Below are 228974 nucleotides of genomic sequence, written 5' to 3' on the forward strand. Positions count from 1 at the left end.
GAGCAGGCCCTGGGGGAGGAGGCCGGCAATCCGACGCGCGACTTCCTCGACGTCTTCCATCACCGTCTTCAACGGCTGATGCTGCCGATCTGGCGCAAGTATCGTTACTGCGCAAGTTTTCAGAGCGGAGCTAGAGACCCGTTTTCCGAGCAGTTGTTTGCGCTGATCGGCCTGGGCGGCGAAGACATTCGCAAGGCCAGTCAATTGAACTGGAAGCGTCTGCTGCCGTATCTGGGGCTGCTGAGTCTTCGTGCTCATTCGGCAGCTCTGATCGAGGCCGTGCTGCGTTATTACTTCAAGCACGCCGAATTGAACCTTGAGCAGTGCATCGAGCGGCGTGTGGACGTCCTTGGCGAACAGCGCAATCGCCTCGGGAGTGCCAATAGCCTGCTGAGCCAAGACCTGGTGTTGGGTGAACAGGTGCGCGACCGCAGCGGCAAGTTCCGGATCCATATCAGCGAACTGGACTGGCAGCGTTTTCACGAATTCCTGCCCATCGGCATCGGTTACCAGCCGTTGTGCTCGCTGGTGCGTTTCACCCTGCGTGATCCCCTCGAATATGACATTCGCCTGGTCCTGCGCCGGCAGGACATTCGTGAGCTGTGCATTGGAGAACAGAACATCTGCCGCCTGGGATGGACCAGTTGGTTGGGGCACGAGCGCGCCGATGGCGTGGTGACCCTCGGCAGCAAAATTCATTAGGAATGAATGACATGATCAACGTAGACCTTCAGCAACTGATTCAGGCGTTGGACGCCGAAACCAGAAGTGATCTGGAGCGCTCGGCCGAGCGATGCGTCGCCCGTGGCGCAGACAAAGTCCTGGTGGAAGACTTGATGCTGGGCTTGCTGGAGCGTCCGCAGGGGCTGCTAGCGCGAGCATTGCAGGATGCCCAGGTAAGCGCAGATGAACTGAGCGCTGCGCTGCAACCACGGATGGAACACAGTGCTTCGCGCAATCCGGTATTCGCCCCAGAGCTGGTGCAATGGTTGCAGGATGCACTGCTGGTGGCCAATCTCGAGCTGGGCTGCAGCCAGGTCGGACAAGCCGCGTTGATCCTGGCGTTGCTGCGCAACCCTCTTCGCTATGCGGGGAGTGCTTACCAGGCGCTGCTCACCCGACTGAGTGCCGATCGGTTGAGAGATTTCGCCTTGTCGCAACAGACTCAATCGGTCGTCGATCACTCCGCCAAGCCGGGTGATTCCCTACTCGCGCGCTTTACCCATGACCTGACCCGGCAGGCTCGTGAGGGTCAACTCGACCCGGTGCTTTGTCGCGGCGGTGAAATCAGGCAGATGATCGATATTCTCGTCCGTCGCCGCAAAAACAATCCAATTGTGGTCGGTGAAGCTGGGGTGGGCAAGACCGCCATCGTCGAGGGACTGGCGTTGCGCATCGCCGCTGGAGAAGTACCTTCAGCGCTCGAAGGCGTCGAGCTGCTTTCACTGGATATGGGGCTCCTGCAGGCCGGCGCCAGCATAAAAGGTGAATTCGAACGTCGTCTCAAAGGGGTGATCGACGAGGTCAAGGCTTCGCCAAAATCCATCATCCTGTTCATTGATGAGGCTCACACCTTGATTGGCGCGGGTGGCAACACCGGGGGCGCCGATGCGGCCAACCTGCTCAAGCCGGCATTGGCCCGGGGCGAGCTGCGTACTATCGCGGCCACCACCTGGGCCGAATACAAAAAATATTTTGAAAAGGACCCGGCCCTGGCCCGTCGCTTCCAACCGGTGCAATTGCACGAACCGACCGTCAGTGAGGCAGTGACCATCCTGCGTGGCCTGGCGCGGGTCTACGAGAACAGTCACGGCATTTACCTGCGTGATGATGCGGTGGTCGCGGCGGCGCAATTGTCGGCCCGATACCTGACTGGTCGTCAGTTGCCAGACAAGGCTGTGGATGTGCTGGACACTGCCTGCGCCCGCGTGCGCATCAGCCTGGCCGCTGCGCCGCAAAGCCTGGAGCGATTGCGCGGCGAGTGGGCCGAAGGCGAGCGCCAGCGCCAAGCGTTGCGCCGTGATGCGCAGGCCGGCCTTTCGATTGATCTTCAGGCACTGGAAGCGCTGGAGGTACGTCTGGAGGCCATCGAAGACGAGCGCCGAACGCTGGAAATCCAATGGACTGAGCAACGCATTCTTGCGGAACGCCTGCTGTCGCTTCGTCAGCAATTGGCCAAGGCACGGGAAGCCTCGGTGGATCACCCCCTCAGCGTCGAAGCCCTGGAAGCGGCGCTGCATGAAACATACGGCACGTTGGTGGCTGCGCAAGTCCATGAACGCCTGGTTAGCTTCGAAGTTTGCCCGCGACTGGTAGCCGAGGTCATCAGTGCTTGGACCGGTGTGCCGCTGGCACAACTGGCGCGAGAGCACAATTTGAAAGTCGCCAGTTTCGCAACGGAACTGCGTGCTCGTATTCGTGGTCAGGAGCCGGCTGTGCGGGCGCTTGATCGTGCGATGCGTGCTGCCGCTGCGGGCCTGAGCAAACCCGACGCCCCGGTGGGGGTATTCCTGTTGGTGGGACCCAGTGGCGTCGGCAAGACTGAAACGGCGCATGGCCTGGCCGACCTGCTCTATGGCGGTGATCGCTTTATCACCACGCTCAACATGGCCGAATTCCAGGAAAAGCATACGGTTTCCCGGCTGATTGGCGCGCCGCCGGGCTACGTCGGTTTTGGCGAAGGCGGCATGCTCACCGAAGCCGTGCGGCAAAAGCCCTATTCAGTGGTGTTGCTCGATGAGGTCGAAAAAGCCGACCCGGATGTGTTGAATCTTTTCTACCAGATCTTCGACAAGGGCTTGGCCAACGACGGAGAAGGGCGGGAAATTGATTTTCGCAACACGCTGATCCTGATGACGTCGAACTTGGGCAGCGAACGCATCAACGAGCTGTGCGAAAACGGCGCAAAACCAAGTGCCGAATGCCTTGAAGAATCCATTCGCCCAATACTCAGTCAACATTTCAAGCCCGCGCTGTTGGCGCGCATGTGTGTGGTTCCGTACTACCCGGTCAGCGGGCCGGTGTTACGTGAACTGGTGGAAGTCAAACTCGACCGTTTGGGCGAGCGGCTGCACCGTCGTCAATTGGGTTTCAGTTATTGCGGGCACCTTGTGAATCACCTGGTTGAGCGCTGCAGTCGTAATGATCGTGGCGCACGACTGATTGACCAATTGCTTGACCTGCACCTGATGCCGCTGATTGTCGACCGGTTGCTCGCCGCCATGGCCGGTGGTGAACGGCTACGGCACGTACACGCCGTGCTCAACGGCGATGCCTGCGTCGCGTGTGAGTTCTCCTGAGGTGGTCGCCATGTTCAAGAAACTTTCGCAACCGTTGGACTATGCCGAAGCGCTTCTGGCGCAGTTTTCCGATCTTTCGCGCTTGGCGGACGGTGCTGAGCTGGTGGGGAAGTTCATCCAGGGCGTAGCGCGGCTCAGTGGCTGTGAACTCGTGCAGTTGTACCTGCTCGATGTCACTCGCACCCGCCTGGAAATGAATACCGAGAGCCTGGATGGCCAGTTGCAATTTCGTGACCCGCAAAACCTGCCTTCCGACTACCACGCTGAGCAATTGTTGCAGTTTTCCCTGTGCCAGAACCGTGTGGTGTGCCTCGATGCGTTAAGCGACAGCGTGCACGAAACCGGTTTCCTGCCGCCGCGGGCCACACCCTGGCAGTCGCTGCTTTGCGTTCCCCTGGGCAATCCGCAGGATGGGGTCGGAGGCTTGTTGCTATGCGCCAGCAATCAGCACCTCGACCTGCAAGGGATCGCTGAGTCCCTGAGACATCTTGGAACCTTCGCGCTTGGCCAGATGCATCTGTTACAGCGCCTGCGCGGTCCTGTCGACGAGTCGGTACGTGATACCACAAGCCTGCCGAGTGCCATCAGTTACGGCCTGATTGGTAAGAGCATGGCCATGCGCAAGACCTGCTCATTGCTCAGTAAAGTACTGAACAGCCCCTACACCGTCCTGCTGCGGGGTGAAACCGGTACCGGCAAGGAGGTGGTGGCCCGGGTCCTCCACGATTACGGCCCGCGTCGATCCAGGGCATTTATCGTGCAGAACTGTGCAGCGGTCCCCGAGAACTTGCTGGAGAGTGAGCTTTTCGGCTATCGCAAGGGGGCGTTCACCGGTGCCGACCGGGACCGAGCCGGGCTGTTCGATGCGGCCAACGGCGGCACGCTGCTGCTCGATGAAATCGGCGATATGCCGTTATCCCTGCAGGCCAAGTTGTTGCGAGTGTTGCAGGAAGGCGAAATCCGGCCGTTGGGGTCCAACGTCACTCACCATGTCGACGTGCGCATCATTGCCGCCACCCACCGCGACCTGAAGCAACTGATGGAGGAAGGCAAGTTCCGCGAAGACCTGTATTACCGTCTTGCGCAGTTTCCAATTCCGCTACCGGCGTTGCGCCAGCGCGACGGCGACATCATTGAGCTGGCGCGGCATTTTGCCGACAAGGCTTGCACACTCCTGCAGCGTGATCCGGTGCGCTGGTCAGACGCTGCGCTCGATCACCTGGCCGCCTACGACTTCCCAGGAAACGTCCGTGAACTCAAGAGCATCGTAGAAAGGGCCGTGCTCTTGTGCGAGGGCGGCGAACTGTTTGTCGAGCATTTTGCGCTACACATCCAGACCCCAGCCGAACGGGGCCGCGTGAGCCTACGTGAAAGGATGGAGCAGATCGAACGTGGCCTGCTGATCGATGGCCTGCGTGAGAGTTCAGGCAACAAGGCACGTGCCGCCCGTGAACTTGGCTTGCCGCTACGCACGCTGATCTATCGCCTTACGCGGCTGAACGTTCAGCGTAGTGATTTCAATGATTGATCCTTGCCTTGTTCGTAGCCATTCCAGCCCGGTCCTTTCATTTCTGGAGAAATTTGGATGCCTGTTTTCCCCTGGCGAGCCGTCCTGCTGACGCTCTTCGTGTCATTTGTCCTCGGCGGTTGTAGTGGCAACTACAAATTCAACGACAGTGATTATCGCCCCCTGGGTGATCCACAGGCGGTCAATCGCGGTAAGTGATCCAAGGAGCCTTAAATAGATGGATCTTGTTTTCGAAATGCTGAACGCCAACCAGTTCGTCCCTGTACGGCTGTTTCACAAGACCTTCGGACCGGCCGGCGGAGTGATCGGTCGGGGCGAGGGTTGCCATTGGATGATCCCTGACCGCGACCGCCTGCTGTCCAAGTGTCACGCGCAGGTCAGCTTCCGTGAGGGTGCGTTTTTCCTGACCGATACCAGTGGCAACGGTACGACCCACCGCGAAAGCGGCGTACGCCTGCCCAAGGGCGAACCGGTACGGATACAGGACGGAGACGCCTACATCATGGGCGAATTCGAGGTCCTGGCGCGGCTGGTGGTCGGGCCGTCGAACAGCGTTGCCGAAGCCGGTTGCTCAACGCCGGTCGACAGTCTCATTCCGGACGATGCCTTTCTGGAACTCGACCCGCTGAAAACACTGGACCAACAGGAGCGGGTCCTGCTGGACATCGATGAGTTGATCAATCCCACTGCCGTACCACCAGACGCCCTTGGGCGCCCAGATTATGCACGTATCGACACGGAAAGCCTGCTGGTGCCGGAGTTGGTCGAAGAGCTCGTTGAATCAAGGCCTGCGCCCATCCCGCCCGCCAACGCTGTCGATCACCCGCGCGAAGATTTTTGGGAGCGCTTCGCTATTGCCCTGGGCGTGGATCACGACAGCCTTGATAGGGAGGCCCGCGAAACCCTGGCGATCAACGCCGCGCTGCTGCTCAAGCAGAGCATCCATGGTTTGCAGCAGAGCTTGCGCACTCGCTCGGAGTTGAAAGGCGAACTGTGCCTGGCCCAGACCTATGAAGAACAGGTTCGTCTGATTGCCAGCCTGCAAATCGATCACCACGGATGACGTCCATGTCGCACTGCACGATGCACTTGTTCAAGACTTTGACGGCGCTGGCCGTGACCCTGCTGCTGGGGGGGTGCACCACGTTGTCGCCCTTTTCGACGATGACCAAGCTCAACCTCACCCTGACGACCAGTGATCAGCTCAACCCCGACCTCAATGGGCGGCCATCGCCAGTGGTGGTGCGGTTGTTCGAACTCAGGCATCCGGTGGCCTTTGAAAACTCGGATTTCTTCAGCCTCTATGAGCGCGGGAGGGAAACATTGGCCCCCGACCTGATTTCCAGCGAAGAGCTGGAATTGCGCCCAGGTGAAACCGTCGAGCTCAGGCTCGGTATCACTGGGGATGGCCGTTACGTCGGCATACTCGCGGCGTACCGAGACCTGTCACACGCCCGCTGGCGCTACACACTGCCAGTGGCTGCGACGCAGTTGACCGAAGCGAACCTGACTCTCGACCAGGATGGGATCGCCAACATGCTTGAAAGACAGGCCAAGGTAGATGACCGATGAATCACGATAAAGTCATCTGGCAAGAAGGCATGTTGTTGCGTCCACAACATCTGCAACACAACGATCGTTATTTCGATCACCAGTTGAAGGTTCGTACCCGGTTGCTGGCCAGTTACGCCTGGGGATTCCTGGCGCTGGAAATCGACCTGCAATTTCTCAACATGGGCCAACTGGTGGTCAGCCAGGCCAGTGGGGTCCTGCCGGACGGCAGTCTGTTCGAGCTCGGTGGCAACACCGAGCCGTTGGTCCTGGAGGTACCGTCCAATACCAGCAATGCACCGATCTACCTCGCGCTGCCATTGGTGACCGGCAATCACATCGAGTCCCGTCGTCCGGAGCAATCTGACGTGCTGGCGCGCTACACCATCTATGACGCGCAGGTGACCGACTCCAATGCCGGCGATTCCGGCGGGAGCCAGATCAGTTGTGGCCGGCCAAACCTGCGCCTGCTGTTGGGCGAGCAACAGAGCGACCATGCGTTTGTGAAGCTCAAGCTCTGTGAGGTGCTCGATACCACGGCCGATGGGGTGATCAGGCTCGACCCGGACTTTGTGCCGACCTTCATCCAGGCTCGTTCATCCCATTATTTGTTGTCGTGTCTCAAGGAGATCATCGGCATGCTTGCCCATCGGGGTGACAGCCTTGCCGAGCGGATCCGTTTCAATGGCAAGGCCGGTGGTGCGCAAGTCGGCGATTTCATGATGCTGCAGCTTATCAACCGTAGCGAACTGTTGCTGCGTCATTATCTGGACCTGGAGCAAGTACATCCCGAAACGCTATACCGAATGCTACTGGCCCTGTTGGGTGAACTGGCGACGTTCTCCAGTGACAGCAAGCGCCCACCACGCACCAACCGCTACCAGCATAGCGACCAGGGCGCATGTTTTCGCAGCCTGATGCAAGCGATCCGCCAGGTGCTATCGATGGTGCTCGAGCAGCACGCTATCGAACTGCAATTGCAGCCGCGCCAATATGGAATCACCGTCTCGCCGATGCAGGACCTCACCCTGCTGGATACGGCTTCATTCGTACTGGCGGCTAGCGCCAACTGTGACAGCGAAGAGTTGCGCCATCGACTGCCGTCGAACCTCAAGGTTGGCTCGGTGGAGCGCATCCGCCAGTTGGTCAACCTGCATCTGCCCGGTATCAAGATCAGGCCTCTGCCTGTGGCTCCGCGGCAGATCGCATTCCATGCCAACAAAACCTATTTCATCCTGGAGCCCAGCTCCGAAGACCTGGCGCAACTTAAGCGCTCGGCAGGTTTCGCGTTCCATGTGTGCGGTGATTTCGCCGAGCTTGAACTGAATTTTTGGGCCATCAGGAATTGAACGAAATGGATAAGGAAAATCCCCAGGACGAAACAACCGTCCTGCTCGACCACCATGGACAACGTCCTGCTTCCGGCCCCTTGACCAACGCTGCTGCGCCGCCGCGTTTCGAACAGTTACAAGAGCGAATGATCTACGCCGCGCACCTGCCGCGGTCCCAGGCCTTCAATGTCAGCCTCAATCCGCTGGTCGCGGCGGCTTCCGGATTGTTGTCGCAAATGGTGCAACTCAAGCACGGCCGCGAACGCGAGGATCTGCAAGCTCTTAAAGGGGAATTGAGGCGAGGCCTGGAGCAGTTCGAAGCCTGTGCCTTGCAGGACGGCGTTGAAAACAGTCAGTTGATCGCAGCACGGTACGTGCTCTGCTCAGCGATCGACGAGGCGATCGTCACCACGCCGTGGGGCCGTGGAGGTGGTTGGTCACAGATAAGCCTGCTCAGCACTTTCCACAACGAAACCTTCGGCGGCGAGAAGGTTTTTCAATTGCTTGAGCGCTTGTCGAAAAACCCCATCAAGCACCTGTCGATGCTCGAGTTGTTGTATCTGTGCCTGTCCCTGGGCTTCGAGGGCAAGTATCGGGTGCAGACCCGTGGGACGCTCGAACTCGAAAGTCGGCGCGATGCTCTGTATCGGCTGATCTGCCAGGCACGCGGCGATATCCCTCGTGAACTGTCGCCTCGCTGGGAAGGCTACGATGGCGCGCGACGCAACCCGGTGCGCATTGTCCCGGCCTGGACGGTGGCGGTTTTTACGCTGGTCTGCCTGGGGGTGATGTACTCGAGTTTCGCCTGGGTATTGGGCGAGCAACGCCGAAGCGTACTGCAACCTTATCAACTGTCAGAGTCGGTCGCCGCTCAGCCGCTGCCGTAAACAGGGACGTGTCATGAAATTGCTTTTCAGGAAAGCCGGTGCCTGGGGGCGCCAGACGTGGATTTGGACGCTGCTGGCGGTGCTTTGTATCGCGTTGCTGGTGTGGTTCGCCGGGCCACTCCTGGCCGTCAATGACTACAAGTTCTGGGCAAGCCCGACGGCGCGGTTGCTGACTGTCAGCGTGCTTCTGCTGGGCTGGGGCCTGGCCATGGTTTTCGTCAGTGGGCGCGGCGGTTCAAGCACGAATCTCCAGCAAAACGCCCCCGAGCAGGCTCGTGCCCTGCATCTGGCCAGGATTGAGGATGAGCAGCGCGAAGTGCGCTCGCGCTTCAAGCAGGCATTATCCACGCTAAGGTCATCGAGCCTTTATCCCGGCCGCAGCGAACGCTGGCGCAACGATCTGCCGTGGTATCTGATGATCGGCCCGCCTGCCAGCGGAAAGACCCGTCTGCTGGACCGCTCGGGCCTGGAGTTTCCCCTCAACAAGCTTGAGCGCAAGCCAATCGGCGACACATCGGGGACCCGTTATTGCGATTGGTATTTTGCCGAGCACGCCGTGTTGGTCGACACTGCCGGGCGCTACCTGACCCAAACGGATAGTGATGTCGACAGCAGCGTCTGGGCCGTATTGCTCGAACTGCTGCGCAAGCGTCGCCGCAGTCGTCCGTTGAACGGTGTACTGGTGACGGTACCGACCGAGGTCCTGTTGCTCGGCAGCGAGGACGAAGTGACTACGCTGGCCCGCCAGATTCGTGGCCGCCTGCAGGAACTGCAACAGCGACTGCACGTCGATGTCCCGGTTTATCTGGTCCTGAGCAAAGCGGACAACGTGCCCGGTTTCAACGAGTTCTTTGACTCACTGACTCGCGAGGAAAACGACCAGGTATTGGGTGCAAGTTTCAGTCGGGACCAGCGTGGCTGTGATGTGGCCGTGTTACGTGCCGAGTTCGAGGCGCTGCTGCATCGCCTCAACAGCCAGGTGATCATGCGCATGCATCAGGAGCGCGACCCGCTGCGCCGTAGCTGCATGCTTGATTTTCCTCACCAACTTGGACAACTCGGCACCAGCCTGTGTCTGCTGGTTGAGCAAGCGTTTACCGGCAGCGTCGGTACGTTGCGGGGTTTCTATCTGACTAGCGCATCGTCATCGGGTCGAACCAATACCGCACCTGGTGGGCGCTCACGGTTCATTAAGCATTTGATCAGTCGGGTGATTTTTCCGGAAGCCGATCTGACCGACCTCGTTCAGCGCGAGCGCCGTCGTCTCCATTGGGGGCAGCGAGTTATGTATTTCGGGGCGCTGACGGTCATTGGCCTGTGTGGGCTGTTGTGGGCGCACGGTTTTTCGGCCAACCACGAGCGACTGGACAGTCTGCGTACGCTGACGCAACGCTGGGACCAGCAGCAATCGGTCCAGGCGAATGCTGATGACTGGACCTCGATGCTCGAATCACTGGATATCCGTTTCGAGGCCACCCAGGTTTTCCCACCCTACAGGGCGGTGCCGTTGCATGAACGTGTCGGCCTATACCAGGGCGAGGCGAGCAACCCTGCGGTGACTAACGCCTATGAGCGTGATTTACAGGGGCGACTGTTGCCGAAGGTTGCGCAGAGGCTGGAAGCGCATGTTCGTAACAACTGGAATGACCGTGAGCAACTGCTCAACAGCCTGCGCGCGTACTTGATGCTGGGCCTGCAAGAGCGTCGCGATGTTGCCTGGCTCAAGGACTGGCTGGCCAACGATGGGTCGCTTCGTTACCCCGGCAACACGGCGCTACAGGAGGGCCTGAATGCCCACCTCGAGCGCCTGTTGGAGCTGCCTTTTATCCATGCTCTCAACGAACCGCTGGTGGCCCAGGCCCGGGAAGCCTTGCGCCGTGAGTCCCTGGCAACCGTCGTGTACAGAATGCTGCACGAACAGGCCAGCCATCTGCCGCAATATCGACTCAGCCAACACCTGGGCTCGCAAGGTGCGTTGTTGGTCGGCACGGACCGTGTGATTCCCGGTTTCTATACCCGTCAGGGTTACGAACGCTACTTTTCGGTTCAAGGCGCGGCCTTGGTCACCGAATTACTGCGGGACAATTGGGTCCTGGGTGAAGGCGAGGGCCTCAGCCGCATGGACATGCGTCGCCTGATGGTCGAACTCGAACAGCTGTATTTTCGTGATTATGCCGACCACTGGAGCGAAGCGGTCGGCCAGGTCGCTCTGCAAACCATCAGTAATGCAGGTGAGGGCGCCGAGCAACTTGCGGGGCTGACCTCGGCTCACTCGCCGATTCTGCGGATGCTGGTGCAAGTGCGCGACCACACTCGAATCCAGGCTGTTGCCGAGCAAATCGACGACCTGACGCGAGCGGCAGGGAATGCTGGACATGCCGTTACAAAACTCTCCGCCGTGGCTGGGAAAGCCTCTGCATCCTTGGCCGAAAACCTGCCGGACACCGCGCAAAAATCCTTGCGACGACGTTTCGAACCGCTGCATCGCCTGCTGGACCCGGACAATGGTCCGACGGCTGATCTGGTCCAGGCCTTGCGGGCCGTTGATGAGGTGCAATTGCAACTGGCGAACCTGGCTCGCGCCAGTGCCCCGGAACAAGCGGCGTTCGAGCTGGCCAGGCACCGCATGGGCGGCCAGCGCGATGCGCTGAGTCACCTGCGCGGTGCGTCTGCCCGCCTGCCGCGGCCGCTCAGTGCTTGGTTCAACGTGATGGCTGAGGACAGCTGGCGCTTGGTACTCAATGATTCTTATCGTTACCTGAACCAACGTTATCAGAGCGAGCTGTACAGCTTTTACGGCAAGGCGATCAACAAGCGATACCCGTTCAGTGCCCACAGTGCCAGCGACGTCGCGCTCAATGACTTCCGTGAGTTTTTCAAGGACCAGGGCATAGTCGATCGATTCTTCGACAATTACCTGCAACCCTTCATCAGCGGCTCCGCGGGACACTACCGTCTGCGTAGCATCGAAGGTCAGAGCTTGCCGATGTCCCGGGTCTATCTCGATCAAATGGCAACAGCGCACACCATTCGCCGGAGCTTTTTCGCCGAAAACCCGACCGAGCCGCAAGTACAGTTCAAGCTTGAGCCGTACACTCTGGACCCGGCGGTAAGCCGTGCTGAATTCCGTTTCGGTGACCAGATGCTTGAATACCGCCACGGTCCGATCCTGCCGGTAGCTTTTACCTGGCCAAGCGACGCGCAGAATGGTCGAACCGCCCTAGTGCTGGACAAAATGGTTGGGCGAGGCGTGGGCATCGAGAAAAATACCGGGCCGTGGTCGTTGTTTCGGTTGTTCGACTTGATGCAGAGCGAATACCTTACCGGGCGCGATGTCCGGGTATTGAAGGCGGACCTGGGTGGCCTGCGCGCCAACTATTTGCTGACGAGCCAACGTACGCCGAACCCTTTCGACATGAGCGTGCTGCGCACATTTCGCCTGCCGGTGCAGCTTTGATGGAGGCCGGTCCCTGGTACAGCGCCGCGGGCACGGACCCTGGCAAGACCCGACCACGTAATGAGGATGCTTTTCTCGACTGCCCACAACAGGGGGTGTGGGCAGTGGCCGACGGCATGGGCGGCCACTCGGGGGGTGACATTGCCAGCCAACTGATCGTTGCCAACCTGACGGAGCTGCCGCTTTACCGGGACTTGGCTGAACGTTCGAAAGCGGTGCGCCAATGCCTGCGCTGGACCAACCGACGACTGAGCCAGGAGCTGACCGTCACCGAAGATCATCCCGGCATTATCGGCAGCACTGTGGTGGCGCTGTTGTTGGAAGGAAATCGCGGGGTCTGCATCTGGGCGGGCGACAGCCGTTGTTATCTGTGGCGCGGTCGACGACTGTACCAACTGACCAAGGACCACTCACTGCAACAGCAACTGATCGACACGCAACACATCAGCCGCGATGAGGCCTGTGCCCATCCTGCGGCCAAGGCACTGACACGCGCGGTCGGTGCCGCCCCAGAGTTGACCCTGGAGGTGTTGGAGCTGGATGTTCACCCAGGCGATACGTTTTTGCTGTGCAGTGACGGCTTGTACCAAGGCCTTGGCGCGCAAGCCCTTGGCAGTGCCTTGGACCTGGCTTCGCCACGTGTGGTGTTGGAGCATCTTTTCGACGACGTTCTGCGTGGCCCGGCACGGGATAACCTGACGGCCGTGGTGGTCCGCCCGTGAATGAAGAGGGTAACCAACCGACGTATTCCACCTTCGCCAACGCTGTGCCGACTGTGACATCCAGCCAGCTTTGCGTCAGCGAAACACCGGGCATACTCGCAGGACGCTATCGCCTTGAACGCTTGCTTGGGGCGGGCGGCATGGCGGTTGTTTACCGCGCGCGGGATCTGCTGCACGAACAATTCGCTGATCCCGATCCGTACCTTGCCGTGAAGATGCTCAGCGAGGCATTCGACGTGGCACCCGATGCGAGTGCGCTGCTTTACAGCGAGTTCGCCCTGACGCGGCGATTGCACCACCCGAATATCTTGCGCCCCTACACCTTCGAAGTGGATACAGCCCAACGACGGGCCTTTATCACCATGGAGCTGATGCGTGGCCTGACCTTGGACAAATTGCTTTGCGAACGGCCCCTCGGGCTGCCTTGGCCCGAACTCAAGGCTATCGCCGTGCCGCTGCTGGATGCCCTGGCGTACGCCCACGGCCGTGGCGTACTGCATGGCGACGTGAAGCCAAGCAACATCATGTTGAGCGAAGAAGGCCTGCGCCTGTTCGATTTCGGTTTGGGCCTGGCTGAAGAAGGGCCTTCTCAGCACCTGCCAAACCTGAACCGTGAACGCCTTAACGCCTGGACCCCTGGTTACGCGGCGCCTGAACTGCTTGAAGGTGAGCCCCTTTCAGCGGGTGCCGATGTCTACGCTGTGGCTTGCGTGTTGTATGAGCTGGCAAGCGGCAAACACCCATTCCAGCGGTTACCTTCCACCCAGGCTCGCGATGCCCGGTTGGAGCGCGCGCTCAAGGCGCCGCACAACCTGCCCCGGCGTTGCTGGCCGGCGCTACGAATGGCGCTGGCGTTTGATCCGGGGCAGCGGCGTATGGAGGCGGCTCGATTGCGTGACGCGTTGGGTGGCGTGTGGTCTTGGTGGTGACGTTCTTGAATGGTGAAATGAGCCATGATCAACCTTTATTTTGAACACTGCGGCTGCTGTTGTGGCGAGGGAGCTTGCTCCCGCTCGGCGGCGCAGCCGTCGTAAATCGGCTGATGCGGTTTTTCTGTAGGAATGCGCAGGCCTGTTTGGGGGCGGCTTCGCCACCCAGCGGGAGCAAGCTCCCTCGCCACGGGTTGGAGGTGTAGCGGCTAGCGTGGATCGACGTTATCCAGCACTCGGTTTGCCAGCAATGAACTCAGTTCGATCAGTTGCTGGATGCCAAGGGCGATGTGGCGGCGGGGGCCTTCGAGGTCGAAGGCCAGGTTGCTGATCATCGCGTCGGCTGACGCGAGGTTTTCGCTGAGGTTGGCGAGCAGGCATTCGTTGTCGGCGTTTTTTGCCACGGTGAAGAGCTGGCCCGGTTGGGATGCATCTTCGGACTTTTCCGGTTTCGGTAGCAGGTAGTAATCCAGGGCGCGCTTTTCTGCTTCGTTTTGTTTCTTCGTTTTGGATTGAGTGGACGCAGAGGTGCGATCTGTTTCGGGGGGATTTGGTGTAATTTTGAACATTGTGGAGCTCCTTTCGTAAGAGGAACCATCACCGTCTGCCGCCAAGCAGATGGGGTGACGGATTACACAAGGTTGGCGGACCGGAACGAAAGGAACCCGGCATCCCCGAGGGGATCCTTGCGCAACCCGCCATAACATAGGAGTGCCAATGCCAGAGGCATCGCAGTCATATTGAGGGGCTGTTGCGCCTTTCGTGTACCGGGCCGCCAAGCCCGACCACTGATGGGCAGTGGCAGGGAAACGATAGAACCCATGAGCAAGGCGCACAAGCGGGCGGATTCTGGCGTAGTTGTAGGCAATGGCGCAAGGATTCGTAGCTTGGTGGAGGCGTTGCGGAAGGAGAATAAACAAGCCTTCGTAATGCTCAGGATTCGGGGCAAAGGAGCTTGTTCTCGCTCGGTGGCACCGCGGTTTTTCTGTAGGAGTGCGCCGGCCTTTTTGGGCGGCTTCGCCGCCCAGCGGGAGCAATCTCTGGCCACGGGATCTGCGTTTCGGATCAGGCCCTGTGGTGTTGGCTCGATCGGTATTTCGCCCTTTGAAGAGCTGTCAAAGTTTGTCCAGGCTAGAAACCGTGGAGGTGTAGAAGGCCACGCCCGACTTGTCGATGACTTTTATTCTGCCGCCTTCTTCCTTGAGGTCTTTGAGGTACGGACCGAACGCTATTTCGTCGGGCGCGGTTCGCAGAATCTCTTTGTCGAGTACCGGTGTGTCTTTCCTCAAGACCTTAAGGTTCATGAGGAAGCAGTCGAGGGTTAACTGGCATTCCAGGGCGCAGACATAGTCCGACCCTTTTATTTTTTTCTGCTTGAAGGTCCACTCGTTTTTATAGTGGTTCCCGCGGAACTCATCCATCGCGTTTTTCAGCAGATCGTCGGGCAAGGTGATGTGCGGGCGGCATTTCTCCAGGCCTTCCAGCAACAGTTTCATAAAGAATTCATTGAGCTCGTTTACCGATGTGCATTTTTTATAATGCTCGGTATCCAAGCTGACGTTGACGATGAGCGCGCCGCTGGAGTTTACATAGGGCTCATTGACGGCTTGGCGTGTTCCGACAAAGCAGATTTTCTTGAAGTTCGGCGTTTCGAATTTTTCTGCACTCAGCCGGCGCTCAAGGAAATTGCAAATCGATCGGCTTTGGTCGCGAAACGGATGAATGATTTCGTCGCTGAATTCGCCCAGGTCGGGATAAAGGTAAATTTCTTTTAAGATCATGGTCTTGAATGCCTCGCTGGGTCTAGTTCCTGCCTGCGTCGATTCGCGTTTCTTCGCTCAAAATCTCGACGTTCCAACGAGCAACTGGGCCGGCCGGCTCCTTTTTGATGACTCTGGATTCGTAACGTCCTCTTGAAATCCAATACTCATACGTAGACCTGAGCGAGCCTCGTGAGGCAATCGCTTCACAGGCTCGTGGGTAAGTTATTTAAGCCTTTCCAGTGCGGGGGGCGGCCGTCGGGGGGCTATTCAGAGCCCTTGAGATGGGAAATAAAAAGCGATGAAAACTCCAAGCCTTCATAGCTTTCCAGATTTTTGATATTGAAGAGGGCCCCTCGTTGTGTTGTGAGCTTTTGCAAGCGTCGCTTCAGTAGCTTATTGATCGGGCTGTCTGGTTGAGACGATAGGTGATCGAGCGCCTTTTTCGCACGTGCTGACACGTCCTTGAAGAAAATGTGTTGGGCATCAGTAGGTGGGACGATGCTCTCAAGGTCGCAGTTTTGAAAGGTGACGTAATCCAGTTTGCAAAGCTCAAAATCGACAAGCAGTGGGGTGTTCGGCTGGTCGGATATGAAGCTCACTTCTTGGAGCTTTCCAGCGAACTTAACATGGGTCATTTTTTTTGCGTTGAGCGAGTTGTCAATGATTTTGCATTGGCTGAATGTGCAGTTGCTGAAGTGGCAATCGACCAGTGCGGTTTGTCGAAAATCGCACTTCAGGAAGGTGCAGTTTTCAAATCTGCTGTCACTTAGACCTGTTGCCCGAAAGTCGACATTGCTGAATGTGCATTGGACTACGGTTGTTGTGTTGAAAAATCTTGAGTTGGAGAAGTCGGTTTTCTCGAATTCGCAATTTTCCAATAGACAGTTGTCAAAAATCGGGTAGGAAAGTGTTGAGTTCTTTAATTTGGTGGCACCAATGAACTCATTTTTGAAAAGCGTTTTTTCAGGTAGGACGAGGCCGTCCTGCTCAATGCCAGATAATGTTTTTGATGGGATTCTGTCACTCACCACAACACTCCTTCATAACCATTGCCCCAATCGCCATAACGCCGTTGATGGGTGCCTTTTTTCCAATCAGCCTTCGTCGTCAAGTCCCACCAGGACTTGCTTTTCGGATCATACACATCGGGCAGGCGTTGTCCTGATTTAGCGACATTCAGATGTGCAAGCGACGGATCTGCCAGCACCCTACGTTTGAATTCGGCATCGATCCTTTGACCTACATAGCGCCGGTAGCGAGAGCGTGCCTGTCCGAAGTCGCCTCTGTCATAGGCGCGTTTGACCGCCGCTCGTTGTTTTAAAGTCAATGAGCGTTGAGGGTTACGGTACACGGCTTTTTTCGCTGCGTTGGCGTGAGCCTGTAACTTTTTAGTCGTTGAGCCGCATGGTGCCCATCCCCATGGATCGATCCATCCCAATGGGTTAGGGGCATATTGATAGAGATTCGCTCCCCCTGCCAACCCAATCGGATCCGGCGTCGTAAACCGCCCCACATCCGGATCATAAAACCTGAACGTATTGAAATGCAGCCCGGTTTCCCGATCCAGGTACTGCCCTTGGAACCGCAAATTCTGCTCTTCGATGTAATACGGTTCACGCACTTCTTCCAGCGTGTTGCCCCACACCCGATACGTGGCCTGCCACACGTTGTGGCCGTCGGCTTCGGTGAGTTGTTCCGGCAGGCCGTTGAGGTCGTTGTGGTAGTAGCGGATCTTTTGCAGCGGGCCGCTTCCATCGACGCGGGCCAGGGGTTCGTAGCCGTCGTCTTCGTAGAGGTAGAGGCTGGTTTGCTGGTGGCGGTGTTCCTGCAACAGGCGCAGGCCGTCCCAGGTGAAACGGGTTTCGCCCAGCGGGTAGCCGTGGTTGTCGTGCTCGGTTTTTGCGATGCGCCGGCCCAGCGGGTCGTAGGCCATGTTGACCACGCTGCCGTCGTCGTTGCGCACCTCGATCAAGCGGCTTTCGGCGTCATAGGCGAAGTGTTGCACGCCGCGTTTGGCGCTGCGTTTTTCGATCATCCGGCCGAAGGCGTCGTAGCGGTAGCGCTTGTCCTGGTAGGTCAGCAGTTTGTTGTGCACCACCAGCCCGGCGCCGGGGGCCGGGCCGTCCAGCAGGTTGGCGGCGGCGTCGTAGGTGAAGGTCTCGCGTTGGCCGTGCAGGCTGTCCTGGCTGGCGATGATGCGGCCGGTGGCGTCGTAGTGCAGTAGCTGGCGCTGTTGTGCGGCGGGTTGCTGGTCGAGTTTGCCGATGAGATTGTCGGCGGGGTCGTACTCGAAGTGTTTCTGCACCGCCGCCGGCAGCAGCGAGGGTTGACCGCTGTGGCGGCGTTGTCGCGTGCGCAGGCGGCCGCTGCGGTCGTATTCGCTGCGGGTGCTGATCTGCCCTTGGGTGCGCAGCACTTCGCGGTGCAGGCGGTCGCGTTCGAAGTCGCTGATGACCTTGCCGTCGAGGTTGATCTGGTGCAGGTGGCCGCTGCCGTAGTACAGGCGGTTGACCCAGCGGCCATCGGGCAGTTGGCTCTGGATCAGGTTGCCGAGTTCGTCGTAGTGGTGCTGCAGGCTGCCGGCGGTGCTGTTTTCGGCGAGCAATTGACCGAGGGCGTCGTAGGCGAAGCTCAGGGTCTGGGCGTTGCCCTGCAGGTCGGTGAAAGTGACGGCGGTGAGTTGGTCCAGCGGGTCGTAACTGTATTCGGTGCGGCCATCGTCGGTGACCTTGGCGATCAGCCGGCCGACGGCGTCGCGTTCCAGGCGATGGACGATGGGCGCCGGCGGTGTTTCGGGAATGAGCGCCAGGCCTGTGCCGTAGGGCGCGGGCATCGCCGTCACTGCCGCGACGTTGTCGAGGCGGTCGTAGTCGTAGCGCTTGGCGCTGCCGTCCAGGTCCTGTTGTTCGGTCAACCGATCCCCTGCATCCCAGGCAAACCGGTAGCTTTCACCATTCTCGTTGGTCAGCGCTTGCAGCCGGCCGAAGCTGTCGTAGGTGAACTGCACTTGCCGGCCCTGGGCGTCGGTGCGTTGGCGGACCTGGCCGCGGCGGTTGTGTTGGTAGAGCGTGGTGTGCCCGGCCGGGTCGGTGTAGCCGATGAGTAAGCCTGCGGTGTCGCGCTGGTAGTGTTCGGTGCGGCCGTCCGGTAATTGGTTGCCGAGCAGGCGCCCTTGGGCGTCGTAGCTGAATTGGGTGCGCTCGCCGAGGGCATCGGTGATGGTGTGCAGGTAACCGCGCGCGTCGTAGCTGAAGCGCGTCGGGTAACCCGAGCAATCGACGTGTTCCACCAATTGGCCGAACGGGTTCCAGCGCAGCTTTTTGTTTTTGCCGGTGGCGTCGATGATCTCCACGACCTGGCCGTGGGCGTCGTAGCGGTAGCGGGTGACGTGGCCCAGCGGGTCGATTTCCGTCGTGCAGTTGCCGCGTTGATCGTAACGGTACTTCCAGCTGTGGCCGGCGGCGTTGGTGTCCACCAGCGGCAGGGCCCAGTGTTCGAGCCAGAGGGTGGATTCGCTGCGGCCCAATGGGTCGGTTTCGCCGATCAGGTTACCCGCGTCGTCGTAGTTGAATTGGTACTGGCCGCCCTGTGGATCGGTGGCGCTGAGCATCTGGCGCTCATCGTTCCACTCGAACAGCCAGGTCTGGCCGAGGTTGTCGGTGTATTGGGTGATCTGGTGCTGGCTGTTCCAGTGCCGGGTGCTGACGCGTTGCAGGCTGTCGCTGATGCGGGTGATGCCGGCCTTGAGGTCATAGTCGAACTGGTAGGCGTCGCCTTCGTCGGTCCAGTGCCGGACCACGCGCCATTCCTGATCGTCTATCAGGGCCCATTCGTAGAAGCAATGCAGGCCGCTGGGCAACTGGTGCTCGACCATCCGTTGCTCGGCGTCGTAGCGGAAGCGCCGTTGCACCTGGCCGGTGGCGTCGCGCACTTCGGCGAGGGTGTTGGCCGCGTCGTAGGCGTAGCTGACCAGCACTTCCCGCGATTGGTCGGGGTAGAGGCGCTCGATGTGGGTGACGCGTTCGCCTGCGCGGATCAGCTCGACGTGCACCAAGTCGAAGGTGTCGCGCAGCCGTACCAGGCGTCCGGCGTCGTCGTAGTCGAGGTGGATGCGGTTGTCGTTGCGGTCGCCCAGTTGGCTCAGGCGCAAGTGTGATGGGTTGGCTGGCGAAGGTTCGAACAAGCGGTACAGGCCGTCTTCGCTTTCGATCAGCAATTGCCCGTTCACATGGCGGCGCACGGCCAGGCCTTCGCCAGCGCTGAACACCGCGCCGCCCAAGGGGATCGAACCCATGTCGATGGGCCGGCCCTGTTCGTCGGTGTAGATCAGGGTTTCGCCGCCCTCGGGGTGGGGCTGGATTTGCACCTGCACTTCGTAGGCGACGCTCCACCCGGCACCGAACAAACTGTCGCGACGTTCGTCATGGCTGTTGTAGACGCGCTGCCAGTCAATCGGCAGGATGCCGGGCAAGACGAAATCCAGGTCCTCGTCAGCGCCCAGCACCTTGGCCCCGGTGGCGGCATGCACCGGGTTCGACGAACCCATGGCGGCGTTGGCGGCCGCGTTCGCCGCGCTGCTGGCGGCCATGGACACCGCGCCGCCCACCAGCATGCACGGCAGTTTGCTGAAGAACTTGCCCTTGCCACCCTTGAGCATCAGCAGTGCGGTGACCGCCAAGCCCACGCCCGGGGTCTTGCCGCTGCGGATCTCGCGCACCACCACCGAATCGCCGCCAATGGTCACGTTGGACGAGATCAATCCAGCCGACACCACCGTCGCATCGCAGGTGCTGCGGTCGCCACTGCGCACGGCGGGCTGGCCGTTGATGGTGACCTTGTCCGAACCTTCGGCCATGAACTGCGGTGGCATGGGTGGGTGCTTGGTGCAGATCACCAGGTCTTCCGGGCGGGTCTCCGTACCGGGGGCGGGCGAGGCGACAGTGGGGCGCCACATCTGCGAGAAGAAATTCCCGGCCATGTCCAGGTAACTGGGTTCTTCTTCCGGCTCGGGCATTTCCAGTTCGGTGCCGGCTGGTGCGACATGGGAAACCACAGCGCCGGCGGCGCGGGCCGAGGGGATGTTGTTGGTGAAGGTGTCCTTGGAGCCGGTGAGGATGTTGGCCTGCACCGTGGGCGGAAAGAGGGCGTTGCCGATGCCCTCGCATAAATTGCTCAGGCCTTTGTCGGCCCCGGTCTTGCTCATGGCCAGGCCGACGACGGTGCCCACCACCAGGCCCAGGACGAAGCAGCCCAGGCCGCCGGTGGCGACGGTGATGCCCGTGGCCGCGACCACTGCGGCGGTCGCCAGGGCGGTGATCGCGATGTTGGCCGCCACCTCCAATACACCGCCGAGGATGTCGGCCATCATTGAGGTGTGATCGAGTGCATCACCCAGGCGGGCGGCCCAGAGCGCGTCAGACATGCACGTTGCTCAGGCGGGTAGGGTGGCGGATGATCGTGGGTTCAAGCAATTTGGTGCCTTCCATTGCGCCGGTGTCCTTGTGGGTTACGGCATGCTCATTAATGCCATTTTCAGGCGCTTGATCAGCTTTGGTTTCTTGAGACAATCGGTGGGGCGTAGATCACCTAGCGCGGGCACTTTTTGCTCCATCCACCACAACCCTTCTTCGAGCCCTCTTTTACCATAAAGCACGACGGCCAAATCAAGGTGCTCATCCATGGCCTTGGCCAACGTACGCGCGTTGTCATCGAGATAATCCTCTTCATACAAGCGTACAAAACTTCGCCAACCGTCATCGCCCACGTATTCGTCTTCCAGTCCCATGTTGAAACCTGCCAAAGGAATCAGTGTGTTGCCGGTAGGGTTGTACGTCGACAGCTGCCGGGGCTGCATCACCGTTATCCGGCATCCATGCAAGCTGACCCACCGCTATCGCGAGCAAGCTCGCTCCCACAAGGGTCAGGGTTGGGTGTCGAACACCAGCGACCCCTTGATCGTCGCCCAATGCGCCGTCTCGGCATCACCCAGCTTCTCGGCTTTCACGTAGCTCAAGGCAAGCATCTTGCGAGTGCCGGGCAGTACCAGTGCGAGCTGATATTGGAAGACCTTTTCGTTGCCCTTGTTGAACTGGCTGCGCAATTCAATGGCTTCGACTTCCTGGTGGGCGCCCACGCGCACGGTGGCGCCCGGTTGGCAGCGCAGTTGCTGGACCTGTTTTTCCAGGCGCTTGAGCTGGTCGTCGAGGTTGCTTTGCAGGGTCTCGCCGTCGGCCAGCAGGCTGCGACTGACGATCAAGGAGGTGCCCAGCTCGGGGAACTTGAGGATGTTGATCGTCGCGTCCAGCAACTCGCTGGGCGGCAGCTGGAGCTGGAATTCATTGAGGCGGTAAGTCATGGCGCATAAATCTCGAAGTTAGCCCTTGGGGAACGCGGCGCTGATGTTGGCGTCGATGCTGCCCTTGACGCCCTGGCCGTCCGGCGTGGCACCGGGGCCGCCGCCGTTGTTCAGGTGCAGCACGCCGCCAGTGTTGAACTCGGCATCGCCGCTGGCGTAGAAGCTGATCTGCACGCCGCTCAGGTTGATCTGGCCGCTGGCGTTGAGCTCCAGGATGCTTTCACCGCACACCAGGCGCAGGTTCTCGCCCACTTCGATGACGTAGCTCTGGCTGATGCTGTCGGTCTTGCGCTGGCCAACGGAGAGGATGTCCTCCTGCTTGACGATGCGCAGGCGGTTGTTGCCGATGGTCACTGTTTCGTTGTGGCCGATGCTCTTGTTGCGGTCATGGCCCACCGAGTGGCTTTCGTCCACCTCGACCACGATGTCCTGGTTGCGCTCGGCATGGATGTACAGCTGCTCGGCGCCTTTCTTGTCTTCCATGCGGATTTCGTTGAAATTCGCTGGCGTGCCACCCTTGCTCGAACGGCTTTTCATGCCGCTCTGGGTCGCGTTTTCAGGCAGGTCGTAGGGCACGGTCTGTTCGGCGTTGTAAACGCGACCGGTGATGATCGGCCGGTCCGGGTCGCCCTCGAGAAAGCTCACGATCACTTCCTGGCCGATGCGCGGGATCTGCATCGAGCCCCAGTTTTTCCCGGCCCAGGATTGCGACACCCGAATCCAGCACGAGCTGTTTTCGTTGGATTGGTCGTGTCGGTCCCAGTAGAAATGCACCTTCACCCGGCCAAACTGATCGGTCCAGATTTCCTCGCCCTTGGGGCCCACGACCAACGCGGTTTGCGGGCCCTTGACGATGGGGCGGTGGGTAGTCGCCAGTGGGCGATAACTCTGCTGGGCGTCGATGCAGGTCAAGCTGCTTTCGAACTGCGCGGTCGGCGCGCCGCCACCGGTCTCACCGCTCTCCTGGGAAATGTAATAGCGGGCACCGACGATCAGGTATTCGCGGTTCTGGTCCTGGCGGCTGAAGCCGGTGAGGCTGAACAGATGCCCCGAGCCCAGGCCCCGGGCGTTGCCGGCCAGTTCCACCTGTTCGTGCAGGCTCTGCAAGGCTTCGATGCGGGTGCGGGCGTAGTGTTCGCCGTCGGTGCTTTGCACGTAAGTGCCGGGGTAGTCGTACAGCGGATAGTCGCCAGCCGTGTGTGGGCGTGGCATGGCCGAGCGCACGTCGATGCGTGCGCTGGGACGCTGGAAATCGTAGTCGTTGAGCTCAAGCGAACCGGGCTGGACTTCCTGGGCCAGGTGCCAGTCGTGGATGTGGTCGCGCTCGCGCTGCTGCTCGTTCTTCGGGTAGTACGGCACCGAACCGTAGCCGGGGGCCGTGGTGTGGGCGCCATAGGCGTCAGCCAGCACCAGCACATGGCGGCCCTGTTCATGGCGGAAGAAGTAGTAGATGCCTTCCTGTTCCATCAAGCGGCTGACAAAGTCGAAACTGGTCTCGCGATACTGCACGCAGTATTCCCACTCGCGATAAGGTCGGCTCAGGGCGTCTTCGAAATCGGAAAAGCCCAGGTCGCGGAACACCTGCTTGATGATCTGCGGGATGGTGAGGTTCTGGAAAATCCGGCAATCGGAAGTGCGGGTCAGCAGCCACAGCCACGGCCGAAGCGTGGCTTGGTAGCTGGCGAACTGGCCCTGGTCGACGTTCTGGCTGCAACGGGCGACGATGCCATGGAAGTAGCGCTCGCCACCGCCATCGAGCTGCAGGCTCACGCACATGGGCTTGCCGAGCAGCTGGTTGAGGTCGATGGCATTGTCCAGCGAATGCAGCTGCAACTCGTAGTTGAACAGCCGCCCCAGCTCTTCGCCACCGCCCATGTCTTTGAGCAACAGCACCTCAGGTCCGAGGGGGCTGGTGACCTTGGCAAGGCGTGAGGCTTGGTTGAATAGCATCGGTTGTCCTTATCGCTGTCGCAGTCCATTTGACGCTGCGCAAGATTGCCGGCTTTTGACGTTGAAGATCAAGCGATCGCGTCCTTTGACAGCTCGTGCACGGGCATGAAATCGCCAGAGTAGTGACGCTGATCGCATAATGTAGTTCGTTGCTTGGGGTAGAGGAACCCGGTTCTTGATTGTTACCAGGCATTACTTGAATATCTGCTCCTTCGCGCGTCACCTCACGTCCATGGAAAGCGATTACTGTGACCTCTTACCGCATTCAAGAAGCCGATCTCGAAATCCCCGATACCTGGCAGGACCAGAGCATCAATATTTTCAAGCTGCCGGCAGTCGGTCCTGCTAAAGAAGCCAGTTTCGTCATCAGCCGCGATACCACTCAGGGCGACGCTCCTTTTGCCGAGTACGTGGACCGCCAACTCAAAAGCGCGGAGCAGCAACTGCCGGGCTTCAAGCTGGTTCAGCGCTGGGACACCGTGCTGCATGGGCACACCGCTACATTGCTGGACTACACCTGGCAACGCGAGGGGCGCGACCTGATGCTGCGCCAGGTGTTCATCGAGCGTAAGCCATCCGTGGTGATCACCACGTTGACCACCACACCGAACGATTTCGCCTATCACGAGCCGGCCTGGAAGGTGGCGATGCATTCGTTCAAGCCACAGCCTCCGATCATCTGAGCATCGATACGTCCCACTGAGTACTCATACACATCATGGATGCGCAGGCTGCAGCACGTCTGGGTGACGAAATAGCCCACGGGTTCGGGTTGGCCGCGATGGTCGCCGGAGCCGTGGCCGGTGCCTTGATCGGCGCTGCGGTCGTTGCCGCGACGGTTGCCACGGGCGGCGTGGCCCTGGCGATCATGGCCGGCTCGATCGCGGCTGGCGGCTTGTCGATGTTCCAGATCGTCAAAGGCCTGTCCACCATCTTCAACCTGCCCGAGCCCACCACGGGGGCGTTGATAATGGGCAGCTTCAACGTCTACATCAACAGCCGCAATGCCATGCGGGCGGGTGAAGACACTTCATCTTCCTGCACCGGGCTGCCGATGAACCATCCGATCTGGCCCTTCCCGGTGCTGATCGCCGAAGGCAGCGCCACGGTTTTCATCAACGGCAAACCGGCGGCGCGCTTGCACAGCAAAATGGTCTGCGGAGCCCACATCAAGAGCGGCAGCCCGAATACGTTCATCGGTGGGCCGACGGTGTCGGTGGCGTTTGTCCTGGATCTTGAAGGGTGGATGCACACTGGGCTGGAAGTGTTGGGGTTGTTGGCGGCAGGTGCTGCGCTGGTCATGGCCGCCATGGCGGGTATCGCCGTGCTCGTCGAGTTCGTGGTGGTGGGCGGGCTGATCGTAGGGGGTATGGAGCTTCTCGGTGATTTAGGTGACCGCCTGGGGCCTGGCTATCGGGACCTGCTGCAAGGGGTCGCCGGCATGGCCATGCTGGGGCTGAGTCCGAAGATGGCGAAGGCGGCCAAGCCTGCCGAACTGCCGCCGCCCAAGTACAAGCCTGGCGTGACCGAGGCCGATATCCTGGCCATGCCGAAGGGGTCGCGACCTGACGCCGACACGTACCTGTCACCGCAGTATGTGAAAGAACACTTGGCCCAGTTCGAGAACGGTGCCTCGCGCTTCACCACCAAGGCCAACCTGGACAAGTACGGCATCGCCCAGCGCGACGGCACGACGTTCCTGATGCCCAAGGCTGAAGCCGATCAATTGATTGCCAATGCCAAGGGCGACAAGCGCGCATTGGAGAAGGCGCTAGGGCTGCCAGAAAATACCCTGGAAAGTAGTACCCTGGTGCGGGTCGATATCCCCGCGCCTAAAGACATGAACCTGCGGATTCCTTCAGGTAACGAGGCCGGCGCCAACGAATTCTGGATCCCTGGCGGCAAGCTGCCGACCGGTGCCAGCGAGGCGGTCATCGATGCCGGGGGCATTTTGCCCAAAGACTTCAGTTGGACGCCATTATGACGGTAGAGGTAGGCAAGTCATGAAATTTCAAGATGTTCTGGTCAGTCGCGAACACATGTTCTCCGTAGGTATCGAACAGGATTCGGGTCGATTCTATGTCTCCATACCGGTGAGCAACGGCATGGCCGACTACGAGGAATATTATGAAATCAATCAGGCGACCTTCGAGCTGTTCAAGCGTGACCCGGATGCGGCGCTGCCTTTTGTGGCGCGTTGCAGGAAGCGTGAGCTGGACGCGCTATTGATTGTCCAACCGGGAACGAACCGCGGCACCGCCATCTGATCGTCGAAGGGCAGGGGGAACGGTGGGAATTGAATTGAGTGCCTTCGCCAGTCGGGATGTGTTCCTGGACTACGACTACGAAGCGGTCACCTTCCGTTGGGACCCTCGCACCGGGACCGTATTCAGGAAGTTTTACGGTGCTGCCGAAAGCGAACAATCGGTTCCCGCGGACAATAGGCTGTACAACGACGCCGTCTTGTATGGTCGCGAGATTTCCAAAGAACAATACGCGAAGGGCTTTGATCGCCAATGAGCATTCTGGACGCTGCAATCGCCCTGGCTTCAAGGGGCCACGCGGGCCAGGTGGATAAGGCCGGCAAGCCCTATATCCTCCACCCGTTGCGCCTGATGATGAAGTTCGACGGGCTTGAAGAGCAACTGGTCAGCCTGTTGCATGATGTGGTCGAAGACGGCGATGTCACGCTGGATGAGCTGCGCGGGCTTGGCATTCCCGAGGTTGTGGTGACGGCTATCGACTGCTTGACCAAGCGCAAGGGCGAGTCCTATGAACAATTCATCGCCCGGATTCGTCCCAATCCACTGGCGACCAAAGTGAAAATAGCGGACATCCACGACAATCTTGACCTCACTCGGCTGCCCGTCGTGCGAGACAAGGACCTGGAACGCGCCGCGAAATATCATCGGGCATTGCGTTACCTGCAAGAGCAATGAATCATGTCGCCGCCGTCTGCTCGTTGAAGGACAACGCGGCAAGACCGGCGCTGCGTTCGCTCTGACCGTGCCCAGCGATCTCTGGTCATCGATAACTCTCCTGTGCAGTCATACAACCAGTAAGTTGGATTTTCGCAATGGATGCACAGGCTGCAGCACGTCTGGGTGATGAAATAGCCCATGGCTTCGGGTTGGCTGCGATGGTCGCCGGTGCCGTGGCCGGTGCCTTGATCGGCGCCGCGGTCGTAGCCGCGACGGTTGCCACGGGCGGCGTGGCGCTGGCGATCATGGCCGGCTCGATTGCGGCCGGCGGCTTGTCGATGTTCCAGATCGTCAAAGGCCTGTCGACCATCTTCAACCTGCCCGAGCCCACCACGGGGGCGTTGATAATGGGCAGCTTCAACGTCTACATCAACAGCCGCAATGCCATGCGGGCGGGCGAAGACACTTCATCTTCCTGCACCGGGCTGCCGATGAACCATCCGATCTGGCCCTTCCCGGTGCTGATCGCCGAAGGCAGCGCCACGGTGTTCATCAACGGCAAGCCGGCGGCGCGCTTGCACAGCAAAATGGTCTGCGGTGCCCACATCAAGAGCGGCAGCCCGAATACGTTCATCGGTGGGCCGACGGTGTCGGTGGCGTTTGTCCTGGATCTTGAAGGCTGGATGCATACCGGGCTGGAAGCGTTGGGAATGTTGGCCATGGGGGGCGCAGCGATTCTCGCGGCCATGGCTGGCGTGGCCGCTCTGGTCGGTTTTGTGGTGATCGGCGGCACGATGATGGCTGGCATGGCGTTGCTGGGGGATCTGGGGGATCGCTTGGGGCCGGGTTACCGGGATCTGCTGCAGGGCGTCGCGGGAATGGCGCTTCTGGGCCTGGGCCCGAAAATGGCGAAAATCGGTACGGCGCCCAAGCCGCGCTCGGTGAGCTTCAAACCGGGCTACACGTCAGAGGATATCGCTGCGATACCCAAGTTAAGCCGGCCCAATCCTGCCGATTACCTTGAGGCCTCCTATATCGACAAGCACCTCAAAGTCTTTCAGGATGAAGGCGGTGCGTTTCTGTTTACCCCCGATGACATTGCCAACCCCATGTATGGAACCTTTAGCGACACTAAGTACGTCATGGCCAAGTCAGACCTGCACGGTGTGGTCGCCGAGTTTAAGAAAACCGGCGATCTTTCCATTCTGGAGACCGCTTTGGGTTATGAACCGGGCAGCTTCACCGGCAAGGAGATTTACATGATGAACCTGGACAATCCCAAGGTTGTCATGCCCTCCGGTAACGAGCGCGGAGCGAACCCGTTATGGCGCCCTGGCGGCCTGACCCATCCCGGCGGTATGCGTGAAGCGGTATTGGATAAGGTGGCCATCCCACACAATAACGACATCAATTTCCTGCTCGCGAACCCGGATGTAGTGAGAATTCAATGAGTGCCAACCTAGATAATGTATTGCTGCTGGCCCTGGCCAATGACGAGCTGGATAAATTCCTCGTAGGCGAGCCGTTCTACTTTCAAGAAGCCAAGAATGATTATGAGGAACCGCAGAACATCGTTGCGGCTTTCGATTTGCTGGTGCTGCGTTATTGGCAACAGACTCGCGATCCCCAGTTCCCTGTGCGCTGGGTGACGGCTTTGCTCAAGATTCTCGCGACCTACCCTGATCGTAATCGGGCAATTTATGTTGCGGCGTCGTGGGTCTGGTACTACCGGTTTTGCCTGAGCAAAAAACAGGCACAACCCGAGGGGCTTTATGCCGACTTGTTCGAGGTTGATATGGGCGCCGTGGCGCTGGCCCTCCAGCGGCAGCTTGAGCTCAACAAGGCTGAGCTTGTCCAGGACACGCGGTGGGCGGGTGGCAGCTGGAACAGCCAGAACGGTCTGTGGGGGCCGTTGATGCGGACCGCCCTTGTCGTTCGGGATAAGCTGGGCGGCCCTGACTTCGTACCGGCTAATCTCTGAGTGGTTAATGATGTGCTGAGGGCCTATGTGGCAACAGCGGACGGTGATTTGATCCATGTTCGAATCATCGATAAAGCGCTGGACTCACCCCTGCGCGTTATCGGGTTTTCGAATGCGGCAGAGAAAGATATCTACGTTTTGCAGGTCGCGGACAACACGCAGAAGGCAAAGGTATTCGATGCACTCCGTTCATTGGGCGTGGCCTTTTCGGCGGGCAAGGAATGGTGCCCCTCCGAAGTTTTTGAATATCTTCGTGACGAGCAATTGCTGAGCGGCAAGTACTTGCGCGTCGCGTGGACGCAGCCCGGTCAATACCGGCTTACGAACGAGTGAAACTTCAAGATGCCTGGGTCCACCGGGCACACAGGTTCTGCGTGGGTGGTAACGATGAACCCGTGGCGAGGGAGCTTGCTCCCGCTTGAGTGCGAAGCGCTCACAAAAAGGGGCGGCTACGCAGCCCAGCGGGAGCAAGCTCCCTCGCCACGGTTATTCCGGCCATGAACCTCAGTGCTTGGCCTTTGCCGGGAAAAAAGCTTTCACCGCCGCGTCGATCACACCCTTGATGCCCTTGCCCTTGGCATCCACTTCGCTTGCGCCACCGGAGTTGAGGTCCAAGCGGCCGCCGGTGTCGATGTTGCCGTTGCCACTGGCGTAGATATTGAACGCGGTGCCCGAGATATTAATCTCGCCACTGGCATTGAACTCCAGCACGCTTTTGCCGCACACCAGTCGAATCTGCGAACCCGCCTCCACGAGGTACTGGGTACTGATGCTGTCGCTCTTGGCTCCCCCGACAAGCAATGCGTCGTTGCGCTGCACGGCCCGCAGTCGGTCTTGGCCAATCCGTACGGTTTCGTTGTGGCCGATGCTTTTGTTGCGGTCATGGCCCACCGAATGGCTTTCATCCACCTCGACCACGATGTCCTGGTTGCGCTCGGCATGGATGTACAGCTGCTCGGCGCCTTTCTTGTCTTCCATGCGGATTTCGTTGAAATTCGCTGGCGTGCCACCCTTGCTCGAACGGCTTTTGGTGCCGCTCTGAGTGGCGTTGGCGGGCAACGCATAGGGCACGGTCTGTTCGGCGTTATACACGCGACCCGTGACGATGGGCCGGTCCGGGTCGCCTTCCAGGAAGCTGACGATCACTTCCTGGCCGATGCGCGGGATCTGCACCGAGCCCCAATTCTTGCCGGCCCAGGCCTGCGACACACGAATCCAGCATGAGCTGTTTTCGTTGGACTGGTCGTGCCGGTCCCAGTAGAAATGCACCTTCACCCGGCCGAACTGATCGGTCCAGATTTCCTCGCCCTTGGGACCCACGACCAACGCGGTTTGCGGGCCCTTGACGATGGGGCGGTGGGTGATCGGTAGCGGACGGTAACTTTGCTGGGCGTCGATGCAGGTCAGGCTGCTTTCGAACTGGGCCGACGGCGCGCCGCCGCCGGTCTCGCCGCTTTCCTGGGAAATGTAATAGCGGGCGCCGACGATCAGGTATTCGCGGTTCTGGTCCTGGCGGCTGAAGCCGGTGAGGCTGAACAGATGCCCCGAGCCCAGGCCACGAGCGTTACCCGATAACTCGACCTGTTCGTGCTGAGTCTGCAAGGCTTCGATGCGGGTGCGAGCGTAGTGCTCGCCGTCCTGGCTCTGCACATAGGTGCCGGGGTAGTCGTAGAGCGGATAGTCGCCGGCCGCGTGGGGGCGAGGCATGGCCGCACGCACGTCGATGCGCGCACTCGGGCGCTGGAAATCGTAGTCGTTGAGTTCCAGCGAGCCCGGCTGGACTTCCTGGGCCAGGTGCCAGTCGTGAATATGATCCCGCTCGCGCTGCTGCTCGTTCTTTGGGTAGTAGGGCACCGAGCCGTAGCCGGGCGCCTTGGTGTGGGCGCCGTAGGCGTCGGCCAGCACCAGCACATGCCGGCCCTGTTCATGGCGGAAGAAGTAGTAGATGCCTTCCTGCTCCATCAAGCGGCTGACAAAGTCGAAACTGGTCTCGCGATACTGCACGCAGTATTCCCACTCGCGATACGTCTGGCTCAAGGCGTCTTCGAAATCGGAAAAGCCCAGGTCGCGGAACACCTGCTTGATGATCTGCGGGATGGTCAGGTTCTGGAAAATCCGGCAATCGGAAGTGCGGGTCAGCAGCCACAACCACGGCCGCAACGTCGCCTGGTAACTGGCGAACTGGCCCTGGTCGACGTTCTGGCTGCAACGGGCGACGATGCCATGGAAGTAGCGCTCGCCACCGCCATCGAGCTGCAGGCTCACGCACATGGGCTTGCCGAGCAGTTGGTTGAGGTCGATGGCATTGTCCAGCGAGTGCAACTGCAACTCGTAGTTGAACAGCCGCCCCAATTCTTCACCGCCGCCCATGTCCTTGAGCAACAGCACCTCGGGTCCCAGGGGGCTGGTGATCTTGGCCAGGCGTGAGGCTTGGTTGAATAACATCGGTTATCTCATTGTGATAATGGCTGCGCTGCTGATTGGAACAACTGTGGGAGCGAGCTTGCTCGCGATGGCGGTATGTCAGTCAACATGGATGTTGAATGTGACTGCGCTATCGCGAGCAAGCTCGCTCCCACAGGGTTTTGCAGTGTTCCTTACCGTCAGGCCGCGTCGCTGAAATCGTATTGCAGTTCGTTGTCCACCGCGTTGATCCGCACCCCGGCCAAGGCCTTGCCTTCGAGCATGCGGGTCAGGAACTCGCGGCTCATGTCCGGCAGCAGGCTGTTGGTCAGGATGGTGTCGATCATGCGCCCGCCGCTTTCGGTCTCGGTGCAACGCGAGACGATCAGGTCGATCACCGCGTCGTCGTAGTCGAAGGCGACTTTGTGGGTGCTCTCCACGCGCTTCTTGATGCGGTTGAGTTGCAGGCGGGTGATGGCCTTGAGCATCTCGTCGCTGAGCGGATAGTACGGGATCGTCACCAGGCGACCGAGCAGGGCCGGCGGGAAAATCTCCAGCAGCGGTTGGCGCAGGGCCTTGGCGATTTCTTCCGGCTCGGGCACGTTCTGCGGGTCTTTGCAGACGTCGGCAATCAACTCGGTACCGGCGTTGGTGGTCAGCAGGATCAAGGTGTTCTTGAAGTCGATCACCCGGCCTTCGCCGTCCTCCATCACGCCTTTGTCGAACACCTGGAAGAAGATTTCATGCACGTCCGGGTGAGCTTTTTCCACCTCGTCCAGCAGCACCACGCTGTACGGTTTGCGCCGCACGGCTTCGGTCAACACGCCGCCTTCGCCGTAGCCGATGTAACCCGGTGGCGCCCCCTTGAGGGTGGACACGGTGTGGGCTTCCTGGAACTCGCTCATGTTGATGGTGATGACGTTCTGTTCGCCGCCGTACATGGCTTCGGCCAGGGCCAGGGCGGTTTCGGTCTTGCCCACGCCGGAGGTGCCGGCGAGCATGAACACGCCAATCGGCTTGCTCGGGTTGTCGAGGCCGGCGCGGGAGGTCTGGATGCGCTTGGCGATCATCTGCAAGGCATGGTCCTGGCCGATGATGCGTTTTTTCAGGTGCTGGTCGAGGTTGAGCACGGTTTCCAGTTCGTTGCGGGCCATGCGGCCCACCGGGATACCGGTCCAGTCGGCGACCACCGAGGCCACGGCCTGGTAATCCACGGTGGGCAGGATCAGCGGGGTTTCGCCTTGCAGGGCGGTCAGGCGCTGTTGCAGGTCCACCAGTTTCTCGCGCAGGGCGTGGCTTTCGTTGTCGGCAGCTTCGCTGGCGTCTTCGCTGTCCACCACGCCGACGCGTTCGCGCAAGGTGGCGCGGGTGGCGAGCAGCTCGTCCACCAGGGTTTTCTCTTCGGCCCAGCGGCTTTCCAGCTCGGCCAGGCGTTCGCGCTCGGCGCTCAGCAGGCTTTCGGTCTGGGTCTGGCGGCTGCCGATAACCACGCCAATCGCGTGCTCACGGGCGATGATTTGCAGCTCGGTTTCCAGCGCTTCGATGCGCCGACGGCTGTCGTCCACTTCGGCCGGCACGGCGTGCAGGCTGATGGCGACGCGGGCACACGCGGTGTCCAGCAGGCTCACGGATTTGTCCGGCAGCTGGCGCGCGGGAATGTAGCGGTGGGACAGCTTGACCGAGGCTTCCAGGGCTTCGTCGAGGATCTGCACCTGGTGGTGTTTTTCCATGGTCGAGGCCACGCCGCGCATCATCAGCAGGGCCTTGTCTTCCGACGGCTCGGCCACTTGCACCACTTGGAAACGCCGGGTCAGGGCCGGGTCTTTCTCGATGTGCTTCTTGTACTCGGCCCAGGTCGTGGCCGCCACGGTACGCAAGGTGCCACGGGCCAACGCCGGCTTGAGCAGGTTGGCCGCGTCGCCCGTGCCGGCGGCGCCACCGGCACCCACCAGGGTGTGGGCTTCGTCGATGAACAGGATGATCGGCTTGGGCGAGGCCTGGACGTCTTCGATGACCTGGCGCAGGCGCTGTTCGAACTCGCCTTTCATGCTCGCGCCGGCCTGCAACAGGCCCACGTCGAGGCTGCGCAGTTCCACGTCCTTGAGGGCCGGCGGTACGTCGCCGGCGACGATGCGCAGGGCGAAGCCTTCGACCACGGCGGTCTTGCCCACGCCGGCTTCACCGGTAAGGATCGGGTTGTTCTGCCGGCGGCGCATGAGGATGTCCACCAGTTGGCGGATCTCTTCGTCACGGCCGACGATCGGGTCGAGCTTGCCGCTGCGGGCCTGCTCGGTGAGGTCGACGGTGAAGCGCTTGAGGGCTTCCTGTTTGCCCATGGCGCTGGGGGCCATGGCGCCGCTGGCTTCGCCCGGTACGGCACCGGCATTGAAACCGTCGCTGGCGGTCAGGGCGTTTTCCGGCGAGTCGCCGACGTATTCATCAAAGCGTTCGCTCAGGGCCTCGACCTTGACCTTGTCGAACTCCGACGACAAACCTAGCAGCGCGTGGCGCAGGCTCGGCGTCTTGAGGATGCCCAGCACCAGGTAACCGGTGCGCACCTGGCTTTCGCCGAACATCAGGCTGCCGTAGACCCAGCCGCGTTCCACGGCTTCTTCGACGTGGGACGACAGGTCGGTGATGGACGTCGACCCCCGTGGCAGACGGTCGAGGGCTTCGGTGAGGTCACGGGCCAGGCGCGCCGGCTCGATGTTGAACTGGCGGATGATGCGGTGCAGGTCCGAGTCCTGCAGTTGCAACAACTGGTGAAACCAGTGGGCCAATTCCACATAAGGGTTACCGCGCAACTTGCAGAACACGGTGGCGGCTTCGATGGCTTTGTAGGCCACGCTGTTGAGTTTGCCGAACAACGCGGCGCGACTGATTTCACCCATGCTCATGGCTCCTTGAGGTCTGTGAGGTGTTGGCCTGTTCGGCGTAATGCCGGGCCAGTATTAGATCGTTGGCATCGGTTTCGGGGCGGCCCAGCCAGGTGTTGAAACCCAGGCGGAAACGCCCATTGAGTTGCAATGCCGGGACTTCGGGCTGTGCCAGGACCAGGTTCAGGTCCCAGTCCAATTCATGCCCCAGGTATTCGGCGACCCAGGCCACCAGCTCGTTGAACGGTTGGCTGCCAGGCAGCATGCCCATGTAGTCGACGAGCTTGAGTGGCCCCAGGCGAATGCGGAATTTGTGTTGGCGATCCCACACGAAGCGGCCCAGGCAGAAGTCCACGCCCAATTGATGAGCGCTGACCCCGACGCGGCTGCGTTCGGGCAATTCCAGCCATTGGCCGACGTATTCTTCGATCTCCACCGGCAGGCCGAAGTACTCGCTGAGAATCGCCTTCAAACCGTCCGGGTAACGGGTTTGCGCCGACAGGTGGCCGCTGTAGTGCAGCTTCGCCGTGTCGGGGATCAGCCCTTGTTTGAGCAGGCTCGGCATGCCCCGACCGCTGAGTGCGGCCAGGCGCGCCGACCAATAGTCATCGTCCGGGCGATCGTGGCTGACGGTCGGCCGCGCTTCGGCCCAGGCCCGATAAAACAGGCTGAGCAGGCGATGGTGGAACACGTCGAGAAAGCGCTTGCTGGTGCTGTCGGCGTTGTTGCGCTGGCGTTCGCGCACGTACTCGGTGATGTGCAGCGGCATCGGGCCGTTGGGCCCGCCGAGGCCGAAGAAGAACTGCTCCAGGCGCGCCGGCGTACCGTCGCCGCCCGGTTGTACCGAGGCGAGGGTGGCCGGGGCGAAGGTGCAGTCGGCCTGCTGGCCGAGGCGCAACGGGTCATCGGCCAGGCGCAGGGAATGGCCCAGGCGCGGCAGCTCGGGGGATTCGCACTCGATGCGCCGTAACGCCTGGAAGAAGTCGTATTCCCAGGGTTCCTGGTGCATCGCGTCCAGGGTACTCACAGGGTCGGACGACGTCCGGGCTTGGCTTTCCATCGCATGATCTCGCCGCGTTCGGTGGTACGGATCACCGTCTCGGTAAAACTGTTGATCGACACGTAGCGTGCCAGGAAGCGCTCGAACACGGCGCCGAGCAGGAACACCCCGGTGCCGCGAAACGCGTTTTCATCGAATTCCAGGGTGATCTCCAGGCCCCGACCAAACACGATCGGGCCGGGCATCGGCAAGCGCCGGGTGCAGGCTTTGCTGCTGACTTCGCGCAGGCCTTCGATCTGCAATTGCAGCGCCGCGTCGTTGCTGTCGCCATACAGGCGCAGCAGTTCGCGCAGGGCGGCGGCGCCTTGGCCTTGTTCGCTGAGGGACAGGTAATTCAGCGAGAGCTGGCTGATCAGGCGCCAGGCCTTGGCATCGTGGGCATGGCTGGCCCGTGGGCGACTGGGACCTGCCACGCAACGCACGGCGCCAACCGGTGCACTGTCGGCCAGGGTGAAATCGGTCTTGCCGTTGCCCACGCTCATGAACAGTGGCAGGTCGCGGTTGGTGCACAGCGCGGTCACGCCCAACTGGCGCAGGTCGTGGCGATAAGGCGCCTGCTGGCTGTCCACCAGGCTGACGAAGGTTTCGCTGCCGATGTAGGTCGAGCGCGGGCCGTTGCGCCGCTGGTCGCTGGACAGCACACGCGGTTCGCGGCGCACCGTGTAATAGGCCTGGTCGCGGCCATAACGGGACGGATCGCGTACGGCGTAGAACGGCAGGAACGGTTGCTCTGGCCCGGTGCCGTGGCCGGTGAGGCCGCTGAGCGAATGCACTTCGAAATCCATCGGCCGGGTACGGTCGGCGATCACGTGGTGTTCGTTGACCCGATCCGACAAGTGAATGCGATCCAGGCGCTTGGGGAACAGGTTGATGGCCGGGGTGCAGAACGGCAGGAACTGCGAAGCGCCGACGCTGCCTTCCAGGCTCGGATCGTGCCGGTCGAACAGCACGATCAGCTCCAGTTCCTGGCCGTCGCAACGCTTGACTGCGCGGCTCAACTGGGTGAAGTCGACAAACAGGAAGCGGTGGGGCAGGGCGAAGTATTCCTGCAACAGGCGATAGCCCTGGAAGGCTCGCGGCACCACCGGCAGCGCGGCGTCGGCATCGTCGAAGCCGCGCGAGCGCAACGCATCCTGTGGCAGCCGCTCCACCCAGTCGCCGCCAGGCTTGCGGGCGAACACCGCGCAGGCATTGCCCAGCAGTTGTTCGTAGAGGCGGAAAGGCTGTTCGTCGGCACCGCTCAAGTACAGCGGCAGGTTGTCCAGGGCCAGGCTGTTGAACGGCAGTTCGGCGCCGGTGCGCAGGGTCAGGCGCAGGCCGGCCTTGGCTTTCGGCTCGCTGGCGGCCAGGCGTCCGAGCACGGCGGAGGGGTTGCCGAAGTACTCGGCCTGGCTGACCTGCAACGGCCACAACGTCACCGCGTGGGCGGTGCGGTACTCGCAGCAGGTCTGGGTTTCACGCCCCAGGGCGGCACGCAGGACCGTATCGCGCGGCAGCGGGAAGCCACTGCTCAGCGAGCCTTCGTCCGGGTCGGCCTGCAATTGCACCACGGTCATCGACGGTGTCGGCGCCAGGTAATGCGGGTAGGCGATTTCCAGCAGGTTGTGGGTGAAGGTCGGGTACTCGGCGTCGAGCTTGAGCTGCACCCGCGCCGTCAGGTAGGCGAAGCCTTCCAGCAGGCGCTCGACATAGGGGTCGGCGCAGTCCATGCCGGACAAGGTCAGCCGACTGGCGATCTTCGGGTATTCCTTGGCGAACTCCGCCGCGCTCTCGCGCACGTGGTGCAGTTCCTGGTTGTACAGCTCCAGCAGGCGCGGGTTCATGAGCGTCTCCGCTGGTCGGCGTTGACCACGCGCACATGGCCGGTTTCCAGGTCCAGGTCGGTTTGCAGCATCAGGCGCAGCGGCACCGGCTGGGCCCAGAGATCGCCTTCGATCTCGAAACTCAAGGCGTTGTGGTTCATCTCGGCCGTCGCCCGGGCGCGCACGCGCAGGGTGTGGCGCAGGATTCGCGGCTCGAACGTGGCGATGGCCTGGTGGATCAGCGTTTCCAGGGCCGAGACATCGACGTTCGACGCGCTGTTGCCGGCCAGTGCCGGCAGGCCGAAATTCACCACCGAGGTGCCCGCCGGGGTGTGCAGCGTGGCATCGGCGTCGAGCAATGAGGTGGTGTTGAGCAGCCACGCCAGGTCACGCAGCACCGACGCTTTCAATTGGGTCAGGGACAGCACGCGTTTGTCGGCGCTTTCCTTGGGGTTGGTCGGATCGTCGTCGGTCAACCGGTCCAATAGGGAGGGTTGGAGGCGATCGCGGGTGGCGATTTCGGTTACCAAGTGAAAAGGCCCGTGTAATTCTTCTGGTCACCTGTGCCACCCATGCAGCTGGCGTGGCGAGCGATTATCGAGGGTTCGAGTTGGCCATTGATCAGGCGTATGGCGCGGTACTCGGAGTGACATTGCGGACTGTTCTGAGCCGCGGTCGAGAAATGAAGAACAATGACAATAGGCACCTTGCCAAAGGTCTCGACATGCGACTTGCCTTGTCTGTCTACCGTGAACTGGCAGGGCCATGGCAGGTCGAGTGGCATTAGCGTCTGGTCTGGTTTGCGTAGCGCGCAGCGTTGTTGGTCATCGACCAGCGTCAACTGTTGCCCGCCCATCACGACGACTTGATTCACCGCTGCGGTTGAAGTCGCCGATGACGCTTGCTGCCCGGCACAGGCTGTCAGGCTCGAAAACAGGCAGCCAATCAATACAGCGCAACGAGCCTTGTTCATAAAAGCTCCCAGAACCAGATCGCCCTGGATCGATAGGCCGGATCGTCATACCCGAGGGTCAGGCCACGGTTCCAGAGGTCGATATGGTCGCCGGTGCGACCGTCCGAAGACTCTCCCAATTGCTGGAAGCAATCCTTGAAGAAAATCAGGCCGGTCTTGTCTTGCAGCTTGCGTCGGTCCGCAGCAGTTCCGCCGAGGATCAACGGGCGGCCCAGGTGATGTTTCCACAACCAGTTCGCCAGCGATTCGGCCCCCCTGGCGTGCTCATGTGCACACTTGGGTTCGGTGTAGGTGGACTTGTTGACCTTGATGGTCAGCTCTGTATTGAGCGTGATGCTCATGCGGATAGCGCACTGGTTTGCCCACGGACCATCACAGGGTTTCGCGTCGGGGTAGGTCACCAGCAGATCGGAATACGCTTTCCACAAATTGATAAACGAAGGCTTGGCCATGACTCAGATACCACGTGGGAAAGGATTGGATTCGAGCAAGCACCAAACACCCCCGGCGCGTGGCACCGGGGGCGTGTTCGATTACACCTTGACGTTCTGACGGATGTTCCAGCCGAATTTGACCGGACCGCCTTCCTTGGTGCCGTCGGCTTTCTGTGGCTGGTAATCCACCAGCACCTTGGCGAAGTTCAGGGTGACGTTTTCGGTCAGGCGATCATCGCCGCCCGAGCCGCCGGTGCTCAGGGACGTAACCAGCACTTCTTCCAGGTTGATGATCATGTACTCGACCTGGCTTTCACCGCCGGCCTTGCGCACGGTCAGCTTGACCTTGTCGATGTGCTTGCCGCTGGCGCAATGCATCATCAGGTTCGGCGACGCCTTGTCGACGTACTTGGTCAGGGACAGGTCCTGGACGTTGACCTTGCCCGCACCACCGCCGCTGCCCACGTGCATGTTGCCGGACTGGGACATGCCCCAGCTCCAGTTCAGGACATCGATCTCGTCCTTGTGGGCCTTGTCCATGGACTCGCCCTTGATGTCGCCGATCTTGATGAAAATATCAACAGCCATGTTTTCTCCCTGTGTGGTTTCTAACCACATTGTTTGGTTGACGCTGACCTTGCGAAATCTGTGAACTCAATGAAGATCTCTTGTGGACCACTCTGTGGCGAGGGAGCTTGCTCCCGCTTGGGTGCGCAGCGCCCACAAGAAGGGGCCGCTACGCGACCCAGCGGGAGCAAGCTCCCTCGCCACAAAGGGCCTCCACAGGAAAGCCCATTTCAACGGTTGTTTATGCGCCCTTGGCCGACGGCAGTTTCGATACCAGGCGCAGCGACACGGTCAGCCCTTCGAGCTGGTAGTGCGGACGCAGGTAGAACTTGGAGTTGTAGTACCCCGGGTTGCCTTCGACTTCTTCGACGATCACTTCGGCGGCAGCCAGCGGGTGCTGGGCCTTGGTGGTCTCGGTGGAGTGCGCCGGGTCACCGTCGACGTAGTTGAGGATCCAGTCCTGCAACCAGCGCTGCATCTCGTCCTTCTCTTTGAAGGAACCGATCTTGTCGCGCACGATGCACTTGAGGTAATGGGCGAAACGGCAAGTGGCGAACAGGTACGGCAGGCGCGCCGCCAGGTTGGCGTTGGCGGTGGCGTCCGGGTCGTCGTATTCGGCCGGTTTCTGCAACGACTGGGCGCCGATGAACGCGGCGAAGTCGGTGTTTTTCTTGTGCAGCAGCGGCATGAAACCGTTCTTCGCCAGCTCCGCTTCACGGCGGTCCGAGATGGCGATTTCGGTCGGGCACTTCATGTCCACGCCACCGTCGTCGGTCGGGAACGTGTGGGCTGGCAGGTTTTCCACTTCACCGCCGGACTCCACGCCACGGATGCGCGAGCACCAGCCGAAGTGTTTGAACGAACGGTTGATGTTCACCGCCATCGCGTAAGCGGCGTTGGCCCAGGTGTACTTGGAGCTGTCGGCACCGTCGGTGTTTTCTTCGAAGGCGAAGGCTTCCACCGGGTCGGTCTTGGCGCCGTACGGCAGGCGCGCCAGGAAGCGTGGCATGGTCAGGCCGATGTAGCGCGAGTCTTCCGATTCACGCAGCGAGCGCCAGCCGGCGTATTCCGGGGTGGTGAAGATCTTGGTCAGGTCGCGTGGGTTCGACAGTTCCTGCCACGAGCCCATGCCCATCACGGTCGGCGATGCCGCAGCGATGAACGGGGAGTGCATGGCCGCGCAGACTTTCGACAGTTCGCCCAGCAGCTCGACATCCGGTGGCGACTGGTCGAAGTAGTAGTCGCCTACCAGGCAGCCGTAAGGCTCGCCGCCGAACTGGCCGTATTCTTCTTCGTACATCTTCTTGAAGATCGGGCTCTGGTCCCACGCGGTGCCCTTGAATTTCTTCAGGGTCTTGTGCAGGTCGGTCTTGGAGATGTTGAGCACGCGGATCTTGAGCTGCTCATCGGTCTCGGTGTTGTTGACCAGGTAGTGCAGGCCACGCCAGGCGCTTTCCAGTTGCTGGAAGTCGGGATGGTGGATGACCTGGTTGACCTGGGCGGTGAGCTTGGCGTCGATGGCGGCGATGATCGATTCGATCGACTTGATGGCGTCGTTGGACACCAGGTCGGTCTGCGCCAGGGCCTGTTCGGCCAGGGTACGCACGGCGGTCTCGACGGCTTCGCGGGCGCGCTCGGTCTTGGGTTTGAATTCTTGCAGCAGCAGGGACGCGAACTCGCTGGTTTCTTCGGTTGCGCCCAGGTTTTGCACGCCTTCGCGGGCTGTATTGTCAGTCATGATCATTGGTCCTGTGCTGGCTTCGGCGCGCTCGCCAGGGCCTGCAACAGCGCTGGGTCCTTGATCGCCTTCATGATGATTTCTTCGGCGCCGGTCTTGCCGTCCATGTAGGTCAGCAGGTTGGCCAACTGGGTACGCGCTTCGAGCAGCTTGTTCAGCGAATCGACCTTGCGGGCCACGGCCGCCGGGCTGAAGTCGTCCATGCTTTCGAACGTCAGGTCCAGGCTCAGGTTGCCTTCGCCGGTCAGTTCGTTGGGCACATGAAACGCCACGCGCGGTTGCATGGCCTTGAGGCGCGAGTCGAAATTGTCGACGTCGATCTCGAGGAACTTGCGATCGGCCACTGGGGCCAGAGGTTCGGCGGGCTTGCCGGCGAGGTCGGCCATTACCCCCATGACGAAGGGCAACTGGACCTTTTTCTCGGCGCCGTAGAGCTCGACGTCGTACTCGATCTGCACTCGAGGCGCGCGGTTGCGCGCGATGAATTTCTGAGAACTTTGCTTCGCCACGTTGCTGCTCCTGGTCGCTTGAGCGACGGTGTTGGCGTCATCGGGGGTGCCGGTGACGTGACTGCGTGATCCGCTCGCTTTTTATTCGCTGTCTGGGCCGCGCAGGTTTTCAAATTGACTCATGCCGTCGGGAATCAAGTTGCGCACGATGGCCGCGAAGTCGGCGTGCACCAGATTCTTGGCCCGGTTCAACAGCACCGGCAGCGGGCTGGAGGGCTCATGACGGGTGTAGTAAGCGAGAATCCGGTCCAGGCTGCGCAGCACGTCGTCGCGGTTGTTGATGTCGCCGCTGACGGTGCTGGTGCTGTTATTGGTGTTGCGCGGTGAGCTTGTGCCATTTGCATGCTCACTGGGCGCTGCGCTGTTGTCGCTGACGGAATCGGCCTGGGCGCTGTCGCCACTCTGCGGGGCGAACTGGCCGAGAATCTGCAGGGCCATCTTCAACGGTTGCTTCAACGGGCCGAGGTCCACGCCTTGGGCGGAACCGACCTGGTCGCTGACCTGCTGTTCGATGGTTTCGGCGGCGCTGCGGGCTTCCTGCAGGGCGGCACGGATGATTTCCAACTGTTCGGGGTCGCTGTCGAGCAAGGCCCCGGCGAGCTGTTCGGCACCGAGGTTCTCATCCGAGAAACTTTGCAGGCCGCTGGCGTTGGCGGCGGCGCGCAGGCTGACGGCGCCGAAGGTCCGCGAGCGGACCAGGATGCTTTCGCGCAGCAAGCGAATGGTGACGTCGGACGTCAGGCCGGCGAGGGCATTGATGCGCACAGTGGGGTCGTTGTCGTCATCGGCGTCCAGGCGCGGATGCAACTCGGCCCAGTATTGCTTGAGCAGTTCGCTGATCAGCGTCAGCACACGGGCCATGCCCGGCAGGCCTTCGAGGGCCAGGGAGCTTTGCAACAGGAAATGGGTGATGCGCAGGTCTTTGCTGCGTTGCAGCAAGTCCAGGCTCTGCTGCTGGATGCTGCGCCACTCAGGAGGCTCGGCAGGCAAGATCGAATCGCCCATGCTGCGCTCGGGCTGGCCCCGGGAGTCGCGTTCCAGGCGCAAGAAATCCGCGTCATATTCCAGATCTTCACCGCACGGCGAAGTCGCGGAAACGGCGGCGAGCAACAAAGGCACATCCACTTGGATCGATCTCCCTATCACCCGCTGAAGAAGTCGGGCAGTTCACACGCAACTTTCGGATGAAACTCGCATGTTCCTTGACGGTAATGGCCTTTTAAATCCTAAGTGATTTTAAAGTGCCATCATCTATATTCAAGAAGTTGTGCATTTTTGGTGTAGTACTTATCGCTTGTCAAGGTAAGCTATTTCACCAGTGTAGCCCCTCTGTAACAGTTGTGATGCGCTTAACAGCCTGCTCGACCCATCGGTCGAAGCGGCAACTGACGTGGGGTTTTTGTCATGCAAGCCGGTTATGATCAGCAATCATGCTGGCAAAAAGCCGTTTCGCGGTGGTTGGCAAGGTTGTTGGTGGGTAGTCAGGGCCTCAATCCTCACTTCACCCGCCCGCGCGCGAAGTATTCAGCAAGGAGGCAAGATGCCGCTGTGTTTGACTATCACTAGTTATCACAAGATTACCCCGGGCCAGTGTTCTGAAAAGTCCATGGATCAGGGGGTGATGGCAATTGGCCGTAATTCCGATAATGACTGGGTATTGCCGGACCCTGAGCGTCTGGTTTCCGGCAAACATTGCGTTATCCAATACAAAGATGGGCGTTATTACTTAACCGATAACAGCACTAATGGTGTGGAATTGGTCAAGGCCGGTGTTCGCCTGCGCAAGGGCAACAGCGAACCCCTGCAAGACGGCGAAGTGATCCGCATCGGTGATTATGAAATCCAGGCGCGCGTCGATTTCAGCCTGCCAGTCACCGACAGCAACCCGTTCGCCGAATCGCCCAGCACTTTCGAGGCCTTGATGGGGCGCCAGGGCGCCGCGGTGCATGCGCCATCGCCGCTTCATACGCCATCGCCGATTCCAGTGGCTGCGCCTGCGCATTTCCAGGGCGGGTCGGCCATGGACACCCTGCCGGACCTGTTCGATTTCTTGAGCCCGAGCAGTGTCCCGCCGGCCACCCAGCCTGACCATGTGCCGGCCGAGCAGCACAACTTCCGCCCGCCGACGCCAATTCCCCGGCCGAGCCCGCCGCCCGTGGTGGCGCCGGTGATACCGCCGTCTGCCTCAATGATTCCGGACGACTGGGACCCCTTTAGCGACAAGCCGGTGGCGGTGGCCCCGCAGCCCGTGACCCCGCCGCCTGTGCCGCTACCGCCAGTGGTTGAGCCGGTCGCGACGCCTGCCCCGCAGGCTCCGCTCGCCGACATCTTTGCTGAAATCAGCGCACCGCCGCCGGCCCCCGTGCCTGAAGCGTCGGTCACCCGCGTCGAGCCCCCGGTCGCACCTCCGGTTGCTCCGGTTGCTCCGGTTGCTCCGGCCGAGGCCGCCCAACCCGACTTGCTGCAAGCCTTCCTGCGCGGTGCCGGGCTGGACCAGTTGCGCCTGGACAAGGCCAACGCCGAAGCACAGATGGAAAGCATCGGGCGCAGTTACCGGTTGATGGTCGAAGGCCTGATCGATGTCTTGCGCGCCCGCAGCAGCCTCAAGGGTGAGTTCCGCATCCAGCAGACGATGATCCAGCCGGTGGAAAACAACCCGCTGAAATTCGCCCCCAACGTCGATGAGGCCCTGTTGTTGCTGTTGCGCCACGGCAATCAGGCGTTCATGGCCCCGGACGCGGCGGTGCGTGACAGTTTCGATGATTTGCGGGCCCACCAACTGGCGGTGATGGCCGGTGTGGAAGCGGCCATCAAGCATTTGCTGGGGCGCTTCGAGCCGGCGCAACTGGAAGAACGCATGGCCAAGCCCGGTGGGCTCTCGGGTATTTTCAGTGGCTCGCGACAGGCCCAGTACTGGCAGCAATTTACCGAGCTCTACAGCAACATTTCCCGGGAAGCCCAGGAAGATTTCCAGGACCTGTTCGGTCGCGAGTTCAGCCGCGCCTACGAAGAACACAGTACGCGACAGCGACGCCGCTAAGCGGCGCCGTCCCATAACAAGATTGATCGGCACACAACGGATAGCTCAAACGTCATTGAGGACGCAGGATGATTCCCAGGTTTTTACTCGCAGTCGCCACCGTGCTTCTGCTGACGGCGTGCGCCAAGGATGCGGCCAACCCCCAGCCCGAAGAAGCTGAGGCCGACACCGCCGCCATCGAGTTGCACTTTCACGCCATTGCCGGCCTCAACCCCGGCGCCACCGGCCAGCCGGCCCCGGTCCGGGTGCGCATTTTCGAACTGAAAAATGCCGCGACCTTCGGTCGTGCCGATTATTTCGCCTTGGCCGAACGGGCCCAGGCAACGCTGGGCGCCGACCTGATCGACCAGGACGAGGTGCTGATCCAGCCCGGCCAGCAACTGAGCCTGCAACGCGACCTCGACCCAGCCACGCGGCATATCGGAATACTGGTGGGCTATCGCGAACTGGACCAGTCGCTGTGGCGCACGGTGATGAATGTCCCGGCGCGCGAATACACCGAATACCAGATCAGCCTCGATGTGCGCGCCGTGCGCAGCGCCGTCGTCGTCCCCCCATCCAGCCCTGCCCAATAAGCAATCGGAGCCCCCATGTCCTGGAACAATCGCGTGGTCTGGTCGGAAGGCATGTTCATTGGAACGCAGCACTTCCAACAGCATGACCGTTACCTGGAAAACCTCATCGACGCACGCAGCCGCCCGTTGTCGGCCGGCGCCTGGGGTTTTTCCGAATTGCTGATCGACCAGGGCCTGCTGGCCCAGGGCAAGCTGGCGATCATCTCGGCGCGCGGTCTGTTGCCGGACGGTACGCCCTTCAACATCCCCCAGGATGACCTGGCGCCAACCCCGCTGAACGTCGATGACAACCTGCGCGATGGCCTGGTGTACCTGGCCCTGCCGCTCAAGCGCGCCGGCGCCCGGGACACCGTGGACGAAGGCGAAGACCTCGGCGCTGCGCGTTATGTGAGCCAGGTGTGCGAAGTGCGCGACGACAACGCACCGTTCGAAAACCGCGCACCGGTGGCCCTTGGCTCGCGGGCGCTGCGGCTGCTGACCGAACAGGATGGCATCGGCGACTACGCCGCCATCGGCGTGGTGCGCATCAAGGAAAAACGCGCCGACCGTGCCCTGGTGCTCGACGACACCTACATCCCGCCACTGCTGGATGTCATCGCCTCCAAACCGCTGGCGGCGTTTCGCAGTGAACTGCTGGGCCTGCTGCATCAACGCGGCGAAGCCTTGGCCGGGCGGGTGGTGGCGTCCGGCGCCGGTGGCGCCTCGGAAATTGCCGATTTCATGCTGTTGCAACTGGTCAACCGCGCCCAACCGCTGATCCAGCACCTGAGCCAGTTGAGCCCACTGCATCCCGAGCGTTTCTACAGCGAGCTGGTAAGCCTGGCCGGGGAGTTCTCCACGTTCACCGCGTCCGGGCGACGACCGCAGCCATACCCGCCATACCAGCACGACGACCTGGCGCTCAGCTACGCGCCGGTGATGCAGGCCCTGCGCGAAGCCCTGTCGATGCTGATCGACAGCAAGGCGACGCCGATTCCGATTGTCGAGAAAGCCTACGGCATCCACGTGGCGATGCTGGCCGACAAGACCCTGCTCGACAGTGCCAGCTTCATCCTGGTGGTGCGCGCCGACGTGCCGGCCGAGACCCTGCGCGGCCGCTTCGGTCAGCAGAGCAAGGTCGGTTCGGTGGAGCACATCCGCGATCTGGTCAACCTGCAACTGCCGGGCATCGGCCTGCTGCCGTTGCCGGTGGCGCCACGGCAGTTGCCGTACCACGCCGGCTCCACTTACTACGAGCTCGACCGCGGCAGCGATCACTGGCAGCAGTTGAGCAACTCTGGCGGCTTCGCATTCCACATCGCCGGCCAGTTCCCAGGGCTGAACCTGGCCTTCTGGGCGATTCGAGGATAAATCGCGATGAGTAACGACGATCGTACCCAGTTCATGCCGACGCCCGGTGGCCGTGGTGGAGATCCCTTCCGCCCGGACGCTGGCCGGCCACAGCCGACGCCTGCGCCTGCACCGCTGTCGATGCCAGCCGCGCCGGTCCTGACCGGCAAGGCCGAGGGCCTCAACCCGCTGGAAAGCGCCGCCGGCCCGCTGTTGGCGCTGCTGACGCGCCTGCGCAACACCATTGCTCACCCGGCGCCGGCCAGTTTGCGCGCACAACTGCTGGCTTACCTGCGCCAGTTCGAAGAGCGCGCCGAGGCCGCCGGTGTGGTGCGCAACGATGTGTTGCTGGCCCGCTACGCCTTGTGCACCGCGCTGGACGAAGCGGTGTTGAGCACGCCGTGGGGCGGCACCAGCGATTGGGGCAAGCAAAGCCTGTTGATCACCGTGCACAACGAAGCCTGGGGCGGCGAGAAGGTGTTCCAGTTGCTGGAGCATTGCCTGCAAAGCCCGCGCGAGCGCCTGTATCTGCTGGAGCTTTTGTACCTGTGCATGTGCCTGGGTTTCGAAGGGCGCTACCGGGTGATGAACGACGGTCGCAGTCAACTGGAAGCGTTGCGTGAGCGCACCGCCGCCGTCATCCGCAGTGCCCGTGGCGATTACGAGCGCGAGCTGTCGCCGCACTGGCGCGGTGTCACCGTGGCCCGTGATCGACTGGCGCAATTCATGCCGCCATGGATCGCCGTGGCCATCGGCGCGGCCTTGCTGCTGGCGCTGCTGTTCGGCCTGCGCATGAAACTGGCCTCCGATGCCGAGCCGGTGTTCAAGAACATTCACTTCCTCGGTGAAATCCCGGTACAGACCATCGACCGCCCCGTGGTGCAGCCGAAAGTGGTCGAGCGCCCACGCCTGGCAGGCTTTTTGGCCGATGAAATCCGCGCCAATCGAATTGCCGTGGAAGACGCCGTCGACCGCTCGGTGGTGACTATCCGCGGCGACGAGCTGTTCGCCTCGGGCAGCGCCAGCATCAAGGACGATTTCCAGCCGCTGATGCTGCGCATCGCCGATGCGGTGCGCAAGGTCAAGGGCCAGGTCCTGGTCACCGGGCACAGCGATAATCGCCCGATTGCCACCCTCCGGTTCCCGTCCAACTGGGCGTTGTCCGAAGCGCGGGCCCAATCGGTGCTGCAAATTCTTTCGGCCAAGACCGGCCAGCCCGAGCGCTTCAGCGCCGAAGGCCGCAGCGACACCGAGCCGTTGGCATCCAACGCCACCCCAGAGGGGCGTGCGCGCAACCGTCGGGTTGAAATCACAGTATTGGCGGAGGGGGTCGAGTGAAGGCGTTTTTCAGTTTTATGACCCGCTGGGTCATCCCATTGCTGGGGCTGATCGCCCTGAGCCTGATCATCTGGTTCGTTGGCCCGCTGCTCGATTGGCTGGTGCCCGAAGGCCGCCGCTGGGCCTTGATCATCCTAGTGTTCGCGGTGTGGATCGCCTACCGGGTTTTCCGCATCATCCAGGCGCGCCGTCAGGCCGCCGAAGTGATGCGCAGCCTGGCCGCACAAACCCCACCGGACCCGACCAGCATCGCCACTGCCGAAGAGCTCGAAACCCTGCGCCAGCGCATGGACGAAGCCTTGGCCCTGCTCAAGAAAGCCAAGCTGGGCGGTGACGAACGGCGCAACCTCTATGAACTGCCGTGGTACGTGATCATCGGCCCGCCGGGTTCGGGCAAGACCACCGCGCTGGTCAACTCCGGGCTGCATTTCCCACTGGCTGCGCAACTGGGCGCCGGTGCGGTGCGCGGTGTCGGCGGTACGCGCAATTGCGATTGGTGGTTCACCGACCAGGCGGTCCTGCTCGACACCGCCGGGCGCTACACTACCCAGGACAGCGACGCGACCATCGACAAGGCCGCCTGGTTGGGCTTCCTGGGCCTGTTGAAAAAACAACGGGCCCGGCGCCCGATTGACGGCGCGTTCATCGCCATCAGCCTGTCCGACCTGCTGTTGGGCAGCGACGCCGAGCGCGCCGCCCATGCCGCCGCAATCCGGTTGCGGATCCAGGAGCTCTACACCCAACTGGGCGTGCGCTTCCCGATCTACCTGATGCTGACCAAGCTCGACCTCGTGCCCGGGTTCATGGAGTATTTCGACACCCTGAGCAAGGAAGAACGCGCCCAGGTCTGGGGCATGACCTTCGCACTGGACGATGGCAAGAGCAGCGACAGCCCGCTGGCGCACCTGCAAAGCGAATTCACCGGCCTTGAGCAGCGCCTCAACGACCGCTTGGTGGAGCGGCTGCAACAAGAGCGCGACCCGGCGCGGCGCGATCTGATCTACGGCTTCCCGCAGCAGTTCGGCGCCTTGAAAGATTGCCTGCAGAGCTTCCTCGAAGGCGTGTTCAAACCCAACGCCTTCGAAGAGCGCGTGTTGCTGCGCGGTGTGTATTTCACCAGCGGCACCCAGGAAGGCAGCCCGATCGATCGCCTGATCGGCTCCATGGCCCAGAGCATGAACCTGGACCGTCAGCACCTGGCGCGCCAGACCGGCACCGGGCGCAGCTACTTCATCGAAAAGCTCTTCACCGCCGTGGCCTTCGCCGAGCGCGGGCTGGTGGGCGTCGATCCGAAAGTCGAGCGGCGGCGCAAGTGGATCGCCCGCGGCGTCCTGGCCTCCACCGTGGTGTTGGTGCTGGTGGTCAGCACGTTGTGGTGGGTCAGCTACCGCGCCAACCAGGCCTACATTGCCCAGGTCGATCAGAAGGTCGCGCCGTTGGGACAAACCGTGCAGAACCTCAGCCCGGCGCAACGGGATGTGCTCGCCGTGTTGCCATTGCTCAACGCCGTGAAGCATCTGGCCGACGACGCCCCGAGCTGGGCCGAAGGCCTGGGCCTGTACCAGGGCGACATGCTCGAAGCCGAGTCCGGCAGCGTCTACCGCAAGCTGCTGATCGCGGTGTTCGCGCCACGCTTGCTGACGCGCATCGAAGAGCAGCTGCACAGCGGCGGCAATTCGGATTTCCTCTACGAAGGCTTGAAGGCCTACCTGATGCTCGCCGACACCGAGCATTACGATGCCGACTTCATCAAGGCCTGGATCGCCCTGGATTGGGACCGCAGCCTGCCGCGCGATTTGCCGGCCGAGCAGCGCCAGGCCCTGACCGCGCATTTGCAGGCACTGTTCGAACGGCGTCCGCCCCTCGCGCGCCTGGACCAGCGTCTGGTCGAAGACCTGCGTCGCCAGTTGCAGCAATTGCCGGTGGCCCAGCGGGTCTATGACCGGATCAAGCGCCAGAAACTGCCCGACGGCATCCCGGACTTCCGCATCAACGAAGCCGCCGGCCGTGACGCGGCGCTGGTGTTCAGCCGCAAGAGCGGCAAGCCGTTGGGCGAGCCGCTGAGCGGGTTTTTCACCGTCAAGGGCTACCGCCAGGGCTTCTTGCTCACCAGCCTGAGCCAGACCGGCACCCTGGCCGAAGAGCAGTGGGTGCTGGGCTTTGAGCAGGCCGATCAGCAGAACGTCGCCAGCCTGGCCGCCGATGTACGTCGCCTGTACTTCCAGGATTACCTGCGCCAATGGGACGCCTTGCTGGCCGACATCGACTTTGTGCCGATCACCAGCGTGGCCCAGGCCGCCGATGTGCTGCGGGTGATTTCCGGTCCGACCTCGCCGCTGAAAAAACTGCTGGTGGCGGTGGCGAAGGAAACCGACCTGCAACAGGATGAACGCCTGCTGGCCGCCCAAGGTGCGCCGGTAGAAGGCGGCGTGGACAAACTCAAGGAGCGCCTGGGCAGCTTGCTCGGCCAGGAGCAGTCGACGCAAAACGCACCGGCGCAAAGCGATGACCCGATCACCGCGCACTTCGCCGAGCTCAACAGCATCGTCAGCAAAAGCGAAGGCGAGCCGGCGGCCATCGATGGCTTGCTGGCCGACATGAACGCTTTGTACGTGCAGGTCAGCGCCATGGTCGGTGCCAGCGGTGACGCCTTGCTCGGCGAAGCCAAGAACCAGGCCACGGCCGCCGCTACGCGCGTCAGCCTCAACGCCGAACGCCAGCCGCCGCTGGTGCAGGGGTTGGTCAAGTCGGTGGTCAACTCCACCACCAACAGCATGATGGGCGGGGTGCGCAACCAACTGAACGCCGCCTGGACCAGCGAAGTGGTGAACATCTATCGCCAGTCCCTGGCCGGGCGCTATCCGATGTCGCCGGGCAGTGCGCGAGACGCGACCCTGGACGATTTCGGCCAGTTCTTCGGCGTCGGCGGGGTGATGGACAACTACTTCCGCAAGTACCTGCAACCCTACGTCGACACATCGACGCCGACCTGGCGCTGGCAGCCGGGCGCGGCGCAGAAGCTCGGCATCGCCCCCGGCGTGCTGCAGACCTTCCAGCGCGCGGCGACCATCCGCGATGCGTTCTTCCGTTCCGGCGGCACCCAGCCGATGGTGCGTTTCGAGCTCAAACCGGTGGCGATGGACTCGACCATCACCCAGTTCCTGCTCGACCTCGACGGCCAACAGTTGAGCTACGACCACGGCCCAAGCCGCCCGACCGCCATGCAGTGGCCGAACCCGGGCAGCATTGGCGTGGTGCGGATTTCCATCATGCCGCCGTCGTCCAGCGGTCGCTCCGGCATCACCCTGGACGGGCCGTGGGCCTGGTTCCGACTGCTGGAACAATCGGACCTGACCGCCGGCAACTCGCCGGATCGCTTCAACCTGCGGTTGCGGGTCGATGGCGCCAGCGCCTCTTATGAGCTGCGGGCCAACAGCGCCTTCAACCCATTCAAGAGCCGGGTGCTCAGCGGCTTCAGCCTGCCGGAGCGGCTATGAGTACACCGGGCTTCTATGGAAAGTTGGCCAGCCGCGGGGATTTCGTCAGCCGTGGCTTGCCCCAGAGTTTTATCGGCCCGTGGGATTCGTGGTTGGCGGCGGGTTTGCTCGCCAGCCAGACCAGCCTCGGCGAGCGCTGGCTGGATGCTTATCTGGTCAGCCCGCTGTGGCGCTTCATGGTCGCGCCGGGTGTGTGTGGCCCGGACGCCGCCGTCGGGGTGGTGATGCCGAGTATTGACCGGGTCGGCCGTTATTTCCCGCTGACCGTCGCGGTGCTGCTGGAGCCCGACGCAGACCCGGCGTCCGTGGTGGGCGGTGCGGACGAGTGGTTCGAGCGGGTCGAGAACCTGTTGCTGAGCACGTTGAGCGTGGAGGCCAGTTTCGAGGCGTTCAACGAACAGCTGGAAACCCTCGGTAGCCCGATGCACCTGCCGCGCACGCCGAGCAGCCGTTTCGCCAGCCTGCATCGCTTCGACGCCACCGACCCGCAGCGGCGCATGAGCGCCCTGGCCGAGGCGGCCTGCGAAGGCGCGAGCCTGTGGTGGGGCCAGGGATCGGAACGCATTGCCCCGGGTTTGATGCGCTGCCAGGGATTGCCGGCGGCGGCTGATTTTGCGCAATTTTTGCTCGGCCAAGAAGGTGTTGTGTAGATGCGTCCAAGTGCCGGAAAAGCAATCAAGTCTGCAAGCAAGAGCCATGTCGGGATGGTCCGCCAGGTCAACGAAGACGCCTGCCTGGACCTGCCGGAAAACGGCCTATGGGTGGTGGCCGACGGCATGGGCGGGCACGCGGCGGGCGACTACGTCAGCAGCCTGATCGTCGACAGCCTGCGCGGCATTGCCGTCGGGCGTTCGCTGGACGAATACGTCGCGGCGCTGCAAAGCGACCTGCTGCGGGTCAACGCCGCCGTGCGTGAAGAAACCGCCAACCGTGGCGTGACGATGATGGGCAGCACCGTGGTGGTGTTGGTCGCCCGCGACCTGCGCGGCATGTGCCTGTGGGCCGGTGACAGCCGTTTGTACCGCTTGCGCGACGGCGTGCTCGAAGGCATCTCCCGGGACCACAGCTACGTCCAGGATCTGCAGGACAGCGGCCTGCTCAGCGAAGCCGAGGCGCGGGTGCATCCACGGGCCAACATTGTCACCCGGGCCATTGGTGTCGAGGCGCAACTGAACCTGGCGCTGACCGAGCTGCTGCTGGTGCCCGGCGACAGTTACCTGTTGTGCAGCGACGGGCTGACTAAGACCGTCGAGGACGAGGAAATCCGCGAAGTCTTGAGCCACGACGAGCCCGGCGAAATCGCCAGCAGCCTGGTGTCCCTGGGCCTGATGCGCGGCGCGCCGGACAACATCACCGTGGTGGTCGTGAAGGTGCCGTCATGAGCTTGACCCTGAACATTGTCATCCCCGGCTACGACATCGAAGGGCCGATCGGTGAAGGCGCGATGGCCAGCGTGTACCTGGCGACCCAGCGTTCGCTGGAACGCAAGGTGGCGTTGAAAGTGATGGCCGCCGCGCTGGCCGCCGACCCGACCTTCTGCGAGCGTTTCCTGCGCGAAGGCAAGACCCTGGCGCGCCTGTCGCACCCGCACACCGTCACCATCCATGACATCGGTAACGTCGGTGAGCTGTATTACATGGCGATGGAGTACCTGCCCAACGGCACGCTCAAGGAACGCATCGCCGCGGGCCTGACGCCGGAGCAGGGCCTGACCTACATCCGCCAGATCGCCTCGGCCCTGGGCTATGCCCACGGCTTGGGCCTGGTGCACCGTGACGTCAAGCCGGCCAACATCCTGTTCCGCGCCGATGGCACGGCGGTGCTCTCGGACTTCGGTATCGCCAAGTCCCTGGACGACCGCACCCAATTTACCCAGGCCGGTTTTGCGGTCGGCACGCCCAGCTACATGAGCCCGGAACAGGCCCGTGGGCAGGATATCGATGGCCGCGCCGACCTGTACGCCCTGGGCGTGGTGCTCTACGAAATCCTTGTCGGCAAACTGCCGTATACCGGCAACGATGCACTGTCCACGGCCCTGGCGCACCTGACCGAACCGCTGCCGGAACTGCCGGTGCACCACGGCCGTTACCAGGACGTGCTGCGCAAGCTGCTGGCGAAGGATCCGGCGGAGCGTTTCCCGGATGCGGCGGCGTTGCTGCGGGCGCTGGATAACCTGCCAGACGAGTCGGCGGAAGCGACGTTGATTCGGCCGTTGTCGTTGCAACTGCCGGAGACGCCGAAACCGGTGGGCGACTTGGCGGGTTTGACGCCCATGTCCATCGACATTCCCAGCGGCCCGGCTTATTCACCACCGCCGCCACAATCGCAGCCCAAGCCCGTTGCGCCGCCGATAAAACCGACGGTTCAATCCTCGGTGTCGGAGCAACGCAAGGGCCCGGTGTTCGCCCTGGCCGCCGTTGCGGTCGCCGTGGCGCTGGCGTTGGGTGGCGCGGGTTATTGGTGGTTGTCCGGTGATGACGGCAAAGCAGTGAAGACGCCAGTGGCCACCACCACCTCGGTCAAGCCACCGGAAGTGAAGCCGCCGCAGGCCCCGGAAGTACCAGCGGTCAAACCACCTGTTGTCCCTGCGGCTCAGCCACCCGTGGCGACCGAGGCTGATGGCGGCCAGCGTCCGCTGTTGATGGCGGGCAAGAAAACCCTGTTCCAGCGCGTGCTCAGCAAACCGGGGGCGAAGCTCGCCGACGCGCCGGGCGCGGCACCGGGCAAGGCACTGCCGGCGTTTTCCGTGCTGTACGTGTATCAGCGCAAGGACGTCGACGGCGGTTCGTGGGTACGGGTCGGTGCGGCCACTGACGGGCGCAGCGACGGCTGGTTGCCCGCCGCCCAGGTCAGCGACTGGAAGCAAAGCCTGGTGCTCAAGTTCACCGAACGTTCTGGCCGTGCGCCCGTGATGTTCCTGCGTCAGCCAGGCGACGTGGAAAAGCTCCTGGCTAACCCATCGGCGTCCAAGAACGTGTTGCTCAAGGCCCAGCAGAGCCCGCAGGAGGACCAGCAAGTACTGGCCCTGGAGCCGGCCGCCAGTGCCGTGCCGCAAAGCCAGTTCTACCTGTTGCCGATCTTCGATTCCCGCGAGAGCCTCGATGAGAACGGCCAGCCGGTGCAGTTGCTGAATGTGGCGTCGATCGATCCGGGCAACACCCCCAAGGCGTCGAGCAACACGCCGATCACCACCGCCAACGCCGACGCGTTCCGCACCGCCGTGGTGCTGGTAGTGGACACTACGGTGTCGATGCAGCCTTACATCGACCAGGTGCGCGACGTGGTCCACGAGCTGCAAACCCGCATTGCCGAGCGCGGCGAGTTGGACAGCGTCAGCTTCGGCATGGTGGGGTTCCGCAGCAGCATCAAGAAAACCCCGGGCCTGGAATACGTCGCCAAGACCTTGATCACCCTGGAGCAGGGCCGCGACCCGCAACGCTTCATGGAACTGGCGCGTCAGGTCAAGGCATCGACGGTGTCGAGCCATTCGTTCAACGAAGATGCGTTTGCCGGGGTCATGGAAGCCGTCGAAGGCATGGACTGGTCCGGGTACGGCGGGCGTTTGATCCTGTTGGTCACCGACGCCGGGGCCCTGCGCAAGAACGACCCGTTTGCCGCCACGCAAATGAACGAGGCCGAAGTGCGCCAGGCCGCACTGGGCAAGCAGATCAAGATCTACGCCTTGCACCTGCTCAGCGACGCCGGCAAGAAAACCCATGCCGGCGCCCAGAGCCAATACCGCACCCTGACCGCCGACGCCAACCCGCAGATCGGCGATCTGTACATTCCGGTGCCGGGCGCCGATGTGCGCAAGTTCGGCGAGCGCGTCGACGAGATCGGTTCGGTGTTTGCCGACCTGGTGCATCAGGTGCGCAGCAACAAGGCGCAAAGCGTGCCGCTGTTGAGCGCAGCGCCGAGTCTGGCGGATAAATCGGCGGCGGTCGGCTATGCGATGCACATGGACTTTTTGGGGCGCAAATCCGCCAGCCAGGCGCCGCAACTGGTCAGCGCCTGGACCGCCGACCGCGACCTGACCAACCCGGCGCTGCCGGCGTTCCAGGTGTGCGTGATGCTGACCAAGCTGCAACTCAACGACCTGCAGCAATCGCTGAAGCTGATCGTCGACGCGGCCCGCAAGACCCAGAGTTCGCCCAAGGACTTCTTCCAGGAAATCGCCAGCGCCAGCGCCTACATGAGCCGCGACCCGTCGGCCCTGCGCAAGGGCGGCAACCTGGCCGACGGCGGGATTCTGGGCGAGTACCTGGAAGGGCTGCCGTACCGCAGCAAGTCGCTGAACATGACCCAGGATCTGTGGCTGTCGTTGAGCGTGGCCGAGCAGGAAGACTTCATCGACGAGCTGGATTCGAAAATCCGCCTCTACGAAACCTTCCACAACGACCTGGCGAACTGGGTGCGTTTCGGCGATGCCGAGCCGGGTGATGCCTTGTACCGTGTTCCGTTGTCGACGCTGCCGTGATGCTGAACATGAGCGCGGTGCACAAAAGCCGGGGCGCTGGTAGTCAGCGCTACAGCCTGGTGATTCCACGGCTGCACTTGCGCGGCGGTGAACAACTGGCGGTGGTCGGTCCCAGCGGTTGCGGCAAGAGTACGTTGCTGGACCTGCTGGCGCTGGTTTTGGCACCGGATCAGGCCGGGCGCTTCGACTTCACGCCCGCCAACACACCGCTGGACATCGCCAAATTGTGGCGTGGGTCGCAACAAGGCACCTTGGCCGAGCTGCGCAGTCGTCACCTGGGTTATGTTCTGCAAACCGGCGGCCTGTTGGGCTTCCTGGACGTGCGCGGCAACATTGAGTTGTCGCGAAAACTGTTGGGTTTGAAGGATGACGGCAGCGTGACGCGCCTGGCTGGGCAGTTGGATATTGCCGATCAACTGGACAAAAAACTGGCGGACTTGTCCGTCGGCCAGCGCCAGCGAGTCAGTTGCGCCCGCGCTCTGGCCCATGGCCCGCGCCTGCTGCTGGCCGATGAACCGACCGCCGCCCTCGACCCGCTGAACGCCGAGCGCGTCATGCAGTTGCTGGTGGCCCAGGCCCGTGAACACGGTGTGTGCTGTGTCGTCGCCACCCACGACGAAACGCTGGCCCGCGCCAGCGGTTTGCAGGTGCGGCGCATCAGTTGCCGGCGCGACGACGACGGCGGTGTCACCGCCACCCTTGGGGAGGCTTGCTGATGCGTGGCGCGCTGGTGGCTTCCCTGGCCTGGCAGGATTACCGCAACGATGCCTGGCTGTCGGCCTGCTCGGTGCTCGCGCTGGTGGCCGTGGTGGCGCCGCTGCTGGTGTTGTTCGGCCTGAAGTTCGGCCTGGTCAGCAGCCTGACCGAGCGCTTGCAGAACGACCCGGCCACCCGCGAAATCATCCCCTTGGGCGGCGGTCGCTTCAGTGCCGAATTCATCGAGCAGTTGAGCCAGCGCGGCGACGTGGCCTTTGCCTTGCCGCGCACCCGGCAAATCGCCGCCACGGCGGATTTGAGCAGCGATGCTTCGGTTGTCACGGTCGAGATGATTCCCACCGCGGCCAACGATCCCTTGTTCGAGCATTTGCCGGTGCCGCAAGGCCTGGATCAAGTGGTGCTCAGCCAGACCGCCGCTGAAAAGCTCGGCGCCAAGGCCGGCGATTGGGTGCAGGCCAGTTTCGGTCGGCAGGTGGCCGGTCGCAGCGAGGCGCAGCGCACTCGCGTGCAGGTATTGCATGTGCTGCCCCTGGAAGCCTTCGCCCGCGACGGTCTGTTTGCACCCCTGGCCTTGCTGGAGGCCGCCGAGGATTACCGCGATGGCCGTGCCGTGCCTGCGTTCGGCTGGCCGGGCGATGCGGTGAGTGTGGCCGGGCAACGGGTCTACCCGGCGTTTCGTTTGTATGCCCGCAGCCTCGGCGACGTCGAGCCGCTGCGGCGGTATTTTGCTGGGCAGAACCTGCTGGTCTCGACCCAGGCCCAGACCATCGCACAAGTGCAATCGCTGAGCCGCAATCTGTCGATCGTGTTCTGGATCATCGCCGGGTTGGCCTTGGCCGGTGCGTTCGCGGCGATCTTTGCCGGCGCCCTGGCGGCGGTCGAGCGTAAGCGCCGGGAGTTGTCGGTGTTGCGCCTGCTGGGGGTTTCCACCGCGGCGCTGTTGCTGTTCGTGGTGTTGCAGGCCCTCTACAGCGCCACGTTCGCGGCCCTGCTGAGTGCCGGCCTGTATGGCCTGGCGCAGTCGGGCCTGAATTATTTATTTGCACAGATGCCCGGCGAATACGCCAGCCATCTGTTGGTGCGTCACTACACTTTGGCCCTGGTGGCCGTGCTCGGCGTCAGCGCCGTCGCGGCGGCTTGTGGTGGCTGGCGGGTGGCGCGCATCCAGGCGTGTGAAGGAATTCGCGATGTATAAGTTATTGGGCGCCGCCGTGGCGCTGAGCCTGGCCGGTTTGGTCTGGGCTGATGAAAGCACGGACAAACTGGACAACCCCAAGCCGTTGCCCGACGACGTCAGCCTGCCGCTGCCGTGCGAAGGCCAGATGGTGTTCCGCTACGTCTACATCCTCGCCCAGGGCACCCTGGACGACCGTGAGATCAGCCTCGGTTATCCGTTCAGCGAAGGCGAGGCGGGTTACCAGCAGTCGTTCATTTCCGGCTACCGGCGCGACTTCATCAACGGCCAGTTCACCCTCAAGGACTTGCCCAAGGACTGGAACACCACCATCACGCCGTTGATGCCCAAGACCGACGCCAAGACGCCGCTCAAGCCGATGCTGTACTTCATCGGCAAGTACGAGGTCACGGCCCGGCAGTACGCCCAAGTCATGGCCCAGGCGCAATCGCTGGCCAGCGGCGAACCGGCCCCGGCCTGCGAAACCTTGCAAGCCGATTTGCCCCAAGGCGTGGCCGGGCGTTTGCCCAAGGTGAAACTGTCGAAATTCGAGGCCGAGCGTTTCTCGGCGGTGTACAGCGCCTGGCTGATGAAGTACCACAAGGACCTGCTGCCGGTGAGCGGTCGCGGCACCTCCGCCGAAGACGGCGGGCTGGGTTTCGTGCGCTTGCCGACGGAAGTCGAATGGGAATTCGCCGCCCGCGGCGGCCAGGCCGTGAGCCGTCAGGACTTGGAAGGGCGCCTGTTTCCGCGGCGCCTGGAAGGCAGTGAAAGCGACGGGCCGCTGGCCGATTGGGCGGTGTTCAACCAGGTCGCCGGCGGCACTGGCCAGGCAGCGCGGCTGATGCCCATCGGCACCAAGTTGCCGAACCCTATCGGTTTGTTTGACGTGGTGGGCAACGCCGCCGAGATGGTCCAGGAATCCTTCCAGTTGGTGCACGCCGGTCGCCGCCAGGGCGCCTATGGCGGCTTCGTGGTCAAGGGCGGCAACTACCTGGAAGGCGAGGGCACGCTGTTCACCGGCATGCGCCGCGAGTACCCGTTGTTCGCCGCCGACGGCACTGAGCAAAGCAACGAAACCACCGGTTTTCGCGTGGCCGTCGGCGCCTTGTCGGCGCCACGTTCGCGCTACAAGGAATTGTTTGCCCAGTGGCAAAAAGAAGGCCGGCTCGCGTCGCTGACCGATGCCATCGACGACGCCGACGACCCGACCAAGCGCCTGGACAGCATCATCGCCGCCAGCGTCGATCCGCGCCTGCAAGCCGAACTGGGCCTGGTCAACGAAGAACTCAAGCGCAACGTCTCGCTCATCGCCCAGCAGCGCGAGGAAGCGGCAGGCAACCTGATCCAGTCGTCAGCCTTGGTGGCCGAGACCGTCAACAACTACAACATCCGCCTGACCAATCTGCAGAACAGCCGGCAAGCCGCGTTGGACGCCAAGGACGAGGCCAGCGCCCAGCTGTTTGCCACAGCCATCGACAATGGTCGCAGCGCCTTGGACGGCGCGGTGGCGATTTACATCGACAACCTGGCCACCGGCACGCGTTACACCGATGCGGTGATCCAGGCGCAGTTCCAGCGCATCAAGGAAGAATTGGAGCGCAAGCCGGTCCTAGGCAAGAGCCTGGTGGCGCGTGCAACGTTATTCGTTCGTCATGTCGGGGATTATCGTCAGCAAAAACGAGCCGACCCGGCGGCGATATTGAAGGAATTGCTCGCATCGAACGCTCAGCGGTCTTGAGTGTTCGTTGTCAGCGAGCTTGGAAGGGACTCAGGCGGCGATAGCGCCGCGCTGAGCAGGTCAACACTTAAACGAGAACACCACTATGCTTTTCTCCCGTAAACCATTTGCTTCGGTTTCCAAGCGTCACTTGCTGATGGTCGCTGTCGGCTTCAGCACCGTACTGACCGGCTGCGCCACGTCGCCGACTTCCAAAGTCGCCTCGAGCACCAAGGTCGAGTACTACCCGAACTGCTACGAGCCGGTGCAGCACTTGCGCTCTACCGAAGGCAACATGACCAAGTCCGTGGTTACCGGTGCGGCTGTTGGCGCGGTCGGCGGTGCACTGCTGGGCGTTTTGACCGCCGATAAGGAAGACCGTGGCCGCAACGCCGCCATCGGTGCCGCGGGCGGCGCCCTGGCCGGTGGTGCTGCCGGTTACTACACCGAGCGCCAGAAGCAGATCGCCGATGACAACCAGCGCATCGCCTCCTACGCCGCCGACGTCAACAAAAGCGTCTCCGACATCGACCGCAGCACCGCTTACGCCAAGACGTCGCAGCAGTGCTACCAGAACGCGTTCAGCAAACTGGTTGCCGACCGCAAGGCCAAGACCGTCAACGACACCGAAGGCCGCAAGCGCCTGGCGGAAATCGTCGCTGGCCTGAAAGAGTCGAACGACCTGATTGTCGCGGTCAACGGCAAGGCCTCGGAAGATCTGAACAACTACACCCAGGCCTATGAAAAAGACCTGCAGCAGGTGGGTGTGCAGCGTACTGACGTGGTGACTGTGGCCACTGCTGATACCACGCCGGTCGTGGCCCAGACCACCAACAAGAAAAAGAACAAGATCGTGCAGCCGGCCAAGAAGAAAGACTTGCCAGTCGTGCCGAAAGAAGCGGTGACCACCGAGAAAACCCTGCAGACCGCCAAGGCCAAGCAGGATGAGAGCAAGCAGGTTGCCAGCGCGGGTACCACTCAGGTCAATAGCATGTGCAAGAACCCGGACCTGGGTGACTGGGCACCGGTTCCTTGCCCGAATGTTTGATTGAGTGAGGGCTGCTGATCATTGGTCAGCAGCCAAAACTTGTGGGAGCGAGCTTGCTCGCGATAGCGTCCGTTCAGTTGGCATCCATGTTGACTGACCCGTCGCTATCGCGAGCAAGCTCGCTCCCACAGTTGTTTTGTACTGGCTGAAATATCTGCAACACCCCGGGGCGGGCCTGCTCGCGATGGCGCCAGCCCAGACAACCCATAACCCGTGGCGAGGGAGCTTGCTCCCGCTCGGCTGCGCAGCAGTCGCAACACCGGCTCATGCGGTCCGGCTGACAAAAAGCAGGGGCCTGCTTCGCAGGCCAGCGGGAGCAAGCTCCCTCGCCACGTTGGGTTTGTGTGGAGTCGAAATTAGCGCTCGACCAAAGTCCCTGTGGGAGCGAGCCCGCTCGCGATGGCGTCGGCTCAGCTTGCATCAATGCCAGCGCTACCCCTTGGCGTCAGGCGCCGCCATCCCCTTGTTTTCCAGATCATCCAACGCCCGCTCGACCAACAACTGCACCCCATCGGCCATGCGACTGATCGCTAGGGCCACGCAACGGCGTGAGTCGTCGACGTCGTCAGCCAGGTCAGCGGCGATGGTGCTGATGGACAGCAGGTCTTCGGAGGCGTTGGCCAGCAGGGTTTCGGTGTCGATGTGGGGGAGACGATGAAGAGCTGGTTTTTGTCGGGTTCGGGCGGGGAGGGTTGGGGGTTGAGGTAGTAGTCGAGGGCGCGGGTGGCGGCGTCTTCGAGCTTTTTTTCTTCCTGCGCTTGGACGCGGGATTTGTGGCCGTTTTGTGGCGGATTAGGAGTGACCTTGAACATAGATGTATCCCGATATGTATTTGAAGAAAACAGCCACCGTTCGTTGCACCGAATTAAGGTGGCAGCCGTGCGTAGGTGTGCAAGACCGGGCATATCGGACCCCGGCAGACTCGAAAGTCTCCCACGCACAGCCGCCATAGCAGTTGCGCGCCGATATGTACCGGACTTGCACGTCCGTGTCACCGTTTTTTGCGATGACGAACAAAGGTTAGCGGCGCACCAGAGCCCTGCCTAGTTCACGAACAGCCCGGCGTTTTGAAGGAAATCTCTGAGGACCCTGAAGGACAATGAAAGCCGCAATCATCCGCCGCTAAAACGTGACTTGGCAGTCATCATGCAAGAAAACTAATCCATCTTCCGCTAAAGCGATCCGATGATGGCGTTCCGTCGAGGAATCGCTAAACTGCCAGCCATTCATCTTTCTTCACGAGGCGGTGCCCATGAAATTTCGTTTTCTGCTGTGGATGCTGGGGTTGTTGATGGGCAAGGCCAGCCGGACCAATCCGGCGTTCCAACAGCAGTTGGGCGATAAGGAATTGGTGTTCCAATTGCAAACCCTGGACGGCAAAGTCGCCCGGCATTTCACGGTGAAAAACCAGCGCATCACCAGCCAGTCCGGCACCTACCCGGAGCCTGCCTTCGCCATCGCCTTCAAGGACGCCGCCTATGGCTTCGCCACGATGCAGGCCAAGAACAAGCAACTGGCATTCATGACGGGGATTCAGGACAAGTCGATCCAGATCAAGGGCAACCCGGCGCTGGTGATCTGGTTCCAGGGGTTGACCAAGTACTTGAAGCCGAAGAAGGCCAAGGCCAAGGCGAAAGTGTGAGTGTCGGTTTGGTGTAAAGCATAAGCGCCTTATTCCGCAAAGTTCTTTACAACTGTCATTGCTGACAGGTGTAAAGCTGCCTGTACAGGCGCTCCATAAAGGTACCTATCTAAAACTGGATTGCGTGCATCCTTGATGGAGCAATAACCATGGTTCAGTCAGCAAGAGCCGTAGAGACAGGCACACTCGACCCAACCTTCGCCGATGGCGGTGTACTGAGGTTTCCGATACCCGAGATTTCCGGATTCAACACTGAGGCGGTTTTGCCATTGCCCGGGAATAAGCTACTCGTAGCCATCCTCTTATTGGGAGTTGATGCGCCTGTCGCGCTCGCCAGGTTGAACGAGGATGGCTCGCTGGACCTGGGGTTTGGCGGGAATGGATCGGGTTTGGTTGAGATTTCCCTGGACGACCACTATTTCGACAGCGTTAAAGAGCTGCGCGGTTTAAGCGATGGTGGATGGCTGGTGTTTGGGCAGTACCGTAAGGGTTCCTGGGGTGGCAAATATGTCGTGCGACATAATCGGGACGGGCAGCCGGATATGTCGTTTGGTGAAAAAGGGGTGCTTTTGATCCGCGATGGCCGTCCCAGGGACGCTGGAATACGGACGCAAGCGTTTGATCGCGATAGCGAGATATCTTCAACCGGGGCGCCGAGGGTTACGGGTAGCGAGAGCGCTTGTGCGGTTCAGCAGGATGGAAAGATCCTCTTGGTCAGCTATGTGAGGGGGGCCGGCTACTCAAAACAGGCTGTACTTCGCCTTAACCCGGACGGTACGACGGACCATACGTTCAACGGAACTGGTTTTGCACCTATTGAGCTCGGTGGTATCCCACACGAATGGAATGTTGTCGAGGCTATCGCTGTTCAGGCGGATGGCAAGGTGCTGGTGAGTGGTGAGTTCGGTCAGGAAAACCCGGACGCCAGAGTTGCGTACGTCCTGCGTCTTGATGCCTCGGGGCAGCTTGACACCAGTTTCAATGGAGGGATGGTGACTGTCCGTAGCACGGCGGCTCTTTCTGTGAAGGGTATCTCGATAAGAGAGGCTGATGGCACGATCGTCGTAGTGGGCAAAGCGTCAGTCAATTCTGTCCCCCATGGGCTGATGTTCGTTCTAACTTCCGGGGGATTTTTCGACTTCAATTTCAATCGTGGGCAGCCCCTGTTCTCGCTACTGGTGCCTCAAGGCTTAATGTGGAGCCGTAGTTCATTGCGTGCAGATGGTTCGATCCTCGTCGCTGGTTCAACCGGCCCGGGTTATGTGGAAGAAAGGCTTACGGCATTGACAGCCCTCTTTCGTCCAGACGGTTCTCTGGATCCGTCATTCAACGGCAGCGGCTTCACTGTTTTCGACGAGGAAGGGAGGTATGAGTCTGTTACGGATATGAAGGTAATGGCCGATGACCGGATCGTTGTGTGCGGGTTCGCGTGGGTAGACGGTGACCCTTGGGCTTATATCGGTGGTGGTTGGGTGATTCGTTATCTGGCTTAAGCCGCAAGGAACACGTAGACAAGCCTGCGTGGCAAGGGAGCTTGCTCCCGCTGGGCCGCGAAGCGGCCCCAAATGGGCTGACGCAATCCTCCAGGCGAGCCGCGCTGATCGTTCCTACGCTCCGCGTGGGAATGCATCCCGTGACGCTCTGCGTCACCCTCCAGAAGCGGAACGCAGAGCGTCCCTGGCGGCATTCCCAGGGGCGTGGGAACGATCATGCTCCAAGCGGATTTTTACGACTGCTGCGCAGTCGAGCGGGAGCAAGCTCCCTCGCCACAGGGACTCATCCGGCTGACGCGAAGTCGGATTCAGCCGTGGCTGAACTGCGAAGCCAGTTCCCGCAGCAGCACTTCGGCTTCAAGCACTTTGCTGACCACGTCATTGACCTTGTCCCGAGACAGTCCTACACGCTCCAGCAGAGCATCGGGAATTTCCTCGTCCGGGCCGGAGCCGATCCCTCGCGAGCGCAGCAGGCGTACGGCCAGGCACACCAGGTTCGGGTAGGCGGCGTATTCGCCGTCGTAGTGCGGGTCGTGCTGGAAGCGCAGGGCGGTGGCCAGTTCGTCGGGCATGTCCCAGTAGCGCATCAGCCAGGCGCCGATCTGCTCGCGACTGATGCCCAGCAGGTGCTGTTCCACGTAGCTGTGGCACAGGTGCGGGTTGACCTCCAGGTGCCGGCAGATCAGCGAGAAGTGCGGCGGGAACACGTGGGCCAGCAACAGGTAGCCGAAGTTATGCAGCAGGCCCGACAGGTAGGTCAGGCCGCCTTCGGGTCGCTGGGCCCGGGGCATGGCGCGGGTCAGGCCTTCGATGACAGCGGCGGTGTAGATCGACTGGTGCCAGTAGGGTGTGGTGTGTTGCGGGTGGTCCTTGGGCAGGCTCAGGGTCTTGCCCAGGGCCAGGCCCAGTGCCAGGTTGATCACCAGGTCGAAGCCCAGTACCCGGACGATGGCGTCTTCCACTGAACGAATCTTGCCCGGCGACGCGTAGTAGGGCGAGGCGGCCCAGCTCACCACTTGCGCGGCCAGGGCCGGGTCGGTTTCGACGACGCCGGTGATGTCATCGATGGTCGCGTCCGGGTCGACCCGCAGCTTGATGATTTTCTGAGCGGTTTCGGCCAGCGGAGGGATCTCGATGGTTTCTTCCAGCCGTTGCTGGATACGCCGGGCGGTGAACGCCTGTACGGCTTGGGTGATTTCCGCGCGGTCGTCGTGCGGGCGGTCCAGGTTGGGGGTGATGTTGCTCACGGCTTCGCCGAACGTCGCGGCGCTGGCCTTGGTGAGCATGGTCTTGAACGCTTCGCTGGTGACTTCCAGCAGCAGTCCCGGCTCGCCCGAGTTGATCAGCAGTTTTGGCTCGCGCAGCAGGCTTTCTTCGTACAGGCAGGGTGAACTGGTCAGCGCCGGCAGGCCGGGCAGCAGGCTCAGGCTGTGTTTACCGAGCATGCGCTCCAGGCGGTCGGTAGGCACTGCCGTGAGTTTGCGGCCGGTGAGTTCGGCCAGGCGGTTGAGGTCCAGCAGTTGGCTTTGCGGAAACAGCACCATCAGCGCGCCAACGGCATCGTGCAGCAACACTGCCTGTACTTTGCGGGCTGGGTTCAGGCCGGGGCGTTCGAGCACTTCGTCAAAGCCGATGCCCAATTTCTCGAGCAACAGCCGAATAACAGACGGAGCGTGCGGGGATTCGGGAACGAGGGCAGCTTCTGTCATGGTCTGTATCCGTTTTCCTACAAGTTGGTCAGTATAACCAGCTTGTCCGGTACGCGCGTCCGGAAAACTGAGCGCGTGCTCACACTTGGCCGTATTGCTGCCCGTGACGCAGCCAGCGATCCAGCAGCGGGCTGACGTGGTCGGGCCAGCGTTCCAGCAGCGCCTGGGCGGCATCGCGTACGGCGGGGAGCAGGTCGGCGTCGCGCATCAGGTCGGCTACCTTGAATTGAAGCAGACCGGTCTGGCGCGTGCCGAGCATTTCACCGGGGCCGCGCAATTCGAGGTCTTTTTCGGCGATGACGAAACCGTCGTTGGTTTCGCGCATGATGCCCAACCGCTGGCGACCGATCTGCGACAGCGGCGGGTGATACAGCAGGACGCAATGACTGGCGGCGCTGCCTCGACCCACGCGTCCGCGCAACTGGTGCAACTGTGCCAGGCCCAGGCGCTCGGGGTTTTCGATGATCATCAAGCTGGCGTTGGGCACGTCGACGCCCACCTCGATCACCGTGGTGGCAACCAAAAGTTGCAGGGCGCCGGCCTTGAACTCAGCCATGACGGCGGCTTTCTCGGCGGGCTTCATGCGTCCGTGGATCAGCCCGACCTTCAACTCGCCGAGGGCGGCGGTGAGGTCCTCAAAGGTGGTCTCGGCCGCCTGGCAGGTCAGTTCTTCCGACTCTTCGATCAGCGTGCACACCCAATAAGCCTGCCGCCCTTCGGCGCAGGCGCTGCGCACGCGCTCGATCACCTCCACTCGTCGGGTATCGGTCACCAGCACGGTGTTGACCGGCGTACGGCCGGGCGGCAGTTCGTCGAGGATCGAGGTGTCGAGGTCGGCGTAGGCGCTCATCGCCAGGGTTCGCGGGATCGGCGTCGCGGTCATGATCAGTTGATGAGGGCACATCCGCCCGCCCACGCCTTTCTGCCGCAGGGCCAGGCGCTGCTGCACGCCGAAGCGGTGCTGTTCATCGATGATCACCAGGGCCAGGTTCTTGAACTGCACTTCGTCCTGGAACAGCGCATGGGTGCCGACCACCATCGGTGCGCCTTCGGCGATCTGCGCCAGGGCGGCGGCGCGGTTCTTGCCCTTGAGCTTGCCGGCCAGCCAGGCGACTTCGATGCCCAGCGGTTCGAGCCAGCGCTGGAAGGTGATGAAATGTTGTTCGGCGAGGATCTCGGTGGGCGCCATCAGCGCCACTTGATACCCCGCTTCCAGGGCCTGGAGCGCGGCGAGGGCGGCGACCACGGTCTTGCCGGCGCCGACATCGCCCTGGATCAACCGCAGCATCGGCTCGGGCTGGCTCAGGTCGTAGGCGATTTCGTTGCCGACCCGTTGCTGGGCGCCTGTGGGGGTGAACCCGAGGTTGGCCAGGTAGCGGGCCGGCAGATCCCTGGCCTTGGGCATGGCTGGGGCGCGCAGGGAACGCAGGCTTTCGCGCAGGCGTTGTTGGGACAGTTGATGAGTCAGCAGCTCTTCGAACGCCAGGCGATGCTGGGCCCAGTGATGGCCGACGGCGAGTTCGTCCACGTCGGCATCGGCGGGCGGATGGTGCAAGTAGCGGATCGCATCGGCCAGGGGGGCCAAGTGGTAATCCCGGGCCAGTTCCGTGGGCAGCCAGTCGGGCAGGCTGCTGGGGCCGAGCAGGGTTAGGGTTTGCTGGCAGAGCTGGCGCAGGCGTTGTTGGGTCAGGCCTTCGGTGAGGGGGTAGACCGGGGTCAGGGTTTCGTCCACCGGCGGCGGTTCGTCACCGGTGATGGCGCGGTATTCCGGGTGATAGATCTCCAGCCCCGAAGCCCCGGGCCGCGCCTCGCCGTAGCAGCGCACACGGGTGCCGCGCTTGAGGCCCTCCTTTTGCGCATTGCTGAAATGATAGAAGCGCAGGCTGAGCCCGCCGGTGCCATCCTGCAAGCGCACCACCAGGCTGCGACGGCGGCCCATGACCACGTCGGCGCCGCTGACGGTGCCTTCGATCACCGCATCCTGTCCCGGGCGTAGATGGCCGATGGGCACCACGCGGGTGCGGTCCTGGTAACGCAGCGGCAGGTGGAACAGCAGGTCCTGGAGGGTTTCCAGGCCGACCTTGGCCAGTTTTTCGGCCATGGCTTCACCGACACCCTTGAGTGTGGTGACCGGCACTTTCGACAGCTCAGTCATGAGAGCGGCTTACTTGCCAGCGGGCGGCTTGGCCACGGAGCACAGGCGGATCGAGTCGGCGAGGATTTCGATGGCCTTGGGCCGCGGGAAACTGGCGCGCCAGGCGATGGCCACGGTGCGGAACGGCACGGGCGGCGTCAGCGGGCGGACTTCGATCACGCCCGGGGAGTAATGATGGCTGTCCACCGCCGACAGCGGCAGGATCGAAATACCCAGGCCCGACGCGACCATGTGGCGGATGGTTTCCAGGGAGCTGGACTCCACCGTGGTGTGCTTGGCGCCTTCGTTGCCCTTGGTCAGGGTCGGGCAGGCTTCGAGCACCTGGTCGCGGAAGCAGTGGCCTTCGCCAAGCAACAGCAGGCTCTTGTCGTTGAGCTGGGCGGCGTCGATGGTCTTTTTCTGGGTCCAGGGGTGCTGGGCCGGCATCAGGACGTAGAACGGTTCGTCGTAGAGCGGCAGGGTCAGGACGTCGGCTTCGTTGAATGGCAGGGCGATGATGATCGCGTCCAGCTCGCCGTTGCGCAGCTTGTCGCGCAGCACATGGGTGAAGTTTTCTTCGATGTACAACGGCATCTGCGGGGCGACCCGGTGCAGTTGCGGAATCAGGTGCGGGAACAGGTACGGGCCGACGGTGTAGATCGCGCCGACTTTCAGCGGGGCGGTCAGTTGGTTCTTGCCGGCCTGGGCCAGTTCGCGAATACCCTGGGCCTGCTCCAGGACCTTTTGCGCCTGGGCCACGATGCCTTCGCCCACTGGAGTCAGGCGCACGGCGCTTTTGCTGCGCTCGAAAATCAGCACACCGAGTTCGTCTTCAAGCTTTTTCACGCCCACCGACAGCGTCGGCTGGCTGACGTGGCAACGCTCGGCCGCATGGCCGAAATGCTGCTCTTGGGCGAGGGTCACGATGTAGCGTAATTCTGTGAGGGTCATGGCGAGCGTCCGTGAAGTTGCGAGCCAAGCATACCGGCTGCAATCGATAGACGCACGTTATCAGACTGGGGGGGCGGTGTGACACTGTCCAATGTCTGCTGGGGCGTTGCCGAATATGAAAAAGGCATCTTTCGATGCCTTTCTGTCGGTTGTACTTATTGTGGCGAGGGAGCTTGCTCCCGCTGGGCCGCGAAGCGGCCCCAAAACCAGTGAATGCGCTGTATCAGGCAGATCGTGTTGATCGGGCCACGGCCTGCTGCGCAGTCCAGCGGGAGCAAGCTCCCTCGCCACGGGATTCACCTGCTACCGGGTTGCCAGGTTCAGTCAGCGCCGGCGCTTGTCGATGGAGTACACAAACGGTGCCGTCAGTTCGATGGTGCCGTTGGTCAGCAGCTCCGCCGGCGGCTTGGGCAGCGGTTGGGCGCGGCGGATCATTTCCAGGGTGGCCCGGTCCAGGGAGTCCGTGCCGGAGCTGCCCACCAGTTCGAATGACAACACGTTACCTTCGGCATCCACCACGAAGCGCAGGCGGTTCATGCCTTCCTTGTTCATCTGCTGGGCCCTGGGCGGGTACTTCTTGTACTTGCCCAGGTGCGCCAGCAGCGTGCCCTGCCAGTTGGCCTTGGCAGCCGATTGTGCAGGTGACGGGCCAGGAGCCGGTTGCGCGGACTTCTCGGCCACCGACTGGGTTGGCGGGGTGTCGCTGGGCTTCTGCTCCGACGGCTGTTCCTTCGGCGGCTCGGGCTTTTTCTCCACCGGTTTGGGTTTGGGCGGTTGCGGCTTTGGCTTGGGCTTGACCGGCTTGGGCACGGAAATCTCCGGCTTCGGCGCTTCGGCAAGCTTGGGCAGAGGCAATTCTTCGACCGGCTCGGGAGGTTGCGGCGGTGTGACGACTTTTGGCGGTGCCGGCGGCGGCGGGGCTGGTACCGGCGCCAGCTCGACCATCATCGCCTGGGGAGGCAATTCGATGGGCGGGCGCGATGTCCAGTTCAACGCCAGGGCGATGGCGAGCGCATGCACGCCCAGCACCACTGCCAGGCTACCGCTGTAACGCGTCAGCTTTTGGCGCGTCGTGATCATTTCTGCCGCGCCGTCTCGAGTCCGACTAGGCCGACCTTCAGGTAGCCAGCGCCCCGCAGCGCGTCCATCACGCTCATCAGGTCGCCGTAGTCCACGCCTTTGTCGGCCTGGAAGAAGATCGTCGTGTCTTTCTTGCCTTGGGTCTTGGCGTCGAGGGTTGCGCCGAGGGTTTCGGCCTTGACCTCTTCTTCGCCCAGGAACAGGCGCTGGTCGGCCTTGACGCTGAGGAACACCGGTTTCTCCGGCCGTGGCGAAGGCTTGGCCGTCGACGCCGGCAGGTCAACCTTGATGTCCACGGTGGCAAGCGGGGCGGCCACCATGAAGATGATCAACAGCACCAGCATCACGTCGATGAACGGCGTGACGTTGATTTCGTGGTTCTCGGCCAGATCGTCGTCTGCGCCTTCTTTCAAATGCAGGCCCATGGCCGATTACCCCACTTTCACCATGTGCGGTTGCGAGCCACGCTCGGGCGGCAGGTGGTCGAGGTCACGGCTGACCAGCAGCAGGACTTCGGCCGAAGCATCGGAGACCTGGGCCTTGTAGCCGGCAATGGAGCGGGCGAAGACGTTGTAGATCACGACGGCCGGGATCGCTGCGACCAGGCCCAAGGCCGTTGCCAGCAAGGCTTCGGCGATGCCGGGTGCGACGACGGCGAGGTTGGTGGTCTGGGTCTTGGCGATGCCGATGAAGCTGTTCATGATGCCCCACACGGTGCCGAACAGACCGACGAATGGCGCGGTAGAGCCGATGGTGGCAAGCACGCCGGTGCCGCTGCTCATGTTGCGACCGCAGGCGGCGACCAGGCGTTCGAGGCGGAAGCTCACGCGTTCCTTGATGCCTTCTTTCTCGCGGCTGTTGGCCGACAGGCGCATCTCTTCGAGTGCGTCATGCACGAGCAGGTTGGCAAGAGTGCCTGCCTTCGCGGCGGTGGCGCTGGCTTCCTTGAGGGTGGTGGCTTTTTTCAGGGCGGCGATTTCACCACGCAAGCGACGCTTGGCACCCAGCAGCTCGAAGCCTTTGGCAATCCAGATAGTCCAGGTGATGATCGAGGCGATGGCCAGGCCGATCATCACGATTTTCACGATAATGTCGGCGTTCTTGTACATGCCCCATGGCGACAGGTCGTGGGCCATGCCCAGGGAGTTGTCGGCTTCGAGCACTTGAGGTGCGTCGGCTTCGACGGCCTGGGCCGGGTCGGTGGCGACCGGCGTTGCAACGGGAGCGGCCGGGTCGGCCGGTGCCTGGGCAGCAGCCGGTGCGGTGGCCGGGGTCGTGGCGGGCGCCTGTGCATCGGCGAACGCGGCGGCAGGTGCCAGCAGCAGGCTGAATAGCAGGGCGGCTACCGTGCCCCAGGCACGAGGTCGATTGGTTGGCGAAGCGGGGGATAGAGAGCGTTTCATGCTGGCCGGACCTGAGAGAAAAAAGAAGGTTGATGTTCTTCCAGGCCTCGGGGGCCGAGAACAAAACTGGCGGGCATTATTGCAAGTAATTCTTGTTAACAAAAGTAATACAGTTACTTTTTTTGTGCCATGGCTAGCCGTCCGTCCTCCTCGGAGGCTAGTCTGCGGCTTTGCCAGAGGAATTTTTGATGTCCGCGCCTTCTGTTTTAATCGCCGGCTGCGGTGATATTGGCGGCCGCCTGGCCAGCCAGTTAGTGGCCGAACAGTGGCAGGTGTATGGCTTGCGGCGCACGGTTTCGAACCTGCCGGCGGGCGTCATCGGGGTGGCGGGGGATTTGTTCAGCGAGCAATGTCCCGCCGACTGGCCCGCTGGGACACTGGATTACCTGGTGTACAGCGCCGCGGCCACCGACCATGACGAAGCGGGCTATCGCTCGGCTTATGTCGAAGGGTTGCAGCATGTGTTGGGCTGGTTGAAGCAGCATGGGCAGCAGCCCAAGCGTCTGCTGTTTGTGTCCAGCAGCAGTGTTTATGGGCAACAGCTGGGCGAATGGGTGGATGAAACCTCGCCAACCGTGGCCAGCGGCTATTCCGGTCGCCTGATGCTCGAAGCCGAGCAAGTGGCCTTGGACAGTGGCATCCCGGCCAGCCGCGTGCGCCTGACCGGCATCTATGGGCCGGGTCGGGAATGGTTGCTGAGCCAGGTGCGCCAAGGGTATCGCGTCGTGATCGACCCGCCGCTGTACGCCAATCGCATCCACGCCGACGATGCGGCCGGCTTGCTGGCGTTCCTGCTGGAGGCCGATCGCCAGGGCCAGATGCTGGACGATTGCTACATCGGCGTCGACGACGCCCCTGCGCCGCTGGCCGAGGTGGTGGGCTGGTTGCGTGAATACATGGGCGTCACCCAGTGGGCCGAAGACGCCAGCGTGCGTCGTGCCGGCAGCAAGCGCTGCAGCAATGCCCGGGCGAAGGCCTTGGGCTGGACGCCGCGGTATCCGAGTTTTCGCCAGGGGTATGCGGCGATTCTGGAAGGGCGCAGCTGACACGGGCTTGCTCGGCGTGTGCTCGATGATAGTGTTCGGAGCCAAGGGCTAGATCTCTATGGGCTCTTACCGTCCTGAGTACCTTCCACGTCTTGACTTGGCTCATCGAGCTCGCCGAGCATTATCCGTTGCTTGCCGAAACCAGGAGTGATCCGAAGGCCACTCGCAACCGTTTCAATCATCTTTTGCGTCGTCGATGTGGGCCAACATCCGATCGAACGACCTAACCGCGACAAGGACCGTCATCAATGCAAGCCAGTTTCAGCAAAGGCGTTATCTTTGCACTCTCCGCCGCCGCACTTAACGCCACGATAGGCGTGCTCAGCAAAGTGCTCATGAGCAATGGCTTCACCGCCAGCAGTGTCGCCGTCATAAAGACCGTCCTGGGTTGTCTACTGCTCTCGGCCTTGCTGCTGTTTATCAAGCGTCCGGCGACGACGGCCAAATGGACCCAGGCGGCGATCTGCGCGTTTCTCGGTATCTTTGTGCTGTTCCACTTCGAAACGGCTGCCTATCGGCATTACGCTGCGGCGGGTGTAGTCGTGATGCTGATGGCCAGTGCTTCCATTTCCTCGATTGTGCTCGGACGCATAATCCTCAAGGATGCGATCACCGCGAACGCCACTGTGGGGGCCGCCTTGGCGATCGCCGGAATCGCGGTGATCTTTGGCGCCGATCTGCGGCAGGGCTTCACGCTCCAAGGCGTTGCGCTCGCGTCCATGGCGGGCTGCGGCTATGGGGCGTTTTCGGTAGCCATGAAACGGATGGGCGTGTCCGGTGGGCTGCACTTCACTCGTCAGTTGCTGTTCTTCGGCAGCCTGTACTTGCTGATGCCGGCTTCGGCCGACGGCTTCGTGATCGGTGAGCTGTCGCCCTGGGCGATTGCCGCACTGCTGGCGCTGGCCGCGCTGCCGACCATCCTCGGCTTTTTTTGCACCACCAAGGCAATCGAGTACCTCAAGCCATCCCAGGTGCAAGCCTTGGAGCTGACCGAGCCGCTGTTCGCCGCACTGCTGGCATTTGTTGTGCTCAATGAGGTGCCACGCGAAAGCCTGTACCCGGGCGCACTGCTGATCATCATTGGGTTGTGTTTCTCCAATGAGCTGATCCGCCTGGGCAGAAGAAAGCCTGTCCCCTCTCGCGTGTGAACCTTTACCGGCGTGGGGCGCCCGTACATTTATTTCGAGGCGCCCTATCCCTTACTGCTTTTCCAGCACCCATTGCCGAGTCCCCGGCGTGAACGACGGCATTTCATCGGCCAGCGCGGCGTTGACGGTCTGGAAAATCTCCAGCCGCTTGCCGTCGCGGGCAAAGATCCAGGTGTTGCCCTGGCCGTTCTGCTGCAACCAGATGTTGTCGTTGCCACCGCTCATGGAGGCGCAATCGCCGGCCAGGCACAAGGCGTAACGATCGGCGCCCGGCAGCCCGCTGACCTGGCCGTCGGGCTGGAATTGCACGCTGGCGCCCTGGCCGGGGCCGTTGACGATGCTCCAGGTGCCACCCAGGTAGGCGGCATACAGCGCTCGCTCGAAACTGGCGCCGATCGGCGCACCTGCGGGTACCTGGACTGACGCCCGGTCGAACACCTGCTGCGGTTCGTTCTCGGTGGCGGCCTGGCTTAACTGGTCGCCATCGCGCTTGAGTTCGCTGGCGGAGCTGCCGTAGAAATCGACTTTCCAGGCGCCGTCTTCTTCGCCCAGCAACTTGCCTTCGACGTTTTCAAAGCCGTTGGTGTAGCGCGCCTGACCGGCCCGGGTGTTGACGTCCCATTCCAGGTTCGGGCCGTAGCCCTGCAGCGCTTCGCGAAGCGGGCCGCCCTTGGCGGCAGCGTCGATGGCTGCCTGGTTGATCCAGGTGCCGCTGATGTCACGGTCGGCAGGGTCGCTGGCGCAACCGCCCAGAAGCAGGGCAGCCAGCGAGAGAGCAAGCGCTTTGCGCATGGTGGAATCCTTTCAGAACGAAAACGGCGCAGCAGGGGAGGCTGCGCCGGCCTTATTACTCGATGACCAGGATGGCATCCATCTCAACCTGAGCGCCCTTGGGTAGGGCGGCCACGCCGATGGCGGCGCGGGCAGGGTAAGGCTGGTCGAAGTACTTGCCCATCACCTCGTTGACCTTGGCGAAGTGGCTCAGGTCGGTGAGGAAGATGTTCAGCTTGACGATGTCCTTGAACGAACCACCGGCGGCCTCGGCCACGGCCTTGAGGTTTTCGAACACCTGCACGGTCTGGGCTTCGAAGCCTTCCACCAGCTCCATGGTCTTGGGGTCCAGTGGAATCTGGCCCGACATGTACACGGTGTTACCGGCCTTGATCGCCTGGGAATAAGTACCGATGGCGGCCGGGGCCTTGTCGCTGGTGATAACAGTCTTGGTCATGAATGACTCCTGATAACGAATGGGCTACGCGCGCATCCGGGTGATGCGGATAACGCCGGTCAGGGCGCGCAGTTTCTTGATCACGCGGGCCAGGTGCACGCGGTCGTGCACGCTGACCACCAGTTGGACGACGCTGATGCGGCCATCGCGTTCGTCCATGCTGATTTTTTCGATATTGCCGTCGGCGGCATTGACGCTGCTGGCCAGCAGCGCGATCAGGCCACGCTGGTGTTCCAGCTCGACCCGCAGCTCGACGTTGAATTCGCCGGTGACATCCTTGGCCCAGGAGAGCTGGATGCATTTTTCCGGGTTATGACGGATTTCGCTGATGTTGCGGCAGTTGTCCAGGTGCACCACCATCCCTTTGCCGGCGGACAAATGGCCGACAATCGGGTCGCCCGGGATCGGCGTACAGCACTTGGCATAACTGAGCACCAGGCCCTCGGTGCCGCGAATCGCCAGCGGACCTTCGGGGCTTGGCAACTGTTCGCCTTCACCGAGCAGCCGACGGGCAACGACGTAGGCCATGCGATTGCCCAGGCCGATGTCTTCGAGCAGGTCTTCGATCAGTTCGAGGCGGTATTCATTGAGCATCAGTTGCACACGCTCGGCCGGGATCTTGTCCAGGGAGCTGTCGAAACCGTTCAATACCTTGTTCAGCAGGCGTTCACCGAGGCTGATGGATTCGGAGCGGCGTTGCAGTTTCAGGGCATGACGGATATGGGTGCGGGCCTTGCCGGTGACCACGAAATTGAGCCATGCCGGGTTGGGTCGTGCGCCCGGGGCGCTGACGATTTCCACCGTGGAACCGCTTTGCAGCGGTTCGGACAGCGGTGCCAGGCGGCGGTTGATCCGGCACGCGATGCAACTGTTGCCGACGTCGGTGTGTACCGCATAGGCAAAGTCCACGGCCGTGGAGCCTTTGGGCAGCTCCATGATCCGGCCCTTGGGCGTAAAGACGTAGACCTCGTCCGGGAACAGGTCGATCTTCACGCTCTCGATGAACTCCAGGGAGTTGCCGGCACGCTGCTGCATTTCCAGCACACCCTTGACCCACTGCCGGGCGCGGGCATGGGTGCTCTTGGGTTGTTCGTCGCCGCTGGATTTGTACAGCCAATGGGCGGCGATGCCGTTGTTGGCCATCTCTTCCATTTCGCGGGTGCGGATCTGGATTTCGATGGGTACGCCGTGCATGCCGAACAGCGTGGTGTGCAGCGACTGATAGCCGTTGGCCTTGGGAATCGCGATGTAATCCTTGAAGCGCCCCGGCAACGGTTTGTACAAATTATGTACAGCTCCCAGCACGCGATAGCAGGTGTCGACCTTGTCGACGATGATCCGGAACGCGTAGACGTCCATGATCTCGTTGAAGGCCCGACGCTTGCCGCGCATTTTCTTGTAGATGCCGTAGAGGTGTTTCTGCCGCCCGCTGACTTCGCCTTCGATGCCGTCGATGGCCAGGCAGTGGCTCAGGGATTCTTCGATCTTGTTGACGATTTCCTTGCGGTTGCCCCGGGCGCGCTTGACGGCCTGGTTGATCCGCGCCGAACGCATCGGGTGCATGGCCTTGAAGCCGAGGTCTTCGAACTCGATGCGGATCGCGTGCATGCCCAGGCGATTGGCGATGGGTGCGTAGATTTCCAGGGTTTCCTTGGCGATGCGCCGGCGTTTTTCGCCGGACAGCACTTCCAGGGTGCGCATGTTGTGCAGGCGGTCGGCGAGCTTGACCAGGATCACGCGAATGTCGCGTGCCATGGCCATGGCCATTTTCTGGAAGTTCTCGGCCTGGGCCTCGGCCTTGGTCTCGAAGTTCATCTGGGTCAGCTTGCTGACCCCGTCGACCAGTTCGGCCACGGTTTCGCCGAACTGCGCTTGCAGCGCTTCCTTGGCAATGCCGGTGTCTTCGATCACGTCATGCAGCATCGCCGCCATCAGGCTCTGATGGTCCATGTGCATGTCGGCTAGAATATTCGCCACCGCAAGGGGATGCGTGACGTACGCCTCACCGCTGCGGCGGCGCTGGCCGTCGTGGGCTTGTTCAGCGTAGAAATAGGCTCGGCGGACCAGATTGACCTGGTCCGTGCCGAGGTAGGCCGATAAGCGATCGGCGAGGGCGTCTATGCTCGGCATGATGATGACTCCTGCCGTCTGCTGTGACCCCGCGCCGTGCTACGTCGACCAGGCATAGGCTTAGACCGCCTCGTTGGACTCGTCCTCGAACGCTGCGAACAGCGGTTCGTCTTCGACGATTTCAGCGTTGGCGATGAACTCGTAGCTCATCAGGCCCTCGGCGATTTCACGCAGCGCTACTACTGTAGGCTTGTCGTTTTCCCACTGGACCAATGGCTCTTTGCCGCCGGTGGCCAGTTGACGGGCACGCTTGGTAGAGAGCATGACCAGCTCAAAGCGGTTTTCCACGTGTTCTAGGCAGTCTTCAACGGTTACGCGGGCCATGGTATTCCTCGGAGCGAATGCAATATGCGCGCTGCCCGGTTGGGCGAGCGGACTCGACAGTTTAAAAAAACACCAGCGTTTAGGGAAGCGCTGATTTTTTAACCAAACCCCTCGGCGCGCTGCGACTACCAATGTAAAGCCGTCGCAGCGGTTTTGGGAAGGGCTGTTCAGCCCAACAATTCGGCCAATAATTTGCCGAAACGTTGCTGCTGGCGTTTCTGCTGCAGCTGGCTGGCACGGAAAATCGCCTTCAGGTCGTCCAGCGCGTGGGCAAAATCGTCGTTGATGATCAGGTAATCATAGTCGACGTAGTGACTCATCTCGCTGACCGCTTCGCGCATCCGGCCCTCGATGATGTCGTCGCTGTCCTGGCCACGGTTGGTCAGGCGCTGGCGCAAGGCTTGCTGGCTTGGCGGCAGGATAAAGATCGAACGAGCCTGGGGCATCAGCTTGCGCACCTGCTCGGCGCCTTGCCAGTCGATTTCCAGGATCAGGTCATGGCCTTCGTCCAGGGTCTGCTGCAGATAGCTTTGCGAGGTGCCATAAAGGTTGCCGAAGACCTCGGCGCGCTCCAGGAAGTCGCCATGTTCGGCCATCTTCACGAACTCTTCGCGGTCGACGAAGTGATAGTTCACACCATTCACTTCGCCCGGACGCATGGCGCGGGTAGTGTGCGAGACCGAGACGCGGATCTGCGGTTCGGCATCGATCAGTGCCTTGACCAGGCTGGTCTTGCCGGCGCCCGAGGGCGCGGAAATGATGTAGAGGGTGCCGGTGCTGTGGGTCATGTCGTTAGCCTTACTCAATGTTCTGCACTTGTTCGCGCATTTGTTCGATCAACACCTTGAGGTTGACCGCCGCCTGGGTGCTGCGCGGGTCGAAGGCTTTGGAGCCCAGTGTATTGGCTTCGCGGTTGAGCTCCTGCATCAGGAAGTCGAGGCGGCGACCGGCCGCACCGCCGGACTTGAGCACCCGGCGAACTTCGATGATGTGGGTGCTCAGGCGATCCAGTTCTTCGGCCACGTCGCTCTTTTGCGCGAGCATGACCATTTCCTGTTCCAGGCGTTGCGGGTCCAGTTCGGCCTTCATGTCGGTGAAGCGGTCGAGGACTTTCTGGCGCTGAGTGGCGAGCATCTGCGGGACCAGTTCGCGCAGGGTGCTGACGTCTTCTTCGATGGAGGTCAGACGCTCGTTGATCAGTCGGGCCAGCTCCGCGCCTTCGCGCTCGCGGCCGGCCTTGAGCTCCTTGAGGCCTTCATTGAACAGCGTCATCGCCTCGGCGTTCAGCGCTTGGGGGTCGCTCGCATCGCCCACCAGCACGCCGGGCCAGGCCAGGACTTCCAGTGGGTTCAAGGCGGCAGGATGCTTGATCAGGCTGGCGACGGTTTCGGCCGCGGCGACCAGTTGCGCGGCGCGCTCACGGTCCACCTGCAAGGCTTTGCCAGTGCTTTCTTCGGTGAAGCGCAGGGTGCATTCCAGCTTGCCCCGGGACAGGCCCTGGCGCAGCGCCTCGCGCACGCCGCCTTCGAGGTCGCGGAAAGACTCGGGCAGGCGCAAGTGCGGCTCCAGGTAGCGGCTGTTGACCGAACGCAGTTCCCAGCTCAGCGTGCCTTGGGCCCCGGCTTTTTCGACGCGGGCGAAAGCGGTCATGCTGTGCACCATGGAGGGTCCTCGCAATGCAGGCGGCCACAACGGGTGGTGGGGCCTGGAATCTGTGAATAAAAGCCGAAGGGCAGCAAAGGCGCAGGATTGTAGCGCAGTGAAGCGCATGCCCCAAACGCGCATGTGACAAAGCGCTGCAACCCGTCGGGCAGGCCTTTGCGCGGCTTCGCTCGCGCCGGCTTTTTGGAGCCGAGTGACGTTTGACTGCCCTATGACGATTCACGGCTCTATAATGCTCGGCAGTTTTCCGTCCTCCGTACAGGTATTCCCTATGAAACGTCCAAGTGGTCGCGCTGCCGATCAGCTTCGCTCGATCCGCATTACCCGCAACTACACCAAACACGCCGAGGGATCTGTACTGGTCGAATTCGGTGATACCAAAGTCATCTGCACTGTCAGTGTCGAAAACGGCGTGCCACGCTTTCTCAAGGGGCAGGGCCAGGGCTGGCTGACGGCCGAATACGGCATGCTGCCGCGCGCCACTGGTGAGCGGAACCAGCGTGAGGCCAGCCGTGGCAAGCAGGGCGGTCGTACCCTGGAAATCCAACGCTTGATCGGCCGTTCGCTGCGTGCCGCTCTGGACATGTCCAAGTTGGGCGACGTGACGCTGTATGTCGATTGCGACGTGATCCAGGCCGATGGCGGTACCCGTACTGCCTCCATCACCGGGGCCATGGTCGCCCTGGTCGATGCCTTGAAAGTGATCAAGAAGCGCGGCGGCCTCAAGGGCGGCGACCCGCTCAAGCAAATGATCGCCGCTGTGTCCGTGGGCATGTACCAGGGCGAGCCGGTGCTGGACCTGGATTACTTGGAAGACTCCGCTGCCGAGACTGACCTGAACGTAGTCATGACCAGTGCCGGCGGTTTCATCGAAGTCCAGGGCACTGCCGAGGGCGCGCCGTTCCAGCCAGAAGAATTGAACGCTATGCTGGAATTGGCGAAGAAAGGCATGAACGAGATCTTCGAACTGCAAAAGGCCGCCTTGGCTGACTGATCGATTCCCGCTTCAAGACAAGGAGAGTGTCATGAGTGATGAGCAAATCCTGCTGCCTCAGCCGAGCAAAGAGGCGCGTCAATGGGCAATGTTTTGTCACCTGTCCGCCTTGTTGGGGATCTGGATTCCGTTCGGCACGCTGATCGGGCCGCTGGTGCTCTGGCAGCTCAAGCGTGAGTCCGACCCGTTCATCGATGCCCAGGGCAAGGAAGCGCTGAACTTCCAGATCACCGTGGCGATTGCCTCGGCGATCAGCCTGCTGCTGATGGTCGTGGTGATCGGCTTCTTCCTGTTCGGCCTGGTGGCCATCGGCGCGCTTGTGCTGACGATCATTGGTGGCGTGAAGGCCAATGAAGGGCAGCCGTATCGGTATCCGTTTACCTGGCGCCTGGTCAAATAACGATCAGCCCTGCGATCCAAGGACAATGCCCCGGCCTATCGGGGCATTGTCTTTTTTGAAGTCATAAATGTTTCTTTTTATGTGCAGTTTCCCACTGCGTAGCGAGTTATTGTGCGCATATTCCGCTCTTACACTTCTAGTCACAACTGCACGGTTTTAGTGCGGTCTCTATGCTTGGCAATAAGACGCTTCGATTGATAGAGTTGCGCCAAGTTATATTCCTTCAGAAATATTTCGATATATTCAGGCCATTGAAGGTCCTTGAATTCAAAGCCAATCAGTGTTGAGGCAATCAACCTGTTCAAGAGGCGTGTCCAGGTAAAAAGTTCGCCCCTGAATATATGTTCAAAGAATAAACACTCATGTTTCAGCTCGATTTCTATGGAACACTTGTCGCCGCCTCTCTGGTGCTTTTGCTGGGGCGCGGACTTGTTACGCGTGTTGGTTTCCTTCGCGCCTACAATATCCCTGAGCCTGTAGCGGGCGGGCTGGTAGTTGCCCTGGTGCTCCTGGCTTTGCGGGGGCTTGAAGTTGAAGTTCGATTTGATACTTCATTGCAGACACCGTTGATGCTGGCATTTTTTGCCACGATTGGCCTGAGCGCGGACTTCGCGAGCCTGAAGAAAGGCGGGCGCGTGGTTGGGATTTTCCTGCTGGCGGTCGTCGGCCTGTTGGTGGTCCAGAACGCCATGGGCGTCGGGCTCGCAACAGTGCTGGGGCTCGATCCGTTGATGGGGTTGCTGACTGGCTCGATCACCTTGGCGGGCGGTCACGGTACTGGCGCGGCGTGGGGGACGGTGTTCAGCGAGAAGTTCGGCCTGGCTTCTGCCTCCGAACTTGCGATGGCTTCTGCGACGTTTGGCTTGGTGTTAGGTGGCTTGATCGGTGGGCCGGTTGCGCGCCTGCTCATCAAGCGTGTTCAGTCACCCGGCGGTCTTGAATCAGAAAAGCCCCGGATACCCAAGGGTTTCGAACAGCCGAACAAAGAGCGCTCGATTACGCCGTTTTCGTTTATTGAGACGCTCGCCCTGATTGCAGTCAGCCTGCTGGCCGGTACGCTCTTGAATGGGCAGCTCCACGACACCGCATTCGAGTTGCCGACGTTCGTTTGTGTCTTGTTCGTGGGGGTGGTCTTGCGCAATGGACTTTCGGCACTTGGCTTGTATCAGGTCTTTGAGCGAGAAGTATCCGTACTTGGCAATGTCAGCCTGTCACTGTTTCTGGCTATCGCCTTGATGTCACTCAAGTTGTGGGACCTGGCGTCACTGGCATTGCCGATATTCATTATCCTGGCGGCCCAGACATTGGTCATGGCGCTGTTTGCGATTTTCGTGACGTTCAGAATCATGGGCAGTCATTACGATGCAGCCGTCTTGGCGGCAGGGCATTGCGGTTTTGGGTTGGGCGCCACGCCGACGGCCATCGCCAACATGCAGGCAGTGACTCAGCGCTATGGGCCTTCACAGATAGCGTTTCTGGTGGTACCGATGGTGGGAGCGTTCTTCATCGATATCATTAACGTCATCGTCATCAAGTTGTACCTTGCCCTGCCGTTGTTTGCCGTGGCTTGAGGTTCTGCGCGGTAACGTTCGCCATAAAAAATGCCCGTATCTTGCGATACGGGCATTTTCTTTTTCGGTCGACCTGGGAATGTCGCCGGTACGCTAGATGGTCAGCGTCCAGTCGTAATCCACGATCAGCGGCGCATGCTGCGAGAACCGTGGCTGGCGCGGCAGGCGGGCGCTGCGTACGAAGCGGCGCAGGCCAGGCGTCAGCAACTGGTAGTCGAAGCGCCAGCCAAGGTTGAGCATCTCGGCCTGTTCGTTGTCCGGCCACCAGCTGTACTGGTCGCCTTCACGGCTGACTTCGCGCAGGGCGTCGACATAACCCATGTTGCCAATGATCTCGTCCATCCAGGCCCGTTCCGGCGCCAGGAAACCAGGAGATTGCTGGCTGTCGCGCCAGTTCTTGATATCCAGCTTCTGTTGCGCCACGTACAGCGAGCCACAATAGATGTACTCGCGACGTTTGCGCCGCTGTTTATCCAGATAACGGGCGAAGTCGTCCATCAACTTGAATTTCTGATTCAAATCTTCATCGCCGTTCTGCCCCGAAGGGAGCAGTAAGGTCGCGATGCTGACCTTGTCGAAATCGGCTTGCAGGTAGCGCCCGTAGCGGTCCGCCGTCTCGAAACCGAGACCGTTGATGACAGCCTTCGGTTGCAGCCGCGAGTACAAAGCCACGCCACCCTGGGCGGGGACTTCGGCATCGCAGGCATAAAGGAAGTAACCATCCAGTTGGAAGGCTGCATCGTCCAGTTCAAAGGCGGAGGCGCGGGTGTCCTGCAGGCAGATGACGTCGGCATTCTGTGCTTGCAGCCAACTGAGCAAACCACGCTCGACTGCAGCCTGAATACCATTGACGTTCACACTGATGATCCGCATAAATGGCCCCAAAAATCACGTGCGTGTATGATACACGCCGTGTACCTATTTAGCTAAATCCGCGGTATTTGAGGCTTTTTTTCATGCAGGCGTATCAGCGCGATTTCATTCGCTTTGCCATCGATCGCGGCGTTTTGCGCTTCGGTGAGTTCACCCTCAAGTCCGGGCGCACCAGCCCGTACTTCTTCAATGCCGGCCTGTTCAACACCGGTTCTGCCCTGGCGCAACTGGGTCGTTTCTATGCGGCGGCGATCGTCGAGAGCGGCATCCCGTTCGACGTGCTGTTCGGCCCAGCCTACAAAGGCATCCCGCTGGCCGCCACCACCGCCGTCGCCCTGGCTGAACATCACGACCGCGACTTGCCTTGGTGCTTCAACCGCAAGGAAGCCAAGGCCCATGGCGAAGGCGGCAGCCTGGTGGGTGCCCCGCTGAGCGGCGACGTGTTGATCATCGACGACGTCATCACCGCCGGCACTGCCATTCGCGAAGTGATGCAGATCATCGCTGCCCAGGAAGGCGCCAAGGCCGCTGGCGTGCTGATCGCCCTGAACCGCCAGGAGCGCGGCAACGGTGAGCTGTCGGCGATCCAGGAAGTGGAGCGTGACTTCGGCATTCCGGTGATCAGCATTGTGTCGCTGAACCAGGTGCTGGAGTTTTTGGCCGACGATCCGCAGCTCAAGCAGCATTTGCCGGCGGTTGAGGCTTATCGGGCGCAGTTTGGTGTCTGAAAAACCAAAGGCCCTGTGAGACAGGGCCTTTTATTCAGTGGCGCTCACTTGCGAAGGCAAAGGGCGCGCAGTAAAGCATCCACTTGTCCAAACGCGTCCTGTTGCCACTGGTCCGGGGTCCGATCCTCAAGGATTTGGCTGTCTTCGACGAAACGCCTTACAGAGGTCGGGCCATAGCCGTCGGCTACATCAAATTTTTGGCAGATGTGCAGGAAGCCTTGTTCGCCACTTCCGGTTTCAATGACGGGGCGGCATTCTTCAGCGAGTGCCGCTATGCCACCTGGATAATTACGGACGCAATAGTAGATGTCGTAGGCGTCTTTTTGCTTATGTCGCCCATTAAGGGCATAGCCCTTCATCGCGAGCAGTGCCGGGATAGAGCAAACGGCAACCTCGACGCGATTTTTGCCGCCAGTTGGCATGGGGCCTTCAATCGCGACCATCTGATAGAACCGCATTGCCAAATCGGCGCCATCGGCACGTTGAACCGCAAAGTCACTCAGGATAGGCGGTTTATTCTGGATGATCTCTGCATCGCGAGGCATCAAGAAATCCACGATCACATCTATCGGGGCGCCCCCATCGTTCACGGGAACCTGGCGAACGAGCTGGAAGCGTCGTAGCTCTCCTCTTTGCTCATACCCATTGCCCATCAGGGCCTCGACCAGTGTTGCGTACTCGCCATCGCCAAGTGCTTCTGCATCTAGGCTCAAGTCGACGTCGAGCGTACCCACATGCGGCATGTCATTATGGGCAAGGAGCAGCCATGGCACCGCTCCTCCGATCACTGCGAACTTGCCTTTGAAACTTCCCAGAATCTGGCCCATTTCGACGAGCACGGCCTTCACTGCGGCCGTAGTCCTATCCTCATAATCCGAGGCAGATTGAGGCTCTTGCGGCACTAACGGGGCCATGTCAATTTTTCCTGGCGTAAATACTCAGCAGCTTCTTTTGCGCGTTCTCCGGCCACCGTCAAATCCAGATAGGTCTGAACCGGGCTGGTGCACAGCACGCCGGGTGCTGCTTCGACGGTGTCCAGTAAAAGTCCTTCGTCCCTGGGAACGGTGATCACCACATTTTCGCCCTTGGCCGCAGGGACAAGCTGTAGAGCTTCGATCAGTTTATCCAACCCTTCACTGTCGGCATAAAAGTAATGCGTGCCCACACGGGCATAGGGCGCGAGCCATTGCGCGGCGGAAAACGAGGAGAAAAGCGTGCGCCCGCAGCTCTGTTCGCCAATAACGCTCCGCGCTGCATTTTCCAGGGCGCTGCCATGTAAGGTGGTATAGAACTTTTTACGCTCCCCCGATGGAGGTTCGTAGGCCTCGACCCATGCATCCAGCAGGGCCTGAGGATCGCATAGGAATAATCCATTGCTTGTTACCTGCCCCCATTCCCGATCAAGCAGGGCGGTACGCACATTGCTGACTTGACCCAAGCTTGCGCTGGCCACTTCGGAGAGCTCAATTACCCGCCATGCATGGGCCGGTTCGCGCAGCATTGCACGAAGGATCTGTGCTGACTTCGGCTTGAAGAGTGACTTCAGCTCTCTATGTTCTGCTGGCGGCTTATCCGCAACTTGACGGTCGATGAATACGCCATCGAATGAAATCCAGGCATTACCCTCAAGGTCCAAGTAGCCGACACCTTTTTCCCGACATGCCTGCCTGGCAGCTGGCGAGAGATAGGGGGCGATTACGATAGCGGTGACGTCAATGTCCCACGCAGTTATGTAGTCACGAAGCTGAAGGATGGCTGCGTTTACAAATCTGGGCTGCCCACTGGCTTTAACCTCGCAGACCAGAGAGCGAGATTTACCCGATGTGGCTATTTCAACGATGAAATCGGGGGCCCAGTATTTTGTCTGCGGCGCGGCTTCCAGGCTTTTTATTTCGATGATTGGCACTTTGCGCAGGAGATCGCACAACGCCTCTTTTGAGCTTTTTTCGAAATCTTTCATTGATGGAGCCCTTTTCAACGAATGTTGAAAATAGGTCAACTGGTGAAATTCTTCCAGTATTTTCAATAAATATGGCAGTTTCAGCGTTTGTTGAAATGCGCGTATTTGATGAAACTCCAGCTTCCCTCGACATTCTCGAGCGCAAAAAAAATCGCGAGCCTCGCCAGCCCTAACGGATTTTCGCAAACTCGAAAATCCAATTGGAGCTGTAAAGGTCGCGATCTGTTGCGTTTCCGGTATTAAGGCCGCTTGCGATTGCTGATCAACGTACCCACACCCGTATCGGTGAAGATCTCCAGCAGAATCGCATTCGGTACCCGGCCGTCGATGATCAGCGAGCTGCCGACGCCGCCCTGTACCGCTTCCAGCGCGCAGCGAATCTTCGGCAGCATGCCGCCGTAGATGGTGCCGTCGGCGATCAGGTCATCGACCTGCTGGGTCGACAGCCCGGTCAGGACTTTGCCGGTCTTGTCCATCAGGCCGGCAATGTTGGTCAGCAGCATCAGCTTTTCAGCTTTCAGTGCCTCGGCCACCTTGCCCGCCACCAGGTCGGCGTTGATGTTGTACGACTCGCCGTTGGCGCCCACGCCGATGGGCGCGATCACCGGGATGAAGTCGCCCTTGACCAGCAGGTTCAGCAGATCGGTGTTGATACCGACCACTTCGCCCACATGACCAATGTCGATGATTTCCGGCTGGGTCATCTCGGGTGTCTGGCGGGTCACGGTGAGTTTCTTCGCCCGGATCAGCTCGGCGTCCTTGCCTGTCAGGCCGATGGCGCTGCCGCCATGACGGTTGATCAGGTTGACGATGTCCTTGTTGACCTGACCGCCCAGGACCATTTCCACCACATCCATGGTCTGCGCGTCGGTCACGCGCATGCCGTCGATGAAGTGGCTTTCGATCGACAGGCGCTTGAGCAGGTCGCCGATTTGCGGGCCGCCGCCGTGGACCACCACCGGGTTGATGCCCACGGCCTTCATCAGCACGATGTCGCGGGCGAAGCCGGTCTTGAGCTCCTCGCTTTCCATCGCGTTGCCGCCGTATTTGATCACCAGGGTCTTGCCGACGTAGCGTCGGATATAAGGCAACGCTTCGGACAGGACCTTGGCGGTGTTGGCGGCGGCTTCGCGTTCGAGGGTCATTCAGGGCTCCGGTAGTGCTTCAAAAAATCAAAACGGTAGTTGGAGATCAGGTGCAACACGTTTGAGTTGGGTGTGGAACACATCCTTGATGCGCTGCAGTTCGGCCTCGTTGTCGGCCTCGAAACGCAGTACCAGCACCGGTGTGGTGTTGGATGCGCGAACCAGGCCCCAGCCGTGGGGATAGTCGACCCGCACACCATCGATGGTGGTCAGTTCGGCGCCTTCGCCCCATTGAGCGTCGTGCAGTGCATCAATGATGCTGAATTTGCTCTCTTCGGTCACATGGATATTGATTTCTGGCGTAGAAATATCGTTCGGGAAGGTTGCGAACAGCTCTTCGGCCGTGGATTTTTCCTTGCTGAGGATTTCCAGCAGGCGCGCGGCGCTGTAGATGCCGTCGTCAAAACCGAACCAGCGCTCCTTGAAGAAGATGTGGCCGCTCATTTCGCCGGCCAACAGGGCGCCGCTTTGTTTCATTTTCTTCTTGATCAACGAATGACCGGTCTTCCACATCAATGGACGACCGCCATATTCCTTGATCAGCGGCACCAGGCGACGGGTGCATTTAACGTCAAAGATGATTTCGGCGTTCGGATTGCGCGCTACCACGTCCTTGGCAAACAGCATCAGCAGGCGGTCGGGGAACACCACGCTGCCGGTATTGGTCACCACGCCCACGCGGTCGCCGTCGCCGTCGAAGGCCAGGCCCAGGTCGGCGTTGGTTTCCTTGACCTTGGCGATCAGGTCTTCAAGGTTTTCCAGCTTGCCCGGATCCGGGTGGTGGTTAGGGAAGTTGCCATCCACGTCGCAGAACAGCGGGATGACTTCGCAGTTCAGGGCTTCGATCAGTTGCGGGGCGATCACGCCAGCCGCGCCGTTGCCGCAGTCGACCACCACTTTCAGGCGACGAGCGAGTTTCACGTCCTTGACGATTTCGTCGTTGTAGCGTTCGAGGATATCGACTTTGGTGATGCTGCCCTGGCCGCTGCTCAGGTCGTTGGTCTTGAGGCGGGTGTGCAGGGCCTGGATCTGCTCGTTGGCAAGGGTGTCGCCAGCGATGACGATCTTGAAGCCGTTGTAGTTCGATGGGTTGTGGCTGCCGGTGAGCATCACCCCGGACTTGCCGGCCAACACGTTGGCGGCGTAATACAGCGCCGGGGTCGGCACCAGGCCCACGTCGCTGACGTGGCAGCCACTGTCGGCGACGCCTTTTATCAGTTGTTCGACCAGCTCAGGCCCCGACAAGCGGCCATCACGGCCGACGCACACGTTCGGTTCGCCCTGGGCCAGGCTCTGGGAGCCAATGGCCCGGCCGATCCAGTAGGCGGTTTCGGCGGTGAGGGTTTCCGGTACCACGCCACGGATGTCGTAGGCGCGGAAGATGCTGTCAGGGAAGATCGGGGCGATTGCGGCTGGGGTGTTCATGGGCGGGGCGCTCTATCAGGAAAGTGACTGGACAGGCCGACGGGTCGCGTCGGCAGGCTCAAGCTGAAGGGTATGACGGCGTTTTTGACAGAGAGTTCGTGGTGGGAAAATGCCATGAGACAGCGTTACCCCGGCCTCGCTCGCCTAATACGTTGATTCCGGATGGGAAACCTAGCAGAAAGCCATTGCGCATTTTTTGTCCTGAAACACAAGCTTCACAAACGGGCCGGGCAGGACGCCCGGCTTGAAAACACCGGTCAATGGCTGCCGGAATGCCCAAAACCACCCGCGCCACGCTGGCTTTCGTCGAACTCTTCGACCAGTTCGAAGTGGGCCTGGACCACCGGCACCAGCACCAGCTGCGCGATGCGTTCGCCCACGGCAATGTTGAAGGCTGTTTGGCCGCGGTTCCAGCACGACACCATCAGTTCGCCTTGATAGTCGGAGTCGATCAGGCCCACCAGGTTGCCCAGCACGATGCCGTGCTTATGGCCCAGGCCCGAGCGCGGCAGGATCAGCGCGGCCAGGCCGGGATCCCCGATGTACACCGACAGGCCGGTAGGAATCAGCAGGGTCTGGCCCGGCTCCAGGATCGTGTCCTGCTTGAGCATCGCCCGCAGGTCGAGGCCGGCGGAGCCCGGTGTGGCGTATTGCGGCAGCGGGAATTCGTTGCCGATGCGTGGGTCGAGGATCTTGGCTTGTAGGGCGTGCATGACATTAAACCTGGTTCAGACGTTCGGCGATAAAAGTGATCAGCTGGCGGGCAATCTTGCTCTTGCTGGTCTGGGCGAAAAGTGTGGCGTGCAACTGGCGGTCGATCACGCTGCAGGCGTTTTCTTCGCTGTTGAAGCCGATGCTCGGGTTGGCCACGTCGTTGGCGACGATCAAGTCGAGGTTCTTGTCCTTGAGCTTGCGTGCGGCGTAATCGAGCAGGTGTTCGGTCTCGGCGGCAAAGCCGACACTGAACGGGCGGTCGGGGCGGGTGGCGATGCTGGCCAGGATGTCCGGGTTGCGCACCATTTGCAGGAGCAGGCCGTCGCCGCTTGTAGGGTCTTTCTTCAATTTTTGCGGGGCGACGACTTCGGGGCGGTAGTCCGCCACCGCCGCCGAGGCGATGAACAGGTCGCAGGGGATGGCTGCTTCGCAGGCTGCGAGCATGTCCCGGGCGCTGACCACATCGATGCGCGTGACCCGGTCCGGAGTCGGCAGGTGCACGGGGCCGGTGATCAGTGTTACCCGGGCGCCGGCTTCTACCGCGGCTTCGGCCAGGGCGAAGCCCATTTTCCCGGAGCTGTGGTTGGTGATGTAGCGCACCGGGTCGATGTTTTCCTGGGTCGGTCCGGCGGTGATCAGCACGTGCTTGCCGGTCAGGGCCTGGCGCTGGAAGCAGTCGGCGGCGCACTGGGCCAGGTCGGTGGCTTCAAGCATGCGGCCCATGCCGACATCGCCACAGGCCTGGCTGCCGGAGGCGGGGCCGAAGACTTTCAGGGCGCGGCTTTCGAGCAATTGCAGGTTGGCCTGGGTGGCCGGGTCGCGCCACATGGCCTGGTTCATGGCCGGCGCCACGGCGACCACCGCGTCGGTGGCGAGCACCAGGGTGGTCAGCAGGTCGTCGGCGATGCCTTGGGCCAAACGGGCGATCAGGTCGGCCGTGGCCGGGGCGATCAGCACCAGGTCGGCCCACTTGGCCAGTTCGATGTGACCCATGGCGGCTTCGGCCGCCGGGTCGAGCAAATCCAGGTGGACCGGGTGCCCGGATAGGGCTTGCATGGTCAGCGGGGTAATGAACTCGCTGCCACCGCGGGTCATGACGACCCGTACTTCCGCGCCCTGGTCGATAAGCCTGCGAACCAGCTCGGCGCTCTTGTAGGCGGCAATGCCGCCGCCGACGCCCAGAACGATGCGTTTCCGATACAGCCGCTGCATAGGCCTGCCTTTCGATTTCAGTGGTCAGTGCAAGACGAACCCCTTGGCAGCAGCTGCCAGGGTGCAAATCGCCTGCAAAAAAGATGGGCTACGATATCACAGCGACCGCTATGGAACAGCGGCGCCCACAATCAGGGAGATGCCATGAGTATTCGCGATTGGCCCGCGGCCGAGCGGCCACGGGAGCGGTTATTGGCGCTAGGGGCGGGGAGTCTATCGGACGCCGAGCTGCTGGCGATTTTTTTGCGCACCGGCGTGTCGGGCAAAAGCGCGGTGGATCTGGCGCGACAACTATTGATTCAATTTGGCAGCCTGCGCGCGCTGCTTGAAGCCGATCAGATCACATTCAGTAATCATATGGGGCTCGGGCCGGCGAAGTTCGCCCAGCTGCAAGCGGCTCAGGAAATGAGTCGTCGGCATTTGGCTGAACGGGCACGGGAAAAGACCCCGCTGGAAAGCCCGTTCGCGGTGCGTGAGTACCTGAAATCGATGCTGCGTCACGAACCCCACGAGGTGTTCGGTTGCCTGTTTCTCAATGCCAAGCACCAGGTGCTGACCTTCGAGGCGCTGTTCCGCGGCTCTATCGACAGCGCCAGTGTCCATCCCCGGCAGGTCGTCAAGCGCGCCCTGGCCCACAACGCCGCCGCGTTGATCCTGTGCCACAACCACCCCTCCGGCAACACCGAGCCCAGCCAGGCCGACCGGGTGCTCACTGAACGGCTTCAGGAGGCGTTGGAGCTGATCGATGTGCGGGTGCTCGACCATGTCATCGTTGGCGATGGGGAGCCGTTATCCATGGCGGAGCGTGGGTGGATGTGAGGCAGCGGCAAGCTGTCAGCTTCAAGCCGCAAGTTCAGAGCCGGGTGTGATCTGCTCTTGAGCTTGCAGCTTGCAGCTTACGGCTTGAGCCTGACCTTCGAGTAATCCTGCCGCCCAAACGGGCTGACCGAGTAACCCTGCACATCCTTGCGGGTCAGGGCGAACGCGGTCGGGTGCGCCAGGGGCAGCCACAGGGCCTGTTGCTGGATCTGGGCCTGGGCCTGCTCGTAGAGCTTGGCCCGCACGCCTTGTTCGCCGGTGGTCTTGCCGGCGCTGATCAGTTTGTCCAGGTCGGGATTGCAGTAGCGGGCGAAGTTGGTGCCGGACTTGACCGCCGCGCAGGAAAACTGTGGCGTGAGGAAGTTGTCCGGGTCGCCGTTGTCGCCGGCCCAACCCATGAACAGCAAATCATGTTCGCCGGCCTTGGCGCGACGGATCAGTTCGCCCCATTCGATCACCCGGATCTCGGCCTGGATGCCGATCTGCGCCAGGTCGGATTGCAGCAGTTGTGCGCCGACGCTGGGGTTGGGGTTCAGCAGGCTGCCGGAAGGGCGGGTCCAGATGGTGGTCTGGAAGCCTTCCTTCAAGCCGGCCTTGGCCAACAGGTCGCGGGCCTTGGCCAGATCATGGGTGTAGCCGGGCAGGCTTTTGGCGTAGCTCCAGGTGTTGGGCGGGTAGGGGCCATTGGCGGCTTCGGCGGTGCCTTCGAAGACGGTCTTCAGGTAGCTGGCCTTGTCGAAGGCCAGGTTGATGGCTTGGCGCACCTCAGGCTTGTCCAGCGGCGGATGCTGGCTGTTGATGGCCACGAATGCGGTCATGAAGGCGTCGGTCTGCTCGACCTTCAGCGTAGGTTCTTGCTTGGCGGCTTGTACGTCCAGCGGCTTGGGCGACAGGGCGATCTGGCATTCGTTGCGACGCAGTTTCTGCAGGCGCACATTGGCATCCGGCGTGATGGCGAAGACCAGCGGGTCCACTTGAGGCTTGCCGCCGAAATAGGCGTCGTTGGCCTTGTAGCGAATCGAGGCGTCCTTCTGGAACCGGCTGAAAATGAACGGGCCGGTGCCGATCGGCAGGCTGTTGAGCTTTTCCGGCGTACCGGCCTTCATCAACTGATCGGCGTATTCGGCCGAGTAAATGGAGGCAAAACCCATGCTCAACGTCGCCAGGAAGGTCGAGTCGGCGTGATCGAGGGTGAAGCGCACGGTCAACGGGTCCAGCGCATCGACTTTCTTGATCAGCGCCGGCAGTTGCATGGACTGGGCGTGGGGGAAACCGCTTTGCGCCACCTTGTGCCAGGGGTTCGCCGGATCGAGCATGCGCTCGAAGCTGAACTTCACGTCCTCGGCGGTCAGGTCGCGGCGCGGCGTGAAGTAGTCGGTGTGGTGGAACTTGACCTGTGGCCGCAGCTTGAACACGTAGGTCAGGCCATCGGTGGAGACTTCCCAGCGCTCGGCCAGGCTGGGGACCACTTTGCCGCCGGCGGTATCGAAGTCCACCAGGCGGTTCATCAGCACGTCGGCGGAGGCGTTGGTGGTCGTCAGGGAGTTGTACTGGACGACATCGAACCCTTCCGGGCTGGCTTCGGTGCAGACGCTCAGGGCGGCGGCCAAGGCCTGTGGGGTGATCAGCAGAGGGGCGAGCAACAATGGTAGGGCAGCGAGGCGCATGGTCGGTTTCCTGTGCAAGTCGAAGGCCCATCTGCGAGTGCAGTCTGGAAAAGGCCTACCCTAGTGGGCTCGCCGCTAAATGACTATCCCCTTTTTGCATTTTCCGGCACTCTGCGCCGACACGTGGATGGACTAAAAATCGCCACAGATGAAAAAAACCTGCATGCAGCGACGAGTGGTAAGGTGCTGTGCCAGCCTCTGCCCCCGCCGCCCGGGGCGGTTGGTCGATGATTCGCCATGAAGACAAATCACATCGGCTGTTGTTGCGCTGTGGTCTTTCTGGTATAAAGCAGCGCTCTTTTCTAGGGGCCCGGTTCCTTCACTGTAGGTGTAGCCGGTAAGACCCTTAAAGAAACGCGGCGCCTGGCGCCAAATGACTGAGAGATTAAGCGGCCAACCCATGCCGGGTTGGGCATGTGGTTTTAGAGGGCTGAGGCATGTCGAGAGTCTGTCAAGTTACCGGTAAGGGTCCGGTGACTGGGAATAACATTTCCCACGCAAACAACAAAACCCGTCGTCGTTTCCTGCCGAACCTGCAGCATCACCGCTTCTGGGTTGAAGAAGAGAAACGTTTTGTGCGTCTGCGCGTATCTGCCAAGGGCATGCGTATCATCGACAAGCGTGGCATCAGTGTCGTGCTGGCCGAACTTCGTCGCGATGGCAAGGTTTAAGGGAGCTAATCATGCGTGAATTGATTCGTTTGATCTCGAGCGCCGGTACTGGTCACTTCTACACTACCGACAAGAACAAGCGTACTACTCCGGACAAAATCGAGATCAAGAAATATGATCCGGTTGTTCGCAAGCACGTGATCTACAAGGAAGGCAAAATCAAGTAATTGATTTTTCCCTTCTTACGAAAAAGGCCCGTATCGCGAGATACGGGCCTTTTTTGTTGCGCTTGGATTGTGTGGTCAGCGACGAGGGGGTCAGCCGCAGTTGATGCTGACAATGATCCTGTCGGCGTCGGTGTGCAGGTTGATCCGTCGCGGACGCAGGTCCCAGCTCGAAGGATATTTCGGGCCTGTGGCGCGGACGGGGGCTCCATTGGCCAAGGCGCGAACCTCTTCAAGCAATTGAGGGGTGCATTTTTGGCCGATGGTGTATTGGGCGATGGCGAGATCGCATTGATCGGGTACGACGGGCATATTGCCTCCTTGCAATAGTGATAGGGTCAGGGCGCTCACCTGTCGGTTGGCCGCACGTCCTGTGCGTGCCGTTGCGACGATAAAATACGTGATGCCCGTGAGCAGTCTTATCTGCTGCGCTGGTCTTTACCAGCGATAGAGTGTCAGCTTCTTTTTCGGCGAGGCTCAAGCCTTCTGCTCGAACACCACGTAAATCTTGCGGCACGGCTCCAGCACTTCCCAAGTGCCCTGGAAACCCGCTGGGATCACAAAGCGGTCGCCGGCCCGCAGGGTCTTGGCATTGCCATCGTCGTCCCGCAGCACGGAAACACCCTGGACGATCTCGCAATACTCATGCTCGGTGTAATTGACCGTCCACTGACCGACGGCGCCTTCCCATACGCCCGCGTTCATTTGCCCGCAGGGGCTGCTGTAATGGTTGAACACGGTTTGCTCGGGGTCGCCCTTGAACACCTTGGCCGGGTCCGGGCGATAACGTTCGGCGGTGGTATTGGCCTGGCTGAAATCGACGATGTCCTGAATGCTCATGCGGGTGATCCCCAGTGATCGCTTGGAAGGCTTCGAGTCTATGTTTATTAAAACGAACATCGCAAGGTCGTTTGCCCGCGTTGTGTCAAATATATTGAAACATGACCAGCCGCTGGTTTAGGGTGGCGGGTGCCCTATGCCGAAAACGGCGCCGAAACCAGGCTGGTTGGGCAGAATACTTTTGAGCGCTGCGCACCGCGCGGCGTTCGTACTCAATAAGAGGAGGACACACGCATGACCACCCTGACTCGTGCCGACTGGGAACAACGCGCCCGCGACCTGAAGATTGAGGGCCGCGCCTTCATCAACGGCGAGTACACTGATGCGGTGTCCGGCGAAACCTTCGATTGCCTCAGCCCGGTCGATGGCCGCCTGCTGGGCAAGATCGCCAGCTGTGACGTCGCCGACGCCCAGCGTGCAGTCGAAAACGCCCGCGCCACATTCAGTTCCGGCGTCTGGTCGCGCCTGGCACCCAGCAAGCGCAAAGCCACCATGATTCGTTTTGCCGGCCTGCTCAAGCAGCATGCCGAAGAACTGGCCCTGCTCGAAACCCTGGACATGGGCAAGCCGATCAGTGATTCCCTGAACATCGACGTTCCCGGCGCGGCGCAAGCCTTGAGCTGGAGCGGTGAAGCCATCGACAAGCTCTACGACGAAGTGGCGGCTACGCCGCACGATCAGTTGGGCCTGGTAACCCGTGAGCCGGTGGGTGTCGTGGGCGCTATCGTGCCCTGGAACTTCCCGTTGATGATGGCCTGCTGGAAGCTCGGCCCGGCGCTGTCCACCGGTAACTCGGTGGTGCTCAAACCGTCGGAAAAATCCCCGCTGACCGCTCTCCGCATCGCCGCACTGGCGATCGAGGCCGGCATTCCGAAAGGCGTGCTGAACGTGCTGCCAGGCTATGGCCACACCGTCGGCAAGGCCCTGGCCCTGCATATGGACGTCGATACGCTGGTGTTCACCGGCTCTACCAAGATCGCCAAGCAACTGATGATCTACTCCGGCGAATCCAACATGAAACGTATCTGGCTGGAAGCCGGCGGCAAGAGCCCGAACATCGTGTTCGCCGATGCCCCGGACCTGCAAGCCGCCGCCGAATCCGCCGCCAGCGCCATCGCCTTCAACCAGGGCGAAGTTTGCACTGCCGGCTCGCGGCTGTTGGTGGAGCGTTCCATCAAGGACACGTTCCTGCCACTGGTGATCGAAGCCCTCAAGGGCTGGAAGCCTGGTAACCCTCTGGACCCGGCCACCAATGTCGGCGCCCTGGTCGATACCCAGCAGATGAACACCGTGCTGTCCTACATCGAGGCCGGTCACAGCGACGGCGCCAAACTGGTGGCCGGCGGCAAACGCATCCTTGAGGAAACGGGCGGTACGTACGTCGAGCCGACGATTTTCGACGGTGTGAGCAACGCGATGAAAATCGCCCAGGAAGAGATTTTCGGCCCGGTGTTGTCGGTCATTGCCTTCGACACCGCCGAGCAGGCCATCGAGATCGCCAACGACACGCCGTACGGCCTCGCCGCGGCGGTATGGACCAAGGATATCTCCAAGGCCCACCTGACCGCCAAGGCCCTGCGTGCCGGCAGCGTCTGGGTCAACCAGTATGACGGCGGCGACATGACCGCGCCGTTCGGTGGTTTCAAGCAATCGGGTAATGGTCGCGACAAGTCGCTGCATGCGTTCGACAAGTACACCGAGCTGAAGTCGACCTGGATCAAACTCTGATCCCTTTTGTGGGAGCGGAAGATTTGCGGTAGACACACATCCCCTGTGGGAGCGCGCTTGCTCGCGATCGCGGTATGACAGTCGACGACTTTGTTGAATGTCGCGCCGCTATGGCGAGCAAGCTCGCTCCCACAATGTTTTGGGTGGCGCTTGGGATTGATAACTGTCCACAGGAGCGTGGAAATGCGTTGGGCGACCTATTTCGCCGTGTTGGCGTCTGTCCTGAGTGTCGGCCTGGCCTTGGGTGTGAGCATGCCGCTGGTGTCGCTGCGCCTGGAGGGCTGGGGTTATGGCTCGTTTGCCATTGGCGTGATGGCCGCCATGCCGGCCGTGGGGGTGTTGCTCGGGGCCAAGGTGTCCAGCCGGCTGGCGGCGCGGTTTGGCACGGCAGCGTTGATGCGTCTGTGCCTATGGGGCGGCGCGGTGTCCATCGGGTTGCTGGCGTTGCTGCCCAGCTATCCGGTCTGGCTGCTGCTGCGCCTGTTGATTGGCGTGGTCCTGACCTTGGTGTTCATTCTGGGTGAGAGTTGGATCAACCAACTGGTCATTGAGAAATGGCGTGGGCGACTGGTGGCGCTGTACGGCAGCAGCTACGCCTTGAGCCAGTTGTCCGGCCCGCTGCTGCTGGGCGCGCTGGGGACCGCTCATGACTACGGGTTCTGGGTGGGTGTCGGTTTGCTGCTGGTCGCACCCTTACTGTTGCTGGGCCGTAGCGGTGCGCCGAGCAGCGAGGCTGGCAGCGTTACGTTTGGCGACTTGTGGACGTTTTGCCGGGGCTTGCCGGCGATTGCCTGGGCGGTCTCGTTGTTCGCCGCGTTCGAGGCCATGATCCTCACGTTGCTGCCGGTCTATTGCCTGCGCCAGGGCTTCACCGCCGACGTAGCGCTGGCGATGGTCAGCACCGTGGTGGTCGGTGATGCCCTGTTGCAGTTGCCCATTGGTGCCCTGGCCGATCGCGTGTCTCGTCGGGCGCTGTTGACGGGCTGTGCAGTGGTGCTGACGTTATCGAGCCTGGCGGTTCCGCTGTTGATCGATACCCTGTTGATCTGGCCGCTGTGGGTACTGTTCGGCGCCAGTGCCGGCGGTTTGTTCACGTTGTCGCTGATCCTGATCGGCGAGCGTTACCGTGACGATGCGCTGGTGCGGGCCAACGCTCACATCGCGCAGCTGTGGGGCCTTGGTTGCCTGATCGGGCCGCTGGTGGCGGGGGCGGGCAGTCAGTGGATCAGCGGGCATGCGCTGCCTTTGTTCATGGCCGCAGGGGCGTTTGGCCTGGTGATCCTGCTGTTGCGCCAGGGGGCATTCGGGGCGACACAGGCGGCCTGAGCACACCAAACCCCTGTGGTGAGGGAGCTTGCTCCCGCTCGGTTGCGCAGCAACCGCAAAAGCCGGGACTGCTTCGCAGTCCAGCGGGAGCAAGCTCCCTCGCCACAACAGCGGGGTGCCCCTACAGCATCCGCTCCAACCCGATCGTCGTGCTGAACCAGGCATTGAATCGGCGCCACCAACTGCCCGGTTCGCGGTTCAGGTCGTGCGTCTGGCCATTGTCTTCGGTGGTCCAGACGAGCGTTCCATCCTCCAGCCTGGCCTGATAGCTCAGGGCTGGCGCCATGCCCTGCAAGGCCAGTTCGCGCACTTGGCTGGCGAGTTCAGGGCTGTCCACCAGCACGCCGACTTCGGTGTTCCACAGCACCGAGCGCGGATCGAAATTGAACGAGCCGATGAACGATTTCTGCTGGTCGAAGATGATCGCCTTGCTGTGCAGGCTGGAGTCCGATTGGCCGTAGGACTTGCTGTAGAACAGGTGCGGGCTGCTGCCGGTGTCGCCCGGTTGTCGTCGCAGTTCGAACAGGCGCACGCCATGTTGCAACAGGGCCTTGCGGTACGGTGCATAGCCGCCGTGCACGGCGGGCACGTCGGTGGCTTCCAGGGAGTTGGTCAGCAGGCTCACCGACACGCCGGCATCGGCGCGACTGGTCAGATACACCAAGCCTGGCTGGCCGGGGACGAAGTAGGCGGAAATCATGATCAGTTCTTTGCTGACACCCGTCAGCTCGGGGGCCAGTTGGGTGGTCAACAACAGTTGAGGGTCCGGTTCGTCCTTGGCCAGCACTTTGCTGGGCGCGTCCCACAGTGCCTGGTTCCAGGCCCAGATCAGTTGATCGCGCCAAGTGTCCAGGCGTGGTTGGGTTTTGTAGGCGGTCAGCTGCTGGTAGAGCGCGTGGTTTTCCTTGTGGGTCTGCTCCAGGGACTCTTGCAGGCGCAGGCGGTTGTTGGCCAGGTCCTTGGGCGTGGGGCGATGGGACAGGAACTGTTCGATGGGTTTGCTCAGGGCGCTGTTCCAGTACTGGTCGAAGCTGTGGCCCAATTGTTCGGCCACCGGACCGACACTGAGCAGGTCGATGTCGGTGAAGTTCAGGTTGGGTTCGGCGTCGAAGTACTCATCGCCCAGGTTGCGACCGCCGACGATGGCCATGCTGTTGTCCGCCAGCCACAGCTTGTTGTGCATCCGGCGGTGTTGCAACGACAGGTTGAACAGGCGCCCAAGGCTGCGAGTCACGCCGGTAGCGCGTCCCAGGTGCAGCGGATTGAACAGGCGGATCTGGATTTGCGGATGAGCGGCGAGGGTGGCGATGATCTGATCCTGGCCATCGCTGGTGGTGTCGTCCAGCAATATCCGTACGCGCACGCCCCGGTCGGCGGCCTTGAGCAATTCATCCACCAGCATCCGCGTGCTGATGCCGTCATGGACGATGTAGTACTGCAAATCCAGGCTGCCTTGGGCGTGGCGAATCAACTCGGCCCGGGCGATGAACGCGTCGGTGCTGTCCGACAGCAGCCGAAAGCCCGAGCGTCCTTCATGGGCGGCAGCCTGGGCCTGGACCGAGCGGCCGAACGAAGATTCGGCGGCCGGTAAGGCCTGGGAGGGCTCGCGAGTGACATCAAGACTGGCGCAGCCGCTCAGCAGTGAGGCGACTAACAGCAGCGCAGGCAGGATCGGTCTGGATCTCACGTAGGATCGTTCCGCTTGTTCACGTTGATCGGCTGTTGGGTGCTGCTTCCCTGGGTAAAGTTCAGACGACGTCGCGCTGGGTTTCGTTCAACAACGCGATAGCGGCGGTTCCGACCTTGCGTACGGCCTCTTCGATCTGGGCCGTTGGTTTGGCAGCGTAGTTCATCCGCAGGCAGTTGCGGTACTTGCCCGATGCCGAAAAGATGCTGCCGACAGCGACCTGCACGCCTTGGTCGAGCAGGACCCGATTGAGCTTCAGCGTGTCGAAGCCTTCCGGCAATTCGACCCACAGCATGAAGCTGCCCCGCGGGCGACTGGCCCGGGTGCCCGGTGGGAAATAGCGGCTGACCCAATCGATCATCACGTCGCGATTGCGCTGGTATTGCGTACGCATCCGGCGTAAATGGGGTTCGAAATGCCCTCCCTTGAGAAATTCGGCAATGGCGATCTGCGGTTGTGGCGCGGTGGAGCCGGTGCTGATGTATTTCATGTGCAGCGCCCGCTCCAGATACCGGCCCGGCGCGACCCAGCCAATGCGCAGTCCTGGCGCCAGGGTCTTGGAAAAAGAACTGCAGAGCAGGACGCGGCCGTCTTCATCGAAGGACTTGATGGTGCGCGGGCGAGGGTAGGTGTAGGCCAGCTCGCCATACACATCATCTTCGATGATCGCCACGTCGAAGCGCTGTGCCAGGGTCAGCAGCGCGCGTTTATTAGCGTCGGGCATGATGTAGCCCAGCGGGTTATTGCAGCTGGGAGTCAACTGTATGGCCTTGATCGGCCATTGCTCCAGCGCCAGTTCCAGGGCATCGAGGCTGATGCCGGTGAGCGGGTCGGTGGGGATTTCCAAAGCCTTCATGCCCAGGCCCTTGAGGGTTTGCATGGCCCCGTGAAAGCTGGGTGAATCCACTGCGACGATATCGCCTTGTTCGCAGGTGGCGCGGATGCTGACCGACAGGGCCTCATGACAGCCAGTGGTGACGATCAAGTCGTTGGGCCCCAGCTGGCAGCCGGAGTCCAGCGACAGCCGGGCGATCTGTTCACGTAGCGCGAGGTTGCCGTAGATGTTGTCGTAATACAGGCCGGGCATGTCTTGTCGGCGGCTGATCTGCGCCAGGCTGCGCAGCAGCGGTTTCATGGTCGGCGAATGGATATCCGGCATGCCGCGTCCCAGTTGCACCACGTCCGGGCGCGGTACGGCGCGGATCAGTTCCAGCACCTGGTCCCACTGGGAAATATCCACTGGGCGCTGGGCCGGACGGCCTACCACCGGCAGGTCCGGCAGTTCGCGGCCCACGGGTACGAAATAGCCGGACTTGGGCCTCGGCATCGCCAGCCCGCTGTCTTCCAGCACGCGATAGGCCTGCTGCACCGTACTCAAGCTGACCCCATGTTCCGTGCTCAATGCCCGCACTGATGGCAGCCGGTCGCCGGGGCGGTAGAAGCCCTGTTCGATGCGGGTACCGAGCAATTCGGCGAGGTTCACGTAGAGGGTCATGGTGCGCTCCCGATGAGATGAGGCAACTGCAACCAATACAGTTGGGGTGGAAAATGGCAATTCAGTGCCGCTAATGCCGAATCTGTATGCTTATAAAAGAAACTGGTTGAATCTGTATCGCTTCAAGCCGTCCGCGCATCATGAAACCTCTGGCTACCCAAGTAAACAGGAGCGATCAAAATGAACGGCTTGAGCGATGTGCGGCTGACGTTACACAGTCAGGAACTGGCGGCAGGGCGGAAGAAAGGGCTGCGCAGCGCGACATTGCGCAATGCGCCGTCCGGCCTGAACCGCTGGGCCCTGTTCTGGCATCGTCTGCATACACGCAAGGCCTTGTTGGAACTTACACCCGAACAGTTGCGTGACATCGGGCTGAGTCGGGAGCAGGCACGGGAGGAGGGGCTCAAACCGTTCTGGCGGCTTTGAAGCAATAGGAACCCGGTGGCGAGGGAGCTTGCTCCCGCTCGGTTGCGCAGCAACCGCAAAAAGAAGGTCTGCTACGCAGCCCAGCGGGAGCAAGCTCCCTCGCCACCGGATCCAGGACTAAACCAACTCTTTCAACCGATGCCACAACATCCCCAGCGCCAACAGCGGTGAGCGCAAATGCTTGCCTCCCGGGAAGGTCATGTGCGGGACCTGGGCGAACAGATCGAAACCGCTGCTGTGCTGCCCGCTGATGGCTTCGGCCAATAGTTTGCCGGCCAGGTGCGTGGCATTCACCCCATGGCCGGAATAGGCCTGGGCGTAATACACATTGGGTTGGTCCTTGAGCCGACCGATCTGTGGCAAACGGTTGGCGCCGATACCAATCATCCCGCCCCATTGATAATCGATTTTCACATCCGCCAATTGCGGGAACACCTTGAGCATCTTCGGACGCATGTAGGCGCCAATATCCTGCGGGTCGCGACCGGAATAGTGACAGGCCCCGCCGAACAGCAAGCGTCGATCCGCCGAAAGCCGGTAGTAGTCCAGGGCCACGCGTTGATCGCAGACCGCCATGTTCTGTGGCAACAACGCCTGCGCCTGGGCCTGGCTCAAGGGTTCGGTGGCGATGATGTAGCTGCCAGCGGGCAGCACTTTGCCGCCCAGTTGCGGATTGAGTCCATTGAGGTAAGCGTTGCAGCCCAGCACCAGCGTCTTGGCGCGGACCGAGCCCTGTTGGGTGTGCACCTTCACTTCAGGACCGTAGTCGATCCGTGTGACCGCCGATTGCTCGAACAGCCGGACCCCCAGCTGTTGCGCGGCGGCGGCTTCGCCCAGGGCCAGGTTCAGTGGATGCAGATGCCCCGAGCCCATGTCGATCAACCCACCGACGTAGCGATCCGAACCCACGACGCTGTGCATTTCGTTGGCTTGCAGCAGTCGGGTCGGATGGCGATAACCCAGGCTGCGCAGTTCTTCGGCGTCTTCGGCGAAGCCCTCCAGGTCGCTGGGCTTGTTGGCGAGGTCGCAGTAACCCCAGGTGAGGTCGCACGGGATCTGGAAACGCTCGACGCGCTGTCGGACGATTTCCACGGCCTCAAGGCCCATGAGCTTCATCTGGCGCACGCCGTCGGCGCCGATGATCGGCGCAAACTGATCGAGGCCATGGCCGACGCCACGAATCAATTGGCCGCCGTTGCGCCCGCTGGCGCCCCAGCCGATCCGGTGCGCTTCCAGCAGCACCACGCTCATGCCGCGCTCCGCCAGTTCGATGGCCGTGTTCAACCCGGAGAACCCGCCGCCGACCACGCAGACATCCGCCAGCAGTTCACCCTGCAGCAGCGGATGGTCCGGTTGCGGCAGGCTGCTGGCGGCGTAATAAGAGGCGGCGTGCGCGTGGCTCGGGACAGGTTGCTGAACACGGGCGTTCATGTGCGTAATCCTGATTTTTGTGTTTGAGAAATTTTACGGAGCATAAGCTGGCGATTCCTTACTGGGCAACACCGGTCGGCTGGCGCTGTCTGGTGCGCGGCTTTTAAGGCAGAATCCTGGACCGTCTCCTTCGGTAACCGCCTCGATGAGCTGCAACAGTCAAAAAATCCGCACGCTACGCCAGCAGATTCCCTCGTTCGAGTGCGTACCGGGCTGCCATGACTGCTGTGGTCCGGTGACCACCTCGCCCGAGGAAATGGCCCGCTTGCCCCGCAAGACTCGGGCCGAACAGGACGCGGCCATGGACGCACTCGACTGCGTGCACTTGGGGCCTGACGGTTGCACCGTCTACGACGAGCGCCCGCTGATCTGCCGGCTGTTCGGCACCACGGCGACCTTGCCGTGTCCCAATGGACGGCGGCCGGTGGAACTGATTCATCCGCGGGTCGAGAAGCAGATTCATGAATACATGGCTGCTAATCGGCAGGTTCTAGTCTAGTGAGATCGTTCCCATGTTTCGCGTGGGAATGCTGCCCGCTCGCGAAAGCGGTCCGGAGCCAGGCTCAATCCGGAATCGGCAGGTTCAAGCTCTCCTTCACCTCTTCCATCACGATGTAGCTCTTGGATTCACGCACATGGGGCAGCTTGAGCAGGATGTCCCCCAGCAGCTTGCGGTACGAAGCCATCTCGGAAATCCGTGCTTTCACCAGATAGTCGAAATCCCCTGACACCAAGTGACATTCCAACACGTGAGGCAGTTTCAGCACGGCGCGTCGGAACTCTTCGAACGTGTCGCCGGATTTGTAGTCGAGGCTGATCTCGACAAACACCAGCAGGCTACCCTTCAAGTGCTGCGGATTGAGCCGGGCGTTATAGCCCATGATGATGCCCTCGCGCTCCAGGCGCCGTACCCGCTCGGTGCAGGGCGTGGTGGAGAGGCCGACCTTTTCCCCCAGCTCGGTGAAGGAGATGCGCCCGTCCGCCTGGAGTATGCGCAGGATATTGCGGTCGATCTTGTCCAGCTCACGTTTGGTCTGGGTGTTGGTACGCACAGGTGATGCGCCTCCGTGAAAAGGGTTTTTGCCGAGAATTCTCGCCAAATATAGGCGTTTATATAGTGAAAAGCACTGGCTGATCTTTTTTACACTGCGACCATCAAAGCTATGTACAACAAACGTCAGCGGTTATCCGCGATGAGGGCATCAACATGCGCGTTCTGGTCTTGGGTAGCGGCGTCATCGGTACCGTCAGTGCTTATTATCTGGCCCGTGCCGGGTTTGAAGTGGTGGTGGTCGACCGTCAGCCGGCGCCTGCCATGGAAACCAGTTTCGCCAACGCCGGCCAGGTGTCGCCGGGTTATGCCTCGCCGTGGGCCGCACCGGGCGTGCCGCTCAAGGCCATCAAGTGGCTGCTGCAGCGCCACGCGCCGCTGGCGATCAAGGCCACTGCCGATATTGACCAATACCTGTGGATGGCACAGATGCTGCGCAACTGCACCGCCAGCCGCTATGCGATCAACAAGGAGCGCATGGTGCGCCTGTCCGAGTACAGCCGTGACTGCCTCGACGAGCTGCGCGCCGAAACCGGCATTGCCTACGAGGGCCGTAGCCTGGGGACCACCCAGCTGTTCCGCACCCAGGCCCAGCTCGATGGCGCGGCAAAAGACATCGCCGTGCTGAAAGAGTCGGGTGTGCCGTTCGAAGTACTCGACCGCGCGGGCATTGCCCGGGTTGAACCGGCCCTGGCGAATGTCACCGACATTCTGGCCGGCGCCCTGCGCTTGCCCAACGACCAGACCGGCGACTGCCAGATGTTTACCACGCGCTTGGCGGAAATGGCCGAGAAGCTCGGAGTGCAATTCCGCTTCGGCCAGGATATCCAGCGCCTGGACTTCGCCGGTGACCGCATCAACGGTGTCTGGATCGACGGCAAGCTGGAAACCGCCGACCGCTACGTCCTTGCCCTGGGCAGCTACTCGCCGCAACTGCTCAAGCCTCTCGGGATCCGTGCACCGGTGTATCCGCTCAAGGGCTACTCCCTGACCGTGCCGATCACCAACCCGGCGATGGCGCCGACTTCGACCATTCTCGACGAAACCTATAAGGTCGCGATCACCCGCTTCGACAACCGTATTCGGGTGGGCGGCATGGCGGAAATCGCCGGTTTTGACCTGTCTCTCAACCCACGTCGGCGCGAAACCCTGGAGATGATCGTCAACGACCTTTATCCTCAGGGCGGCAATCTGGCCGAGGCGAGTTTCTGGACCGGCTTGCGCCCGACCACCCCGGATGGCACGCCCATCGTTGGTGCTACGCCCTTCAAGAATCTGTTCCTGAACACCGGCCATGGCACCCTTGGATGGACCATGGCCTGTGGTTCCGGTCGCCTGTTGGCCGACCTGATGGCGAAGAAAAAGCCGCAGATCAGCGCCGAAGGCCTCGATATTTCCCGTTATGGCAGCAAACACCAGGAGTCTGCAGAACATGTCAATCCAGCGCCAGCTCACCAATGACCGCATGAGCCAGGTTGTCGTGCACAACGGCACCGTTTACCTGGCCGGACAGGTCGGCGACGACATGAACGCCGGTATTGAACAGCAGACCCGCGAAAGCCTGGCCAATATCGAGCGCTTGCTGGACCTGGCCGGAACCGACAAGAATCGTTTGCTATCGGTGACGATCTACTTGAAGGACATCGAGGCTCACTTCGAAGGCATGAACGCGGTCTGGGACAAATGGTTGCCCAAGGGCGTCGCCCCGGCCCGCGCCACGGTGGAAGCCAAGCTGTGCGAACCGGAGATCCTGGTGGAGCTGTCCGTCGTGGCCGCGTTGCCTTAAATACCGGCCCAAACGATCCCTCTCCCGGTGCTGTTGGTGGTTCATGCTGTCAGCCAGCACCGGTTTTTTATTCATGACCGCCTAGAAGCCTGCCGCCATGCGTCCTGCCCGTGCCCTGATCGATCTCCAAGCCCTGCGTCACAATTACCAATTGGCCCGCGAAGTCACGGGGGCCAAGGCCCTTGCGGTGATCAAGGCCGACGCCTACGGGCACGGCGCGGTGCGTTGCGCCGAGGCGCTGCAGGACACGGCAGACGGGTTTGCCGTGGCCTGCATCGAAGAAGCCCTGGAGCTGCGGGCCGGTGGGATCCGCGGACCGATCCTGCTGCTGGAGGGTTTTTTCGAGGCCAGTGAGCTGTCGTTGATCGTCGAGCACGATTTCTGGTGCGTGGTGCATTCGTTGTGGCAGCTCGAAGCGATTGAAAAAGCCGCGCTGAGCCAGCCGATCACGGTCTGGCTCAAGCTCGATTCCGGTATGCACCGGGTCGGCCTGCATCCGGCGGATTACCAAGCGGCCTACCGTCGCCTGCTCGCCAGCGGCAAGGTGGCGAAGATCGTGTTGATGAGTCACTTCGCCCGTGCCGATGAACTGCACGATCCCAGCAGCACCGAGCAACTGGCGATATTCGACAAAGCCCGCCAGGGCCTGGTGGCGCAGATCAGCCTGCGCAACTCACCGGCCGTGCTGGGCTGGCCGCAGGTACCCAGCGACTGGGTGCGCCCGGGCATCATGCTCTACGGGGCCACGCCCTTCGACGAGCCCAACGCCGTCGCCTCGCGCCTGCAACCGGTGATGACGCTGGAGTCGAAGATCATCTGCGTGCGCGAATTGCCCGCTGGCGAACCGGTGGGCTACGGTGCTCGTTTTGTGACCACGCAACCGACCCGGGTCGGGGTGGTCGCCATGGGCTATGCCGACGGCTACCCGCGCCAGGCGCCGAACGGTACGCCGGTGCTGGTGGATGGGCAGCGCAGCCAACTGGTCGGGCGGGTGTCGATGGACATGCTGTGTGTCGACTTGACCGATGTCCCCCAGGCCGGGCTCGGCTCGACCGTGGAGTTGTGGGGCAAGAACATCCTTGCCAGCGACGTTGCCAAGGCCGCCGACACCATCCCCTATCAGATTTTCTGCAACCTGCGGCGGGTGCCACGGCTCTATTCCGGGCATTGACGTACGGCGTCGGCTACCGAAAGTCGCTTCACCGCACAGGATTCGGGTCCAAGTGTTGTAAATACTGAACGCTGTCGCCATGATAACGCTCACTTTCCTCACAACCTGATTCCCTGGAGGCTCCAGCATTGGACGTCGGTGAACGACTGCAATCCATTCGTAAACTCAAAGGCCTTTCCCAGCGTGAGCTCGCCAAGCGTGCGGGCGTCACCAACAGCACTATTTCAATGATCGAGAAGAACAGCGTCAGCCCCTCGATCAGCTCGCTGCGTAAGGTCCTTGGCGGGATTCCCATGTCCATGGTCGAGTTTTTCTCCGAAGAAATCCTTCAGGAGAAACCGACTCAGATCGTTTATAAAGCCAACGAACTGATCGACATCTCCGACGGCGCCGTGACCATGAAGCTGGTGGGCAGGGCACACCCGAGCCGGGCGATCGCCTTCCTCAACGAAATCTATCCGCCTGGCGCCGATACCGGTGAAGAGATGCTCACCCATGAGGGCGAGGAGACCGGGATCCTGGTAGAGGGGCGGCTGGAACTGGTGGTCGGTGTCGAAACCTTCGTGCTCGAAGCAGGCGACAGCTACTATTTCGAAAGCACCAAGCCCCACCGTTTCCGTAATCCGTTCGATGTGCCGGCGCGACTTATCAGCGCAGCCACACCGGCGAATTTCTAGGAAAAGAGGCGTCAGGCCAGCATGGCAAAGGTGCCCGAGGACCCAGCCGTCTCACAAACAAGACCCTTGCGACTTTGGGGTTGTTTCAGTGTGACGGCCTTACCGCTATACTTGCGCCCGCCTGCAAACCGTGGCCGCAGGCGTGACTAGCCACCATTGAGGGTGTACGCGTGAACCTAATTATGAAAATGCTGGCTGCACCAGCAACCGTATTGGCCCTATGGGCAGTCAGTGCCCAAGCGGCGACCACCGACGAAATCGCCAAGCGCCTCGAACCGGTTGGCCAGGTCTGCGTCCAGGGGAAAGAATGCAAAGGCATGGAAGTTGCCACTGCCGCTGGCGGCGCGGGTGGTGCCAAGAAGCCGGCTGACGTGATTGCAAAGCATTGCAACGCTTGCCACGGCACAGGCCTGCTGGGCGCGCCGAAAATCGGTGACAAGGCGGCCTGGAAAGAGCGCGCCGATCACCAGGGCGGCCTCGACGGCATCCTGGCCAAGGCCATTACCGGCGTCAATGCCATGCCGCCTAAGGGCACCTGCGCCGATTGCTCGGATGACGACCTCAAGGGCGCCATCAAAGAGATGTCCGGCCTGTAATACGCCGATATCTTGCGCAAAAAAGCCGCTTACGAGCGGCTTTTTTGTGCCCCGGGGTTTTCCAGGGCTGTTCATCGCAACCAAGACCCGGCAAGCTCGGTCCAACCCACATTCATGGAGTGTCCAGGAGGGTCCGATGGTGCAGTTGTGTTCAATCGAGCAGGCGGTGGATGACGTGCTCGAGCGCCTGCCCGCGCATATTCATCTCGGCATGCCCCTGGGGCTAGGCAAACCCAACCTGTTCGCCAACGCGCTGTACCGGCGCATTGCACAACTGCCCGAGCGGCAGTTGACCATCTATACGGCCCTGAGCCTGGGCCGACCGAAATTGGGCGATGGTCTGCAGAAGCGCTTCCTCGAGCCCTTTGTCGAACGGGTCTTCGGCGACTATCCCGAACTGGATTACCTGGCCGACCTGCATCAGGACAGCCTGCCACCCAACATACGAGTCGAGCAGTTCTTCATGCAGCCCGGCAGCTTGCTGCACAGCGCCTCGGCCCAGCAGAGCTACGTCAGCAGCAACTACAGCCATGCCGCCCGGGACATCAACGCCGCCGGCTTGAACCTGGTGGCGCAACTGGTGGCGAGCGATCCTGAGCATCCGGATCGCCTGAGCCTGAGCTGCAACCCGGACATCACCCTCGACCTGCTGCCGATGATCGCCAAGCGGCGGGCGGCCGGGGAGACCATCCTCCTGGTCGGCCAGGTGCACAACGATTTGCCCTACATGCCGGGCGACGCGGAAGTCGGCATCGACGCTTTCGACCTGTTGATCGACGAGAAGGACAGCCACACCTTGTTTTCCACGCCGAACATGCCGGTGGGCTTCCAGGACCATCTGATCGGCCTGCACGCCAGTACCCTGGTGCGCGACGGCGGGACGCTGCAGATCGGCATCGGCGCCATGGGCGATGCATTGACCGCAGCGTTGCTGGCGCGTCAGGCCGATAACGCCGGCTACCAGGCCTTGCTGGCCGATCTGAACCTCAGCCAGTGGGCACAATTGATCGAGCGCGAAGGCGGGGTCGAGCCGTTTGCCAAAGGGCTTTATGGCTGCAGTGAAATGTTCGTCAACGGTTTGCTGGTGCTGGCGGAGGCCGGAATCGTCCGGCGCAAGGTCTATCCCGATGTTCCGACCCAGGAACGGGCCAACGCCGGCACCCTCGATGAGGCGGCGCAACCTGACGGCATTTGCATACACGGCGGATTTTTCCTCGGGCCGCGCAGTTTTTATGAGCGCCTGCGCGAGTTGCCGCAAAGCCGTCTTCTCGAATTCAACATGACACGCATCAGTTACATCAACGAGCTGTACGGCCAGGAACAGCTCAAGCGCCTGCAGCGCCTCGACGCCCGCTTCATCAATACGGTCTTCATCATGACCCTGATGGGTGCCGGGGTGGCCGATCAGCTGGAGGACGGGCGGGTGCTCAGCGGCGTGGGCGGGCAGTACAACTTCGTTGCCCAGGGCCATGCGCTGGAGGGTGGGCGTTCGATCCTGCTGCTGCGCAGTTGGCGTGAGGCCGGGGGCGAGATCAGCTCGAATATCGTCTGGGACTACGGACATTGCACGATTCCCCGGCACTTGCGCGACATCGTGGTGACCGAATACGGCATCGCCGACCTGCGCGGCAAGACCGATGCGGCGGTGATCGAGGCGCTGCTGAACATCAGCGACTCACGCTTCCAGCCGGGGCTGATCGAGCAGGCACAAAAAGCCGGTAAGTTGCCGAAGGATTTTCGTCTCGATCCGCGATTCGCCGACAACACTTCGGAGCGTTTGCAGGCGATCCAGGCGCGGCATCCGAACCTGTTTCCGGAGTATCCGCTGGGCTGCGATTTTGACGACGTAGAGCGAGACCTGTTGCGGGCGCTGAACTGGCTCAAGAGCAAGTTCAAGCTCACCGAGATCCTGGAGCTGGGCAAGGCCGCCCTCGATGCGCCGGAGCCCTGGGAGTTTGCCGGGCATTTGGGGCGGATGCAGCTGACCAGCCCCGAAGGGCTGAAGGAGGAGTTGTTCCAGCGTTTGTTGCTTGCCGGCCTCAAGGCCACTGCGCCATAGCGAACACCGATAACCCTGTGGGAGCTTGCTCACACCCACAGGGTTAAATGGGGTGCTCAATCGATAAAGGTCACGACCCCGCCAGCCAGCGACTTCACCCGGGCTAACGATTCAACGCGATAACCCTGGGCATCCAATTCCGCGCGACCACCCTGGAACGACTTCTCGATCACGATCCCCAAGCCTGCCACGGTGGCGCCAGCCTGCTTGATGATGGAGATCAGCGCCTGGGAGGCTTTGCCGTTGGCCAGGAAGTCATCAATGATCAGTACCCGGTCGCTGCTCGTCAGGTGACGTGGGCTGATGGCGACGGTGCTTTCGGTTTTCTTGGTGAACGAATACACGGTGGCCGACAGCAGGTTTTCCGTCAGGGTCAGGGACTGTTGCTTGCGGGCGAAGATCACCGGTACGCCCAGGTTCAGCCCGGTCATGATCGCCGGGGCAATGCCCGAGGCTTCGATGGTGACGATCTTGGTGATGCCCGAATCCTTGAACAACGCGGCAAATTCGTCGCCGATCAGCTTCATCAACTGTGGGTCGATCTGATGGTTCAGGAACGCGTCGACTTTCAGGACCTGATCGGAAAGCACGATGCCTTGTTCACGAATTTTCTGCTGCAGGGCTTCCATGAAGCCTCCTCTGATGACGCCTTGAGCGCCTGAAGTCGTTGAAAAAAGTAGTCGATTCTAGCGCTTTAGCATCGCGCGTATATCCGCCAGGGCGCTGTTGCCGCGAACGACTTTGACTTCCGTCGGCGTGTCGTCGTTGCCTTCCCAGGCCAGGTCGTCGGGCGGCAGCTCATCGAGAAAGCGGCTGGGGGCGCAGTCGATCACTTCGCCGTATTGCTTGCGCTTGGCGGCAAAGGTGAAGGCCAGCGTCTGGCGTGCCCGGGTAATGCCGACGTAGGCCAGGCGCCGTTCTTCCTCGATGGTGTCGGCCTCGATGCTGGAGCGGTGCGGCAGGATTTCTTCTTCCATGCCCATGATGAACACGTAGGGGAATTCCAGGCCCTTGGAGGCGTGCAGCGTCATCATCTGCACGCCTTCGGCGCCGTCTTCCTCTTCTTGCTGGCGTTCGAGCATGTCCCGCAGCACGAGTTTGCCGATGGCGTCCTCGACGGTCATGTCGCCGTCTTCGTCTTTTTCCAGGGTGTTCTTCAACGCCTCGATCAGGAACCAGACGTTGCTCATGCGGTAGTCGGCGGCCTTGTCGCTGGAGCTGTTGGTACGCAGCCAGTTTTCGTAGTCGATGTCCATGACCATGCTGCGCAGTGCTGAAATCGGATCTTCCCCGGCGCACTGTTCGCGAACCTTGTCCATGAAGCGCTTGAAGCGCGCCAGGCGGTCGGTGAAGCGGCTGTCCAGGTGCTCGCCCAGGCCGATTTCGTCGGTGGCGGCGTACATCGAGATCTTGCGCTCGGTGGCGTAGTTGCCGAGTTTTTCCAGGGTGGTCGAACCGATTTCCCGGCGCGGCACGTTGATCACCCGCAGGAAGGCGTTGTCGTCGTCCGGGTTCACGATCAGGCGGAAGTAGGCCATCAGGTCCTTCACTTCCTGGCGTCCGAAAAAGCTGTTGCCCCCCGACAGGCGATAAGGAATCTGGTGGTGCTGCAGTTTCAGCTCGATCAGCTTGGCCTGGTAGTTGCCGCGGTACAGGATCGCGAAGTCGCTGTACGGCCGGTCGGTGCGCAGGTGCAGGCTGAGGATTTCCATGGCCACGCGCTCGGCTTCGGCGTCTTCGTTGCGGCAACGGATCACACGGATCTCGTCGCCGTGGCCCATCTCGCTCCACAGTTGTTTTTCGAACTCGTGGGGGTTGTTGGAAATCAGCACGTTGGCACAGCGCAGGATGCGGCTGGTGGAGCGGTAGTTCTGCTCCAGCATCACCACTTTGAGCGACGGATAGTCATCCTTGAGCAGCATCAGGTTTTCCGGCCGCGCGCCGCGCCAGGCATAGATCGACTGGTCGTCGTCGCCTACCACGGTGAACTGGTTGCGCGTACCGATCAGCAGCTTCACCAGCAAGTACTGGCTGGCGTTGGTGTCCTGGTATTCGTCCACCAGCAGGTAGCGGACCTTGTTCTGCCATTTCTCGAGGATGTCGGCGTGGTCCTGGAACAGCTTGACCGGCAACAGGATCAGGTCGTCGAAGTCCACCGCGTTGAACGCCTTGAGCGTGCGCTGGTAGTGGGTGTAGACGATGGCGGCGGTCTGCTCCTTGGGATTACGGGCGTTTTCCAGGGCTTGTGGCGGCAGGATCAGGTCGTTTTTCCACGAGCCGATCATGTTCTTGATCTCGTCCACGCCGTCGTCGCCCGAGTATTCCTTCTGCATGATGTCGGTCATCAGGGCCTTGACGTCGGTCTCGTCGAAAATCGAGAACCCTGGCTTATAGCCCAGCCGCGCGTGTTCCTTGCGGATGATGTTCAGGCCCAGGTTGTGGAAGGTGCAGACCGTCAGGCCGCGGCCTTCGCCGGCGCGCAGCAGGCCGCCGACCCGTTCCTTCATTTCCCGGGCGGCCTTGTTGGTGAAGGTCATGGCGACGATGTACTGGGCGCGGATGCCACAATTCTGGATCAGGTGCGCGATCTTGCGGGTGATTACGCTGGTCTTGCCGGAGCCTGCACCGGCGAGCACCAAAAGAGGGCCGCCGACATAGTTCACGGCTTCTTGCTGCCGGGGATTGAGTCGGGACATGACAGAGTCAGGGAGTCGTTTGCGAAATGGGCCGGCATTTTAACAGGCTCTGAGAATTGTGCTGCTCTGTCCGACTTGTGACGCACAGCGCATTGTCATTTGCCGCTTCTGCTACTTTCACGCAGGATGTGGGGCCAATTGCGTCCAGCGCAGGATTTGGAGTGGAAAAAAACCACCAAAACCGCGTGTTTGAGAACCATTGGCATTGGTCATTGCCCATCGGCGCGTCATAATGCCCGGCGCCTACCACCTTGCAGAGTCTAGGGAGTCAGCTTGTCAACGCCTGTCGAACCCTTGCGTTTGCTGTTATTGGCCCAAGAGCCTGCGTGGTCAGCAATATTGCGCGAGTGCCTGGCGCCCTTGGGGCCCTCGGTCGTGTTGATCAGCGCCCCGAGCTGGGAGTCGGTCAGCAGCCTGTTCGAAGATAATCGCAACGCGGTGTTGCTGACCGTTACGGCGTTGCAGCCGGCGCCGGGCCGTTGCAGCCTGCCGACGATCCTGTTGCTTGAGCACGAGCCGGCGGTTGCCCCCGACGGTGTCAGCGACTGGTTGGTGCGTGATGTCCTCGACAGCGCGACCCTGCGTCGTTGCCTGCGCCATGTGCGCGAACGCGGCGTGCTGGAAAACACCTTGCAGCGCCTCGCCGAACAGGACCCGTTGACGGGCATCGCCAATCGCCAGGGTTTCCAGACGCTGCTGGCGGCGCGCCTGGCGGAAAACGACGGCCGTGGCCTGGCGCTCGGTCACCTGGACCTGGACAACTTTCGTCACGCCAACGACGCCCTCGGTCACCAGGCCGGTGACCGCTTGATCCTGCAAGTGGTGTCGCGGCTCAAGAGCTCGCTCGAGGCCGGCGATCAATTGGCGCGGTTGGGCAGTGATGAATTTGCCCTGCTGATCGACACCCGCCGCGCACCACAGCGGGCCGAGTGGATGGCCGAGCGTATTACCGAAGCCTTGGCCGAACCCTATTGGGTGGACGGTGAAAGCCTGCTGATCGGCTGCAGCCTGGGCGTTGCCCATGCTCGCGCCCAGGCCGGCGCCGATCCGCTGATGTGGCACGCCCACATCGCCATGCAGCAGGCCAAGAGCACCCAGGGCTGCACCTTTCATATCTTCAACGAGCGCATCAATCGCAACGCCCGCAGCCTCGCCGACCTGGAAAGCGAACTGCGCCGGGCACTGCGCCGTGACGAGTTGGAACTGCATTACCAGCCACGGCTGAACCTCGATGGCGGCCACATTGTCGGCCTCGAAGCGTTGGTACGCTGGCGTCACGGCGAACGTGGCTTGCTGCCACCGAGTGAGTTCGTGCCGCTGGCCGAACAGAGCGGCCTGATCGTGCCGCTGGGCTACTGGGTGATTTCCCGGGCGCTGCGGGACATGCAGGCCCTGCGCGAGCGTGGGCTGGCGCCGTTGCACATGGCGGTCAACCTGTCGTTCCGGCAGTTCCAGGACAGCCAGTTGCTGCCGACCCTGAGCCGGCTGATTGCCGAGCGGGGTGTCGAGGCGCAATGGCTGGAGTTCGAACTCACCGAAACCGCCGTCATGCGCCGCAGCGAACTGGTCAAGCAGACCATGGATGCCCTGGGCCGCCTGGGGGTGCGCTTCTCCCTGGACGACTTCGGCACCGGCTTCTCCTCGTTCGTGCACCTCAACAGCCTGCCGATCGCCTTGCTCAAGATCGACAAGAGCTTCGTCGGTGGCATGGAGCAGCGCGAAGAGAACCGCAAACTGGTGCACGCGATGATCAACCTGGCGCACAACCTCAATCTGGAAGTGGTGGCCGAAGGTGTGGAAACCCAGGAACAACTGGACCTGCTACGCGGCTTCGGTTGCGACCAGGTGCAGGGTTTCCTGATCAGCAAGCCGTTGCCGTTGCCGGAGTTGGTTGAGTACTTGATGTTCGAGGGTGATCAGCAGTCGATGCTGGAAATCAGCTGACACAAACCCATGTGTGCGGGCTTGCTCGCTCCCACAAAGGGATGGATTTCACTTGGCCTGGATGGCCTCGAAACGCTGCCGTCCGGGCTCACTGCGAATCATCCGCTTCATCTTCCATTCAAACGCCGCTGTCAGGCTCACGGCCGCGCAGGCCAGCCCCAGGGCCAGGCCCCACCAGACGCCAGTCGGCCCCCAGTTCAGGTGGAACGCCATCCACCACGCCGCCGGCGCGCCGATCAGCCAATAGCAACCCAGGCCCACCAGGAAGGTGGTCTTGGCGTCCTTGAGCCCGCGAATGCAGCCCATGGCGATGGTTTGCGTGCCATCGAACAGCTCGAACCATGCAGCCACCGCCAGCAGGCTCACAGCCAGGTTGATCACATCGCGGAACGCCGGGTCGTCGTGGTCCAGGAACAAGCCGACCAATTGATGGGGCAGCAGCCAGAACACCATGGCGAACGCCAGCATGGCGGCCGCGCCAAAGCCAATCCCGACCCGACCGGCCAGGCGTGCCATCAGCAGTTGCCCGGCACCGTAGTGCTGGCCGATGCGCATGGTGATGGCGTAGGACATCCCGGCCGGCACCATGAACGCCACCGAGACGATTTGCAGCGCGATCTGGTGGGCTGCCAACGACGTGCTGCCCATGGTGCCCATGCACAGCGCGGCGAACGCAAACAGCCCGACCTCCACCGCGTAGGTGCCGCCAATCGGCAGGCCCAGGCGCCACAGTTCCTTGAGGTACTGGCGATTGGGCCGCGACAGGCCTTCGAGCAACGGATAGGCGCGGTAGGCCGGGTGCCGATGGATATGCCAGGCCAGCGCCAGGGCCATGCAGTTGGCAACGATAGCCGTGACCAGGCCAATCCCCATCAGGCCGAGTTTCGGCAGGCCGAACATTCCGGTGATGAGCGCGTAATTGAGCAGGAAGTTGGCCACGGTGCCGCCGAGGCTGATCACCATGACCGGTGTGGCCCGGCCAATGGCGCTGGTGAAACCGCGCAGGGCCATGAAGCTCAAGTAGCCGGGCAGGGCGAACGGCAGCGCCAGCAGGAACTGTCCGGCGGACAGCACGTTGGTTTCGGTCTGGCCGAACATCAGCAGCACTGGTTTGAGATTCCACAACAGCAACCCGGCCATCAGCGCCATCAGCCAGGCCAGCCATAACCCGGCCTGGGTCAACCGGGTGGCGCCTTCGACATCGCCTGCGCCCTGGCGGATCGCGACCAGCGTGCCCACCGCAGCGATCACGCCGATGCAGAAGATCGACACGAACGAATAGGTGGCCGCCCCAAGCCCGCCGCCGGCCAAGGCTTCGGGGCTCAGGCGCGCCATCATCACGGTGTCGGTGAGCACCATCAGCATGTGCGCCAACTGCGAGGCAATCAACGGCCCCGCCAGCCGCAGGAGGGCCCAGAGTTCGGTACGCACCGGATGCCGCATGATCATCACGCTCCATGTTCAAACAAGGCAGTAAAGCAACGATTCTCGGCGCTCTCGGCGGATTGCACAAAGGGATAAAAAAGATCGCTGGCATGATTAAAACTCATGCTGGACGCGTTTCTGGTAGGGTTTGCAAACAACGCCATGGAGCTTTTGCGATGTCTCGTCGTCTTCCTCCTCTTTATGCGCTGCGGGCATTCGAAGCCGCGGCGCGCTACAGCTCGTTCACCCGCGCCGCTGAAGAGCTGTCGATCACCCAGAGCGCCGTCAGCCGGCACATTCGCACGCTGGAAGATCACTTTGCCTGTCGGCTGTTCTTGCGCAGCGGCCGTAACCTGCAATTGACCGAGGCCGCACGGTTGCTGTTGCCGGGCGTACGTGAGGGCTTCATGGCGCTGGAGCGGGCTTGCCATACCTTGCATGGTGAGGACGGCATCCTGCGCATGAAGGCGCCTTCCACGCTGACCATGCGCTGGTTGTTGGCGCGCTTGAGTCGCTTCCGGCATTTGCAGCCCGGCAACGAGGTGCAACTGACCAGTGCCTGGATGGACGTCGACTCGGTGGACTTCAACGTCGAGCCCTTCGATTGCGCCGTGCTACTGGGCAACGGGCATTTTCCGGCAGACTGGGAGGCCAGTTTGCTGTTTCCCGAGGAATTGATCCCGGTGGGCGCGCCGAACCTGTTGAACGACCAGCCCTGGGATGTGGCGCGGTTGGCCAGCGCTGAATTGCTGCACCCCACGCCGGATCGCCGGGACTGGCGCAATTGGCTGCAACGCATGGGGCTGTCCGACAAGGTCTCGCTCAAAGGGGGGCAGGTGTTCGATACCCTGGAGCTGGGCATGATCGCGGCAGCACGCGGCTATGGGGTCTCCATGGGCGATCTGCTGATGGTGGCTGAAGACGTCGCCCAGGGGCGCCTGAGCCTGCCATGGCCGACGGCTGTCGCCAGCGGTGAACACTATTACCTGGTCTGGCCGAAAACCCGGCCGGGAGGTGAACGTTTGCGCCGGCTCAGCGACTTCCTCCAAGGTGAGGTGAAGGCCATGCAATTACCTGATGTGCAGCGTCTGGGCTGAAACGTTGCAGTTGGCGTGCTAGCCACTTGATATTAATCCTTCCAAGCCGCTCAAGTATTTGGCTTTGCCGCCGAATCCGTGAACATGGAACCCTCGTTCAGAAAGGGTCTACTTACACCTCACCCGAATAAAATGCCGAGCGTGCGAGCGTGATCAGGATGATCCGGTCTCTCGGCCAGGAGCCGTCATGTCTCAACCCCGTGCCCGGATCGCCTCACAGCTAGGCCTTGCCCTCGCTGTGATATTGGCGGTCGTGATCTCCGGCAGTACCGTCTTCGCCTTGCGTTCGCTGGACGCTGCCAACCTCGCCACCCGTGAAGAACACCTGGCCAGCGAAGCGCGCCTGATGGCCGATCAGCTCAATACGTTCCACGGTACCTTGCGCGAGAGTACCCAGCGCTTGGCCGGCCTGTTCGAAAAGCGCTTCAGCGCGGGCCTGAGCGTGCATCCAGACCAGCCGGTGACAGTGGCGGGCGTGCAAACCCCAGGCTTGAACCTGGGTAGCGAAGTGTTGAACAACAACTTCAAGGAAGTGGACGACTTCAAAGCGATGACAGCCGGGGTCGCCACGGTATTCGTGCGCAGCGGCGACGATTTCATCCGCGTCAGTACTTCCGTCAGCAAACAGGACGGTACGCGGGCCATCGGCACTGTGCTCGACCGCGCCGGTCCCGCCTACGGCCCGGTGATCAGCGGGCAGAGCTACATTGGTCGGGCCCTGCTTTTCGGGCGCTTCTACATGTCGCAGTACACGCCGGTACGCGACAGCAGCGGCAAGATCATTGCCGTGTTGTACGTAGGCTTCGACTACACCGATGCGCAGAACGCGCAGTTCGAGAACCTCAAGCGCTTCCGTATCGGCCAGACCGGTTCCCTGGCGCTGCTGGACGAACAAAACAAATGGCTGGTACCGCCGGCCGGCGTTCAGGCGCTGGACAACGCTACCGCAACCATCACGGGCCTGATCAAAAAGCCGGGCAAAGGCGCGTTCTGGACCGATACCGCCGAAGACTTCTACAGCGTTGCCGTACCGTTCGAAGGTGGGCCGTGGGCGGTGGTGGCGAGCATGCCCAAAACCGAGATTCGTGCCGTGACCTGGAGCGTCGGTACGCAACTGGCCATTGGCAGCCTGCTGGCGATGTTGTTGGCGGTCGGCTCGGCGATGTGGTTGCTGCGCAGCAAACTGGCGCCGCTCGGGGACCTGGTGCGCCAGGCCGAAGCCTTGGGCGCCGGTGACCTGAGCGTGCGCCTGAACGTGTCGAGCCATGATGAGATCGGTCAGTTGGCCCGTGCCTTCAACCAGATGAGCCAGGCCTTGTCGACCATGGTTGAGCACATCCGCAAGGCCTCCCAGGAGGTCAACAGCCGTGCCCAGGCGCTGTCCGGGTTGTCCAGCGGGGCGTATGAAGGCATGGAGCAGCAATCCGGCGAAATCACCAGCATGGCCGGCGCGGTGGAAGAGTTCAGTGCGACCTCATTGAACATTGCCGACAACATGGGCAACACCGAGCGCCTGGCCCAGGAAAACGCCCAGCAAACCCGCATTGGCCGAACCTCGATGGACGAAGCGTCGTCGTCCCTGGAGCAAATTGCCGGTGCGCTGAACAGCACGGCCACGGTCATCAATACCTTGGGCCAGCGCTCCCAGGAAATCGGCGGCATCGTGGGTGTGATCACCTCGATCGCCGAGCAGACCAACCTGCTGGCCTTGAACGCCGCCATCGAAGCCGCCCGCGCAGGCGAGCAGGGCCGTGGTTTCGCCGTGGTGGCCGATGAAGTCCGCAGCCTGGCTTCCCGTACTCGCCAGGCTACTGACGAAATTTCCAGCATGATCAATAGCATCCAGCAGGAAACCGGCAATGCCATCAGCACGATGGAGCAGGGCAACCTGTTGATGCAGGAAGGCCTGTCGCGCAACGCCAACGTGGCCACGGCCCTGGCCCGAATCGATGAGCAGAGCCGTTCGGCGGGCCAGCAGTTTGCGGCGATCACCACCGCCACACAGGAACAAAGCAGCACTGCGACCCTGCTCAGCAGTAACCTGCAAAGCATCGCCATGGCCAACAGCGAACAGCGCGAAGTGGTCTCGAACCTGGCACTCACCGCCAAGGAACTGGAGAAACTGGCCCAGGACCTGCGCCAAGAGGTTGATCGGTTCCGCTGAAGACTCCCGTCATGAGCAAGCTCACCCATACCCCAGTGAGCGAGCTTGCTCGCGATGACGGCCGCCCGGCCAACATCATCTCAATCTGACCCACCGCCTTCGCGAGCAGACTCGCTCCCACAAAAGCTGCCATCTGGTGGTCGTGCATTTTTTAGGAATATTGCTGTTTTTAAGCTTGCTGAAACGTTTCTTCAAGTCTATAAAAACCGCACAACTCCAATAAAAGGTCGTGACCATGACTCCGCTCAAACTCCTCATCACCCTTGGCGCCTTGGGCGCTGCCTCCCAGGCGATGGCTTGGGACTACGTCCTGCTGGATACGGATAAAGCCGCTCAACCCTGGCAAATCACCAGCCAGCAACTCGGTGTGAAAACCGGCAAGCCCTTTTCCGTGACGATGCGCACCCTGCACGGCGGCCGGCAGGAAGGCGTCAGCATTGTCGACATCGACAATGGCACCCTGAAGCTTTCAGTCGTCCCGACCCGTGGCATGAACGTGCTGCAGGCTTCGGTCGGGAATGTGCGCATGGGTTGGGATTCGCCCGTCAAGGAAGTGGTCAACCCGGCGTTCATCGAACTCAACGGTCGAGGCGGGCTGGGCTGGCTCGAAGGGTTCAACGAGCTGGTCACCCGTTGCGGCTACGAGTGGGTCGGCCATCCCGGCATGGACAATGGTGAGCTGCTGACCCTGCATGGTCGCGCCGCTAATATTCCTGCCAACAAAGTCACGTTGCACATTGATGAAAAACCGCCTTACGCCATCACCCTGCGGGGCGAGTTGAAGGAGCAGGCGTTCAAGAAGGTCGACTTTTCGGTACAGACCGAGCTGGTCACCGAGCCCGGCAGTGTGACGTTCGCGCTCAGCGACACACTGACCAACAACGGCGATTACCCGAAGGAATACCAAGCGCTCTACCACAGCAATTTCAGCACGCCTTTCCTGGAGCAGGGCGCTCGTTTCGCGGCACCGGTCAAGCAGGTCTCGCCGTTCAACGACAAGGCCAAGGGCGATTTGCCGGATTGGCAAACCTACCGAGCCCCGACCAAGGATTATGACGAAACTGTCTATAACGTCGTGCCCTATGCTGACGCCAAGGGCGACACCCTCACCGTGCTGCACAACAAGGCCGGCAGCCTCGGTGTGTCGGTAGGCTTCAACACCGGTACGCTGCCCGTGTTCTCCCTGTGGAAAAATACCGATACCCAAGGCCAGGGCTACGTGACCGGGTTGGAACCGGGCACCAGTTTTTCCTATAACCGCCGGTATCAGCGGCCACTGGGCCTGGTGCCCACGATCGGGCCGAAAGAGCACAAGCAGTTCCAGATCCACTACAGCCTGTTGGCGGACAAGGGCGCTGTGGATAAGGCGCTCAAGCGCATCGATGCGATCCAGAACGGTCAAAAGACCGAAGTGCGCGATACGCCGCTGGTGGACCTGACCAAGCCGTGATCAGGGTGTGGCAGGCCGATACTGCAACGCTTCGGCCAGATGCTCGCGGCGGATGCTTGCCGCTTGTTCCAGGTCGGCCAATGTCCGGGCGACCTTGAGCAGGCGGTGGGCGGCACGCAGCGACAAGGTCAGCCGCTCGCAGGCGGTTTCCAGCCAGGTTTCGTCGGCTGTGGATAACTTGCAATGCCGACGCAGGCCCGGAAGATCCAGGAAGGCATTGGCGCAGCCCTGGCGTCGCTGTTGGCGTTCCCGGGCCTCGGCCACTCGTTCGGCGACGGTGGCCGTGTCCTCGCCCGTTGTGCTCTTCGGGTTAAGTGCGGTGGCTTCCCGGGCCACGGTCAAGTGCAGGTCGATACGGTCCAGCAACGGACCGGACAACTTGTTGCGGTAGCGCTGCACCATGTCCGGTGAGCAGGAGCAACGACCGCTGGGTTCGCCAAGATATCCACAGGGGCAGGGGTTCATCGCCGCCACCAGTTGGAAGCGTGCCGGAAACCGTACTCGATCACGGGCGCGGGACACCACGATGTGCCCTGACTCCAGCGGTTCCCTCAAGACTTCCAGCACCTTGCGGTCGAACTCCGGCAGCTCGTCGAGAAACAGCACGCCATGGTGGGCGAGGGTTATTTCCCCGGGTTGCGGTTTCGACCCGCCACCCACCAGCGCTGGGCCGGAAGCCGAGTGATGGGGCTGGCGAAACGGCCGCTGCGGCCAATGGCTCAGCGGCACGCAACTGGCAACCGACTGAATCGCCGCTACCTCAAGGGCCTCGCTCTCGGCCAGGGGCGGCAGCAGCCCGGGCAGACGACTCGCCAGCAAGGTCTTGCCGGTGCCCGGTGGTCCGCTGAACAACAGGTTATGGGCCCCCGCGGCAGCGATCAGCAGGGCACGCTTGGCCCCGGCCTGGCCTTGTACTTCATTCAGATCGGGGTAGGGCTTGCTGGCCGAGAGCAGCCCATTGGAAACGAAAGGCTCGACCGGTGTGTGCCCATTGAAGTGGGCCACTGCTTCGAGCAGATGATCCACGGCGATCACCTTCAGGCCCGACGCGAGGCAGGCTTCCTCGGCGTTGGCCCGTGGCACCACCAGCATGCGTCCGGCCTTGCGAGCCGCCAGCGCCGCTGGCAGTACCCCGCGCACCGGGCGCACCGCGCCGGACAAGGCCAACTCACCGAGACACTCGACGTCGTCCAGCGTCAGGGTTGGCACCTGCACACTGGCCGACAGGATGCCCAGGGCAATCGCCAGGTCGAACCGCCCGCCGTCCTTGGGCAGATCCGCCGGCGCCAGGTTCAGGGTGATGCGCCGCGCTGGGAAGCTCAGGCCCGAATTGATGATCGCGCTGCGCACCCGGTCCTTGCTTTCCTTCACCGCCGCCTCCGGCAGGCCAACCATCGTCAGCGACGGCAAGCCATTGGCCAGGTGGACTTCAACGGTAACGGCAGGCGCCTCGACCCCTACTTGGGCGCGGCTGTGGACGATGGCAAGCGACATGAATCATTCCTTGAGTGAATAGGGCGCCGCGTCCTGCGGCTCTGGAAGGTTAGTCGTGGGGATGAGCTTGGGCGCGGCAATTGAAGGGGGAAAATTTGGCAGGATGTTTCGACAGCGAGTGACGGCCGAGGGCGACAAGTGCGGTGCGGTAGCGCATATCACCGTCTCGCCTGTCCACGCAAAATGCCTGGGAAGGGCCCTCTGCTAGACTCCGATTTGCCCAGTCGGCACTTGGCGGTATCAACGGCACAACGAGGAAGTGGCCATGAACGATTTGCTGGCTCTGTTAACCGACAAGCGCTTCATGCCCCACGGGCATTGCTACATGTGGCGTCCGGATCTGCTGTGGACGAATGTGATCGCCGATAGCTTGATCGCCCTGTCCTACGTCACCATCCCCTTCACGCTCCTGTACTTTATCCACAAGCGCAAGGACGTGCCGTTCGACTGGATGCTCGCGGCCTTTGGCGTGTTTATCCTGGCCTGCGGGACCAGCCATGTGATGGAGATCCTGACCATCTGGCAGCCTTATTACTGGTTGATGGCGCTGGTCAAGGTCATCACTGCGATTGCCTCGGTGATTACCGCCATCCTGCTGGTCCGGCTGGTACCGGCGGCCCTGAAGATCCCCAGCCCGCAGCAATTGGCCAAGGTCAACGACGAGTTGCGCGAGGCCCAGGCCGAACTGGTCACCACCGCCCGCCGCGCCGGCATGGCGGAGATCGCCACCAATGTGCTGCACAACGTTGGCAATGTGCTCAACAGCGTCAATGTGTCAGCCCAGGTCCTGTACGAGAAGGTGCACACCTCCAAGGGGCCCGGGGTGGCCAAGGTTGTCCAGTTGATGAAGGAGCATCCCGACGACCTCGGCGACTTCATCAGCAGCGACCCGAAAGGACGCGCGCTACCGGACTATCTCGACAAGCTGGCCGACGCGTTGGCCGTCGAGCAGCAGGGCATGATCGCCGAGTTGGCGCAGTTGACCCGCCGCATCGACCACATCAAGGAAATCGTCGCCACCCAGCAATCCTACGCCGGCAACGCCAGCGTGCTGGAGCCGGGCTCGTTGCGTGAGCTGGTCGAGGATGTCGTGCGCATTTGCGATGTGTCCCTGGCCCGTCACCACATCACGCTGATCAAGGAGTTCAGCGATATACCGCAAATGCCACTGGACAAGCACCGCGTGCTGCAGATCCTGGTCAATCTGATCAACAACGCCAAGCAGGCGCTGGACGCCGGTGTGAACCGGCCACCGCAGATCATCCTGCGCCTGAAGGTCGTTGACGATGGGCGCGTGCGGGTCGAGGTCCAGGACAATGGCGAGGGGATTGCGCAGGACAATCTTGCGCGGGTGTTCGAGCACGGCTTCACCACGCGTGTCGACGGTCACGGCTTTGGTTTGCACAGCTGTATTCTGGCGGCGCACGAGATGGGCGGCGATCTGACGGCGCAGAGCGCGGGGCCGGGCCAGGGCGCGCTCTTTATCCTGGAGCTGCCGCTGGCACTGACCCCGGCTCCCTCTCAGCGGGTGGCGGGCGGTTGAGCTGGCCCTACACCTCCCTCAGCAATTGATCGGCGATACGAATGCTCAGTGCGGCCCCAGTCAACGTGGGGTTCACGCAGGACGATGACGGCATCACGCTGGTCCCGGCGATAAACAGGTTGGCGTGGTCGTGGCTACGGCAGTCGCGGTCGACCACCGAGTTCTTCGGATCGTCGCCCATGATGGTGGTGCCCATGATGTGCTGACGGTTCTGGAAGTTGACGTCGGTGCTGAGGATGTCGGCGTCGAGCAGGTGGGCGAACTGCTTGAGGTCCTCCAAGGCCTTTTCCTTGCCCGCGTGCCAGTAGTCGGGAACGCTGTAGTAGATTTCCGGTACCGGCAGGCCTATCGCGTCGAAGCGAGTCTTGCTCGGGGTGACGCGGTTTTCCGGCAACGGCAGGGTCTCGAAGTCCACCGCCCAGTTCAAGGAACGTGCCGACTGCAGGCGGATCTGTTCGTCGAGCTTGGAGCCCAGCACGCCCTTGGCGATCAGGTTGGTGGTGATCTGCGAGGTGGGCACCGTGTTGCGGACCTTGATCTTGTAGCTCGGGTAGTCCTTGCGGAACGCGCCGTCGCGGCTGTTCAGGTAGACCAGCAACTGGGTCGGACCCTCGCCGGGCCACATGTCCTCCTTGGTCATCACGTTCATGCTCACGCCGGTGTGGTCCATCAGGTTGCGACCGACCTGATCGGAAGTATTGGCGATGCCGTTGGGGTATTTCTCGGACGTGGACATCAGCAACAGCTTCGGCGATTCGATGCCATAGGCCGCCAGCACGAAGTACCGGGCGGTCAGGCGATGTTGGCTCTTGTCGGGGCGCATGTACCAGATCGCGGTGATCTTGCTGTCATCGCCGGCCTCGATCCGGTACACCACCGAATTGTCCAGAACCTTGGCGCCATGGCGCTCGGCCTCGTCGATATGCATCGAACCGTCGTACTTGGCGGCAATCGGGCAGACCGGGTTGCAGTTGTTGTTGCCCGCGCACGGTGGGCGTTTGCCATAGGGGCGGGTGGCGCGACCATTGGGTTCGAGGATCGGGTTGTAGCCGCCCTTGCTCAACAGGCTCGAGAGGCGCTTGAACATGTAGCTGGGCTTCAGGCCTTCCATCGGGTAGGGGATCGAGCGCGGTGGATAAGCCGCGCCACCCTGGCCGCTTTCATCCTGGCCGTCGACCCCGGACACACCCAGCTCGGTCTCGGCGCGGGCGTAGAAGGGTTCCAATTCGTCATAGCTGATCGGCCAGTCACGCCCGCGTCCGTAGAGGGAGTTGAGGCGGAAGTCGTTGGGCAGCATGCGCCACAGCGAGGAACCGAAGTGCCAAGTGGTGCCGCCGACCACCCGCAGGTAGGAGGTGTTGTACTTCACCGGGCCGACCTGCTGCAGGTAGTCGCCATAGGTGGAGGGCGCATGGGGCAGGCTCGGATAGGGCGAGCCGGCACCCTGCAGCTTGGCGTTGGCCAGCGAGAGCTTGACCGGCGCGTTGCGGAAGGTCTCGACGATGTCGCGGCGGTTCACCCGTGGGCCCGCTTCGAGGACGATCACGGATTTGTTCGCCTTGGCCAGCTCGCTGGCAATCAAGCCACCCATCACGCCGGAACCGATGACGACCACATCGGCGTCATAAACAACGCTGCTCATAGTTTGAAATCCTGCGTGTCGGCTGGCTTGGCGCCCCAGGATTCGGGGCCGCCACCGTAGGTTGGAATGATGAGAATGCCGTGGGTCGGGCGATACATCAGCGCTTCGCGGTAGCTGATCAGTTCGGCATCGGCGAGCTCGCCGACGATGCCCAAGTACCAGGCCGAGATGATGCTGGTGGCCGTCGCTTTCAACGATGGGTCCGGGTTGGCCTGGGCCAGGTATTCATCCACATGCTTGAAGCCCTGCCCGTCGACCAGTTGCTTGAGGGCGCCGACATTGCCGCTGAAGTTCGGTGCGCGCCGGCTCAGGGCGCGGTAGTAGCGCGCCGCCAGGACCGGGTTGACCGGACGGCTGACAAGGAATTGCGACAGGGCGATAAAGTCCTGGTCGCCCTCGGCCATCACCGATTGCCAGGGGGCGAGCCCTCCGGCCAGGGCCACCAGGCCCAGGGTGACTGACCCGCGCAGCAGGCTACGGCGGGACAGTCGGGCGGTAGGGATGGATGAAACGGGCATGTGGGTGTCGGTCATTGAAGTTTCCATTGCTCAGGCCTCCTGCAGCCGGCGACGAGCCTTGAGTCTGTAAAGCCCCAGGATGATCAGCAGGCCGAGCACAACCAGTGCCGGTACGCTGTAGCGTGCCAGCACGGCGATGGGGGCCTTGGGTCCACCTTCGCGTACCTGTGCCACATCGGCGGCAGTCACGTTCAAGCCGGCGTTGCCGTAGCGGGACAGGACGTAGTTGCTGACGTCGGCGATCTGCTGGTCGTCGAGGCGATCGGTGAACAGCGCGCCGGGACCGAAGGCCGGCATGTCGATTGCCACGCCGTCGACTTCGCGATGCACGCCGTAGACGATGGTCGCGATCAGGTTGTCGCGGCGGCTGGTCGCGGTGTTGTGGAACAGTGACGGATACTCACGGGTGCCCTCGCCGTTGGCCTGGTGACAGTTGGCACAGGTGCCGCTGAAGATGTGCCAGCCCGGATTGTCCTGCGGCTTGCCGCCGCGCAGGTTGAGTTCGTCGTTCGAGGCCTGGCCGAAGGTATGGCGGGCCTGGCGTTCGCCGGTGGCGATTGGCTGGGTCTGCAGCAAGTAGGCGGCGATGGCCTTGAGGTCCTCCTCGCCGAGGTACTGCAGGCTGTGCTCGACCGCCTCGGCCATGGGCCCGGCAGCCTGCGCCTTGCCCTCCACATGACCGCTGCGCAGGTAGGCAACGAGCTCATCGCTCGACCAGGCGCCGATACCGCTGGTCTTGTCCGAGGTGATGTTCGGGGCGTACCAGGCCCCCAGCGAACCACCGGAAAGCGCCTTGGCGTTATCCGCCGCCATCAGGACATTGCGTGGGGTATGGCAGGTGTCGCAATGGGCCAGTGCGTTGACCAGGTAGTCGCCGCGATTGACCTGCGCGGACTTGCCCGGATCCGCCTCGAAGCGTTTCTGGCGATGGAACAAGGCGTTCCAGCCGAGCATCGAGGCGCGGATATTGAACGGAAAGTCGAGCTCGGTCTTGGGGCTGGGCGTATCCACCGGCTCGACTTCATCCATGAAGTACTGGTACAGGGCGGCGACGTCACTGTCGGTCATCTTTGCGTAGGAGGTGTAGGGCATTGCCGGGTACAGGTGGGTGCCGTCCGGGGTCACACCGTCGCGCACGGCGCGGGCGAAGTCTGCCTGAGTGTATTGGCCGATGCCGGCACTCCTGGAAGGGGTGATGTTGGTTGAGTAGATGGTGCCCATCGGCGAGTTGAGTGGGTAACCGCCGGCAAAGGGCTTGCCACCGACGGTGCTATGGCAGGCCACGCAATCGGCGGCCACCGCCAGTCGCTTGCCGGGCGAAGCGCTGGTGTCGAGTGTCTCGCCGTGGGTCGCCAGGCTGATCGTCATCAGGGCCAGGCCGCCCGCGAGCATATTCCTCATGGACTTCACCTTGCCCACGCCGGGCAATGGCTGGTCCCTCCTCTGCGGATACATGTGTCACTCCTCATGGGTTTCGACGCGTGGCCTTTGGCTCGGTTCGTAAAAATTGCACGGTTGTACGATGTCTTGCGTTGCGACAAAGATTTCACATGGTGTAACATTTTGCAACGTTTATGGCTAATGGCTACTATCCGTTTGTTTTTATTTAATGGCTCTAGTACGCGCATTTCAGAAAATCATTAGCAAAATAATCGTCAACGAAGAAGGCCAGAAAGAAAGGAAATTGCTTCATCCAGATTGAGGGTGAACAGAGAGGTGCGGTTTACATTTTTGTAATGTTGTACGACGTCATAACGAAAAAACCATCAAGCGGTACGCCAACGATGCCCTGTCGGCAGACGAGCCCGAGCAGCGATGGAATCAGGACACAGGCCCTTGACCTGGCGTTACGCGGGGCAGGGAAATGCACACATGACCGGGCTGCTGGACCAGCACCCCCATGAGGATCCACCGATGAACTGGCTCAACGACGCAAAACTATCGACCAAATTGATCACCTCGTTTTTCCTCTGCGCCCTGATAACGCTCGCCGTGGGCCTGCTTGGCGTCAGTGGGGTTTCCGCGCTGTCGACACGTTTGCAGGGAGTGTTCAACAACAACCTGGTCTCGGTCGCCAATACGTCGCAGACCAAGACCAAGGCGGTCGGCCAGACGCGTGACATGTATCGGTTGTATGTCGCTACCGCCGGCAATGCTCCGCAGAGCATGAAGGATGAGTTCCTCGCTTCGATGAAAGCCAATCAGTTGGCCAGCGAAAAGGCTTTCGCCGATTACCGCAAGGGCAATCTGGCTGAAGACGAGCGCATCGCCGGCGACCAGATGGCCCGCGATTGGCCGGTCTACCAGGCCATGGTGCAGCAGTACCTGGCAATGATGGCGGCTGGCGACCTGGAGAATGGCCGCACCCTGCTGCTGGGGGATTTGCAGAAGGCGTATCGCAAGGTGATGGACCAGTTGACCATCATGATCGACTCCAATGACCGTCAGATCAGCGAAGACGCCAAGGCCGCCACGCAGCAGGAGGTGACGGCCAAGACCGTGTTGTACAGCGGCATCGTCGTGGCGTTTATCGCCGCACTCCTGTTGGGTATGTTTATCAGTCGCCTGATCAGTCGACCGATTGCGGTGGCGGTCGATTGCGCACAACGCATCGCCCAGGGCGACCTCACTCAGCACATCACCAGCAACAGTCGCGACGAGGCCGGCCAGTTGCTCAAGGCCCTGGGCGACATGCAGACGAGTTTGAAGACCACCATCCAGCAGATTGCCAGCGCTTCGGACCAATTGGCTTCCGCCGCCGAGGAGCTGACGGCGGTCACCGATGATGGCAGTCGTGCCTTGATCCGACAGAATGATGAAATCCAGCAGGCCGCCACGGCCGTGACCGAGATGACTTCCGCAGTCGAGGAAGTGGCCCGCAACGCGGTCTCCACTTCACAGGCTTCGCAATCGACCAGCTCACAAGCCAGCGAGGGGCGTGATCAGGCCCGTAGCGCGGTGCAGGCGATCAACACCGCAACCCAGGAAATCACCTCGTCCACTGGGCTGGTCAAGGATCTTGCCGTGCAGGTGCGCGATATTGGCAAGGTGCTGGATGTGATCCGCGGGATCGCTGAACAGACTAACCTGTTGGCGCTCAACGCGGCCATCGAGGCGGCACGCGCCGGGGAACAGGGTCGCGGTTTTGCTGTGGTGGCCGATGAGGTTCGCGCCCTGGCAGCCCGCACCCAGGCGTCAACCGGTGAAATCGAGAGCATGATCCACGCGGTACAGGACCGTGCCGACAGTGCGGTTGATGCGATGGGCAAGAGCCAGGCGTTGGTGACCGAGACCCAGGACCTGGCCCGGGCCACTGGCGAGGCGCTGGAGCAGATCGCCGATAATATTTCGCAGATCAATGACCGTAACCTGGTGATTGCCACGGCGTCCGAGGAGCAGGCCCATGTGGCCCGCGAGGTCGATCGCAACCTGGTGAATATCCAGGATCTCTCGACCCAGACTGCGGCCGGGGCGAACCAGACCAATGCTTCGAGCCAGGAGCTGTCCAACCTGGCCCTGTCATTCAATAGCCTGGTTGGCCGTTTCCGTCTCTGATCCTTCAGGTTGAATACGCCTGGGCTACCGGGCGTATGTCGCAGGCGCGCTGCTTATTCCTGGGCCGGAACCAGTCGCGCTTCCAGCTCAGCGACCTTGGCCTCCAGGCTTTCCAGCCGCGCTCGGGTCCGGGCCAGCACGACCATCTGGCTGTCGAATTCTTCCCGGCTTACCAGGTCCAGTTTGCTGAAGCCGCTTTGCAGCAGGGCCTTGAACTGGCTTTCGATTTCGCTTTTTGGCAGGGGGGTGTCACCACTCAAGAGGCGGGAGGCGTGGCCGCTCAGGGCGTCGAGGAGGTCTTTGGGCGCAAGCATGGCAGGTGTCCTGAAAACAATGGCGGGCAGTGTATCACGCAGTGTCTATAGTCAATTCGCAAGCCAGGGATGCACGCTTTTCGCGCATGGACCTGGGCATTGCTGCACTGTTGTTGTGCGTATCGCTGCGGTTCATGGCGCAACGCACGTCGAGCAGGTGGCCAAGAGACTGAAATCAGAGGGTTTGATGCAGATGGCAAGGTTTCTGCTTAGAGGCTGATGACCCATGCACTGATGCAGTCGCTGTGACGAATGCAGTGCAGCAGGCGAAACGGGGAGTTTCGCCAGGATCGGTTAACTGGCACCTGTCGGGCAACTTGGGCCGACGACGCGTTACAAAGCCAGGCACTGCGCTTAGACTTGAGTCGGGTTTGTTTTCCTGGGGCAAGTCCACCAATTCGGGAGAAAGTTTCATGAAGCTAGTCACTGCCATCATCAAGCCGTTCAAGTTGGACGACGTGCGCGAGTCGTTGTCCGAGATCGGCGTGCAGGGCATTACCGTTACTGAGGTCAAAGGCTTCGGTCGGCAGAAGGGTCACACCGAGCTGTATCGCGGCGCGGAGTACGTGGTCGATTTCCTGCCCAAGGTGAAGATCGATGTCGCCATTGACGACAAGGATCTGGACCGGGTGATCGAGGCAATCACCAAGGCCGCCAACACCGGTAAGATCGGTGACGGGAAGATCTTTGTGGTCAATCTGGAACAGGCTATCCGCATCCGTACCGGCGAAACCGATACCGACGCTATCTAAGCCGCCAAACCCAACGCCCCAGGAGAAAACAATATGACTCTGCGTAAATTCGCAGGGCTAGGAGCCCTGTTGTCCTTCGCAATGCCTGGCCTGGCCATGGCAGAAGAAGCGGCAGCCCCAGTCCTGAACTCCGGCGACACCGCCTGGATGCTCACGGCAACGATTCTTGTACTGTTCATGACCATTCCCGGCCTGGCGCTGTTCTACGGCGGCATGGTTCGGTCGAAAAACCTTCTTTCCGTGATGATGCAGTGTTTTGCCATTACCGGTCTGATCAGCATCCTGTGGGTCATCTACGGCTACAGCATTGCGTTCGACACCACCGGCATGGAGCAGGGCGTCGTCAACTTCAATTCCTTCATCGGCGGTTTCGGCAAAGCCTTCTTGGCGGGCGTCACACCTGCCAGCCTGACCGGCCCGGCGGCGCTGTTCCCTGAAGCGGTGTTCATCACCTTCCAGATGACCTTCGCCATCATCACCCCGGCCCTGATCGTCGGCGCATTTGCCGAGCGGATGAAGTTCTCCGCCATGCTGATCTTCATGGGCGTGTGGTTCACCCTGGTGTATGCACCGATTGCCCACATGGTCTGGTCCGGTAACGGCGGCCTGCTGTGGGACTGGGGCGTACTGGACTTCGCTGGCGGCACCGTAGTGCATATCAACGCCGGTATCGCAGGCCTGGTGGCGTGCCTGGTGTTGGGCAAGCGCAAAGGCTTCCCGACCACGCCAATGGCGCCGCACAACTTGGGTTACACCTTGATGGGCGCGGCCATGCTGTGGGTCGGCTGGTTCGGCTTCAACGCCGGTTCCGCTGTCGCCGCCAACGGCACCGCCGGCATGGCGATGCTGGTGACCCAGATCGCGACCGCTGCGGCGGCGCTGGGCTGGATGTTTGCCGAGTGGATCACCCACGGCAAGCCAAGCGCACTGGGCATCGCCTCGGGCGTTGTGGCAGGCCTGGTTGCCATCACCCCGGCTGCCGGCACCGTGGGCCCGATGGGCGCCCTGGTGATCGGCCTGGCAGCGGGCGTGGTGTGCTTCTTCTGCGCCACTACCCTCAAGCGTAAACTCGGCTACGACGATTCCCTGGACGCCTTCGGCGTGCATGGCATCGGCGGTATCCTCGGCGCGATCCTGACCGGTGTGTTCGCGGCACCGGCCCTGGGTGGCTTCGGCACCGTGACCGATATCGGTGCGCAAGTGTGGATTCAATTCAAGGGTGTGGGTTTCACGGTGGTCTACACCGCGATCGTCACCTTCATCATCCTCAAGGTCCTGGACGCCGTCATGGGTCTGCGTGTCACCGAGGAAGAAGAAGCGGTGGGCCTGGACCTGGCCCAGCACAACGAACGTGGCTACAATCTGTAAGCTCACGCACACGCAATAAAAAATGCCCGGTTCGCCGGGCATTTTTTTGTCTGGAATTTGTCATTGCTCAGAGGACGCCCCGGTTTTTCCGACGCCTTTTGTTGTGGATGCGACATGGGTTTTTATACCGCCAAAGGCTTACACCGAAGCAAGAATATTAGGCCCTTTGTTTTTTCCCAGAGCGCGCTAGAATGCGCGCCGAACGTGCGGAGATCTGTATGTGGCAACAGACGCTGATAACCCTGCGGGCAAGGCCTCGGGGCTTTCATCTGGTGACGGACGAGTTGCTTGCCGGCCTGCCTGAACTCCAGGCGTGTCGTGTCGGTCTGTTGCATCTGTGGCTGCAGCATACCTCGGCTTCGTTGACCATCAACGAGAACGCCGATCCGGCGGTACGTCGAGACTTCGAACGATTTTTCAATCGGCTGATCCCACAAGGAACCGCCGATTATGAGCACAACGACGAAGGCCTGGACGACCTCCCGGCGCACTTCAAGGCCAGTGTGCTCGGTTGTCAACTCAGCCTGCCGGTCACGGCAGGGCGGCTGGCATTGGGTACCTGGCAAGGTGTTTATCTGGGCGAGCACCGTGATCACGGCGGTGCTCGTAAAGTCCTCGCCACCTTGTACGGTGAAGGGGCATAACCGCTGATTGCCGGCGGATGTTGAATTTTTTCTGGCAGCCTTCGAACAGATGGCGAAGCTGGGCTATAACTAATCTGCTTTTCGCAAGTCATGAGGTAGAACATGAGCGACGATGATCTGGAAAACGACGACCTCGAAGTAGGTGACGAAGACGAGACCGAAGAAGGCCTTGAAGCGGCGGCGGAAGACGTTGCCGACGACGATGGGGCCGATGTTCCGGTTCCTACCGCCAAAGGCAAGGCCAAGGCGGCCGTTTCGGTCGACGAGTTGCCGAGCGTAGAGGCCAAGAACAAGGAGCGTGATGCGCTCGCCAAGGCCATGGAGGAATTCCTGGCCAGGGGCGGTAAGGTGCAGGAGGTGGAGGCCAACGTGGTCGCTGATCCGCCCAAGAAGCCTGACAACAAGTACGGCAGCCGCCCTATCTGAGTATCGGCTTCATTGCTTGCTGAAAAAGCCCGCCGTCGCTGCGGGCTTTTTCATGGACGCGATTCCATTCCCAGGCCAGGCACAATCCCTGTGGGAGCGAGCTTGCTCGCGATAGCGGTGGGTCTGTTGGCATTGATGTTGGATGTACCGCCGTCATCGCGAGCAAGCTCGCTCCCACAGAGGGCTTTGGCGGCTGTGAGGCAGGGTTCAGCGCTGGCGATGCCACCCTGCCAATAACCCTGGCAGTTCGGTCAGGCTACGAATCTCCGCATCCGGCGCATGGTCGGCCTCCCAGGCCTTGCCCGTCGGGTTGAACCACACCGCACGCAGGCCGGCCTGTTGGGCGCCAGCGATGTCATCGCCGGGGTGATCGCCAATGTGCACGGCGGTCTGCGCCGTCGCGCCGCCGCGCAGCAAGGCCTCGTGGAACAGTCGGGCGTCAGGCTTGGCGATGCCGATGTCTTCAGCACACAAGGCGAACTTGAAATAGTCCGCCAGCCCCAGGCGGCGCACATCGGCGTTGCCATTGGTGACCACACCGAGGGCGAAATGATTGGCCAGGATCTCCAGGGTGGGCTGCACCTCGGGGAAAATCTCCAGCTGATGACGGGCGTGCAAGAACGTCTCGAAGGCCTGGTCTGCCAGCTCAGAGGCTTGCCACTGGTCGTAGCCGGCTTCCTGCAGGGCGCGAAACAGCACCCGTCGGCGCAGGGCGCTGATGCGGTGCTTCAGCCCAGGCTCCTCGCGCAGCACTTGTTCGCGAATCGAAAAAAGATGCTCCACCGGCACGCCGCCCAGATTCGGCGCGTTGTCGGTCAGCCATTGGCGGAGTATGGCTTCGGCGCTGGCGATCACCGGCGCGGTGTCCCACAGGGTGTCGTCCAGATCGAAAGTGATGAGTTCGATAGTCATGATTCGTCACCCTTGGTGCGTTTGGCCCTGGGGTGGGCACTGTCATAGACCGTCGCCAGGTGCTGGAAATCCAGGTGGGTGTAGATCTGGGTGGTCTTGATGTCCGAGTGCCCCAATAGCTCTTGAACGGCGCGCAGGTCCTGGGAGGACTCCAGCAAATGGCTGGCGAAGGAGTGCCGGAGCATGTGCGGGTGCAGGTTCTGTCCCAGCTCCCGTTCGCCGGCAGCCTTGACCCGCAATTGAATGGCCCGCGGGCCAAGGCGCCGCCCCTGTTGGCTGACGAAGACCGCGTCGTCGGCGGGGTTGGACAGCGCCCGCAGCGGCAGCCATTGCTCCAGGGCTTCACGGGCCTTGCGGCCGACGGGCAGCAGGCGGGTCTTGCTGCCTTTGCCGAGCACCTGGACCATTCCATCGGCCAGGTCCAGTTGATCCAAGTTAAGCCCTGTCAGCTCTGAAAGTCGCAGGCCGGAAGAATAGAACAGCTCGAGCATCGCCTGGTCGCGCCGTGCGAGGAAGTCATCCTCGACGGCGCCTTCGAGCAGTTGCAGGGCGCGGTCGGTGTCGAGGGTCTTTGGCAGCCGGCGCTCGCCTTTGGGCGGTGCCAGCCCGGTGGCCGGGTCGTGATCGCACAGGCCTTCGCGATTGAGGTAGTGATACAGGCCGCGTACCGCTGACAACAGGCGTGCCAGGCTGCGAGAGGACTGCCCCTGTTGATGCAGGCGGGCGATCAGGCTGCGCAAGCGCTGGATGTCCAGGGCCGCCCAGCTGCCGATGTTCTGCTTCTGGCACCAGCCCAGCACTTTTTCCAGGTCGCGGCGATAGGCCGACAACGTGTGAGGCGACACTTGGCGCTCACTGCGCAGGTGTTCGCAGTAGGCGTCCAGTTGCCGTTCCATCCTCAGCGTACCGAGCGCAGCGAACCGGCGACCCGCGGCAGCACCCGGCCGGTGACTTCTGCGATGTAGCTCAAAAACAGCGTGCCCACCGAGCTCTTGTAGTGCTGCGGATCGCGACTGGCGATGGCCAGCACGCCGTGCACGCCCTGATGGGCGATGGCGACGACGGCGGTGGAGCCGATCTGCTTGCGTTGTTCTTCGCCGAACAGGAAGTCCAGCTCATGCTCGCGCAGGCTGCCGCTGACGCTTTTGTTTTCCGTGAGCAGGCCGCCGATGGCCGTCTGCGCTTCGGCATGGGTCACCCAGCGGCCCACCGGCATAGCGTTGTCGCCGAACAGGATCAGGCTGACAAAGGGCACCTGGAAATCCTGGCGCAGGCTGTCTTCGACGCTCATGACCAGGTCTTCGAGGGTGCTGGCGTCCATCAGGGCGAGGATCAGCCGACGGGTCTTGTCGAACAGTCGGTCGTTGTCCCGGGCTACATCCATCAGGTGCGAAAGACGATGGCGCATTTCGATGTTGCGCTCGCGCAGGATTTTCATCTGGTGCTCCACCAGCGACACGGTATCGCCGCGTCGGTGGGGGATGCGCATCGTCGCGAGCAGTTCTTCATGCGCGACGAAGAAGTCCGGGTTAGCCTCCAGGTAAGCCGCTACGGCCGCGGTTTCTGGCAGACTGGGGGATTCGTCGGGCTGTGGGGCTGGAACCTGTGGCTGGTCGGTCATGGGTTTGGCTCACTCAAAGACGAACTTGTCCTTCGTATACGCGCACTGCCGGGCCGGTCATCATCACCGGTTGGCCAGGGCCTGCCCATTCGATGGACAGGCGCCCGCCGGGCAGGTCGATCAACAATGGCGAATCCATCCACCCCTGGCTGATCGCAGCGACTGCGGCCGCACAGGCGCCGGTACCGCAGGCCTGGGTTTCCCCGGCACCGCGTTCCCAGACGCGCAATTGTGCGCGGTGACGGTCGATGACTTGCAGGAAACCGACGTTCACTCGCGCGGGGAAGCGCGGATGATGCTCGATTTTCGGCCCCAGCTCATGCACCGGAGCACTGTTGATATCGGCCACTCGCAGCACGGCATGGGGGTTGCCCATGGAAACCGCTGCCAGCTCCACCGTGGTGCCGTCGACTTCCACCTGATAGCTCAAGGCCTGGGCCGGTGCCTGGAATGGAATGTCCGCCGGTACCAGGCGCGGAGCGCCCATGTTGACGCCGATCTGGCCGTCGCTGCGCACATCCAGTTCGATGATGCCGCTTTTGGTCTCGACGCGGATCTGCCGCTTGGCGGTCAGGCGCTTGTCCAGCACGAAGCGGGCGAAGCAGCGCGCGCCATTGCCGCATTGCTCCACTTCCGAACCGTCGGCGTTGAAGATCCGATAACGGAAATCCACGTCCGGGTTATTGGGTGCCTCGACGATCAACAACTGGTCGAAACCGATACCGGTGTGCCGGTCCCCCCATTGCTTGGCGTGCTTGGGCAGGATGTGCGCGTGCTGGCTGACCAGGTCGAGGACCATGAAGTCATTGCCCAGGCCGTGCATCTTGGTAAAACGCAGCAGCATGGTTTTACTCCGGCAGCAGGCTTTCGCCGGCAAACAACTCGGCTACCGTCTCGCGGCGACGCACTTCGAATGCCTGATCACCGTCCACCAGCACCTCGGCGCAACGGCCGCGAGTGTTGTAGTTGGAACTCATGACAAACCCGTAGGCTCCAGCCGAATGCACGGCCAGCAGATCGCCTTCTTCCAGCGCCAGCTCCCGACCCTTGGCCAGGAAGTCGCCGGTTTCGCAGATCGGCCCGACGATGTCGTAGGGGCGGGCCGCAGTGTCGCGAGGGCGCACGGCAGTGACGTCCATCCAGGCCTGGTACAGCGCCGGGCGGATCAGGTCGTTCATCGCCGCGTCGACGATGGCGAAATCCTTGTGCTCAGTGTGCTTGAGGTACTCGACCTGGGTCAGCAGCACGCCGGCGTTGGCGACGATGTAGCGGCCCGGTTCGAACATCAGCGCCAGGTCACGCCCGTCGAGGCGCTCACGCACGGCCTTGATGTAGTCGGCCACCAGCGGCGGCTCTTCATCGCGATAGCGCACGCCGACACCGCCACCGAGGTCGATGTGGCGCAGGTAGATGCCGCAGTCGCCGAGGCGGTCGACCAGCGCCAGCAGGCGGTCGAGGGCATCGATGAACGGTTCGAGGGTGGTCAGTTGCGAGCCGATGTGGCAGTCGACGCCCAGCACTTCCAGGTTTGGCAGTTGGGCAGCGCGTACGTACACGTCTTCGGCGTCGGCAATGGCGATGCCGAACTTGTTTTCCTTCAGGCCGGTGGAAATGTACGGGTGGGTGCCGGCGTCGACGTCCGGGTTCACGCGCAGGGAGACCGGTGCGCGAACGCCCAGCTCGGCGGCGACAACCTGCAGGCGCTCCAGCTCGTCGGTGGATTCGATGTTGAAGCAGTGCACGCCGACTTCCAGGGCGCGGCGCATGTCTTCACGGGTCTTGCCGACGCCGGAGAAGACGATCTTGTCGGCGCTGCCGCCAGCGGCCAGCACACGTTCGAGCTCGCCACCGGAGACGATGTCGAAACCGGCGCCCAGGCGCGCCAGGACATTGAGCACACCCAGGTTGGAGTTGGCTTTTACAGCGAAACACACCAGGTGCGGCATGCCCACGAGGGCATCGGCGAATGTCCGGTACTGGGCTTCAATGTGAGCGCGGGAATAGACATAGGTCGGCGTGCCGAAACGTTCGGCGATCGCGGACAGGGCAACCCCTTCCGCGAACAGCTCCCCGCCACGGTAGTTAAAAGCGTCCATGGCGTTCCCTTAGTAAGTGGTGGTGTGGGTGTCGTGCGAGTGGGATTTGGCCTGGGACGACTTGGCCTGTTCTTCAGGGGACTTGCTGTCATCAGGCAGGTACAGCGGACCTTTTTGACCACAGGCTGTCACGAGGCAGGCAACCGCGACGAGCGCAGCAAGGGAAGAGATCAGGCGCTTCATGGCGAAATCCTTGAAAATGCTTTAATTGCGCCGGAGTATACCGGCCACCCGTCAGCTTGCCTATGCAACGGGGTGCCCGTCTGGCGGCGCTGGTGGTCGTCAGTGGGTATAACCTTTGCAATCGCCGGGAAGCGTCCGTATCTTGCGGCGCTTGAGCATGAGCAGACATTTTCGAGGTTGCCGCAATGAGTTTGACTGAAGCCCGTTTCCACGATCTGGTCGATGCGACCCAGCAAACGCTGGAGGATGTGTTCGATGACAGTGGCCTGGACATTGACCTGGAAGTCTCTGCCGGTGTACTCACCGTCAAGTTCGAAAACGGCAGTCAGTTGATTTTCAGTCGCCAGGAGCCGTTGCGGCAATTGTGGCTGGCGGCGGTGTCCGGGGGCTTTCACTTCGACTACGACGAAGAAAGCGAGCGCTGGATGTGCGACAAGAGCGAAGAGCAGTTGGGCGAGATGCTCGAGCGCATCGTCAAGCAGCAGGCGGGCGTGGAACTCGATTTCGAAGGGCTGTAACCGCGTGAACCAGGCAGCCCCGGCGCGGCCACCCAAGCCGCTCTACAGCAATGTCAGCCCCGCCGTTCCGTCGCCCTGCACCAGCGTGTGCAAGCTGGATGAAGAGAAGGTCTGTCTCGGCTGTTTCCGCCATGTGGAAGATATCCGCGAATGGCGCTCGGCCGACGATGAGCGCCGCCGGGTTATCTGTTCCGAGGCGGCTAAGCGCCAATCCCTGAGGTAACCATTGGCCTTGGAAGCTTTTGTGGCGAGGGAGCTTGCTCCCGCTCGGCTGCGCAGCAGTCGCAGGATTTTGGGGTCGCTTCGCAACCCAGCGGGAGCAAGCTCCCTCGCCACAGGGATTTGTTTGGCCCGGGGACATGGTTCACTGTCCATAGATAGGGCAGGTCCCGCCTGACTTGTTTATTTATTGAGCTGTGATAGTGTCCGGTTACGCCTCAATCCATCGAGGCCCGTGAAAACCCCGCCTTTTTGTGGCGGGGTTTTGCTTTTTTTGTGCAGAAGAAAGGAGTCTGCCAGGATCATGACCGCACCTTCCATCACCCTTACCCGTCTGGACGTACAGCGTCTGGAACGCCTGATCGACAGCCTTGATGAAACGCTGCCGGGTGTGATTGCGCTGCAAACCGAACTGGATCGCGCCGAGAACGTGGTGGGCCACGAAGAAGTGCCTGCCGATGTCGTGACCATGAACTCGCGCGTGCATTGTCGCGAAGAAAGCAGCGGCAAGGACTATCACCTCACGCTGGTTTATCCGCAGGACGCGAACGCCGACGAAGGCCGGATCTCGATCCTGGCGCCAGTGGGCAGTGCGTTGCTGGGCCTGAAGGTCGGCCAGCACATCGACTGGCCGGCCCCGGGTGGCAAGACGTTGAAGCTGACGCTGCTGGAGGTCGAGTCGCAGCCGGTCAATGGCGGCGACTGTGCGTTCTGAACCCGTCTCAGACCTGGTTCAGTGCCTCGTTCAGGGCGCGCTCCAGGTCGGCCTTGTAGCGCAGGTACAAATTGCTTGAACAGGCGCCGTCGCCCACCAGGCCCGAGAGGTCCAGGTCGGTGATGTAGCAGCGATAGCGCTGGGCTTCGCGGCGCTGTTCGACGATCTCCCTGGCGACCACGCGGAACAGTTGGTCGCCATGTTCCAGTTCGGAAAACTCCTGCTGATCGCAGTACAGGGTGACGTGCACCTGCCCGTGCGCCGCTTTGCCGATGATCGCCTGCACGTCATAGAACGGCTTGTTGACCAGCATCTGCGGGGCTTGCCGCGCTTCGATCCGTCGCGCCCTGCCGCTGCCTGAGGGCAATAACTGGTAGTACAGGGTTTCCAGGGTTAGCGGCTGGGCGGCATCCAGCGGCAGCAGGGCATCGCGACGATAAAGCACCGACTGCAAAAAGCGTTGTAGCGGCACCAGCAGGCTTTGTTCGTCGTGATAAGGCACGTGTTGTTGCCACAGTGCGTTGAACTCGTCGAGCACGTACAGATCGGCCTCGTCTTCGTCGACGCGGTAGAACACCTGGATGCACTCGGGCTGGCCCATGGGCAGGATCAGCGCCAGGTCATGGTCCTCCAGGGCCATCGGGTCCAGGTGCAAGGGGCTGTAGGTTGTCAGTTCCTCGCCCAGGTAATCCATCAGCGCCGACAGGCTGCCCAGCGCCACGTGATTGACCTGGCCGGGCACCAGCTCCAACACGTGGTAGTGCTGCTGGACCTGAAGCAGGTAGCGGTGATTGAGCCTGCTCAGCAGCAGGGTCTGCGCCGTGTCGATGACTTCTTCCACGCGCCGCGCAATGAATTGGGCGCGGTTGTGGCAGAAACAGCGCACCTGCAAGCGTGGCTGGTGCTGGGTGACGGGCAGGTCGTTGAGGTAATCGCGCAGGCAGTCGAGCAGGGCGTGTTCGCCGTCAAAACGGTTGACCAGCACCTCGTTCCAGCTGTTGAGCGTGACCTGGTCGAGGGTCAGCACCAGGTTCTCCCGGACCCCGGCATAGCTCAGGGAGTCGGTGCGCTCGGTGGTCATCAGGATATTCAGGTCGCGGTGGTGCTTGAGCGGGTCGACGCCTACGTTCACCAGGATCAACACTTCGCTGGGCACGCTGGCGCGCAGCAACTGTGCTTCATCCACGGTGGTCAAGGGCAGGGCGATGGACTGTTGCAGGCTGCCCAGCAGGTTGAACAGTTCGAACTCGCTCAGGTCGCTGTCGCCTGGGTGCAGCGCCAGGCGCGTGCTGCTGTCGATCACGCCGTTGCGATGGCACCAGGTCAGCAGTTCCAGCAACTCGCGGCAGCGCTTGATCGGCGCGAAATTCTCCCACTCCAGGGCGTTGAGGCTGCCGTTGTACAGCGCCCACTGGTTCTGCCCCGGTTCTTTCTTGTTGGGTGACTGGACCAGCGTCAGGGTGTCTTCGGCCAGGTCCGGCGCAATGCCGGGGTTGATGAACTCGACCTTGTCGGCCTTGCGTTCGAAGGCGGCATACAGCCGCCGGCCAAGCACGTTGAGATCGCGCTTGTTGATCAGGCTGACGGTTTTCTCGGTGCGGGCGAACTGGGTCAGGAAGCGGTAGCTGTGGGTGAGTTCGTTGACCAGGGCCCGTCGCTCGTGGCTGACCTGGCGGACTTTCCATTGGCTGCGGGCGTCCAGCAGCGCCAGTTGACGCTGGTCCCAGCCCCATTCCCGAGCCAGTCGTTCGAGCAGCACCCGTTGCCAGCCGTTGCTACGCATCTGGCCGGTGAGCTTGCGATTGACCTTCAGGTACAGCGCGCGGCGGATCAACTCCAGGCGTTCGGATTCGCCGCGGGCATTGAGGTATTCCTCGATGCGGCGATAGACCAGCATGTACGGATCCAGCTCTTCGAGGTCCAGGCGATTGGCAAATACGGCCTGTTTGAAGCGCAGGCTCAGGCAGCGAACATTCGGGTGTTCACTGGCATAGACCTCGGTCAGCAGCAGCTTGAGCACGGATTTGTAGGGCGACTCGATACCTTTGAACAACTGCCAGAGCCCGGCACCGACGAATTCGCCTGGCGGAATGTAGGCCAGGTGTCCCAGGTCCAGGGTTTCATCGGCGCGAATGAAACGCTTGGACATCAGCGTATGGGTGTATTGCTCATAGTTCTCTTCTTCATAGACCGGTACCAGCCACCAGATCGGCGTGCGCCCGGCCAGCCAGATCGCGGTGCGGTAGAACTCGTCCAGCAGCAGGTAATGCTGGGTGGTGCCGCAATCGTCGGAACTGAGCTGGTTGTCCCGCTCGCCCCGCACGAAACGCGCCGGGTCGATCAGGAAAAAGTGGGCTTCGGCGCCCTGGGTCGCCGCCCAGATCTCCAGCAACTGGCATTTCTTGCGCAGTTCGGCCAGTTCATCGTCGCTCAGGTCTGGCCCGTGGCACACCCAAACGTCCATGTCGCTCTGGTCGGCCTGGGCCAGGGTACCGAGGCTGCCCATCAGGAACAGGCCAAGGATCGGTCGTGGCGGGTTGCTGCCATGCCGGGGCTTGTAGGAAAACGAACGGGTCAGCCGCTGGGCTTCGGCAAGGATATTGGCGTCAGGCTCGTAGTTCGACAGCCCGGCAGGCGTGCTGCCGGAAACGTAGCCGGGCAGCAGTGGATGGTTGACGTGGAAGAACAGCGGCAGCAACGTCAGCACGCCTTGCTGGCGCGGCGACAGGCCTTCGAGGGCGCGCTCCATCCGCACGGTGTTGAGCTTGAGAAAACGTGCGCGCAACTGGTTCAAGACCTTGCGGTCGATTCCCTCGTCCAGATCAGGGCGTATTTCGTGATTGCGGGTCATGTCAGCTCAAACCGGCTCGCGGCGTCGAACGTGGGGTGATGGCAGGTTAGCGCCCGATCTTGGGAATTCTTAAGCTGAAAACAGAATTCGGATGCCGGTTTTTTACGCAGGGCACCCGTGCGCCTGCGGAAATCCCGTAAGGGAGATTTCCGTGGGCGACAGGGGGATCAGGCGGCTTCTTGCACGCTGAGTATTGTCAGGACGGTTTGTACGTTTTGGGCGGCATCTCGGCCCAGGCTTGTCAGGTAACCACCATCGGGCTGGGTGATCAGTTCTTTTTCGAACAGGCGTTGGGCAGCGGCAATCGCTTTAGGGGCAGCGGTCTGATGAATTTTCAGGCCTTCCTGGGAACTGTCCAGGTTGAAGAGTGCAAGGATTTCCAGTTCGGCAACCAGCTCAGGGGTAAGCGACATAAGGACTCCAGACTTTCTAGGAATTTGGTCGACAGCGTCACTAAGGTGAGCGCACTCGGCCGAGCTGTCCAGTCTCAGTGTCATGCTTTTTTTGTTTAAAGCAATTCTTTGTGGCGAGGGAGCTTGCTCCCGCTCGGCTGCGCAGCAGTCGTCAAGCTATTGGGGCCGCTTCGCGCCCCAGCGGGAGCAAGCTCCCTCGCCACAGGAGCAACTTTGCCTCACGGTTTATTTCTTTTCCGGCGGCAACTCGGGGAGGGCGCGCAGCGCCGCTTCGTACCATTGGGTATCGAAGGCGCGGTCCTCTTCCAGGATCGCGTCGATTTCCACCGCCAGCACATGGGCCATCAGGTTGAGGATTTCTTCGCGCTCATAACCGACCAGGGTCAACTTGTTGAAAGTGGCCTTGGCCGCAGGCGGATTGTCACTTTCGATCTGGTTTTCGATGGCCTGGATCAGCGTGTTCTCGACGAATTCTTCTTCGTCGTTGTCGATGTCGGTTGGCTCGCTCATGGCAGGCTCCTGGGAGAAAGGTCGCCAGTTTACCTGCATTCAGCGGCGTGATGCGCCTGGCAAGAAATACCCTGGCGGTCTATAACGCTTGGCTGCCAACCCCGCACGGCCTGGAGGCTTTGTGATGCTCAAGCTTTACGGTTTTTCTGTCAGTAACTACTACAACATGGTCAAACTGGCGCTGCTGGAGAAGGGCCTGCCTTTCGAGGAAGTGCCGTTTTACCCTAGCCAGACCCCCGAAGCGCTCGCCGTCAGCCCGCGCGGCAAGGTCCCGGTGTTGAAGACCGAACAAGGGTTTATCAACGAGACCAGCGTGATCCTCGAGTACATCGAGCAAACCCAACCCGGGAAAGCCCTGCTGCCCGGTGACCCGTTCGAGCGTGCCCAGGTGCTGGCCTTGTGCAGGGAAATCGAGTTGTACATCGAGCTGCCGGGGCGAGCCTGTTATGGCGAGGCATTTTTCGGCACGTCGGTGCCCGATGCCATCAAGCAAAAGACCAAGGCCGAATTGCTGCTGGGGTTTGCCTCGCTTGGCAGGCACGGCAAATTCTCGCCCTATGTGGCGGGCGAGCGCATGAGCCTGGCCGATCTGTATTTCTTCTACAGCTTATCCCTGGCCTTGCAGGTGGGCAGGAAGCTGTTCGATATCGACTTGCTGGCAGGCATGCCAGCGGCCAAGGCGCTGATGGAGCGCTTGGAGCAGAATCCAAATGTGCAGCGGATTGCGGCGGACAGAGAGGCGGCGATGCCGGCGTTTTTGGCGATGATCGCTGCCAAGAAATGAGTTTCGTGGTGTTTTGAAGTGAGTTATCGCGAGCAAGCTCGCTCCCACAATGAATCTCTACATGAATATCCACTGTGGGAGCGAGCTTGCTCGCGATGCTTTTAGCGGCTGGCGAGTAACGCCTGGCCACGTACCACAGCTGCCTTGACCTGCGCCGGTGCGGTACCGCCGATATGATCACGGGCGTTGACCGAGCCTTCGAGGGTCAGCACGGCAAACACGTCCTGTTCGATCTGGTCGCTGAACTGGCGCAGTTCGTCCAGGCTCATTTCCGCCAGGTCCTTGCCGCTGTCCACGCCGTACTTCACGGCGTGACCGACGATTTCGTGGCAGTCACGGAATGGCAGGCCACGGCGCACCAGGTAATCGGCCAGGTCCGTGGCGGTGGAAAAGCCGCGCAGGGCTGCTTCGCGCATCACCGCGTGCTTGGGCTTGATGGCCGGGATCATGTCGGCGAAGGCCCGCAGCGAGTCGCGCAAGGTATCGGCGGCGTCGAACAGCGGTTCCTTGTCTTCCTGGTTGTCCTTGTTGTAGGCCAGCGGCTGGCCTTTCATCAGGGTCAGCAGGCCCATCAATGCGCCGAACACCCGGCCGCTCTTGCCCCGTACCAGCTCCGGCACGTCAGGGTTTTTCTTTTGCGGCATGATCGAGCTGCCGGTGCAGAAGCGGTCCGGCAGGTCAATGAACTGGAATTGCGCACTGGTCCACAGCACCAGCTCTTCGGAGAAGCGCGACAGGTGCATCATCGCGATGCTTGCGGCGGCGCAGAATTCGATGGCGAAATCGCGGTCCGAGACGTTATCCAGCGAGTTGCCGCCCACGGCGTCGAAGCCCAGCAACTGCGCGGTGTATTCACGGTCGATCGGGTACGTGGTGCCGGCCAGCGCGGCGCTGCCCAGGGGCATGCGGTTGGTGCGCTTGCGACAGTCCACCAGGCGCTCGTAGTCGCGGCTGAGCATTTCGAACCAGGCCAGCATGTGATGCCCAAACGTTACAGGTTGGGCGGTTTGCAGGTGCGTGAAGCCCGGCATGATGCTCTCGGCTTCGCGCCCGGCTTGCTCCAGCAGGCCTTTTTGCAGGCGAGTGATTTCGGCCAGGATCAGGTCGATCTCATCGCGCAGCCACAGGCGGATGTCGGTGGCGACCTGGTCGTTGCGGCTGCGGCCGGTGTGCAGTTTCTTGCCTGTCACGCCGATGCGGTCGGTCAGGCGCGCTTCGATGTTCATGTGTACGTCTTCGAGGTCGACGCGCCAGTCGAACTGGCCGGCCTCGATTTCAGCCTGGATGGTCTTCAGGCCGTCGATGATGCTGTCGCGCTCGGCATCGGTCAGCACGCCGACCTTGGCCAGCATGGTGGCGTGGGCGATCGAGCCCATGATGTCGTGGCGATACAGGCGCTGGTCAAAGTTGACGGAGGCGGTGAAGCGGGCGACGAAGGCGTCGACGGGTTCACTGAAGCGGCCGCCCCAGGACTGATTGGTCTTGTCAGTGCTCATGAATTCGCTCGTGATCGGCTGTGGAGAAAGTAGCGGTTAAAGGCTGCGGCGGATGATAGCAGGGTTGCCGGGACTGGCGCTGGCACTGGTCGGCAGGTTTTTTCGATGCAAGCCTGGGATCCAACCGGGTTTTCCCGCAACGATATTTTTCGATTGAGCAATATCGTCGTGGCAACCGTCTACAGTGGACTGTAGGACTTTTGCTTTTTCCACCCATGGCGCAGCGGATATAGATAAGAAGGGGGGCTCATATTGGTCAGATCGACAGTTAACAATCCCTACGGCGACGCCGTGCGACAACGGGCCTCGGGCATCGGTCGGCAAGCGCTGGTAAAGATAGGCAACCGCCTCGCGGCACTTTTTGGCCCTCGAACGAGTCTTAGCGTGGATCGCCGTGACGGATGTCACTTCCCCTGTCTACGCTATCCTTGTGCGAGACTCACGCAGGAATCCAGCGCAATATGAATGTCCTGATCGTTGATGACGAACCACTGGCCCGCGAGCGCCTGAGCCGAATGGTTGGCGAGCTCGAGGGTTACAGTGTCCTGGAGCCGAGCGCCACCAATGGCGAAGAGGCATTGGCCCTTATTGACAGCCACAAGCCGGATATCGTGCTGCTCGACATTCGCATGCCTGGCCTGGACGGTCTACAGGTCGCGGCGAAGCTGTGCGAACGAGAGTCGCCGCCCGCCGTGGTGTTCTGTACCACCCGGGACGACTTCCCTCCCGAGGTGTTGCAGGCCGGCGCCGTGGGCTACCTGGTCAAGCCCGTGGCGACCGAGGCGCTGCTCGAAGCCTTGCGCAAGGCCGAGCGGCCCAACCGCGTGCAGTTGGCAGCGCTGACCCGTCCGGCCGCCGAAAGCGGCAGCGGCCCGCGCAGCCATATCAGTGCGCGCACCCGCAAAGGCATCGAGCTGATCCCGTTGAACCAGGTGGTCTATTTCATTGCCGACCACAAATACGTGACCTTGCGCCATGAGAGTGGCGAGGTGTTGTTGGATGAGCCTCTCAAGGCCCTCGAAGACGAGTTCGGCGAACGTTTCGTACGCATCCACCGCAACGCCCTCGTGGCCCGCGAGCGGATCGAGCGTTTGCAGCGCACCCCCCTTGGGCATTTCCAACTGTTCCTCAAGGGCCTCAATGGCGACGCGCTGATTGTCAGCCGGCGACACGTGGCCGGCGTGCGCAAGATGATGCAGCAGCTTTAATGCGGCGGTCCAAGGCGTTCGATGCGTTTCATTTCGAGGATTTGGCGGCCAGGGAGGCCTTAGGGTCGTGATTCAAATCAAAGCGGTTTTGGCTGAGCTGTTATTATCTGCCGTATCTTTTAAGTACGGATTGATCCATGTCCCCTCGCGAGATCCGCATCGCCACCCGTAAAAGTGCCTTGGCCCTCTGGCAGGCCGAATACGTCAAAGCCCGCCTGGAAGCGGCCCATCCCGGCCTGATCGTGACCCTGGTGCCCATGGTCAGTCGCGGTGACAAGCTGCTGGATTCGCCGCTGTCGAAGATCGGCGGCAAGGGCCTGTTCGTCAAGGAACTGGAAACCGCGTTGCTGGACAACGAAGCCGACATCGCCGTGCATTCGATGAAAGACGTGCCCATGGACTTCCCCGAAGGCCTGGGCCTGTTTTGCATCTGCGAGCGGGAAGACCCCCGCGATGCGTTCGTCTCCAACACGTTCTCCAGTCTTGACGCACTGCCTGCCGGGAGCGTGGTGGGTACTTCCAGCCTGCGTCGCCAGGCACAGTTGCTGACTCGCCGCCCGGACCTGCAAATCCGTTTCCTGCGCGGTAACGTCAATACGCGCCTGGCCAAGCTCGATGCCGGTGAGTACGACGCGATCATCCTCGCCGCCGCCGGCCTGATCCGCCTGGGCTTTGAAGATCGCATCACCTCGGCCATCAGCGTCGACGACAGCCTGCCGGCCGGTGGACAAGGGGCGGTGGGCATCGAGTGCCGTAGCGCCGACAGCGACATCCATGCCTTGCTGGCGCCGCTGCACCATGAAGACACCGCTACGCGGGTATTCGCCGAGCGCGCCCTTAACAAACACCTCAATGGCGGTTGCCAAGTGCCGATCGCCTGTTACGCCGTGCTGGAAGGCGAACAGGTCTGGTTGCGTGGCCTGGTGGGGGATCCCAACGGTGGCCGGCTGCTCAGCGCCGACGCCCGGGCGCCGCGCCACGATGCCGAGGCGTTGGGCGTGCGGGTGGCCGAGGATCTGTTGAGCCAGGGCGCCGCCGACATCCTCAAGGCCGTCTATGGCGAGGCCGGCCACACGTGACGGGTTGGCGGCTGTTGCTCACCCGGCCGGCGGACGAGTCGTCGGCGCTGGCGGCTGTCCTGGCCGAAGCGGGGATCTACAGCAGCAGCCTGCCCTTGCTGGATATCGAGCCGGTCCCGCTGTCCGATGCCGGGCGGGCGATACTCCAGGTGCTGGACCAATACTCTGCCGTGATCGTCGTCAGCAAACCGGCCGCACGCCTGTGCGTCGAGTTGCTGCGCCAATACTGGCCCCAGCCTCCCGACCAACCATGGTTCAGCGTGGGGGCGGCCACCGGACAGATTCTCGTCGATGCCGGCCTCACGGTGTTTTATCCCGATAACGGCGATGACAGCGAAGCCTTGCTGGAACACCTGGTCTTGCGCCAGGCTGTTGCGCGGCCCGACCCCAAGGTTTTGATCGTGCGGGGTGAAGGCGGGCGTGGCTTGCTGGCAGAGCGTTTGCGCGAGCAAGGTGCTAGTGTCGATTATCTGGAATTGTACCGCCGCCACTTGCCCGATTACGGCGAAGGGGCGTTGCCGGCGAAAGTCGAAGCGGAACACTTGAACGCACTGGTGGTCAGCAGTGGGCAGGGCTTCGAGCATCTGCAGCGGCTGGCCGGCGATGCGTGGCCGGCCTTGGCGCGGTTACCGTTGTTTGTTCCAAGCCCAAGGGTTGCCGAGATGGCGCGTGCCGCCGGGGCCCGAACAGTTGTGGATTGTCGTGGCGCCAATGCCGCGGCTTTGCTGGCGGCGTTACGGGAACACTCCGTGCCGTTTTCTAATGCAAAGGATGGATACGTGAGCGAAACAGCCTTGCCAAAAGAAGATCTAGACCAGCCAGCGATCGATGCGCCGGTTGAAACTCCGCCCCCGGTGGCGCCGCGTCGCGGCAACGGGTTGGCCATAGTTGCATTGCTGCTCGGGGCCGCTGGCGTGGCCGTGGGCGGTTGGGGCGTGTGGCAGGTGCGTCACCTGCAAACCAATAACCAGCAGCAGTCTGCCCAGGTCCAGGCGCTGAATGACCAGGCCCAGAGCCTCAAGCTCAACGAGCAACGCCTGAGCGAGCGCCTGGCGCAATTGCCCCCGGCCGAAGAGCTGGAGGGGCGGCGGCGCCTGGTGGCCCAGTTGCAAAGTGACCAGCAGCACCTGAACCAGCGCCTGGAAACCGTGCTCGGTGCCAGCCGCAAGGATTGGCGCCTGGCGGAGGCCGAGCACTTGTTGCGCCTGGCCAGCCTGCGTCTTTCCGCCCTGCAGGACATCAACAGTGCCCAGGCGCTGGTCCAGGGGGCTGACGAAATCCTGCGTGAGCAGAACGACCCCGGTTCGTTCGCCGCCCGCGAGCAACTGGCCAAGACCCTCGCCGCGTTGCGCAGCACCGAGCAACCGGATCGCACCGGGCTGTTCCTGCAACTGGGTGCCTTGCGTGACCAGGTCCTGGAGCTGACCGAACTGGCGCCCGAGTACAAGGACCGCGGTGAATCCCTGCTGGGCCTGACCGCCGACGGCGATGGCGCCAGTCGTTGGGCGCAGTGGTGGGACCAGATCTCGCGCTATATCCGTATCGACTTCAACGCCGATGAAAATGTTCGTCCGCTGCTGGCCGGGCAAAGCCTCGTGCAAGTGCGCCTGGCCTTGAGCCTGGCGCTGGAGCAGGCGCAATGGGCCGCCCTCAATGGTCAGGCGCCGGTCTACACCCAGGCGCTGACCGAGGCTCGGGACGTGTTGAAGAACAACTTCAACCAGGACAACCCGCAAAGCAAGATCATGCTCGAGCGCGTGGTCGAGCTGTCCAAGCAGCCGGTGACGGTGGTCACCCCGGACCTGACGGGCACGCTGAGCAGCGTCCAGGCTTACCTTGAGCGCCGCAACCTCAATGCCCAGGAATCGGTCAAGCCGCTGTCCGCGCCTGGCGCGCAGGAGGCCACGCCATGAAGCGTCTCTACGTGATTCTGTTCGTGGTCATCGCTGCCGCTGCCTTGCTGGGCATGGCGATTGCCGAGCATTCGGGTTACGTGCTGGTGGCGTACAAGAACTTCCGTTATGAAGCTGGCCTTTGGGTCACCCTGGCGCTGGTGGCGGTGTTCTGGCTGGTGTGGCGAGGCCTGAGGGCACTGATCGGGCTGGTGACTACGTCGAGCGGCGTGGTCAACCCGTGGTCGCGGCGCAACCGCAGCCGGCGGGTGCAAGTGGCGATCGAGCACGGCCAGTTGGACCTGGCCGAAGGTCGCTGGGCCAGTGCCCAACGACATCTGCATCGTGCTGCCGAAGCCGAGCGCCAGCCGCTGCTGTATTACCTCGGCGCCGCCCGTGCGGCCAACGAACAAGGCCTCTACGAACAGAGCGACAGTTTGCTCGAGCGCGCCCTGGAGCGTCAGCCCCAGGCGGAACTGGCCATTGCCCTTACGCACGCGCAACTGCAGACGGACCGAGGCGACACCGACGGCGCGTTGACCACGCTCCAGGCCATGCATGAGCGGCATCCCCATAACGTCCAGGTCCTGCGCCAACTGCAACGACTGCATCAGCAGCGCGGCGACTGGTCGGCATTGATCCGGCTGCTGCCGGAGCTGCGCAAGGACAAGGTCCTGCCACCCGCTGAACTGGCGGAACTGGAACGTCGTGCCTGGGGTGAAAACCTCACCCTGGCAGCCCACCGTGAGGAGGACGGCAGCGTCGGTTTGCAGTCGCTCAATCGCGCCTGGCAACAACTGACCTCCGCGCAGCGCCAGGAGTCGGCGCTGGTGCTGGCCTATGCCGAGCAGTTGCGTCAGTTGGGAGCCCAGGTCGAGGCCGAAGAGGTACTGCGAAGTGCGCTCAAGCGTCATTATGACAGCCATCTGGCGCGCCTGTACGGGTTGGTTCGAGGCAATGATCCGATCCGCCAGTTGCAAACGGCCGAAGGCTGGCTCAAGGATCATCCGGCGGATCCAAGCCTGCTGCTGACCCTGGGGCGCCTATGCCTGCAGAACAGTTTGTGGGGCAAGGCGCGGGACTATCTGGAAAGCAGCTTGCGCGTCCAACGCAACCCCGAAGCCTGTGCTGAACTGGCGCGATTGCTGGCGCAACTGGGCGATGCCGAGCGCAGCAACCAGTTGTTCCAGGAGGGATTGGGGCTGCTGGACGAGCGCCTGCTGGCCGCACCGTTGCCGGTTCCGGCTCAGGTGTTGTCCACTTGAGAGGGGCATGACTCATTCTTGAAAATGGTATGAACCCTTGTGGCGAGGGGATTTATCCCCGTTGGGCTGCGAAGCGGCCCTTTTAAGCTTGGGCTCGATGAAAATCTGATACAGCACGCACGGCGCCAGGCTTTAGGGCTGCCTCGCAGCCCAGCGGGGATAAATCCCCTCGCCACAGGTTCAGTGTCGGCCGTGAGCGAAGGGTTGCGAATACCGCCCTGGTTTTGGGGCTTTGCTCATGCCATCAGTAAAGTCCTACAGCCCATCGCGCTGTATCCTCTTTGGCCTGTCGGGAATTCCCTACATCCCTGGTGAAGTGTCTGCGCGGGCCTGCCTTGAAAGGCCCGAGGGCTTTCCTCTACCGTAACTGCTTGTCTCTTCTGTTACGGAACCGCCATGTCTTTGGCCAGCTCACGCTTCTTGTTTTTCATGGCTTCCATCGCCGCAGCCCTGGCTTTGGGCATTGCCACTTATCTGGAGTATTCGGTCGGCCTGACGCCTTGCAGCCTTTGTGTCTTGCAGCGGTTGTGCCTGACGCTGTTCCTAGTGAACAGCCTTGTGGCATGCGTACACGGTCCAGGCCAAAGAGGCAGTTTCTTCTATGGTGCGGCAGGGTTGGTTTTTGCGACGGGGGGAATGACCCTGGCATGGCGTCAGGTCTTGATGCAAAGCCATTCGTTCGAGCCGTTTCCTGATTGTGTTGCCCAGCCCAAGCTGATGGATTCGTGGTGGTGCGCGTTGCATCGCGTCCTCGATGGCGCGGTCGATTGCGCGAATATCACCTGGACGCTGTTCGACCTGAGTATCCCCGAATGGAGCCTGTTGTTTTTTCTCGCGGTGTCCAGCGCGATGGCCTATCTACTGCTGCGCCTTGCCTGGAGTGCTCTGGTACGACCGCTCAGCGGCGATACGTCGCAGATGCTCCGGGCCATGGATTAAACACTTGTATGAACTTTATCTCCTGCGTACCTTGAAGCCATTGTCGTGCGGGCATAATCTGGCCCGCACGTGTTATTGGAATTGTGCCGCTCGATCATGTTGTGTCTGGCTTGTCCCTGATCATCAGGCGTGCACAGGCTGCGAGTGGCATGACTCACAAGGGAAGAAATCACCATGCTCGAAAGTTGTCAGAATGCTCAGGAACGCTGGGGTGGGGTGCATCTGCTGATCGATCGCTGGTTGCAGGAGCGTCACGAACTGGTTCGGGCCTACGATGCCCTCGGCGATAAGCCTGAAGCGCTGAGCGAAAGCCGCAAACCCTTGCAGGAGTTCTGCGGTGTGCTGGTCGACTATGTGTCTGCCGGTCATTTCGAGATATACGAACAACTGACGGGCGAGGCCAAGGCCTTCAACGACAAGCGCGGCCTGGAACTGGCCGAGCAGATCTACCCGCGTATCGACGTCATCACCGAAAAGCTGCTGGCGTTCAACGACCTGTGCGATGAAGGCAAGTGCGTAGCGGAAAAATTCAAGGAGCTGGGCGGCTTGCTGCACGAACGTTTCGAACTGGAAGACTGCCTGATCGAAGTGTTGCACAACGCTCACAAGGAAGAAGCCGCGGTCCAGGCCTGAGGGTTTCGCGGTCATGAAAAAACGGTGCGCATTGCGCACCGTTTTTTATTGAGTCGGCGTCAGGTCGTCGCGCCCAGCAATTCGATTTCAAACACCAGTGGCGTGAATGGCGGGATCACATCTCCCGCCCCTTCGGCGCCATAGGCCAGGGTCGACGGAATCACCAACCGCCATTTTGCGCCTACCGGCATTTGCGGCAATGCACTGCGCCAGCCGTCAATCACGCTGTCGAGGTTGAACCACTGTGCCTGGTGGTTGGAGTCGAATACCGTGCCGTCCGGCAATCGACCGGTATACAGCACCTGGACCTTGCCGTGAGGGCCGGCCTTCGCGCCGTGGCCTGGCTTGATCTCGGTCAGCAGGATGCCGTCTGCGAGTTGCTGGACGCCTGGACGGTTCTTTTCTTCATTGAGAAATTTCTGCTCCGTTTTCAACGCAGCTTCGATCTGTGGCGTTGTCGATTGCGAATTCAGTTGTGCCTGGTGCTCGGCCAGGATCTGTTCGATGCGTTCATCCTTGAGGGCCAGCGGCTTGCCCAGGTAGGCCTGTTGCAAGCCTTCGACCAAGGCTTTGATCTGCAGGTCCGGCACGTCCTGGCGCAGGCGTTCGCCGAGGCTTGCGCCCAGGCTGTAAGCCAAATCGTGGGCATCGTTTGCGCTGGTTTTTTCAACGGCCTGGACCGTGGAGCAAACCATGCACAGGAATAAAAACAGGTGACGCGACATGTGTGCTCTCCGGCCTCGAATCGAGGAATTATGCCAGTGCCGATATCGATAGAGGTGGATTGCCAAGGCACTGGCGCAGAAGATTTTTCGTCCCTTGCAACGCAACGTCTTGTGTACTGTCAACATGCCCTAGCGGCGGTTGAAGCAGAGGTCTAGTATGAGCCGCACTCACGTCAGTCAGGAGGTAAACCATGTCGGCCACCAAGAAGCCTGTAAACACTCCGTTGCACTTGCTCCAACAACTCTCGGGCAGCCTGCTCGAACATCTGGAAAATGCCTGCTCCCAAGCCCTGGCTGATGCTGAAAAACTGCTCGCCAAACTTGAAAAACAACGCGGCAAAGCGCAGGAAAAACTGCACAAGTCGCGCACCAAATTGCAAGACGCAGCCACCGCTGGCAAGGCCAAGGCGCAAGCCAAGGCCAAAGATGTCGTGAAAGAACTCGAAGACCTGCTCGATGCCTTGAAGGATCGTCAGTCCGAGACCCGCACCTACATTCTGCAACTCAAGCGTGATGCCCAGGAAAGCCTGAAGCTGGCCCAAGGCGTCGGTCGCGTGCAGGAAGCCGCGGGCAAGGCGCTGTCGCTTCGTGCTGCCAAGCCTGCCGCTGTATCGGCCAAGAAGCCGGCGGCTAAACCCGTCGCGGCAAAAGCTCCGGCCAAAGTCGCTGCCAAGCCTGCAGCGAAAGCACCGGCCAAAGCTGCCAGCAAGCCAGCTGCCAAATCGGTCGCTGCCAGTGCTGCAAAACCTGCGGCAAAAAAACCAGTTGTCAAAGCTGCGGCCAAGCCCGCCACAAAAACGGCAGTTGCAAAACCTGCTGCCGCCAAGCCTGCTGTAAAAGCTGCTGCTAAACCGGCCGCTAAACCTGCGGCAAAAGCTGCAGCCAAACCTGCCGCTAAAACCGCCGCCGCAAAACCTGCTGCCAAAGCTGCGGTAAAAGCCACCGCAAAACCTGCTGCCGTTAAGCCTGCTGCCAAACCAGCAGCGAAGCCTGCGGCAACCAAAACGGCTGCGGCCAAGCCCGCTGCGAAAACGGCTGCCAAGCCTGTCGCTGCCAAAGCCCCCGCCAAAGCGGCGGCTAAACCCGCTGCCAAACCGGCTGCGGCCAAGCCTGCTGCTGCGAAGCCAACGGCTGCCAAACCAGCCGTCGCGAAGCCCGCTGCCGCCAAACCAGCCGCCAAGCCGGCAGCGAAACCGGCCGTGAAAAAGCCAGCCGCTGCAAAACCTGCGACTGCGCCAGCCGCCAAGCCAGCGACACCGGCTCCGACCACGGCACCGGCGCCAACCGCCAGCACTCCGGCCGCGGCGACCAGCCCATCCGCCGCCGTTGCGCCGAGCATCAGCAGCACCCCAACCAGCGCTTCCTAAGTGCCGGACACCGCGACGCGCAGCTGATGCAGCGCGTCGCGGCTCGCTGGCCCGGCATTCGCCGCCAGCCCTTGCAGCCATTGCGCTGAATCGTTCTGTTGTGTCCCAGGCCAATCCTTGGCCAGCGCTTCCAATCGCTCCAGCAATTGCCGTTCGGCCGCCAGCTCCAGCTGCTTGACCTGCTCGCGCAGGCCATTGAGTGCCGTGTCCTGGAGGGCGCTGGTTTTCCATTGGCTGCGAAGCGTGCGCAGTGGCCGCACCACCTCGGCATCCCAGGGCGCGGCCAATAGTCGAAGCTGCCGCAGCCTGTGTTCATTGCAGGCCACGCCACGCTGCGCCAGCCACAGGCCACACAGCAGCAGGCAGACGTTGGCGCCGGCGTCTTGTGATGCCAGGCACGCAGGCTCTACGCCAGGCTTGGCATAGAGGTCGAGGGAAAAGCTCCACAGGTCTGGGGACATCGTGCTACTCGCGCCAGTTGCGAGCGAAGCTGGTAGACTCCGCCGCCATTATGATCCGACTTCAGAACCTGACTTTACAGCGTGGCCCGCAACGTCTGCTAGAAGACGCCGAGCTGACCCTGCACGCCGGCCACAAAGCCGGCCTCATCGGTGCCAACGGCGCCGGCAAATCGAGCCTGTTCGCCTTGCTGCGAGGCGAGCTGCACCCGGACTCGGGTGATTGCCTGTTGCCGGCTGATTGGCGCATCGCCCACATGCGCCAGGAGGTCGACACCCTCGAGCGTCTGGCGGTGGACTACGTGCTCGATGGCGACCTGCGCCTGCGCCAGGTGCAACGTGACCTGGCGGCGGCCGAAGCGGCCCACGACGGTGCCGCACAGGCCCGTCTGCACGCGGAACTCGACAGTGCCGACGGCTACACCGCCGATGCTCGTGCGCGCAAATTGCTCGCCGGCCTGGGCTTTACCAATGAGCAGATGGATCGTCAGGTCGGGGACTTCTCCGGTGGCTGGCGGATGCGCCTGAACTTGGCCCAGGCCTTGATGTGTCCTTCGGATCTGCTGTTGCTCGATGAGCCGACCAACCACTTGGACCTCGACGCCATCATCTGGCTCGAAGACTGGCTCAAGAGTTACCCGGGCACGCTGCTGCTGATTTCCCACGACCGTGATTTCCTCGACGCGGTGGTGGATCACGTGGCCCATGTCGATCAGCGCAAGCTCACCTTGTACCGCGGCGGCTATAGCGCCTTCGAGCGCGCGCGCGCCGAACGCCTGGCCCAGCAACAGCAGGCCTACGAGAAGCAGCAGGCGCAACGTGCGCACATGGAAAGCTACATCGCCCGCTTCAAGGCCCAGGCCACCAAGGCCCGCCAGGCCCAGAGCCGGATCAAGGCGCTGGAGCGGATGGAAGAGTTGTCGGCGGCCCACGTCGATTCGCCGTTTGATTTTGTCTTCCGCGAATCGACCAAGATTTCCAGCCCGTTGATCGACCTGTCCGACGCGCGCCTGGGCTACGGCGACAAGACCGTGCTGGAGAAGGTCAAGCTGCAACTGATCCCGGGTGCGCGGATTGGTCTGCTGGGCCCCAACGGTGCCGGTAAGTCGACCCTGATCAAGAACCTTTCCGGCGAACTCCAACCATTGGCTGGGCGCTTGACCCGAGGTGAAAACACCGTCGTTGGCTATTTTGCCCAGCACCAGCTCGACTCCCTGGATTCCAAGGCCAGCCCGCTTTTGCACCTGCAACGCCTGGCACCGACCGAGCGCGAGCAGACCCTGCGGGATTTCCTCGGTGGGTTCGATTTCCGCGGGGCGCGCATCGACGAGCCGGTGCTGAATTTCTCCGGTGGCGAAAAGGCACGCCTGGCGTTGGCATTGATCGCCTGGGGCCGGCCGAACCTGTTGCTGCTCGACGAACCGACCAACCACCTGGACCTGGAGATGCGCCTGGCCCTGACCATGGCCTTGCAGGAATTCAGTGGCGCGGTGCTGGTGGTGTCCCACGATCGGCATTTGCTCAAGAGCACCACGGATAATTTCTTCCTGGTGGCCGACGGCAAGGTCGAGGAGTTCGACGGCGACCTGGAAGACTACGCCCGTTGGCTGGTGGAATACCGTCAGCGCAACGCGCCGGTCAGCAGCACGCCGGTCAACCCGGACAAGACCGACAAGAAAGCCCAGCGCCAGGCCGCCGCCGCATTGCGCCAACAACTGGCGCCGCACAAGCGTGAGGCCGACAAACTCGAAGCCGAGTTGGGCAAGCTGCATGAAAAACTGCAAAAGATCGAAACCAGCCTTGGCGACAGTGGTCTCTACGAGGCGGCGCGCAAAGATGAGTTGCGCGACCTGCTGGCCGAGCAGGCCAAGCTGAAAATTCGGGAAGCGGAACTCGAGGAGGCTTGGATGCAAGCGCTGGAACTGCTGGAAAACCTGCAAGCGGAGCTGGAGGCGTTGTCCTGATGGAAGCGTTGGCGTTGCCTATACCCGTCATGTGGATCGAGCCGATCTGGCTGGGTGTGCAAATCCTGCTGATCCTGGTGGCCGGTTATGTCGCGCAGCGTGTCGTGGCGCGGACCCTTACAGGCCTGGGGGAGCGTTACCCGTTCCCGCCCCAACTGGTGATTATCCTGCGGGGTGTGCTGCGCTGGCTGATCATGGGCACTGCGGTGCTGGTGGTGCTCGAACGCTTGGGTGTCTCGGCCACGGTGCTATGGACTGCACTGTCGGGCTTCGTCGCGGTGGCAGCGGTGGCGTTCTTCGCCATCTGGAGCGTACTGTCCAACCTGTTCTGCGCCGTGTTGATCTACACCGTCGGACCGTTTCGCCTGGGCGATGTGGTCGAGCTGGTGGACACCACCGACAAGCCTGGCATCAAAGGACGCGTGGTGGCGATCAATCTGCTGTACACCACGCTGATCGAACCCGAGGAACTCGGCACTGGCAGTGCCATGGTGCAAGTACCCAACAGCCTGTTCTTCCAGCGTTCGGTACGGCGCTGGCGTGGCAGCGAAGCGTTTCCGGTGGGTGGTTTCGTCGAGTAAGGGACTGCTACGCAGCCCAGCGGGAGCAAGCTCCCTCGCCACGGTGTTCATACCGGCTTAAGTGCTTGCGCAAAAAACGGTGGTCAACGGCCTGGCGGCGCATTAGCTTAGTCGTTTTCGACGAATTCGAGCCGAGGTGTGCAATGGTGCTGGAAACATGGCTGGCGTTTTTCGCCGCCTGTTGGGTGATCAGTCTTTCCCCGGGCGCCGGTGCCATTGCATCGATGTCCAGTGGCTTGCGCTACGGGTTTTGGCGCGGTTACTGGAATGCCCTGGGCCTGCAACTGGGCCTGGCGCTGCAAATTGTGATCGTCGCTGCCGGTGTTGGCGCGATCCTTACGGCGTCGGCCACTGCGTTCTATGCGATCAAGTGGTTCGGCGTGGCCTATCTGGTTTACCTGGGTATCAAACAGTGGCGAGCCATCCCTGGCGATATCAGCGATGATTCCGTCGTGCGGCCTATCGGTAATCCTTTGGCGCTGGTGTTTCGCGGCTTCCTGGTCAACATCAGCAACCCCAAGGCGCTGGTGTTCATGCTGGCGGTGTTGCCACAGTTCATCAATCCCCATGCCCCGTTGATCCAGCAATACCTGATCCTGGGCGTCACCATGGTCGTCGTCGACCTCATCGTCATGGCCGGATACACCGGGTTGGCGTCCAAAGTCCTGCGCCTGTTGCGTACACCGAAGCAGCAACGGCGGATGAACCGCACGTTTGCTGGCCTGTTCATCGGGGCGGCGGGCTTGCTCGCGACGATTCGCAAGGCTGCGGTGTAACCGGCTTATACACAACACCTGTGGCGAGGGAGCTTGCTCCCGCTCGGTTGCGCAGCGACCGCAAGATCTTGGGGCCGCTTCGCGACCCAGCGGGAGCAAGCTCCCTCGCCACAAAAGCGTCTCTACTATCCAGCGGCGTGGCTCAGCGCAAAATCACCGGCGCGGTATCCCGGGGCAGGTTATTGCCCTGCATCGGCTCGCCGGGCTGTTGATAGCTCGGGCCGCCGAGCTGTTCGCTCAGTTGTCGTGCCACGTCTTCCCCCAGGGCCTTGGACACTTCGCGCACCACCCGCGGCCGGTTGAGGCTGATGCGCACGTCCCGGTGGTTCAACAGCTTGGTGTCCTGGCCTTCGCCCATGGCCGTAAAGGCTGAGGTGATTTCGTAGGTCTTGGTGTTGATCAGGCTGAAGTCCGCCACCAGGGTCAGCGCCAATACGGCTGAGTAGCTGTCGGTATTGGCCAGCTCGTTGATGTCGCGGGTGAAGTCGATGTCCGACACCGTGCCGAACAGCACGTAATCGGCACCCTTGAAGTTCCCGGCCTTGATGCGCTTGATCACGTCATAGACGTCGCCCTTGGACGCCGCCGTGTAGGGCGTGCCTTGGGTCAGCTGGAACATCCCGCTGCGCAGGATCTCGCCCTTGATGTCACCCGTGAACTTGCGCAGTTCGCCCTGCTCGATATAGCTGCTGGTGGCTTCCATCTCGTCGTAGCTCGAGGAAGCGCTGGCGCTGTAAGGGTTCGCCTGGAAGTTGCTCTGCGCTGAGACGGTGTGGATGTATTCCTCCACCCGCTCCTGGTATGCAAGGTCGGTCACTGCGACTTTCGGGGCCGCCTGCGCGCCAAATGCGCAGGCCAGGGCCATGATGCCTATCCATGTGCGCATGGCTTAACGCTCCGTGGTCTTGCGGATTTCTTTTTCGTCCATCCACTCGGCCAGACCGCTTTCGACGTCGATCAATTGCAGGCTGAATTTGTAGAAGACGTCCTTGTAGTCGCTGCTGCGCTTGACGATCGAGCTGATGGAGCCTTCGAGGCGGTACTTGGCAGCGATCATGTTGCCGGTCTTGGCTACGGTGCTTTTCTTGTACAGGCCGCTCTGGTTCTGCAGCTTGAGCTGGTCGACCTGGCTGTCCATGGCGGTGTTGTCGCTGGCGAAGCGAGCAGCGCCGGTCTTCATCAGCTGGGTCTTGATGCTGGTAGTGATTTCACGGGTGTCGATGTATTCGCTGGTCTTGTTCTTCACGTCATAGACCTGGACCACCGGGCGACCCTGCAGGATGCCGGACTGGGCCAGGGAGCGGGTCATGGACTCGGCGATCATTTGCAGGTCGGTGGAACCGAACTCGTTGGTCACGGTTTCCACGGCCTTGGTGTCGCCGTAGCTGATGTTCTTGTTGCCCAGGACCGGCGAGTTGTTGGCGCAACCGCTGACCAGCAAGGCAGCGAGGGCGAGGGAGGAGATGCGTACGAACATGTGGGTGCTCTCAAATTGCTGCATAAAGGGTTTTTGTGGCGAGGGGATTTATCCCCGCTGGGCTGCGTAGCAGCCCCAAAAAACTGAATGAAATCTACCTGACATACCGAGTCCGTCGGTTTGAGGGCTGCTGCGCAGCCCAGCGGGGATAAATCCCCTCACCACAGGTCTGGTGTTGGCCTGGCCGACCGGGACCAGGCTCAAGGGGTATTGATTTCCAAACGGAAATCCACCGCCTTGGGTGTCGGTGCGATGGCCGGCAGGAAACTGGTCTGTTCGCCATACAGCGTCAGGCTTTTCCAGGTTTCTTCCTCGGCGATCGGAAAGCCTTCCGGCCCGAGCCAGGCAAAGCGGTAATACATCGTCTTGTTGTTGTAGCTGGTGTTGCTCAACTGGACATTGACGGTCATGTAGCCGTTTTCCCGGGCCACGCGCATGGCGCCGACCACAATGTTCTTGGTCTTGCCCATCGCCACGACCTTGCTGGCGGCGCTGCCCGGTTCCGGTGGTGGCGGGGTGGCGCAACCGGCCAGCAAGGCCAGGGCGCCGACGGCGATCAGTTTTAAACGCATGTGAACAAGACTCCGTTCTTAAGGTTGCTTGAGGGCAATGGCGGTCGGGTTGGCGCTGGGCATCACCTGGGCCGCCAGGCCACCGGCGAACACCTGGTTACCCACCGCACGCAGGCTGATGACCTGGTAGCGCTGGTCGACGGTGACCTTGACCACCGAGCCGCCCACCGAGCTTGGCAAGGTGACCTGGTGCTCGCCTTTCTTCAGGCGCAGGCGCACCACCTGGGTGTAGTCGGGCAGGGTGCGCCAGGTTCGGGTATCGGCACCTTCGAGTACGGCCGAGGTGAGGCCGACGGCCAGGCCGGCCAGGGGATTGGTGTCGTTGATCTGCTTTTGCGCCACGCCACGGGTGACGGCGCGGACGGTGGTGCGCAAGATGATGCCCGGCATGTCGTCGCGCAGGGCCCGACGGGACATGGCGGTGGTGCTGTTGAGTTGGGTCAGGTCCAGCTGGCGGCCGTCGACACCGATCTGGCCGAAGGTGGCCGTGGAAGTGTCGGGCTTGATCAGTGGGAACGACAACGGCGTGATGACCAGGTTGCCGCTGATTGGCAAAGGCAAGGGAATGCGGATCGAGTCCCGGGACGGCGCCAGGCCACTCTGCACCACGATCAGGATGTCGCTGTCGTCGCTCTTGGCGGCGGGCTTGTCGAGGTCACGCAGGGCCTGCTCCAGCAGCGGTGTGTTGGGGCGCAGTTCGGCGGCCTTGCGATAACCCGGTGCGGCCAGGTCCTTTTCACCCAGGGCTTCGTAGACGAAACCGGCCAGGTAATGGCTGAACGCGCTCTGGTAACTGTTCTTGAGGCTGACCACTTCCGGGGCGTCGAGGCTGGCCACCGGGTAACCCTGAAGGTCCTTGTATTCGGTCTTGATCCCTTGTTTCTCGGCTTCTTCCTCGCGCTTGAGGTATTCCTTGTCCCGCAGGTCGGCAATCACCGCTTCGCGTTCGTGGGTCTTCTTGATTTGCGTCCGCGCGCCGTCGAAGTCATTCACCGCCAGCAGGTTCAGGGCCATCTGCGTGGTCAGCATGACCTTTTCGTAGTCGTAGCCTTCGTAGCGGCGGACTTTATCGTTGACCAGGAAACTGCCGAACTGGGCCAGGTACTTGGCCGTGTCGAGTTTGACCGCATCTTCCCATTGGCCAACCTGTTGGTCGGCGCTGTTCCAGGCGGTCTGGCTGCCGGACAGGTCGCCCTTGGCGCGCAGCAGCTCACCTTTCTCGAAGTAATACAGCAGGTCCTTGTCCTGGCTGGTGTTGTTCTTTTCCAGCAGCGTCAATGCGGCGTCGACGTTGCCGGAAGCCAGTTGCTGGTTGGTCTGGGCCAATTCGCTGTCGTAGTTGCGAAAGGCCGAACAGCCGGACAACAAGGTGATCGCACCGAGGGCGATCGAAAAAACGGCACGGGATGCCATGAACATTTCTTCCCTGAGAAACAGCCGGGGTGTGCGGGTCGGGCTGGGGCGATCCCACGGACAAGCGTTGGTACGCTGTCGGTTCCTCATAAAAAGAGGAGCTTTTATGCCATCGAATGATAAGAAGGCGGCGGGATTATAAACATGGCTCTTAGCTATGTAATGGCTTTTCAATGTCTAAATGCCGTTTTTGTGACATCACCTCCAAAGCATGAAAATCCGATGAAAATCGGCGCCCATGCCACATCCGCCCTTGAGCCGAAGCCATTGGAAGTGAACAATGTGTTACTTCTTATTACCAACTGAGAGTCATTCATGACTGTGCCGTTCCGTTTCCTGGCTTGGCTTGTACTGCCATTGCTTGCTTTGTGCAGCACTGCGCTGCAGGCCGACCCCCTTGAGAGTGCCCCCCAGGCGCTGCATTTATTGGATTACATCGGGGCGGATTACCCGGCGACGGTCGAGGCGGGCAAGGTCATCGACGAGGCGGAGTACCGCGAGCAGCTGGAATTTACCCAAGCGCTGGAAGGGTTGGTCGCCGGGTGGCCGGCCAAGCCAGAAAAGACTGAGCTGGTCCAAGGCATCGGCACCCTGCGCACGGCGATCACCCAGCGCCAGGACGGCGGCGATGTTGCGCGCCTGGCGCGGCAACTGGGGGCCAAGCTGGCGGTGGCATATGAAGTCAGCCAGGCACCGGTCATCACGCCCGACCCCACCCGCGGCGCGCCGCTGTATGCGCAAAATTGCTCGGTGTGCCACGGAGCCAACGGTGCCGGCGACGGTCCTGCCGGTGTCGGCTTGGAACCGCCGCCCGCCAACATGCGGGACGCCCAGCGCCTGGATCGCCTGAGTCTCTATGGGATCTACAACACCGTCGGCATGGGCATCGAAGGCACGGATATGCCGGCCTTCGCCGATCAGCTCGACGACCGTCAGCGCTGGGACCTGGCGACCTACATCGCCAGCTTCAGCGCGGACCCGGCCGCCGCCAAAAGTGAACAGGTCTTCAACCTCGCTGACCTGGCGCGCCAGACCCCGGCCGAAGTCCTCGCCGCACAAGGCCCGGCAGCGGCGGCGACGTTCCGTGCCCAGCGTGCCCAGCCGCCGCAAGTGCAACGTGGCCCGGCGCAGTTGCTCGACTACACGGCGGCCACCCTGGATAAAAGCATCGCGGCGTACCGTGCCGGTGACCACGACCAGGCCTATGACTTGTCGGTAGCGGCTTATCTGGAAGGTTTCGAGCTGGTGGAAAGCTCGCTGGACAACGTCGATGCCAACGTGCGCAAGGACACCGAAAAGTCCCTGATGGCCTACCGTCAGTCGTTGCAGGACGGTTTGCCGGTGGAGCAGGCGGTACAGCGTCTGGACGCGGCCAAGGCCAAGTTGAAGGAGTCCGCCGGCCTGCTGGGTGGCGATGGCTTGAGCTGGTCGCTGAGCTATATCTCCGGGTTGCTGATCCTGCTGCGTGAAGGATTGGAAGCGATCCTGGTGCTGGCGGCGATCCTGGCGTTCCTGCGCAACACCGGCCAGCAGTCAGCGGTGCGCAGTGTCAACGTCGGTTGGGGGCTGGCGCTGGTGGCCGGCCTGGCGACCTGGGGCCTGGCGGCGTATGTGATTGACGTCAGCGGTGCCCAGCGTGAGCTGCTTGAAGGCGCGACGGCGTTGTTCGCCAGTGTGATGGTGCTGTGGCTGGGTGTGTGGATGCATGACCGTCGCCACGCAGCGGCCTGGCAGGACTACATCAAGAGCAGCCTGGTGGGCGGCGGGGGGCGGTTTGGTTTTGCGATCCTGGCGTTCTTCTCGGTCTATCGCGAACTGTTCGAAGTGATCCTGTTCTACGAAACCCTGTGGTTGCAAGCGGGCCCCGCCGGGCACAACGCGGTGCTGGCCGGCGGCGCGACGGCGCTGGTGTTGTTGGTGGGGTTGGCCTGGGTGATCCTGCGCGGCTCGGCGAAACTGCCCCTGGCGCTGTTTTTCAGTATCAACGCCGGGTTGTTGTGCGCGCTGTCGGTGGTATTCGCCGGTCACGGCGTGAAGGCGTTGCAGGAAGCCGGGATCTTCGGCACCCATCCGGTGGCATTCTTCGAATTCGACTGGCTGGGCATTCATGCCGATGCCTATTCGCTGGCCGCTCAAGTGGTGGCGATCCTGGCGATCATGGTGCTGTATGGGCGCAGTTGGGTGGTGGAGAAGCGTCGGGTCCAGGTTTCCTGATAAACATTCGCTGCGCTCATTATCGCGAGCAAGCTCCCCACAGGATGTAGGCTGTCCTTGTGGGAGCGAGCTTGCTCGCGATGCATTTTAAAGAGGAGCAACCCCAATGCGCGTATGGATCGACGCCGATGCCTGTCCCAAGGCGGCGAAAGAACTGGTGGTCAAGTTCGCCCTGAAGCGCCGGTTCGAGGTGGTGCTGGTGGCCGGTCAGCCGCAGATCAAGCCGGCCCTGGCTTGTGTGAAGCTGATCGTGGTACCCAGTGGCCCTGATGCGGCGGACGATTACCTGGTGGAGCACGCCGAGCCGGGTGAACTGGTGATCTGCAGCGACGTGCCCTTGGCCGACCGGTTGGTGAAGAAGGGCGTCGCGGCCCTGGACCCGCGCGGCAAGGAGTTCGATGCGCAAAACATGGGCGAGCGGCTGGCGGTGCGCAACCTGTTCACTGATCTGCGTGAACAGGGCCACATGGGCGGCGGCCCGGCGGCCTACAGCGAGCGGGACAAGCAGGGGTTTGCCAATGCCCTGGATCGGATCCTGACGCGCCTGACCCGATTGCCTTGAATCATGCCCAAACCTCTGTGGGAGCGAGCTCCCACAGGGTTAGTGGTGGTGGGGTCAGGCGTCGTTCTCGTGCGTCAATTCCAACACCCGATCCACCAGTTTGTTGATGCCGGAAGCCGCTTCGCTGATATTCTGCGCCAGCATGTAGGCCGGGGTGCTGACCAGTTTGCGCGCTCGGTCTTCAACGATGTCGGTGACGGTGCACGCTTCGTGAGTACCCCCCATTTTGGTCACAGCGGCGGCAGTGTCGACGTCGTTGCCGATGGTGCAGACCACGCCCGGGCCATAGATTTTCGCCGCCAGGGCCGGGGAGATGCAGATCAGCCCGACCGGTTTGCCGGCCTCGGCAAAGGCCTCGGTCAGCGCGAGGACCTCTGGCTGGACCGTGCAAGCCGCGCCTTCGACGGCAAAGTTGGAGAGGTTTTTCGCCGAGCCAAAACCACCGGGTACGATCAGGGCGTCGAAATCCTCGGCCCTGGCTTCACGCAAGTCCTTCACGTTGCCCCGCGCGATCCGCGCCGATTCCACCAACACGTTGCGGCTCTCGGGCATTTCCTCGCCGGTCAGGTGATTGATCACATGCAACTGGGCAATGTTGGGGGCGAAGCACTGGACGTGAGCCCCACGCTGATCGAGACGCAGCAAGGTGATCACGCTTTCGTGGATCTCGGCGCCGTCATAGACGCCACAGCCGGAAAGGATCACTGCAATTTTTTTGCTCATGGGCTTTTCTCCAGATTCATGGCGTTAAATGTCTACTAATTTGTCACTCGTTGCCATAGGGGGATCGGCCAGCTACACCTAATCTGCCGACTATCTCCCTGCCTCGCATGCCCGGGTTGCGTCATGAACTTCATCCTGTATGCCGTGCCGTTCTTCTTCGTGCTGATCGCCGTCGAGTTGCTGGCCGATCGCTGGCGGGGCGTGAGCCACTACCGTGTGGCCGACGCGATCAACAGCTTGAGCACCGGCGTGCTGTCGACCACAACGGGCCTCTTGACCAAAGGCGTGGGGCTGGTGACCTACGCCTTTGCGCTGAAACACCTGGCCGTCATCGAACTGCCTGCCGACCGGGCCTGGACCTGGGTGTTTGCCTTCGTGCTCTACGACTTCTGTTACTACTGGCTGCACCGCATGGGCCATGAACGCAACATCCTCTGGGCCGCTCATTCGGTGCACCACCAGAGTGAGGACTACAACCTTTCCACGGCGTTGCGCCAGACCAGTACCGGGTTCCTGTTGAGCTGGATCTTCTACGTCCCGCTCGCCGTACTGGGTGTGCCACTGGTGGTCTTCGTCAGCGTTGCGGCGTTGAATCTGCTGTACCAGTTTTGGGTCCACACCCAGCACATTCCCAAGCTCGGCTGGCTGGAGTGGTGCTTCGTGACGCCGTCCAATCATCGTGCCCACCATGCACAGAACCCTCTCTACATGGATCGCAACTACGGCGGGGTGTTCATTATTTGGGACCGTCTGTTTGGCACCTTCCAGGAAGAAGACGTCAACGAACCGGTGATTTTCGGCGTGACCACGCCGCTGGAGAGCTGGAATCCGTTGTGGGCCAACCTGCAGTTTTATGCGCAGCTGTGGGCCGATGCCAGGCGGGCCGGGCGTTGGTGGGACAAGCTGCGGATCTGGTTCATGCCCACCGGTTGGCGTCCGGCGGACGTCGCGGCCAGGTACCCGCTGAACAAGTCGGACTTGAGCCAGTTCCGCAAATTCGACGTGCCGTTGGATGTTCGCCAGCAGTGGTACGTGGGGCTGCAGTTCTGCGCCTACATCGCCTTGGGCAGTTATCTGATGAACCTTGAAGCCAGCCTGCCGGTCGCCGCCCTGATGCTGGGTTGGGGCGCGGTGGCGTTCGGTCTGTTCGTGTTGGGCGTGGCCCTGGAGAATCGCCCGTGGGCGTTGCGGCTGGAGCTGTTGCGGCTGGCCTCGAACCTGCCGCTGGTATGGCTGGCGCCACTGGCCGGGTTGTGGCCGGCCAACCCTGTGGCCTGGGCCGGGCTGCTCAGCTACAGCCTGCTCAGCGGCATCGGGCTATATTGCTGCCGTGCCCGGTTTACTCGGTTGGCGTCGTAGGTTCGCCGGACCTGGCTTGCTCCAGGCGCTCGGCTTCGAGGACTTTCCTGGCCAGGCGTGCATTCTTGATGCGTCGGCGCAGCCACAAGACCAGGCCCAGCACCAGCAGTGCGCCAAGTACCCACAATTCATACTTCTTGATGCTGCCCAGCATGCCTTCGAGCACTGCGCCAAAGTGGTACGCGGCCGCAGCCAGCGCCGTGGCCCAGATCGCCGCACCGATGCCGTTGAGCAGCAGGTAGCGACCCGGCGGATAGCCTGACAGACCGATCGCCACCGGCATCACCGTGCGCAGGCCATAGACGAAACGGAAGCTCAGGACCCAGATGTCCGGATGCCGGCGGATGTGCTCCAGCGCCCGATCCCCCATCAACTGCCAGCGCGGCTTGCGGGCCAGCAGCTTGCGCCCGTGCTTGCGTCCCAGGAAATACCACAGCTGATCGCCCGCGTAGCTGCCGCAGAACGCCACGACGACCACCAGGTTGATGTCCATGTAGCCACGGAACGCCAGGAAACCTGCGAGCACGAGGATAGTTTCGCCTTCGAAGAACGTGCCGATAAACAGGGCCAAGTAGCCGAAGTCATGCAGAAATTGTTGGAGCATTGTCTGGGTGCTGGCGAAATGAACGCGCAGCCTAACCCTTCAGGCACATTCAGGAAAGTATCGAAATGTGTCTCGACGTGAACAATTCCTACAATGACAATAACTGCGACGACAGGACGCAGGTGCACATAACTGTAATGTCTTCGTCATAATGGGCGCTTATAACTGTCACGCTCGCCCGTCAGCACGGGCTCAGGAGTCTGCCGTGAGCTTTACCCCCGCCAATCGTCTGTTCCCTGCTACCCGCCTGCGTCGCAACCGTCGTGATGAGTTCTCTCGTCGGCTGGTACGTGAAAACGTGCTGACCACCAATGACCTGATCCTGCCGGTATTCGTGCTGGACGGTGAGAACCGTCGCGAAGCGGTGGCGTCGATGCCCGGGGTGGAACGCCTGACCATCGACCTGCTGCTCGAAGAGGCCGCCCACTGGGTCGAACTGGGCATTCCGGCGCTGGCGCTGTTCCCGGTCACGCCGCCGACACTCAAGTCCCTGGACGCCGCCGAAGCCTGGAACCCGGAAGGCATCGCCCAGCGCGCGACCCGCGCCTTGCGCGCGCGCTTCCCGGAGCTGGGGGTGATCACCGACGTGGCGCTGGACCCGTTCACCACCCACGGGCAGGACGGTATCCTCGATGAAGAAGGCTACGTGCAGAACGACATTACCGTCGATGCACTGGTCAGGCAGGCCCTGTCCCACGCCGAGGCCGGCGCCCAGGTCGTGGCGCCGTCGGACATGATGGACGGGCGCATCCAGGCGATCCGCGAAGCCCTCGAGGTGGCCGGTCACGTCAACGTGCGGATCATGGCCTACTCGGCCAAGTACGCCAGCGCCTATTACGGTCCGTTCCGCGACGCGGTCGGCTCGGCCCTGAACCTGGGCAAGGCCAACAAGGCCTCTTATCAGATGGACCCGGCCAACAGTCAGGAAGCCTTGCACGAAGTGGCGGCTGACTTGTCAGAAGGGGCAGACATGGTCATGGTCAAGCCTGGCATGCCCTACCTCGACATTCTTTGCCGGGTCAAAGACGAATTCAAAGTGCCGACCTTTGTTTATCAGGTCAGCGGCGAATACGCGATGCACATGGCCGCGATCCAGAACGGCTGGTTGGGCGAAGGGGTGATCCTGGAGTCCTTGACCGCTTTCAAGCGCGCAGGGGCTGATGGCATCCTGACTTACTTTGCCGTGCGCGCCGCCCAATTGTTACGAGAGCAGAAATAGCCTCCCAGGAACTTGCGATGAATACCGAAGGACTCTCCGAAGTTGCCGTAAAAGACGCTCAACCCGTGGTCGAGCAGATTGCCGAGACACCGCCGACGCTGGAGCCTGCTGCCCCAGCTGTCGTCGAGCCCGCACCGGCCCCGGCGATTGTGATTCCCAACCTGGATGACAGCAGCCTGTACATCCATCGGGAGCTGTCGCAACTGCAGTTCAACATCCGCGTGCTGGAGCAGGCGCTGGACGAGTCCTACCCGCTGCTGGAGCGGTTGAAGTTCCTGCTGATCTTTTCCAGCAACCTGGATGAGTTTTTCGAAATCCGCGTCGCCGGGCTGAAGAAGCAGATCACCTTCGCCCGTGAACAGGCCGGTGCCGACGGCCTGCAACCGCACCAGGCCCTGGCGCGCATCAGCGAGCTGGTCCACGGCCATGTGGACCGGCAATACGCGATCCTCAACGATATCCTGTTGCCGGAGCTGGAAAAGCACCAGGTGCGCTTCATCCGCCGGCGCTACTGGAACACCAAGATCAAGACCTGGGTGCGCCGCTATTTCCGCGACGAGATCGCACCGATCATCACGCCGATCGGTCTCGATCCGACGCACCCGTTCCCGCTGCTGGTCAACAAGAGCCTGAACTTCATCGTCGAACTGGAGGGCATCGACGCCTTCGGTCGCGATTCCGGCCTGGCGATCATTCCGGCGCCACGTCTGCTGCCGCGGATCATCCGCGTGCCGGAAGACGTCGGTGGCCCTGGCGACAATTATGTGTTCCTGTCGTCGATGATCCACGCCCATGCCGACGACTTGTTCCAGGGCATGAAGGTGAAAGGTTGCTACCAGTTCCGCTTGACGCGTAACGCCGACCTGTCGGTGGACACCGAGGACGTCGAAGACCTGGCCCGCGCCCTGCGCGGCGAGCTGTTCTCCCGTCGCTACGGTGATGCGGTGCGCCTGGAGGTGGCCGATACCTGCCCGAAACACCTGTCCGATTACCTGCTCAAGCAGTTCAACCTGCATGAGACCGAGTTGTACCAGGTCAACGGCCCGGTCAACCTGACCCGACTGTTCAGCATCACCGGCCTGGACAGCCATCCGGAGCTGCAATATCTGCCGTTCACGCCGCAGATCCCGAAACTGCTGCAAAACAGCGAGAACATTTTCAGCGTGATCAGCAAGCAGGACATCCTGCTGCTGCACCCGTTCGAGTCGTTCACACCGGTGGTCGACCTGCTGCGCCAGGCCGCCAAGGATCCCCACGTCCTGGCGGTGCGCCAGACCCTGTACCGCAGCGGCGCCAACTCGGAAATCGTCGATGCCCTGGTGGACGCGGCGCGAAACGGCAAGGAAGTCACGGCAGTGATCGAGTTGCGCGCGCGCTTCGACGAGGAGTCCAACCTGCAACTGGCCAGCCGCCTGCAGGCGGCGGGTGCGGTGGTGATCTATGGCGTAGTCGGCTTCAAGACCCACGCCAAGATGATGCTCATCCTGCGCCGTGAAGCCGGTGAGATCGTGCGCTACGCCCACTTGGGCACCGGCAACTACCACGCTGCCAACGCCCGCCTGTACACCGACTACAGCCTGCTGACCTCTGACGATGCCTTGTGCGAAGACGTCGGTAAGCTGTTCAGCCAGTTGATCGGCATGGGCAAGACCCTGCGCATGAAGAAACTGCTGCATGCGCCGTTCACCCTGAAAAAGGGCATGCTCGACATGATCGCCCGGGAAACGCAGTTCGCCTTGGACGGCAAACCGGCCCATATCATTGCCAAGTTCAACTCGCTAACCGACCCGAAGATCATTCGTGCGTTGTACAAGGCCAGCCAGTCGGGCGTGCGCATCGACCTGGTGGTGCGTGGCATGTGCTGCCTGCGGCCGGGCATTGCGGGGGTGTCCCACAACATCCATGTACGCTCGATCATCGGGCGCTTCCTGGAGCATACGCGGGTGTTCTACTTCCTCAACGGCGGCGAGGAGCAGATGTTCCTGTCCAGTGCCGACTGGATGGAGCGCAACCTCGACAAACGGGTCGAGACCTGCTTCCCGGTGGAAGGCAAGAAGCTGATCCTGCGGGTCAAGAAGGAGCTGGAAAGCTACCTCACCGACAACACCCACAGCTGGAGCCTGCAGTCGGATGGTCGCTACATCCGCAACACCCCGACCGGCAACCAGAACCCGCGCAGCGCCCAGGCAACGTTGCTGGAGCGCTTGAGCAGCCCGGTGTTGGCGGTTCGTTAAAAAATCGGTGGAGGGGGGCAGGCTCGGCTTTTTGTGGCGAGGGAGCTTGCTCCCGGTGGGGGGCGAAGCCCCCCCAAGACTTGGGGCCGCTTCGCAGCCCAGCGGGAGCAAGCTCCCTCGCCACAGATATCTGTGTTGTGGCGGGGCTCAGTGAATGTTCAGCACAATCCCGACCCGGGTGAGCCATTCGGCCTCCTGGGCGAAGTCGGCCTGGGTCAGCTGGTTTTCTTCCAGCCATCCGTCGGGGAACATCACGTCCAGTTGATCGCCGTCGGCATGCAGGGCGACCTGGGGCATTTCCTGGGTGCCACGGATGTGATGGAACAGGATCGCGAAGCGCAGCAGCACGCACAGGCGAATCAGCTTGATGCCGTCATCGCCGAACTCGGCAAACTTATCCTTGGGAATATTGCGTCGGTGGCCGCGCACCAATAGCGCGAGCATTTGCTGGTCTTCCCGGGAAAACCCCGCCAGGTCCGAATGCTCGATCAGGTAGGCGCCATGCTTGTGGTAGTGATAGTGGGCGATGTCCAGGCCCACTTCATGGACCTTGGCGGCCCAGCCCAGCAATTCGCGCCAGACCCCGTCGTTCAAGTCCCAGTCATCGGCCACCTGGTCGAAGGCATGCAGTGCCTTGCGTTCGACCCGTGCGGCCTGCTCCAGGTCGACGTGATAACGCTCCATGAGCGAGCCCAGGGTGCGCTCGCGCACGTCTTCGTGATGATGACGCCCCAGTAGGTCATACAACACGCCTTCGCGCAGGGCGCCTTCACAGTGGTCCATGCGGTGCAGTTCGAGGGCGTCGAAAATCGCCTCGAGGATCGCCAGACCCGCGGGGAAAATCGCCCGGCGGTCGGGCTTGATGCCTTCGAAGTCGATCTTGTCGGCATCGCCGAGCTTGAACACCCGTCGCTTGAGCCAGGCCAGGCCCTCGGCATTGACCTCGCCGGTGCCATGCCCGCCGGCCTTGAGGGCCAGGCCAATGGCGCGAATGGTCCCCGAGGAGCCAATGGCTTCATCCCAGGTCAGGCGGTGCAGGGCGTGTTCGATGCTCATGATCTCCAGGCGCGCCGCTGTATAGGCCTGGGCATAGCGGGCCGGGGTGATCTTGCCGTCGCGGAAATAACGCTGGGTGTAGCTCACGCAGCCCATCTGCAGGCTTTCGCGCAGCAGCGGTTCGAAGCGCTGGCCGATGATGAATTCGGTACTGCCGCCACCGATGTCCGCCACCAGGCGCTTGCCTGGGGTGTCGGCCAAGGTATGGGAAACGCCCAGATAGATCAGGCGGGCTTCTTCACGGCCGGAAATGACTTCTACCGGATGCCCGAGGATTTCTTCCGCGCGGCGGATGAACTCGCCACGGTTGCGCGCCTCGCGCAGGGCGTTGGTGCCCACGATCCGCACCGCGCCCAGGGGCATACCGTTGATCAGTTGGGCAAACCGCTTGAGGCAATCGAGCCCGCGCTGGATGGATTCTTCGCTCAGCTGGCGTTCTTCGTCGATGCCGGCGGCCAGTTGGACCTTTTCGCCGAGCCGCTCAAGAATGCGGATTTCCCCGTTCTGGGCTTTTGCGACGACCATGTGGAAGCTGTTGGAGCCCAGGTCGATGGCAGCGATCAGGGACAGATTCTTGGCTTGGGATGGCGGCATGGTCAAAAAGTCTCGGTCGATAACCTCGCCATCCTGCCACGATCGACCGCCTACGCCAACGCACCTGAACCAAACCCTTGAGCCAGAGCAGTTCCCTGTGGCGAGGGAGCTTGCTCCCGCTGGGCTGCGAAGCGGCCCCAAAGCCATTCAACGCGGTCCATCAGGAAAACTCGGTTGGCCGGTTTTACGACTGCTGCGCCGCCGAGCGGGAGCAAGCTCCCTCGCCACAAGAGCTCTTTGGCTGAGAAAATCAGGCTAGCTCGACGGTCCCGATAAAGTTCGCCAGTTCCGCCGTCTGCGGATTGGCAAACAACACCTTGGGATCGCCCACTTCATGCACCTTGCCCTGGTGCATGAACACCAGTTTGTCCCCGACCTCCCGGGCAAAACGCATTTCATGGGTGACCATGATCAGCGTCATGCCTTCCTTGGCCAACTGCCGCACCACGCTGAGCACTTCATTGACCAGCTCGGGGTCCAGGGCCGAGGTGATTTCGTCGCACAGCAGCACTTTCGGCGACATCGCCAGCGCCCGGGCGATCGCCACCCGCTGTTGCTGACCACCGGACAAGCGGTCCGGGAAGGCATCGAATTTCTCGCCAAGCCCGACCCGTTCCAGCATCTGCCGCGCCAGCACGGCCGCCTTGGCCTTGGGCACTTTTTGCACTACCTGTGGCGCCAGCATGACGTTCTCACCGACCGTCAGGTGCGGGAACAGGTTGAACTGCTGGAACACCATCCCGACTTTCTGGCGCAGGCTGCGCAGGTCGGCGCGGGCCGCATCGAGGTATTCGCCGTCGACTTCGATCACGCCGTCGTTGATCGACTCCAGGCCATTGAGGGTGCGCAGCAAGGTGGATTTGCCCGAGCCGCTGCGGCCGATGATCGCCACCACCTGGCCTTCCTCGACACTCAGGTCGATGCCCTTGAGCACGTGATGATCGCCGTAGTATTTATGCAGGGCGGTGATTCTAAGCAGAGGCATGCAGTCTCCTTTCCAGGTAGCGCGCACTGAGGGACAAGGGGTAGCAGAGCAGGAAATAACCGAGGGCGACCAGGCCATAGACCATGAACGGCTCGAACGTGGCGTTGGCGAGCATGCCGCCGGTCTTGGTCAGTTCGGTAAAGCCAATGATCGACGTCACGGCCGTGCCCTTGACCACTTGCACCGAAAAGCCCACGGTCGGCGCCACGGCGATGCGCAGGGCCTGGGGCAGGATCACGTAGCGCAACTGCTCCAGCGGGTTGAGGGCCAGGCTCGCCGAGGCTTCCCACTGGCCGTGGGAAATCGAGTCGACACAACCGCGCCAGATCTCCGCCAGGTAGGCGCTGGTAAACAGCGTCAAGGCAATCGCCGCCGCCATCCAGGGGGAAATCTCCACCCCGGCCAGGGCCACGCCGAAGAACACCAGGAACAGCTGCATCAACAGCGGTGTGCCTTGGAACAGCTCAATGTAGGTCCGGGCGATGTTGCGGGGCAGGGCGCTCTTGGAGATGCGCAACACCATGATCAGCAAGCCGATCACGCCGCCACCGATAAACGCCACCAGCGACAGCGCCAGGGTCCATTGCAGGCCGGTGAGCAGGTTGCGCACCACGTCCCAGAAAGTGAAATCGCTCATCGGCCGCTCCCGTTGCTGCTCTTGTACAGGCAGCGGCGGCCCACCCAGTTGAGGAACTGGCGGATCAACAGCGCCATGCACAAGTAAATGAGCGTGGTCAGCGCATAGGTTTCGAAGGCGCGGAAGTTACGTGACTGGATGAAGTTGGCGGCAAAGCTCAACTCTTCGGTGGCGATCTGCGAACACACCGCCGAGCCGAGCATCACAATGATGATCTGGCTGCTCAACGCCGGCCAGACCTTGCCCAGCGCCGGCAGCAGCACCACATGACGGAAGGCCTCGAAGCGGCTCATCGCCAGGGCCGCGGCGGCTTCCAGTTGCCCTCGTGGGATGGCCTGGATGCCGGCGCGGATGATCTCGGTGGAATAGGCGCCGAGGTTGATCACCATCGCTAGCACCGCCGCCTGCCATTCGGAAATCTGCAGGCCCAGGGACGGCAAACCGAAGAAGATGAAAAACAGCTGCACCAGGAACGGCGTGTTGCGGATCAACTCCACGTACACGCCGAAGATCGCCGCGAACGGGCGAATGTTCCACGCCCGCACCACGGCCCCGACGATGCCCAGGCTGACCCCGAGCAACGTACCGATGGCCGTCAGTTCCAGGGTGAACAGCGCGCCGCGCAACAGCAGCTCGGTGTTTTGCACCACCGGCAGAAAATCGAACTGATAAGCCATGCTCAGCCTCTCAAGCGACGGTCAGAGATCGGCCGGCAGCGGCTGCTTGAGCCAGGTCTGGGAGTTTTTCTCCAGGCTGCCATCGGTCTTGGCGGTAGCGAGGATCTGATTGACCTTGTCCAGCAGCGCCGGCTCGTTCTTGTTCACGCCCACGTACACCGGCGAGTCCTTGAGTTTCACCTTCAGGGCCGGAACACGCTTGGGGTTGCGTTCGCTGATGGCGACCATCACCACGTTGCCACTGGCGATCAGGTCCACCTGACCGGCCAGGTAGGCGGCGATGGTCGAGTTGTTGTCTTCGAAGCGCTTGATGGTGGTGCCTTCGGGGGCGACCTTGGTCAGCTCGATGTCTTCGATGGCGCCCCGGGTGACGCTGATGGTCTTGCCCTTGAGGTCGTCCAGGTTGTTGATGGCGGCGTCAGGCGGACCGAACACGGCCAGGTAGAACGGTGCGTAGGCGCTGGAGAAGTCGATGACTTTTTCCCGCTCCGGGTTCTTGCCCAGGCTGGAAATCACCAGGTCGACCTTGCCGGTGGTCAGGAAGGGGATGCGGTTGGTGCTGTTGACTGGCGTCAGTTCAAGTTTGACCTTGAGCTGGTCGGCGAGCAGTTTTGCGGTGTCGATGTCCAGGCCGCGGGGTTTCATGTCCGGGCCTACCGAACCGAATGGCGGGAAGTCCTGGGGCACGGCGACCTTGAGGGTGCCACGCTTGACCACGTCTTCCAGGCCATCGGCGTGGGCGGGTAGCTGACAGAGCATCAGGCTGGCAAACAGAGCTGTGAGCAGGGCGCTGCAACGCTGAATCATGGCGAATCTCCGCAATCGGTGATGTGATTTCTGCGTTCGGACAGAGCACAGGCCATGCCAAGGCGACTTTTCAGCGGCCCAGGCCGCGGTTTTGCTGGCGGAGGGCGGTCTTACTGGTCTGAACAGTTGCGGCGTTTTTTGCACCGTTATCGGGCGTCGGTATTTGTCGCCGAACCCTGCTGGGGCACGACTTGCCGGGCGCGGCGAATAGCTTTACAACTAGCCGCTCACTGGCCCGGTTCGTCTAAAAAATCATGAATTCCATCGCTCGCGCCGTTCCTGAAGTGGCTCTGCAAGCCATTCGCAAACTGATCACGGATGAAGGCTTCGGTCCCGGGGATGCGTTGCCGTCGCAACGGGATCTGGCACTGCAACTGGGGGTGAGCCGGGCGTCGTTGCGCGAGGCGCTGTCATCGTTGAGCGCCTTGGGGATGATCAGCGTGCAGCCGGGTAAAGGGGTCTTCGTGCAGGCACCGTTAGAGGCTCCACGCAGCGAATCGGCGCCGGGCTGGCCGTTCGCGGCCCAGGCCTCGCCAGTGGATATCTTCCAGTTGCGCTACGCCCTGGAGGGTTTCGCGGCGGGGCTGGCGGCGGTGACGCTTAGCGCCGATGAGCTGGACATGCTGCAAGACAATGTCGAAGCCATGCGACGGGAATTGAAGATCGGCGATTTCGACGCCGCCGCGCGGCTGGATTTCGAATTTCATCGGCGCATCCTGCTGGCCAGCGGTAATCAGGCGATGCTGAGCATTCTCACCGCCAGCGCCGAGATCTTCCTGGAAAGCCAGAAACTACCGTTCATCAGGGCGGAGCGGGCGATGGAAACGTGGCAGGAGCATCGCAAGATCCTCCGCGCCTTGGCTCGCCGCGCTTCGGGCGCGGCGCAAAAAGCCATGCAGGAACATGTACGTAACGCGGCGTTGCGTACCGGGATTGCCTTCGTCGCCCCCGTCGCTTCGTGAGTTGAGCTATACCCAAATACGTCTTTCGTCATAGCGAGACTCAATCAACTGCGGCTTCCTGAACCCGGGAAGGGCCGTTATCATGGGCCACGTTTTTTTGCTGACAACCCCGGAGATTTCCATGAGCAGCGATCTGATCAAACACGTTACCGACGCTAACTTCGACGAAGAAGTACTCAAGGCCGAAGGCCCGGTACTGGTCGACTATTGGGCAGAGTGGTGCGGTCCGTGCAAAATGATCGCCCCGGTCCTGGACGAAATCGCTACCACTTATGAAGGCAAGCTGACCGTTGCCAAGCTGAACATCGACGAAAACCAGGAGACTCCGGCCAAGCACGGCGTACGCGGTATCCCGACCCTGATGCTGTTCAAGAACGGCAACGTCGAAGCCACCAAAGTGGGTGCGCTGTCGAAGTCGCAACTGGCGGCTTTCCTCGACGCCAACATCTAAGCGCCGAATGCCACTGAAAAAGCCCCGCAAATCGCGGGGCTTTTTCGTTATTCGGGGCTAGACGCTTGCAAACCCAGGTGGTACATTCGGCCCCGCACTGGTTTCTCCATTGCCCCCTGCAAGCCGTCGCCGACGCTCTCCTTTCGAATAAGTACGCGATCCTGTCGCCTTCTCCGCGGCGCGGCCTCATTAAGCCAAAAGCTTAATTTCCCCCCTCCATAAATGATTACGTCATTCCTATATGAATCTGACTGAACTCAAGCAAAAGCCGATTACCGAACTGCTCGAATTGGCCGAACAGATGGGCATAGAAAATATGGCCCGTTCGCGCAAGCAGGACGTGATTTTCTCCCTGCTCAAGAAGCACGCGAAAAGCGGCGAGGAAATCTCCGGTGATGGCGTGCTGGAGATTCTCCAGGACGGCTTCGGCTTCCTTCGCTCCGCAGACGCTTCCTATCTCGCCGGTCCAGACGATATCTACGTCTCGCCGAGCCAGATCCGTCGTTTCAACTTGCGCACCGGTGACACCATCGTTGGCAAGATCCGCCCTCCGAAGGAAGGCGAGCGTTACTTCGCCCTGCTCAAGGTCGACACGATCAACTTCGACCGTCCGGAAAACGCGAAGAACAAGATTCTCTTCGAGAACCTGACCCCGCTATTCCCGACCGTGCGCATGAAGATGGAAGCCGGCAACGGTTCCACCGAAGACCTCACCGGTCGAGTCATCGACCTGTGCGCACCCATCGGCAAAGGCCAGCGTGGCTTGATCGTGGCGCCGCCGAAAGCGGGCAAGACGATCATGCTGCAGAACATCGCGGCCAACATCGCCCGTAACAACCCTGAAGTTCACCTGATCGTGCTGCTGATCGACGAACGTCCGGAAGAAGTGACCGAGATGCAGCGCACCGTGCGCGGCGAAGTGGTCGCCTCGACGTTCGACGAGCCGCCGACCCGCCACGTGCAGGTTGCCGAAATGGTGATCGAGAAGGCCAAGCGCCTGGTCGAGCACAAGAAGGACGTAGTGATCCTGCTGGACTCCATCACTCGTCTGGCCCGTGCCTACAACACCGTGATACCGAGCTCCGGCAAGGTGCTGACCGGTGGTGTCGATGCCCACGCGCTGGAAAAACCGAAGCGTTTCTTCGGCGCCGCGCGAAACATCGAGGAAGGCGGTTCGCTGACCATCATCGCCACCGCGCTGGTTGAAACCGGCTCGAAGATGGACGAAGTGATCTACGAGGAGTTCAAGGGCACCGGCAACATGGAGCTGCCTCTGGATCGTCGTATCGCCGAGAAGCGTGTCTTCCCGGCCATCAACATCAACCGTTCCGGCACGCGCCGCGAAGAGTTGCTGACCGCCGACGACGAATTGCAGCGCATGTGGATCCTGCGCAAGCTGCTGCATCCGATGGATGAAGTCGCCGCCATCGAGTTCCTGGTCGACAAGCTGAAGACGACCAAGACCAACGACGAGTTCTTCCTGTCGATGAAACGCAAGTAACACCCAGCACGTTTCAAAAAAAGGACGCCCCGAACAGGGGCGCCTTTTTTTTCGTGGCGTTGTATCAAAAAGGACAACTTTCCCAAGCCGGTAGTGTCCGTGCTTGCATCATCTTGTAAAACGACAAGGATCGTTATGCACACGTTCGGCAGCCGCCGTGACATCGACGGTTTGAGGGCCCTAGCCGTTATTCCTGTGGTGCTGTTTCACTTCGGCTTCAGCACATTCAGTGGTGGCTTTGTCGGTGTTGACGTTTTTTTCGTCATTTCCGGTTACTTGATAACCAGCATCCTGTTTCGCGAGATCAGTGCGCAGCGTTTCAGCTTCGTCGATTTTTGGGCGCGCCGTGCCCGGCGCATCATTCCGGCCTTGAGCGTGGTGCTGGTGGCAACGCTGGCCCTGGGCTGGTTGCTGCTGACGGCCAAGGATTTTTCGGAGCTGGGTAGGGCGGTTCGTTATCAGGCGCTGTTCATTTCCAATATCTTGTTCATGCGTCAGGACGGTTACTTCGAGCCCGCGTCGGACCTCAAACCCTTGCTCCACACCTGGTCCCTGGCGGTTGAAGAGCAGTACTACATCTTCTTTCCGCTGTTGATGGTGTTGTTGATGCGCCACGTTCGCCATTGGCGCTGGATGCTGTTTGCCGTGCTGCTGGTTTCTTTCGGACTGAATGTCGCCTCTATCGACCGCAAGCCTGACTTCGTCTTCTTTTCGCTGCCGACACGGGCCTGGGAATTGTTATGCGGCGCAATGCTCGCGGTGTGGCCTGCATCGAAATCGAAACAGCAGGTGAGGCCATGGCTCTGTCAGCTCGCGGGTGCGACCGGGCTGGCTGCTGTCCTGGTGGCGGTTTTCACTTTTGACGAGGCCACGCGCTTTCCGGGTTGGGCCGCCTTGCTGCCTGTGCTTGGCACCACTGCGCTGATCTGGTCCGGTGCCCAGGGATCGACCTGGGTGGCTCAGGCACTCAGTGCCAGGGTACTCGTCTGGGTTGGCCTGCTGTCCTATTCCTTTTATCTGTGGCATTGGCCGGTCTACGTCTATGCCAATGCCATTTCGATCGACGGTATCCAGGCTTGGGAGGCGGCGGGCTGGATTCTGCTGGCGCTGGGCCTGGCCTGGTTGAGCTGGCGTTTCGTCGAGCTTCCGTTTCGTGAAAAGCGTGTGCTGGCCGCACGCAAGCCGATGCTTGCCGCCGGTTTGCTGGCGATGGTTGCCCTGGCGGTGACGGGGTTGGTGGTGCGCTCGGCCGATGGTTTTCCCCAGCGCCTTACGGGCAAGGCCCTGGAATATGCTCAGGCGCGAGAGTGGCGGGCCGGGCAAATGAAATGCATGTTAGCGAATTCGGACAAGAACCTGGACAAGGCGTGCTTGATCGGCAGGAACAAAGAGGCGTCGGCGACTCAACTGTTTTGGGGCGACAGTCATGCCGCCGCATTGTTGCCGGCGATTGAAACCGGTGCTGCCCCCGAAGGGCGCCCGGTATGGCTCTACAGCTTGAGCGGTTGCCCGCCGATCCTGAGCGACGCCCCCCGACAGCGATGCAAGGACTTTAACGAACGGACCATGGATCAGGTTCGTCGCCTGCAGATCAGCGACGTGGTGCTCGCGTCCAACTGGAGTCTTTACGTCTACGGTCGTGAGAACGGTGATAAAGAGTTGTTGCTCAACCCTCGCGACAATACCGCCGAGGCCGAAACACGTCTGGCCGCGGCGCTCAAGGCGCGAGTGGCAGCGATAAGGGCAGCAGGCGCGCAAGTCTGGTTGTTCAAGGAGGTACCGTTGCAGCACAAGGGCCTTGTCAGCCGGTTGGTGAGCCTGGCCCGGGTCGGGCGTTCGACCGAGGGCTTGGGGCGCCCGCTTCAGGAGCACTTGTCCCGCCAGCGTTTCCTGAGTGGCTTGTTCGACTCGATGAGCGCCGCCGACCCCGGCGTGCATGTCATCGACCCTACCCCGCTGATGTGTGCGGGCCAAGTCTGCAGCATCGTGGTCGGTGGGTATTTGCAATACAAGGACGAGGATCATCTGTCTGACATCGGCAGTGCCCGGCTGAGCCCATTGTTTGCGCCGGTGCTGGTGGGTACAACCGACAATTGATCGCTGCTGCGCACGCACGGGCTGCTGTTTGGGCGTTAGAGCAGGTAGGATGTACGCCTATTTTCGGGGTGGCATCTCAATGAAATTCAAGGATCTTCGGGATTTCGTGCAGCAACTGGAGCAGCGCGGCGAGTTGAAACGCATCCAGATTCCCATCTCTCCAGTGCTGGAGATGACGGAGGTCTGCGACCGCACGCTTCGGGCCAAAGGCCCGGCGTTGTTGTTCGAAAACCCCACGGGCTACGACATTCCGGTCCTGGGCAACCTGTTCGGCACGCCGGAGCGCGTGGCGCTGGGCATGGGCGCCGAAGCGGTCAGCGAACTGCGCGAAATCGGCAAGCTGCTGGCGTTCCTCAAGGAGCCCGAGCCGCCGAAAGGCCTGAAGGACGCTTGGTCCAAGCTACCGATTTTCCGCAAGATCATTTCCATGGCGCCGAAAGTCGTCAAGGACGCTATCTGTCAGGAAGTGGTGATCGAGGGCGACGATGTCGACCTGGCCATGCTCCCTGTGCAGACCTGCTGGCCGGGCGACGTAGGGCCACTGATCACCTGGGGCCTGACCGTCACCAAGGGCCCGAACAAGGATCGCCAGAACCTGGGCATCTATCGTCAGCAGGTAATTGGTCGCAACAAAGTCATCATGCGCTGGCTGAGCCATCGGGGCGGAGCACTGGACTACCGTGAATGGTGTGAAAAACACCCCGGCCAGCCATTCCCGGTGTCGGTGGCCCTGGGTGCGGACCCGGCGACCATCCTCGGCGCGGTCACGCCCGTGCCCGACAGCCTTTCCGAATATGCGTTCGCCGGCCTGTTGCGCGGCAACCGCACCGAGCTGGTGAAGTGCCGCGGCAACGACCTGCAAGTGCCGGCCACCGCCGAGATCATCCTTGAAGGGGTGATCCATCCTGGCGAAATGGCCGATGAAGGGCCGTACGGCGACCACACCGGTTACTACAACGAAGTCGACAGCTTTCCGGTGTTCACCGTCGAGCGCATCACCCATCGGATCAAGCCGATTTACCACAGCACCTATACCGGCCGTCCGCCCGATGAGCCGGCCATTCTCGGCGTGGCGCTGAACGAAGTGTTCGTGCCTATCCTGCAAAAGCAGTTTCCGGAAATCACTGACTTCTATTTGCCGCCGGAAGGTTGTTCGTATCGCATGGCCGTGGTGACCATGAAGAAGTCGTATCCGGGGCACGCCAAGCGGGTCATGCTCGGTGTCTGGTCGTTTTTGCGACAGTTCATGTACACCAAGTTCGTTATCGTCACCGACGACGATATCAACGCACGGGACTGGAACGACGTGATCTGGGCCATTACCACGCGCATGGACCCCAAGCGCGACACGGTGATGATCGAGAATACGCCGATCGACTACCTCGACTTCGCCTCGCCAGTGTCCGGCCTGGGGTCGAAGATGGGGCTCGATGCCACGCATAAATGGCCCGGTGAAACCACTCGTGAGTGGGGCCGGGTTATCGTCAAGGATGAAGCCGTTACCCAACGGATCGATGCCATCTGGAATCAGTTAGGAATAGATTGATGCGTGTAACCTTGCAGCCTTCCGGGGCGGTGCTGGAGATCCGGCCCGCCGAGCGGATTCTCGATGGCGCGCGGCGCCTGGGCTATGAATGCCCGCAAAGTTGCCGCAACGGCAACTGCCACGTCTGCGGCGCGTTGTTGGTGGAGGGCCGTGTGGAACAGGCGGGCGAGGTGCGCGATCACGGTGAGATCTTCACCTGCATCGCCGAGCCGCTGGAGGACTGCGTGGTGTTGTGGGATGGCGTGCTGTCGCCGGGTGAGCTACCGGTACGCAACCTGGCGTGCCAGGTGGTCGAGTGCGCCGACGTGGGGGGCGATGTCTGGCGAGTGCGCCTGCGTGCGCCGGCCGGCAAGTCGCCGCGCTATCACGCCGGGCAGTACCTGATGATCGAACGGGAAAACGGCGAAAAATCGGCCTTCTCCCTGGCCTCGGCGCCGCATTCGGGGCGCGAGCTGCAATTGCACGTGTTGGTGCGCGAAAGCAGTGCACAAGCCCTGCTGGAGCAACTGCGGCGCAACCCCAGCGTGCGTATCGAGATGCCTTTTGGCGACACGCATTTGTCCGAACTGCCCGATGGCCCGTTGGTACTGATCGCCGCCGGAACCGGCATGGCGCAGATGCACAGCCTGATCGAGCATTGCCGGGCGGCGGGTTTCAAGCACCCGGTGCACCTGTATTGGGGCGTGCGGCGGCCGGAAGATTTCTATGAAATCGAGCACTGGGACGAATGGAAAAAACTGCCGAACCTGTTCCTGCACAAAGTCGTCAGCGACTTGTGCGGCTGGGAAGGGCGCTGCGGCATGCTCCATGAAGCCGTGTGCGAGGACATCAGCGATCTATCCGGCGTGCACGTCTACGCCAGCGGCTCGCCGGCCATGATCTACGCCACGCTCGATGCGTTGGTGGAAGCCGGAATGGACGCCCATCAAATGCGCGCGGATGTCTTCGCCTATGCGCCGCGTACTTAAAAACTCACCCGAATCCCGTGGCGAGGGAGCTTGCTCCCGCTCGGTTGCGCAGCGACCGCAAGTTTTTTAGGGCTGCTTCGCAGCCCAGCGGGAGCAAGCTCCCTCGCCACGGGTCATATATCGCCCGATATACCTATTCGATATTTAGCTCATGAGCCAGATGCCGCTATGGTATATGCCAGCGCCCCGAGCATTCATGGCATCTAATTTGCCTTGGTTCTGCCAAGCGTCAGTGTCATGACGGCGCACCATCCAGCTTGATGAATTGCGAGGAGCCCTACGCTACCGGCCATGACCGCTATCGAATCCGCCATTACCTGTGCCTTGTACCCGCCAAGGCTCGACCTGGGCCCGCAACTGACCCGTGAGCAATTGCTCGCCTCGATGCAATTGACCATGAGTCTCCACCAGGGCGGTCCGGTCTGGCTGTTCGCATACGGTTCATTGATCTGGCGGCCCGAATGCACGGCGGTGGAGCGGATGCGCGGCCGGGTCCATGGTTACCATCGCGGTTTGTACCTGTGGTCCCACGAGCATCGCGGTACACCGGAGTTGCCGGGGCTGGTGTTCGGGCTGGATCGCGGCGGCTCGTGCAGCGGTTTCGCCTACCGATTGCCGGAGGAGAATCTCGAGGATTCGCTGTTTGCCCTGTGGCAACGCGAGATGCCGGTCCCGTCCTATCGCCCGCATTGGCTCAGTTGCCGTCTCGAGGATGGCAGCCGGGTGCAAGCCTTGGGGTTTGTACTGGAGCGACACCTGCCCAGCTATGCCGGCAACCTGCCGGACCATGTGCTGAGCCAGGTCTTTGAAAGCGCCTGTGGGCGTTATGGCACCACTCGCGATTATGTCGAGCAGACCATCCACGCCCTGCGCAGCCACGCCATGCCAGACCGGAACCTGGAGGCGCGGCTCAAGCGCTGTAAATCAGCGCTGGATCAGGCGACCGCTTCGCGGCTCTGACTGGCGATTTGCTTGTGCCACAGGGTTGGCGCGAGGAAGGCCATCGCCATCAGGCAAGCACCGATCAACAACACAAAACCGCCGTCCCAGCCAAAATGGTCCACGGTGTAACCCATGGCGGCACTGGCCGCGACCGAGCCACCCAGGTAACCGAACAGACCAGTGAAGCCGGCAGCTGTACCGGCGGCTTTCTTCGGTGCCAGTTCCAATGCCTGCAAACCGATCAGCATCACCGGGCCGTAGATCAGGAAACCGATGGAAACCAGGGCGATCATGTCGACGGTCGGGTTGCCGGCCGGGTTCAGCCAGTACACCAGCGTCGCTACGGTCACCAGGGCCATGAACACCATGCCGGTCAGGCCACGGTTGCCGCGGAAGATCTTGTCCGACATCCAGCCGCACAGCAGCGTTCCGGGAATGCCCGCCCACTCGTAGAAGAAATAGGCCCAGGAGCTTTTGTCCACCGTGAAGCCCTTGGCTTCCTTGAGGTAGGTCGGCGCCCAGTCCAGCACGCCGTAGCGCAGCAGGTAGACAAACACGTTGGCCATGGCGATGTACCAGAGCATTTTGTTGCGCAGCACGTATTTGACGAAGATTTCCTTGGCGCTGAATTCGTTCTCGTGACTGGCGTCGTAGCCTTCCGGGTAGTCGTTCTTGTATTTCTCGATCGGCGGCAGGCCCACCGATTGTGGGGTATCGCGCATGGTCACGAAGGCGAACACGGCGACAGCAAGCGCTACAGCAGCCGGCACATAGAACGCCGCATGCCAGTCATTGAACCAGCCCATCCCCAGTAGGAACAACGGGCCGATCAGGCCGCCGCCGACGTTGTGCGCCACGTTCCACACCGACACCACGCCGCCGCGTTCTTTCTGCGACCACCAATGCACCATGGTCCGTCCGCTGGGTGGCCAGCCCATGCCTTGGGCCCAGCCGTTGATGAACAGCAGGATGAACATCATGGTCACGCTTGACGTTGCCCAAGGCGCGAAACCGAACACGAACATCACCCCCGCCGAGACCAGCAAGCCGAAGGGCAGGAAGTAACGCGGGTTGGACCGGTCGGACACCAGGCCCATCAGGAATTTCGATAGCCCATAGGCGATGGCGATGGCCGACATGGCCAGGCCCAACTGACCACGGGTGTAACCTTCGTCGATCAGGTACGGCATGGCCAGGGAGAAGTTCTTGCGCAACAGGTAATAGCCGGCGTAGCCAATGAAGATCCCGGCGAAGATCTGCCAGCGCAGGCGTCGGTAGGTGCTGTCTATTTTTTCTTCAGGCAGGGACGCCTGATGGGCGGCAGGGCGAAAGAAGGCAAACATTCAAGGGCTCCAGGTTCTTGTTATGACTGCGGATGCGAATGTTACAGTTTCGTTACCGAAAATAGCATTGGTTCTTATCGTTTAAACAGCGAAATTTTTCTGATCGAATGTTCTTAAACGAACATGTCGCTCAGGTATTGGCGAAAGCTGTTGTAGGAAATGTCGCCACAGGCTTTTTTCACGCGGTGCTTCGGTGGCAAGGGGGCAGGACAGTGGGAAAGGTCCTTCACCCAAATGGGAAGTCTCGCTATTCAGCCCCAAGGCCGCGGCCTCTACCCTCTATGTCTTTGCCAAGTCTGGCATTCAGGTGAGGGGTGAGGGCATGAGGTGGTGTGTCGTGATGCTGTTGTTGTGCTTGTCCGCTACGAGCGGGGCGACGGATGTGTTGTTGGTGCCCGAGCACAATCCCAAGCCGGACTACCCGACGGCCCTGCACCGGAAGGGCGTCGTGGGTGTGGTCCGGGTCGGCTTCACGGTGCATGCCGATGGTCGTGTCGATGAAGTCGCGATCCTGCGCAGCGATCATCCGGATTTCGCCGAGGCCGCACGGAAGGCCATGAGGCAATGGCGCTTCAGGCCGTGGACGGTGGACCACGAACATCCGGCGCAGACGCACGTCGTAGCGCCCTTCGAGTTCCGCCTGGATGGCTTGCCACTGGATGCCAACAAGTGGATCAAGACCTGGAAATGCTCGGTCATCAATTCGCATGCCAGGGGACAGCCGTGGGTAGAGGATTTGCTCCCGTTCCGTTACACCCGCAGTTACTTGTCCAATGTGTTTTTTGTGAAGCAGATGTCGGATGTGGAGCGTTTGGCCTTGATCGCCCGTTTCAACAGGCTCCTGCCTACGATCGTGCAGCGTTGCGGGAGTTTTCCTGCGGCACGGTATGTGCGGATGCTGCCGCAGGAGATTCGCGAGTTGCTTTAGTGCGGCTCAATAGCGGTCCGGCGCTTGAGGTCCTGACCGCTTTGACGCATTCAACGCACCTGCACAACCACCTTCCCCACCGCCTTGCGCTGCCCCAGGTCATTGATCGCCTGCGCCGCATTGCTCAGCGGGTACACCTGCGACACCAGCGGCTTGAGCTTGCCTTCGGCGAACCAACCGAACAATTGCTGGAAGTTGGCGGCGTTGTCCTGGGGCTGGCGCTGGGCGAAGGAACCCCAGAACACGCCCACCACGGCGGCGCCCTTGAGCAGGGCCAGGTTCACCGGCAGCTCGGGGATGCGTCCGCTGGCAAAGCCCACCACCAGCAACCGGCCGTTCCAGGCGATGGCGCGGATGGCCTGGTCGAACAGGTCGCCACCCACCGGATCGTAGATCACATCGGCGCCCTGGCCGTCGGTGAGGCGCTTGATTTCATCCTTCAGGCTGGTTTCGTTGTAGTTGATCAATTCGTCGGCGCCGGCCGCCTTCGCCACGGCGAGTTTTTCGGCGCTGCTGGCAGCCGCGATTACCCGGGCGCCCATGGCCTTGCCGATCTCCACCGCCGCCAGGCCGACACCACCGGATGCGCCGAGCACCAGCAGGGTTTCGCCGGCTTGCAGGTTGGCCCGTTGCTTGAGGGCATGCATCGAGGTGCCATACGTCATGCTGAAGGCGGCGGCGGTGTTGAAGTCCATGGACGCAGGGATCGGCAACACGTTGTAGCCAGGTACCGCCACCTGTTCGGCAAAGCTGCCCCAGCCAGTCAGCGCCATCACCCGGTCGCCGACCTTCAAGTGGCTGACTTTCTCTCCCACGTCGCTGACGACGCCCGCCGCTTCGCCGCCGGGGGAGAACGGGAAGGGTGGCTTGAATTGGTATTTGCCCTCGATGATCAGCGTGTCAGGGAAGTTCACCCCGGCGGCATGCACGTCCAGCAGCACTTCGTTCTTCTTGGCGATGGGGCTGGCGACGTCTTCCAGCACCAGCGATTCGGCGGGGCCGAATTCTTTGCACAGCACGGCTTTCATCAGGGCTATTCCTTTGGGAGTGATGGCCGATAAGTGTAGGTGTGAGAGAGAACGGGTCAACGAGCATGCCCTGCCCTGATAGCCGGCTATAAGCTTGTGCTTGAACGGCGGGGCGGTATGCTGGGCCGCAAACCGGATGAGGAATCAATTGTGAAAGCGTGGATCATGTTGATGCTGGCCCTGTCGTTGCCTGTGGCAGCGATGGCCGAAGAGGGCAAGGAAGCGAAGGAGGGTGAGGCGCCGAAGGTTAGCTACATCACCCTCAGCCCGCCCTTTGTCGGCAACTATGGGCTCGACGGTTCGGCGAAGTTGAGGGTCTACAAGGCCGATGTGGCCCTGCGCGTGACAGGAGATGCCGCAGCAGCGGCGGTCAAGGCCAATGAGCCGTTGATTCGCAACCAGTTGGTGGCGCTGTTCGCCCAGCAGACCACCGAGACGATGAACAACCTTGAGGCCAAGGAAAAGTTGCGTCAGGAAGCGTTGAAGCAGACCCAGCAGGTGATGAACGACGAAACCGGCAAGCCGATGGTCGACGACCTGTTGTTCAACAACCTGATCATTCAGTAAACCGGCTCGATCGCAGCCTTTGGCAGTGCCCGGATCTCCTGGTGCTGCCCAAGGCTGCTTTTTTTCGTCAAGACGCCAGGCTCTTCCGAAACCGGGCCAGGGCGATTGCAAAGAACAAAAGTCCGATGGCCGCCAGCGCCAGCAGGTCCGGCCAGATCACGCCAGGTCCGGCATCTCGGAACAGGATCGCCGCGCTGAGGCTGACGTAATGCGTCGAGGGCGAGCCTTGCATCACCCATTGCAACCATTGCGGCATGCTGTCCAGCGGTGTACTGCCGCCCGACAACAGCAGCATCGGAATGATAACCGGGATCGCCAGCAGGCCGAATTGCGGCGTCGAACGGGCGAGGGTGGCGAGGAAGATGCCCAGTGAGGTGCTGGCGAACAGGTAGAGTGCGGTCACCAGCAGGAAGAGCACCATGGAGCCGGCGAGTGGAACCCCCAAGGCGAACTTGACGATGATTTCCAGCGATGCCCAGGTGCACAGCACCACCACCAGCAGGTTGCTCCAGATTTTCGCCAGCATGATTTCCAACGCCGTTAGCGGCAGCACCAGCAAGTGGTCGAGGGTGCCGTGCTCGCGCTCGCGCAGCAGCGCGGTCCCCGTCAGGATGATGGCCAGGATCGTGATGTTGTTGACGATCTGGATCACCGCCAGGAACCAGCCACCTTCCAGATTGGTATTGAACAGCGAACGCGTGGTCAGCCTCACGGGCGTTGCTTCGCTCGTTTGTGCCTGGCCGGCGTAGGTGGTCAGTTCCTGTTGGAAAATCCGTCCGATGTAGCCGGCGCCCATGAACGCCTGGCTCATGGCCGTGGCGTCGACGTTGAGTTGCAGCGTCGGTTCGCGCCCAGCGAGCAGGTCGGCCTGGAAGTTGGCGGGCACGTTGATGACAAAGGTGTAGCGGCCACTGTCCATGACCTTGTCCAGTTCGGCATAGGGCAAGGCCACCGGGTTCTGGAACTCCGGCGGTTGCAGGAGCTGGGCCAATTGGCGCGAAAGATGGCTCTGGTCTTCGTCCACTATTGCAACACTGGCGTTGTGGACGCCGATTACCGAACCTGCAGCCGGCATGTAGATCGCCACCGTGAAGGCGTAGCCCAAAAACAGCAGCAGGACGGAGTCGTATCGCAGGCTGGTCAGTTCCTTGAGCCCCAGACGCCAGATATGTGAAAGCGTGTGCATCAGGCCTCCTGCTTTTTCAGCATGATCAGGCTGAGCCCGGTGAAGCCCAGGAAAAACCCGCCCAGCGCCAGGCATTGCGGCCATAGCTGGCGCAGATCCAGGGCCTTGGTGAAGGTGCCGACGGCGATATCCAGGAAGTAACCGGCGGGAAACAACTGGCCCATCACCGCAGCGGCACCCTCCAGGGACGAACGCGGCACGATCAACCCTGAAAACTGGATGGTCGGCAGGCTGGTGATGATCATGGTGCCGAGGATCGCCGCGATCTGGGTGCGGGTGAACGCCGAGATCAGCAGCCCCATGCTGGTGGTCGCCAGTACATAGAGCAGGCCGCCGATCGCTAGCGTCAGGCCGCTGCCCTTGAACGGCACACCGAACAGCCAGCGGTTCATCGCTGTCAGCAGGGCGAGGTTGATCAGGCTGACCGCCAGGTAGGGCACTTGTTTGCCCAGCAGGAACTCCAGTCGGGTCAGCGGCGTGGCGTAGAAGTTGGTGATCGAGCCCAGCTCCTTCTCCCGCACGATGCCCAGCGCCGTCAACATGGCCGGAATGAACGCCAGGATCAGCGCCATGACCCCAGGCCCGATGGCGTTGACGCTGACCACGTCCTGGTTGTAACGAAAGCGCGTCTCCAGCGTCGCACCGGGTTGCCGGTTTGGCGCGCGGCTGCTGAGTTCAGCCAGTTGCTCAAGGTTGGCCTGGTGCACGGCCTGGACGTAGTTGCGACTGGTCTCGGCTCGAAACGGTATGCCGCCGTCCAGCCAGGCGCCCACCGTCGGTTGGCGGCCGGCGTAAAGGTCACGCCCGAAACCGGGGGGGATTTCCAGGGCCAGCTTGATCTCCGAGCGCTGCAAGCGTCGATGCAGCTCCTTCGCGTCGCTGATGATCGGTTGCTCCTCGAAGTAGCGCGAGCTACGGAACGCTTCCAGGTAGGCACGGCTTTGCGGGCTCTGATCCTGGTCATACGCGGCGAAGGCCAGTTTCTCCACATCGAGGGAAATACCGAAGCCGAAGACCACCATCATGAACAAGGCGCCCAGCAAGGCGAATGCCATCCGCACCTTGTCGCGCAGCAGCTCCTTGCCTTCCCGGCTGGCGACGGCCCACAGGCGCCCGAGGCTCAGGCCGCGCCGGTCCCGGGGGGCGTCGGCACTGTCGAGGGGCACGGGGGCGGCGTCTTGCTGCGTCTCGCCCTGGGCATTCTCCAGGCAGGTGACGAACGCGGCTTCCAGCGTCTGGCCGTTGAACTGCGCCTGCAAGGCCGCCGGCGTGTCACAAGCCAGGACCTTGCCGGCGTGCATCAGCGAAATACGATCGCAGCGCTGGGCCTCGTTCATGAAGTGCGTGGAAAGAAAAATCGTCACGCCCTGTTCGCGAGACAGCTCAATCAGCAGCCGCCAGAAATCATCCCGCGCAGCCGGGTCGACACCCGAGGTCGGTTCATCGAGGATCAGCACTTCCGGGCGATGCAACACCGCCACCGCCAGGGACAAACGCTGGCGCAGGCCCAGTGGCAGGGCGCCGGAAGGCTGGTCCGCCAGCGCTTGGAGATTGAAGCGCTGGATCAGTTCGTCGATGCGCTGGCGACTGTCCGTCGTGGGCAGGTCGAAGAGCTTGGCGTGCAGTTCCAGGTTCTGGCGCGCACTCAGTTCGCCGTACAGCGAAAAGCTCTGGGACATGAAACCCACCCGCTTGCGGGTGGCGAGGTCCTTGGCGTTGACCGGGTTGCCCAGTAGCCGGGCACTGCCTTCGCTGGCGGGGATCAGCCCGGTCAGCACCTTCATGGTGGTGGTCTTGCCGCAGCCGTTGGAACCCAGGAACCCGAAGATCTCACCGCGACCAATCGCGAAACTGACCTTGTCGACGGCGGTGAAATCACCGAAGCGCAAGGTGAGGTCGTGGGCTTCGATGGCAATGTCGGCGGTGTTGGCGCTCCTGGGGGGGATCACCAGCGGCTCGACATCGCGGCCGCTGTCGCCCTGGAAATGGGTGAAGGCCGAGTCGAGCTTGCCGTCTGGCGTGACTGTAGCCAGCTCGGCACTCAAACCCTTGGCGATCAAGCGACCGTTGTCGAGCATCAGGCAATGCTCGAATTGTTCGGCCTCTTCCATGTACGCGGTGGCGACCAGGAGGGTCAGTTGCGGGCGTTGCCGACGCACGTCTTCTATCAGTTCCCAGAAGCGACGCCGGGACAGCGGGTCCACGCCGGTGGTGGGCTCGTCGAGAATCAGCAGGTCCGGTTCATGGATCAGTGCGCAACACAGGCCGAGCTTCTGTTTCATGCCGCCGGACAGTTTGCCCGCCGGGCGATCGGCAAAACGCTGCAGATCGGTGGCCAGCAGCAATGTGCCCATGCGCTGTTCGCAGTCTGCCCGGGATAACCCGAACAGCGTGCCGAAGAAGCGAATGTTCTCGCGTATCGACAGGTCCGGGTAAAGGTTGCCCCCCAACCCTTGGGGCATGAAGGCAATGCGTCGGTAGAGGGTGTTGCGATGGCGTCGGTCGTCAATCGAGGCGCCGAGTACGTCCAGTTGGCCGTGCTGGAGTTTCTTCACTCCGGCAATCAGCCCCAGCAGGCTCGATTTGCCGGCACCGTCCGGACCGATCAGACCGCAGCGAGTGCCGGCGGGCAGGCTGAAGGCGATATCGCTCAGCGCCACCTGCTGGCCGTAGCGGTGTTCCAGGCCCGAGGCGCGCAATGCCTCGCCGGCGGGGGCGCTCATTGCAAGTTGGCCGGCCAGTCGATGGGGGCGGTGCGTACATAGCCGGCACCTGGCATGCCGGGTTTGGCCTGGGGCACTTCGCCGGGGCGGGTCAGGCGTACTTTGACGCGGAACACCAGTTTCTGGCGCTCATCACGGGTTTCGACTTCTTTCGGGGTGAACTGGGATTTGGCCGCGACGAAACTGACCTTGGCGGGTAGAGGTCGCTCGGGCAGGGCGTCGAGCAACAGTCGCGCTTCGTCGCCCACCGCCAGTTTCCCCGCCACCGACGCCGGCAGGTAGAGGTTCATGTATTGGTCGTTCGGATCGATCATCAGCAACACTCGACCGCCGGCGCCCAGCACTTCACCTGGCTCGGCCAGGCGCAACTGGATCACGCCGTCGAGCGGTGCCCGCAACGTGCTGTCATCTATTTCACTGGTGAGTTGGGCCACTTGGGCCAGGGTCGCGCCGATGGCCGCATTCGCCGCCGATACCTGGGCCCGGGCGGCGTTGACCGCGGCATTGGCGGTGTCGACGCGGGCTTGTTGCTGGTCGATGACCTGGCCGCTGGCGTAACCGCGCTTGAACAGTTCCTGGGTCCGCTTGAGCTCCTGGTGAGCGAGCAATTGTTCGCTCTGGCGCAACTGCACGTTGGCTTCGGTGGCAGCAAGGTTCTGCCGGGCCCGCACGACTTCGGCCTCGGCCTGGTTGCGCTGAGCCTCCAGGGTGCGGGTGTCCATGCGTGCCAGCACCTGGCCCTTGATGACGTTGTCGCCTTCGTCGACCTGAACTTCGGCCAGGCGTCCTGGGGTCTTGCTGGCGATCTGGACCTCGGTGGCCTCAAGGCGACCGTTGCCCATGCTCAAGCCTTCCGGCAGGCGATCGTGGCGCGATTTCCAATAGCCGAAACCGCCGGCGGCCAGCAGAACAGTCATCAAGGCGAGGGCAAAAAAGCGAGAAGTACGATGGTTTGTCGACATGTCCGGCATCCTGCGGCTATAGCATCGAAGTCTGCCAGATCAGCGAACGACCCCGTTTGATATCCATCAACTCATTGGCGATCAGCGCAGCGCCATGACCGCTGCCCATTGTTCGGGTGTAACGGGCATCACCGACAGTCGCGAGCCTTTTTGCACCAGTGGCATTTCAGCCAGGGCGGTCTGTTGCTTGAGGTAATCGAGCTTCAGCACGTGGGGAAACGTTTCGACATGGGCCACGTCGATCGCGGTCCAGGGGTTTTTGTCCAGGCAGGCCTTGGGGTCGAAGTAATGGCTGTCGGGTTCCAGCGCCGTTGGGTCAGGGTAGGCCGCACGGACAATTCGGCCGATCCCGGCAATGCCTGGCTCGGGGCAACTGGAGTGATAGAAAAAGAACATGTCGCCCACCGCCATGGTTCGCAGAAAGTTACGCGCCTGGTAGTTGCGAACCCCGTCCCAGCGTGCCTGGCCGAGCTTTTCCAAACCTTGGATGGATAATTCGTCGGGCTCGGATTTCATCAGCCAATAGGCCATGATTGCTACTCCTTGGCGGTGTTGAAAAAATAGTTCAGCGATTTTATGACAAACCGACAGTCGGTTGACGCCAGAGTTTGCGTGTCGGGGCCGGTTGCCGCAAAATGCCGGCCTTCCAAGCTTGACGCTGCTGCACGGCCAATAAGAAAACCGCTGCTGTCATCGTGTGTGATATGCCTTGAGGGGGGCAATCGATGAAACGCAAACCGGATTTGTTGTGGATCTTGGTCATTCTGTTCGGTCTGGGTGTCGTGACCACGGGTTACGCCCAAAGCCTGTGGGCCAACAAGACCGACGCGCCGGTGGAAATCACCCAACCCGCGTCATCGTTCAAACGCTGAACCCGCTTTCCTGGCGCCGCTGATGATCGCGGCGTCTACCCCGCGATATACCAATGCCTGTCGCTGACCGTTCCCTGCAGCGGTACGTCCCAGCTTGCCTGCGCCAATCGTTCGACTTTCTGGCATTCATGGGCCAGCCCCAATAGCGTCGGTTTGCGCCACTGCTTGCGTCGCGCCAGATACGCCAGGCTGCGGTCATAAAAGCCGCCGCCCATGCCCAGTCGACCACCCGCATCGTCAAACCCCACCAATGGCAACAACACCAGGTCCAGCGTCCAGACCTTGCGTTGCCGGGCGATGTTCTTGCGCGGCTCAGGAATACGAAACCGGTTGGGCTGCATTTTTTCGCCGGGGTGGATGCGCTGGAACACCATCTTGGTCTGCGGCCATGGGCTGAGCACAGGCAGGTAAGTGGCCTTGCCCCGGCGTTGGGCTTCGCGCAGCAGCAGGCGCGGATCGATCTCGCCGTCGTTGGGCAGGTAGAGGGCGATGTGCTGCGCACGGCGAAACAGCGGATGCTGGGCCAGTTGCTTGAACAGCCCGTGGGCGGCTTGCCGTTGCTGGGCGGGCGTCAGGGCGCGACGGGCCTGGCGCAGCAGGCGTCGAAGTTGCGGGCGGGGCAGCAGCGCAGGTTCGGTCATATCAATGCTTCACGCAGTGGCGATGCCACAGCGTAACCGCAAAACAGGCTGCTCAGAAATGCCTGCGCCAGAAACGACAATGCCAGTCCATATGGACTGGCATTGCCTGGAGTCAGGCTCCCCGGATGAACCGCTGTCGGCTTAGCCCTTGAACCCGAAAGTTCAAGGTGGAAGTTGCAGGGGGCGTTAAGGCTTTCCGTCAAGCGGACATGCACACCGGCCCCAACGTGCAACCCCCGTGGTTGTGCGTATCGGCTCAGGGACATCACCAACTGGCAAGCACCCCAGGGAGTGAGGCGAGTATACCCCAGGCAGCCTCGCGAATCAGCCCTTGCTGACGTCTGGATCGGTGGCGAGCACCAGATCCACCCGGTCGAGCAGGTCGCGCACCTGTTCACGGGTCGAGCCGCTGACCTGCAGGTCCGGCGTATCCTGGCGATGCAGCAGGTCGTGGGTGATGTTCAAGGCGGCCATTACGGCGATGCGGTCGGCGCCGATGACTTTGCCGCTGCTGCGGATCTCGCGCATCTTGCCATCCAGGTAACGGGCGGCGCTCACCAGGTTGCTACGCTCTTCCTGGGGGCAGATGATCGAATATTCTTTGTCGAGGATCTGCACGGTAACGCTATTGCTTGAACTCATGAGTCTTGCTCCAGGGCCTTGAGGCGCGAAATCATCGATTCGACCTTACGCCGGGCGATTTCGTTTTTTTCAATGAGGTGCGCGCGTTCCTCGCGCCAGGTTTTTTCCTGAGCTAGTAGGAGTCCGTTTTGGCTCTTAAGTTGCTCGACCCGGTCAATTAGCAGTTCGAGTCTGGCCATCAGCGCTTGCAGGTCGGTGTCTTCCATTGTGTCCACTGAAGATTGTGTCTGATGGAGGGTATGAGTCGCACAGCCTCTGATAGTCTTGGCGAGTCTGTCGATGTAGGATACAAGGCCTCCATTCTAGACATAGCGCCGTCTGGCGCCTAGCTGCCCATGCCCATTCAGAATTCCCCGTATCAAGCATTCGCCACCCTGCTGAGCACCAGTGGCCATCCTGTCTCGCCTGCCGAACTGCATGGCCTGCTGCTCGGTCGCAGTTGCGCCGGCGCCGGGTTCGGTGCCGACGGCTGGTTGGCCGACGCCGCAGAACTGCTGGAAGGCGAGCCGGCGGACAACGTCCGCAACGCGCTTATCGGCCTGCAGGAAATGGTCAAGGGCGAGCTGACCAGTGACGACATGACCGTCGTCCTGCTGCTGCCCACTGACGACGCGCCCTTGGCTGAACGCGCCGCTGCTCTGGGCCAGTGGTGCCAGGGCTTCCTCGCCGGCTTCGGCCTGACCCGCCGCGAATACGCCTTGAGCGAAGAGGCCAAGGAAGTGTTGCAGGACTTGGCCGCGATCTCCCAGGTCCAGGATGCCCTGGAAGAATCCGATGACGGCGAAAGCGACTACATGGAAGTGATGGAGTACCTGCGGGTCGCGCCATTGCTGCTGTTCACCGAGACCAAGAAAACCGATGCAGCGGCCGCCAAGCCGTCCTTGCATTAATTTTTAGAGGGAACACCGTCTGCCCATGATTCATATCCCGAAATCGGAATACAGCCGTCGCCGCAAGGCCCTGATGGCGCAGATGGAACCCAACAGCATCGCAATCCTGCCCGCCGCCGCTGTTGCGATCCGCAACCGCGACGTCGAGCACGTCTACCGCCAGGACAGCGACTTCCAGTACCTCAGCGGCTTTCCCGAGCCGCAAGCGGTGCTGGTGCTGATGCCGGGCCGCGCCCATGGCGAATACATCCTCTTTTGCCGCGAGCGCAACGCCGAACGTGAGTTGTGGGATGGCCTGCGCGCCGGCCAGGAAGGGGCGATCCGTGACTACGGTGCCGACGACGCGTTTCCCATCACCGATATCGACGACATCCTGCCGGGCCTGATCGAAGGGCGCGACCGGGTGTATTCGGCCATGGGCAGCAACCCGGAATTCGACCGGCACCTGATGGAGTGGATCAACGTGATTCGCTCCAAGGCCCACCTCGGCGCCCAGCCGCCGAACGAATTCGTTGCCCTGGATCACTTGCTGCATGACATGCGCCTGTATAAATCGGCGGCAGAAGTGAAAGTGATGCGCGAAGCGGCGCGGATTTCCGCCCAGGCGCACATTCGGGCGATGCAGGCGGCGCGTCCGGGGCTGCATGAGTTCAGCCTGGAAGCCGAGCTGGACTATGAGTTTCGCAAGGGCGGGGCAAAAATGCCGGCCTATGGCTCGATCGTCGCGGCGGGGCGCAACAGCTGCATCCTGCACTACCAGCAGAACGACGCGCTGCTCAAGGACGGCGACCTGGTGCTGATCGACGCCGGCTGTGAAATCGACTGCTACGCCAGCGATATCACCCGTACCTGGCCGGTCAGTGGCAAGTTTTCACCCGAGCAGAAGGCGATCTACGAAGTGGTGCTGGCTGCCCAGGAAGCCGCGTTTGCCCAGATCGCGCCGGACAAACACTGGAACCAGGCCCACGAAGCGACGGTGCGGGTGATTACAGAGGGGCTGGTGCGCCTTGGGCTGCTGGAGGGTGAGGTGGATGCGTTGATCGCCAGCGAAGCCTACCGGGCGTTCTACATGCATCGCGCTGGCCACTGGCTGGGCATGGACGTGCATGACGTGGGTGAATACCGCGTTGGTGGCGAGTGGCGGGTGCTTGAGGTCGGCATGACGCTGACGGTGGAGCCGGGCATCTACATCAGCCCGAACAACCGCAGCGTCGCGAAAAAATGGCGCGGCATTGGCGTGCGCATCGAGGATGACGTGGTAGTGACCAGAACCGGTTGTGAAATCCTGAGCCACGGCGTACCGAAGACGGTCGCCGACATCGAGGCCCTGATGGCCGCTGCCCGGACGCAAGCGGCATGAGCCGGGTCAACCTGGCGATCGTCGGCGGCGGCCTGGTCGGCGCGAGCCTGGCGCTGGCCCTGCAGGCCGGTGCCAAGGCCCGGGGCTGGAAGATCATGCTGATCGAGCCCTTCGCTCCCGGCAACGCCTGGCAACCGAGCTACGACGCCCGGTCCTCGGCATTGTCCTACGGTGCCCGGCAGATTTATCAACGCTTGGGTGTCTGGCAGGAGATTTCCCGCCGCGCCGAACCAATCAAACAGATCCATGTATCCGACCGCGGGCGGTTTTCCACCGCGCGTCTGTCGGCTATGGAGGAGGGCGTGCCGGCGCTGGGCTACGTGGTGGAAAACGCCTGGCTCGGCCAGTGCCTGTGGCAAGGCCTGGACCCTGAGGTGGTCAGTTGGCGCTGCCCGGCGCAGGTCACCGGCATGGAACCGCTGGTCGGCGGTTATCGCCTGACCCTCGACGACGAAACCACCCTGGAATGCGACCTTGCCGTACTGGCCGATGGCGGCCGCTCCGGCCTGCGTGAACAGTTGGGTATCGGCGTGCGCAGCCGACCCTACGACCAGAGTGCCTTGATCGCCAACATCACCCCCAGCGAAGCCCACAATGGCATGGCCTTCGAACGTTTCACCGATGACGGCCCGATGGCCTTGTTGCCGCTGCCGGAGAATCGTTGCGCGCTGGTCTGGACCCGCCAGGGCATGGACGCACAACGGCTGGCGGCCCTCGACGAGCGCAGTTTCCTCAGCGAATTGCAGGGCGTGTTCGGCTATCGCCTGGGCACCCTGAAACAGGTGGGCGTGCGACATCTGTACCCGCTGGCGCTGGTGGAGGCCGAAGAACAGGTCCGTCCGCACCTGGCGATCCTGGGCAACGCCGCCCACAGCCTGCACCCGATTGCCGGGCAGGGGTTCAACTTGTCCCTGCGCGATGCCCAGGCCCTTGCCGATGCCCTGCTCGACAGCGAAAGCGAGCCAGGGGATTTTGCCGTGTTGCAAGCCTATCGCGAGCGCCAGCGAATGGATCAGGTCCTGACCGTGGGCTTCTCCGACCAAGTCACGCGGCTGTTCGCCAGCAACCTGCCGTTGGTGTCCCTGGGTCGTAACCTCGGCCTGTTGGGCCTCGACTTGCTGCCGCCGGCCAAGCGCTGGTTCGCCCGTCAGGCCATGGGGCTGGGGACGCGTCCCGATGCTTGAGGCCGGGGCTGTCATTTCTTTTCATGGGCGACCGATGTCGCCAGCAAAACAGGCTTAGAGCATGGAATTGCGTGCAGATCTGCTGATTGTCGGCGCCGGTATGGTCGGCAGCGCCCTGGCGCTGGCGTTGCAGGGCAGTGGCCTGCAAGTGCTGTTGCTCGACGGCAGCCCGATGAGCGTCAAACCTTTCGATCCCCAGGCCGCGTTCGAGCCCCGAGTCAGTGCCTTGTCGACGGCCAGCCAGCGGATCCTCGATCGCCTGGGCGTCTGGGACGGCATCACCGCCCGACGCGCCAGCCCCTATACCGACATGCACGTCTGGGACGGCAGCGGCACCGGGCAGATCCATTTCTCGGCCGCCAGCCTGCACGCCGAGGCGCTTGGGCACATCGTTGAAAACCGCGTTGTGCAGGACGCCTTGCTGGATCGACTGCATGACTGCGACCTGGGCCTGCTGGCCAATGCCCGGCTGGAGCAGATGCGTCGTTCTGGTGACGACTGGCTGCTGACCTTGGCCGATGGCCGCACGTTGCGCGCGCCCCTGGTCATCGCGGCTGACGGCGCGAATTCCGCAGTGCGCCGCCTGACCGGCGTTGCCACGCGCGAATGGGATTACCTGCACCACGCCATCGTCACCAGCGTGCGCAGCGCCCGGCCGCATCGAATGACGGCCTGGCAGCGTTTCACCGACAACGGTCCGCTGGCGTTCCTGCCACTTGAGCGTGACGGTCAGCACGATTGGTGCTCGATTGTCTGGTCCACCACCCCCGGTGAAGCGCAGCGCTTGATGGCGCTCGATGAAACTGAATTCTGCAGCGAACTGGAACGAGCCTTCGAAGGCCAGCTCGGTACGGTACTGAGTGCCGACCCGCGCCTGTGCGTGCCGCTGCGCCAACGACATGCCAAGCGCTATGTGGCCGAAGGGCTGGCGTTGATCGGCGACGCAGCCCATACCATTCATCCGTTGGCCGGGCAGGGCGTGAACCTGGGCTTCCTCGACGCCGCCGTGCTGGCCGAAGTGTTGTTGCAGGCGGCCGGGCGTGGCGAACGACTGGCGGACGTGAAGGTGCTTAGCCGCTACGAGCGGCGACGCATGCCCCATAACCTGGCGTTGATGGCGGCGATGGAAGGTTTCGAGCGGTTGTTCCAGGCCGATCCATTACCCGTGCGCTGGTTGCGTAACACCGGGCTGAAACTGGTAGACCGCATGCCTGAGGCCAAGGCGTTGTTCGTGCGCGAGGCGCTGGGGCTGATTGGGGATTTGCCGGATCTGGCCAAGGCCTGAGATGTGGGTTGGGGCTTATGCCCGCGATGACGGACGCAAAAACACTGCGCATCTCAAAGTTGCAACATTTGGAAATGTGTCCACCCACTGTTCGATTGAGTTGCCAAATGTGAGTCCTTATCATTTGCGCTTCGTTCACAATCCAGAGACCGCTACCATGTTGGCAACCAAGCGCCTGCTGTCCGCCCTCGCCTTGACCCTGATCGGCTCCACTGCCGTACAGGCCGCCGATGAGGTGGTGGTCTACTCCTCGCGTATCGACGAACTGATCAAACCGGTCTTCGATACCTACACCAAGGAAACTGGCGTGTCGGTGAAGTTCATTACCGACAAGGAAGCGCCGCTGATGCAGCGGATCAAGGCCGAGGGCGAGAACGCCACTGCCGACCTGCTGCTCACCGTCGATGCCGGCAACCTCTGGCAGGCCGAGCAAATGGGCATTCTCCAGCCGTTCACGTCGCCGGTGATCGACGCCAACATCCCGTCCCAATATCGCGCCTCTTCCCACGCCTGGACCGGCTTGAGCCTGCGGGCGCGAACCATTGTCTACTCCACCGAGCGGGTCAAACCCAGCGAATTGACCACCTACGAAGCGCTGGCTGGCAAAGAGTGGGAAGGCCGCCTGTGCCTGCGGACCTCGAAGAAGGTCTACAACCAGTCGCTGACCGCCACGCTGATCGAAACCCACGGTGCGGAAAAAACCGAGGAGATCCTCAAGGGCTGGGTCCGGAACCTGTCCACCGACGTCTTCTCCGATGACACCGCCCTGCTTGAGGCAATCAACGCCGGGCAATGCGACGTCGGTATCGTCAATACCTATTACTATGGCCGCCTGCACCAGCAGAAGCCGGACCTGAAGGTGAAGCTGTTCTGGCCGAACCAGGCCGACCGTGGGGTGCACATCAACCTCTCGGGGATTGGCTTGACCAAGCATGCACCGCATCCGGACGCCGCGAAGAAGCTGGTGGAGTGGATGACCACGCCGCAAGCGCAAAGCATCTTCGCCGACGTGAACCAGGAATTCCCGGCCAACCCGAAAGTCGAGCCGTCCAAGGAAGTAGCGGCCTGGGGCAAGTTCAAGGCTGATACCCTGCCCGTGGAAGTGGCGGGTAAACGCCAGGCCGAAGCCATTCGCATGATGGATCGCGCTGGCTGGAATTAAGACGAGCTTGTGCTCCTGATGGGATGTGGCGAGGGAGCTTGCTCCCGCTGGAGGGCGAAGCCCTCCCAGAAGATCTGCTGGGATCTATCTCAAGGGCCATGATCCAGGGCCTGGGGCTACTTCGTAGCCCAGCGGGAGCAAGCTCCCTCGCCACAGGGGCAATTTGTCAGCGATGATATTTGGGCACACATTGCGCGGCACAATCATTTAAACGAGAGCTCCCCTTGGCCCACCCCGTCCAACGCCGCTGGTATCCCCTGGTCTTCGCCATCGCCGCGCTGGTCCTGCTGCCCCTTAGCGTCTTGCTGTTGTCCTGGCAGAGCATCGACCAACAGATCTGGTCCCACCTGTGGGATACGCAGATGCCACGCTTGTTGGGCAATACCCTCACGTTGATCCTTGGCGTGGGTGTCGGAGTGACCTTGCTAGGTGTCAGTCTCGCTTGGCTCACCAGCCTGTGTGAGTTCCCCGGGCGACGCTGGCTCGACTGGGCGTTGATGCTGCCGTTTGCGATACCGGCCTACGTGTTGGCGTTTGTCTTCGTTGGCCTGCTGGACTTTGCCGGCCCCGTACAGACGCTCATGCGCGAATGGTTCGGCAGCGGCCTGCGCCTGCCCCGGGTCCGTTCCACCGGTGGGGTGATCCTGGTGCTGGTGCTGGTCTTTTACCCTTACGTCTATCTGCTGGCGCGCAGTGCATTCCTGGCCCAGGGCAAGGGCTTGATGGAAGCGGCGCGGGTGCTCGGGCAGTCGCCGTGGCAGGCTTTCTGGCGCGTGGCGCTGCCGATGGCCCGGCCGGCCATCGGTGCGGGCGTGGCGTTGGCGCTGATGGAAACCCTGGCGGATTTTGGCGCGGTGTCGGTGTTCAACTTCGACACCTTTACCACCGCGATCTACAAGACCTGGTATGGCTTCTTCAGTCTCTCCAGTGCTGCCCAACTGGCCAGCCTGCTGTTGCTGGCGGTGATGCTGGTGGTCTACGGCGAACGCCGGGCTCGTGGTGCCCACCGAGCCAGTAACGAACGTCCCCGAGCCAAGGCTTTGTATACGTTGCGCGGTCTGAAGGCCGCGGCAGCCAGCAGTTGGTGTTTCCTGGTGTTCGCCTGTGCCTTTGTCATTCCGGTGCTGCAATTGGTGGTGTGGTTCTGGCAACGCGGTCGTTTCGACCTGGACGAACGTTATGCCGGGTTGATCGTCCACACCCTCTACCTGGGCGGCCTGGCCGCGCTGATCACCGTTTGCGTGGCCTTGCTGCTGGCGTTCGCCCGACGGCTGGCGCCAACTCGTCCGATTCGTGCCGGCGTCGGCCTGGCGAACCTGGGCTATGCCTTGCCCGGTTCGGTGCTCGCGGTGTCGATCATGCTTGCATTCAGCTACCTGGACCGTGAGCTGGTCATCCCGTTGTCGACCTGGCTCGGAGGGGCAGGCAAACCGTTGTTGCTGGGTAGCCTGTCGGCGCTGTTGCTGGCGTATCTGGTGCGCTTTTTGGCGGTGGCCTACGGTCCGTTGGAGAGCAGCCTGGCGCGCATTCGTCCGTCTTTGCCCGAGGCTGCACGCAGCCTTGGGGTCAGTGGGCCACGACTGTTTTTCAAAGTGTATCTGCCCTTGCTGTTGCCCGGCACTTTGAGCGCGGCGTTGCTGGTGTTCGTCGACGTGCTCAAAGAAATGCCCGCGACCCTGCTGATGCGTCCGTTCGGCTGGGACACGCTGGCGGTGCGGATCTTCGAGATGACCAGCGAAGGGGAGTGGGCCAGGGCCGCGCTGCCGGCGCTGACGTTGGTACTGGTGGGGTTGTTGCCAGTCATCGGATTGATACGACGTTCGGCCCATCGAAACAGCTAGGTGCCAGTCCTACCTCATGCGGCTACAATGCGCGGCATTCGGTGCGGTCCGTCTGTCGGACCGGGCAACTGAGAACGTCAGAAAACTCCTTTTTTCAGATGTTCGCGCTATGCAGTGCCCGTCCGCACCTTCGCCAAGCCCGGAAGGAGAAACCCATGGGACAGCGTACGCCTCTGTATGACCTTCATCTCGCCCTCGGCGCGAAGATGGTCGATTTTGGCGGTTGGGATATGCCTTTGCATTACGGCTCGCAAGTCGAAGAACACCATCAGGTGCGTCGCGACTGCGGAGTGTTCGATGTATCCCACATGACCGTGATCGATGTCGACGGCCCCCAGGCCAAGGTTTGGCTGCAGCGTTTGCTGGCCAATGACGTCGATCGCTTGCAGGACACAGGCAGTGCCCTGTACAGCGCGATGCTCAATGAGCGCGGCGGCATCGTCGACGACATGATTATCTACCGTGTCGAGGACGGTTATCGATTGGTCTTCAACGCCTCGACTCGCGATCAGGATCTGGCCTGGATGCAGGCACAGCTCGGTGGCTACGACGTGCAGCTGCATGAGCGCCCCGAACTGGCGATGCTGGCGATCCAAGGCCCCCAGGCCCGGCAGAAGATTGCCGAACTGGTGACGCAACCGCGTGGGCAAATCATCCAGCAACTCAAGCCTTTCGAAGGGCGCGCCGACGGCGAATGGTTCATCGCCCGGACCGGCTACACCGGCGAAGATGGCCTGGAAATCGTCTTGCCTGCCCAGGAGGCCCCGAGTTTTTTCAACGACCTGGTAGGGGCCGGCATTTCGCCAATTGGCCTCGGCGCCCGCGACACCTTGCGCCTGGAGGCCGGCATGAACCTCTACGGCCAGGACATCAATCAAGACGTTTCGCCCCTGGCCTCGAACATGGCCTGGAGCATCGCCTGGGAACCGGCGAGCCGTCCGTTCATCGGGCGCAGTGCGCTGGAAGCCGAGCTTGCCAGCGGTGTACAGCACAAACTGGTCGGGCTGGTGCTGGAAGAGCGGGGTGTTTTGCGCGCCCATCAGGTGGTTCGCATCGCCAATGTTGGCGAAGGGGAGATCACCAGTGGTAGTTTTTCTCCTACGCTTAGCAAGTCGATCGCCCTGGCACGTGTTCCGATGGCAACCGCCGACCGTGCCGAGGTAGAAATTCGTGGTAAGTGGTACCCGGTACGGGTGGTCAAGCCGACCTTCGTCCGCCATGGCAAAACCCTGATCTAACCTTTTTGCGGCGGGCCGCTGGCCGCTGACACTTTCTATTGAGGACACAGAATATGAGTGATATCCCTGCCGAACTGCGTTTTGCCGAAAGCCATGAGTGGGCACGCCTGGAAGCTGACGGTACCGTCACCGTGGGCATCAGCGATCATGCGCAGGAAGCCCTGGGCGATGTGGTCTTTGTCGAGCTGACTGAAGTCGGTAAGGTCTTTGGCGCAGGTGACCAGGCCGGTGTGGTTGAGTCGGTCAAGGCTGCTTCCGACATCTATTCCCCGATTGCGGGTGAAGTGATCGCGATCAACGACGAGCTGAGTGACGTGCCGGAGTTGCTCAACTCCAATCCTTACGGTGCCTGGATCTTCAAGCTCAAGCCGAGCAACACGGCTGAGCTCGATAAGTTGCTGGACGCGGCGGGTTACAAGGCTCTTATCGGCGAATAAGGACGACTTCCCCTGTGGGAGCGAGCTTGCTCGCGATAGCGGTGTGTCAGTCAGCCTCGATGTGACTGATCCGGCATTGTCGCGAGCAGGCTCGCTCCCACAGGATCGCTGGGCTGGGGTACAGCCTTCAGTGTTACCAAGCAGAAAATGGTCCTTCACGAACCGCCGGAAAGGACGTCGACAATTCAAAAAATCAACAGTCCTGTAGCCATCCGCCATCTGTTTTGATCACCACCAGTCATTGATATAGTAGTCGCTCGGCTAATCAAGTCTGGGAAGGCTTATCTTGAAAGGTGAACAAAGAAAACCTATCAGATTTGTTAGCTATGCAAGAGCAATAATCAGGCGGAAACTCATGTGTCGATGCTCAACATTCAGAGGTCGACACATGGGCACGTCACAAAAAGTCAGCGAAAGACTCTATCTCTACGATCCGCTGGATCGTCTGGTAAGTGTTCACTCTGTTCAGCGCTTTTACAGTGGTTCGCGCATCGTGACCGAGATACAAGGAGAATGTAAGACGCTTTTCTTTGAACACAACGCAATGCCTTTGGCAGAGATACAACAGGGCAGGAAGGTCAACTTACTAGCGACTGATCTGCAAACATCGGTGTTGAACGTTATCAACTCTGTCTCCCATCACCCACAGACATATAGTCCTTATGGTCATCGTCCGATGGGCGGCGGGTTACAGAGTCTACTCGGATTCAATGGGGAGCGTCCTGACCCTGTCACGGGACATTATCTATTAGGGGGCGGTTATCGGGCATATAACCCGGTGCTGATGCGATTCAACAGCCCTGATGCCTTCAGTCCTTTTGACAGAGGCGGCATAAACCCCTATGCATATTGCTCGAATGATCCTGTTAATAGAGTAGATCCTAATGGACGCTTCTCGATATCTGGCTTGGTTAGTCCGTTTAGGTATCTGGCTAGGCTAATCTCCCGAGGTTATTATAAGTTGGCTGGAAAGTTTCGTACGGCGTCAAGCAAGCCGCTGATAAATAACTATGATTCTGATTTATTTAATTTCATTGAGGATGTGGTTTTAGAGCGCGGTTTGAATAAGGGTACCGCAAAATTAACTTCGGTTAAGAGTAAGGCAGACTTGAAAATTATAAGCTCCAATCCGTTAAATCAGTATTATGGAATGGAGCATAAATTTATTCTAACCCAAAATAATCGTCTTTTTTTGGCCTCTTATCGCTATGAAAGACCGATATATGAACCAAAGCACTCCGCGCTGGCACGCTGGGCAAACGACAGGGCACCATACAAAGAATACAATGTTGTTGGTGCTGGGGTGATTACGAGAGCCAAAAGCGGGTATCAGATTACAAACAATTCCGGGCATTATAAACCCACGCCTGAAGTAAATGCCCTTGCTAAATTCAAGTTGAGGAGTCTAGGGGTAAAGGCGACTTCCAAGAATTACGAGATACGAACGCGTTAACTTTTATATCCAAGGGAAGGGGAGGTGACAAGACTTTTGCTGGCGGCTCTGCCGGGGTTAACATTTTTACTGCGATAGAGGTCGGTCTTCAACCGGTGTCGTCATCGCTTCTTTTATTCTGTTTTCCAGTATTCAATGAGGTCTGAAAATGCCGCTCAATCGAGCGGCATTTTTCTATCGACTGAAAATCACTCCTGGGCGACGGCGTTTTTCGCCAGGATAGCGTTGGCCAGTTCCATGTCGGTGGCTTGCAGGCCTGGGTTGTCAGCACGCACTTTCTGCATCGCCGCTTCCAGGTAAGGGCCACGAATACCGCCGTCACTGGCGACGAAGCTGCCGGCATCATCCTGGGCGGCGACGATCAGCTTGTGATCCTTGAAAGTCAGGTAGGTGGAACCGGTGGTTGCACCGGATGAGATGACGTTACGCCAAAACGTGTCGGCCATTGCCGAGCCAACAGGAAGAGACAGCAAGGCTAGGGTAGCGACAGCAAGTTTGAGACGCATGATAGGTGACTCCACTGGGTTAACTATGACGTTGGATTACCCGCGCCTCTATTCAGTTCCATGACTTCTCAGTCAGCCCGTTCCACCTGCAGCACCGCCCCTTCCTGCGCCACCACCCTGACTCGCGTGCCCACGGACGACTCGGGCCCCTTGGCCAGCCAGACGCTGTCGGCCACCTTGATCTTGCCACGGCCATCGACAATCGCTTCATGAACCTGGAAGACCTTGCCGATCAGCTCTTGCCCGCGCAGGTTCAGGTGCGGTTGATCGCTTTGGCGCACCGCGCTGCGCTGGCGCTGCCACCAGTACAGTGCCGTTGCGATGGCGAACAGGCCGAACAACAGGAACTGCAGCTCCCACGGCATCTGCGGCAGGATGAACGTGAGCACGCCAACTGCCGCGGCGGCCATGCCGATCCACAGCAAGTAGCCGCCGGCACCGAACACTTCGAGGATCAGCAGGATGACGCCCAGCGCCAGCCAGTCCCAGTACGACAGGTGTTGCAGGAACATCCACATAGGCGTGCCTCAGGTTTTCTTGCTATCGAAGGTGGCCTTGACGATCTCGCCAATGCCGCCGACCGCACCGATGACCTGGCTGGCTTCCAGTGGCATCAGGATCACCTTGCTGTTGTTGGCCGAAGCCAGTTTGCCCAGCGCATCGATGTATTTCTGCGCGACGAAGTAGTTCACGGCCTGGACGTTGCCGTCGGCAATCGCCTGGGACACCACTTGGGTGGCCAGCGCTTCGGCTTGCGCCTGGCGCTCGCGGGCTTCGGACTCCAGGAACGCGGCTTGACGGCTGCCCTCGGCCTCGAGGATCTGCGCCTGCTTCTTGCCTTCGGCGGTGAGAATCGCCGACGCTCGCAGGCCCTCGGCTTCGAGGATCTGGGCACGCTTGATACGTTCGGCTTTCATCTGCCCCGACATGGCGGCCATCAGGTCGGCCGGCGGGCTGATGTCCTTGATCTCGATCCGGGTGATCTTGATGCCCCACGGCGCTGTGGCTTCATCGACGGTGCGCAGCAGTTTTTCATTGATACCGTCGCGCTGGCTCAGCATCGCGTCCAGCTCCATGGACCCCAGCACGGTACGGATATTAGTTTGCAGCAGGTTGCGGATGGCGTGCTCGAGGTTGTTCACTTCGTAGGCCGCTTGGGCCGTATTGACCACTTGGAAGAAGCACACGGCGTCGATCTGCACCGTGGCGTTGTCGGCGGTAATGACCTCCTGGGGCGGGATGTCCAGTACGCTTTCCATGACATTGATCTTGCGCCCGATGCGATCCATCACCGGGATGATGATGTTCAGGCCGGGCTTGAGCGTGTTGGTGTAGCGCCCGAACCGCTCGACGGTCCATTGGTAGCCTTGGGGCACGACCTTGAACCCCATGAACAGGATGGCGACCACGAGGCCGATGAAAAGTAAAAGTACGCTACCGATCTGCATGACGGTTCCCTGTGCGAATTGAGATGGACCTGCGAGCCCTGAGTGTAGGGCACGCGGCCAGTATCTTCGCTATGGTCCGTTCCGCTTTGTTTGTGGGATCTTTCTGCCCCTGAGCCAGACAGTTCCTACTTCTGCTCGCTTTGCGGCGTCACCCGCAGCACTTCCTCGACCGTGGTCAAGCCCGCCGCCACCTTTTGCGCCCCCGACAGGCGCAGGCTGCGCATGCCTTCCTTGAATGCCTGGCGGCGTACCGCCAGCAGGTCGGTGTCGGGGTGGATCAAGGCCTTGACGCTGTCGGTCAGTTGCATGATTTCGTAGACGCCGGCGCGGCCGCGGTAACCGGTGTCACGGCATTCCAGGCAACCGACGGCCTGTTGGGCATTGCTCGGCAGCGGCGCCTGCCAGGGCCTCGTCAGGGTCTGCCAGTCGTCTTCATCCAGGGTCAGGGGGGCCTTGCATTGAGGGCACAGGGTGCGCACCAGCCGCTGGGCCATGACCCCGAGCACGGTGGCCTTGATCAGGTAATGGGGCACACCCAGCTCCAGCAGGCGACTGATGGCGCTCGGCGCGTCGTTGGTGTGCAGCGTCGACAGCACAAGGTGCCCGGTGAGCGCCGCCTGGATCGCCATCTCGGCGGTCTCCAGGTCACGGATCTCACCGATCATGATGATGTCCGGGTCTTGTCGCATCAGTGCCCGCACCCCGGCGGCGAAGGACAGGTCGATGTTGTGCTGGACCTGCATCTGGTTGAAGGAGGCCTCTACCATTTCAATCGGGTCCTCGATGGTGCAGAGGTTCACTTCCGGCGTCGCCAGTTTCTTGAGCGTGGTGTAGAGGGTGGTGGTCTTGCCGGAACCGGTAGGCCCGGTCACCAGGATGATGCCGTTGGGCTGGCGGGTCATGTCCTGCCAGCGACGCAGGTCGTCGGCGGAGAAGCCGAGTTGGTCGAAATCCTTGAGCAACACTTCCGGGTCGAAAATCCGCATGACCATTTTTTCGCCGAACGCCGTGGGCAAGGTCGACAAACGCAATTCCACTTCGCCGCCATCCGGGGTCTTGGTCTTGACCCGGCCGTCCTGGGGTTTGCGTTTTTCCGCGACGTTCATCCGCCCCAGGCTCTTGAGACGGCTGACGATTGCCATCGTGACCTGCGGCGGGAACTGATAGACGGTGTGCAGCACCCCGTCGATGCGAAACCGCACGGTACCCTGCTCGCGGCGCGGTTCGATGTGGATATCACTGGCACGCTGCTGGAAGGCGTACTGGAACAGCCAGTCGACAATATTGACGATATGGGCGTCGTTGGCGTCCGGCTCCTGGTCGCTGGCGCCCAGGTTGAGCAACTGTTCGAAATTGCTCAGGTTGCTCGGTTGCTGATCGACCGTGGTGGCGCCGCTGACCGATTTGGCAAGGCGATAGAACTCCACGCTCAAGCGCTGGATGTCCACAGGGTTGGCGACCACCCGCTTGATCGGTAGCTTGAGCACGTGGGTCAGGTCGGCTTCCCAACTGTTGACGTAGGGCTGTGCGCTGGCGACGGTGACGGCGTCACGATCGACCGCCACCGCAAGGATCTTGTGACGCTGGGCAAAGGCATAGGACATCAAGGGGGTCACGGCCGCGACGTTGATTTTCAACGGGTCGATGCGCATGTAGGGCTGGTCGGCCTGCTGGGCCAACCACAAGGTCAGGTTCTCCAGGTCCAGGCGCTTGCCGGGCCGGCTGAGGTCGTCCAGGTGCTGGTTGGCGATGAACTCCAGCGGATGCAACTGGCTATTGGCGCTGTGGCGTCGGCGGGCGTTCAGCGCGGTTTCGGCTGAATCCTGGCTGATGAGGCCCTGGGTGACCAGTTGGCGCAGCAGATCGTTGAGGTCCAGCCAGCGGTCCTGAGTGGCGTGTTTGGTGGACATGCGGGTTCCTATTGGACAATTGCAGCAAAGCCGCGATACAGACGCTTCGGCGTCCTCGCTCGGTCTGCAAAAGAATAGTCCCGACCCCGTAGACCGTTGGGCCACTACCCGACCAATGCGTTACCAATTCTTGCCCGTGGGCGTTCAACGGACGGCTTGGGCCGGCCCAACGTGCGCAATATCAGCGTCTTGCAGGTCCACCGAACAGACGCTGATCAGGTTACGTAATTTTTCAGCGATGACCTGGGCACGGTGCCAGCTCAGCCCGTCCATGACGATGTCCAGCGATAGCACATCGCCTGGGCGTTCGACATGAACCTGCTGCGGCGTCAGGCCCTGCAAGGCAAACAGGTTCAACGCCCGACACAGTAAATCCGGCTCGGCTTCGGCCAATATCCGGTACTGCACCCGACAATGGGTATTGGCGGCGTGCCAGACGTCGGCGCGGGTCGGGGCTATGGCAACGGCTTCGAGTGGGGGCATGTTCGGTCTCCTTGGTGGCGGGAGAAATATTTACATGCGAGTCGGGGTATTTCTTATCTAAGATGAGTGATTCTGGCGATATTTTGAATCGCCTGATTCTCTACATCAGTCATTTTGGGTTTGATTATGCACAGCGAATTGGATGGCTACGACCGCAGGATACTGGCGTTGCTGCAGGAGGATGCCTCGCTGTCCAGTGCGCAGATCGCCGAACAGGTCGGCTTGTCTCAATCGCCATGCTGGCGGCGGATCCAGCGGATGAAGGACGAGGGCATCATTCGTGGCCAGGTGACCCTGCTGGATCGCAAGAAAATCGGTCTTAACACGCAAATCTTCGCCGAAATCAAACTCAACGCCCACGGCCGTTCGAACTTCACCGAGTTCACCGAGGCGATCCGCGGCTTCCCCGAAGTACTGGAGTGTTACGTGCTGATGGGGTCGGTGGATTTTCTGTTGCGCATCGTCACGGCGGACATCGAGGCGTATGAGCGATTCTTTTTCGAAAAGCTGTCGATGGTGCCGGGGATCCAGGAAGTGAACTCGATCGTGGCGCTGTCGGAGATCAAATCGACGACGAGTTTGCCGGTGGTGCGCTGAGTTCTGTGGAGGATGTGCTGGCCCCATCGCGAGCAAGCTCGCTCACAGTTGATCATCAGCGGCCACTAGATGTGGTTACAACGCTGAACCCCTGTGGGAGCGAGCTTGCTCGCGATGGCGGCGTCACAGGCGCAGCAAAGTCTTCCAAGCCCGATTCTGGTACACCGCAATCGCCTGTTGCTTGCGCGCATCCAGCGTTTCGTCGGTGATCGGTTGGTTGGCCAATTGCGCCAGTTTGTTCAGTTCACCGTAGAGGCGATCCATTTCCGGGATCTCCAGCACATGGCGGGCGTGGTGCAGCCAGGCCTGGATGCGTTCGATGCGCGGCAGTTGCTCGGCCAGGTCTTCCGGCTGCTGCTGGTAGCGTTGCAGTTGCAGGGACGACGACTCTTCGCCGAGCAGGCGCGGCAGCCAGCTGCCCAGTTGCGCCGCGCCCTGGCGATTGCCGCGGGTGTTGCGCTCGGCGGCCCAGCTGCGAGCCAGCAGCCAGCGTGAAGTGTTGAGGGAAAACAGGCCCCAACGCGGGTCTTGCAGCTCTTCAAGGAACTGTTCCGGTGCCGCCTTGCGCACGTCTTCGTCATCCAGGCCGGCCTGGACCAATGGGCGCCAGTCTTCCAGCAACGCGTCCAGGGCCAGGCGCAAATCGTGGGTCGATTGGCGCGGCGCGGCCTGGCCGAGGCTGCTGAGCAGGGCACGCAGTTCGGCGAGGTTTTCCACCCAGTCCTGCAGCAGGCGCCAATGGCCGTTGAAACGGTATTGTTCGGCCAGGCGCTGGCTGCTGCCGAGCAGATGCCAGCTCAGCGCGGCGAAGGCGTCATCCAGCGGCGTTTCGGCGGTCAGTTGTGGCGCTGGCAGGCTCAGGGCGTAGCTGCCTGCGTCGTACAGGCGATAGCCACGCTCGGCCTTGCTGATGTCGCAGGGCATCAGGGGCAGGGTCGCGGCCAGCTCGGCGGCCAGTTCCAGCAGGGCGGCGGGTTCGCCTTCGCGCAGTTCCAGCTCCAGTTCGCAGATTTCTTCCTTCTGCTTGCCGACCACCACATGGCCCAGGTCCAGGGCGGCTTCGATGACCACCTTGCTTTTGCCACGGCCCCAGGCAATTTCAGCGCGTTCGCGAACGAAATCGGTGGTGAAGATGGCCTTGAGGGTTTTCTTGTCCAGTTCGGCCAAGGCCTCTGGCCAGCATTCGCCGTCGAGCTTCTTCAGGTCGAGCTTGGCCTTGGGCAGGTGCCAATCGTACTCGTTGCGCTCGGACAGGCCGGCGACGCTTTGGCCGCGGGTCTTGAGGGTCTGGATCACTTCTTCGCCATCGCGACGCAGGCGCAGGGCGACCTTGGCCCGGGCCAGGTCACGCTCCGGCGTGTCGAAATACTGGTTCATCAGTTCGTGGCGTTCCCAGCCACTCTTGTTGCGTTTTTTCAGCAGCGGGTGCTCGCGCAGGGCTGCCAGGGTCTCGCGGCTGACGCGGAGTTTGATTTCGGTTTCTTTCTGCATGGCCGGAAAATCCAGGGATCGGGTGTGCAGCCGGGGGAAGGTGTGGCTGCCAAGGTCGTGCAGTGTACAGGACTCGCTCATCCTACGCGCCGCGGCGGTTTATTCCTTGCGCCAGATGGTTCTATGATGGACATCAATCTGTAAGCCCGGAGTCAGCGATGCCTTTGCCGTCCATGAAAGATCAATTCGCTGCCCTGATCGCCGCCCCTTCGGTCAGTTGTACCCAGCCTGGGCTGGACCAGTCCAACAGTGCCGTGATCGAGCTGCTGGCGGGTTGGCTCGGCGACCTTGGGTTCTCCTGCGACATCCAGCAGGTCAGCCCCGGCAAATTCAACCTGCTGGCCAGTTTCGGCAGCGGCCCCGGCGGCCTGGTACTGGCTGGCCACAGCGACACGGTGCCGTTCGACGGCGCGTTGTGGCAGACCGATCCGCTGAAGCTCACCGAGGTCGATGGCCGCTGGGTGGGCCTGGGCAGTTGTGACATGAAGGGTTTTTTCGCCTTGGTCATCGAAGCGGTCAAGCCGCTGCTGGACCAACCGTTCAAGCAACCGCTGCTGATCCTCGCGACCTGCGACGAAGAAAGCTCCATGGCCGGCGCCCGGGCCCTGGCCGATGCCGGGCGACCACTGGGGCGTGCGGCGGTGATCGGTGAGCCGACCGGCCTGCGGCCGATTCGCTTGCACAAAGGCGTGATGATGGAGCGCATCGACATTCTCGGGCGCAGCGGCCATTCCTCCGATCCGAGCCTGGGCCACAGCGCGCTGGAAGCCATGCACGATGCCATGGGCGAACTGCGCGGGCTGCGCCTGCGATGGCAACGTGAGTTCCGTAACCCGCAGTTCACCGTGCCACAACCGACCCTGAACTTCGGCTGCATCCATGGCGGCGACAATCCCAACCGCATCTGCGGCCAATGTTCCATGGAATTCGACCTGCGCCCCCTGCCGGGCATGGACCCGCAAGTGCTGCGGGCGGCGATCCAACAGAAGCTCGACCCCATCGCCGAACGCCATAAAGTCAAGATCGACTACGCACCGCTGTTCCCCGAAGTGCCACCATTCGAGCAGGCCGAAGACTGCGAACTGGTACGGGTGGCCGAGCGACTCACCGGCCATCGTGCCGAAGCAGTGGCGTTCGGCACCGAAGCGCCTTATCTTCAGCGCCTTGGCTGCGAAACCCTGGTGCTTGGTCCTGGCGATATCGCCTGTGCCCACCAGCCGGGTGAGTACCTTGAAATGTCACGTTTGCAACCTACCGTGCAGCTGTTGCGTCAGTTGATCGGACATTACTGCCTGACGCCGGTCACCGCCGGCTAAATTGCCCGTATCCGGGCCCGTATTCATGAGGAGAACGCGCGTGTCGCCAAGCCTGTTCCGACGATAACCACCAGCCCGCTGTGCGTTCCGTTTCGTCTTTTTTCGGCTGTTATTTATTACAGGCCCAGGTTCATGCCCGAATACGTCAATTGGCTTCGTCACGCTTCGCCCTACATCAACGCCCACCGCGATTGCACCTTCATCGTCATGCTGCCCGGCGATGGGGTGGAACACCCTAATTTCGGCAACATCGTCCATGACCTGGTGTTGTTGCACAGCCTCGGCGTGCGCCTGGTGCTGGTCCATGGTTCGCGCCCGCAGATCGAAACCCGCCTCGCTGCGCGGGGCCTCACGCCGCATTATCACCACGGCATGCGCATCACCGATGCCGCGACCCTGGAGTGCGTGATCGACGCGGTCGGCCAGCTGCGCATCGCCATCGAGGCCCGCCTGTCGATGGACATGGCGTCCTCACCGATGCAGGGCTCGCGGCTGCGGGTCGCCAGCGGTAACCTGGTCACTGCGCGTCCCATCGGTGTGCTCGAAGGCGTGGACTATCACCACACCGGTGAAGTGCGCCGGGTCGATCGCAAGGGCATCAATCGGCTGCTGGACGAGCGCTCCATCGTGTTGCTGTCGCCGTTGGGTTATTCCCCCACCGGAGAGATCTTCAACCTGGCCTGTGAAGACGTTGCCACACGGGCGGCCATCGACCTGGCGGCCGACAAGCTGCTGTTGTTCGGCAGCGAGCAGGGGTTGATCGGCGAAGATGGCAGGTTGGTGCGCGAGCTGCGTCCGCAGCAGGTGCCGGCTCATATACAGCGCCTGGGCAGTGACTACCAGGCCGAACTGCTGGATGCGGCGGCCCAGGCCTGCCGTGGCGGCGTGGCCCGTAGCCATATCGTCAGTTACGTCGAAAACGGTGCGCTGCTGGCCGAGCTGTTCACCCGCGATGGCAGCGGGACGCTGGTGGCCCAGGAGCAATTCGAGGTGGTGCGCGAAGCGGCCATCGAAGATGTCGGCGGCCTGCTGGACCTGATCAGCCCGCTGGAAGAGCAGGGAATCCTGGTGCGTCGCTCCCGCGAAGTGCTGGAACGCGAGATCGAACAATTCAGCGTGGTCGAGCGCGAAGGCATGATCATCGCCTGCGCGGCGTTGTACCAGATCGCCGATTCGGATGCCGGGGAACTGGCCTGCCTGGCGGTGAACCCGGAATACCGCCATGGTGGCCGGGGCGATGAACTGCTGGAGCGAATCGAAACCCGGGCCCGCGCCCAGGGGCTCAAGACGCTGTTCGTGCTGACGACCCGGACCGCCCACTGGTTCCGCGAACGTGGTTTCGAGCCCAGCAGCGTCGAGCGCCTGCCGGCGGCGCGGGCGTCGCTCTACAACTATCAGCGTAATTCGAAAATCTTTGAAAAGGCCTTGTAACCCCCTGGTCATTCCTACCTGCGGGGGACTGTCGCAGGTTGCGTCTTTTTGATTTCAAACAATGAATCGTCAGACGCATAGCGATCAAGATCGCAACCTTCGCAGTTCCCGGCGCGTAGCCAATGAGTATCAAGAGCAGGCCTCTACGCCGGGGATTTCCTTTCTGGGAGGTCCCGACAGAAAACCATTCAGTAATCAGCAGGCTGGCCGATACGCCGGGTCACGGTTGACGAAGCTTTGATGGCGGCTATATTTCCAAACGAGCTGAAAACTGTTGAAACAATTCTTTTTGGGATTATAAAAAATCCATTATCCTGCGGGCCGGTGTAGAGGGGTTAGACCATAGTCGTAGTCATAAATGCTTACGATTGACTTGTCAGTCACGGTCTGGCGCTAATCGCGCATCCGCGGAATCCGGGCGTTCGATCCGGAGCCAAAGATACACAAGAATTAGAAAACGAGAGGAGCGAAGCATGAACAAGTCCACCTTGGCCCTGGCAGTGGCCGTTGGGGTTCTGGCGCAGCAGGCAGGCGCCGCCGGTTTTATCGAAGACAGCAAGGCTACCTTGGGTCTGCGCAACTTCTACATCAACACGGATAACCGTGATTCGGCTGCTACAACGAACAAGTCTGAAGAATGGGGCCAAGGTTTCGACCTGCGCTTCACTTCCGGCTACACCCAAGGCACCGTCGGCTTCGGTATCGATGCTATCGGCCTGCTGGGTATCAGGCTGGATTCGGGCGGCGGTACCAACGGTGCCTCCAATAACAGCTACGGCGGCACGGTCTTCCCGAGCAAGTCCAACGGCGAAGCGGTGGATAACTTCTCCAGCCTGGGCCTGACCGCCAAGGCGAAGATATCCCAGACCGAGCTGAAGCTGGGCACCCTGCAGCCAAAACTGCCGGTCATCGTGACCAACGATGGTCGTCTGCTGCCGCAAACCTTTCAGGGTGGCCAGATCACCTCGAACGAGATCAAGGACCTGACGCTCGTCGGCGGCCAGATCGAGCACGCCAAGGGGCGTAACTCAAGCAACAACGAGGAGTTGTCCATTGCCGGTGCGAACGGTCGTACCGCCAGCGGTCGTGACAGCAACAAGTTCATCTACGGTGGCGGTGACTACAAAATCACCAAGGACCTGACTGCCCAGTACTACTACGGCAACCTGGAAGACTTCTACAAGCAACACTTCCTGGGCCTGATCCACAACTGGGCCATCGGCCCGGGTGTACTGAAGTCCGACCTGCGTTATTTCAACAGCCGCAGCGACGGCGCCAATGGTCATGACTCCACCTACTACACCACTGGCTACTATGGCGGCAGCGTCACCAAGGGCAAGGTCGACAACAACCTGTACAGCGGCCTGTTTCTGTACACCGTTGCCGGTCACACCTTTGGTGGTGGTTACCAAGCGAGCAACGGCGACAGTGATTTCCCTTGGCTGAACCAGGGCGACGGGTCGTCGGCTTACCTGACCACCGACATGCAAATCGCCAAGTTCGCCCGTGCCGGTGAACGTACCTGGCAGGGTCGCTACTCGTACGACTTCGCCAAGCTCGGCGTTCCTGGCTTGACCGCTGGTGTCATCTACCTGCGCGGCGACAACATCGACCACGCCACTGGTGACAAGACCGAGTGGGAACGTGACATCACTGTTGGCTACGTCGTACCGGAAGGTGCGCTGAAGAACGTTGGCGTGATGTGGAAAAACGCTACCTGGCGTAACGACATCCCAGGTCAGCGCGACCAGGATGAAAACCGCCTGATCGTCAGTTATTCGATCCCGCTGCTGTAAGCAACGCGCTCACCTGACGAAAAAAAGCCCCGCCCGGCATCACGCCGGACGGGGCTTTTGCGTTTTCGGCGGCAGGTAGCAAGCTCTATCCCTTACTCCTTCTGCCGCGACGACCCAGTGCTATGACGCCGACTCCCTCGCGTCCTTACGCAGGACGAACGCACTGAATGCCAGGAAATCGTCCAGATGGCCGGTAATGATCGCAACCATGATCGGCAGTTGCAGAGCTTGATAGTCATGCACGGCGATGTTCCTGAAGCCCACCATGTTCTTCAGATTTTTCACCAAACCATCTTCCACCCAGCCACTTTGGAAAAGCAACTCGAACACATCCCGGGAGCTTTGCGGGACACCCAACCGCTCACGTCGAATCAAATGCTGCCCTATATCCAGCGCCGCTTCACATGCACGCTGGATATTCAGAACAGCCGAATCCTGGCGAGTGAAATCGGTGGCAAATGTAGCGGGATCCTTCTCGTATTCCTCCCGCACCCGGGCGATACAACGCTCGATACTCGCTGCTTTGTTGATCAGTACGTCATCGGCCATACACGCTGCCTTCTTCCTGAATATCCTTGAGCAAGCCTGCCCGAGCCTCGTCGAGAGCGGTCTTTTCGCTGAGAACAAAACACTCGAACAACCCCGCCTGTACGTCGCGGGCCCAGAGTCTCTGGCCTCGGGTCACGATCTGATATTGCATGACGGTGGTTGTCGCACGTAGGTCAATCAGATCCACCGGACTGCCAGCGATATCTGCCAAATCCCCTGAAAGCTGCCATAACGACACAGGGTCAACCTCGCCGGACAAGAGCACGGCCAAATCGACATCACTGTCAGGCCCGGCGGTTCCCTGCGCATGGCTACCAAACAGGTAAACCGCCAGCAGACCAGGGAGGTGGTTTTGCAGATGAGTTAATAAGGCTTGAGTGTTCATGCTGCCTATCCTAGCCGCTCGTCCTCAAATCGCCTCAATAATTTCCGTAGTGTGGGTACAAAACAAAAAAACCCCCGCCCGGCAGTACGCCGGGCGGGGCTTTTGCGTTTCGGGTCTGGCCCACCCCTGTAGCCTTCCCCGAACCTTCTCCTCTTTTCAGCAACTCGAGGCCTTCTCGAACCTCGGAAATGATCTTGGGCCGCTATGCGCCAGGGCGCCAGTGAACAGTTTTTTATATTCACTAATGATCTAAATAAATGGGTATTCATTCTTTTTAAAGCAATGAAAACCGGTGCACAGTTGGTCCCACAACAACCATCCAGGAGCCCCACCATGAGCCTCAGACTCGGCGACATCGCCCCCGACTTCGAACAGGATTCCAGCGCCGGCAAGATCCGTTTCCACGAATGGCTCGGTGACAGCTGGGGCGTGCTGTTTTCCCACCCGGCGGATTTCACCCCGGTGTGCACCACCGAGTTGGGCCTGACCGCCAAGCTCAAGGATGAATTCGCCCAGCGCGGGGTCAAGGCCATTGCCCTCTCGGTTGACCCGGTGGACTCGCACCACAAATGGATCGAGGACATCAACGAGACCCAGAACGCCGTGGTCAATTTTCCGATCCTGGCCGATGCCGATCGCAAGGTGTCGGACCTGTATGACCTGATCCACCCTAATGCCAGCGACACGTTGACTGTGCGTTCCTTGTTCGTGATCGACCCGAACAAGAAGATCCGCCTGACCATTACCTACCCGGCCAGCACCGGGCGCAATTTCAATGAGATCCTGCGGGTGATCGACTCGCTCCAATTGACCGACAACTACAAAGTCGCCACCCCGGCCAACTGGCAGGACGGTGATGAAGTGGTGATCGTGCCGTCGCTCAAGGATGAAGAGGAACTCAAGCAGCGCTTCCCCAAGGGTTACCGTGCCGTGAAACCTTACCTGCGCCTGACCCCGCAGCCCAATCGCTGAGGCAACACCTGAACCTGATCTGATGATCGTTCCCACGCTTGCGTGGGAACGCCTCAACGGACGCTCCGCGTTCGGCTTTGGGACGCAGAGCGTCCCTGGCTGCATTCCCACGCAGAGCGTGGTAACGATCAGTACCTGTGCACCAAGGGTTTGGCCGTTTCGACGGCCTTTTTTATTGCTTAAAAGAGAGCGAGTTGCATATCTCTTAATTGCATAACCAAATGAATAAATATGATTTAAAGATATATAAATCCCCTGTTATGGTTTGCCCCATACAGCGAGATCGCCCACCGCGAATCGCACGTGACAGTTAAGGAATAGCAGGCATGTTGGTCGTCTCACTCGGTGGCAGTCCCAGTCAACGCTCCCGCTCCGGGGTGCTGCTGGAGCGGTCGCAACGCTGGTTGCAGCAGCAAGGTGTGGAAGTGGTGAGCTATCAGGTGCGCGACTTCCCGGCCGAAGATCTGCTCCATGCCCGTTTCGACAGCCCGAAGGTCGTCGACCTGCTCCAGCAGATCGAAAATGCCGATGGCCTGTTGATTGCCACGCCGGTGTACAAGGCGTCTTTTTCCGGTGCGCTGAAGACCGTACTGGACTTGCTGCCTGAACGGGCCCTGGCCCATAAGGTGGTGCTGCCCATGGCCACCGGCGGCAGCATCGCCCATATGCTGGCGGTGGATTACGCCCTCAAGCCGGTGTTGTCGGCGCTCAAGGCCCAGGAAATGCTCCATGGGATCTTTGCCGAAGACAGCCAGATCGCTTACGGCGAAGGCAGCGCCCAGGCGCAATTGGCACCGGCCCTGCAACAGCGCCTGGACGAGGCGCTGGAACAGTTTTTCAGCGCCATGGCCCGTCGGCCCAGGCCGCTGGATCCCAGTGTATTGAACGAACGTTTGTTGAGTGCTCGCTGGAGCATTTGAACCCCGAACTCTGATTCAACTCACCTTACTCAGCCGCCAACGGCCCAGCAGGTGCAGCCAAAACCCCACAGCAAAAAGGAGAGGCGCCATGCGCACTGTCATTTTGCGTCGCGGGCTGGTCGCTCTGTTTGCTGCGGCTGTGTCCCTCGGCGTCATTACTCAAGCTCAAGCCGAGACCTTGCGGATCGGTTACCAGAAATACGGCACCCTGGTGCTGCTCAAGGCCAAGGGCTCGTTGGAGAAACGCCTCGCCGCCCAAGGCGTGGACGTGCAATGGACCGAGTTTCCCGGCGGCCCGCAGCTGCTGGAAGGCTTGAACGTCGGCTCCATCGACTTTGGCGTGACCGGCGAAACCCCGCCGGTGTTTGCCCAGGCCGCGGGCGCCGATCTGCTCTATGTCGCTTATGAGCCACCGGCACCCACCAGCGAAGCCATCCTCGTGCCCAAGGGGTCGGCCATCCAGTCGGTGCAAGAGCTGAAGGGCAAGAAAGTCGCGCTGAACAAAGGCTCCAACGTCCACTACCTGCTGGTGCGGGCGCTGGAAGATGCCGGCCTGGAATATTCCGACATCCAGACCGTGTTCCTGCCTCCGGCCGACGCCCGCGCCGCTTTCGAGCGTGGCAGCGTCGACGCCTGGGTGATCTGGGACCCGTACCAGGCTGCCGCCGAACAGCAATTGCAGGCACGCACCCTGCGTGACGGCAAGGGCATCGTCGATAACCACCAGTTCTACCTCGCCACCAAACCCTATGCGCAAAAGAATCCTCAGGTCATCACGACGCTGGTGGAAGAGGTGCGCGCAGTGGGGGAGTGGTCCAAGGCCAATCCTGACGACGTGACCAAGCAGGTATCGCCGCTGCTGGGCCTGCCTGCCGACATCACCCTGACGTCGGTGAAGCGCCAAGGCTACGGGGCGTTGTTCCTTACGCCGGAGGTGGTGGCGGCGCAGCAGAAAATCGCCGACAGCTTCTATCAGCTCAAATTGATTCCCAAGCCCTTGAGCATCAAGGACGTGATCTGGACGCCGCCGGCGGCCGTTGCGAAAGCGCAGTAATTCGATCCCTTAGGAGACCACTCCATGAGCCTCAATATTTTCTGGTTCCTGCCTACCCACGGTGACGGCCACTACCTTGGCACCGCCGAAGGCGCCCGCGCCGTCGATCACGGCTACTTGCAACAGATTGCCCAGGCAGCGGATCGACTGGGTTTCGGTGGCGTGCTGATCCCAACCGGGCGTTCCTGCGAGGACTCCTGGCTGGTGGCCGCTTCGTTGATTCCCGTGACCCAGCGCCTGAAGTTCCTCGTCGCCCTGCGCCCCGGGATCATTTCCCCGACGGTGGCCGCGCGTCAGGCTGCGACCCTCGACCGGTTGTCCGGCGGGCGGGCGCTGTTCAACCTGGTGACCGGCGGCGACCCGGATGAGTTGGCCGGCGACGGCCTGTTCCTTGACCACGAACAACGCTACCAGGCGTCGGTGGAATTCACTCGTATCTGGCGTCGGGTGCTGGAAGGCGAAACCGTGGATTACGACGGTGAGCACATCAGTGTTAAGGGCGCCAAGCTGCTCTACCCACCGATCCAGCAACCGCGTCCGCCGCTGTATTTCGGTGGCTCGTCGGAAGCCGCCCAGGACTTGGCAGCCGAGCAGGTGGAAATGGTGCTGACCTGGGGCGAGCCGCCAGCAGCCGTCGCGGAAAAAATCCAACAGGTGCGGGCCAAGGCCGCGAAGCTCGGTCGCACCGTACGCTTCGGCATCCGCTTGCATGTGATCGTGCGCGAGACCAACGCCGAAGCCTGGCAAGCGGCCGACCGGCTGATCTCCCACCTGGACGACGAGACCATCGCTCGGGCCCAGGCTTCCCTGGCGCGCTTCGACTCAGTGGGCCAGCAACGCATGGCCGCCCTGCACGGTGGCCGTCGCGACAAGCTGGAAGTCAGCCCCAACCTCTGGGCCGGCGTCGGCCTGGTTCGCGGCGGGGCGGGTACGGCGCTGGTGGGCGATGGCCCGACCGTGGCGGCGCGGGTCAAGGAATACGCCGAGCTTGGCATCGACACCTTCATCTTCTCCGGTTATCCGCACCTGGAAGAGTCCTATCGCGTGGCGGAACTGCTGTTCCCCCACCTGGACGTGGAGCGCCCGGAACTGCCGAAAAGCCAGGGTTATGTGAGCCCGTTCGGTGAAATGGTCGCCAACGATATTCTTCCCAAAGCCGCGTCCCAGAGCTGAGGCGGCCATGAAGAAAATCATCCACAACCTCGCGCCCTGGGCGGTGCCGCTGCTATTGCTGGCGGTATGGCAACTGTCGGTGTCGACCGGTTGGTTATCCACGCGGATCCTGCCGGCACCCGTGGCCGTGATCGAGGCCGGGGCCAACCTGGTGCGCAGCGGCGAGATCTGGACGCACCTGGCGATCAGCGGCTGGCGGGCAGCAGTCGGATTCCTGATCGGCGGCGGCATCGGCCTGGCCCTGGGCTTCATCACTGGTTTGTCGAAATGGGGCGAGCGTCTGCTGGACAGTTCCGTGCAAATGCTCCGGAACATCCCGCACCTGGCGCTGATTCCGTTGGTGATCCTGTGGTTTGGCATTGATGAGTCGGCGAAGATTTTCCTGGTGGCGCTGGGGACGTTGTTCCCGATCTACCTCAACACCTACCACGGCATTCGCAACGTCGACCCGGCACTGGTGGAAATGTCCCGCAGCTACGGTTTGTCTGGCTTGCGCCTGTTTCGCCAAGTGATCCTGCCTGGCGCCCTGCCTTCGATCCTGGTGGGCGTGCGCTTTGCCCTGGGTTTCATGTGGCTGACGCTGATCGTGGCGGAAACCATCTCGGCCAGCGCCGGCATCGGCTATCTGGCGATGAATGCCCGGGAGTTCCTGCAGACCGATGTGGTGGTGTTGGCGATTCTTCTCTACGCCGTGCTGGGCAAATTGGCCGACCTTGCCGCCCGTGGGCTTGAGCGGGTCTGGCTGCGTTGGCACCCGGCCTACCAGGTGGACAAGGGAGGTGCCGCATGACCGCCCAACAACCTCCGCGCCTGCTGCGTGGCATCCCGCTGGCAGTGCGCAAGCTGCAAAAAACCTTCGGTACACGCCAGGTGTTGCGCGATATCGACCTGCATATCCCGGCCGGACAGTTCGTGGCCGTGGTCGGTCGCAGTGGCTGTGGCAAAAGTACCTTGCTGCGGTTGCTGGCCGGTCTCGATCAACCCACCGACGGCCAACTGTCGGCGGGCTCGGCAGCGTTGAGTGCCGCGCAACAGGACACGCGGTTGATGTTCCAGGAAGCGCGTTTGCTGCCTTGGAAAAAAGTCATCGACAACGTCGGCCTTGGACTAAAGGGCAACTGGCGCCCGCAGGCGCTGCAAGCACTGGAAGCCGTGGGTTTGGCCGACCGTGCCCATGAGTGGCCGGCGGCGCTGTCCGGCGGGCAGAAACAACGAGTGGCCCTGGCCCGCGCGCTGATTCATCAGCCACGCCTGTTGCTGCTCGATGAACCCTTGGGGGCGCTGGACGCACTGACCCGCATCGAGATGCAGCAACTGATCGAAAACCTCTGGCAGCAGCACGGCTTTACGGTGTTGCTGGTGACCCATGACGTCAGCGAGGCGGTAGCGATTGCCGATCGGGTGATCCTGATCGAGGACGGCCAGATCGGCCTCGACCTGCCTATCGACCTGCCGCGCCCACGGGTTCGCGGCTCACATCGCCTGGCGAGCCTGGAAACCGAAGTCCTCAACCGCGTGCTGTCCTTGCCCGGCCAACCGCCGGAACCCGAACCTGTTTCACCCTTGCCCACGCAACTGCGTTGGGCGCAATAACTTCATCCATACAGGAATCGACACCATGACTATCAAAGCCATCAACGTCCGCAACCAGTTCAAAGGCACCATCAAGGAAATCGTCGAAGGCGACGTGCTGTCGGAAATCGACGTGCAGACCGCGTCGGGCATCGTCACTTCGGTCATCACCACCCGCTCGGTCAAGGAGCTGGAACTGGCGATTGGCAGCGAAGTGATTGCCTTCGTCAAATCCACCGAGGTGTCTATCGCCAAGTTGTGAGCGATGGTTCACCCGCTGCCCCGGACGGCGCGAGCCCTTCGGGGCTTTTTTGTTTTTTGGGCCCTGGCTGCATTGTTGATCGTTCCCACGCTCTGCGTGGTAATGGCTCTACGGACGCTCCGCGTTCGGCTCTTTGGGGACGCGGAGCGTCCCTGGCTGCATTCCCACGCGGAGCGTGGGGACGATCAATCAGAACGCTTGGGCAAATACGGCGGCAGGTACAACCCCAGGTAGGCATCGAATACCCGCATGCCTTCTTCGGCCATGCGCGGTGTGATGTGGCCGTGCTGCTGTATCGAGCGGGCGTAGACGCGGTCGCCCAGTTCCATGGCCAGGGCGAACACGTCGACGTCGCCGGGCAGGGGCGGCAGGGCGAAATGGTGGTCGAACACCTTGTGCATCAAGTCACTCAGCTCGAGATCGTGTTGGCGGTCGGCCTGGGTGACTTCGGTCAGGCCGTGCTGGGCCAGGATCAGCTGGCGAGCGGCGGCGTCCTGGTTGTAGATGGCGAGCATGCGCTGTTCCACCAGCCGTGACAGGTCGTGCCAATGGTTCAGCGCTGCATGATCGATCGGTGCTTGCAGGCCCGCGCGAAAAGCGGCGTGGACGTCGGCGGTCAGGGCTTCGAGCAGGGCCGGGACGCTGGCGAAAAAATGGTACACGGAGGAGGGCGGGATCCCGGCGCGCTCGGCGACGCTGTAGATCGACAAGCTGGCCACGCCTTCGGCGGCAAGCAGCGTCCGGGCGGCATCGAGAATGGTGTCGATCCGGGCCTGGCTGCGTGCGCGGGGTTTGCGAGGGGTGGCGATGCGCGTCATGGCTGTCTCCTGCGGGGCTGGCGGGCATTGTACGCAGAGCGAGGGGAGGGTCCATAGCTAGCTGCACTTGCTGGAGAGGGTTTCTTGTTGCATGGATTTATCTGTGGCGAGGGGATTTATCCCCGCTGGGTTGCGAAGCAGCCCTAAAACCAGACAACTCGGTGGATCAGACAGATTTAGGTGACTGTTTGGGGCGGGGGGTGCTACGCAGCCCAGCGGGGATAAATCCCCTCGCCACAATGGTGGGTGAACAACCATAAAAAAACGCCGCAGCCCTGAAGGCCTGCGGCGTCATTTTTACTGCAACCCCTTACACGGTATGCAGGTACCAGTTGTACTCGAGGTCGGAGATGGAGTGTTCGAACTCTTCCAGCTCACTTTCCTTGCAGGCCACGAAGATATCGATGTATTTCGGATCGATGTACTTGGCCATGACTTCGCTGTCGTCCAGTTCGCGCAGGGCATCGCGCAAGTTGTTCGGCAGGCTTTGCTCGTTCTGCTCGTAGCTGTTGCCTTCCACCGGCGCACCGGGCTCGATTTTGTTGACCAGGCCGTGGTGCACGCCTGCCAACACGGAGGCCATCAGCAGGTACGGGTTGGCATCGGCACCGGCGACGCGGTGTTCCAGGCGCACGGCATCGGCCGAACCGGTAGGGACGCGCAAAGCCACGGTGCGGTTGTCCAGGCCCCAGGTCGGCGAGTTGGGCACGTAGAACTGTGCGCCGAAACGACGGTAGGAGTTGACGTTCGGGCAGAGGAAAGCCATCTGCGCGGGCAGGGTCTCGAGCACACCGCCGATCGCGTGACGCAGTGCGGCGTTCTGCTCGGGATCCTCGCTGGCAAAAATATTCTTGCCATCTTTATCAAGAATCGAGATGTGGACGTGCAGACCATTACCCGCCTGGCCCGGATACGGCTTGGCCATGAAGGTGGTGTCCATTTCATGGTCGTAGGCGATGTTCTTGATCAGACGCTTGAGCAGGACCGCATAGTCGCAGGCCTTGATCGGGTCGGCCACGTGGTGCAGGTTCACTTCGAACTGCGCCGGGGCACTTTCCTTGACGATGGCGTCGGCGGGAATGCCTTGCTCCTTGGCCCCTTCCAGAATGTCCTGGAGGCAATCGACGTATTCGTCGAGGTCATCGATCAGGTAGACCTGGGTCGAGTGCGGGCGTTTGCCGGAGATCGGCGAGCGGGGCGGTTGTGGGCGTCCATTCACGTTCTCCTGGTCGATCAGGTAGAACTCCAGCTCGAATGCGGCGCAGATGGTCAGGCCCAGTTCATCGAACTTGGTCACGACTTGGCGCAGGACTTCACGTGGGTCGGCGAAGAAAGGCTCGCCTTCGAGTTCGTGCATGGTCATCAACAGTTGCGCAGTAGGGCGCTTCTGCCAAGGCTCGTTGCACAGGGTGTCAGGGATTGGATAGCAGATCCGGTCGGCATCGCCGATGTCCAGACCCAGGCCGGTGCTTTCCACCGTAGAGCCATTGATATCCAGGGCAAATAAAGAGGCCGGCAGGTTGATGCCTTTCTCGTAAACCTTGTGGAGGCTGGTGCGTTCTATGCGCTTGCCGCGCACCACACCATTCATATCCGCAATCAGAAGGTCAACGTACAGAACCTCAGGATGTTCCTTAAGGAACGCGTTCGCTTCGTTAAGCTGAACGGCACGCGGGGGTACCGACATGATGCAACACCTTTGTTGTTAAAAATATCAATCATTGATCTCTTCGAAAGCCAGTCAACCCGAACGGCATGCCGAAGTCAAGCAGGGCCTTTTTTGCCCTAAAAAAGCACCTCAAGGGCTTTTTTGAGGCAATTTGGGGCGTTTTTTTCCCTTTAGAGGGCTTGGCGCCCGCAGGCTTGAGCGCGCCGTGTTGTATTTTTTACGGGGGTGTTGTGTAAAAAAATGAACAAGGCTAAGCTCGATTCAAACCCATAACAGCAATAATACCGGGGTGCTTCATGTCTCGCCTGCCGTTAATCGGCGTCACCACCTGCTCCAGGCAGATTGGTCTGCATGCTTATCACATCAGTGGCGAAAAATATTCCCGGGCTGTCGCAACAGCCGCCAAGGGCTTGCCAGTGCTGATCCCGTCCCTGGCGGATCTGTTCCCGCCGTCCGATATTCTGGACGCCCTGGACGGCATTCTTCTGACTGGCTCTCCTTCCAATGTAGAACCTTTTCATTACCAGGGCCCGGCCAGCGCGCCAGGCACTGCTCATGATCCTGCACGGGACGCCACCACCTTGCCGCTGATCCGCGCCGCTGTCGATGCGGGTATCCCGGTGCTGGGCATTTGCCGAGGTTTCCAGGAGATGAACGTAGCCTTTGGCGGCAGCCTGCATCAGAAAGTTCATGAAGTCGGAACGTTCATCGATCATCGTGAAGACGATACTCAAGCGGTGGATGTCCAATACGGTCCTGCCCATGCCGTGCATATCCAGCCTGGTGGTGTACTTGCAGGGTTGGGGTTGCCCCAGCGAATAGAAGTCAACTCGATCCACAGCCAAGGCATCGAGCGCCTGGCACCTGGGTTGCGGGCCGAAGCGGTGGCCCCCGACGGCCTGATCGAGGCTGTTTCGGTGCCAGGAGGCAAGGCTTTTGCTTTAGGTGTGCAATGGCACCCCGAATGGGAGGTAAGCTCTAACCCGCACTACCTTGCGATTTTCCAGGCATTTGGCGATGCCTGCCGAGCAAGGGCAGCACAACGCGACGCCGATGCGTCAAACAACGCCTGACGACTAATAGCCGTCAGGAAACTCACGCCTAGAGGCATTTATGAGTAACAACCTCGACCAGCTCACCGATTGGTTGAAAGACCACAAGATCACAGAAGTCGAATGCATGATTGGCGACCTCACCGGTATCACCCGGGGCAAGATCTCGCCGACCAACAAGTTCATCGCCGAGAAAGGCATGCGCCTGCCCGAGAGCGTTCTGCTCCAGACCGTTACGGGCGACTATGTCGAAGACGACATCTATTACGAACTGCTCGACCCTGCCGACATCGACATGATCTGTCGCCCGGACGAGAACGCAGTATTCCTTGTGCCCTGGGCCATCGAGCCCACAGCCCAGGTCATCCACGACGCTTACGACAAGCAGGGCAACCCCATCGAGCTGTCGCCGCGCAATGTGCTCAAGAAAGTACTCAAGCTCTACGCCGACAAGGGTTGGCAGCCGATCGTCGCGCCGGAAATGGAGTTCTACCTGACCAAGCGCAGCGACGACCCGGACTTTCCACTGCAACCGCCCGTTGGCCGCTCCGGCCGTCCGGAAACCGGCCGGCAGTCCTTTTCGATCGAAGCGGCCAACGAATTCGACCCGCTGTTCGAAGACGTCTACGACTGGTGCGAACTGCAGGAACTGGACCTCGATACCCTGATCCACGAGGACGGCACGGCGCAGATGGAAATCAATTTCCGTCATGGCGATGCCCTGTCCCTGGCCGACCAGATCCTGGTGTTCAAGCGCACCATGCGCGAGGCGGCACTCAAGCACGACGTAGCTGCCACCTTCATGGCCAAGCCCATGACCGGCGAGCCGGGCAGTGCGATGCACCTGCACCAGAGCATCATCGACAAGGAAACCGGCAAGAACGTCTTCTCCAATGAAGACGGGACCATGAGCGATCTGTTCCTGCACCACATCGGTGGCCTGCAGAAATTCATCCCCGAGCTATTGCCGCTGTTTGCCCCCAACGTCAATTCGTTCCGCCGCTTCCTGCCGGACACGTCGGCGCCGGTGAACGTGGAGTGGGGCGAAGAGAACCGCACCGTGGGCCTGCGCGTGCCGGATGCCGGGCCGCAGAACCGTCGGGTGGAAAACCGCTTGCCGGGCGCCGATGCCAACCCGTACCTGGCGATTGCCGCCAGCCTGCTGTGTGGCTTCATCGGCATGGTCGAAGGCATCAACCCGAGCGCGCCGGTGGTGGGCCGAGGCTACGAACGCCGCAACCTGCGTTTGCCGCTGACCATCGAAGACGCCCTGGAACGCATGGAAAACAGCACCACCATCGAGAAATACCTGGGCAAGAAATTCATCACAGGCTACGTCGCGGTCAAGCGGGCCGAGCATGAAAACTTCAAGCGCGTCATCAGTTCGTGGGAGCGGGAATTCCTGCTCTTCGCCGTCTGAAGCGCCGGGCGAGGCTGCTTCAGGCGGCTTCGCCCTCACCGATAAAAGGAGAATTGGCATGACCCGCAACAACCCGCAAACCCGTGAATGGCAGGCCCTGAGCAACGATCACCACCTGGCGCCGTTCAGCGACTTCAAACAGCTCAAAGAGAAAGGCCCGCGCATCATCACCCACGCCAAGGGTGTCTACCTCTGGGACAGTGAAGGCAACAAGATCCTCGACGGCATGGCCGGCCTCTGGTGCGTGGCCGTCGGTTATGGCCGCGAGGAGCTGGCCGACGCCGCCAGCCAACAGATGCGCGAGCTGCCGTACTACAACCTGTTCTTCCAGACGGCCCACCCGCCAGTGCTGGAGTTGTCCAAAGCCATCGCCGACATCGCCCCAGAAGGCATGAACCACGTGTTCTTCACTGGTTCCGGCTCCGAAGGCAACGACACCATGCTGCGGATGGTCCGCCACTATTGGGCGATCAAGGGCCAGCCGAACAAGAAAGTCATCATCAGCCGCAAGAACGGTTATCACGGTTCGACCGTGGCCGGCGCGAGCCTGGGCGGCATGACCTATATGCACGAGCAGGGCGACCTGCCGATCCCGGGCATTGTCCACATCGCCCAACCTTATTGGTTCGGCGAAGGCGGCGACATGAGCCCCGAAGAGTTCGGCGTGTGGGCGGCCAATCAGTTGGAAGAAAAGATCCTGGAGCTCGGCGTGGACAACGTCGGCGCCTTCATCGCCGAGCCGATCCAGGGCGCCGGTGGCGTGATCGTGCCGCCGGACAGCTACTGGCCGCGCATGAAGGAAATCCTCGCCAAGTACGACATCCTGTTCGTGGCCGACGAGGTGATCTGTGGTTTCGGTCGTACCGGTGAGTGGTTCGGTACCGATCACTACGAGTTGAAACCGCACATGATGACCATCGCCAAGGGCCTGACCTCCGGCTACATCCCCATGGGCGGGCTGATCGTGCGTGACGACGTGGTCGCGGTGCTCAACGAAGGCGGAGACTTCAACCACGGGTTTACCTACTCCGGTCACCCGGTGGCCGCAGCGGTGGCCCTGGAAAACATCCGCATCCTGCGCGACGAAAAGATCATCGAGCGTGTCCACAGCGAAACGGCACCCTATTTGCAGAAGCGTTTGCGGGAACTGAACGATCATCCTCTGGTGGGTGAAGTGCGCGGTGTCGGTTTGCTGGGAGCGATCGAACTGGTCCAGGACAAGGCCACGCGCAAGCGCTACGAAGGCAAGGGCGTGGGCATGATCTGCCGGCAGTTCTGCTTCGATAACGGGCTGATCATGCGCGCGGTGGGCGACACCATGATCATTGCGCCGCCGCTGGTGATCAGCAAGGCCGAGATCGACGAGTTAGTGGCCAAGGCGCGGCAGTGCCTGGACCTGACGCTCAGTGCGTTGCAAGGCTAAGTGCTAGGCTCTGAGCGAGGTGCCTGCAAGGGCCTCGCCCAGCGAGAATAAAAGGCTGGGCTTGTGTTGAAAGCCTGGCCTGTAACTTGCCAGACTACCGACCGTTCAAGTTGTCCGCGAGCCGGCTACTGAACGTGGCTAAGAAGAATAACTGGAGCACTTTTTCATGAAGGCATTAGGCATGAAGACATTAGGTATGAAGATAGCTGGCAAGACCCTCCTGGCCATGTCCCTGATGGGCGTGATGGCGGGCGCGGTTCAGGCGGACGATAAAGTGCTGCACGTCTATAACTGGTCCGACTACATTGCGCCGGACACCGTCGCCAAGTTCGAGAAAGAATCGGGGATCAAAGTCGTCTACGACGTATTCGACAGCAACGAAACCCTGGAAGCCAAGTTGCTGGCCGGCAAGTCCGGTTATGACATCGTGGTGCCGTCGAACAACTTCCTGGCCAAGCAGATCAAGGCCGGGGTCTACCAGAAACTCGACAAGTCCAAGTTGCCGAACTGGAAAAACCTGAATACCGACCTGCTCAAGGCCGTTTCGGTGAGCGACCCGGGCAACGAACACGCCTTCCCGTACATGTGGGGGTCGATCGGCATCGGCTTCAACCCCGAGAAGGTCAAGGCT

208 protein-coding genes, 1 other RNA gene and 5 pseudogenes (2 of these 214 cut by a window edge) are annotated in these 228974 nt (G+C 61.4%); 118 read left to right on the forward strand and 96 right to left on the reverse strand.

Annotated features, from left to right (window positions below):
* The 11 genes in view from tssG (TK06_RS21570) to TK06_RS21620 are tightly spaced (at most 57 nt apart) and all read left to right on the forward strand, a layout consistent with a single transcriptional unit that may run on beyond the window.
* On the forward strand, positions 1–702 hold the 3' portion of the coding sequence (gene tssG, locus TK06_RS21570) for a type VI secretion system baseplate subunit TssG (protein WP_063323743.1). 303 nt of this gene lie to the left of the window's left edge; 702 of the gene's 1005 nt are visible here — the last part of the coding sequence; its start codon lies beyond the left edge, outside the window; it ends in the stop codon at positions 700–702.
* Between the two features lie 11 nt (positions 703–713).
* The gene (gene tssH, locus TK06_RS21575) at positions 714–3299 is read left to right on the forward strand and encodes a type VI secretion system ATPase TssH (RefSeq protein WP_063323744.1); all 2586 of its coding nucleotides are present in this window, start codon (positions 714–716) and stop codon (positions 3297–3299) included.
* A 10-nt stretch (positions 3300–3309) separates the two neighbouring features.
* A complete protein-coding gene (locus TK06_RS21580; protein ID WP_063323745.1) occupies positions 3310–4827 on the forward strand; it encodes a sigma-54 interaction domain-containing protein in 1518 nt (505 codons plus the stop codon).
* Positions 4828–4884: 57 nt separating this feature from the next.
* Positions 4885–5025 carry a hypothetical protein gene (locus tag TK06_RS21585; RefSeq protein WP_063323746.1) on the forward strand — a complete coding sequence of 47 codons (141 nt, stop codon included), beginning with the start codon at positions 4885–4887 and terminating at the stop codon, positions 5023–5025.
* Positions 5026–5044: 19 nt separating this feature from the next.
* Complete coding sequence (tagH, locus tag TK06_RS21590) at positions 5045–5890, forward strand: type VI secretion system-associated FHA domain protein TagH (protein WP_063323747.1); 846 nt, start codon at positions 5045–5047, stop codon at positions 5888–5890.
* 5 nt (positions 5891–5895) lie between these two features.
* On the forward strand, positions 5896–6399 hold the full coding sequence (gene tssJ, locus TK06_RS21595) for a type VI secretion system lipoprotein TssJ (RefSeq protein ID WP_063323748.1): 504 nt from the start codon (positions 5896–5898) through the stop codon (positions 6397–6399).
* A complete protein-coding gene (tssK, locus tag TK06_RS21600; protein WP_063323749.1) occupies positions 6396–7727 on the forward strand; it encodes a type VI secretion system baseplate subunit TssK in 1332 nt (443 codons plus the stop codon). Before tssJ (TK06_RS21595) ends, tssK (TK06_RS21600) begins: the two co-directional genes overlap by 4 nt.
* A gap of 5 nt (positions 7728–7732) precedes the next feature.
* Positions 7733–8596, forward strand: coding sequence for a type IVB secretion system protein IcmH/DotU (icmH, locus tag TK06_RS21605; protein ID WP_063323750.1), 864 nt, complete (start codon positions 7733–7735; stop codon positions 8594–8596).
* 13 nt (positions 8597–8609) lie between these two features.
* Complete coding sequence (gene tssM / locus TK06_RS21610; protein WP_063323751.1) at positions 8610–12053, forward strand: type VI secretion system membrane subunit TssM; 3444 nt, start codon at positions 8610–8612, stop codon at positions 12051–12053.
* Complete coding sequence (locus TK06_RS21615) at positions 12050–12775, forward strand: PP2C family protein-serine/threonine phosphatase (protein WP_063323752.1); 726 nt, start codon at positions 12050–12052, stop codon at positions 12773–12775. The genes tssM (TK06_RS21610) and TK06_RS21615 overlap by 4 nt, the downstream gene beginning before the upstream one ends.
* Entirely contained in the window at positions 12772–13704 is a 933-nt protein-coding gene (locus TK06_RS21620) for a serine/threonine-protein kinase (protein ID WP_063323753.1), read from the forward strand. Before TK06_RS21615 ends, TK06_RS21620 begins: the two co-directional genes overlap by 4 nt.
* 209 nt (positions 13705–13913) lie before the next feature.
* On the opposite strand, the gene TK06_RS21625 is transcribed toward TK06_RS21620, so the two are convergent.
* The 7 genes from TK06_RS21625 to tssI form a co-directional block, all read right to left on the reverse strand.
* Positions 13914–14273, reverse strand: a complete 360-nt coding sequence (locus TK06_RS21625) for a DUF6124 family protein (RefSeq protein ID WP_063323754.1) — start codon at positions 14271–14273, stop codon at positions 13914–13916.
* A gap of 546 nt (positions 14274–14819) precedes the next feature.
* On the reverse strand, positions 14820–15485 hold the full coding sequence (locus tag TK06_RS21630) for a hypothetical protein (RefSeq protein ID WP_063323755.1): 666 nt from the start codon (positions 15483–15485) through the stop codon (positions 14820–14822).
* 245 nt (positions 15486–15730) lie between these two features.
* The gene (locus TK06_RS21635; protein ID WP_203417388.1) at positions 15731–16495 is read right to left on the reverse strand and encodes a pentapeptide repeat-containing protein; all 765 of its coding nucleotides are present in this window, start codon (positions 16493–16495) and stop codon (positions 15731–15733) included.
* Positions 16492–20889 (reverse strand): RHS repeat-associated core domain-containing protein, encoded by a 4398-nt coding sequence (locus tag TK06_RS21640; protein WP_086936693.1) that lies wholly within the window; start codon positions 20887–20889, stop codon positions 16492–16494. Before TK06_RS21640 ends, TK06_RS21635 begins: the two co-directional genes overlap by 4 nt.
* 84 nt (positions 20890–20973) lie before the next feature.
* Entirely contained in the window at positions 20974–21321 is a 348-nt protein-coding gene (locus tag TK06_RS21645) for a hypothetical protein (RefSeq protein ID WP_238992561.1), read from the reverse strand.
* 66 nt (positions 21322–21387) lie between these two features.
* Entirely contained in the window at positions 21388–21822 is a 435-nt protein-coding gene (locus TK06_RS21650) for a DcrB-related protein (RefSeq protein ID WP_063323757.1), read from the reverse strand.
* Positions 21823–21840: 18 nt separating this feature from the next.
* Positions 21841–23772 carry a type VI secretion system tip protein TssI/VgrG gene (gene tssI, locus TK06_RS21655; protein WP_063323758.1) on the reverse strand — a complete coding sequence of 644 codons (1932 nt, stop codon included), beginning with the start codon at positions 23770–23772 and terminating at the stop codon, positions 21841–21843.
* Positions 23773–24020: 248 nt separating this feature from the next.
* Between tssI and TK06_RS21660 the strand changes: the two genes are divergently transcribed.
* The 8 genes from TK06_RS21660 to TK06_RS21695 all read left to right on the forward strand — a co-directional run bounded on the left by TK06_RS21660 (position 24021) and on the right by TK06_RS21695 (position 29007).
* A complete protein-coding gene (locus tag TK06_RS21660) occupies positions 24021–24455 on the forward strand; it encodes a DcrB-related protein (protein ID WP_063323759.1) in 435 nt (144 codons plus the stop codon).
* A 35-nt stretch (positions 24456–24490) separates the two neighbouring features.
* Positions 24491–25756 carry a PAAR domain-containing protein gene (locus tag TK06_RS21665; protein ID WP_063323760.1) on the forward strand — a complete coding sequence of 422 codons (1266 nt, stop codon included), beginning with the start codon at positions 24491–24493 and terminating at the stop codon, positions 25754–25756.
* Between the two features lie 19 nt (positions 25757–25775).
* Entirely contained in the window at positions 25776–26039 is a 264-nt protein-coding gene (locus TK06_RS21670; protein ID WP_063323761.1) for a hypothetical protein, read from the forward strand.
* Positions 26040–26073: 34 nt separating this feature from the next.
* Entirely contained in the window at positions 26074–26292 is a 219-nt protein-coding gene (locus TK06_RS21675; protein ID WP_219737715.1) for a hypothetical protein, read from the forward strand.
* Positions 26289–26711, forward strand: a complete 423-nt coding sequence (locus TK06_RS21680; protein ID WP_063323763.1) for a hypothetical protein — start codon at positions 26289–26291, stop codon at positions 26709–26711. Before TK06_RS21675 ends, TK06_RS21680 begins: the two co-directional genes overlap by 4 nt.
* Positions 26712–26848: 137 nt before the next feature.
* Positions 26849–28144 (forward strand): PAAR domain-containing protein, encoded by a 1296-nt coding sequence (locus TK06_RS21685; protein WP_063323764.1) that lies wholly within the window; start codon positions 26849–26851, stop codon positions 28142–28144.
* Entirely contained in the window at positions 28141–28674 is a 534-nt protein-coding gene (locus tag TK06_RS21690) for a hypothetical protein (RefSeq protein ID WP_063323765.1), read from the forward strand. The genes TK06_RS21685 and TK06_RS21690 overlap by 4 nt, the downstream gene beginning before the upstream one ends.
* Before the next feature lie 12 nt (positions 28675–28686).
* Positions 28687–29007 (forward strand): hypothetical protein, encoded by a 321-nt coding sequence (locus tag TK06_RS21695; protein ID WP_086936799.1) that lies wholly within the window; start codon positions 28687–28689, stop codon positions 29005–29007.
* A gap of 171 nt (positions 29008–29178) precedes the next feature.
* On the opposite strand, the gene TK06_RS21700 is transcribed toward TK06_RS21695, so the two are convergent.
* The 11 genes from TK06_RS21700 to tssA form a co-directional block, all read right to left on the reverse strand.
* Positions 29179–31119, reverse strand: a complete 1941-nt coding sequence (locus TK06_RS21700; protein WP_063323767.1) for a type VI secretion system tip protein VgrG — start codon at positions 31117–31119, stop codon at positions 29179–29181.
* 158 nt (positions 31120–31277) lie between these two features.
* On the reverse strand, positions 31278–33968 hold the full coding sequence (gene tssH / locus TK06_RS21705; RefSeq protein ID WP_063323768.1) for a type VI secretion system ATPase TssH: 2691 nt from the start codon (positions 33966–33968) through the stop codon (positions 31278–31280).
* Positions 33961–35013 carry a type VI secretion system baseplate subunit TssG gene (gene tssG, locus TK06_RS21710; protein WP_063323769.1) on the reverse strand — a complete coding sequence of 351 codons (1053 nt, stop codon included), beginning with the start codon at positions 35011–35013 and terminating at the stop codon, positions 33961–33963. Before tssG (TK06_RS21710) ends, tssH (TK06_RS21705) begins: the two co-directional genes overlap by 8 nt.
* Positions 34977–36836: a type VI secretion system baseplate subunit TssF gene (gene tssF / locus TK06_RS21715; RefSeq protein WP_063323770.1), complete on the reverse strand. Its 1860-nt coding sequence runs from the start codon at positions 36834–36836 to the stop codon at positions 34977–34979. The genes tssG (TK06_RS21710) and tssF overlap by 37 nt, the downstream gene beginning before the upstream one ends.
* Positions 36833–37345: a type VI secretion system baseplate subunit TssE gene (gene tssE / locus TK06_RS21720; protein ID WP_058542707.1), complete on the reverse strand. Its 513-nt coding sequence runs from the start codon at positions 37343–37345 to the stop codon at positions 36833–36835. The genes tssF and tssE overlap by 4 nt, the downstream gene beginning before the upstream one ends.
* Entirely contained in the window at positions 37339–37788 is a 450-nt protein-coding gene (locus TK06_RS21725) for a hypothetical protein (RefSeq protein WP_063323771.1), read from the reverse strand. The genes tssE and TK06_RS21725 overlap by 7 nt, the downstream gene beginning before the upstream one ends.
* Positions 37785–38240 (reverse strand): T6SS effector amidase Tae4 family protein, encoded by a 456-nt coding sequence (locus tag TK06_RS21730; protein ID WP_063323772.1) that lies wholly within the window; start codon positions 38238–38240, stop codon positions 37785–37787. Before TK06_RS21730 ends, TK06_RS21725 begins: the two co-directional genes overlap by 4 nt.
* 81 nt (positions 38241–38321) lie before the next feature.
* Complete coding sequence (locus TK06_RS21735) at positions 38322–38810, reverse strand: Hcp family type VI secretion system effector (protein ID WP_003206927.1); 489 nt, start codon at positions 38808–38810, stop codon at positions 38322–38324.
* Between the two features lie 220 nt (positions 38811–39030).
* Positions 39031–40527: a type VI secretion system contractile sheath large subunit gene (gene tssC, locus TK06_RS21740; RefSeq protein ID WP_063323773.1), complete on the reverse strand. Its 1497-nt coding sequence runs from the start codon at positions 40525–40527 to the stop codon at positions 39031–39033.
* 2 nt (positions 40528–40529) lie between these two features.
* A complete protein-coding gene (tssB, locus tag TK06_RS21745) occupies positions 40530–41036 on the reverse strand; it encodes a type VI secretion system contractile sheath small subunit (protein ID WP_003177230.1) in 507 nt (168 codons plus the stop codon).
* A gap of 81 nt (positions 41037–41117) precedes the next feature.
* Positions 41118–42161 (reverse strand): type VI secretion system protein TssA, encoded by a 1044-nt coding sequence (tssA, locus tag TK06_RS21750; RefSeq protein WP_063323774.1) that lies wholly within the window; start codon positions 42159–42161, stop codon positions 41118–41120.
* 415 nt (positions 42162–42576) lie between these two features.
* Between tssA and tagH (TK06_RS21755) the strand changes: the two genes are divergently transcribed.
* From tagH (TK06_RS21755) to tagQ, 12 genes are all read left to right on the forward strand, one after another.
* Positions 42577–44076 carry a type VI secretion system-associated FHA domain protein TagH gene (gene tagH, locus TK06_RS21755; RefSeq protein WP_063323775.1) on the forward strand — a complete coding sequence of 500 codons (1500 nt, stop codon included), beginning with the start codon at positions 42577–42579 and terminating at the stop codon, positions 44074–44076.
* Between the two features lie 68 nt (positions 44077–44144).
* Positions 44145–44651: a type VI secretion system lipoprotein TssJ gene (tssJ, locus tag TK06_RS21760; protein WP_003206918.1), complete on the forward strand. Its 507-nt coding sequence runs from the start codon at positions 44145–44147 to the stop codon at positions 44649–44651.
* A gap of 15 nt (positions 44652–44666) precedes the next feature.
* Positions 44667–46001 carry a type VI secretion system baseplate subunit TssK gene (gene tssK / locus TK06_RS21765; RefSeq protein WP_063323776.1) on the forward strand — a complete coding sequence of 445 codons (1335 nt, stop codon included), beginning with the start codon at positions 44667–44669 and terminating at the stop codon, positions 45999–46001.
* 6 nt (positions 46002–46007) lie between these two features.
* On the forward strand, positions 46008–47318 hold the full coding sequence (locus tag TK06_RS21770; protein WP_063323777.1) for a DotU family type VI secretion system protein: 1311 nt from the start codon (positions 46008–46010) through the stop codon (positions 47316–47318).
* Positions 47315–50815 carry a type VI secretion system membrane subunit TssM gene (gene tssM / locus TK06_RS21775; RefSeq protein ID WP_063323778.1) on the forward strand — a complete coding sequence of 1167 codons (3501 nt, stop codon included), beginning with the start codon at positions 47315–47317 and terminating at the stop codon, positions 50813–50815. The genes TK06_RS21770 and tssM (TK06_RS21775) overlap by 4 nt, the downstream gene beginning before the upstream one ends.
* Positions 50812–51465 (forward strand): type VI secretion system-associated protein TagF, encoded by a 654-nt coding sequence (gene tagF, locus TK06_RS21780; RefSeq protein ID WP_063323779.1) that lies wholly within the window; start codon positions 50812–50814, stop codon positions 51463–51465. The genes tssM (TK06_RS21775) and tagF overlap by 4 nt, the downstream gene beginning before the upstream one ends.
* Positions 51466–52197, forward strand: coding sequence for a PP2C family protein-serine/threonine phosphatase (locus TK06_RS21785; protein ID WP_063323780.1), 732 nt, complete (start codon positions 51466–51468; stop codon positions 52195–52197). It begins immediately after the preceding gene.
* A complete protein-coding gene (locus TK06_RS21790; protein ID WP_063323781.1) occupies positions 52194–55292 on the forward strand; it encodes a serine/threonine-protein kinase in 3099 nt (1032 codons plus the stop codon). The genes TK06_RS21785 and TK06_RS21790 overlap by 4 nt, the downstream gene beginning before the upstream one ends.
* Positions 55292–56008: an ABC transporter ATP-binding protein gene (locus TK06_RS21795; RefSeq protein ID WP_063323782.1), complete on the forward strand. Its 717-nt coding sequence runs from the start codon at positions 55292–55294 to the stop codon at positions 56006–56008. The genes TK06_RS21790 and TK06_RS21795 overlap by 1 nt, the downstream gene beginning before the upstream one ends.
* Positions 56008–57204 (forward strand): ABC transporter permease, encoded by a 1197-nt coding sequence (locus TK06_RS21800; protein ID WP_063323783.1) that lies wholly within the window; start codon positions 56008–56010, stop codon positions 57202–57204. The genes TK06_RS21795 and TK06_RS21800 overlap by 1 nt, the downstream gene beginning before the upstream one ends.
* Positions 57197–58924, forward strand: a complete 1728-nt coding sequence (locus tag TK06_RS21805; RefSeq protein ID WP_063323784.1) for a formylglycine-generating enzyme family protein — start codon at positions 57197–57199, stop codon at positions 58922–58924. The genes TK06_RS21800 and TK06_RS21805 overlap by 8 nt, the downstream gene beginning before the upstream one ends.
* Positions 58925–59009: 85 nt before the next feature.
* Positions 59010–59951, forward strand: a complete 942-nt coding sequence (gene tagQ / locus TK06_RS21810; RefSeq protein ID WP_063323785.1) for a type VI secretion system-associated lipoprotein TagQ — start codon at positions 59010–59012, stop codon at positions 59949–59951.
* Positions 59952–60383: 432 nt separating this feature from the next.
* On the opposite strand, the pseudogene TK06_RS21815 reads toward tagQ, so the two are convergent.
* A pseudogene (locus TK06_RS21815) lies at positions 60384–60763 on the reverse strand (DUF6124 family protein).
* Positions 60764–61203: 440 nt separating this feature from the next.
* Here TK06_RS21815 and TK06_RS21820 point away from each other — a divergent pair.
* Both TK06_RS21820 and TK06_RS21825 read left to right on the forward strand, forming a co-directional pair.
* Positions 61204–61593 (forward strand): hypothetical protein, encoded by a 390-nt coding sequence (locus tag TK06_RS21820; RefSeq protein WP_063323786.1) that lies wholly within the window; start codon positions 61204–61206, stop codon positions 61591–61593.
* A gap of 149 nt (positions 61594–61742) precedes the next feature.
* A complete protein-coding gene (locus TK06_RS21825) occupies positions 61743–63086 on the forward strand; it encodes a hypothetical protein (protein WP_063323787.1) in 1344 nt (447 codons plus the stop codon).
* Positions 63087–63394: 308 nt separating this feature from the next.
* Here the strand turns inward: TK06_RS21825 and TK06_RS21830 are convergent, their stop codons facing one another.
* From TK06_RS21830 to exbB, 6 genes are all read right to left on the reverse strand, one after another.
* Entirely contained in the window at positions 63395–64795 is a 1401-nt protein-coding gene (locus tag TK06_RS21830) for an aminoacyl-tRNA deacylase and HDOD domain-containing protein (protein WP_063323788.1), read from the reverse strand.
* A 79-nt stretch (positions 64796–64874) separates the two neighbouring features.
* Positions 64875–66950: an ATP-dependent DNA helicase RecG gene (gene recG / locus TK06_RS21835; protein ID WP_063323789.1), complete on the reverse strand. Its 2076-nt coding sequence runs from the start codon at positions 66948–66950 to the stop codon at positions 64875–64877.
* 9 nt (positions 66951–66959) lie between these two features.
* Complete coding sequence (locus TK06_RS21840; RefSeq protein WP_063323790.1) at positions 66960–67880, reverse strand: hydrogen peroxide-inducible genes activator; 921 nt, start codon at positions 67878–67880, stop codon at positions 66960–66962.
* 324 nt (positions 67881–68204) lie between these two features.
* Positions 68205–68960 carry an energy transducer TonB gene (locus TK06_RS21845; RefSeq protein ID WP_063323791.1) on the reverse strand — a complete coding sequence of 252 codons (756 nt, stop codon included), beginning with the start codon at positions 68958–68960 and terminating at the stop codon, positions 68205–68207.
* Entirely contained in the window at positions 68957–69385 is a 429-nt protein-coding gene (gene exbD, locus TK06_RS21850) for a TonB system transport protein ExbD (protein WP_063323792.1), read from the reverse strand. The genes TK06_RS21845 and exbD overlap by 4 nt, the downstream gene beginning before the upstream one ends.
* Positions 69386–69391: 6 nt before the next feature.
* Entirely contained in the window at positions 69392–70363 is a 972-nt protein-coding gene (exbB, locus tag TK06_RS21855) for a tonB-system energizer ExbB (RefSeq protein WP_063323793.1), read from the reverse strand.
* A gap of 188 nt (positions 70364–70551) precedes the next feature.
* On the opposite strand from exbB, the gene TK06_RS21860 reads away from it, so the two are divergent.
* Together TK06_RS21860 and TK06_RS21865 are read left to right on the forward strand one after the other, a co-directional pair.
* Complete coding sequence (locus TK06_RS21860) at positions 70552–71409, forward strand: SDR family oxidoreductase (RefSeq protein ID WP_063323794.1); 858 nt, start codon at positions 70552–70554, stop codon at positions 71407–71409.
* Positions 71410–71657: 248 nt separating this feature from the next.
* Entirely contained in the window at positions 71658–72557 is a 900-nt protein-coding gene (locus TK06_RS21865; protein WP_063323795.1) for a DMT family transporter, read from the forward strand.
* 51 nt (positions 72558–72608) lie between these two features.
* On the opposite strand, the gene TK06_RS21870 is transcribed toward TK06_RS21865, so the two are convergent.
* The 6 genes from TK06_RS21870 to TK06_RS21895 all read right to left on the reverse strand — a co-directional run bounded on the left by TK06_RS21870 (position 72609) and on the right by TK06_RS21895 (position 77901).
* A complete protein-coding gene (locus tag TK06_RS21870) occupies positions 72609–73349 on the reverse strand; it encodes a hypothetical protein (protein ID WP_063323796.1) in 741 nt (246 codons plus the stop codon).
* Between the two features lie 55 nt (positions 73350–73404).
* Positions 73405–73785: a RidA family protein gene (locus TK06_RS21875; RefSeq protein ID WP_003206880.1), complete on the reverse strand. Its 381-nt coding sequence runs from the start codon at positions 73783–73785 to the stop codon at positions 73405–73407.
* A 24-nt stretch (positions 73786–73809) separates the two neighbouring features.
* A complete protein-coding gene (gene spoT, locus TK06_RS21880; protein WP_063323797.1) occupies positions 73810–75915 on the reverse strand; it encodes a bifunctional GTP diphosphokinase/guanosine-3',5'-bis pyrophosphate 3'-pyrophosphohydrolase in 2106 nt (701 codons plus the stop codon).
* Positions 75916–75975: 60 nt separating this feature from the next.
* Positions 75976–76239 carry a DNA-directed RNA polymerase subunit omega gene (rpoZ, locus tag TK06_RS21885; RefSeq protein WP_003177259.1) on the reverse strand — a complete coding sequence of 88 codons (264 nt, stop codon included), beginning with the start codon at positions 76237–76239 and terminating at the stop codon, positions 75976–75978.
* Positions 76240–76406: 167 nt separating this feature from the next.
* Positions 76407–77027: a guanylate kinase gene (gene gmk, locus TK06_RS21890; RefSeq protein WP_003206877.1), complete on the reverse strand. Its 621-nt coding sequence runs from the start codon at positions 77025–77027 to the stop codon at positions 76407–76409.
* 10 nt (positions 77028–77037) lie between these two features.
* Complete coding sequence (locus tag TK06_RS21895) at positions 77038–77901, reverse strand: YicC/YloC family endoribonuclease (RefSeq protein WP_063323798.1); 864 nt, start codon at positions 77899–77901, stop codon at positions 77038–77040.
* 271 nt (positions 77902–78172) lie between these two features.
* Between TK06_RS21895 and rph the strand changes: the two genes are divergently transcribed.
* The 3 genes from rph (at position 78173) to gltS (ending at position 80866) form a co-directional block, all read left to right on the forward strand.
* A complete protein-coding gene (gene rph, locus TK06_RS21900) occupies positions 78173–78895 on the forward strand; it encodes a ribonuclease PH (RefSeq protein ID WP_003177262.1) in 723 nt (240 codons plus the stop codon).
* A 31-nt stretch (positions 78896–78926) separates the two neighbouring features.
* A complete protein-coding gene (locus TK06_RS21905) occupies positions 78927–79295 on the forward strand; it encodes a DUF4870 domain-containing protein (protein WP_013694558.1) in 369 nt (122 codons plus the stop codon).
* A gap of 362 nt (positions 79296–79657) precedes the next feature.
* Positions 79658–80866 (forward strand): sodium/glutamate symporter, encoded by a 1209-nt coding sequence (gltS, locus tag TK06_RS21910; protein ID WP_063323799.1) that lies wholly within the window; start codon positions 79658–79660, stop codon positions 80864–80866.
* 93 nt (positions 80867–80959) lie between these two features.
* Here gltS and TK06_RS21915 read toward each other — a convergent pair whose 3' ends face one another.
* Entirely contained in the window at positions 80960–81739 is a 780-nt protein-coding gene (locus TK06_RS21915) for an exodeoxyribonuclease III (RefSeq protein ID WP_013694557.1), read from the reverse strand.
* A gap of 83 nt (positions 81740–81822) precedes the next feature.
* Between TK06_RS21915 and pyrE the strand changes: the two genes are divergently transcribed.
* Positions 81823–82467, forward strand: a complete 645-nt coding sequence (gene pyrE, locus TK06_RS21920) for an orotate phosphoribosyltransferase (protein ID WP_063323800.1) — start codon at positions 81823–81825, stop codon at positions 82465–82467.
* A 44-nt stretch (positions 82468–82511) separates the two neighbouring features.
* On the opposite strand, the gene TK06_RS21925 is transcribed toward pyrE, so the two are convergent.
* The 6 genes and pseudogenes from TK06_RS21925 to coaBC form a co-directional block, all read right to left on the reverse strand.
* A complete protein-coding gene (locus TK06_RS21925) occupies positions 82512–83381 on the reverse strand; it encodes a hypothetical protein (protein ID WP_063323801.1) in 870 nt (289 codons plus the stop codon).
* Positions 83369–84427 carry a type IV toxin-antitoxin system AbiEi family antitoxin gene (locus tag TK06_RS21930; RefSeq protein WP_063323802.1) on the reverse strand — a complete coding sequence of 353 codons (1059 nt, stop codon included), beginning with the start codon at positions 84425–84427 and terminating at the stop codon, positions 83369–83371. The genes TK06_RS21925 and TK06_RS21930 overlap by 13 nt, the downstream gene beginning before the upstream one ends.
* Before the next feature lie 239 nt (positions 84428–84666).
* Positions 84667–85572: an acetylglutamate kinase gene (gene argB / locus TK06_RS21935; protein ID WP_025216133.1), complete on the reverse strand. Its 906-nt coding sequence runs from the start codon at positions 85570–85572 to the stop codon at positions 84667–84669.
* Positions 85573–85599: 27 nt separating this feature from the next.
* Positions 85600–87003: pseudogene (locus TK06_RS21940) on the reverse strand (phosphomannomutase/phosphoglucomutase); the annotation flags it as partial.
* Between the two features lie 251 nt (positions 87004–87254).
* Positions 87255–87710: a dUTP diphosphatase gene (gene dut / locus TK06_RS21945; RefSeq protein ID WP_003206867.1), complete on the reverse strand. Its 456-nt coding sequence runs from the start codon at positions 87708–87710 to the stop codon at positions 87255–87257.
* Positions 87711–87714: 4 nt separating this feature from the next.
* Positions 87715–88923 carry a bifunctional phosphopantothenoylcysteine decarboxylase/phosphopantothenate--cysteine ligase CoaBC gene (coaBC, locus tag TK06_RS21950; protein WP_003206865.1) on the reverse strand — a complete coding sequence of 403 codons (1209 nt, stop codon included), beginning with the start codon at positions 88921–88923 and terminating at the stop codon, positions 87715–87717.
* A 144-nt stretch (positions 88924–89067) separates the two neighbouring features.
* Between coaBC and radC the strand changes: the two genes are divergently transcribed.
* Positions 89068–89742 carry a RadC family protein gene (gene radC, locus TK06_RS21955; RefSeq protein WP_063323804.1) on the forward strand — a complete coding sequence of 225 codons (675 nt, stop codon included), beginning with the start codon at positions 89068–89070 and terminating at the stop codon, positions 89740–89742.
* 77 nt (positions 89743–89819) lie between these two features.
* On the opposite strand, the gene TK06_RS21960 is transcribed toward radC, so the two are convergent.
* Positions 89820–91409 (reverse strand): ABC transporter substrate-binding protein, encoded by a 1590-nt coding sequence (locus TK06_RS21960; protein ID WP_063323805.1) that lies wholly within the window; start codon positions 91407–91409, stop codon positions 89820–89822.
* A 437-nt stretch (positions 91410–91846) separates the two neighbouring features.
* On the opposite strand from TK06_RS21960, the gene rpmB reads away from it, so the two are divergent.
* Complete coding sequence (rpmB, locus tag TK06_RS21965) at positions 91847–92080, forward strand: 50S ribosomal protein L28 (protein WP_003177273.1); 234 nt, start codon at positions 91847–91849, stop codon at positions 92078–92080.
* An 11-nt stretch (positions 92081–92091) separates the two neighbouring features.
* A complete protein-coding gene (gene rpmG / locus TK06_RS21970; protein ID WP_003177274.1) occupies positions 92092–92247 on the forward strand; it encodes a 50S ribosomal protein L33 in 156 nt (51 codons plus the stop codon).
* A gap of 90 nt (positions 92248–92337) precedes the next feature.
* Here the strand turns inward: rpmG and TK06_RS21975 are convergent, their stop codons facing one another.
* Positions 92338–92556: a peptidase inhibitor gene (locus TK06_RS21975; RefSeq protein ID WP_063323806.1), complete on the reverse strand. Its 219-nt coding sequence runs from the start codon at positions 92554–92556 to the stop codon at positions 92338–92340.
* Between the two features lie 165 nt (positions 92557–92721).
* Positions 92722–93084 carry a cupin domain-containing protein gene (locus TK06_RS21980; protein WP_063323807.1) on the reverse strand — a complete coding sequence of 121 codons (363 nt, stop codon included), beginning with the start codon at positions 93082–93084 and terminating at the stop codon, positions 92722–92724.
* Positions 93085–93318: 234 nt separating this feature from the next.
* Here TK06_RS21980 and TK06_RS21985 point away from each other — a divergent pair, with 234 nt between their 5' ends.
* Positions 93319–94812 (forward strand): aldehyde dehydrogenase, encoded by a 1494-nt coding sequence (locus tag TK06_RS21985; RefSeq protein WP_063323808.1) that lies wholly within the window; start codon positions 93319–93321, stop codon positions 94810–94812.
* Positions 94813–94995: 183 nt separating this feature from the next.
* Positions 94996–96138 (forward strand): MFS transporter, encoded by a 1143-nt coding sequence (locus tag TK06_RS21990; protein ID WP_063323809.1) that lies wholly within the window; start codon positions 94996–94998, stop codon positions 96136–96138.
* A gap of 121 nt (positions 96139–96259) precedes the next feature.
* On the opposite strand, the gene TK06_RS21995 is transcribed toward TK06_RS21990, so the two are convergent.
* Both TK06_RS21995 and TK06_RS22000 read right to left on the reverse strand, forming a co-directional pair.
* Positions 96260–97825 (reverse strand): phospholipase D family protein, encoded by a 1566-nt coding sequence (locus TK06_RS21995; protein ID WP_063323810.1) that lies wholly within the window; start codon positions 97823–97825, stop codon positions 96260–96262.
* Between the two features lie 61 nt (positions 97826–97886).
* Positions 97887–99320, reverse strand: a complete 1434-nt coding sequence (locus TK06_RS22000) for a PLP-dependent aminotransferase family protein (protein ID WP_063323811.1) — start codon at positions 99318–99320, stop codon at positions 97887–97889.
* Positions 99321–99500: 180 nt separating this feature from the next.
* Here TK06_RS22000 and TK06_RS22005 point away from each other — a divergent pair, with 180 nt between their 5' ends.
* Positions 99501–99746, forward strand: coding sequence for a DUF1127 domain-containing protein (locus TK06_RS22005; RefSeq protein WP_063323812.1), 246 nt, complete (start codon positions 99501–99503; stop codon positions 99744–99746).
* 117 nt (positions 99747–99863) lie between these two features.
* Here the strand turns inward: TK06_RS22005 and TK06_RS22010 are convergent, their stop codons facing one another.
* Positions 99864–101177, reverse strand: coding sequence for an NAD(P)/FAD-dependent oxidoreductase (locus tag TK06_RS22010; protein WP_063323813.1), 1314 nt, complete (start codon positions 101175–101177; stop codon positions 99864–99866).
* 145 nt (positions 101178–101322) lie between these two features.
* On the opposite strand from TK06_RS22010, the gene TK06_RS22015 reads away from it, so the two are divergent.
* Positions 101323–101676 (forward strand): YkgJ family cysteine cluster protein, encoded by a 354-nt coding sequence (locus tag TK06_RS22015; protein WP_063323814.1) that lies wholly within the window; start codon positions 101323–101325, stop codon positions 101674–101676.
* A 64-nt stretch (positions 101677–101740) separates the two neighbouring features.
* On the opposite strand, the gene TK06_RS22020 is transcribed toward TK06_RS22015, so the two are convergent.
* A complete protein-coding gene (locus tag TK06_RS22020) occupies positions 101741–102229 on the reverse strand; it encodes an Lrp/AsnC ligand binding domain-containing protein (protein WP_003206849.1) in 489 nt (162 codons plus the stop codon).
* 155 nt (positions 102230–102384) lie between these two features.
* On the opposite strand from TK06_RS22020, the gene dadA reads away from it, so the two are divergent.
* The 6 genes from dadA to TK06_RS22050 all read left to right on the forward strand — a co-directional run bounded on the left by dadA (position 102385) and on the right by TK06_RS22050 (position 108517).
* Positions 102385–103689 (forward strand): D-amino acid dehydrogenase, encoded by a 1305-nt coding sequence (dadA, locus tag TK06_RS22025; RefSeq protein WP_063323815.1) that lies wholly within the window; start codon positions 102385–102387, stop codon positions 103687–103689.
* Positions 103661–104014, forward strand: a complete 354-nt coding sequence (locus tag TK06_RS22030; RefSeq protein WP_003206844.1) for a RidA family protein — start codon at positions 103661–103663, stop codon at positions 104012–104014. Before dadA ends, TK06_RS22030 begins: the two co-directional genes overlap by 29 nt.
* A gap of 97 nt (positions 104015–104111) precedes the next feature.
* Positions 104112–105185, forward strand: coding sequence for an alanine racemase (gene alr / locus TK06_RS22035; RefSeq protein ID WP_063323816.1), 1074 nt, complete (start codon positions 104112–104114; stop codon positions 105183–105185).
* A 128-nt stretch (positions 105186–105313) separates the two neighbouring features.
* Entirely contained in the window at positions 105314–105862 is a 549-nt protein-coding gene (locus TK06_RS22040) for a cupin domain-containing protein (protein ID WP_003206841.1), read from the forward strand.
* 182 nt (positions 105863–106044) lie between these two features.
* Positions 106045–106458, forward strand: a complete 414-nt coding sequence (locus TK06_RS22045; RefSeq protein ID WP_063323817.1) for a c-type cytochrome — start codon at positions 106045–106047, stop codon at positions 106456–106458.
* Positions 106459–106594: 136 nt separating this feature from the next.
* Complete coding sequence (locus tag TK06_RS22050) at positions 106595–108517, forward strand: acetyl-CoA hydrolase/transferase C-terminal domain-containing protein (RefSeq protein ID WP_063323818.1); 1923 nt, start codon at positions 106595–106597, stop codon at positions 108515–108517.
* Between the two features lie 56 nt (positions 108518–108573).
* Here the strand turns inward: TK06_RS22050 and TK06_RS22055 are convergent, their stop codons facing one another.
* Positions 108574–109146 carry a xanthine phosphoribosyltransferase gene (locus tag TK06_RS22055; RefSeq protein ID WP_063323819.1) on the reverse strand — a complete coding sequence of 191 codons (573 nt, stop codon included), beginning with the start codon at positions 109144–109146 and terminating at the stop codon, positions 108574–108576.
* Positions 109147–109203: 57 nt separating this feature from the next.
* On the reverse strand, positions 109204–111213 hold the full coding sequence (gene rep, locus TK06_RS22060; protein WP_063323820.1) for a DNA helicase Rep: 2010 nt from the start codon (positions 111211–111213) through the stop codon (positions 109204–109206).
* A 273-nt stretch (positions 111214–111486) separates the two neighbouring features.
* Here rep and TK06_RS22065 point away from each other — a divergent pair, with 273 nt between their 5' ends.
* Positions 111487–113157, forward strand: coding sequence for a putative bifunctional diguanylate cyclase/phosphodiesterase (locus TK06_RS22065; protein ID WP_063323821.1), 1671 nt, complete (start codon positions 111487–111489; stop codon positions 113155–113157).
* Positions 113158–113205: 48 nt separating this feature from the next.
* Here TK06_RS22065 and TK06_RS22070 read toward each other — a convergent pair whose 3' ends face one another.
* Positions 113206–114600 (reverse strand): NorM family multidrug efflux MATE transporter, encoded by a 1395-nt coding sequence (locus TK06_RS22070; RefSeq protein WP_063325198.1) that lies wholly within the window; start codon positions 114598–114600, stop codon positions 113206–113208.
* Positions 114601–114758: 158 nt separating this feature from the next.
* Between TK06_RS22070 and TK06_RS22075 the strand changes: the two genes are divergently transcribed.
* The 3 genes from TK06_RS22075 to TK06_RS22085 all read left to right on the forward strand — a co-directional run bounded on the left by TK06_RS22075 (position 114759) and on the right by TK06_RS22085 (position 119293).
* On the forward strand, positions 114759–115679 hold the full coding sequence (locus TK06_RS22075) for a LysR substrate-binding domain-containing protein (RefSeq protein WP_063323822.1): 921 nt from the start codon (positions 114759–114761) through the stop codon (positions 115677–115679).
* 187 nt (positions 115680–115866) lie between these two features.
* Positions 115867–117843 carry a methyl-accepting chemotaxis protein gene (locus TK06_RS22080; protein ID WP_063323823.1) on the forward strand — a complete coding sequence of 659 codons (1977 nt, stop codon included), beginning with the start codon at positions 115867–115869 and terminating at the stop codon, positions 117841–117843.
* A gap of 235 nt (positions 117844–118078) precedes the next feature.
* Complete coding sequence (locus tag TK06_RS22085; protein ID WP_063323824.1) at positions 118079–119293, forward strand: aldose 1-epimerase family protein; 1215 nt, start codon at positions 118079–118081, stop codon at positions 119291–119293.
* Here TK06_RS22085 and TK06_RS22090 read toward each other — a convergent pair whose 3' ends face one another.
* Positions 119294–120787: a YifB family Mg chelatase-like AAA ATPase gene (locus TK06_RS22090; protein WP_063323825.1), complete on the reverse strand. Its 1494-nt coding sequence runs from the start codon at positions 120785–120787 to the stop codon at positions 119294–119296.
* A 265-nt stretch (positions 120788–121052) separates the two neighbouring features.
* Here TK06_RS22090 and TK06_RS22095 point away from each other — a divergent pair, with 265 nt between their 5' ends.
* Complete coding sequence (locus TK06_RS22095) at positions 121053–122330, forward strand: sensor histidine kinase (RefSeq protein ID WP_063323826.1); 1278 nt, start codon at positions 121053–121055, stop codon at positions 122328–122330.
* Positions 122331–122337: 7 nt separating this feature from the next.
* Here the strand turns inward: TK06_RS22095 and TK06_RS22100 are convergent, their stop codons facing one another.
* From TK06_RS22100 to TK06_RS22110, 3 genes are read right to left on the reverse strand one after another with little or no spacing between them, the layout of a single operon-like run.
* On the reverse strand, positions 122338–123972 hold the full coding sequence (locus TK06_RS22100) for a GMC family oxidoreductase (protein ID WP_063323827.1): 1635 nt from the start codon (positions 123970–123972) through the stop codon (positions 122338–122340).
* Positions 123969–124517 (reverse strand): sugar dehydrogenase complex small subunit, encoded by a 549-nt coding sequence (locus TK06_RS22105; RefSeq protein ID WP_063323828.1) that lies wholly within the window; start codon positions 124515–124517, stop codon positions 123969–123971. The genes TK06_RS22100 and TK06_RS22105 overlap by 4 nt, the downstream gene beginning before the upstream one ends.
* 3 nt (positions 124518–124520) lie before the next feature.
* Positions 124521–125891: a cytochrome c gene (locus TK06_RS22110; protein WP_063325199.1), complete on the reverse strand. Its 1371-nt coding sequence runs from the start codon at positions 125889–125891 to the stop codon at positions 124521–124523.
* A 513-nt stretch (positions 125892–126404) separates the two neighbouring features.
* Here TK06_RS22110 and TK06_RS33595 point away from each other — a divergent pair.
* Positions 126405–127187: pseudogene (locus TK06_RS33595) on the forward strand (MCP four helix bundle domain-containing protein); the annotation flags it as partial.
* Complete coding sequence (locus TK06_RS33600) at positions 127182–128045, forward strand: methyl-accepting chemotaxis protein (RefSeq protein ID WP_409077389.1); 864 nt, start codon at positions 127182–127184, stop codon at positions 128043–128045. The pseudogene TK06_RS33595 and the gene TK06_RS33600, both read left to right, overlap by 6 nt.
* 53 nt (positions 128046–128098) lie before the next feature.
* On the opposite strand, the gene TK06_RS22120 is transcribed toward TK06_RS33600, so the two are convergent.
* On the reverse strand, positions 128099–128359 hold the full coding sequence (locus tag TK06_RS22120) for an accessory factor UbiK family protein (RefSeq protein ID WP_063323829.1): 261 nt from the start codon (positions 128357–128359) through the stop codon (positions 128099–128101).
* A 413-nt stretch (positions 128360–128772) separates the two neighbouring features.
* Here TK06_RS22120 and glnK point away from each other — a divergent pair, with 413 nt between their 5' ends.
* From glnK to sutA, 4 genes are all read left to right on the forward strand, one after another.
* Positions 128773–129111 (forward strand): P-II family nitrogen regulator, encoded by a 339-nt coding sequence (gene glnK, locus TK06_RS22125; RefSeq protein WP_002555808.1) that lies wholly within the window; start codon positions 128773–128775, stop codon positions 129109–129111.
* Between the two features lie 33 nt (positions 129112–129144).
* Positions 129145–130479 carry an ammonium transporter gene (locus tag TK06_RS22130; protein WP_063323830.1) on the forward strand — a complete coding sequence of 445 codons (1335 nt, stop codon included), beginning with the start codon at positions 129145–129147 and terminating at the stop codon, positions 130477–130479.
* A 218-nt stretch (positions 130480–130697) separates the two neighbouring features.
* Positions 130698–131123 (forward strand): secondary thiamine-phosphate synthase enzyme YjbQ, encoded by a 426-nt coding sequence (locus tag TK06_RS22135; RefSeq protein WP_014340828.1) that lies wholly within the window; start codon positions 130698–130700, stop codon positions 131121–131123.
* A 102-nt stretch (positions 131124–131225) separates the two neighbouring features.
* The gene (gene sutA, locus TK06_RS22140; RefSeq protein ID WP_003206813.1) at positions 131226–131549 is read left to right on the forward strand and encodes a transcriptional regulator SutA; all 324 of its coding nucleotides are present in this window, start codon (positions 131226–131228) and stop codon (positions 131547–131549) included.
* 207 nt (positions 131550–131756) lie between these two features.
* Here sutA and TK06_RS22145 read toward each other — a convergent pair whose 3' ends face one another.
* From TK06_RS22145 to lptM, 6 genes are read right to left on the reverse strand one after another with little or no spacing between them, the layout of a single operon-like run.
* Complete coding sequence (locus tag TK06_RS22145) at positions 131757–132461, reverse strand: HAD family hydrolase (protein ID WP_063323831.1); 705 nt, start codon at positions 132459–132461, stop codon at positions 131757–131759.
* On the reverse strand, positions 132458–133357 hold the full coding sequence (gene xerC, locus TK06_RS22150; protein WP_063323832.1) for a tyrosine recombinase XerC: 900 nt from the start codon (positions 133355–133357) through the stop codon (positions 132458–132460). Before xerC ends, TK06_RS22145 begins: the two co-directional genes overlap by 4 nt.
* Before the next feature lie 2 nt (positions 133358–133359).
* Positions 133360–134082, reverse strand: coding sequence for a DUF484 family protein (locus tag TK06_RS22155; protein WP_063323833.1), 723 nt, complete (start codon positions 134080–134082; stop codon positions 133360–133362).
* Positions 134083–134095: 13 nt separating this feature from the next.
* The gene (dapF, locus tag TK06_RS22160) at positions 134096–134926 is read right to left on the reverse strand and encodes a diaminopimelate epimerase (protein WP_063323834.1); all 831 of its coding nucleotides are present in this window, start codon (positions 134924–134926) and stop codon (positions 134096–134098) included.
* A 4-nt stretch (positions 134927–134930) separates the two neighbouring features.
* Positions 134931–136178, reverse strand: coding sequence for a diaminopimelate decarboxylase (lysA, locus tag TK06_RS22165; RefSeq protein ID WP_063323835.1), 1248 nt, complete (start codon positions 136176–136178; stop codon positions 134931–134933).
* Positions 136179–136187: 9 nt separating this feature from the next.
* Positions 136188–136361 carry an LPS translocon maturation chaperone LptM gene (gene lptM / locus TK06_RS31115; RefSeq protein WP_013694543.1) on the reverse strand — a complete coding sequence of 58 codons (174 nt, stop codon included), beginning with the start codon at positions 136359–136361 and terminating at the stop codon, positions 136188–136190.
* A 185-nt stretch (positions 136362–136546) separates the two neighbouring features.
* On the opposite strand from lptM, the gene cyaY reads away from it, so the two are divergent.
* From cyaY to rnk, 3 genes are all read left to right on the forward strand, one after another.
* Entirely contained in the window at positions 136547–136879 is a 333-nt protein-coding gene (cyaY, locus tag TK06_RS22170) for an iron donor protein CyaY (RefSeq protein ID WP_003206795.1), read from the forward strand.
* Between the two features lie 4 nt (positions 136880–136883).
* Positions 136884–137102 carry a DUF1289 domain-containing protein gene (locus TK06_RS31125; RefSeq protein WP_086936694.1) on the forward strand — a complete coding sequence of 73 codons (219 nt, stop codon included), beginning with the start codon at positions 136884–136886 and terminating at the stop codon, positions 137100–137102.
* Positions 137103–137402: 300 nt separating this feature from the next.
* Positions 137403–137813: a nucleoside diphosphate kinase regulator gene (gene rnk / locus TK06_RS22175; protein ID WP_014340819.1), complete on the forward strand. Its 411-nt coding sequence runs from the start codon at positions 137403–137405 to the stop codon at positions 137811–137813.
* A gap of 7 nt (positions 137814–137820) precedes the next feature.
* Here rnk and TK06_RS22180 read toward each other — a convergent pair whose 3' ends face one another.
* From TK06_RS22180 to TK06_RS22190, 3 genes are all read right to left on the reverse strand, one after another.
* Entirely contained in the window at positions 137821–140664 is a 2844-nt protein-coding gene (locus TK06_RS22180) for a class I adenylate cyclase (protein ID WP_063323836.1), read from the reverse strand.
* A 167-nt stretch (positions 140665–140831) separates the two neighbouring features.
* A complete protein-coding gene (locus tag TK06_RS22185) occupies positions 140832–141077 on the reverse strand; it encodes a TIGR02647 family protein (RefSeq protein ID WP_003206789.1) in 246 nt (81 codons plus the stop codon).
* Between the two features lie 225 nt (positions 141078–141302).
* The gene (locus tag TK06_RS22190) at positions 141303–141587 is read right to left on the reverse strand and encodes a hypothetical protein (RefSeq protein WP_063323837.1); all 285 of its coding nucleotides are present in this window, start codon (positions 141585–141587) and stop codon (positions 141303–141305) included.
* Between the two features lie 124 nt (positions 141588–141711).
* On the opposite strand from TK06_RS22190, the gene TK06_RS22195 reads away from it, so the two are divergent.
* Complete coding sequence (locus tag TK06_RS22195; protein ID WP_063323838.1) at positions 141712–142371, forward strand: glutathione S-transferase family protein; 660 nt, start codon at positions 141712–141714, stop codon at positions 142369–142371.
* Between the two features lie 101 nt (positions 142372–142472).
* Here the strand turns inward: TK06_RS22195 and argH are convergent, their stop codons facing one another.
* The gene (gene argH, locus TK06_RS22200; RefSeq protein ID WP_063323839.1) at positions 142473–143867 is read right to left on the reverse strand and encodes an argininosuccinate lyase; all 1395 of its coding nucleotides are present in this window, start codon (positions 143865–143867) and stop codon (positions 142473–142475) included.
* A gap of 315 nt (positions 143868–144182) precedes the next feature.
* Between argH and TK06_RS33095 the strand changes: the two are divergent.
* From TK06_RS33095 to TK06_RS22230, 8 genes and pseudogenes are all read left to right on the forward strand, one after another.
* Positions 144183–144332: pseudogene (locus tag TK06_RS33095) on the forward strand (sensor histidine kinase); the annotation flags it as partial.
* Entirely contained in the window at positions 144329–145075 is a 747-nt protein-coding gene (locus TK06_RS22205; RefSeq protein ID WP_063323840.1) for a LytR/AlgR family response regulator transcription factor, read from the forward strand. The pseudogene TK06_RS33095 and the gene TK06_RS22205, both read left to right, overlap by 4 nt.
* Positions 145076–145212: 137 nt before the next feature.
* Positions 145213–146154, forward strand: a complete 942-nt coding sequence (gene hemC / locus TK06_RS22210) for a hydroxymethylbilane synthase (RefSeq protein WP_063323841.1) — start codon at positions 145213–145215, stop codon at positions 146152–146154.
* Positions 146151–146897 (forward strand): annotated as a pseudogene (locus tag TK06_RS33100) (uroporphyrinogen-III synthase); the annotation flags it as partial. The gene hemC and the pseudogene TK06_RS33100, both read left to right, overlap by 4 nt.
* A 36-nt stretch (positions 146898–146933) precedes the next feature.
* Positions 146934–148067, forward strand: coding sequence for a uroporphyrinogen-III C-methyltransferase (locus TK06_RS33105; protein ID WP_063325201.1), 1134 nt, complete (start codon positions 146934–146936; stop codon positions 148065–148067).
* Positions 148064–149311, forward strand: coding sequence for a heme biosynthesis protein HemY (locus tag TK06_RS22220; RefSeq protein WP_063323842.1), 1248 nt, complete (start codon positions 148064–148066; stop codon positions 149309–149311). The genes TK06_RS33105 and TK06_RS22220 overlap by 4 nt, the downstream gene beginning before the upstream one ends.
* 396 nt (positions 149312–149707) lie before the next feature.
* The gene (locus TK06_RS22225; protein WP_063323843.1) at positions 149708–150250 is read left to right on the forward strand and encodes a disulfide bond formation protein B; all 543 of its coding nucleotides are present in this window, start codon (positions 149708–149710) and stop codon (positions 150248–150250) included.
* Positions 150251–150424: 174 nt separating this feature from the next.
* Positions 150425–150883 (forward strand): Rsd/AlgQ family anti-sigma factor, encoded by a 459-nt coding sequence (locus tag TK06_RS22230; protein WP_003206770.1) that lies wholly within the window; start codon positions 150425–150427, stop codon positions 150881–150883.
* Positions 150884–150942: 59 nt separating this feature from the next.
* Here TK06_RS22230 and TK06_RS22235 read toward each other — a convergent pair whose 3' ends face one another.
* Positions 150943–151608 carry an FKBP-type peptidyl-prolyl cis-trans isomerase gene (locus TK06_RS22235; RefSeq protein WP_063323844.1) on the reverse strand — a complete coding sequence of 222 codons (666 nt, stop codon included), beginning with the start codon at positions 151606–151608 and terminating at the stop codon, positions 150943–150945.
* Positions 151609–151799: 191 nt separating this feature from the next.
* On the opposite strand from TK06_RS22235, the gene TK06_RS22240 reads away from it, so the two are divergent.
* Positions 151800–152975 carry an AlgP family protein gene (locus TK06_RS22240; RefSeq protein WP_063323845.1) on the forward strand — a complete coding sequence of 392 codons (1176 nt, stop codon included), beginning with the start codon at positions 151800–151802 and terminating at the stop codon, positions 152973–152975.
* Here TK06_RS22240 and TK06_RS22245 read toward each other — a convergent pair.
* Positions 152972–153436 (reverse strand): TIGR02444 family protein, encoded by a 465-nt coding sequence (locus tag TK06_RS22245; protein ID WP_063323846.1) that lies wholly within the window; start codon positions 153434–153436, stop codon positions 152972–152974. The two genes, TK06_RS22240 and TK06_RS22245, sit on opposite strands and share 4 nt — an antisense overlap.
* A 50-nt stretch (positions 153437–153486) precedes the next feature.
* Between TK06_RS22245 and TK06_RS22250 the strand changes: the two genes are divergently transcribed.
* The 3 genes from TK06_RS22250 to rhtB all read left to right on the forward strand — a co-directional run bounded on the left by TK06_RS22250 (position 153487) and on the right by rhtB (position 156754).
* Positions 153487–155397 (forward strand): ATP-binding cassette domain-containing protein, encoded by a 1911-nt coding sequence (locus TK06_RS22250; RefSeq protein ID WP_063323847.1) that lies wholly within the window; start codon positions 153487–153489, stop codon positions 155395–155397.
* The gene (locus tag TK06_RS22255) at positions 155397–155978 is read left to right on the forward strand and encodes a mechanosensitive ion channel family protein (RefSeq protein ID WP_063323848.1); all 582 of its coding nucleotides are present in this window, start codon (positions 155397–155399) and stop codon (positions 155976–155978) included. Before TK06_RS22250 ends, TK06_RS22255 begins: the two co-directional genes overlap by 1 nt.
* Before the next feature lie 143 nt (positions 155979–156121).
* Entirely contained in the window at positions 156122–156754 is a 633-nt protein-coding gene (gene rhtB, locus TK06_RS22260; RefSeq protein ID WP_063323849.1) for a homoserine/homoserine lactone efflux protein, read from the forward strand.
* A 142-nt stretch (positions 156755–156896) separates the two neighbouring features.
* Here the strand turns inward: rhtB and TK06_RS22265 are convergent, their stop codons facing one another.
* From TK06_RS22265 to TK06_RS22280, 4 genes are all read right to left on the reverse strand, one after another.
* On the reverse strand, positions 156897–157640 hold the full coding sequence (locus tag TK06_RS22265; protein WP_063323850.1) for a hypothetical protein: 744 nt from the start codon (positions 157638–157640) through the stop codon (positions 156897–156899).
* Positions 157641–157643: 3 nt separating this feature from the next.
* Positions 157644–158231: a penicillin-binding protein activator LpoB gene (gene lpoB, locus TK06_RS22270; RefSeq protein ID WP_003177333.1), complete on the reverse strand. Its 588-nt coding sequence runs from the start codon at positions 158229–158231 to the stop codon at positions 157644–157646.
* A 200-nt stretch (positions 158232–158431) separates the two neighbouring features.
* A complete protein-coding gene (locus TK06_RS22275; RefSeq protein WP_003206754.1) occupies positions 158432–158803 on the reverse strand; it encodes a YcfL family protein in 372 nt (123 codons plus the stop codon).
* A gap of 18 nt (positions 158804–158821) precedes the next feature.
* Positions 158822–160216 (reverse strand): COG3014 family protein, encoded by a 1395-nt coding sequence (locus TK06_RS22280; protein ID WP_063325202.1) that lies wholly within the window; start codon positions 160214–160216, stop codon positions 158822–158824.
* Between the two features lie 315 nt (positions 160217–160531).
* Here TK06_RS22280 and TK06_RS22285 point away from each other — a divergent pair, with 315 nt between their 5' ends.
* Complete coding sequence (locus tag TK06_RS22285; protein ID WP_063323851.1) at positions 160532–162430, forward strand: cytochrome c/FTR1 family iron permease; 1899 nt, start codon at positions 160532–160534, stop codon at positions 162428–162430.
* 106 nt (positions 162431–162536) lie between these two features.
* Positions 162537–162992, forward strand: a complete 456-nt coding sequence (locus TK06_RS22290) for a YaiI/YqxD family protein (RefSeq protein ID WP_063323852.1) — start codon at positions 162537–162539, stop codon at positions 162990–162992.
* 54 nt (positions 162993–163046) lie between these two features.
* Here TK06_RS22290 and elbB read toward each other — a convergent pair whose 3' ends face one another.
* The gene (gene elbB, locus TK06_RS22295; RefSeq protein ID WP_063323853.1) at positions 163047–163715 is read right to left on the reverse strand and encodes an isoprenoid biosynthesis glyoxalase ElbB; all 669 of its coding nucleotides are present in this window, start codon (positions 163713–163715) and stop codon (positions 163047–163049) included.
* Between the two features lie 123 nt (positions 163716–163838).
* Between elbB and TK06_RS22300 the strand changes: the two genes are divergently transcribed.
* Positions 163839–165074: a sterol desaturase family protein gene (locus TK06_RS22300; protein WP_063323854.1), complete on the forward strand. Its 1236-nt coding sequence runs from the start codon at positions 163839–163841 to the stop codon at positions 165072–165074.
* Here TK06_RS22300 and TK06_RS22305 read toward each other — a convergent pair.
* Positions 165055–165678 carry a DedA family protein gene (locus TK06_RS22305; RefSeq protein ID WP_003206742.1) on the reverse strand — a complete coding sequence of 208 codons (624 nt, stop codon included), beginning with the start codon at positions 165676–165678 and terminating at the stop codon, positions 165055–165057. The two genes, TK06_RS22300 and TK06_RS22305, sit on opposite strands and share 20 nt — an antisense overlap.
* A gap of 205 nt (positions 165679–165883) precedes the next feature.
* On the opposite strand from TK06_RS22305, the gene hemB reads away from it, so the two are divergent.
* Both hemB and ppk1 read left to right on the forward strand, forming a co-directional pair.
* Positions 165884–166897: a porphobilinogen synthase gene (gene hemB / locus TK06_RS22310; RefSeq protein ID WP_063323855.1), complete on the forward strand. Its 1014-nt coding sequence runs from the start codon at positions 165884–165886 to the stop codon at positions 166895–166897.
* A gap of 17 nt (positions 166898–166914) precedes the next feature.
* A complete protein-coding gene (ppk1, locus tag TK06_RS22315; protein ID WP_063323856.1) occupies positions 166915–169131 on the forward strand; it encodes a polyphosphate kinase 1 in 2217 nt (738 codons plus the stop codon).
* A 147-nt stretch (positions 169132–169278) separates the two neighbouring features.
* On the opposite strand, the gene ppx is transcribed toward ppk1, so the two are convergent.
* From ppx to TK06_RS22340, 5 genes are all read right to left on the reverse strand, one after another.
* Positions 169279–170781: an exopolyphosphatase gene (gene ppx / locus TK06_RS22320; RefSeq protein ID WP_063323857.1), complete on the reverse strand. Its 1503-nt coding sequence runs from the start codon at positions 170779–170781 to the stop codon at positions 169279–169281.
* A gap of 250 nt (positions 170782–171031) precedes the next feature.
* Positions 171032–171766 carry an amino acid ABC transporter ATP-binding protein gene (locus TK06_RS22325; RefSeq protein ID WP_063323858.1) on the reverse strand — a complete coding sequence of 245 codons (735 nt, stop codon included), beginning with the start codon at positions 171764–171766 and terminating at the stop codon, positions 171032–171034.
* The gene (locus TK06_RS22330) at positions 171753–172403 is read right to left on the reverse strand and encodes an amino acid ABC transporter permease (protein ID WP_003206735.1); all 651 of its coding nucleotides are present in this window, start codon (positions 172401–172403) and stop codon (positions 171753–171755) included. Before TK06_RS22330 ends, TK06_RS22325 begins: the two co-directional genes overlap by 14 nt.
* Positions 172400–173080, reverse strand: coding sequence for an amino acid ABC transporter permease (locus TK06_RS22335; protein ID WP_003206733.1), 681 nt, complete (start codon positions 173078–173080; stop codon positions 172400–172402). Before TK06_RS22335 ends, TK06_RS22330 begins: the two co-directional genes overlap by 4 nt.
* 21 nt (positions 173081–173101) lie before the next feature.
* Positions 173102–173887, reverse strand: a complete 786-nt coding sequence (locus TK06_RS22340; RefSeq protein ID WP_014340791.1) for a transporter substrate-binding domain-containing protein — start codon at positions 173885–173887, stop codon at positions 173102–173104.
* Between the two features lie 254 nt (positions 173888–174141).
* Between TK06_RS22340 and TK06_RS22345 the strand changes: the two genes are divergently transcribed.
* The 7 genes from TK06_RS22345 to TK06_RS22375 all read left to right on the forward strand — a co-directional run bounded on the left by TK06_RS22345 (position 174142) and on the right by TK06_RS22375 (position 182372).
* The gene (locus tag TK06_RS22345) at positions 174142–174849 is read left to right on the forward strand and encodes a FadR/GntR family transcriptional regulator (protein WP_063323859.1); all 708 of its coding nucleotides are present in this window, start codon (positions 174142–174144) and stop codon (positions 174847–174849) included.
* A gap of 121 nt (positions 174850–174970) precedes the next feature.
* Positions 174971–175300: a thioredoxin TrxA gene (gene trxA / locus TK06_RS22350; protein ID WP_063323860.1), complete on the forward strand. Its 330-nt coding sequence runs from the start codon at positions 174971–174973 to the stop codon at positions 175298–175300.
* Positions 175301–175541: 241 nt separating this feature from the next.
* Entirely contained in the window at positions 175542–176801 is a 1260-nt protein-coding gene (rho, locus tag TK06_RS22355; protein WP_003206716.1) for a transcription termination factor Rho, read from the forward strand.
* Positions 176802–176936: 135 nt separating this feature from the next.
* Positions 176937–178898: an acyltransferase family protein gene (locus TK06_RS22360; protein WP_063323861.1), complete on the forward strand. Its 1962-nt coding sequence runs from the start codon at positions 176937–176939 to the stop codon at positions 178896–178898.
* A gap of 79 nt (positions 178899–178977) precedes the next feature.
* Positions 178978–180444 carry a 4-hydroxy-3-polyprenylbenzoate decarboxylase gene (gene ubiD, locus TK06_RS22365; protein ID WP_063325203.1) on the forward strand — a complete coding sequence of 489 codons (1467 nt, stop codon included), beginning with the start codon at positions 178978–178980 and terminating at the stop codon, positions 180442–180444.
* Complete coding sequence (locus TK06_RS22370; protein ID WP_063323862.1) at positions 180444–181412, forward strand: CDP-6-deoxy-delta-3,4-glucoseen reductase; 969 nt, start codon at positions 180444–180446, stop codon at positions 181410–181412. Before ubiD ends, TK06_RS22370 begins: the two co-directional genes overlap by 1 nt.
* Before the next feature lie 291 nt (positions 181413–181703).
* Positions 181704–182372 carry a gamma-glutamylcyclotransferase gene (locus tag TK06_RS22375; RefSeq protein ID WP_063323863.1) on the forward strand — a complete coding sequence of 223 codons (669 nt, stop codon included), beginning with the start codon at positions 181704–181706 and terminating at the stop codon, positions 182370–182372.
* Here the strand turns inward: TK06_RS22375 and glpT are convergent.
* Positions 182348–183697: a glycerol-3-phosphate transporter gene (gene glpT, locus TK06_RS22380; RefSeq protein WP_063323864.1), complete on the reverse strand. Its 1350-nt coding sequence runs from the start codon at positions 183695–183697 to the stop codon at positions 182348–182350. The two genes, TK06_RS22375 and glpT, sit on opposite strands and share 25 nt — an antisense overlap.
* 340 nt (positions 183698–184037) lie before the next feature.
* Here glpT and TK06_RS22385 point away from each other — a divergent pair, with 340 nt between their 5' ends.
* A complete protein-coding gene (locus TK06_RS22385) occupies positions 184038–184625 on the forward strand; it encodes an energy transducer TonB family protein (RefSeq protein WP_238992640.1) in 588 nt (195 codons plus the stop codon).
* A 50-nt stretch (positions 184626–184675) separates the two neighbouring features.
* Here the strand turns inward: TK06_RS22385 and TK06_RS22390 are convergent, their stop codons facing one another.
* A complete protein-coding gene (locus TK06_RS22390) occupies positions 184676–185653 on the reverse strand; it encodes an NADPH:quinone oxidoreductase family protein (protein ID WP_063323866.1) in 978 nt (325 codons plus the stop codon).
* 150 nt (positions 185654–185803) lie between these two features.
* Here TK06_RS22390 and TK06_RS22395 point away from each other — a divergent pair, with 150 nt between their 5' ends.
* Positions 185804–186220, forward strand: a complete 417-nt coding sequence (locus TK06_RS22395) for a flagellar basal body-associated protein FliL (protein ID WP_063325204.1) — start codon at positions 185804–185806, stop codon at positions 186218–186220.
* 67 nt (positions 186221–186287) lie between these two features.
* Here the strand turns inward: TK06_RS22395 and TK06_RS22400 are convergent, their stop codons facing one another.
* The 4 genes from TK06_RS22400 to TK06_RS22415 all read right to left on the reverse strand — a co-directional run bounded on the left by TK06_RS22400 (position 186288) and on the right by TK06_RS22415 (position 191622).
* Entirely contained in the window at positions 186288–187406 is a 1119-nt protein-coding gene (locus TK06_RS22400; RefSeq protein WP_063323867.1) for an ABC transporter permease, read from the reverse strand.
* Positions 187406–190129: a ribosome-associated ATPase/putative transporter RbbA gene (gene rbbA, locus TK06_RS22405; protein WP_063323868.1), complete on the reverse strand. Its 2724-nt coding sequence runs from the start codon at positions 190127–190129 to the stop codon at positions 187406–187408. Before rbbA ends, TK06_RS22400 begins: the two co-directional genes overlap by 1 nt.
* Positions 190126–191091: an HlyD family secretion protein gene (locus TK06_RS22410; RefSeq protein WP_063323869.1), complete on the reverse strand. Its 966-nt coding sequence runs from the start codon at positions 191089–191091 to the stop codon at positions 190126–190128. Before TK06_RS22410 ends, rbbA begins: the two co-directional genes overlap by 4 nt.
* Positions 191092–191172: 81 nt before the next feature.
* A complete protein-coding gene (locus TK06_RS22415; RefSeq protein ID WP_063323870.1) occupies positions 191173–191622 on the reverse strand; it encodes an EVE domain-containing protein in 450 nt (149 codons plus the stop codon).
* A 194-nt stretch (positions 191623–191816) separates the two neighbouring features.
* On the opposite strand from TK06_RS22415, the gene TK06_RS32775 reads away from it, so the two are divergent.
* The gene (locus tag TK06_RS32775; RefSeq protein ID WP_003206689.1) at positions 191817–191963 is read left to right on the forward strand and encodes a hypothetical protein; all 147 of its coding nucleotides are present in this window, start codon (positions 191817–191819) and stop codon (positions 191961–191963) included.
* Between the two features lie 35 nt (positions 191964–191998).
* Here the strand turns inward: TK06_RS32775 and TK06_RS22420 are convergent, their stop codons facing one another.
* The 4 genes from TK06_RS22420 to TK06_RS22435 form a co-directional block, all read right to left on the reverse strand.
* Positions 191999–192604: a 5-formyltetrahydrofolate cyclo-ligase gene (locus TK06_RS22420; RefSeq protein WP_063323871.1), complete on the reverse strand. Its 606-nt coding sequence runs from the start codon at positions 192602–192604 to the stop codon at positions 191999–192001.
* Positions 192605–192718: 114 nt separating this feature from the next.
* A non-coding RNA gene (gene ssrS / locus TK06_RS22425) (6S RNA) lies at positions 192719–192898 on the reverse strand.
* 30 nt (positions 192899–192928) lie between these two features.
* Positions 192929–193246 carry a cell division protein ZapA gene (locus tag TK06_RS22430; RefSeq protein ID WP_003177364.1) on the reverse strand — a complete coding sequence of 106 codons (318 nt, stop codon included), beginning with the start codon at positions 193244–193246 and terminating at the stop codon, positions 192929–192931.
* Positions 193243–193452 (reverse strand): TIGR02449 family protein, encoded by a 210-nt coding sequence (locus TK06_RS22435; RefSeq protein WP_003177365.1) that lies wholly within the window; start codon positions 193450–193452, stop codon positions 193243–193245. Before TK06_RS22435 ends, TK06_RS22430 begins: the two co-directional genes overlap by 4 nt.
* Before the next feature lie 129 nt (positions 193453–193581).
* On the opposite strand from TK06_RS22435, the gene TK06_RS22440 reads away from it, so the two are divergent.
* From TK06_RS22440 to TK06_RS31150, 9 genes are all read left to right on the forward strand, one after another.
* Positions 193582–194136 (forward strand): YecA family protein, encoded by a 555-nt coding sequence (locus TK06_RS22440; protein ID WP_063323872.1) that lies wholly within the window; start codon positions 193582–193584, stop codon positions 194134–194136.
* Between the two features lie 25 nt (positions 194137–194161).
* Positions 194162–195496 carry a Xaa-Pro aminopeptidase gene (gene pepP / locus TK06_RS22445; RefSeq protein ID WP_063323873.1) on the forward strand — a complete coding sequence of 445 codons (1335 nt, stop codon included), beginning with the start codon at positions 194162–194164 and terminating at the stop codon, positions 195494–195496.
* Complete coding sequence (gene ubiH / locus TK06_RS22450) at positions 195493–196680, forward strand: 2-octaprenyl-6-methoxyphenyl hydroxylase (protein WP_063323874.1); 1188 nt, start codon at positions 195493–195495, stop codon at positions 196678–196680. Before pepP ends, ubiH begins: the two co-directional genes overlap by 4 nt.
* Before the next feature lie 67 nt (positions 196681–196747).
* Complete coding sequence (locus tag TK06_RS22455; RefSeq protein ID WP_172898772.1) at positions 196748–197965, forward strand: 2-octaprenyl-3-methyl-6-methoxy-1,4-benzoquinol hydroxylase; 1218 nt, start codon at positions 196748–196750, stop codon at positions 197963–197965.
* A gap of 157 nt (positions 197966–198122) precedes the next feature.
* Positions 198123–199127: an extracellular solute-binding protein gene (locus tag TK06_RS22460; RefSeq protein ID WP_063323876.1), complete on the forward strand. Its 1005-nt coding sequence runs from the start codon at positions 198123–198125 to the stop codon at positions 199125–199127.
* Between the two features lie 224 nt (positions 199128–199351).
* On the forward strand, positions 199352–200968 hold the full coding sequence (locus TK06_RS22465; RefSeq protein WP_063323877.1) for an ABC transporter permease: 1617 nt from the start codon (positions 199352–199354) through the stop codon (positions 200966–200968).
* Positions 200969–201123: 155 nt separating this feature from the next.
* Positions 201124–202206, forward strand: a complete 1083-nt coding sequence (gcvT, locus tag TK06_RS22470) for a glycine cleavage system aminomethyltransferase GcvT (RefSeq protein ID WP_063323878.1) — start codon at positions 201124–201126, stop codon at positions 202204–202206.
* Positions 202207–202259: 53 nt separating this feature from the next.
* On the forward strand, positions 202260–202643 hold the full coding sequence (gcvH, locus tag TK06_RS22475; RefSeq protein WP_063323879.1) for a glycine cleavage system protein GcvH: 384 nt from the start codon (positions 202260–202262) through the stop codon (positions 202641–202643).
* Between the two features lie 388 nt (positions 202644–203031).
* Positions 203032–204096 carry an RHS repeat-associated core domain-containing protein gene (locus TK06_RS31150; protein WP_086936697.1) on the forward strand — a complete coding sequence of 355 codons (1065 nt, stop codon included), beginning with the start codon at positions 203032–203034 and terminating at the stop codon, positions 204094–204096.
* Between the two features lie 188 nt (positions 204097–204284).
* On the opposite strand, the gene TK06_RS22480 is transcribed toward TK06_RS31150, so the two are convergent.
* The 5 genes from TK06_RS22480 to TK06_RS22500 form a co-directional block, all read right to left on the reverse strand.
* Positions 204285–204605 carry a DUF2388 domain-containing protein gene (locus TK06_RS22480; protein WP_170867266.1) on the reverse strand — a complete coding sequence of 107 codons (321 nt, stop codon included), beginning with the start codon at positions 204603–204605 and terminating at the stop codon, positions 204285–204287.
* 65 nt (positions 204606–204670) lie between these two features.
* The gene (locus TK06_RS22485; protein ID WP_063323881.1) at positions 204671–205120 is read right to left on the reverse strand and encodes an NfeD family protein; all 450 of its coding nucleotides are present in this window, start codon (positions 205118–205120) and stop codon (positions 204671–204673) included.
* Between the two features lie 9 nt (positions 205121–205129).
* On the reverse strand, positions 205130–206050 hold the full coding sequence (locus TK06_RS22490; RefSeq protein WP_063323882.1) for an SPFH domain-containing protein: 921 nt from the start codon (positions 206048–206050) through the stop codon (positions 205130–205132).
* A gap of 125 nt (positions 206051–206175) precedes the next feature.
* Positions 206176–207960, reverse strand: a complete 1785-nt coding sequence (locus TK06_RS22495) for a GspE/PulE family protein (protein WP_063323883.1) — start codon at positions 207958–207960, stop codon at positions 206176–206178.
* 144 nt (positions 207961–208104) lie between these two features.
* Entirely contained in the window at positions 208105–208443 is a 339-nt protein-coding gene (locus TK06_RS22500; protein ID WP_063323884.1) for a hypothetical protein, read from the reverse strand.
* 126 nt (positions 208444–208569) lie between these two features.
* Here TK06_RS22500 and TK06_RS22505 point away from each other — a divergent pair, with 126 nt between their 5' ends.
* A complete protein-coding gene (locus TK06_RS22505) occupies positions 208570–209040 on the forward strand; it encodes an Lrp/AsnC family transcriptional regulator (protein WP_063323885.1) in 471 nt (156 codons plus the stop codon).
* A gap of 123 nt (positions 209041–209163) precedes the next feature.
* Here the strand turns inward: TK06_RS22505 and TK06_RS22510 are convergent, their stop codons facing one another.
* The gene (locus TK06_RS22510) at positions 209164–210531 is read right to left on the reverse strand and encodes an inorganic triphosphatase (protein WP_063325205.1); all 1368 of its coding nucleotides are present in this window, start codon (positions 210529–210531) and stop codon (positions 209164–209166) included.
* 158 nt (positions 210532–210689) lie between these two features.
* Between TK06_RS22510 and argE the strand changes: the two genes are divergently transcribed.
* The 3 genes from argE (at position 210690) to TK06_RS22525 (ending at position 215074) form a co-directional block, all read left to right on the forward strand.
* On the forward strand, positions 210690–211847 hold the full coding sequence (argE, locus tag TK06_RS22515; RefSeq protein WP_063323886.1) for an acetylornithine deacetylase: 1158 nt from the start codon (positions 210690–210692) through the stop codon (positions 211845–211847).
* 132 nt (positions 211848–211979) lie between these two features.
* The gene (gene argA, locus TK06_RS22520; RefSeq protein WP_063323887.1) at positions 211980–213278 is read left to right on the forward strand and encodes an amino-acid N-acetyltransferase; all 1299 of its coding nucleotides are present in this window, start codon (positions 211980–211982) and stop codon (positions 213276–213278) included.
* A gap of 473 nt (positions 213279–213751) precedes the next feature.
* Positions 213752–215074 carry an OprD family porin gene (locus TK06_RS22525; RefSeq protein ID WP_063323888.1) on the forward strand — a complete coding sequence of 441 codons (1323 nt, stop codon included), beginning with the start codon at positions 213752–213754 and terminating at the stop codon, positions 215072–215074.
* Between the two features lie 120 nt (positions 215075–215194).
* Here TK06_RS22525 and hepT read toward each other — a convergent pair whose 3' ends face one another.
* A complete protein-coding gene (gene hepT / locus TK06_RS22530) occupies positions 215195–215623 on the reverse strand; it encodes a type VII toxin-antitoxin system HepT family RNase toxin (protein ID WP_063323889.1) in 429 nt (142 codons plus the stop codon).
* The gene (gene mntA / locus TK06_RS22535) at positions 215613–216008 is read right to left on the reverse strand and encodes a type VII toxin-antitoxin system MntA family adenylyltransferase antitoxin (RefSeq protein WP_063323890.1); all 396 of its coding nucleotides are present in this window, start codon (positions 216006–216008) and stop codon (positions 215613–215615) included. The genes hepT and mntA overlap by 11 nt, the downstream gene beginning before the upstream one ends.
* A 333-nt stretch (positions 216009–216341) precedes the next feature.
* On the opposite strand from mntA, the gene TK06_RS22540 reads away from it, so the two are divergent.
* The 7 genes from TK06_RS22540 (at position 216342) to TK06_RS22570 (ending at position 221961) form a co-directional block, all read left to right on the forward strand.
* The gene (locus tag TK06_RS22540; RefSeq protein ID WP_024617266.1) at positions 216342–216980 is read left to right on the forward strand and encodes a peroxiredoxin; all 639 of its coding nucleotides are present in this window, start codon (positions 216342–216344) and stop codon (positions 216978–216980) included.
* Positions 216981–217306: 326 nt separating this feature from the next.
* On the forward strand, positions 217307–217900 hold the full coding sequence (ssuE, locus tag TK06_RS22545; RefSeq protein WP_063323891.1) for an NADPH-dependent FMN reductase: 594 nt from the start codon (positions 217307–217309) through the stop codon (positions 217898–217900).
* Between the two features lie 88 nt (positions 217901–217988).
* Positions 217989–218954: a sulfonate ABC transporter substrate-binding protein gene (locus tag TK06_RS22550; RefSeq protein WP_063323892.1), complete on the forward strand. Its 966-nt coding sequence runs from the start codon at positions 217989–217991 to the stop codon at positions 218952–218954.
* Between the two features lie 24 nt (positions 218955–218978).
* Complete coding sequence (gene ssuD / locus TK06_RS22555) at positions 218979–220127, forward strand: FMNH2-dependent alkanesulfonate monooxygenase (RefSeq protein ID WP_063323893.1); 1149 nt, start codon at positions 218979–218981, stop codon at positions 220125–220127.
* Between the two features lie 7 nt (positions 220128–220134).
* Positions 220135–220917 (forward strand): aliphatic sulfonate ABC transporter permease SsuC, encoded by a 783-nt coding sequence (gene ssuC / locus TK06_RS22560; protein ID WP_063323894.1) that lies wholly within the window; start codon positions 220135–220137, stop codon positions 220915–220917.
* Entirely contained in the window at positions 220914–221720 is an 807-nt protein-coding gene (ssuB, locus tag TK06_RS22565) for an aliphatic sulfonates ABC transporter ATP-binding protein (RefSeq protein WP_063323895.1), read from the forward strand. Before ssuC ends, ssuB begins: the two co-directional genes overlap by 4 nt.
* A gap of 25 nt (positions 221721–221745) precedes the next feature.
* Positions 221746–221961 (forward strand): TOBE domain-containing protein, encoded by a 216-nt coding sequence (locus TK06_RS22570; protein ID WP_003177394.1) that lies wholly within the window; start codon positions 221746–221748, stop codon positions 221959–221961.
* Between the two features lie 185 nt (positions 221962–222146).
* On the opposite strand, the gene TK06_RS22575 is transcribed toward TK06_RS22570, so the two are convergent.
* Positions 222147–222779, reverse strand: a complete 633-nt coding sequence (locus TK06_RS22575) for a TetR/AcrR family transcriptional regulator (protein WP_063323896.1) — start codon at positions 222777–222779, stop codon at positions 222147–222149.
* A 310-nt stretch (positions 222780–223089) separates the two neighbouring features.
* Positions 223090–224466: a glutamine synthetase family protein gene (locus TK06_RS22580; protein WP_014340747.1), complete on the reverse strand. Its 1377-nt coding sequence runs from the start codon at positions 224464–224466 to the stop codon at positions 223090–223092.
* A gap of 278 nt (positions 224467–224744) precedes the next feature.
* Between TK06_RS22580 and TK06_RS31160 the strand changes: the two genes are divergently transcribed.
* The 4 genes from TK06_RS31160 to TK06_RS22600 all read left to right on the forward strand — a co-directional run.
* Positions 224745–225521, forward strand: a complete 777-nt coding sequence (locus TK06_RS31160; RefSeq protein WP_086936699.1) for a gamma-glutamyl-gamma-aminobutyrate hydrolase family protein — start codon at positions 224745–224747, stop codon at positions 225519–225521.
* Between the two features lie 40 nt (positions 225522–225561).
* A complete protein-coding gene (locus TK06_RS22590; RefSeq protein WP_018610575.1) occupies positions 225562–226920 on the forward strand; it encodes a glutamine synthetase family protein in 1359 nt (452 codons plus the stop codon).
* A gap of 58 nt (positions 226921–226978) precedes the next feature.
* The gene (locus tag TK06_RS22595; protein WP_063323898.1) at positions 226979–228343 is read left to right on the forward strand and encodes an aspartate aminotransferase family protein; all 1365 of its coding nucleotides are present in this window, start codon (positions 226979–226981) and stop codon (positions 228341–228343) included.
* A 196-nt stretch (positions 228344–228539) separates the two neighbouring features.
* Positions 228540–228974 carry the start of a polyamine ABC transporter substrate-binding protein gene (locus TK06_RS22600; protein WP_063323899.1) on the forward strand. Its footprint extends 663 nt past the window's final position, so the window shows 435 of its 1098 coding nt (coding positions 1–435); it begins with the start codon at positions 228540–228542; its stop codon lies beyond the right edge, outside the window.

This window comes from Pseudomonas fluorescens (genome assembly GCF_001623525.1).
Classification (GTDB): domain Bacteria; phylum Pseudomonadota; class Gammaproteobacteria; order Pseudomonadales; family Pseudomonadaceae; genus Aquipseudomonas; species Aquipseudomonas fluorescens_Q.

Bases quoted from the DNA above. Each gene is read 5' to 3' on its own strand.
- TK06_RS21770 (WP_063323777.1), top strand. From the start codon at position 46,008: ATGAGTAACGACGATCGTACCCAGTTCATGCCGACGCCCGGTGGCCGT.
- tssJ (WP_003206918.1), top strand. From the start codon at position 44,145: ATGATTCCCAGGTTTTTACTCGCAGTCGCCACCGTGCTTCTGCTGACG.
- TK06_RS21845 (WP_063323791.1), bottom strand. From the start codon at position 68,960: ATGATCACGACGCGCCAAAAGCTGACGCGTTACAGCGGTAGCCTGGCA.
- elbB (WP_063323853.1), bottom strand. From the start codon at position 163,715: ATGAGCAAAAAAATTGCAGTGATCCTTTCCGGCTGTGGCGTCTATGAC.
- TK06_RS21905 (WP_013694558.1), top strand. From the start codon at position 78,927: ATGAGTGATGAGCAAATCCTGCTGCCTCAGCCGAGCAAAGAGGCGCGT.
- glpT (WP_063323864.1), bottom strand. From the start codon at position 183,697: ATGTTTGCCTTCTTTCGCCCTGCCGCCCATCAGGCGTCCCTGCCTGAA.
- rbbA (WP_063323868.1), bottom strand. From the start codon at position 190,129: ATGAGCGCCCCCGCCGGCGAGGCATTGCGCGCCTCGGGCCTGGAACAC.
- argH (WP_063323839.1), bottom strand. From the start codon at position 143,867: ATGAGCACTGACAAGACCAATCAGTCCTGGGGCGGCCGCTTCAGTGAA.
- TK06_RS22440 (WP_063323872.1), top strand. From the start codon at position 193,582: ATGCCCATTCAGAATTCCCCGTATCAAGCATTCGCCACCCTGCTGAGC.
- rhtB (WP_063323849.1), top strand. From the start codon at position 156,122: ATGGTGCTGGAAACATGGCTGGCGTTTTTCGCCGCCTGTTGGGTGATC.
- TK06_RS31160 (WP_086936699.1), top strand. From the start codon at position 224,745: ATGTCTCGCCTGCCGTTAATCGGCGTCACCACCTGCTCCAGGCAGATT.
- TK06_RS21650 (WP_063323757.1), bottom strand. From the start codon at position 21,822: ATGACTTACCGCCTCAATGAATTCCAGCTCCAGCTGCCGCCCAGCGAG.
- TK06_RS22495 (WP_063323883.1), bottom strand. From the start codon at position 207,960: ATGTCCACCAAACACGCCACTCAGGACCGCTGGCTGGACCTCAACGAT.
- pyrE (WP_063323800.1), top strand. From the start codon at position 81,823: ATGCAGGCGTATCAGCGCGATTTCATTCGCTTTGCCATCGATCGCGGC.
- TK06_RS21640 (WP_086936693.1), bottom strand. From the start codon at position 20,889: ATGTCTGACGCGCTCTGGGCCGCCCGCCTGGGTGATGCACTCGATCAC.
- TK06_RS22370 (WP_063323862.1), top strand. From the start codon at position 180,444: ATGCGTGTAACCTTGCAGCCTTCCGGGGCGGTGCTGGAGATCCGGCCC.
- TK06_RS21985 (WP_063323808.1), top strand. From the start codon at position 93,319: ATGACCACCCTGACTCGTGCCGACTGGGAACAACGCGCCCGCGACCTG.
- TK06_RS21665 (WP_063323760.1), top strand. From the start codon at position 24,491: ATGGATGCGCAGGCTGCAGCACGTCTGGGTGACGAAATAGCCCACGGG.
- hemC (WP_063323841.1), top strand. From the start codon at position 145,213: ATGTCCCCTCGCGAGATCCGCATCGCCACCCGTAAAAGTGCCTTGGCC.
- TK06_RS22005 (WP_063323812.1), top strand. From the start codon at position 99,501: ATGAACGGCTTGAGCGATGTGCGGCTGACGTTACACAGTCAGGAACTG.
- dapF (WP_063323834.1), bottom strand. From the start codon at position 134,926: ATGCTGCTGCGTTTTACCAAGATGCACGGCCTGGGCAATGACTTCATG.
- TK06_RS22185 (WP_003206789.1), bottom strand. From the start codon at position 141,077: ATGTCGCTTACCCCTGAGCTGGTTGCCGAACTGGAAATCCTTGCACTC.
- TK06_RS21960 (WP_063323805.1), bottom strand. From the start codon at position 91,409: ATGCGCCTCGCTGCCCTACCATTGTTGCTCGCCCCTCTGCTGATCACC.
- TK06_RS21645 (WP_238992561.1), bottom strand. From the start codon at position 21,321: ATGCAGCCCCGGCAGCTGTCGACGTACAACCCTACCGGCAACACACTG.
- TK06_RS21860 (WP_063323794.1), top strand. From the start codon at position 70,552: ATGTCCGCGCCTTCTGTTTTAATCGCCGGCTGCGGTGATATTGGCGGC.
- TK06_RS21580 (WP_063323745.1), top strand. From the start codon at position 3,310: ATGTTCAAGAAACTTTCGCAACCGTTGGACTATGCCGAAGCGCTTCTG.
- TK06_RS22500 (WP_063323884.1), bottom strand. From the start codon at position 208,443: ATGCCCCCACTCGAAGCCGTTGCCATAGCCCCGACCCGCGCCGACGTC.
- argA (WP_063323887.1), top strand. From the start codon at position 211,980: ATGCCCGAATACGTCAATTGGCTTCGTCACGCTTCGCCCTACATCAAC.
- TK06_RS22145 (WP_063323831.1), bottom strand. From the start codon at position 132,461: ATGACTATCGAACTCATCACTTTCGATCTGGACGACACCCTGTGGGAC.
- xerC (WP_063323832.1), bottom strand. From the start codon at position 133,357: ATGGAACGGCAACTGGACGCCTACTGCGAACACCTGCGCAGTGAGCGC.
- radC (WP_063323804.1), top strand. From the start codon at position 89,068: ATGAGTATTCGCGATTGGCCCGCGGCCGAGCGGCCACGGGAGCGGTTA.
- TK06_RS21875 (WP_003206880.1), bottom strand. From the start codon at position 73,785: ATGACCAAGACTGTTATCACCAGCGACAAGGCCCCGGCCGCCATCGGT.
- cyaY (WP_003206795.1), top strand. From the start codon at position 136,547: ATGAGTTTGACTGAAGCCCGTTTCCACGATCTGGTCGATGCGACCCAG.
- trxA (WP_063323860.1), top strand. From the start codon at position 174,971: ATGAGCAGCGATCTGATCAAACACGTTACCGACGCTAACTTCGACGAA.
- hepT (WP_063323889.1), bottom strand. From the start codon at position 215,623: ATGGCCGATGACGTACTGATCAACAAAGCAGCGAGTATCGAGCGTTGT.
- TK06_RS22015 (WP_063323814.1), top strand. From the start codon at position 101,323: ATGAGCTGCAACAGTCAAAAAATCCGCACGCTACGCCAGCAGATTCCC.
- TK06_RS22190 (WP_063323837.1), bottom strand. From the start codon at position 141,587: ATGAGCGAGCCAACCGACATCGACAACGACGAAGAAGAATTCGTCGAG.
- TK06_RS21700 (WP_063323767.1), bottom strand. From the start codon at position 31,119: ATGTTATTCAACCAAGCCTCACGCCTGGCCAAGATCACCAGCCCCCTG.
- TK06_RS22045 (WP_063323817.1), top strand. From the start codon at position 106,045: ATGAAAATGCTGGCTGCACCAGCAACCGTATTGGCCCTATGGGCAGTC.
- TK06_RS22550 (WP_063323892.1), top strand. From the start codon at position 217,989: ATGCGCACTGTCATTTTGCGTCGCGGGCTGGTCGCTCTGTTTGCTGCG.
- argE (WP_063323886.1), top strand. From the start codon at position 210,690: ATGCCTTTGCCGTCCATGAAAGATCAATTCGCTGCCCTGATCGCCGCC.
- tssJ (WP_063323748.1), top strand. From the start codon at position 5,896: ATGTCGCACTGCACGATGCACTTGTTCAAGACTTTGACGGCGCTGGCC.
- TK06_RS22485 (WP_063323881.1), bottom strand. From the start codon at position 205,120: ATGTGGATGTTCCTGCAACACCTGTCGTACTGGGACTGGCTGGCGCTG.
- TK06_RS21895 (WP_063323798.1), bottom strand. From the start codon at position 77,901: ATGGTGCACAGCATGACCGCTTTCGCCCGCGTCGAAAAAGCCGGGGCC.
- TK06_RS21630 (WP_063323755.1), bottom strand. From the start codon at position 15,485: ATGATCTTAAAAGAAATTTACCTTTATCCCGACCTGGGCGAATTCAGC.
- icmH (WP_063323750.1), top strand. From the start codon at position 7,733: ATGGATAAGGAAAATCCCCAGGACGAAACAACCGTCCTGCTCGACCAC.
- TK06_RS22235 (WP_063323844.1), bottom strand. From the start codon at position 151,608: ATGTCGCGTCACCTGTTTTTATTCCTGTGCATGGTTTGCTCCACGGTC.
- TK06_RS22070 (WP_063325198.1), bottom strand. From the start codon at position 114,600: ATGCGGCATCCGGTGCGTACCGAACTCTGGGCCCTCCTGCGGCTGGCG.
- TK06_RS22510 (WP_063325205.1), bottom strand. From the start codon at position 210,531: ATGCAGAAAGAAACCGAAATCAAACTCCGCGTCAGCCGCGAGACCCTG.
- TK06_RS21790 (WP_063323781.1), top strand. From the start codon at position 52,194: ATGAGCTTGACCCTGAACATTGTCATCCCCGGCTACGACATCGAAGGG.
- TK06_RS22410 (WP_063323869.1), bottom strand. From the start codon at position 191,091: ATGTCGACAAACCATCGTACTTCTCGCTTTTTTGCCCTCGCCTTGATG.
- TK06_RS22570 (WP_003177394.1), top strand. From the start codon at position 221,746: ATGACTATCAAAGCCATCAACGTCCGCAACCAGTTCAAAGGCACCATC.
- tssH (WP_063323744.1), top strand. From the start codon at position 714: ATGATCAACGTAGACCTTCAGCAACTGATTCAGGCGTTGGACGCCGAA.
- TK06_RS22375 (WP_063323863.1), top strand. From the start codon at position 181,704: ATGACCGCTATCGAATCCGCCATTACCTGTGCCTTGTACCCGCCAAGG.
- TK06_RS21990 (WP_063323809.1), top strand. From the start codon at position 94,996: ATGCGTTGGGCGACCTATTTCGCCGTGTTGGCGTCTGTCCTGAGTGTC.
- TK06_RS22050 (WP_063323818.1), top strand. From the start codon at position 106,595: ATGGTGCAGTTGTGTTCAATCGAGCAGGCGGTGGATGACGTGCTCGAG.
- TK06_RS22055 (WP_063323819.1), bottom strand. From the start codon at position 109,146: ATGGAAGCCCTGCAGCAGAAAATTCGTGAACAAGGCATCGTGCTTTCC.
- rho (WP_003206716.1), top strand. From the start codon at position 175,542: ATGAATCTGACTGAACTCAAGCAAAAGCCGATTACCGAACTGCTCGAA.
- TK06_RS21840 (WP_063323790.1), bottom strand. From the start codon at position 67,880: ATGACCCTCACAGAATTACGCTACATCGTGACCCTCGCCCAAGAGCAG.
- TK06_RS22230 (WP_003206770.1), top strand. From the start codon at position 150,425: ATGCTCGAAAGTTGTCAGAATGCTCAGGAACGCTGGGGTGGGGTGCAT.
- TK06_RS22595 (WP_063323898.1), top strand. From the start codon at position 226,979: ATGACCCGCAACAACCCGCAAACCCGTGAATGGCAGGCCCTGAGCAAC.
- TK06_RS22265 (WP_063323850.1), bottom strand. From the start codon at position 157,640: ATGCGCACATGGATAGGCATCATGGCCCTGGCCTGCGCATTTGGCGCG.
- TK06_RS22415 (WP_063323870.1), bottom strand. From the start codon at position 191,622: ATGGCCTATTGGCTGATGAAATCCGAGCCCGACGAATTATCCATCCAA.
- TK06_RS22590 (WP_018610575.1), top strand. From the start codon at position 225,562: ATGAGTAACAACCTCGACCAGCTCACCGATTGGTTGAAAGACCACAAG.
- TK06_RS22220 (WP_063323842.1), top strand. From the start codon at position 148,064: ATGAAGCGTCTCTACGTGATTCTGTTCGTGGTCATCGCTGCCGCTGCC.
- ppx (WP_063323857.1), bottom strand. From the start codon at position 170,781: ATGCCGCCATCCCAAGCCAAGAATCTGTCCCTGATCGCTGCCATCGAC.
- TK06_RS22330 (WP_003206735.1), bottom strand. From the start codon at position 172,403: ATGAGCGATTTCACTTTCTGGGACGTGGTGCGCAACCTGCTCACCGGC.
- tssF (WP_063323770.1), bottom strand. From the start codon at position 36,836: ATGAACCCGCGCCTGCTGGAGCTGTACAACCAGGAACTGCACCACGTG.
- TK06_RS22075 (WP_063323822.1), top strand. From the start codon at position 114,759: ATGTCTCGTCGTCTTCCTCCTCTTTATGCGCTGCGGGCATTCGAAGCC.
- argB (WP_025216133.1), bottom strand. From the start codon at position 85,572: ATGACCCTCGAACGCGAAGCCGCCGCCAACACCGCCAAGGTCCTGTCC.
- TK06_RS21685 (WP_063323764.1), top strand. From the start codon at position 26,849: ATGGATGCACAGGCTGCAGCACGTCTGGGTGATGAAATAGCCCATGGC.
- rnk (WP_014340819.1), top strand. From the start codon at position 137,403: ATGACCGCACCTTCCATCACCCTTACCCGTCTGGACGTACAGCGTCTG.
- rep (WP_063323820.1), bottom strand. From the start codon at position 111,213: ATGTCCCGACTCAATCCCCGGCAGCAAGAAGCCGTGAACTATGTCGGC.
- lptM (WP_013694543.1), bottom strand. From the start codon at position 136,361: ATGAAGCGCCTGATCTCTTCCCTTGCTGCGCTCGTCGCGGTTGCCTGC.
- TK06_RS22335 (WP_003206733.1), bottom strand. From the start codon at position 173,080: ATGGCTTATCAGTTCGATTTTCTGCCGGTGGTGCAAAACACCGAGCTG.
- lysA (WP_063323835.1), bottom strand. From the start codon at position 136,178: ATGGACGCTTTTAACTACCGTGGCGGGGAGCTGTTCGCGGAAGGGGTT.
- TK06_RS22135 (WP_014340828.1), top strand. From the start codon at position 130,698: ATGTGGCAACAGACGCTGATAACCCTGCGGGCAAGGCCTCGGGGCTTT.
- tssM (WP_063323751.1), top strand. From the start codon at position 8,610: ATGAAATTGCTTTTCAGGAAAGCCGGTGCCTGGGGGCGCCAGACGTGG.
- TK06_RS22385 (WP_238992640.1), top strand. From the start codon at position 184,038: ATGCTGTTGTTGTGCTTGTCCGCTACGAGCGGGGCGACGGATGTGTTG.
- TK06_RS31150 (WP_086936697.1), top strand. From the start codon at position 203,032: ATGGGCACGTCACAAAAAGTCAGCGAAAGACTCTATCTCTACGATCCG.
- TK06_RS22085 (WP_063323824.1), top strand. From the start codon at position 118,079: ATGACTCCGCTCAAACTCCTCATCACCCTTGGCGCCTTGGGCGCTGCC.
- TK06_RS22420 (WP_063323871.1), bottom strand. From the start codon at position 192,604: ATGACCGAACCTGCGCTGCTGCCCCGCCCGCAACTTCGACGCCTGCTG.
- TK06_RS22245 (WP_063323846.1), bottom strand. From the start codon at position 153,436: ATGTCCCCAGACCTGTGGAGCTTTTCCCTCGACCTCTATGCCAAGCCT.
- tssG (WP_063323769.1), bottom strand. From the start codon at position 35,013: ATGGAAAGCCAAGCCCGGACGTCGTCCGACCCTGTGAGTACCCTGGAC.
- TK06_RS21975 (WP_063323806.1), bottom strand. From the start codon at position 92,556: ATGCCCGTCGTACCCGATCAATGCGATCTCGCCATCGCCCAATACACC.
- ppk1 (WP_063323856.1), top strand. From the start codon at position 166,915: ATGAATACCGAAGGACTCTCCGAAGTTGCCGTAAAAGACGCTCAACCC.
- rpmG (WP_003177274.1), top strand. From the start codon at position 92,092: ATGCGTGAATTGATTCGTTTGATCTCGAGCGCCGGTACTGGTCACTTC.
- TK06_RS22080 (WP_063323823.1), top strand. From the start codon at position 115,867: ATGTCTCAACCCCGTGCCCGGATCGCCTCACAGCTAGGCCTTGCCCTC.
- ubiD (WP_063325203.1), top strand. From the start codon at position 178,978: ATGAAATTCAAGGATCTTCGGGATTTCGTGCAGCAACTGGAGCAGCGC.
- TK06_RS22205 (WP_063323840.1), top strand. From the start codon at position 144,329: ATGAATGTCCTGATCGTTGATGACGAACCACTGGCCCGCGAGCGCCTG.
- TK06_RS21680 (WP_063323763.1), top strand. From the start codon at position 26,289: ATGAGCATTCTGGACGCTGCAATCGCCCTGGCTTCAAGGGGCCACGCG.
- TK06_RS22325 (WP_063323858.1), bottom strand. From the start codon at position 171,766: ATGCCTCTGCTTAGAATCACCGCCCTGCATAAATACTACGGCGATCAT.
- TK06_RS21585 (WP_063323746.1), top strand. From the start codon at position 4,885: ATGCCTGTTTTCCCCTGGCGAGCCGTCCTGCTGACGCTCTTCGTGTCA.
- tagF (WP_063323779.1), top strand. From the start codon at position 50,812: ATGAGTACACCGGGCTTCTATGGAAAGTTGGCCAGCCGCGGGGATTTC.
- alr (WP_063323816.1), top strand. From the start codon at position 104,112: ATGCGTCCTGCCCGTGCCCTGATCGATCTCCAAGCCCTGCGTCACAAT.
- TK06_RS22340 (WP_014340791.1), bottom strand. From the start codon at position 173,887: ATGATTCAGCGTTGCAGCGCCCTGCTCACAGCTCTGTTTGCCAGCCTG.
- TK06_RS22460 (WP_063323876.1), top strand. From the start codon at position 198,123: ATGTTGGCAACCAAGCGCCTGCTGTCCGCCCTCGCCTTGACCCTGATC.
- rpmB (WP_003177273.1), top strand. From the start codon at position 91,847: ATGTCGAGAGTCTGTCAAGTTACCGGTAAGGGTCCGGTGACTGGGAAT.
- TK06_RS22090 (WP_063323825.1), bottom strand. From the start codon at position 120,787: ATGTCGCTTGCCATCGTCCACAGCCGCGCCCAAGTAGGGGTCGAGGCG.
- coaBC (WP_003206865.1), bottom strand. From the start codon at position 88,923: ATGCAGCGGCTGTATCGGAAACGCATCGTTCTGGGCGTCGGCGGCGGC.
- TK06_RS21725 (WP_063323771.1), bottom strand. From the start codon at position 37,788: ATGAACAAGGCTCGTTGCGCTGTATTGATTGGCTGCCTGTTTTCGAGC.
- TK06_RS22130 (WP_063323830.1), top strand. From the start codon at position 129,145: ATGACTCTGCGTAAATTCGCAGGGCTAGGAGCCCTGTTGTCCTTCGCA.
- TK06_RS22155 (WP_063323833.1), bottom strand. From the start codon at position 134,082: ATGACCGACCAGCCACAGGTTCCAGCCCCACAGCCCGACGAATCCCCC.
- gmk (WP_003206877.1), bottom strand. From the start codon at position 77,027: ATGACCCACAGCACCGGCACCCTCTACATCATTTCCGCGCCCTCGGGC.
- TK06_RS22110 (WP_063325199.1), bottom strand. From the start codon at position 125,891: ATGAGGAATATGCTCGCGGGCGGCCTGGCCCTGATGACGATCAGCCTG.
- ubiH (WP_063323874.1), top strand. From the start codon at position 195,493: ATGAGCCGGGTCAACCTGGCGATCGTCGGCGGCGGCCTGGTCGGCGCG.
- TK06_RS21820 (WP_063323786.1), top strand. From the start codon at position 61,204: ATGAAATTTCGTTTTCTGCTGTGGATGCTGGGGTTGTTGATGGGCAAG.
- TK06_RS21805 (WP_063323784.1), top strand. From the start codon at position 57,197: ATGTATAAGTTATTGGGCGCCGCCGTGGCGCTGAGCCTGGCCGGTTTG.
- sutA (WP_003206813.1), top strand. From the start codon at position 131,226: ATGAGCGACGATGATCTGGAAAACGACGACCTCGAAGTAGGTGACGAA.
- TK06_RS22255 (WP_063323848.1), top strand. From the start codon at position 155,397: ATGGAAGCGTTGGCGTTGCCTATACCCGTCATGTGGATCGAGCCGATC.
- TK06_RS21830 (WP_063323788.1), bottom strand. From the start codon at position 64,795: ATGACAGAAGCTGCCCTCGTTCCCGAATCCCCGCACGCTCCGTCTGTT.
- tagH (WP_063323775.1), top strand. From the start codon at position 42,577: ATGCCGCTGTGTTTGACTATCACTAGTTATCACAAGATTACCCCGGGC.
- TK06_RS22505 (WP_063323885.1), top strand. From the start codon at position 208,570: ATGCACAGCGAATTGGATGGCTACGACCGCAGGATACTGGCGTTGCTG.
- TK06_RS22360 (WP_063323861.1), top strand. From the start codon at position 176,937: ATGCACACGTTCGGCAGCCGCCGTGACATCGACGGTTTGAGGGCCCTA.
- recG (WP_063323789.1), bottom strand. From the start codon at position 66,950: ATGACTGAGCTGTCGAAAGTGCCGGTCACCACACTCAAGGGTGTCGGT.
- ssuE (WP_063323891.1), top strand. From the start codon at position 217,307: ATGTTGGTCGTCTCACTCGGTGGCAGTCCCAGTCAACGCTCCCGCTCC.
- gcvT (WP_063323878.1), top strand. From the start codon at position 201,124: ATGGGACAGCGTACGCCTCTGTATGACCTTCATCTCGCCCTCGGCGCG.
- TK06_RS21690 (WP_063323765.1), top strand. From the start codon at position 28,141: ATGAGTGCCAACCTAGATAATGTATTGCTGCTGGCCCTGGCCAATGAC.
- TK06_RS22430 (WP_003177364.1), bottom strand. From the start codon at position 193,246: ATGAGTTCAAGCAATAGCGTTACCGTGCAGATCCTCGACAAAGAATAT.
- gltS (WP_063323799.1), top strand. From the start codon at position 79,658: ATGTTTCAGCTCGATTTCTATGGAACACTTGTCGCCGCCTCTCTGGTG.
- lpoB (WP_003177333.1), bottom strand. From the start codon at position 158,231: ATGTTCGTACGCATCTCCTCCCTCGCCCTCGCTGCCTTGCTGGTCAGC.
- tagQ (WP_063323785.1), top strand. From the start codon at position 59,010: ATGCTTTTCTCCCGTAAACCATTTGCTTCGGTTTCCAAGCGTCACTTG.
- tssK (WP_063323749.1), top strand. From the start codon at position 6,396: ATGAATCACGATAAAGTCATCTGGCAAGAAGGCATGTTGTTGCGTCCA.
- TK06_RS21930 (WP_063323802.1), bottom strand. From the start codon at position 84,427: ATGAAAGATTTCGAAAAAAGCTCAAAAGAGGCGTTGTGCGATCTCCTG.
- tssK (WP_063323776.1), top strand. From the start codon at position 44,667: ATGTCCTGGAACAATCGCGTGGTCTGGTCGGAAGGCATGTTCATTGGA.
- tssC (WP_063323773.1), bottom strand. From the start codon at position 40,527: ATGACTGACAATACAGCCCGCGAAGGCGTGCAAAACCTGGGCGCAACC.
- ssuC (WP_063323894.1), top strand. From the start codon at position 220,135: ATGAAGAAAATCATCCACAACCTCGCGCCCTGGGCGGTGCCGCTGCTA.
- TK06_RS21730 (WP_063323772.1), bottom strand. From the start codon at position 38,240: ATGGCCAAGCCTTCGTTTATCAATTTGTGGAAAGCGTATTCCGATCTG.
- TK06_RS22000 (WP_063323811.1), bottom strand. From the start codon at position 99,320: ATGACCCTCTACGTGAACCTCGCCGAATTGCTCGGTACCCGCATCGAA.
- TK06_RS22390 (WP_063323866.1), bottom strand. From the start codon at position 185,653: ATGAAAGCCGTGCTGTGCAAAGAATTCGGCCCCGCCGAATCGCTGGTG.
- tssH (WP_063323768.1), bottom strand. From the start codon at position 33,968: ATGGGTGAAATCAGTCGCGCCGCGTTGTTCGGCAAACTCAACAGCGTG.
- ssuB (WP_063323895.1), top strand. From the start codon at position 220,914: ATGACCGCCCAACAACCTCCGCGCCTGCTGCGTGGCATCCCGCTGGCA.
- TK06_RS22250 (WP_063323847.1), top strand. From the start codon at position 153,487: ATGATCCGACTTCAGAACCTGACTTTACAGCGTGGCCCGCAACGTCTG.
- TK06_RS22300 (WP_063323854.1), top strand. From the start codon at position 163,839: ATGAACTTCATCCTGTATGCCGTGCCGTTCTTCTTCGTGCTGATCGCC.
- TK06_RS22285 (WP_063323851.1), top strand. From the start codon at position 160,532: ATGACTGTGCCGTTCCGTTTCCTGGCTTGGCTTGTACTGCCATTGCTT.
- tagH (WP_063323747.1), top strand. From the start codon at position 5,045: ATGGATCTTGTTTTCGAAATGCTGAACGCCAACCAGTTCGTCCCTGTA.
- TK06_RS21670 (WP_063323761.1), top strand. From the start codon at position 25,776: ATGAAATTTCAAGATGTTCTGGTCAGTCGCGAACACATGTTCTCCGTA.
- TK06_RS32775 (WP_003206689.1), top strand. From the start codon at position 191,817: ATGAAACGCAAACCGGATTTGTTGTGGATCTTGGTCATTCTGTTCGGT.
- rph (WP_003177262.1), top strand. From the start codon at position 78,173: ATGAAACGTCCAAGTGGTCGCGCTGCCGATCAGCTTCGCTCGATCCGC.
- TK06_RS21865 (WP_063323795.1), top strand. From the start codon at position 71,658: ATGCAAGCCAGTTTCAGCAAAGGCGTTATCTTTGCACTCTCCGCCGCC.
- TK06_RS21785 (WP_063323780.1), top strand. From the start codon at position 51,466: ATGCGTCCAAGTGCCGGAAAAGCAATCAAGTCTGCAAGCAAGAGCCAT.
- TK06_RS21800 (WP_063323783.1), top strand. From the start codon at position 56,008: ATGCGTGGCGCGCTGGTGGCTTCCCTGGCCTGGCAGGATTACCGCAAC.
- TK06_RS22100 (WP_063323827.1), bottom strand. From the start codon at position 123,972: ATGAGCAGCGTTGTTTATGACGCCGATGTGGTCGTCATCGGTTCCGGC.
- mntA (WP_063323890.1), bottom strand. From the start codon at position 216,008: ATGAACACTCAAGCCTTATTAACTCATCTGCAAAACCACCTCCCTGGT.
- glnK (WP_002555808.1), top strand. From the start codon at position 128,773: ATGAAGCTAGTCACTGCCATCATCAAGCCGTTCAAGTTGGACGACGTG.
- TK06_RS22305 (WP_003206742.1), bottom strand. From the start codon at position 165,678: ATGCTCCAACAATTTCTGCATGACTTCGGCTACTTGGCCCTGTTTATC.
- TK06_RS22120 (WP_063323829.1), bottom strand. From the start codon at position 128,359: ATGCTTGCGCCCAAAGACCTCCTCGACGCCCTGAGCGGCCACGCCTCC.
- TK06_RS22280 (WP_063325202.1), bottom strand. From the start codon at position 160,216: ATGGCATCCCGTGCCGTTTTTTCGATCGCCCTCGGTGCGATCACCTTG.
- TK06_RS21625 (WP_063323754.1), bottom strand. From the start codon at position 14,273: ATGTTCAAAATTACACCAAATCCCCCCGAAACAGATCGCACCTCTGCG.
- TK06_RS22490 (WP_063323882.1), bottom strand. From the start codon at position 206,050: ATGCAGATCGGTAGCGTACTTTTACTTTTCATCGGCCTCGTGGTCGCC.
- TK06_RS22225 (WP_063323843.1), top strand. From the start codon at position 149,708: ATGTCTTTGGCCAGCTCACGCTTCTTGTTTTTCATGGCTTCCATCGCC.
- TK06_RS22105 (WP_063323828.1), bottom strand. From the start codon at position 124,517: ATGGAAACTTCAATGACCGACACCCACATGCCCGTTTCATCCATCCCT.
- TK06_RS22180 (WP_063323836.1), bottom strand. From the start codon at position 140,664: ATGACCCGCAATCACGAAATACGCCCTGATCTGGACGAGGGAATCGAC.
- tssI (WP_063323758.1), bottom strand. From the start codon at position 23,772: ATGCTATTCAACCAAGCCTCACGCCTTGCCAAGGTCACCAGCCCCCTC.
- TK06_RS21980 (WP_063323807.1), bottom strand. From the start codon at position 93,084: ATGAGCATTCAGGACATCGTCGATTTCAGCCAGGCCAATACCACCGCC.
- TK06_RS22400 (WP_063323867.1), bottom strand. From the start codon at position 187,406: ATGCACACGCTTTCACATATCTGGCGTCTGGGGCTCAAGGAACTGACC.
- TK06_RS22010 (WP_063323813.1), bottom strand. From the start codon at position 101,177: ATGAACGCCCGTGTTCAGCAACCTGTCCCGAGCCACGCGCACGCCGCC.
- spoT (WP_063323797.1), bottom strand. From the start codon at position 75,915: ATGCCGAGCATAGACGCCCTCGCCGATCGCTTATCGGCCTACCTCGGC.
- TK06_RS22525 (WP_063323888.1), top strand. From the start codon at position 213,752: ATGAACAAGTCCACCTTGGCCCTGGCAGTGGCCGTTGGGGTTCTGGCG.
- TK06_RS21735 (WP_003206927.1), bottom strand. From the start codon at position 38,810: ATGGCTGTTGATATTTTCATCAAGATCGGCGACATCAAGGGCGAGTCC.
- pepP (WP_063323873.1), top strand. From the start codon at position 194,162: ATGATTCATATCCCGAAATCGGAATACAGCCGTCGCCGCAAGGCCCTG.
- TK06_RS22030 (WP_003206844.1), top strand. From the start codon at position 103,661: ATGTCAATCCAGCGCCAGCTCACCAATGACCGCATGAGCCAGGTTGTC.
- TK06_RS33600 (WP_409077389.1), top strand. From the start codon at position 127,182: ATGCAGACGAGTTTGAAGACCACCATCCAGCAGATTGCCAGCGCTTCG.
- exbB (WP_063323793.1), bottom strand. From the start codon at position 70,363: ATGAAACGCTCTCTATCCCCCGCTTCGCCAACCAATCGACCTCGTGCC.
- TK06_RS22540 (WP_024617266.1), top strand. From the start codon at position 216,342: ATGAGCCTCAGACTCGGCGACATCGCCCCCGACTTCGAACAGGATTCC.
- TK06_RS22240 (WP_063323845.1), top strand. From the start codon at position 151,800: ATGTCGGCCACCAAGAAGCCTGTAAACACTCCGTTGCACTTGCTCCAA.
- TK06_RS22575 (WP_063323896.1), bottom strand. From the start codon at position 222,779: ATGACGCGCATCGCCACCCCTCGCAAACCCCGCGCACGCAGCCAGGCC.
- ssuD (WP_063323893.1), top strand. From the start codon at position 218,979: ATGAGCCTCAATATTTTCTGGTTCCTGCCTACCCACGGTGACGGCCAC.
- TK06_RS22290 (WP_063323852.1), top strand. From the start codon at position 162,537: ATGCGCGTATGGATCGACGCCGATGCCTGTCCCAAGGCGGCGAAAGAA.
- TK06_RS21915 (WP_013694557.1), bottom strand. From the start codon at position 81,739: ATGCGGATCATCAGTGTGAACGTCAATGGTATTCAGGCTGCAGTCGAG.
- TK06_RS21795 (WP_063323782.1), top strand. From the start codon at position 55,292: ATGCTGAACATGAGCGCGGTGCACAAAAGCCGGGGCGCTGGTAGTCAG.
- TK06_RS22195 (WP_063323838.1), top strand. From the start codon at position 141,712: ATGCTCAAGCTTTACGGTTTTTCTGTCAGTAACTACTACAACATGGTC.
- TK06_RS22345 (WP_063323859.1), top strand. From the start codon at position 174,142: ATGAATTCCATCGCTCGCGCCGTTCCTGAAGTGGCTCTGCAAGCCATT.
- dadA (WP_063323815.1), top strand. From the start codon at position 102,385: ATGCGCGTTCTGGTCTTGGGTAGCGGCGTCATCGGTACCGTCAGTGCT.
- dut (WP_003206867.1), bottom strand. From the start codon at position 87,710: ATGCACGCCCTACAAGCCAAGATCCTCGACCCACGCATCGGCAACGAA.
- TK06_RS21870 (WP_063323796.1), bottom strand. From the start codon at position 73,349: ATGCGCAAAGCGCTTGCTCTCTCGCTGGCTGCCCTGCTTCTGGGCGGT.
- TK06_RS21825 (WP_063323787.1), top strand. From the start codon at position 61,743: ATGGTTCAGTCAGCAAGAGCCGTAGAGACAGGCACACTCGACCCAACC.
- TK06_RS22435 (WP_003177365.1), bottom strand. From the start codon at position 193,452: ATGGAAGACACCGACCTGCAAGCGCTGATGGCCAGACTCGAACTGCTA.
- rpoZ (WP_003177259.1), bottom strand. From the start codon at position 76,239: ATGGCCCGCGTAACCGTTGAAGACTGCCTAGAACACGTGGAAAACCGC.
- TK06_RS22275 (WP_003206754.1), bottom strand. From the start codon at position 158,803: ATGCGTTTAAAACTGATCGCCGTCGGCGCCCTGGCCTTGCTGGCCGGT.
- exbD (WP_063323792.1), bottom strand. From the start codon at position 69,385: ATGGGCCTGCATTTGAAAGAAGGCGCAGACGACGATCTGGCCGAGAAC.
- gcvH (WP_063323879.1), top strand. From the start codon at position 202,260: ATGAGTGATATCCCTGCCGAACTGCGTTTTGCCGAAAGCCATGAGTGG.
- TK06_RS22580 (WP_014340747.1), bottom strand. From the start codon at position 224,466: ATGTCGGTACCCCCGCGTGCCGTTCAGCTTAACGAAGCGAACGCGTTC.
- TK06_RS22095 (WP_063323826.1), top strand. From the start codon at position 121,053: ATGAACGATTTGCTGGCTCTGTTAACCGACAAGCGCTTCATGCCCCAC.
- TK06_RS21925 (WP_063323801.1), bottom strand. From the start codon at position 83,381: ATGGCCCCGTTAGTGCCGCAAGAGCCTCAATCTGCCTCGGATTATGAG.